Annotated in this window: 232 protein-coding genes, 12 tRNA genes, 3 pseudogenes, 3 riboswitches and 2 other annotated features (1 of these 252 cut by a window edge); of the genes and pseudogenes, 175 read left to right on the forward strand and 72 right to left on the reverse strand. The window is 47.3% G+C overall.

The genetic code is table 11. From position 1 onward, the window contains the following. The 13 genes from ODZ53_RS09915 (at window position 1) to ODZ53_RS09975 (ending at window position 2,709) form a co-directional block, all read left to right on the forward strand. Window positions 1–93, forward strand: a tRNA-Ser gene (locus ODZ53_RS09915). Window positions 94–97: 4 nt separating this feature from the next. Further along, window positions 98–171: transfer RNA gene (locus tag ODZ53_RS09920), tRNA-Glu, on the forward strand. A gap of 34 nt (window positions 172–205) precedes the next feature. Beyond that, window positions 206–281: transfer RNA gene (locus ODZ53_RS09925), tRNA-Val, on the forward strand. A gap of 77 nt (window positions 282–358) precedes the next feature. Further along, window positions 359–435, forward strand: a tRNA-Met gene (locus ODZ53_RS09930). 63 nt (window positions 436–498) lie between these two features. Then, window positions 499–575, forward strand: a tRNA-Asp gene (locus tag ODZ53_RS09935). Between the two features lie 42 nt (window positions 576–617). Then, window positions 618–690, forward strand: a tRNA-Phe gene (locus ODZ53_RS09940). Window positions 691–697: 7 nt separating this feature from the next. Beyond that, a tRNA-Trp gene (locus tag ODZ53_RS09945) sits at window positions 698–771 on the forward strand. 27 nt (window positions 772–798) lie between these two features. Further along, window positions 799–874: transfer RNA gene (locus tag ODZ53_RS09950), tRNA-His, on the forward strand. Window positions 875–900: 26 nt separating this feature from the next. Then, window positions 901–975, forward strand: a tRNA-Gln gene (locus ODZ53_RS09955). A gap of 7 nt (window positions 976–982) precedes the next feature. After that, a tRNA-Gly gene (locus ODZ53_RS09960) sits at window positions 983–1,058 on the forward strand. 28 nt (window positions 1,059–1,086) lie between these two features. Then, a tRNA-Cys gene (locus ODZ53_RS09965) sits at window positions 1,087–1,160 on the forward strand. Window positions 1,161–1,168: 8 nt separating this feature from the next. Next, window positions 1,169–1,250 (forward strand) — tRNA-Leu (locus ODZ53_RS09970). Window positions 1,251–1,377: 127 nt separating this feature from the next. Further along, window positions 1,378–2,709 (forward strand): purine/pyrimidine permease, encoded by a 1,332-nt coding sequence (locus ODZ53_RS09975; RefSeq protein WP_372676824.1) that lies wholly within the window; start codon window positions 1,378–1,380, stop codon window positions 2,707–2,709. A gap of 15 nt (window positions 2,710–2,724) precedes the next feature. On the opposite strand, the gene ODZ53_RS09980 is transcribed toward ODZ53_RS09975, so the two are convergent. Continuing rightward, a complete protein-coding gene (locus ODZ53_RS09980) occupies window positions 2,725–3,396 on the reverse strand; it encodes a B3/B4 domain-containing protein (RefSeq protein WP_087344112.1) in 672 nt (223 codons plus the stop codon). 114 nt (window positions 3,397–3,510) lie between these two features. Between ODZ53_RS09980 and rnhA the strand changes: the two genes are divergently transcribed. From rnhA to ODZ53_RS10000, 4 genes are all read left to right on the forward strand, one after another. Then, window positions 3,511–3,945, forward strand: a complete 435-nt coding sequence (rnhA, locus tag ODZ53_RS09985; protein WP_026134128.1) for a ribonuclease HI — start codon at window positions 3,511–3,513, stop codon at window positions 3,943–3,945. After that, a complete protein-coding gene (queG, locus tag ODZ53_RS09990) occupies window positions 3,942–5,093 on the forward strand; it encodes a tRNA epoxyqueuosine(34) reductase QueG (RefSeq protein WP_372676825.1) in 1,152 nt (383 codons plus the stop codon). The genes rnhA and queG overlap by 4 nt, the downstream gene beginning before the upstream one ends. 26 nt (window positions 5,094–5,119) lie before the next feature. Then, the gene (locus ODZ53_RS09995; protein ID WP_372676826.1) at window positions 5,120–5,653 is read left to right on the forward strand and encodes a methylated-DNA--[protein]-cysteine S-methyltransferase; all 534 of its coding nucleotides are present in this window, start codon (window positions 5,120–5,122) and stop codon (window positions 5,651–5,653) included. 127 nt (window positions 5,654–5,780) lie between these two features. After that, window positions 5,781–6,752, forward strand: a complete 972-nt coding sequence (locus ODZ53_RS10000) for an amidase domain-containing protein (RefSeq protein ID WP_199928535.1) — start codon at window positions 5,781–5,783, stop codon at window positions 6,750–6,752. On the opposite strand, the gene ODZ53_RS10005 is transcribed toward ODZ53_RS10000, so the two are convergent. Further along, window positions 6,753–7,460 (reverse strand): ferric reductase-like transmembrane domain-containing protein, encoded by a 708-nt coding sequence (locus tag ODZ53_RS10005; RefSeq protein ID WP_372676827.1) that lies wholly within the window; start codon window positions 7,458–7,460, stop codon window positions 6,753–6,755. 139 nt (window positions 7,461–7,599) lie between these two features. Here ODZ53_RS10005 and trmL point away from each other — a divergent pair, with 139 nt between their 5' ends. The 3 genes from trmL (at window position 7,600) to ODZ53_RS10020 (ending at window position 9,529) form a co-directional block, all read left to right on the forward strand. Further along, on the forward strand, window positions 7,600–8,070 hold the full coding sequence (gene trmL, locus ODZ53_RS10010) for a tRNA (uridine(34)/cytosine(34)/5-carboxymethylaminomethyluridine(34)-2'-O)-methyltransferase TrmL (protein WP_173606470.1): 471 nt from the start codon (window positions 7,600–7,602) through the stop codon (window positions 8,068–8,070). Between the two features lie 25 nt (window positions 8,071–8,095). After that, window positions 8,096–8,821: an HAD family hydrolase gene (locus tag ODZ53_RS10015; protein WP_372676828.1), complete on the forward strand. Its 726-nt coding sequence runs from the start codon at window positions 8,096–8,098 to the stop codon at window positions 8,819–8,821. Between the two features lie 147 nt (window positions 8,822–8,968). Beyond that, window positions 8,969–9,529 carry a hypothetical protein gene (locus ODZ53_RS10020; protein ID WP_372676829.1) on the forward strand — a complete coding sequence of 187 codons (561 nt, stop codon included), beginning with the start codon at window positions 8,969–8,971 and terminating at the stop codon, window positions 9,527–9,529. A gap of 238 nt (window positions 9,530–9,767) precedes the next feature. On the opposite strand, the gene ODZ53_RS10025 is transcribed toward ODZ53_RS10020, so the two are convergent. Further along, window positions 9,768–9,968, reverse strand: coding sequence for a hypothetical protein (locus ODZ53_RS10025; protein ID WP_012684810.1), 201 nt, complete (start codon window positions 9,966–9,968; stop codon window positions 9,768–9,770). 357 nt (window positions 9,969–10,325) lie between these two features. Between ODZ53_RS10025 and ODZ53_RS10030 the strand changes: the two genes are divergently transcribed. From ODZ53_RS10030 to ODZ53_RS10040, 3 genes are all read left to right on the forward strand, one after another. Next, complete coding sequence (locus tag ODZ53_RS10030) at window positions 10,326–12,224, forward strand: PrkA family serine protein kinase (RefSeq protein ID WP_142495164.1); 1,899 nt, start codon at window positions 10,326–10,328, stop codon at window positions 12,222–12,224. A gap of 76 nt (window positions 12,225–12,300) precedes the next feature. After that, the gene (yhbH, locus tag ODZ53_RS10035; RefSeq protein ID WP_012684812.1) at window positions 12,301–13,458 is read left to right on the forward strand and encodes a sporulation protein YhbH; all 1,158 of its coding nucleotides are present in this window, start codon (window positions 12,301–12,303) and stop codon (window positions 13,456–13,458) included. 87 nt (window positions 13,459–13,545) lie between these two features. Further along, window positions 13,546–13,833: a YiaA/YiaB family inner membrane protein gene (locus ODZ53_RS10040; RefSeq protein WP_012684813.1), complete on the forward strand. Its 288-nt coding sequence runs from the start codon at window positions 13,546–13,548 to the stop codon at window positions 13,831–13,833. 78 nt (window positions 13,834–13,911) lie between these two features. On the opposite strand, the gene ODZ53_RS10045 is transcribed toward ODZ53_RS10040, so the two are convergent. From ODZ53_RS10045 to ODZ53_RS10070, 6 genes are all read right to left on the reverse strand, one after another. Beyond that, the gene (locus tag ODZ53_RS10045; RefSeq protein WP_372676830.1) at window positions 13,912–14,961 is read right to left on the reverse strand and encodes an alpha/beta fold hydrolase; all 1,050 of its coding nucleotides are present in this window, start codon (window positions 14,959–14,961) and stop codon (window positions 13,912–13,914) included. A gap of 114 nt (window positions 14,962–15,075) precedes the next feature. Beyond that, window positions 15,076–16,566 (reverse strand): methyl-accepting chemotaxis protein, encoded by a 1,491-nt coding sequence (locus tag ODZ53_RS10050; RefSeq protein WP_372676831.1) that lies wholly within the window; start codon window positions 16,564–16,566, stop codon window positions 15,076–15,078. Continuing rightward, window positions 16,559–17,113, reverse strand: a complete 555-nt coding sequence (locus ODZ53_RS10055; protein ID WP_372676832.1) for a GNAT family N-acetyltransferase — start codon at window positions 17,111–17,113, stop codon at window positions 16,559–16,561. Before ODZ53_RS10055 ends, ODZ53_RS10050 begins: the two co-directional genes overlap by 8 nt. A gap of 191 nt (window positions 17,114–17,304) precedes the next feature. Further along, a riboswitch (cyclic di-GMP riboswitch) is annotated at window positions 17,305–17,388 on the reverse strand. 171 nt (window positions 17,389–17,559) lie between these two features. Then, window positions 17,560–18,222: a peroxiredoxin-like family protein gene (locus ODZ53_RS10060; protein WP_064201657.1), complete on the reverse strand. Its 663-nt coding sequence runs from the start codon at window positions 18,220–18,222 to the stop codon at window positions 17,560–17,562. 83 nt (window positions 18,223–18,305) lie between these two features. Further along, the gene (locus ODZ53_RS10065) at window positions 18,306–18,980 is read right to left on the reverse strand and encodes a Crp/Fnr family transcriptional regulator (RefSeq protein ID WP_372677403.1); all 675 of its coding nucleotides are present in this window, start codon (window positions 18,978–18,980) and stop codon (window positions 18,306–18,308) included. After that, the gene (locus tag ODZ53_RS10070; RefSeq protein WP_372676833.1) at window positions 18,980–19,819 is read right to left on the reverse strand and encodes a DNA alkylation repair protein; all 840 of its coding nucleotides are present in this window, start codon (window positions 19,817–19,819) and stop codon (window positions 18,980–18,982) included. Before ODZ53_RS10070 ends, ODZ53_RS10065 begins: the two co-directional genes overlap by 1 nt. A gap of 135 nt (window positions 19,820–19,954) precedes the next feature. Here ODZ53_RS10070 and ODZ53_RS10075 point away from each other — a divergent pair, with 135 nt between their 5' ends. From ODZ53_RS10075 to ODZ53_RS10090, 4 genes are all read left to right on the forward strand, one after another. Beyond that, on the forward strand, window positions 19,955–20,140 hold the full coding sequence (locus ODZ53_RS10075) for a hypothetical protein (protein ID WP_012684817.1): 186 nt from the start codon (window positions 19,955–19,957) through the stop codon (window positions 20,138–20,140). Window positions 20,141–20,378: 238 nt separating this feature from the next. Further along, the gene (locus ODZ53_RS10080; RefSeq protein ID WP_372676834.1) at window positions 20,379–21,155 is read left to right on the forward strand and encodes an amino acid ABC transporter substrate-binding protein; all 777 of its coding nucleotides are present in this window, start codon (window positions 20,379–20,381) and stop codon (window positions 21,153–21,155) included. Between the two features lie 73 nt (window positions 21,156–21,228). After that, on the forward strand, window positions 21,229–21,888 hold the full coding sequence (locus ODZ53_RS10085; RefSeq protein ID WP_064201660.1) for an amino acid ABC transporter permease: 660 nt from the start codon (window positions 21,229–21,231) through the stop codon (window positions 21,886–21,888). Window positions 21,889–21,902: 14 nt separating this feature from the next. Further along, window positions 21,903–22,649 carry an amino acid ABC transporter ATP-binding protein gene (locus tag ODZ53_RS10090; RefSeq protein ID WP_087344143.1) on the forward strand — a complete coding sequence of 249 codons (747 nt, stop codon included), beginning with the start codon at window positions 21,903–21,905 and terminating at the stop codon, window positions 22,647–22,649. A 65-nt stretch (window positions 22,650–22,714) separates the two neighbouring features. Here ODZ53_RS10090 and ODZ53_RS10095 read toward each other — a convergent pair whose 3' ends face one another. After that, the gene (locus ODZ53_RS10095) at window positions 22,715–22,978 is read right to left on the reverse strand and encodes a KTSC domain-containing protein (protein ID WP_012684821.1); all 264 of its coding nucleotides are present in this window, start codon (window positions 22,976–22,978) and stop codon (window positions 22,715–22,717) included. Between the two features lie 465 nt (window positions 22,979–23,443). On the opposite strand from ODZ53_RS10095, the gene ODZ53_RS10100 reads away from it, so the two are divergent. The 3 genes from ODZ53_RS10100 (at window position 23,444) to ODZ53_RS10110 (ending at window position 26,965) form a co-directional block, all read left to right on the forward strand. Next, window positions 23,444–23,770 carry a PadR family transcriptional regulator gene (locus tag ODZ53_RS10100; RefSeq protein ID WP_012684822.1) on the forward strand — a complete coding sequence of 109 codons (327 nt, stop codon included), beginning with the start codon at window positions 23,444–23,446 and terminating at the stop codon, window positions 23,768–23,770. A 4-nt stretch (window positions 23,771–23,774) separates the two neighbouring features. Next, on the forward strand, window positions 23,775–24,530 hold the full coding sequence (locus ODZ53_RS10105) for a VanZ family protein (RefSeq protein WP_372676835.1): 756 nt from the start codon (window positions 23,775–23,777) through the stop codon (window positions 24,528–24,530). A gap of 140 nt (window positions 24,531–24,670) precedes the next feature. Beyond that, a complete protein-coding gene (locus ODZ53_RS10110) occupies window positions 24,671–26,965 on the forward strand; it encodes a glycoside hydrolase (RefSeq protein ID WP_372676836.1) in 2,295 nt (764 codons plus the stop codon). A gap of 52 nt (window positions 26,966–27,017) precedes the next feature. Here the strand turns inward: ODZ53_RS10110 and ODZ53_RS10115 are convergent, their stop codons facing one another. Next, a complete protein-coding gene (locus ODZ53_RS10115; RefSeq protein ID WP_372676837.1) occupies window positions 27,018–27,944 on the reverse strand; it encodes a LysR family transcriptional regulator in 927 nt (308 codons plus the stop codon). A gap of 136 nt (window positions 27,945–28,080) precedes the next feature. On the opposite strand from ODZ53_RS10115, the gene ODZ53_RS10120 reads away from it, so the two are divergent. From ODZ53_RS10120 to ODZ53_RS10140, 5 genes are all read left to right on the forward strand, one after another. Continuing rightward, the gene (locus ODZ53_RS10120) at window positions 28,081–28,827 is read left to right on the forward strand and encodes an SDR family NAD(P)-dependent oxidoreductase (RefSeq protein ID WP_372676838.1); all 747 of its coding nucleotides are present in this window, start codon (window positions 28,081–28,083) and stop codon (window positions 28,825–28,827) included. A 155-nt stretch (window positions 28,828–28,982) separates the two neighbouring features. Further along, window positions 28,983–29,243, forward strand: coding sequence for a spore germination protein (locus tag ODZ53_RS10125; protein ID WP_064201667.1), 261 nt, complete (start codon window positions 28,983–28,985; stop codon window positions 29,241–29,243). 123 nt (window positions 29,244–29,366) lie between these two features. Further along, entirely contained in the window at window positions 29,367–30,512 is a 1,146-nt protein-coding gene (locus ODZ53_RS10130; protein WP_199927697.1) for an alpha-hydroxy-acid oxidizing protein, read from the forward strand. A 213-nt stretch (window positions 30,513–30,725) separates the two neighbouring features. Further along, complete coding sequence (locus ODZ53_RS10135) at window positions 30,726–32,852, forward strand: bifunctional diguanylate cyclase/phosphodiesterase (protein ID WP_372676839.1); 2,127 nt, start codon at window positions 30,726–30,728, stop codon at window positions 32,850–32,852. A 112-nt stretch (window positions 32,853–32,964) separates the two neighbouring features. Beyond that, window positions 32,965–33,870, forward strand: a complete 906-nt coding sequence (locus ODZ53_RS10140) for a DMT family transporter (protein WP_172142123.1) — start codon at window positions 32,965–32,967, stop codon at window positions 33,868–33,870. Window positions 33,871–33,929: 59 nt separating this feature from the next. On the opposite strand, the gene nadD is transcribed toward ODZ53_RS10140, so the two are convergent. The 4 genes from nadD to ODZ53_RS10160 all read right to left on the reverse strand — a co-directional run bounded on the left by nadD (window position 33,930) and on the right by ODZ53_RS10160 (window position 36,800). After that, window positions 33,930–34,568, reverse strand: coding sequence for a nicotinate-nucleotide adenylyltransferase (nadD, locus tag ODZ53_RS10145; RefSeq protein WP_012684831.1), 639 nt, complete (start codon window positions 34,566–34,568; stop codon window positions 33,930–33,932). A gap of 29 nt (window positions 34,569–34,597) precedes the next feature. After that, window positions 34,598–35,143 (reverse strand): cysteine hydrolase family protein, encoded by a 546-nt coding sequence (locus tag ODZ53_RS10150; protein ID WP_289676469.1) that lies wholly within the window; start codon window positions 35,141–35,143, stop codon window positions 34,598–34,600. Between the two features lie 28 nt (window positions 35,144–35,171). Continuing rightward, entirely contained in the window at window positions 35,172–35,960 is a 789-nt protein-coding gene (locus tag ODZ53_RS10155; RefSeq protein ID WP_372676840.1) for an NUDIX hydrolase, read from the reverse strand. A gap of 153 nt (window positions 35,961–36,113) precedes the next feature. Then, a complete protein-coding gene (locus tag ODZ53_RS10160) occupies window positions 36,114–36,800 on the reverse strand; it encodes a YceI family protein (protein WP_372676841.1) in 687 nt (228 codons plus the stop codon). A 278-nt stretch (window positions 36,801–37,078) separates the two neighbouring features. Between ODZ53_RS10160 and ODZ53_RS10165 the strand changes: the two genes are divergently transcribed. The 5 genes from ODZ53_RS10165 (at window position 37,079) to ODZ53_RS10185 (ending at window position 42,630) form a co-directional block, all read left to right on the forward strand. Further along, window positions 37,079–37,762: a response regulator transcription factor gene (locus tag ODZ53_RS10165; protein ID WP_199927701.1), complete on the forward strand. Its 684-nt coding sequence runs from the start codon at window positions 37,079–37,081 to the stop codon at window positions 37,760–37,762. Further along, entirely contained in the window at window positions 37,759–39,222 is a 1,464-nt protein-coding gene (locus ODZ53_RS10170; protein WP_372676842.1) for a sensor histidine kinase, read from the forward strand. Before ODZ53_RS10165 ends, ODZ53_RS10170 begins: the two co-directional genes overlap by 4 nt. A gap of 81 nt (window positions 39,223–39,303) precedes the next feature. Beyond that, window positions 39,304–39,545, forward strand: a binding site (T-box leader). A 124-nt stretch (window positions 39,546–39,669) separates the two neighbouring features. After that, window positions 39,670–40,170: an Lrp/AsnC family transcriptional regulator gene (locus ODZ53_RS10175; protein ID WP_007722565.1), complete on the forward strand. Its 501-nt coding sequence runs from the start codon at window positions 39,670–39,672 to the stop codon at window positions 40,168–40,170. Further along, window positions 40,167–41,345 carry an aminotransferase gene (locus tag ODZ53_RS10180; protein WP_012684839.1) on the forward strand — a complete coding sequence of 393 codons (1,179 nt, stop codon included), beginning with the start codon at window positions 40,167–40,169 and terminating at the stop codon, window positions 41,343–41,345. Before ODZ53_RS10175 ends, ODZ53_RS10180 begins: the two co-directional genes overlap by 4 nt. A gap of 373 nt (window positions 41,346–41,718) precedes the next feature. After that, window positions 41,719–42,630, forward strand: a complete 912-nt coding sequence (locus tag ODZ53_RS10185; protein ID WP_372676843.1) for an aminoglycoside phosphotransferase family protein — start codon at window positions 41,719–41,721, stop codon at window positions 42,628–42,630. A gap of 71 nt (window positions 42,631–42,701) precedes the next feature. Here ODZ53_RS10185 and ODZ53_RS10190 read toward each other — a convergent pair whose 3' ends face one another. From ODZ53_RS10190 to ODZ53_RS10215, 6 genes are all read right to left on the reverse strand, one after another. Further along, window positions 42,702–43,757, reverse strand: coding sequence for a TolC family protein (locus ODZ53_RS10190; RefSeq protein ID WP_372676844.1), 1,056 nt, complete (start codon window positions 43,755–43,757; stop codon window positions 42,702–42,704). A gap of 217 nt (window positions 43,758–43,974) precedes the next feature. Next, entirely contained in the window at window positions 43,975–44,121 is a 147-nt protein-coding gene (locus ODZ53_RS10195) for a hypothetical protein (RefSeq protein WP_012684844.1), read from the reverse strand. Then, a complete protein-coding gene (locus ODZ53_RS10200; protein ID WP_372676845.1) occupies window positions 44,114–44,305 on the reverse strand; it encodes a hypothetical protein in 192 nt (63 codons plus the stop codon). Before ODZ53_RS10200 ends, ODZ53_RS10195 begins: the two co-directional genes overlap by 8 nt. Before the next feature lie 149 nt (window positions 44,306–44,454). After that, on the reverse strand, window positions 44,455–45,318 hold the full coding sequence (locus ODZ53_RS10205) for a hypothetical protein (protein ID WP_372676846.1): 864 nt from the start codon (window positions 45,316–45,318) through the stop codon (window positions 44,455–44,457). Between the two features lie 218 nt (window positions 45,319–45,536). Then, window positions 45,537–46,985, reverse strand: a complete 1,449-nt coding sequence (locus ODZ53_RS10210; protein WP_372676847.1) for an amino acid permease — start codon at window positions 46,983–46,985, stop codon at window positions 45,537–45,539. 112 nt (window positions 46,986–47,097) lie between these two features. Then, window positions 47,098–47,283, reverse strand: a riboswitch (Lysine riboswitch). An 84-nt stretch (window positions 47,284–47,367) separates the two neighbouring features. Next, window positions 47,368–47,862, reverse strand: coding sequence for a DinB family protein (locus tag ODZ53_RS10215; protein ID WP_372676848.1), 495 nt, complete (start codon window positions 47,860–47,862; stop codon window positions 47,368–47,370). Between the two features lie 169 nt (window positions 47,863–48,031). On the opposite strand from ODZ53_RS10215, the gene ODZ53_RS10220 reads away from it, so the two are divergent. After that, complete coding sequence (locus ODZ53_RS10220; protein WP_173606444.1) at window positions 48,032–48,589, forward strand: CGNR zinc finger domain-containing protein; 558 nt, start codon at window positions 48,032–48,034, stop codon at window positions 48,587–48,589. A gap of 32 nt (window positions 48,590–48,621) precedes the next feature. Here the strand turns inward: ODZ53_RS10220 and ODZ53_RS10225 are convergent, their stop codons facing one another. After that, window positions 48,622–49,422: an inositol monophosphatase family protein gene (locus ODZ53_RS10225; RefSeq protein WP_372676849.1), complete on the reverse strand. Its 801-nt coding sequence runs from the start codon at window positions 49,420–49,422 to the stop codon at window positions 48,622–48,624. 178 nt (window positions 49,423–49,600) lie between these two features. Between ODZ53_RS10225 and ODZ53_RS10230 the strand changes: the two genes are divergently transcribed. Next, complete coding sequence (locus ODZ53_RS10230) at window positions 49,601–50,353, forward strand: alpha/beta fold hydrolase (RefSeq protein ID WP_012684851.1); 753 nt, start codon at window positions 49,601–49,603, stop codon at window positions 50,351–50,353. Here the strand turns inward: ODZ53_RS10230 and ODZ53_RS10235 are convergent. From ODZ53_RS10235 to ODZ53_RS10245, 3 genes are all read right to left on the reverse strand, one after another. Beyond that, the gene (locus ODZ53_RS10235; RefSeq protein WP_372676850.1) at window positions 50,331–50,729 is read right to left on the reverse strand and encodes a hypothetical protein; all 399 of its coding nucleotides are present in this window, start codon (window positions 50,727–50,729) and stop codon (window positions 50,331–50,333) included. The genes ODZ53_RS10230 and ODZ53_RS10235 overlap by 23 nt on opposite strands. 33 nt (window positions 50,730–50,762) lie before the next feature. Further along, window positions 50,763–51,287 (reverse strand): ImmA/IrrE family metallo-endopeptidase, encoded by a 525-nt coding sequence (locus tag ODZ53_RS10240; RefSeq protein WP_372676851.1) that lies wholly within the window; start codon window positions 51,285–51,287, stop codon window positions 50,763–50,765. A gap of 72 nt (window positions 51,288–51,359) precedes the next feature. Then, the gene (locus ODZ53_RS10245; protein ID WP_041749275.1) at window positions 51,360–51,806 is read right to left on the reverse strand and encodes a helix-turn-helix domain-containing protein; all 447 of its coding nucleotides are present in this window, start codon (window positions 51,804–51,806) and stop codon (window positions 51,360–51,362) included. 180 nt (window positions 51,807–51,986) lie between these two features. On the opposite strand from ODZ53_RS10245, the gene ODZ53_RS10250 reads away from it, so the two are divergent. The 5 genes from ODZ53_RS10250 (at window position 51,987) to ODZ53_RS10270 (ending at window position 56,473) form a co-directional block, all read left to right on the forward strand. Next, complete coding sequence (locus tag ODZ53_RS10250) at window positions 51,987–52,181, forward strand: BhlA/UviB family holin-like peptide (RefSeq protein ID WP_012684855.1); 195 nt, start codon at window positions 51,987–51,989, stop codon at window positions 52,179–52,181. 225 nt (window positions 52,182–52,406) lie between these two features. Continuing rightward, on the forward strand, window positions 52,407–53,390 hold the full coding sequence (locus tag ODZ53_RS10255) for a homoserine kinase (RefSeq protein ID WP_372676852.1): 984 nt from the start codon (window positions 52,407–52,409) through the stop codon (window positions 53,388–53,390). Between the two features lie 177 nt (window positions 53,391–53,567). Continuing rightward, window positions 53,568–54,500, forward strand: a complete 933-nt coding sequence (locus tag ODZ53_RS10260) for a hypothetical protein (RefSeq protein WP_372676853.1) — start codon at window positions 53,568–53,570, stop codon at window positions 54,498–54,500. 191 nt (window positions 54,501–54,691) lie between these two features. Continuing rightward, window positions 54,692–55,858, forward strand: coding sequence for a dicarboxylate/amino acid:cation symporter (locus ODZ53_RS10265; protein WP_372676854.1), 1,167 nt, complete (start codon window positions 54,692–54,694; stop codon window positions 55,856–55,858). Window positions 55,859–56,011: 153 nt separating this feature from the next. Then, on the forward strand, window positions 56,012–56,473 hold the full coding sequence (locus ODZ53_RS10270) for a hypothetical protein (protein WP_372676855.1): 462 nt from the start codon (window positions 56,012–56,014) through the stop codon (window positions 56,471–56,473). 101 nt (window positions 56,474–56,574) lie between these two features. On the opposite strand, the gene ODZ53_RS10275 is transcribed toward ODZ53_RS10270, so the two are convergent. After that, entirely contained in the window at window positions 56,575–57,012 is a 438-nt protein-coding gene (locus tag ODZ53_RS10275) for a Dps family protein (protein ID WP_372676856.1), read from the reverse strand. 87 nt (window positions 57,013–57,099) lie between these two features. On the opposite strand from ODZ53_RS10275, the gene mobA reads away from it, so the two are divergent. Continuing rightward, window positions 57,100–57,732, forward strand: a complete 633-nt coding sequence (gene mobA / locus ODZ53_RS10280) for a molybdenum cofactor guanylyltransferase (protein ID WP_372676857.1) — start codon at window positions 57,100–57,102, stop codon at window positions 57,730–57,732. Window positions 57,733–57,782: 50 nt separating this feature from the next. Here the strand turns inward: mobA and ODZ53_RS10285 are convergent, their stop codons facing one another. Both ODZ53_RS10285 and fdhD read right to left on the reverse strand, forming a co-directional pair. Then, the gene (locus ODZ53_RS10285) at window positions 57,783–58,331 is read right to left on the reverse strand and encodes a hypothetical protein (RefSeq protein ID WP_372676858.1); all 549 of its coding nucleotides are present in this window, start codon (window positions 58,329–58,331) and stop codon (window positions 57,783–57,785) included. A 108-nt stretch (window positions 58,332–58,439) separates the two neighbouring features. Continuing rightward, window positions 58,440–59,237, reverse strand: a complete 798-nt coding sequence (gene fdhD, locus ODZ53_RS10290; protein ID WP_372676859.1) for a formate dehydrogenase accessory sulfurtransferase FdhD — start codon at window positions 59,235–59,237, stop codon at window positions 58,440–58,442. Between the two features lie 402 nt (window positions 59,238–59,639). On the opposite strand from fdhD, the gene ODZ53_RS10295 reads away from it, so the two are divergent. From ODZ53_RS10295 to mobB, 5 genes are all read left to right on the forward strand, one after another. After that, window positions 59,640–60,914: an L-lactate MFS transporter gene (locus ODZ53_RS10295; protein WP_306299212.1), complete on the forward strand. Its 1,275-nt coding sequence runs from the start codon at window positions 59,640–59,642 to the stop codon at window positions 60,912–60,914. 53 nt (window positions 60,915–60,967) lie between these two features. Next, a complete protein-coding gene (locus tag ODZ53_RS10300) occupies window positions 60,968–61,333 on the forward strand; it encodes a Na-translocating system protein MpsC family protein (protein ID WP_012684864.1) in 366 nt (121 codons plus the stop codon). 194 nt (window positions 61,334–61,527) lie between these two features. Beyond that, the gene (locus ODZ53_RS10305; RefSeq protein WP_012684865.1) at window positions 61,528–63,876 is read left to right on the forward strand and encodes an FdhF/YdeP family oxidoreductase; all 2,349 of its coding nucleotides are present in this window, start codon (window positions 61,528–61,530) and stop codon (window positions 63,874–63,876) included. A gap of 42 nt (window positions 63,877–63,918) precedes the next feature. Beyond that, a complete protein-coding gene (locus tag ODZ53_RS10310) occupies window positions 63,919–65,178 on the forward strand; it encodes a molybdopterin molybdotransferase MoeA (RefSeq protein ID WP_372676860.1) in 1,260 nt (419 codons plus the stop codon). Between the two features lie 3 nt (window positions 65,179–65,181). After that, complete coding sequence (mobB, locus tag ODZ53_RS10315) at window positions 65,182–65,697, forward strand: molybdopterin-guanine dinucleotide biosynthesis protein B (protein WP_372676861.1); 516 nt, start codon at window positions 65,182–65,184, stop codon at window positions 65,695–65,697. A gap of 411 nt (window positions 65,698–66,108) precedes the next feature. On the opposite strand, the gene ODZ53_RS10320 is transcribed toward mobB, so the two are convergent. Next, window positions 66,109–66,570 (reverse strand): hypothetical protein, encoded by a 462-nt coding sequence (locus ODZ53_RS10320; RefSeq protein WP_106778502.1) that lies wholly within the window; start codon window positions 66,568–66,570, stop codon window positions 66,109–66,111. 303 nt (window positions 66,571–66,873) lie between these two features. Between ODZ53_RS10320 and ODZ53_RS10325 the strand changes: the two genes are divergently transcribed. Further along, a complete protein-coding gene (locus tag ODZ53_RS10325) occupies window positions 66,874–67,362 on the forward strand; it encodes a DUF2199 domain-containing protein (RefSeq protein ID WP_372676862.1) in 489 nt (162 codons plus the stop codon). A 162-nt stretch (window positions 67,363–67,524) separates the two neighbouring features. Continuing rightward, window positions 67,525–68,061, forward strand: coding sequence for a pyridoxamine 5'-phosphate oxidase family protein (locus ODZ53_RS10330; protein WP_372676863.1), 537 nt, complete (start codon window positions 67,525–67,527; stop codon window positions 68,059–68,061). Here ODZ53_RS10330 and pdxR read toward each other — a convergent pair. Then, on the reverse strand, window positions 68,039–69,481 hold the full coding sequence (gene pdxR, locus ODZ53_RS10335; RefSeq protein WP_372676864.1) for a MocR-like pyridoxine biosynthesis transcription factor PdxR: 1,443 nt from the start codon (window positions 69,479–69,481) through the stop codon (window positions 68,039–68,041). The genes ODZ53_RS10330 and pdxR overlap by 23 nt on opposite strands. A gap of 232 nt (window positions 69,482–69,713) precedes the next feature. Between pdxR and hmpA the strand changes: the two genes are divergently transcribed. Next, complete coding sequence (hmpA, locus tag ODZ53_RS10340; protein WP_372676865.1) at window positions 69,714–70,931, forward strand: NO-inducible flavohemoprotein; 1,218 nt, start codon at window positions 69,714–69,716, stop codon at window positions 70,929–70,931. A 25-nt stretch (window positions 70,932–70,956) separates the two neighbouring features. Here the strand turns inward: hmpA and ODZ53_RS10345 are convergent, their stop codons facing one another. Next, window positions 70,957–71,466, reverse strand: coding sequence for a Crp/Fnr family transcriptional regulator (locus tag ODZ53_RS10345; protein ID WP_007722490.1), 510 nt, complete (start codon window positions 71,464–71,466; stop codon window positions 70,957–70,959). A gap of 164 nt (window positions 71,467–71,630) precedes the next feature. Between ODZ53_RS10345 and ODZ53_RS10350 the strand changes: the two genes are divergently transcribed. The 7 genes from ODZ53_RS10350 (at window position 71,631) to ODZ53_RS10380 (ending at window position 80,227) form a co-directional block, all read left to right on the forward strand. Continuing rightward, entirely contained in the window at window positions 71,631–72,572 is a 942-nt protein-coding gene (locus ODZ53_RS10350; RefSeq protein WP_372676866.1) for an MBL fold metallo-hydrolase, read from the forward strand. Between the two features lie 124 nt (window positions 72,573–72,696). After that, complete coding sequence (locus ODZ53_RS10355; protein ID WP_372676867.1) at window positions 72,697–74,487, forward strand: M3 family oligoendopeptidase; 1,791 nt, start codon at window positions 72,697–72,699, stop codon at window positions 74,485–74,487. A 181-nt stretch (window positions 74,488–74,668) separates the two neighbouring features. Next, window positions 74,669–75,631 carry a metal-dependent hydrolase gene (locus ODZ53_RS10360; protein ID WP_372676868.1) on the forward strand — a complete coding sequence of 321 codons (963 nt, stop codon included), beginning with the start codon at window positions 74,669–74,671 and terminating at the stop codon, window positions 75,629–75,631. Between the two features lie 449 nt (window positions 75,632–76,080). Beyond that, the gene (locus ODZ53_RS10365) at window positions 76,081–77,001 is read left to right on the forward strand and encodes an ArsR/SmtB family transcription factor (protein WP_372676869.1); all 921 of its coding nucleotides are present in this window, start codon (window positions 76,081–76,083) and stop codon (window positions 76,999–77,001) included. 51 nt (window positions 77,002–77,052) lie between these two features. Next, entirely contained in the window at window positions 77,053–78,291 is a 1,239-nt protein-coding gene (locus tag ODZ53_RS10370; RefSeq protein WP_372676870.1) for an MDR family MFS transporter, read from the forward strand. 371 nt (window positions 78,292–78,662) lie between these two features. Then, window positions 78,663–79,835: a bis-aminopropyl spermidine synthase family protein gene (locus ODZ53_RS10375; RefSeq protein ID WP_372676871.1), complete on the forward strand. Its 1,173-nt coding sequence runs from the start codon at window positions 78,663–78,665 to the stop codon at window positions 79,833–79,835. Between the two features lie 53 nt (window positions 79,836–79,888). Next, window positions 79,889–80,227 carry a DoxX family protein gene (locus tag ODZ53_RS10380; protein WP_087344269.1) on the forward strand — a complete coding sequence of 113 codons (339 nt, stop codon included), beginning with the start codon at window positions 79,889–79,891 and terminating at the stop codon, window positions 80,225–80,227. A gap of 47 nt (window positions 80,228–80,274) precedes the next feature. On the opposite strand, the gene helD is transcribed toward ODZ53_RS10380, so the two are convergent. From helD to ODZ53_RS10395, 3 genes are all read right to left on the reverse strand, one after another. Beyond that, window positions 80,275–82,635: an RNA polymerase recycling motor HelD gene (helD, locus tag ODZ53_RS10385; protein ID WP_372676872.1), complete on the reverse strand. Its 2,361-nt coding sequence runs from the start codon at window positions 82,633–82,635 to the stop codon at window positions 80,275–80,277. Window positions 82,636–82,888: 253 nt separating this feature from the next. Beyond that, on the reverse strand, window positions 82,889–83,512 hold the full coding sequence (locus ODZ53_RS10390; protein ID WP_372676873.1) for a DUF6143 family protein: 624 nt from the start codon (window positions 83,510–83,512) through the stop codon (window positions 82,889–82,891). Window positions 83,513–83,677: 165 nt separating this feature from the next. Continuing rightward, complete coding sequence (locus ODZ53_RS10395; protein WP_012684886.1) at window positions 83,678–84,052, reverse strand: DUF423 domain-containing protein; 375 nt, start codon at window positions 84,050–84,052, stop codon at window positions 83,678–83,680. A 195-nt stretch (window positions 84,053–84,247) separates the two neighbouring features. Between ODZ53_RS10395 and ODZ53_RS10400 the strand changes: the two genes are divergently transcribed. Continuing rightward, the gene (locus ODZ53_RS10400; RefSeq protein WP_372676874.1) at window positions 84,248–84,430 is read left to right on the forward strand and encodes a hypothetical protein; all 183 of its coding nucleotides are present in this window, start codon (window positions 84,248–84,250) and stop codon (window positions 84,428–84,430) included. A gap of 203 nt (window positions 84,431–84,633) precedes the next feature. Here ODZ53_RS10400 and ODZ53_RS10405 read toward each other — a convergent pair whose 3' ends face one another. From ODZ53_RS10405 to ODZ53_RS10425, 5 genes are all read right to left on the reverse strand, one after another. Continuing rightward, complete coding sequence (locus tag ODZ53_RS10405; RefSeq protein ID WP_372676875.1) at window positions 84,634–84,945, reverse strand: DUF7674 family protein; 312 nt, start codon at window positions 84,943–84,945, stop codon at window positions 84,634–84,636. 105 nt (window positions 84,946–85,050) lie between these two features. Then, a complete protein-coding gene (locus ODZ53_RS10410; protein WP_372676876.1) occupies window positions 85,051–85,536 on the reverse strand; it encodes an HIT family protein in 486 nt (161 codons plus the stop codon). 58 nt (window positions 85,537–85,594) lie between these two features. Next, on the reverse strand, window positions 85,595–85,975 hold the full coding sequence (locus ODZ53_RS10415; RefSeq protein WP_372676877.1) for a DUF3888 domain-containing protein: 381 nt from the start codon (window positions 85,973–85,975) through the stop codon (window positions 85,595–85,597). 146 nt (window positions 85,976–86,121) lie between these two features. After that, on the reverse strand, window positions 86,122–86,427 hold the full coding sequence (locus ODZ53_RS10420) for an NIPSNAP family protein (RefSeq protein ID WP_012684890.1): 306 nt from the start codon (window positions 86,425–86,427) through the stop codon (window positions 86,122–86,124). Window positions 86,428–86,529: 102 nt separating this feature from the next. Continuing rightward, window positions 86,530–86,766: a hypothetical protein gene (locus ODZ53_RS10425; RefSeq protein WP_372676878.1), complete on the reverse strand. Its 237-nt coding sequence runs from the start codon at window positions 86,764–86,766 to the stop codon at window positions 86,530–86,532. A gap of 1,735 nt (window positions 86,767–88,501) precedes the next feature. Between ODZ53_RS10425 and ODZ53_RS10430 the strand changes: the two genes are divergently transcribed. The 3 genes and pseudogenes from ODZ53_RS10430 (at window position 88,502) to ODZ53_RS10440 (ending at window position 90,993) form a co-directional block, all read left to right on the forward strand. Continuing rightward, the gene (locus tag ODZ53_RS10430; RefSeq protein ID WP_372676879.1) at window positions 88,502–89,029 is read left to right on the forward strand and encodes a ParB N-terminal domain-containing protein; all 528 of its coding nucleotides are present in this window, start codon (window positions 88,502–88,504) and stop codon (window positions 89,027–89,029) included. Then, window positions 88,939–89,472, forward strand: a pseudogene (locus ODZ53_RS10435) (DNA cytosine methyltransferase); the annotation flags it as partial. The gene ODZ53_RS10430 and the pseudogene ODZ53_RS10435, both read left to right, overlap by 91 nt. Window positions 89,473–89,571: 99 nt before the next feature. After that, entirely contained in the window at window positions 89,572–90,993 is a 1,422-nt protein-coding gene (locus ODZ53_RS10440) for a SpoVR family protein (protein ID WP_372676880.1), read from the forward strand. A gap of 194 nt (window positions 90,994–91,187) precedes the next feature. Here the strand turns inward: ODZ53_RS10440 and ODZ53_RS10445 are convergent, their stop codons facing one another. From ODZ53_RS10445 to ODZ53_RS10455, 3 genes are all read right to left on the reverse strand, one after another. After that, complete coding sequence (locus ODZ53_RS10445; protein ID WP_372676881.1) at window positions 91,188–91,652, reverse strand: hypothetical protein; 465 nt, start codon at window positions 91,650–91,652, stop codon at window positions 91,188–91,190. A 478-nt stretch (window positions 91,653–92,130) separates the two neighbouring features. After that, window positions 92,131–92,898 carry an SDR family NAD(P)-dependent oxidoreductase gene (locus tag ODZ53_RS10450; RefSeq protein ID WP_372676882.1) on the reverse strand — a complete coding sequence of 256 codons (768 nt, stop codon included), beginning with the start codon at window positions 92,896–92,898 and terminating at the stop codon, window positions 92,131–92,133. A gap of 28 nt (window positions 92,899–92,926) precedes the next feature. Beyond that, window positions 92,927–93,628, reverse strand: a complete 702-nt coding sequence (locus ODZ53_RS10455) for an SDR family oxidoreductase (protein ID WP_372676883.1) — start codon at window positions 93,626–93,628, stop codon at window positions 92,927–92,929. 200 nt (window positions 93,629–93,828) lie between these two features. On the opposite strand from ODZ53_RS10455, the gene ODZ53_RS10460 reads away from it, so the two are divergent. The 3 genes from ODZ53_RS10460 to ODZ53_RS10470 all read left to right on the forward strand — a co-directional run bounded on the left by ODZ53_RS10460 (window position 93,829) and on the right by ODZ53_RS10470 (window position 97,497). Continuing rightward, window positions 93,829–94,761, forward strand: coding sequence for a 3-hydroxyacyl-CoA dehydrogenase family protein (locus ODZ53_RS10460; RefSeq protein WP_372676884.1), 933 nt, complete (start codon window positions 93,829–93,831; stop codon window positions 94,759–94,761). Between the two features lie 258 nt (window positions 94,762–95,019). Next, window positions 95,020–96,999, forward strand: coding sequence for a methyl-accepting chemotaxis protein (locus ODZ53_RS10465; protein ID WP_372676885.1), 1,980 nt, complete (start codon window positions 95,020–95,022; stop codon window positions 96,997–96,999). 156 nt (window positions 97,000–97,155) lie between these two features. Then, the gene (locus ODZ53_RS10470) at window positions 97,156–97,497 is read left to right on the forward strand and encodes a GRAM domain-containing protein (RefSeq protein ID WP_173625628.1); all 342 of its coding nucleotides are present in this window, start codon (window positions 97,156–97,158) and stop codon (window positions 97,495–97,497) included. Between the two features lie 61 nt (window positions 97,498–97,558). Here ODZ53_RS10470 and ODZ53_RS10475 read toward each other — a convergent pair whose 3' ends face one another. Continuing rightward, window positions 97,559–97,828 (reverse strand): hypothetical protein, encoded by a 270-nt coding sequence (locus ODZ53_RS10475; RefSeq protein ID WP_064201727.1) that lies wholly within the window; start codon window positions 97,826–97,828, stop codon window positions 97,559–97,561. Between the two features lie 158 nt (window positions 97,829–97,986). Here ODZ53_RS10475 and ODZ53_RS10480 point away from each other — a divergent pair, with 158 nt between their 5' ends. From ODZ53_RS10480 to ODZ53_RS10530, 11 genes are all read left to right on the forward strand, one after another. Continuing rightward, a complete protein-coding gene (locus ODZ53_RS10480) occupies window positions 97,987–98,208 on the forward strand; it encodes a hypothetical protein (protein ID WP_199930139.1) in 222 nt (73 codons plus the stop codon). A 37-nt stretch (window positions 98,209–98,245) separates the two neighbouring features. Continuing rightward, window positions 98,246–98,542 (forward strand): hypothetical protein, encoded by a 297-nt coding sequence (locus ODZ53_RS10485; protein ID WP_007722285.1) that lies wholly within the window; start codon window positions 98,246–98,248, stop codon window positions 98,540–98,542. Between the two features lie 123 nt (window positions 98,543–98,665). Then, on the forward strand, window positions 98,666–99,367 hold the full coding sequence (locus ODZ53_RS10490; protein ID WP_188067313.1) for a TerC family protein: 702 nt from the start codon (window positions 98,666–98,668) through the stop codon (window positions 99,365–99,367). Window positions 99,368–99,369: 2 nt separating this feature from the next. After that, on the forward strand, window positions 99,370–100,242 hold the full coding sequence (locus ODZ53_RS10495) for a LysR family transcriptional regulator (protein ID WP_199930140.1): 873 nt from the start codon (window positions 99,370–99,372) through the stop codon (window positions 100,240–100,242). A 182-nt stretch (window positions 100,243–100,424) separates the two neighbouring features. Then, window positions 100,425–101,492 (forward strand): AbrB family transcriptional regulator, encoded by a 1,068-nt coding sequence (locus ODZ53_RS10500; RefSeq protein WP_372676886.1) that lies wholly within the window; start codon window positions 100,425–100,427, stop codon window positions 101,490–101,492. A gap of 201 nt (window positions 101,493–101,693) precedes the next feature. Continuing rightward, window positions 101,694–102,728: a Bug family tripartite tricarboxylate transporter substrate binding protein gene (locus ODZ53_RS10505; RefSeq protein ID WP_142495243.1), complete on the forward strand. Its 1,035-nt coding sequence runs from the start codon at window positions 101,694–101,696 to the stop codon at window positions 102,726–102,728. Between the two features lie 81 nt (window positions 102,729–102,809). Next, window positions 102,810–103,271 (forward strand): tripartite tricarboxylate transporter TctB family protein, encoded by a 462-nt coding sequence (locus ODZ53_RS10510; protein WP_064201734.1) that lies wholly within the window; start codon window positions 102,810–102,812, stop codon window positions 103,269–103,271. Window positions 103,272–103,283: 12 nt separating this feature from the next. Continuing rightward, window positions 103,284–104,807, forward strand: coding sequence for a tripartite tricarboxylate transporter permease (locus tag ODZ53_RS10515; RefSeq protein ID WP_372676887.1), 1,524 nt, complete (start codon window positions 103,284–103,286; stop codon window positions 104,805–104,807). 13 nt (window positions 104,808–104,820) lie between these two features. After that, window positions 104,821–105,603 (forward strand): class I SAM-dependent methyltransferase, encoded by a 783-nt coding sequence (locus ODZ53_RS10520; RefSeq protein ID WP_372676888.1) that lies wholly within the window; start codon window positions 104,821–104,823, stop codon window positions 105,601–105,603. Window positions 105,604–105,838: 235 nt separating this feature from the next. Beyond that, the gene (locus ODZ53_RS10525; RefSeq protein ID WP_372676889.1) at window positions 105,839–106,291 is read left to right on the forward strand and encodes an Lrp/AsnC family transcriptional regulator; all 453 of its coding nucleotides are present in this window, start codon (window positions 105,839–105,841) and stop codon (window positions 106,289–106,291) included. A gap of 19 nt (window positions 106,292–106,310) precedes the next feature. Next, a complete protein-coding gene (locus ODZ53_RS10530; protein WP_372676890.1) occupies window positions 106,311–107,279 on the forward strand; it encodes an EamA family transporter in 969 nt (322 codons plus the stop codon). A gap of 29 nt (window positions 107,280–107,308) precedes the next feature. On the opposite strand, the gene ODZ53_RS10535 is transcribed toward ODZ53_RS10530, so the two are convergent. Both ODZ53_RS10535 and ODZ53_RS10540 read right to left on the reverse strand, forming a co-directional pair. After that, a complete protein-coding gene (locus ODZ53_RS10535) occupies window positions 107,309–108,028 on the reverse strand; it encodes a response regulator (protein WP_372676891.1) in 720 nt (239 codons plus the stop codon). Beyond that, window positions 108,021–109,649: an ATP-binding protein gene (locus tag ODZ53_RS10540; RefSeq protein ID WP_372676892.1), complete on the reverse strand. Its 1,629-nt coding sequence runs from the start codon at window positions 109,647–109,649 to the stop codon at window positions 108,021–108,023. Before ODZ53_RS10540 ends, ODZ53_RS10535 begins: the two co-directional genes overlap by 8 nt. Window positions 109,650–109,915: 266 nt before the next feature. Between ODZ53_RS10540 and ODZ53_RS10545 the strand changes: the two genes are divergently transcribed. From ODZ53_RS10545 to ODZ53_RS10570, 6 genes are all read left to right on the forward strand, one after another. After that, the gene (locus ODZ53_RS10545) at window positions 109,916–110,128 is read left to right on the forward strand and encodes a hypothetical protein (protein WP_041749283.1); all 213 of its coding nucleotides are present in this window, start codon (window positions 109,916–109,918) and stop codon (window positions 110,126–110,128) included. Between the two features lie 508 nt (window positions 110,129–110,636). Continuing rightward, window positions 110,637–111,632 (forward strand): cytochrome aa3 quinol oxidase subunit II, encoded by a 996-nt coding sequence (gene qoxA / locus ODZ53_RS10550; RefSeq protein WP_012684920.1) that lies wholly within the window; start codon window positions 110,637–110,639, stop codon window positions 111,630–111,632. A gap of 23 nt (window positions 111,633–111,655) precedes the next feature. After that, window positions 111,656–113,626: a cbb3-type cytochrome c oxidase subunit I gene (locus ODZ53_RS10555; protein WP_012684921.1), complete on the forward strand. Its 1,971-nt coding sequence runs from the start codon at window positions 111,656–111,658 to the stop codon at window positions 113,624–113,626. Window positions 113,627–113,628: 2 nt separating this feature from the next. After that, window positions 113,629–114,237 carry a cytochrome o ubiquinol oxidase subunit III gene (cyoC, locus tag ODZ53_RS10560; protein WP_372676893.1) on the forward strand — a complete coding sequence of 203 codons (609 nt, stop codon included), beginning with the start codon at window positions 113,629–113,631 and terminating at the stop codon, window positions 114,235–114,237. Between the two features lies 1 nt (window position 114,238). After that, window positions 114,239–114,556 (forward strand): cytochrome o ubiquinol oxidase subunit IV, encoded by a 318-nt coding sequence (gene cyoD, locus ODZ53_RS10565; RefSeq protein ID WP_372676894.1) that lies wholly within the window; start codon window positions 114,239–114,241, stop codon window positions 114,554–114,556. A 394-nt stretch (window positions 114,557–114,950) separates the two neighbouring features. Continuing rightward, a complete protein-coding gene (locus ODZ53_RS10570) occupies window positions 114,951–115,481 on the forward strand; it encodes a GNAT family N-acetyltransferase (protein ID WP_372676895.1) in 531 nt (176 codons plus the stop codon). Between the two features lie 57 nt (window positions 115,482–115,538). Here the strand turns inward: ODZ53_RS10570 and ODZ53_RS10575 are convergent, their stop codons facing one another. Beyond that, window positions 115,539–116,075 carry a hypothetical protein gene (locus tag ODZ53_RS10575; protein WP_372676896.1) on the reverse strand — a complete coding sequence of 179 codons (537 nt, stop codon included), beginning with the start codon at window positions 116,073–116,075 and terminating at the stop codon, window positions 115,539–115,541. 160 nt (window positions 116,076–116,235) lie between these two features. On the opposite strand from ODZ53_RS10575, the gene ODZ53_RS10580 reads away from it, so the two are divergent. The 11 genes from ODZ53_RS10580 (at window position 116,236) to ODZ53_RS10630 (ending at window position 125,740) form a co-directional block, all read left to right on the forward strand. Next, complete coding sequence (locus ODZ53_RS10580; protein WP_372676897.1) at window positions 116,236–116,805, forward strand: FAD-dependent oxidoreductase; 570 nt, start codon at window positions 116,236–116,238, stop codon at window positions 116,803–116,805. Between the two features lie 225 nt (window positions 116,806–117,030). Beyond that, window positions 117,031–118,800, forward strand: coding sequence for a BlaR1 family beta-lactam sensor/signal transducer (locus tag ODZ53_RS10585; RefSeq protein WP_372676898.1), 1,770 nt, complete (start codon window positions 117,031–117,033; stop codon window positions 118,798–118,800). Between the two features lie 44 nt (window positions 118,801–118,844). Beyond that, complete coding sequence (gene blaI / locus ODZ53_RS10590) at window positions 118,845–119,243, forward strand: penicillinase repressor BlaI (protein ID WP_372676899.1); 399 nt, start codon at window positions 118,845–118,847, stop codon at window positions 119,241–119,243. 216 nt (window positions 119,244–119,459) lie between these two features. Continuing rightward, on the forward strand, window positions 119,460–120,374 hold the full coding sequence (blaBBI, locus tag ODZ53_RS10595) for a BBI family class A beta-lactamase (protein ID WP_372676900.1): 915 nt from the start codon (window positions 119,460–119,462) through the stop codon (window positions 120,372–120,374). A gap of 27 nt (window positions 120,375–120,401) precedes the next feature. Continuing rightward, the gene (locus ODZ53_RS10600; protein ID WP_372676901.1) at window positions 120,402–121,085 is read left to right on the forward strand and encodes an FHA domain-containing protein; all 684 of its coding nucleotides are present in this window, start codon (window positions 120,402–120,404) and stop codon (window positions 121,083–121,085) included. Between the two features lie 183 nt (window positions 121,086–121,268). Beyond that, complete coding sequence (locus ODZ53_RS10605; RefSeq protein WP_372676902.1) at window positions 121,269–121,925, forward strand: hypothetical protein; 657 nt, start codon at window positions 121,269–121,271, stop codon at window positions 121,923–121,925. A 111-nt stretch (window positions 121,926–122,036) separates the two neighbouring features. Then, complete coding sequence (locus ODZ53_RS10610; RefSeq protein ID WP_372676903.1) at window positions 122,037–123,554, forward strand: MDR family MFS transporter; 1,518 nt, start codon at window positions 122,037–122,039, stop codon at window positions 123,552–123,554. 12 nt (window positions 123,555–123,566) lie between these two features. After that, complete coding sequence (locus ODZ53_RS10615; protein WP_142495256.1) at window positions 123,567–124,094, forward strand: PadR family transcriptional regulator; 528 nt, start codon at window positions 123,567–123,569, stop codon at window positions 124,092–124,094. A 96-nt stretch (window positions 124,095–124,190) separates the two neighbouring features. Next, entirely contained in the window at window positions 124,191–124,481 is a 291-nt protein-coding gene (locus ODZ53_RS10620; RefSeq protein ID WP_064201748.1) for a DUF3817 domain-containing protein, read from the forward strand. Window positions 124,482–124,577: 96 nt separating this feature from the next. Next, a complete protein-coding gene (locus ODZ53_RS10625; protein ID WP_286176788.1) occupies window positions 124,578–124,775 on the forward strand; it encodes a hypothetical protein in 198 nt (65 codons plus the stop codon). Between the two features lie 38 nt (window positions 124,776–124,813). Then, on the forward strand, window positions 124,814–125,740 hold the full coding sequence (locus ODZ53_RS10630; protein WP_372676904.1) for an ADP-ribosylglycohydrolase family protein: 927 nt from the start codon (window positions 124,814–124,816) through the stop codon (window positions 125,738–125,740). 73 nt (window positions 125,741–125,813) lie between these two features. Here the strand turns inward: ODZ53_RS10630 and ODZ53_RS10635 are convergent, their stop codons facing one another. From ODZ53_RS10635 to ODZ53_RS10650, 4 genes are all read right to left on the reverse strand, one after another. Then, entirely contained in the window at window positions 125,814–126,332 is a 519-nt protein-coding gene (locus tag ODZ53_RS10635; protein WP_372676905.1) for a DUF3231 family protein, read from the reverse strand. A gap of 123 nt (window positions 126,333–126,455) precedes the next feature. After that, on the reverse strand, window positions 126,456–126,812 hold the full coding sequence (locus ODZ53_RS10640) for a DUF2512 family protein (RefSeq protein ID WP_372676906.1): 357 nt from the start codon (window positions 126,810–126,812) through the stop codon (window positions 126,456–126,458). Between the two features lie 249 nt (window positions 126,813–127,061). Further along, the gene (locus ODZ53_RS10645) at window positions 127,062–128,048 is read right to left on the reverse strand and encodes a hypothetical protein (protein ID WP_372676907.1); all 987 of its coding nucleotides are present in this window, start codon (window positions 128,046–128,048) and stop codon (window positions 127,062–127,064) included. Beyond that, on the reverse strand, window positions 128,038–128,616 hold the full coding sequence (locus ODZ53_RS10650) for a sigma-70 family RNA polymerase sigma factor (protein ID WP_087344389.1): 579 nt from the start codon (window positions 128,614–128,616) through the stop codon (window positions 128,038–128,040). Before ODZ53_RS10650 ends, ODZ53_RS10645 begins: the two co-directional genes overlap by 11 nt. Before the next feature lie 187 nt (window positions 128,617–128,803). Between ODZ53_RS10650 and ODZ53_RS10655 the strand changes: the two genes are divergently transcribed. The 6 genes from ODZ53_RS10655 to ODZ53_RS10680 all read left to right on the forward strand — a co-directional run bounded on the left by ODZ53_RS10655 (window position 128,804) and on the right by ODZ53_RS10680 (window position 134,099). Further along, window positions 128,804–129,532, forward strand: coding sequence for an amino acid ABC transporter ATP-binding protein (locus ODZ53_RS10655; protein ID WP_012684944.1), 729 nt, complete (start codon window positions 128,804–128,806; stop codon window positions 129,530–129,532). 33 nt (window positions 129,533–129,565) lie between these two features. Next, complete coding sequence (locus ODZ53_RS10660) at window positions 129,566–130,417, forward strand: transporter substrate-binding domain-containing protein (protein ID WP_012684945.1); 852 nt, start codon at window positions 129,566–129,568, stop codon at window positions 130,415–130,417. Window positions 130,418–130,513: 96 nt separating this feature from the next. Then, window positions 130,514–131,167 carry an amino acid ABC transporter permease gene (locus tag ODZ53_RS10665; RefSeq protein ID WP_012684946.1) on the forward strand — a complete coding sequence of 218 codons (654 nt, stop codon included), beginning with the start codon at window positions 130,514–130,516 and terminating at the stop codon, window positions 131,165–131,167. Between the two features lie 15 nt (window positions 131,168–131,182). Continuing rightward, window positions 131,183–131,833 (forward strand): amino acid ABC transporter permease, encoded by a 651-nt coding sequence (locus ODZ53_RS10670; RefSeq protein WP_372676908.1) that lies wholly within the window; start codon window positions 131,183–131,185, stop codon window positions 131,831–131,833. A 76-nt stretch (window positions 131,834–131,909) separates the two neighbouring features. Further along, on the forward strand, window positions 131,910–133,178 hold the full coding sequence (locus ODZ53_RS10675; RefSeq protein WP_199930315.1) for a sensor histidine kinase: 1,269 nt from the start codon (window positions 131,910–131,912) through the stop codon (window positions 133,176–133,178). A 3-nt stretch (window positions 133,179–133,181) separates the two neighbouring features. Continuing rightward, window positions 133,182–134,099, forward strand: a complete 918-nt coding sequence (locus ODZ53_RS10680) for a response regulator (RefSeq protein ID WP_173606136.1) — start codon at window positions 133,182–133,184, stop codon at window positions 134,097–134,099. Between the two features lie 54 nt (window positions 134,100–134,153). Here the strand turns inward: ODZ53_RS10680 and ODZ53_RS10685 are convergent, their stop codons facing one another. From ODZ53_RS10685 to ODZ53_RS10700, 4 genes are read right to left on the reverse strand one after another with little or no spacing between them, the layout of a single operon-like run. After that, window positions 134,154–134,879: an ABC transporter ATP-binding protein gene (locus ODZ53_RS10685; RefSeq protein ID WP_199930162.1), complete on the reverse strand. Its 726-nt coding sequence runs from the start codon at window positions 134,877–134,879 to the stop codon at window positions 134,154–134,156. 4 nt (window positions 134,880–134,883) lie between these two features. Next, on the reverse strand, window positions 134,884–135,690 hold the full coding sequence (locus tag ODZ53_RS10690; protein WP_064201759.1) for an ABC transporter permease: 807 nt from the start codon (window positions 135,688–135,690) through the stop codon (window positions 134,884–134,886). A 17-nt stretch (window positions 135,691–135,707) separates the two neighbouring features. After that, window positions 135,708–136,289, reverse strand: coding sequence for a nitrous oxide reductase accessory protein NosL (locus ODZ53_RS10695; RefSeq protein ID WP_372676909.1), 582 nt, complete (start codon window positions 136,287–136,289; stop codon window positions 135,708–135,710). Next, on the reverse strand, window positions 136,286–137,578 hold the full coding sequence (locus tag ODZ53_RS10700; RefSeq protein WP_372676910.1) for a right-handed parallel beta-helix repeat-containing protein: 1,293 nt from the start codon (window positions 137,576–137,578) through the stop codon (window positions 136,286–136,288). Before ODZ53_RS10700 ends, ODZ53_RS10695 begins: the two co-directional genes overlap by 4 nt. 369 nt (window positions 137,579–137,947) lie before the next feature. Between ODZ53_RS10700 and ODZ53_RS10705 the strand changes: the two genes are divergently transcribed. Together ODZ53_RS10705 and ODZ53_RS10710 are read left to right on the forward strand one after the other, a co-directional pair. Beyond that, window positions 137,948–138,259, forward strand: coding sequence for a hypothetical protein (locus ODZ53_RS10705; protein WP_199930164.1), 312 nt, complete (start codon window positions 137,948–137,950; stop codon window positions 138,257–138,259). A gap of 73 nt (window positions 138,260–138,332) precedes the next feature. Next, window positions 138,333–139,904 carry an FMN-binding glutamate synthase family protein gene (locus tag ODZ53_RS10710; protein ID WP_372676911.1) on the forward strand — a complete coding sequence of 524 codons (1,572 nt, stop codon included), beginning with the start codon at window positions 138,333–138,335 and terminating at the stop codon, window positions 139,902–139,904. A 174-nt stretch (window positions 139,905–140,078) separates the two neighbouring features. On the opposite strand, the gene ODZ53_RS10715 is transcribed toward ODZ53_RS10710, so the two are convergent. Then, window positions 140,079–140,609 carry a peroxiredoxin gene (locus ODZ53_RS10715; RefSeq protein ID WP_012684957.1) on the reverse strand — a complete coding sequence of 177 codons (531 nt, stop codon included), beginning with the start codon at window positions 140,607–140,609 and terminating at the stop codon, window positions 140,079–140,081. Between the two features lie 76 nt (window positions 140,610–140,685). Beyond that, window positions 140,686–141,567 (reverse strand): hypothetical protein, encoded by an 882-nt coding sequence (locus tag ODZ53_RS10720; protein ID WP_372676912.1) that lies wholly within the window; start codon window positions 141,565–141,567, stop codon window positions 140,686–140,688. 256 nt (window positions 141,568–141,823) lie between these two features. On the opposite strand from ODZ53_RS10720, the gene ODZ53_RS10725 reads away from it, so the two are divergent. Further along, complete coding sequence (locus ODZ53_RS10725; protein ID WP_372676913.1) at window positions 141,824–143,911, forward strand: TerD family protein; 2,088 nt, start codon at window positions 141,824–141,826, stop codon at window positions 143,909–143,911. A 71-nt stretch (window positions 143,912–143,982) separates the two neighbouring features. Here the strand turns inward: ODZ53_RS10725 and ODZ53_RS10730 are convergent, their stop codons facing one another. After that, entirely contained in the window at window positions 143,983–144,675 is a 693-nt protein-coding gene (locus ODZ53_RS10730; RefSeq protein ID WP_372676914.1) for a M15 family metallopeptidase, read from the reverse strand. Between the two features lie 183 nt (window positions 144,676–144,858). Beyond that, window positions 144,859–145,074: riboswitch (cobalamin riboswitch) on the forward strand. On the opposite strand from ODZ53_RS10730, the gene ODZ53_RS10735 reads away from it, so the two are divergent. The 21 genes from ODZ53_RS10735 (at window position 145,064) to ODZ53_RS10835 (ending at window position 164,353) form a co-directional block, all read left to right on the forward strand. Then, window positions 145,064–145,285 carry a hypothetical protein gene (locus ODZ53_RS10735; protein ID WP_372676915.1) on the forward strand — a complete coding sequence of 74 codons (222 nt, stop codon included), beginning with the start codon at window positions 145,064–145,066 and terminating at the stop codon, window positions 145,283–145,285. It overlaps the preceding riboswitch by 11 nt. A gap of 27 nt (window positions 145,286–145,312) precedes the next feature. Next, a complete protein-coding gene (gene cobO, locus ODZ53_RS10740; RefSeq protein ID WP_372676916.1) occupies window positions 145,313–145,861 on the forward strand; it encodes a cob(I)yrinic acid a,c-diamide adenosyltransferase in 549 nt (182 codons plus the stop codon). Further along, window positions 145,858–146,973 carry a threonine-phosphate decarboxylase CobD gene (gene cobD / locus ODZ53_RS10745; RefSeq protein ID WP_372676917.1) on the forward strand — a complete coding sequence of 372 codons (1,116 nt, stop codon included), beginning with the start codon at window positions 145,858–145,860 and terminating at the stop codon, window positions 146,971–146,973. Before cobO ends, cobD begins: the two co-directional genes overlap by 4 nt. Further along, on the forward strand, window positions 146,970–147,509 hold the full coding sequence (gene cobU / locus ODZ53_RS10750) for a bifunctional adenosylcobinamide kinase/adenosylcobinamide-phosphate guanylyltransferase (RefSeq protein WP_372676918.1): 540 nt from the start codon (window positions 146,970–146,972) through the stop codon (window positions 147,507–147,509). Before cobD ends, cobU begins: the two co-directional genes overlap by 4 nt. Then, window positions 147,506–148,246 (forward strand): adenosylcobinamide-GDP ribazoletransferase, encoded by a 741-nt coding sequence (cobS, locus tag ODZ53_RS10755; RefSeq protein WP_372676919.1) that lies wholly within the window; start codon window positions 147,506–147,508, stop codon window positions 148,244–148,246. Before cobU ends, cobS begins: the two co-directional genes overlap by 4 nt. After that, window positions 148,243–148,875, forward strand: coding sequence for a histidine phosphatase family protein (locus tag ODZ53_RS10760; RefSeq protein ID WP_372676920.1), 633 nt, complete (start codon window positions 148,243–148,245; stop codon window positions 148,873–148,875). The genes cobS and ODZ53_RS10760 overlap by 4 nt, the downstream gene beginning before the upstream one ends. Beyond that, entirely contained in the window at window positions 148,872–149,822 is a 951-nt protein-coding gene (cbiB, locus tag ODZ53_RS10765) for an adenosylcobinamide-phosphate synthase CbiB (protein WP_372676921.1), read from the forward strand. The genes ODZ53_RS10760 and cbiB overlap by 4 nt, the downstream gene beginning before the upstream one ends. 27 nt (window positions 149,823–149,849) lie before the next feature. Further along, on the forward strand, window positions 149,850–151,607 hold the full coding sequence (cobJ, locus tag ODZ53_RS10770) for a precorrin-3B C(17)-methyltransferase (protein ID WP_372676922.1): 1,758 nt from the start codon (window positions 149,850–149,852) through the stop codon (window positions 151,605–151,607). Between the two features lie 35 nt (window positions 151,608–151,642). Then, window positions 151,643–152,587, forward strand: coding sequence for a sirohydrochlorin chelatase (locus ODZ53_RS10775; RefSeq protein ID WP_372676923.1), 945 nt, complete (start codon window positions 151,643–151,645; stop codon window positions 152,585–152,587). A gap of 12 nt (window positions 152,588–152,599) precedes the next feature. Beyond that, entirely contained in the window at window positions 152,600–153,373 is a 774-nt protein-coding gene (gene cobK, locus ODZ53_RS10780; protein WP_012684975.1) for a precorrin-6A reductase, read from the forward strand. A 2-nt stretch (window positions 153,374–153,375) separates the two neighbouring features. Then, entirely contained in the window at window positions 153,376–154,026 is a 651-nt protein-coding gene (locus ODZ53_RS10785; protein ID WP_012684976.1) for a precorrin-8X methylmutase, read from the forward strand. A gap of 4 nt (window positions 154,027–154,030) precedes the next feature. Further along, window positions 154,031–155,167: a cobalt-precorrin-5B (C(1))-methyltransferase gene (locus ODZ53_RS10790; protein ID WP_372677405.1), complete on the forward strand. Its 1,137-nt coding sequence runs from the start codon at window positions 154,031–154,033 to the stop codon at window positions 155,165–155,167. After that, window positions 155,130–156,359, forward strand: a complete 1,230-nt coding sequence (gene cbiE / locus ODZ53_RS10795) for a precorrin-6y C5,15-methyltransferase (decarboxylating) subunit CbiE (RefSeq protein WP_372676924.1) — start codon at window positions 155,130–155,132, stop codon at window positions 156,357–156,359. The genes ODZ53_RS10790 and cbiE overlap by 38 nt, the downstream gene beginning before the upstream one ends. Further along, entirely contained in the window at window positions 156,356–157,066 is a 711-nt protein-coding gene (gene cobI / locus ODZ53_RS10800; protein WP_016741771.1) for a precorrin-2 C(20)-methyltransferase, read from the forward strand. The genes cbiE and cobI overlap by 4 nt, the downstream gene beginning before the upstream one ends. Continuing rightward, window positions 157,066–157,845 (forward strand): precorrin-4 C(11)-methyltransferase, encoded by a 780-nt coding sequence (cobM, locus tag ODZ53_RS10805; RefSeq protein ID WP_087344448.1) that lies wholly within the window; start codon window positions 157,066–157,068, stop codon window positions 157,843–157,845. The genes cobI and cobM overlap by 1 nt, the downstream gene beginning before the upstream one ends. After that, the gene (locus ODZ53_RS10810) at window positions 157,845–158,990 is read left to right on the forward strand and encodes a cobalt-precorrin 5A hydrolase (RefSeq protein WP_372676925.1); all 1,146 of its coding nucleotides are present in this window, start codon (window positions 157,845–157,847) and stop codon (window positions 158,988–158,990) included. Before cobM ends, ODZ53_RS10810 begins: the two co-directional genes overlap by 1 nt. Then, entirely contained in the window at window positions 158,987–160,363 is a 1,377-nt protein-coding gene (locus ODZ53_RS10815; RefSeq protein WP_372676926.1) for a cobyrinic acid a,c-diamide synthase CobB, read from the forward strand. Before ODZ53_RS10810 ends, ODZ53_RS10815 begins: the two co-directional genes overlap by 4 nt. Then, on the forward strand, window positions 160,356–161,897 hold the full coding sequence (locus ODZ53_RS10820) for a cobyric acid synthase (RefSeq protein WP_372676927.1): 1,542 nt from the start codon (window positions 160,356–160,358) through the stop codon (window positions 161,895–161,897). Before ODZ53_RS10815 ends, ODZ53_RS10820 begins: the two co-directional genes overlap by 8 nt. Further along, the gene (gene cobT, locus ODZ53_RS10825) at window positions 161,872–162,912 is read left to right on the forward strand and encodes a nicotinate-nucleotide--dimethylbenzimidazole phosphoribosyltransferase (protein ID WP_372676928.1); all 1,041 of its coding nucleotides are present in this window, start codon (window positions 161,872–161,874) and stop codon (window positions 162,910–162,912) included. The genes ODZ53_RS10820 and cobT overlap by 26 nt, the downstream gene beginning before the upstream one ends. Next, window positions 162,909–163,694, forward strand: a complete 786-nt coding sequence (gene cobA, locus ODZ53_RS10830; protein WP_372676929.1) for a uroporphyrinogen-III C-methyltransferase — start codon at window positions 162,909–162,911, stop codon at window positions 163,692–163,694. Before cobT ends, cobA begins: the two co-directional genes overlap by 4 nt. A 23-nt stretch (window positions 163,695–163,717) precedes the next feature. Continuing rightward, window positions 163,718–164,353: a precorrin-2 dehydrogenase/sirohydrochlorin ferrochelatase family protein gene (locus ODZ53_RS10835; RefSeq protein WP_372676930.1), complete on the forward strand. Its 636-nt coding sequence runs from the start codon at window positions 163,718–163,720 to the stop codon at window positions 164,351–164,353. 54 nt (window positions 164,354–164,407) lie between these two features. Here ODZ53_RS10835 and ODZ53_RS10840 read toward each other — a convergent pair whose 3' ends face one another. Next, the gene (locus tag ODZ53_RS10840) at window positions 164,408–165,187 is read right to left on the reverse strand and encodes a GNAT family N-acetyltransferase (protein WP_372676931.1); all 780 of its coding nucleotides are present in this window, start codon (window positions 165,185–165,187) and stop codon (window positions 164,408–164,410) included. 90 nt (window positions 165,188–165,277) lie between these two features. Here ODZ53_RS10840 and ODZ53_RS10845 point away from each other — a divergent pair, with 90 nt between their 5' ends. Continuing rightward, a complete protein-coding gene (locus ODZ53_RS10845) occupies window positions 165,278–165,973 on the forward strand; it encodes a hypothetical protein (protein ID WP_372676932.1) in 696 nt (231 codons plus the stop codon). Then, window positions 165,957–166,517: a peroxiredoxin family protein gene (locus tag ODZ53_RS10850; RefSeq protein ID WP_372676933.1), complete on the forward strand. Its 561-nt coding sequence runs from the start codon at window positions 165,957–165,959 to the stop codon at window positions 166,515–166,517. Before ODZ53_RS10845 ends, ODZ53_RS10850 begins: the two co-directional genes overlap by 17 nt. 48 nt (window positions 166,518–166,565) lie before the next feature. On the opposite strand, the gene ODZ53_RS10855 is transcribed toward ODZ53_RS10850, so the two are convergent. After that, window positions 166,566–167,798 (reverse strand): cation:proton antiporter, encoded by a 1,233-nt coding sequence (locus ODZ53_RS10855; protein WP_372676934.1) that lies wholly within the window; start codon window positions 167,796–167,798, stop codon window positions 166,566–166,568. Window positions 167,799–167,800: 2 nt separating this feature from the next. Then, on the reverse strand, window positions 167,801–168,298 hold the full coding sequence (locus ODZ53_RS10860; RefSeq protein WP_372676935.1) for a cation:proton antiporter regulatory subunit: 498 nt from the start codon (window positions 168,296–168,298) through the stop codon (window positions 167,801–167,803). 326 nt (window positions 168,299–168,624) lie between these two features. Here ODZ53_RS10860 and ODZ53_RS10865 point away from each other — a divergent pair, with 326 nt between their 5' ends. Continuing rightward, a complete protein-coding gene (locus ODZ53_RS10865; protein WP_012684992.1) occupies window positions 168,625–168,879 on the forward strand; it encodes a hypothetical protein in 255 nt (84 codons plus the stop codon). A 48-nt stretch (window positions 168,880–168,927) separates the two neighbouring features. Here the strand turns inward: ODZ53_RS10865 and ODZ53_RS10870 are convergent, their stop codons facing one another. Continuing rightward, complete coding sequence (locus ODZ53_RS10870) at window positions 168,928–170,220, reverse strand: dicarboxylate/amino acid:cation symporter (protein WP_372676936.1); 1,293 nt, start codon at window positions 170,218–170,220, stop codon at window positions 168,928–168,930. A 249-nt stretch (window positions 170,221–170,469) separates the two neighbouring features. Between ODZ53_RS10870 and ODZ53_RS10875 the strand changes: the two genes are divergently transcribed. The 3 genes from ODZ53_RS10875 to ODZ53_RS10885 all read left to right on the forward strand — a co-directional run bounded on the left by ODZ53_RS10875 (window position 170,470) and on the right by ODZ53_RS10885 (window position 173,538). After that, window positions 170,470–171,216: a stalk domain-containing protein gene (locus ODZ53_RS10875; RefSeq protein WP_173606167.1), complete on the forward strand. Its 747-nt coding sequence runs from the start codon at window positions 170,470–170,472 to the stop codon at window positions 171,214–171,216. Between the two features lie 212 nt (window positions 171,217–171,428). Then, window positions 171,429–172,118: a response regulator transcription factor gene (locus ODZ53_RS10880; protein ID WP_087344489.1), complete on the forward strand. Its 690-nt coding sequence runs from the start codon at window positions 171,429–171,431 to the stop codon at window positions 172,116–172,118. Then, complete coding sequence (locus ODZ53_RS10885) at window positions 172,099–173,538, forward strand: HAMP domain-containing sensor histidine kinase (RefSeq protein ID WP_372676938.1); 1,440 nt, start codon at window positions 172,099–172,101, stop codon at window positions 173,536–173,538. The genes ODZ53_RS10880 and ODZ53_RS10885 overlap by 20 nt, the downstream gene beginning before the upstream one ends. A 5-nt stretch (window positions 173,539–173,543) precedes the next feature. Here the strand turns inward: ODZ53_RS10885 and ODZ53_RS10890 are convergent, their stop codons facing one another. Further along, window positions 173,544–174,593, reverse strand: a complete 1,050-nt coding sequence (locus ODZ53_RS10890; RefSeq protein ID WP_372676940.1) for a DctP family TRAP transporter solute-binding subunit — start codon at window positions 174,591–174,593, stop codon at window positions 173,544–173,546. Between the two features lie 102 nt (window positions 174,594–174,695). Between ODZ53_RS10890 and ODZ53_RS10895 the strand changes: the two genes are divergently transcribed. The 13 genes from ODZ53_RS10895 (at window position 174,696) to ODZ53_RS10955 (ending at window position 188,493) form a co-directional block, all read left to right on the forward strand. After that, on the forward strand, window positions 174,696–176,267 hold the full coding sequence (locus ODZ53_RS10895) for an ATP-binding protein (RefSeq protein WP_372677407.1): 1,572 nt from the start codon (window positions 174,696–174,698) through the stop codon (window positions 176,265–176,267). Next, window positions 176,254–177,015 (forward strand): response regulator, encoded by a 762-nt coding sequence (locus tag ODZ53_RS10900; RefSeq protein ID WP_372676942.1) that lies wholly within the window; start codon window positions 176,254–176,256, stop codon window positions 177,013–177,015. Before ODZ53_RS10895 ends, ODZ53_RS10900 begins: the two co-directional genes overlap by 14 nt. Next, window positions 177,002–178,369: a sigma-54 interaction domain-containing protein gene (locus ODZ53_RS10905; RefSeq protein ID WP_372676943.1), complete on the forward strand. Its 1,368-nt coding sequence runs from the start codon at window positions 177,002–177,004 to the stop codon at window positions 178,367–178,369. Before ODZ53_RS10900 ends, ODZ53_RS10905 begins: the two co-directional genes overlap by 14 nt. 49 nt (window positions 178,370–178,418) lie before the next feature. Then, window positions 178,419–179,348, forward strand: a complete 930-nt coding sequence (locus ODZ53_RS10910; protein ID WP_372676945.1) for a S66 peptidase family protein — start codon at window positions 178,419–178,421, stop codon at window positions 179,346–179,348. Between the two features lie 208 nt (window positions 179,349–179,556). Then, on the forward strand, window positions 179,557–179,931 hold the full coding sequence (locus tag ODZ53_RS10915; protein ID WP_173606173.1) for a DUF4280 domain-containing protein: 375 nt from the start codon (window positions 179,557–179,559) through the stop codon (window positions 179,929–179,931). A gap of 37 nt (window positions 179,932–179,968) precedes the next feature. Next, window positions 179,969–182,989 (forward strand): late control protein, encoded by a 3,021-nt coding sequence (locus tag ODZ53_RS10920; protein WP_372676947.1) that lies wholly within the window; start codon window positions 179,969–179,971, stop codon window positions 182,987–182,989. 22 nt (window positions 182,990–183,011) lie between these two features. Next, window positions 183,012–183,635 (forward strand): pentapeptide repeat-containing protein, encoded by a 624-nt coding sequence (locus ODZ53_RS10925; protein WP_372676949.1) that lies wholly within the window; start codon window positions 183,012–183,014, stop codon window positions 183,633–183,635. Window positions 183,636–183,826: 191 nt separating this feature from the next. Beyond that, entirely contained in the window at window positions 183,827–184,426 is a 600-nt protein-coding gene (locus ODZ53_RS10930; protein ID WP_372676951.1) for a hypothetical protein, read from the forward strand. A gap of 23 nt (window positions 184,427–184,449) precedes the next feature. After that, window positions 184,450–184,770 carry a deaminase domain-containing protein gene (locus ODZ53_RS10935; protein ID WP_372676953.1) on the forward strand — a complete coding sequence of 107 codons (321 nt, stop codon included), beginning with the start codon at window positions 184,450–184,452 and terminating at the stop codon, window positions 184,768–184,770. Beyond that, a complete protein-coding gene (locus tag ODZ53_RS10940) occupies window positions 184,771–185,139 on the forward strand; it encodes a hypothetical protein (RefSeq protein WP_372676955.1) in 369 nt (122 codons plus the stop codon). Window positions 185,140–185,385: 246 nt separating this feature from the next. Then, window positions 185,386–186,738 (forward strand): deaminase domain-containing protein, encoded by a 1,353-nt coding sequence (locus tag ODZ53_RS10945; RefSeq protein WP_372676957.1) that lies wholly within the window; start codon window positions 185,386–185,388, stop codon window positions 186,736–186,738. A gap of 13 nt (window positions 186,739–186,751) precedes the next feature. Beyond that, window positions 186,752–187,156 (forward strand): hypothetical protein, encoded by a 405-nt coding sequence (locus tag ODZ53_RS10950; RefSeq protein WP_372676959.1) that lies wholly within the window; start codon window positions 186,752–186,754, stop codon window positions 187,154–187,156. 275 nt (window positions 187,157–187,431) lie between these two features. Continuing rightward, window positions 187,432–188,493 (forward strand): hypothetical protein, encoded by a 1,062-nt coding sequence (locus tag ODZ53_RS10955; RefSeq protein WP_372676961.1) that lies wholly within the window; start codon window positions 187,432–187,434, stop codon window positions 188,491–188,493. 567 nt (window positions 188,494–189,060) lie between these two features. Here ODZ53_RS10955 and ODZ53_RS10960 read toward each other — a convergent pair. From ODZ53_RS10960 to ODZ53_RS10970, 3 genes are all read right to left on the reverse strand, one after another. Further along, a complete protein-coding gene (locus ODZ53_RS10960) occupies window positions 189,061–191,067 on the reverse strand; it encodes a serine hydrolase domain-containing protein (RefSeq protein WP_372676963.1) in 2,007 nt (668 codons plus the stop codon). A gap of 210 nt (window positions 191,068–191,277) precedes the next feature. Continuing rightward, window positions 191,278–191,430 carry a hypothetical protein gene (locus ODZ53_RS10965; RefSeq protein WP_172141946.1) on the reverse strand — a complete coding sequence of 51 codons (153 nt, stop codon included), beginning with the start codon at window positions 191,428–191,430 and terminating at the stop codon, window positions 191,278–191,280. Between the two features lie 74 nt (window positions 191,431–191,504). Next, window positions 191,505–193,493, reverse strand: coding sequence for a serine hydrolase domain-containing protein (locus ODZ53_RS10970; RefSeq protein WP_372676965.1), 1,989 nt, complete (start codon window positions 193,491–193,493; stop codon window positions 191,505–191,507). Window positions 193,494–193,768: 275 nt separating this feature from the next. Here ODZ53_RS10970 and ODZ53_RS10975 point away from each other — a divergent pair, with 275 nt between their 5' ends. From ODZ53_RS10975 to ODZ53_RS11000, 6 genes are all read left to right on the forward strand, one after another. Further along, window positions 193,769–194,356, forward strand: coding sequence for a sensor domain-containing protein (locus tag ODZ53_RS10975; protein WP_372676967.1), 588 nt, complete (start codon window positions 193,769–193,771; stop codon window positions 194,354–194,356). Window positions 194,357–194,360: 4 nt separating this feature from the next. Then, on the forward strand, window positions 194,361–196,172 hold the full coding sequence (locus tag ODZ53_RS10980; RefSeq protein WP_372676969.1) for a response regulator: 1,812 nt from the start codon (window positions 194,361–194,363) through the stop codon (window positions 196,170–196,172). Between the two features lie 146 nt (window positions 196,173–196,318). Then, window positions 196,319–196,942, forward strand: coding sequence for a hypothetical protein (locus ODZ53_RS10985; protein ID WP_064202523.1), 624 nt, complete (start codon window positions 196,319–196,321; stop codon window positions 196,940–196,942). A 434-nt stretch (window positions 196,943–197,376) separates the two neighbouring features. Continuing rightward, window positions 197,377–197,961: a hypothetical protein gene (locus tag ODZ53_RS10990; protein ID WP_372676971.1), complete on the forward strand. Its 585-nt coding sequence runs from the start codon at window positions 197,377–197,379 to the stop codon at window positions 197,959–197,961. Between the two features lie 20 nt (window positions 197,962–197,981). Then, the gene (locus tag ODZ53_RS10995) at window positions 197,982–198,872 is read left to right on the forward strand and encodes a nucleotidyl transferase AbiEii/AbiGii toxin family protein (RefSeq protein WP_372676973.1); all 891 of its coding nucleotides are present in this window, start codon (window positions 197,982–197,984) and stop codon (window positions 198,870–198,872) included. Window positions 198,873–199,054: 182 nt separating this feature from the next. Further along, the gene (locus ODZ53_RS11000; protein WP_372676975.1) at window positions 199,055–200,671 is read left to right on the forward strand and encodes a GMC family oxidoreductase; all 1,617 of its coding nucleotides are present in this window, start codon (window positions 199,055–199,057) and stop codon (window positions 200,669–200,671) included. A gap of 179 nt (window positions 200,672–200,850) precedes the next feature. On the opposite strand, the gene ODZ53_RS11005 is transcribed toward ODZ53_RS11000, so the two are convergent. Beyond that, complete coding sequence (locus tag ODZ53_RS11005) at window positions 200,851–201,270, reverse strand: DUF1259 domain-containing protein (RefSeq protein ID WP_372676977.1); 420 nt, start codon at window positions 201,268–201,270, stop codon at window positions 200,851–200,853. A gap of 51 nt (window positions 201,271–201,321) precedes the next feature. Continuing rightward, complete coding sequence (locus ODZ53_RS11010; protein WP_372676979.1) at window positions 201,322–201,747, reverse strand: DUF1259 domain-containing protein; 426 nt, start codon at window positions 201,745–201,747, stop codon at window positions 201,322–201,324. Window positions 201,748–202,079: 332 nt separating this feature from the next. Between ODZ53_RS11010 and imm47 (ODZ53_RS11015) the strand changes: the two genes are divergently transcribed. The 7 genes and pseudogenes from imm47 (ODZ53_RS11015) (at window position 202,080) to ODZ53_RS11045 (ending at window position 205,284) form a co-directional block, all read left to right on the forward strand. After that, entirely contained in the window at window positions 202,080–202,187 is a 108-nt protein-coding gene (gene imm47, locus ODZ53_RS11015; protein WP_372676981.1) for an Imm47 family immunity protein, read from the forward strand. Beyond that, window positions 202,147–202,428: pseudogene (gene imm47 / locus ODZ53_RS11020) on the forward strand (Imm47 family immunity protein). Before imm47 (ODZ53_RS11015) ends, imm47 (ODZ53_RS11020) begins: the two are co-directional and overlap by 41 nt. Further along, a pseudogene (imm47, locus tag ODZ53_RS11025) lies at window positions 202,413–202,562 on the forward strand (Imm47 family immunity protein); the annotation flags it as partial. The pseudogenes imm47 (ODZ53_RS11020) and imm47 (ODZ53_RS11025), both read left to right, overlap by 16 nt. Window positions 202,563–202,676: 114 nt before the next feature. Further along, window positions 202,677–203,105, forward strand: coding sequence for a hypothetical protein (locus tag ODZ53_RS11030; RefSeq protein WP_372676983.1), 429 nt, complete (start codon window positions 202,677–202,679; stop codon window positions 203,103–203,105). A 116-nt stretch (window positions 203,106–203,221) separates the two neighbouring features. After that, window positions 203,222–203,674, forward strand: a complete 453-nt coding sequence (locus ODZ53_RS11035; protein WP_081437224.1) for a Dps family protein — start codon at window positions 203,222–203,224, stop codon at window positions 203,672–203,674. A 192-nt stretch (window positions 203,675–203,866) separates the two neighbouring features. Continuing rightward, the gene (gene coaA, locus ODZ53_RS11040) at window positions 203,867–204,805 is read left to right on the forward strand and encodes a type I pantothenate kinase (RefSeq protein WP_231850569.1); all 939 of its coding nucleotides are present in this window, start codon (window positions 203,867–203,869) and stop codon (window positions 204,803–204,805) included. A 26-nt stretch (window positions 204,806–204,831) separates the two neighbouring features. Beyond that, window positions 204,832–205,284, forward strand: coding sequence for a 2-thiouracil desulfurase family protein (locus tag ODZ53_RS11045; RefSeq protein WP_372676985.1), 453 nt, complete (start codon window positions 204,832–204,834; stop codon window positions 205,282–205,284). Between the two features lie 33 nt (window positions 205,285–205,317). Here the strand turns inward: ODZ53_RS11045 and ODZ53_RS11050 are convergent, their stop codons facing one another. After that, a complete protein-coding gene (locus ODZ53_RS11050) occupies window positions 205,318–206,841 on the reverse strand; it encodes a glycine betaine uptake BCCT transporter (protein WP_372676987.1) in 1,524 nt (507 codons plus the stop codon). 92 nt (window positions 206,842–206,933) lie between these two features. Further along, on the reverse strand, window positions 206,934–207,806 hold the full coding sequence (locus ODZ53_RS11055) for a LysR family transcriptional regulator (protein WP_372676989.1): 873 nt from the start codon (window positions 207,804–207,806) through the stop codon (window positions 206,934–206,936). Window positions 207,807–207,962: 156 nt separating this feature from the next. Here ODZ53_RS11055 and ODZ53_RS11060 point away from each other — a divergent pair, with 156 nt between their 5' ends. After that, window positions 207,963–209,255, forward strand: a complete 1,293-nt coding sequence (locus tag ODZ53_RS11060) for an NCS2 family permease (RefSeq protein ID WP_372676991.1) — start codon at window positions 207,963–207,965, stop codon at window positions 209,253–209,255. Window positions 209,256–209,367: 112 nt separating this feature from the next. Further along, window positions 209,368–209,757, forward strand: coding sequence for a VOC family protein (locus tag ODZ53_RS11065; protein ID WP_234127042.1), 390 nt, complete (start codon window positions 209,368–209,370; stop codon window positions 209,755–209,757). Between the two features lie 89 nt (window positions 209,758–209,846). Here ODZ53_RS11065 and ODZ53_RS11070 read toward each other — a convergent pair whose 3' ends face one another. Both ODZ53_RS11070 and ODZ53_RS11075 read right to left on the reverse strand, forming a co-directional pair. Beyond that, complete coding sequence (locus tag ODZ53_RS11070) at window positions 209,847–210,917, reverse strand: hypothetical protein (protein WP_372676993.1); 1,071 nt, start codon at window positions 210,915–210,917, stop codon at window positions 209,847–209,849. A gap of 151 nt (window positions 210,918–211,068) precedes the next feature. Beyond that, window positions 211,069–212,025, reverse strand: a complete 957-nt coding sequence (locus ODZ53_RS11075; protein ID WP_372676995.1) for a GntR family transcriptional regulator — start codon at window positions 212,023–212,025, stop codon at window positions 211,069–211,071. A gap of 138 nt (window positions 212,026–212,163) precedes the next feature. Between ODZ53_RS11075 and ODZ53_RS11080 the strand changes: the two genes are divergently transcribed. The 4 genes from ODZ53_RS11080 to ODZ53_RS11095 all read left to right on the forward strand — a co-directional run bounded on the left by ODZ53_RS11080 (window position 212,164) and on the right by ODZ53_RS11095 (window position 219,852). Then, a complete protein-coding gene (locus tag ODZ53_RS11080) occupies window positions 212,164–212,691 on the forward strand; it encodes an HPP family protein (protein ID WP_087344586.1) in 528 nt (175 codons plus the stop codon). 141 nt (window positions 212,692–212,832) lie between these two features. Continuing rightward, a complete protein-coding gene (locus ODZ53_RS11085) occupies window positions 212,833–213,441 on the forward strand; it encodes a Crp/Fnr family transcriptional regulator (protein ID WP_372676997.1) in 609 nt (202 codons plus the stop codon). 69 nt (window positions 213,442–213,510) lie between these two features. After that, the gene (locus tag ODZ53_RS11090) at window positions 213,511–214,191 is read left to right on the forward strand and encodes a queuosine precursor transporter (RefSeq protein ID WP_012685047.1); all 681 of its coding nucleotides are present in this window, start codon (window positions 213,511–213,513) and stop codon (window positions 214,189–214,191) included. A gap of 171 nt (window positions 214,192–214,362) precedes the next feature. After that, window positions 214,363–219,852, forward strand: coding sequence for a chitobiase/beta-hexosaminidase C-terminal domain-containing protein (locus ODZ53_RS11095; protein WP_372676999.1), 5,490 nt, complete (start codon window positions 214,363–214,365; stop codon window positions 219,850–219,852). 59 nt (window positions 219,853–219,911) lie between these two features. Here ODZ53_RS11095 and trpS read toward each other — a convergent pair whose 3' ends face one another. Continuing rightward, complete coding sequence (gene trpS, locus ODZ53_RS11100; protein WP_064202508.1) at window positions 219,912–220,898, reverse strand: tryptophan--tRNA ligase; 987 nt, start codon at window positions 220,896–220,898, stop codon at window positions 219,912–219,914. A gap of 77 nt (window positions 220,899–220,975) precedes the next feature. Beyond that, window positions 220,976–221,252, reverse strand: a binding site (T-box leader). Window positions 221,253–221,383: 131 nt separating this feature from the next. On the opposite strand from trpS, the gene ODZ53_RS11105 reads away from it, so the two are divergent. The 9 genes from ODZ53_RS11105 to ODZ53_RS11145 all read left to right on the forward strand — a co-directional run. Next, on the forward strand, window positions 221,384–221,974 hold the full coding sequence (locus ODZ53_RS11105) for a TetR/AcrR family transcriptional regulator (RefSeq protein ID WP_199930215.1): 591 nt from the start codon (window positions 221,384–221,386) through the stop codon (window positions 221,972–221,974). Between the two features lie 15 nt (window positions 221,975–221,989). After that, entirely contained in the window at window positions 221,990–222,526 is a 537-nt protein-coding gene (locus ODZ53_RS11110) for an HXXEE domain-containing protein (protein ID WP_372677002.1), read from the forward strand. A gap of 41 nt (window positions 222,527–222,567) precedes the next feature. Then, window positions 222,568–223,890: a helix-turn-helix domain-containing protein gene (locus ODZ53_RS11115; protein ID WP_372677004.1), complete on the forward strand. Its 1,323-nt coding sequence runs from the start codon at window positions 222,568–222,570 to the stop codon at window positions 223,888–223,890. A gap of 157 nt (window positions 223,891–224,047) precedes the next feature. Further along, window positions 224,048–225,634 carry a M4 family metallopeptidase gene (locus ODZ53_RS11120; RefSeq protein WP_372677006.1) on the forward strand — a complete coding sequence of 529 codons (1,587 nt, stop codon included), beginning with the start codon at window positions 224,048–224,050 and terminating at the stop codon, window positions 225,632–225,634. A 135-nt stretch (window positions 225,635–225,769) separates the two neighbouring features. After that, window positions 225,770–226,717, forward strand: a complete 948-nt coding sequence (locus ODZ53_RS11125; protein ID WP_372677008.1) for an aminoglycoside phosphotransferase family protein — start codon at window positions 225,770–225,772, stop codon at window positions 226,715–226,717. 1 nt (window position 226,718) lies between these two features. Next, a complete protein-coding gene (locus ODZ53_RS11130; protein WP_372677010.1) occupies window positions 226,719–227,141 on the forward strand; it encodes a hypothetical protein in 423 nt (140 codons plus the stop codon). 134 nt (window positions 227,142–227,275) lie between these two features. Then, complete coding sequence (locus ODZ53_RS11135) at window positions 227,276–228,499, forward strand: Zn-dependent hydrolase (RefSeq protein ID WP_372677012.1); 1,224 nt, start codon at window positions 227,276–227,278, stop codon at window positions 228,497–228,499. 50 nt (window positions 228,500–228,549) lie between these two features. After that, entirely contained in the window at window positions 228,550–229,737 is a 1,188-nt protein-coding gene (locus ODZ53_RS11140; protein ID WP_012685059.1) for a M20 family metallopeptidase, read from the forward strand. A 354-nt stretch (window positions 229,738–230,091) separates the two neighbouring features. After that, on the forward strand, window positions 230,092–230,686 hold the beginning of the coding sequence (locus ODZ53_RS11145; RefSeq protein WP_372677014.1) for an alkaline phosphatase family protein. The gene runs 1,472 nt beyond the window's last position; the window shows 595 of its 2,067 coding nt (coding positions 1–595); the start codon lies at window positions 230,092–230,094; the stop codon falls past the right edge of the window.

Here is a 230,686-nt window from a genome sequence, read left to right on the forward strand (position 1 = left end):
GGATGGATGTCCGAGCGGCCGAAGGAGCACGATTGGAAATCGTGTAGGCGGTGTCGAACCGTCTCGTGGGTTCAAATCCCACTCCATCCGCCATCTTGGCCCGTTGGTGAAGCGGTTTAACACAGCAGCCTTTCACGCTGTCATACAGGGGTTCGAATCCCCTACGGGTCACCTAGAAAAATCCCTACATATTTGTAGGTGATTTGGAGGCTTAGCTCAGCTGGGAGAGCATCTGCCTTACAAGCAGAGGGTCGGCGGTTCGATCCCGTCAGCCTCCACCACTTATATCAAGGGCAAGGAAGGTCAGCTAAAAGCGCCACGTTCTGTGGCAACACTGACACTCAGTCGTCCTGACTATCGCGGGATGGAGCAGCTCGGTAGCTCGTCGGGCTCATAACCCGAAGGTCGCAGGTTCAAATCCTGCTCCCGCAACCAAATTTTCTACTGGCTCTACTTAATCAAGTAGGATCGGAGCACCTAGTGGGTGCAAACAAATATGGAGCTGTGGTGAAGTTGGAGTTCACGCCGGTCTGTCACACCGGAGGTCGCGGGTTCGAGTCCCGTCAGCTCCGCCATTTCTAAACAATTGAAATTGGCGCGTAAAGCATGGATTATAAGGCTCGGTAGCTCAGTCGGTAGAGCAGAGGACTGAAAATCCTCGTGTCGGCGGTTCGATTCCGTCCCGAGCCACCTTTATAGGGGCATAGTTTAACGGTAGAACGAAGGTCTCCAAAACCTTTGGTGTGGGTTCGATTCCTACTGCCCCTGCCATTTTTCAAAACAATAGTAGTAATCATGGCGGTCGTGGCGAAGGGGTTAACGCACCGGATTGTGGCTCCGGCACTCGTGGGTTCAAGTCCCATCGATCGCCCCATAAATTTATAGTTGGGGATTACTTATTGGGGTATAGCCAAGCGGTAAGGCAACGGACTTTGACTCCGTCATTCCTAGGTTCAAATCCTAGTACCCCAGCCATTAAAATGCGGACGTAGCTCAATTGGTAGAGCGTCGCCTTGCCAAGGCGAAGGTCGAGGGTTCGAGACCCTTCGTCCGCTCCATTTCTCAAATTGTTTTACCTTATATCATGGAGGCATAGCCAAGTGGTAAGGCACGGGTCTGCAAAACCCTCACCCCCGGTTCAAATCCGGGTGCCTCCTCCAAAATATTTGCCGGTGTGGCGGAATGGCAGACGCGCGCGACTCAAAATCGTGAGGGAAACCGTGGGGGTTCAAGTCCCTTCACCGGCACCATACTTTTACAGGCTAACCCTGAATGTCAAGATATCTTGATGATTGGGGTTTTTTTCTGCTTTAATATGCACATAGTGTAGACAGGGAAATAGACAACTTGTGTACGCAAAAAGACGAGGTGGTTGATGTGTTTTACAAACTGCAAGACAAGCCGCCAATGGGGATTACAACGCTGTCTGTATTACAATGGATGATCGTAACTGTTTCCAGCAGTGTGGCGGTACCACTAATGATTGGAGATATGTACGGCTTGCAGGCTGATGAAATTGGAAAGCTGATGCAGCAGACCATGTTTTACATTGGACTCGCGTCACTACTGCAAGTTTGGATTGGACACCGTTATCCGATGATAGAAGGTCCGGCTGGATTATGGTGGGGGATCTTTATCATTTTGGCTCAACTCGGAACGAGCATGGGTCTCCATCCACAAGAAATTGGTCAATCCTTTCAAGTGGGTATGATATTAGCAGGTCTACTCTTTTTCATTTTTGGCCTATTAGGCTGGATTGGGAAATTACAGAAGTGGTTTACGCCTTTGGTTTCAGGTACGTATATGATTTTACTTGCTGTTTCTTTGTGTAGTAACATTCTCACGGGCATGCTCGGCATTGGTTTTCAGCATTCTAGAGAGGTACAACCGGGTGTAGCACTTGTGTCCATAGGGATCGTAGCCCTTGTTGTGTTCATTATGCGGACGAAGAGATTCTCCAGTTTTGCCGTTTTGTTTGGCATGGTTGGGGGCTGGATCGTGTACGCGCTTCTTGGATGGACAGAACCTGTCCGACCTACTGAGCAATTATTTTCCTGGCCTTCTATTTTCTTTTGGGGACCCCCACGCTGGGATTGGGGCGTTGTATTAACAAGTATGCTGACAGGATTCGTACTGTTGACAAACCTCATGACGAGTTTGTCGGTTATGGGAAAAGCGACAGATACGGTGCCTACTGAAAAGCAGTACAATCGCGGTGGTATTTTTACTGGGGTATCCCATTTCCTGTCAGGCTTGAGCGGTGTGGTAGGTATGATTCCACTTTCCTTGGCAGCAGCTGTTATTCAAACGACGAAAATGGCTTCGCGCCTGCCTTTTGTGATTGCAATGCTGGGGATGATGCTGATTGGGCTGATTCCCACTGTTGCTCACTTTTTGGCAGCTTTGCCTACTCCAGTGGCATATGCAGCCATGTTCATTTCCTATACGCAACTACTGGGCTTCGGGTTGAAGGATTACGTAAATGTGAAGATGGACGAACGTACGATAATTGTTGGGGGTAGCTCGCTTTTGGTCGGGATCGGAGTCATGTTCGTACCTGCTGTAGCTTGGCAGAAACTCCCTGCATTAGCTAGCTTCTTGTTCGGAAATGGCTTATTGCTCGGCGTTATTGTGTGCCTGGTCCTGGAACATATCGTTTTTAGAAAAAAGGAAGAAGATAGCGTAAAGAAAGACGGCCAGGCTGCATGACAGGCCGTCTTTTTCTTAGGCAGTAACGATAGAGGAGTGAGTCAGCTCGCCACCGTTGATTTCCGTAAACATGCGACCAACTGAACCTACGATTTCTTCTTTTTTAGATGGTTCCATTTTTTCATGGAAGAAGATGACCTGAAGGAGAGCGCGGCTTTGTTCCGTTACGCATGAACGTTTGGAATCGACAATGGGACTCCCAAATGCGCCGTTACCATCGGCGAGCAGTAGTTTTCCTTCCATGTTGACTTCGCGTCCATTTAATCCTTCATAAACATCTTCGGTGTGGCCGAGTCGACAAGTGATATCACCCGCTAAGTGATTGACGTCATAAATCCCGAACGGAAGCGCGTGCAAAACCGAGAAAAAATTATTCACATCAACGGCGCTGTTGATCCAGAAAAAAGGATTTCCCTGCAACAGCCGGCGAAGCAATGCCTCGGAGGAGGGGCGGTATCTGGACGGATCGATACCAACTTGCTTAAAGCAGGCTCTCCACTCGCGGATGCCTTCTATTTCTGTCAGGTTTGCGGTGTCGTGATCCAGCCGCAAGCTCTCCACATAATAATTGATACGTCCCTGTAGCATTTTGGGGGAGTCACTGACGGAAGCATTGCTGTATTGTAAAATGCCGAGAGAAAATTGCGGCAGACGCTCGGACACGGAAGGATCTAGCTGAACCTTCATCGATAGACACTCCTTACTGAACCTATTTTTGGTAGTATAACAAAAAATTTTTGTGGAAGCGACTAAGCTTCGATACAATAGAAGAGAACAGAGGAGGGAATCCTGACGATGACGATGCGTGAGGTTGAGATTTATACAGATGGAGCTTGTTCCGGCAATCCAGGACCGGGTGGTTGGGGAGCTGTACTGATGTACGGCCAACACATCAAGGAAATGTCCGGTGCCGAACCACATACAACGAATAACAGAATGGAGCTGATGGCGGCCATCAAGGCGCTCTCTACACTGAAGGAGCCTTGTAAGGTGACGCTGTCCAGTGATAGTGCATACTTGGTCAACTGTTTCAAGCAAGGCTGGTATAAAGGCTGGCTGAAAAACGGCTGGAAAAATAGTAAAGGCCAGCAGGTGGAAAATCAGGACTTATGGAAAGAACTGCTGCAATTGATGGACACCCACAAGGTAGAGTACGTGAAAGTCAAAGGACACGCCGACAACAAATGGAATAACCGCTGCGACGAATTGGCGACAGGAGCGATTAAACAACTGTGAACGACTTGCTGTACTGGGAGCAGACAAAGCAGTCCATCATTGATTATGCAAAGGAAATCGGAATCGATAAGATCGGGTTTGCCAGTGCCGATCCATTCACGACCTTAAAAGAACGGCTTCTTGTACATCGGGAAAAGGGTTATGAATCTGGATTTGAAGAGCCTGATTTAGAAAAGAGGACGAACCCGGAACTGTTGTTGGACGGGGCACGTTCGCTGATTTCAATAGCACTGGCCTATCCTTCCAAGCTCAAAAATTCACCAAAGTCAGAGCCTGGTGCGTATCGGGGAATCTTGTGCCGTGCAGCATGGGGAACCGATTACCATCACGTTCTGCGCGACAAGCTGGACAAGCTGACGCGATTCATTATGGAGCTGGAGCCAGGGGCTCGGATCGAATCCATGGTAGATACGGGAGCACTGTCTGATCGTGCGGTAGCCGAGCGAGCTGGGATTGGGTTTGTAGGAAAAAACTGCGCCATCATAACGCCGGAGTTCGGATCATGGGTGTACTTGGGGGAGCTTGTAACGAATCTTCCGTTGCCAAGCGATCACCCAATCGAAGAAGGCTGTGGCGACTGTAATATATGTGTAGACGCTTGTCCGACCGGAGCCTTGATTCAGGGCGGGCAGCTTGATGCACAGCGATGTGTAGCTTATTTGACACAGGTGAAAGACTTTATTCCAGATGAATTCCGTGGGAAAATCGGGAATCGGCTGTATGGTTGCGACACTTGTCAGACGGTATGTCCGAAGAATCGTCGCATCGACAACGACCATCATGCTGAATTTCAGCCTGATCCGGAGATTGCGAAGCCTTTATTGATTCCGCTGCTTCAGATGAGCAATAAAGAGTTCAAGGAAAAGTTCGGACAATCCTCGTCATCTTGGCGGGGCAAAAAGCCCATTCAGCGCAATGCCATACTAGCACTTGCCCATTTCAAGGATCGGACGGCTGTTCCTCATTTGGAGCGTCTTTTGTTTGAAGACCCTCGTCCAGTCATCCGGGGAACTGCTGCATGGGCGCTCGGAAAAATCGGGGGAGAGCAGGCACAAGACGCGCTCATTACCGCAAAAGCAAAAGAGGCGTCACCCGAAGTGGTGGAAGAGATAGAAAAAGGCATGAGCATGATTCGTGAACAGGCTTAGTTTGAAGAAGAGAGGGAGGACGTTAAATGGCAAAGGAATTAGGCTATACCATGATGGATTCACCGATTGGACCATTGCTCTTGGCTTCTACAGAAGAAGGGCTATGCTACATTCAGTTTGCCAATGAACAAGACGGATTGGCGCCGCTTGTGCGCTGGTGCAAAAAAACGTTCGTAGGGATTACCCCTACGCGTAACGATGCCATTAATGAGCCTGCAAAAATTCAGCTAGAAGAGTATTTTGCAGGCAAACGCAAGACGTTTGATGTTCCAACCGTATTATACGGAACTCCCTTTCAAAAGTCTGTTTGGAATGAGCTATCGAACATTCCCTTTGGAGAAACTCGTTCTTACAAAGATATTGCCTTGGCAATTGGAGCGGCGAAAGCTGTTCGGGCTATTGGCGGTGCGAACAATCGTAATCCGATTCCTGTCATTATACCGTGCCATCGTGTCATTGGCTCGAATGGTGCCTTGGTCGGGTACGGCGGTGGCTTATCCATTAAAGAATATTTACTTTCCCTAGAAGAAGGTCCACTTTTTGCTCACGCTTCTTCCTAAAAAGCTGTCTGCTTGCTCGGACAGCTTTTCTTTTTCTTCTGAATGCTCCACGAGCGACATATTCTTCATTGAGATGAACAGTTCATGGGCTTTGTCGCAGTATGGAGGCGGAAAGGAGGAGGGGAAAGTGGAGTGGCGTGAATTTATTCAGCAATACTTTCAAGCAGTTCACCAGTCATCTATGGATGGAAAGTATGAGCGGCTGCTACCCTTTTATTGCACAGAAGAGTCTGGCGTACAGGACGAATGGAATCGACTGAACCGTGAGAAGCGGAGAGCTGAAGAACGGGGAGCCAAATTATTGGCTGTCCAGGGACAAGTAACGCCCATGTGCTGGGTAGATACTGATGCCACCATGGAAATAACGGTTCAATGGCAAGAAAATAAAACGCTGGGGATCAAGCAAACCAAGTATAAAGAGGCAAACAAACGATTGTTCCAGCTCCAGTTGCTCAAAACGAACGAAAAGTGGTCGATTATCGGGGCAAGGGAGTCGAATGGTGATCAAAAATTGGTGGTCGAGGAAGAGGAGGAGGAGCCTATCATCGTTGTGTCAGGCGTCGAGGATGCCATCGACCAACCGATGCTGATCGTGCATGGAGCGGGAGGGTATAACGCTGCAAATGCAGTCGCGTACGCGGAACGCTACTGGAATACGACCAATCCTGTGTATCCTCGTTTTACGGATGACTGCACGAACTTTATTTCGCAATGTTTACACGCAGGCGGAATCCCTATGCTGATGTCTAAAGAGATGGGCAAGGGCTGGTGGATTCGCACGGGAAAAGGCGCCTCTTGGAGTTATAGCTGGACGGTAGCACATAGCTTGTATTTGCTTTTGAAGTCGGGTGGAGCACCTATGCGGGCAGTTACGAAAAGCTCTGCGGCCGAATTGGTCCCAGGTGATATCATTTGTTATGATTTTAACGGAGATGGGCGTTTTCAGCACAATACGATCGTGGTCGCAAAAGACGCGAATCAGATGCCGTTAGTGAATGCCCATACGACAGATAGCAGCATGCGCTACTGGGCATATGAGGATTCCACAGCCTATACGCCCAACATGCGCTATGCCTTCTTTCATATAAGAGGGGTGTAATTACCTCTTGCGATAAAAAGCTCTTCGTATAAAAGCGATGCTGCGAACCAGCCAAATCATTGCTGCGAAAACGAGCATGTCTGAAAAGGTATGCGGTTCTCCTTTGATGGATTGGATGTAAATCAAGCCATGGAACAAGACGATGACAAAAAGCCAAGGATTGGCGAGATGAAGCCTTTTCCAACTGGAGCCACCTAGCCATTTTTTTGCAAGTTCAGAAGATGTCAGCCACAGGGCTAGTAGAATGAAAAAGGCAAACAGCCCAAGGTAGTTCGCAACGCCTGTAAGGGTCCAGTTGGGAGATGGCCACATGGTCGGATCAGAGGAAGCGACAAAGAACAGACCCAGCCATCCATCAGCCTTTTCTGAACGGTTTTCATGTATGATCATCAGGCGAGGCTCATTTTCAAAAAGGACGAGCACAAGAATGACGTGCAGCAGTCCAGTTAGCCCAGCCCATATGCCGATATCTCGGCGGATGGACAAGCTGATAGTTATCCAGCCAGCAGGGAGCCAGGACTGAAGTGGACCAATCAATAGGGTGCAGCCAATCAAAATAAATGAGAGATAGCCGAGAAGCATGCTCCATGTTTCCAGTGCAGGGAACGAAGAAAAATCAACCCACATCCAACCGGCGATTAACAGGATCAAACTCAGGATGCTCACATGTGCGACAAGGCGTCGCCGAAATGAAACGGGTGTCCCCATCTAATCAGCACTCCTTTCGATAGCCAACGTTTACTGATTAGATGCAGCAGGCACTCCATTTGTTACAGAAGCTGGGCACGGTGGTATAATAGGACATGTACTGGTAACAAGTTCGCAATTTACAAGGAGATTTTCAGATATGCCGTTACATATTGTTTTGCATGAGCCGCTCATCCCTGCCAATACGGGAAATATCGCCCGTTCATGTGCAGCGACAGGAGCGCATCTGCATTTGATTCATCCTTTAGGATTTTCAACAGACGATCGTTACCTAAAGCGAGCTGGTCTCGATTATTGGCATGCGGTTAACGTTCACCATCATGAGAGCTTCGAGCACTTTGTTGAGGCACAAGGAGAAGGTGCGGGCACTTTTTACTTTGTGGAGACCTGGGGGGAAAAGTTGTACACGGACGTTTCTTTCCAGGATGGCGACTACATTATCTTGGGCAAGGAGACGACGGGCTTGCCGGAAGAGCTGACAGAAAAATATCGGGAGCAGACTATTCGTATCCCGATGAGCGGTGCGACCCGTTCTGTGAACCTGTCCAATTGTGCAGCAATTGTCTTGTTTGAGGGACTTCGCCAGTTAGGTTTTCCATCGTTATCGTAAGGCATTTGGGAGGGAGAGATCCATTATGACTGTGAACACCATCCTGTTTGATTTGGACGGTACGCTATTAGAGATGCAGACAGAACCCTTTGTCAAAAGTTACTTGGTTGAAGTAGGACGTCATGTCGGAGATAAGTACGATACCGAAAAGCTGTTGGCGTTGGTTTGGGATGCGACCAAAGCAATGATCATGAACCAAGAGCCTGACAAGACGAACGAGCAAGTTTTTATCGAACATTTTACGGAACACAGTGAATGGGATCGGGAGGAAATATGGACTCTGTTCGATTCATTTTATCGCGATGTGTTTCCGACACTGTCTCACCTGACGTATCCTTCGCCATGGGCAAAGCAGATTATTGCTGCCGCCAAAGAGCAAGGATTTCGGGTTGCAGTAGCGACGAATCCTGTTTTCCCACGGGATGCGATTCACCATCGCCTCGCTTGGATCGGGATGTCCCCGGATGATTTCGAGTTGGTCACTGTCTACGAGGAATCGCATTTCACGAAGCCGAATCCTGGTTATTATAATGAGATTTGCCAAAAGCTTGGGGTCGAGCCGACAGACTGTGTCATGGTCGGCAATCACATGCAGGAGGACATGGTCGCATCCAAGCTGGGAATGAAAACGTTTCTGGTAACCAATTGGATGGAAGACCGTGGTGAGCCTCAGTATCAGGTCGATCAGCGGGGATCATTAGAAGAGCTGTTTACGGCGATTTCTGAAAAAAGCGGTGTCTTTGCAGGGTAAGGAATAATTATGAAAGTATAACCGAGAAGCAGGCTGTCCATTTGAAAAAATGGCCAAGCCTGCTTTTTCACATACTTTTCCCAAAATCATCAGGTAGGCTAGAGGGTGTACAACCACGTTTTACATAATAAAAGGAGGAAATCTTGCATGAAAAAACTTGTTTCGTCTCTGGTTATGGCTACCTTGCTGTTTAGTGGTATCTCTGTTGTGGCTGCGGCGGATACAGCAGCGGATACTACAGCTACGCACTCGAAAGCGGAGAAAAAGGAAGAAAACAGAGTAAAACTGAACGAGAAGGCTGCCAAGTGGGGCGTCGAAACCACGGATAAAACAAATAAGGAAATAAAAGCAGCCATTCAAGAAGCAAAAGCAGCAAAGAAAGCAGAAAACGCTGAGAAAAAAGCAGCAAAAGAAGCGAAGAAACAAGAACAGCTCGCGAAGCTAAACGATAAGGCTGTAAAGCTGGGCGTTAATACGGCAGGTAAAACAGCGAAGGAAGTAAAAGCGGCTATTCAAGAAGCAAAAGTAGCAAAAAAAGCAGCAAACGCTGAGAAAAAGGTAGCAAAAGAAGCGAAGAAACAAGAACAGCTCACGAACCTGAAAGAAAAGGCTGATAAGTGGGGCGTTGAAACAGCAGGCAAGAGCGCGAAAGAAATCAAGGCAGAAATCGTAGCGAAAAAAGCAGAAAAGAAAGAGAATAAGAAATAACAAGAAAACAAAAAAAGCAGGTTGCCACAGTAGGCAGCCTGCTTTTTTCCCTGGATGATTCTTACATGTTCCAGGTTTTGTCCTCGTTGTAGCCAGCTGTCAGCATGAAAAACAGAAAAGCTCCGAAGACCAATGCTACGATAAATGTACCCACATTTGACAGCCCCTTTCGTAAACAAACTACTCCCATTATAGCGTAGCCTGCCCACTTTGCAAACGCCTTAAAACTGTTGCTCCCTTACGTAAGTGACAATTTTCGATGGTCATTCACGAGTTTCAAGAAGGCACAAAGCGAAATGGGCACACTCAGTATTTCTCCTGTATCGAGTTCCATTCCTGTCACTGCTTGGTAAATAAATACCGAGAGAATCACCAAGGTTGCGATGCCGGTTAAATAAAGTCCTTTTTTCACTTGAATGCGTTCTGTTTGGATGTCCATGTTCGTTCCTCCGTTATTTTACGCCAATCCATATTGGCTTTCCGTGTATGTTGCTTATGATTGTATTTTACAGGGGGAGAGGGATTACAAACTATCGAATCAACTTACAGCTACGCTCGTTAAACCTTACAATTCCGTAATCTTCCAAGCCGCCAAAAAGCAATGTGCCGTATTTTTATGGGAAGATTGCTGAAACTTGTGCTGATGTCGCGCATACACATATGTAAAGGCTGTAAGAGCCTGTTGGCAACCGGAGAAAACGGCTTGCACGTGAATGCGTGACCGCAGGCGGACATATACATGAGAGTACATTGTCGTTGGGAAGAGAGAGGGGCTTAAGAGGGAGGAGTGTCGAACATGGACATTTTAAAACGGATCGCTGAGCACCGGGCCCGCGAAGAAAACCTGATGTGGAGAGGAACATTCGCCGAATATTTGCAACTAGTACGTAAAAATCCGCAAATTGCCCAGACGGCGCACTCACGCGTCTACAACATGATTAAAAGCGCGGGGGTTGAAGAGAACGAGGACGGCTCACGTTCGTATCAATTTTTTAGTCGAGAAATCTTCGGATTGGATCGTTCTGTTGAGCGCCTAGTGGAGGAATATTTCCACTCGGCTGCACGTCGTCTGGATGTCCGCAAACGCATCTTGCTCTTAATGGGACCTGTCAGTGGCGGTAAGTCTACGCTCGTGACGATGCTCAAGCGGGGACTGGAGGAGTATTCCAGAACGGAAGACGGAGCGATCTTTGCACTTGATGGTTGCCCGATGCACGAAGAGCCTCTTCATCTAATCCCGCACGATCTACGTCCAGAGGTAGAAGAAGAGCTAGGCATCAAGATTGAAGGAGAATTGACGCCCTATAACCGGATGAGGTTGGAGACCGAATACGGAGGGTGCATCGAGGATTTTCCTGTTCGCCGGATTTTGTTTTCCGAAGCCAATCGTGTCGGGATCGGTACATTTAGCCCTTCCGATCCGAAGTCACAGGATATTGCCGATTTGACGGGGAGCATCGACTTTTCGACGATTACGAAGTACGGCTCTGAGTCCGACCCTCGTGCGTATCGTTTTGATGGGGAGCTGAACAAAGCCAATCGCGGATTGATGGAATTCCAGGAAATGCTGAAATGCGACGAGAAATTTTTGTGGCATCTCCTTTCGTTGACACAGGAAGGAAACTTCAAGGCAGGTCGTTTTGCCCTCATTTCTGCAGATGAGCTGATTGTTGCGCACACGAACGAATCGGAGTACAAGGCTTTTATTGGGAATAAGAAAAATGAGGCACTGCAATCTCGGATTATCGTCATGCCGATGCCATATAATCTGCGTGTCAGTGACGAAGAAAAAATATATGCGAAATTAATTAAGCAATCCGACTTGGGGCATGTGCATATTGCACCGCATGCGCTCCGGTCAGCAGCAGTCTTTTCCATTATGACCCGCTTGAAAGAATCGAAAAAACAAGGGGCCGATCTGCTGAAAAAGATGCGGCTGTATGACGGTGAATCGGTGGAAGGCTTCAAGGGAGCCGATCTGGAAGAGCTGCGTAACGAGCATGCCGATGAAGGAATGTCCGGTATTGATCCGCGTTATGTTATCAACCGTATCTCTAGTGCACTGATCCGTCGCGATACGGAGTGCATTAATGCGCTTGATATTCTTCGGGCGCTAAAAGAAGGCTTTGACCAGCATCCGTCCATCACCAAGGAGCAGCGGGAGAGGTATATGAACTTCATCTCGATCGCGCGCAAGGAATACGACGAGCTGGCGAAAAAGGAAGTGCAGAAGGCGTTTGTCTACAGCTATGAAGAGTCGGCAAAAACGCTTATGGATAACTATTTGGACAATGTGGAAGCTTATTGCAACATGAACAAAATCCGTGACCCCGTTACAGGTGAGGAGATGGATCCAGATGAGCGCCTGATGCGTTCCATCGAGGAGCAAATCGGCATCTCGGAAAATGCCAAGCGGGCCTTCCGTGAAGAAATTCTCATCCGTATCTCGGCCTACGCGCGTAAAGGGAAGCGTTTTGACTACAGCACGCATGATCGTCTACGGGAAGCTATCGAGAAGAAGCTGTTTGCCGATCTGAAGGATGTCGTCAAGATTACGACCTCGAACAAAACGCCGGATGAGCATCAGCTCAAGAAAATTAATGAGGTCACCAAGCGTCTTATCGAAGAGCATCAATATTGCCCCGTTTGCGCAAATGAGTTGCTGCGCTACGTGGGAAGCCTGTTGAACAGATGACAGAACGTTGGCGACATGAGGGGCACGTCGTAATCATATTCGGCGCAGATTGCGCCAGTTGCTAGGAGGAGACGGCATGAAAGATGAATCATCGTTCATTGTCTCCCGGGAAGACTGGTCGCTGCACCGCAAAGGGTACCAGGACCAAAATCGACACCAGGAAAAAGTGAAAGAAGCGATCAAAAAAAATCTGCCCGATCTCGTCAGCGAAGAAAACATCATCATGTCGAATGGTCGGGAAGTCATTAAGATCCCTATTCGCTCCCTGGATGAATACCGATTGCGTTTTAACTTCCAAAAGGGAAAACATGGCGGTCAAGGTAAAGGAAACAGTAAAGTAGGCGATGTCGTAGCCCGTGACGGCGATCCGGCGCAAGGGCCAGGAAAGGGTCAGGGAGCGGGCGATCAGCCAGGTGTAGACTACTATGAGGCTGAAATCAGCGTAGAAGAATTGCAGGAGATGCTTTTCGCCGAGCTGGAGCTGCCGAACCTTCAACAAAAAGACGAGGAACAAATCGTCGTGGAAGAGACTCGGTTCAATGATGTCAGGAAAAAGGGCTTGATGGGTAACATTGATAAAAAACGTACGCTGATTGCGGCCATTCGCCGAAATGCGCTGGCAGGCTACAGTGATATGGAGCTGGGGATCACCGATGATGATCTGCGCTTCAAGACGTGGGAAGAGATCATCAAGCCTCATTCCAATGCTGTCATTATTGCGATGATGGATACGTCGGGTAGTATGGGCGTGTTTGAAAAGTATATCGCCCGCAGCTTTTTCTTCTGGATGGTACGGTTTCTACGCACCAAGTATGAAAAGGTTGAGATCGTCTTCATTGCGCATCATACGGATGCCAAGGAAGTGACAGAGGACACCTTTTTCTCGAAAGGGGAGAGCGGGGGGACGATCTGCTCCTCTGCTTACAAAAAAGCGTTGGAGATCATCGATAGCCGCTACCCGACATCGCAATACAACATTTATCCGTTCCATTTTTCCGATGGCGACAACCTCACATCAGACAATGAGCGCTGCGTAAAGCTGGTAAAAGAGCTCATAGAGAGATGCAACATGTTCGGCTATGGCGAAGTGAATCAGTATAATAGGCACAGCACCCTCATGTCAGCGTATCGCCACATCAAGGAGCCGAAATTCATGCATTGTGTCATTCGGGAAAAGGGCGAGGTATACAAGGCATTGCGTACTTTCTTTGGCAAGAAAGAAGCTGTGAGGTAGTCCATAGAAGCAACCGGGCGAGAAATCGTCCGGTTGACTTGTATTTGTTTGCATGAGTCGGATGAACAAAATGTGAGGGGTGTTACTATGTATCCACAAAAGCATCGGATGCGCAACACAGGAGCCTTCACTTTCTTGGCATACTTTACATTGGGTGCAGGTGTACTGCTATTTTCCATCGGTTTATACAATGCGACGGGTCTTCAGCTGCACGAAAAGGGGTATTATATCGCATGCATGCTTCTGGTGGCAGTTGGATCGATTTTGACGCAAAAAGTAGTAAGAGATAATGCAGAGGATCGAGCGATTATTGAGGAGCAGGAAAGAGAATTTAACTTGAAGGTATCGAAAGTGGAGAAAGAAACGCCGAAATAGCCCTTATCACGATAATCCTATAGAATAATCAGTAGCGTGGAGAGCTAATGAGATAATCGCAAAATAAAACCGTCAGAGTCATGCCCTGACGGTTTTTCGAATGAGCTCGATAAACTCCTCTGCTTTCTCGATATGTGGAGCGTGCCCCACATTTTCCATAACAATCTCCTGATAGGAACCACCAGCGCGCTGATATTGTTCAAGCACGTTACGAATTTGGGAGACCATCGGTTGAGGGGGATATTCGTCTTCCCCCGGCCAGCCGGGGACATAGCCAAGTTTGCCCAGCGTACCGAAATCAGCAAGCGACTGATCCGAGACAATGGCATCATCCACACCTCGAATCCATAAAATCGGACACTTCGGCTCGATCTGGACAATACCGGACAAATTTACGTATTTGGGAGAAATCGCATTCGTAATCCCTGTCGTTCCAGGAGCAACGCCGGGCCAATCGTTCACGTATTCAAAGGTACCGGGGTAAAAGTCCTCTCCTATTCTCGTAGAGAGTATGGCGCGCACATAACGGTCTTCCTGCTCTGGGCCAACTTGGAATGGGGGCTTGAAATAAAGCTGATTCATGACATTGCGAGGACTGGAGGGAGATTCATTGCCCATATCCTTGGCTGCAATCCTTTTGACCAGCTCGGAGTTGACGGCTCCCCCACCTGAGCCCGAGAAGCTGCTGTAGCACGGGTTGCCAGCTATATCCTTGGTTCCACCAAAGCCGTAAGGGGACATAGGGGCGATGAGAATCAGAGAGCGGACTTCCTGCGGGTGATCGATGGCAAACTGCATCGCGATCCCGCCACCCAACGACCAGCCGGCAAGATGGACAGGTGTTGGCAAGTCCAATGCCCGAATAAACGAATGAAGGTCATCTGACCAGTCTCGCAAACCGCGTGTCGCATCAATGGGTAATGCTTCACTTGCTCCATAGCCTCGCATATCAGGTGCATATACACGGTACTGGTCACATAGAACCGCAATGGTATCATCCCAGAACAAGTTGGCTGACGCATTGCCGTGAATGAGGAGAAGCGGATCTCCTTCCGGTACGCCTGCTGTCAGGTAGGAAACGAGCAATCGATCGGTCTGAATCGTTTTGGTTTCGATTCGTGCATCCATCAATGATGTGCCTCCTTTCAAGTGAATGATATCAGAATATTCTTATTATATGCTCATTCAGTTACAAAATGAAAATAGAAAACAACCGCCATTGAAAAGGCGGTTGCAGGAAGGCTACATATGGAGACCACGCATTTGCTGTTCGATTTTCTCAAAGCCGCCAGAAACCTTAACGACTTCGTCTTTTTGCTCAGAAACGAGAACAAGCACTTCTTCCAGGCTCTCTTTGTTCTTGTCGGTAATGTCGGCGTTGACTTCTACTTTTGCGCCGACTTCCTGAATCATGCTGTGAACATGGACGATGAACTCTTGCAGGTTCTTCGTTTTATCTGCGAAGTTTTGCATGTAGTTGTCTACATTGGTGAACATTTCTTGTACTTCGAGGATGCCCTCGCTATTTTTCTCAAAAGACGTCTGTGACTCGGAAATCATATCCGATACGAGCTTCATTTTTTCACGAATGGTCATGAGCAAGCTCGAGATCGACTCGGAGGATAGCTTGGAGGATTCAGCGAGCTTGCGTACTTCATCTGCTACGACAGCAAATCCTCGGCCGTGTTCACCTGCCCGAGACGCTTCAATCGTGGCATTGAGTGCCAACAGGTTGGTTTGTGCAGAAATATCGGAAATGGTTTGAATGATTTTCCCAATCGATTCGGTTTCTTTATTGAGCTCTTGAATCAGCTGGTTCGTGCCTTGGATGTCCGTGATGAATCGTTCAAAGTCATTGCCGATGTTGCCAATGCGTTTTCCACTCTCGCTAGTGGCTTCTTTGGTCGATTCTACGTACTCATGCATTTCTGTAACAGAGCGGGTCATGTCCTCAACTTGCAGATTCGTCGAGCTCATTTCCCGACGCAGCTCGTCTGTATTGCTGGTCTGGACCGTAAAGGACTCCATAATGTCTTGCAGGGAAGCGACGGTTTCGACAGCGCGAACATTTACACCATCTGTTACCTTGTTCAAATTCTCTTGATAGTCTTGCATAGAGGTGAGAGATTCATTGATCTGATCGAGAACACGTTGCAACGATTCCTTCGAGGCAATCGCTTCTTGCTTTTGTTGCTCACTTTCCTCTTGCAGCTTGTTATTGAATACAGCATGCATCATGCTCGTGATAGAGACGAAGCAGAAGGTGAGCAGGAAGTACATCAGGTCAAGATTGCTTGTGGAATGGAAAATCAATTCTCTCTGTGTCAGGAAGTAGTAAGAGACAATGCCTAATGTCGATGCAATGGTCAAAATATTGATGAGTCGGTCTTGATAAATCCCCATGACTGCTACAAAGAACATAATGGTCATGATATTGATCATATGCGGATCCAGTCCAACAATGATGAACATGAAGATTCCGATTACAGCGAAGTTGAAAAACTTCATGAAAGGAGCTGCTTTTTCACGGAAGCGCGGGCGATTGGATATGTAAGTAAAAGGTGCCAGCACGCCATACAAAATACCCAGTATTGTGAAAACGAATGTGTACGAAACGCCTAGAAAGAGGTTTAAGACCTGAACAACCGTAATAATACTTGCGAATACGATTACGACCCAATTGTTTCTTCTTCTCAATAAATCAACGTTATCAATGTTATCCATGTTACCCACCTACCTCGACTTTTACTTGGTTGGATGACGACGAATTGTACCAGGAATATTTCGGATCGTGCTTATTGTCATAGACATCTTTTAGATGAAAGAGGGTCGGAATGGCATTGGCCCCTTTGTAAAAGACAATATCTTTGGTCTGAGTCGCCTTTACTTGATACTTCGTGTTAATAAATTTAAAAAAAGTTGGATCTGCTACCCCGATTGCGTGGGTATAGCCATGCTTTTCAGCGTAATCTATCATCAAGCAAATTCCTTTTTGCCCTAGTTGTCCACGGTATTTTGGCAAAACAGCGAGACTGTCTACCTCCATTACTTTCATATCTTCTGTAACAACATCCTGAAATAGTGATTTCATATAAGCACTTGATTTGGAAAAGGGCGTCATTTCAAATGTTCCACCTGCTTCACCATCATCGGCAAGTAGGAGGAATTGTGCGGAGCCTTCTTTCGCGTACTCCATCTCGAAGCCCATGCTTGTCCATACTGTTTCTTTGATTTCATGAAATTTAGCTAACTCTTGTACGGTTTCTACTTGTTTGTACATAACTTCTCCACTCCATCGTTTTCTGATTACCGTGTTGTGTATGTTTGACGTCCCAAAAGTTATGTTTTTCCATTCTGTTGCAAAAATGAAAGTGCTTTCATCCCCCTTTCAAAAAACGAAACACAAAAAAAGGCCGTTCCATCGAAATGGAACAACCGAAGCTACCAACATCAAAAAAATTGTTCCAAGATGATGGCAACCCGGCTATCATGGTCAAAGACTGTAGACCCGTGGTTTTGCGTCGCCACCTTTCGATGACTTTGCCTTTTGCATTTATTAGCATAATTTGTAAAACTGTGTCGAATTTTGCTAGACATAATCATGCAAAATATAAGCCAAAAGATATACTTTGTCAAGTTTTGGTAGGGTAAAGAAACTAATTGTTCATAAATCATAGACGAACAAAAAACCAGTTGTGATATCAACTGGTCCTTCATTCATAGGCGTTAGGTTAGGGTACGCAGAATGTCTAAAACTTGGGTAGGCTCCGTTCGCGCTTTGTAATCTGGATCTAAGCATGCTAATCGGATTACGCCCTGGTTGTCGAGGATATAAGTAGCAGGAATGGGGAGCGTCCAAGAATCGTCACGATTAAAATGCTTGAGATCAATATCCAATGATCGATAGGTATCCTGTAAATAATCGGGCAGTCTGAAACTGAGTTTATATTTTTCTGCTACCAGATTATTGGTATCGCATAACACGGGAAAGCTCAATCCGTTTTTCTCTTGCATAGTCAGAGAGTGTGCAGGAGATTGTGGACTAATGGCAAACAATTGGGCACCCAGAGAGGTAATCGTATCGATCTGTTTTTGGTATGCTTGCAGCTCCAAATTGCAGTAGGGGCACCAGGATCCACGGAAAAATGTGAGGACGATGGGACCTTTTACGATTTCTTCCGACAAGGTAATGGTCTTGCCAGTGTGGTCGTTCAACATGAAATCAGGCGCAATCGAACCAATCGGCAAGCCCTTTGCGTGTCCAGAGGTCCGCAGCTCCTCGATTGATCTTGTAAATGCATCTGTTACTTCACGAGTGAGGAAGCCAGCTATTTGAATGGTTGTAAAATCTAGCTCTTCGCGCAGGCTCTGAAAATGTGGTTTATCCATATGTCGTCTCCTCTTTTTCGAAAGAATAGTAGAAGTCATAGCTTCACGATATCTTTCTTTTGGAGGGAAAGATGTAAACTGGATTACATCTTCTTTAAAATGTTATCCCGATGAATGGAAATGGTTTTAAAACCTGTTTGAATCAGTTCTTCTCTTGCTAAAGCACGTAATGCTACCGTCACAGCTTCCCGGGATGCCCCGACATGGGCGAGCTCTTGATGGGAAAGAGGTAAGTCAATTTTTTGAAATGCAGAACTGCAAGGAGTACCAAATTGGTCGGCAAGCCTTACTAACGTGGAAATAATGCGATCTTGTAAAGGGAGAAGGGCAAGATTTTCGGCTGCTTGGCTGATCGAAACCATTCTATCGCTAATGATCTTCATGATCTTCATCATTAGTTGTGGATGTTCAATTATGTAGCTCTCAAATTTTGCTTTGCTCATTTTACAAATGAGGCAGGCTTCGATGGTTTCTATATACATCTCCCGTGTACCTAATGACAGGAGATCCAGTTCTCCAAACACATTGCCATCTCCGAGGATATCGAATGTGAACTGCCGACCATCCCGGTTTACTTTGTATAAACGTACTTTCCCCTGTTTGATGAAGTAGAAGCCCTCTGAAAAAGTTTCTGGTGTTTGAATACACGTATTTTGGGGGAAAGAGGTTAAGGAGGTTAATTGATCGATTAAGCGCAAACTTTCCTCGGATAATGAATTCAACAAATAAAATTGGGATAAATATGTGATTCGGTTCATCATTTCTGTTCGGTTTGGGTCTTCATGATTGTTCTTTTCGCTTTGGTAACAATTCTTTTCGTTTCTTTTGTATCCGAGATTCTTAGCCACTCGTCACAAAGCTGCGTCACCCAGTCTGGTTGTGATTTACTGGCATCGTTCAACCAATTCCCTACAGAATCTTGAACATATTTAGTGGCATCTGACTTCACTGGCGTGAGTAAAGGCAGGCAGCGAGCAGGCTCATTTCTCAATGCGTCTATATGCTTACACCAGACCCCTCGTGGGCGTGTGGCTTCTACCGCAAATCGCCGAATATTTTCATCGGTATCAAGTACCCATTCGCTCAGGAGTTGAATGGAATGGTCCAGATCATGCACGAGAGAATCTCGAATCGCCATCCATGCGAGCTCTCTCACTCCAAAATGTTGATCAGCCGCGAATTTTCTTATTTGCCTTAGTTTTTCTTCGAGAGATAAGCTGTTATCCAGGCCGATGATATAGGTACTCCAGCAACGGACACTGTCTGACTTGTGGTTGGCTAACGATAGGAAAACGGGAGACATAGCTGTGGGTTCACCCGATTTGTGTAAGATCGCAAGTAGTTCTTGTCCAATCAGACGGATCGCTTTCATTCCGCTTCGAGATCCCGTTTCTTCTAATTGATCAACAAGTGGGGAGACATGCGCACCCAGTTGAACATGAGGCAGAACGCTTTGTAACAGATGAATATGATCAACAGCCTGCCATTCAGTCAAATTGACGCTTTCTAATTCTCCAGCATGAAGGAGTGCTAATACATTTTCAGGGATGAGCGAGGTTCTACTTGCTCCTTTTCTCGTGTGTACCGAATCCGGCATTTTCAACAAACCCCTTTTCACAGAGATGGTAGACATTCAAAACGGAAATAGGCTGCAACAAAAGTATACATAAAAATCACCCGTAACAAAAATTTTCCAACCATCCGATAACTAGAAGGAATAGGAGGGGATATTATGAAGGAAGCAAAAGTGATTCAATTCTACTTTTCCGGAGGCGGTGAAACGATTAGCATCGAATCCACGGAACCGGAAGAGATCATTCAAATGGTCGCTAATCAAAACGACGGATGGCTCCAGTATGATGATGTTGTCATCAACGTGAGAAATGTTTCATATATCAAAGTGTGCAATCAGGCGTAAGGATAGGGAGCGGATTATATAGCTCCAACACGAAAAAGCTCTCCATTGAATGCGGAGGGCTTTTTCGTGTTGGAGGTAGCCGGGCATTTCCCCAATTATTTGGCGTATATTTCTAAGGTGCTTTTGTTTACTAAAGTATCGACTATTCCTTGCTAATGTGCTATCATGATACCTTGTTAACGTATTACCACTTTATCAGAGTAAAATATAGAGTAGGGAAACGAGGGGGATCATCACCATGAAGAAAATAGCATGGATGTCATTGTTGTTGGGTGCGGTGGTTTCGTTGGTAGTGGGCTGTTCCAGCGCAAAAACTGGCGCTGACGCGAATAAGCTGATTATCGGAATTGATGATAAGTTTGCACCAATGGGTTTCCGGGATGAGAAAAATGAGCTAGTCGGTTTTGATATTGATTATGCACGTGCAGCTGGCGAAAAAATGGGAAAACAAGTTGAGTTTCAAACAATCGACTGGAGTGCAAAAGAGTCTGAACTAAACAGTGGTCGTATTGACTTGATCTGGAATGGATATACGATTACAGATGAGAGAAAAGGGAAGGTTCTCTTTACCAAGCCTTATCTGAAAAACGCACAAGTAGTGGTCACGAAGGCAAATAGCAACTTGACCAAGCTGTCAGACTTGGCCGGTAAAGCAATTGGTTTACAAAAGCTGTCTTCCGCAGCTGACGCGATTAATGCGAGTGAGATCAAAAATCAGGTCCAATCGATTACCGAGTTCCCTGATAACGTACTGGCACTGAGTGATTTGAAGATCGGTCGCGTAGAAGCAGTCATCATCGACCAGATTGTGGCCGATTACTATATGGCAAAAGAGCCGGGAGCATTTAAGCAGTTAGAAGAATCGCTGTCGCCTGAGGAATATGGAATTGGCGTCAAAAAAGGCAACGAGGCATTGCAAAATGAGCTGCAAAAAGCACTGGATGCAATGAATCAGGATGGTACAGCTGCAAAAATATCGGAAAAATGGTTCGGCGAAAATCGTGTATTGAAATAAGCAGAACAGCGATGGCTTCGCCGCATGATTGGCGAAGCCACGCTTTTATTTTCAGGATTAGGAGCATACCCAGATGAGCGTAGACTACATTCTCTCCATTACGAAGCCCATGCTAGAAGGAGCGCAGATGACGGTGCTGTTGTTTCTCATCGCCATTCTGCTTTCCATTCCATTAGGTTTTCTGATCACCTTACTGGCAAAGAGCAGTAATAAGGCGCTGGCCTGGCTCGCGCATACGTATGTGTATGTGATGCGTGGGACGCCTCTCTTATTGCAGCTGTTGTTTATTTGCTTCGGGCTGCCTCTCTTGCCCGTAGTGGGAGATTATTTGGTGATGGATCGGTTCGTCGCTGCATGTGTCGGTTTCGTGCTGAATTACGCAGCATATTTCGCGGAGATTTTCCGTGGAGGACTGCTGTCGATCGACAAAGGACAGTACGAAGCGGCGCAGGTACTCGGCTTTAGCAAATGGCAGACAACCAACAAGATTATTTTGCCGCAAATGTTTCGCGTGGCTTTACCTGCCGTCGCAAATGAATCAATTACCCTTGTAAAAGACACAGCGTTGCTCTATGCAGTTGCCGTCCCAGAATTGCTTCACTTTGCACAAACGGCTGTGAATCGTGACTTTACCATCGTTCCGTTTTTTATTGCCGGAATCATTTATTTGTTAATGACGCTATTGTTAACGTTGTTCTTTAAGTGGCTGGAAAAAAGGTTCAAATTCGAATAAAGGGCTGGCGCAATATGGATATCATTCAAGTATCGAATCTAAAGAAATCGTTTGGCAATCAGGAAGTTTTGCGAGATGTCTCGTTTTCGGTGAAAAAGAACGAAGTCGTGGCAGTAATCGGGCCTTCTGGCTCCGGTAAAAGCACGATGCTGCGCAGCTTGGTCAACCTCGAGCAGGTGAATGGTGGTAGCATTCGTGTGCAGGATGATTATTTGGTGAAGGACGGCGTCTATGCCGGTAACCAGGAAATCAAGCAGATCACGTCGAGAATGGGCATGGTCTTCCAGCATTTTAATTTGTTCCCTCATCTAACGGTGAAGGAAAATCTGGAGATCGCACCACGTGTAGTCAAAGGTGAGGCGTCTTCAGACATCCAGAAAATGAGTGCAGAGCTCTTGGAAAAGGTCGGTCTGTCTGATAAGGCAGACGCGTATCCAGCGAAGCTCTCAGGCGGACAGAAGCAGCGTGTAGCGATCGCCAGAGCACTGATGATGAACCCGCAAATCTTGTTGTTTGACGAGCCTACGTCTGCACTCGATCCCGAACTGACGGGTGAGGTCCTGCAAGTCATCAAGCAGCTTGCCCAGGAGCATATGACGATGATGGTAGTGACGCATGAGATGGGATTCGCACGCGAGGTGGCGAACCAAATCATGTTTATGGACAAAGGGGAATTCGTAGAGTCGGGGACACCGGAGCAATTGTTTACAAACGCTAAATTTGAGCGGACTAAATCTTTTTTGCATCGCGCGTTAAAATAGAGAAGATTAACAACAAATGCCCTCAGTGTCGAGAAGACAGACTGAGGGCATTTTGTATAGACAGGCTACATCACCTGATAGTTCAAGTACCGTTGGCTGATGAACGAATGAAAATGATCGCTGAACGAGTCAGCATTTAAAAACGCATTGTAAGCGTAAGGAGTGACCCGACAGTAAACGAGCTCGCGTCCATCGTGAAAACGGATGTAGAGGTGGCTTGTGGCCAGATCGTAGCGTGCAGCTTTGATCAATTTCGAATCCAGTTCCTTGTAGGTAATTTCTTGAGGTTGATTCTGACGTGGCAGAAATTGGCGGAAAAAAGATCTCAATGTACGTGAAAACTCCTTTATCTAAAAATCGGCTTATCTATTTCTACGAGTCTTCATTTTACGCAAAAATTTGGATTCGGAATACAAAAATAGCACACCGATTGCAAAATAGGCTAAGAGAACCGTATTCAGAACAATCATTGGAAAGTGGGCAAGCATGTAAGTGCCTCCTGTTAGAGAGAATGAAGTCACGAATGAAAAGTAACCTGCTCCAAAAAAGTAAAAATCTTCTTTTTGCTTCGTTCTATGGGCCTATCATCTGGTTGAGTGTAGAAAGGAATGATCATCCGAAAGTATGTAGACTCATGAAAAACGTTGTCGAATATAGTCTATATTACCTATTTTATTATTGTCAATAATTACATAGCACCAAAAGTGTAATTCGAAATTTCCTTGATAAACTACCTTGTATCACGAGGTATAGTGTGATAATCTCTAGGCATATCACGGGGAGGAGATGCTTTTGTGAACAAGGAGTTGTTGAAAGGAAGCATTGATCTATTGCTTCTCTCGCTGATCGCACAGAAAGATCAGTACGGCTATGAGTTGGCCAAGAAGATTCGCGATAAAAGCGATGAGCTGTATGAAATCGGTGAAGGCACATTATATCCTGCTCTAAAGAGACTGGAGACGCAAAAGGCAGTGGAGTCTTACTGGGGGGAAGCCAACGAAGGCGGACGCCGCAAATATTATCGGATTACCAAGACGGGCCAAGGGCTTCTGCAAGACAAGATGAAGGATTGGCAGAGCTTGAGTAGACTCATTTTGCTTTGCAATGAGGGAAGTGAGTAAACGAATGAAGCTCGAACAATATGCAGACCAGGTTGTCAGTCGCTTGCCATGCTCGAAATGGGAAAAGCAGGATGTCAAAGATGAGCTGATGGATCATTTGAACAGCATGAAAAGTGAGCTGGTCGAAGAAGGCTATGAAGAACAGGAAGCCGTTTTACTGACCATTCAACGATTTGGTTCGACGAAAGCAATCAGTCGGCAACTGTCTGAGTCCATGCCGCTCATTGATAAATACATCCGCAAATGGGTCATGACCTTGTTTTTCTTGTATGTAGCTATCTCTAGTTATCTCTTGTTATTGTCACCGGATCGCTTCCGACGCAGAGCTTTTACCGTGGAATGGAAGCAAAGGATGCTGGAATACGGCGTCCCGCAATATACGCATCTGTTCCAAAATACGAAACCATTTCATACCTTGGTGGATTACGTTTTTCATTATGACAATTACAACTTTGGCACTGTCATGTATAACCTGATTGGCAATGTCATGTTGTTTGTTCCGCTCGGGTTGTTGCTGCCGTTGATATTTATGTCCTTTCAAAGCGTGCATCGCGTGTTTTTTCTCACGCTTTCGGCTAGTCTCATCATCGAAACCTTGCAGCTATTGTTTTCGTTAGGCAGCTTTGATGTTGATGATCTGCTGCTAAACGTACTCGGCGGTCTAATTGGCTATGGGATGTTTCGAGTAGGGGAGGCGCTGATCAGCAAGAGACGGAGAAATAACAAATTTGATGACGATCTGTCTGCCTCCTCTTTTTAGCAGGACAAAAGTTGTAAAAGCTTTTTGAGTGACCGGGGTCGCACAATTGTAAGGCGGCCTTGGCAAAGGCTTTAGCTATTTTTTTTGCATGTATACATCGTAATGCGATATACATAGTGAATCGATTTAAGGGGGTTTTTATGAAACGATCACCGATTTTCCTCATAGTATTTGTGTTCCTGCTCCAAGTTGTAGTTGGCTGTGAGAGCAACAAGGCTACCGAACAGGTGCAGTCGAAGCAGCACTCAGATTTTACTTTTGATGTGAATCCGGAGACCTTCGAAGTATTCGTCGAGAGAGGCGGAGTGAAGGAAAGTGCTTCGGAGCCGATGCCTGCGCGCAAGGTAACGAATGTACAAAAAGGTGAACAAGAGATTGCTTGGAGCTACCCAGACGACCAGCTGGATGTCTCGATCAAAAAGAAAGAGGATCATTTGCAATTCACCCTGACTTCCACAGGAGCAGAGAGCTTTTCCTGGCCGACAGTTAAAGGAGCAAGCTACATGGTGCCCTTGGGAGAAGGGAAATGGATTCCTGCGAATGACAACAAGTGGCAGTCCTTTTTAAAAGAAGAGAGTCTTAGCTTTGCTGAGTCTTTTTCCATGCGCTTTTTTGCTGTGAACAAGAGCAAGTATACGCTGATGTACGTCGTGGACAATTTGTTTAACAACACCGTCGATTTTGTCGCTGATCCGACGATTGCGTTTACGTTCTCGCACGAGTTCCCGACAATTAATCCGGACAAGACCTACGGGTTCCGCTTGTATGTCACAGACAACGATCCGGTTAGCGTAGCAGGTGTTTACAAGCAATATGTCAAGGAACAGGGAGAATTGCTGACCCTGGCTGAAAAAGCAAAAGCCAATCCGAATATCGAAAAGCTTTACGGCGCTCCTCATTTTTACTTGTGGAACAAGAGCTTCTTATCGGTCAACGACGTGAAATGGAATGCACTGAAAACGAAACTGAACGCGAGCTTCATCGGGGCACTTGAGGAAATCTTGGCTTCCAATGAAGTGGACGGAAAAGAGAGCATCCAGCAATTCCGCGAGATTCAGAAGCAGGATTACGTCGCGGATTATCAAAAGAAAGCACTCCTTAGCGGGTTGAATTATGCTTTGCGTTCCCGTGAGTTTTACACTCCGCAGCGATTTCCACATGTCGATGAAGAGGTAAAAAGATCGTTTGGAAAAGGGATCGACACGTTGACAGAATCACAGCTGTACGACATGAACAAAAAGGTGCTGAAAAGTGTGCTCCAAGATGTCGTTCCACCTGTGGAACAGTGGGGGAATGCCGACTCCACTGATCTCTTGAAAGAAATGAAAGCGGCGGGGATTGATCGGGCATGGATCGGTTTTCCTGATTGGACAGCAGCCTACATGAAGCCAGCGTTCATTCAAAAGGCGAACGAGACAGGCTATTTGATCGCCAGCTACGATTCCTACCATTCGATTCATCAGGAGGAAAATCCCGATTGGAACACGGCTATTTTCAAGGATAAGAGCTTGTACGAGAACGCAACGATTTCAAAGAAAAATGGAGAGAAGAAAGCTGGTTTTCTCCAACAGGGGAGATTGCTGAATCCGACTCTATCACTGCCGAGTGTCAAACAGCGCATGGATGAAATCATGAGTAACGATGTTGCCTTTAATTCGTGGTTTATTGATGTGGATGCAGCAGGAGATTTCAACGATGATTATTCGCCACAGCACACGACGACTGAGGCCGAGGATATGAAGGCAAAGCTTGCGCGTATGGACTACATTCGCGATGAAAAGAAGTTGGTTATCGGATCTGAAACTGGAAATGATTTTGCCAGTCAGAGTATCGCCTTTGCGCATGGCATTGAGACGCCTGTCATCAAATGGGCCGATCCGGACATGCGAAAAAACAAGCAAAGCCCGTATTATGTAGGAGGCTACTGGTCCCCGGCGGGAGAGGTCCCAGAACGATACGCCAAACAGGTTCCGATCAAGGAAGAGTATCGTCATGTATACATTGATCCTGCCTATTCTTTGCCACTGTACAAGCTCGTGTACAACAATGCAGTGATCACGAGCCACCACTGGGAGTGGGGCAGTCTGAAGATAAAGGATGAAGTCGGCACCCGTATGCTCAAGGAGCTCCTTTACAATGTTCCGCCGCTCTATCATTTAGATAAAAAAATGTGGGATGCAAACCAACCATTAATCACGAACTATTTGAAGGTATGGTCTCCTTTCCATAAAAAAGCGGTGCAGCAAGAAATGACTGATTATCGTGTCTTAACCGAGGACAGGCTCGTGCAGAAGTCGGTTTATGGGGAGGGTCTGCAAGTGATCGCCAACTTCTCTGAGCAAGATTTCACGTACGAGGGGCAAGTCGTGAAGGCTAGATCAGCTCTGATTATGAACGGGAACGATAAACAAAACTTCTTTGCTCCAGCGCAGTAAGAACGATTTGAAAAAGGCTGTCCGCGAAAATGAAGCGGCAGCCTTTTTTATGCTAAGGAGTGGGTGGGTATTTCTTGCTTTTCAAATCGTATTGGAGTCGATTAATGAAGTTCATGGAAATACGAGAATAATGCCGTTCCTCCGAGCGTACCCACCCATAATAGACGGGTTGTTGATAAGGAATATCCAAATCAAGCGTAATTGAATCGGAGTCTTGCAAATGAGGCTCATGAACAAAAGAGTAGTCCAATCCGATCGTTACCGCGAGATTTTGCCGGATTGCATTGCGGAGTGCTTCTGTGTTGTTCGACGTAAACAAAATGTCGACGGGACCGTAAGTCGCGGCAAAATCCTCTACGAACCATTTGACGTAGTCGTCGTTGTATTGGACGAAGGATTGCTTGCGAAGCTCTTCAGGTGTGACGGAATCCTGGTAGGCAAGTGGCGAGTTTTTGCCTACACCAACGACCATTTTTCCCTCTAGCAACTGCTCGAACACCAAGCCGAGGCCTTCGCTCTTTTTGAGCAGGTTCTCATGAATAATGACCAGACCAATGTCCAGCTTGTCCTGGAGAATGTCCTCTAATATTTCCTGTGTGCCTTTTTCGGCAATTTCGGTACGGATGTAAGGATAATCTTTTTTAAAGCTCGCGACGGCATCGACCAGAAGATTCATGGGACCGGGAATGGTCGCCAGTCTCAGCTCTCCACTCAACGTGTTCGTATAGTTATGTGCTTCCTCCCAAATCTCCTGGATCTTTCCCAATGCTTCAAACGCTTTTTTGATGATGATGCGCCCTTCAGAGGTCGGTACAGCTCCGAGACGCGAACGTGAAAAAAGAGTAACGCCCAGCTCTGCTTCCAAACTGGAGAGCGACTGGCTGATGGCGGAGAGGGTGATATGCTTGTTCTGAGCGGCTTTGGTCAAGGAGCCTGCCTTCGCTATTTCTACGATATATTCCAGTTGTTCCAGATGCATTTGATAAGATCACATCCTTTAGTTGTACTTAAGGAAGGGTAAGTATGTTTACATTTTTTTAAATATAAAAGAGTCCTATAATGAAGGCAAGGCAAGAGATCAGTTACAAGAGACATAATAGATGGAGGCGTTTACCATGGCGAGACTCGAAGGGAAAGTAGCGATCGTAACAGGTGGAGCAAGTGGAATCGGTGAAACGACCGTCCGTCTCTTCGCAAAAGAAGGGGCGAAAGTCGTGATTGCTGACTTCTCCCCACGTGGAAATGAATTGGCGGAAGAGCTGAATCAAGCGGGCTTCGATGCGTTGTTCGTGAAAACGGACGTAACGAAAGAAGATGAAGTAAAAAATATGGTGAGCGCCACTGTAGTAAAGTATGGAAAGGTAGACATTTTGTTTGCTAATGCGGGTATCGCGAAAGACGCACCTGGTCATTTGTTGAGCCTGGATGACTGGCAAAGAACGATTGATATCAATCTGACTGGCGTATTCTTGTGCGATAAATATGTCATCGAGCAAATGCTGGCGCAAGGGACTGGCGGCGCGATTGTCAACTGCGGCTCGATCCATAGCCATGCGGGAAAAGCAGATGTGACAGCATACTCTTCCGCCAAAGGTGGCGTGAAGCTCCTGACCCAGACACTGGGACTTACGTATGCCAAGCAAGGGATTCGCGTAAATGCGGTCTGCCCGGGCTACATTGATACACCACTCATTGCTGGGCGCAATGAGGCTTTGAATGAGCACTTGATTGGGTTACATCCGATGGGACGCTTGGGTAAACCGGAAGAAGTCGCTAAGGCCGTTCTGTTCCTTGCCAGCGACGATGCCTCCTTCGTCACAGGGACAAGCTTGCTGGTCGATGGCGGTTATACAGCGCAATAAGATGTTCATTCTCCTCGCGTAGATTTTTGTCTACTCGGGGAGATTTTTTTTGCTAAGACTCCATCGGACAAATGCCCTACACCATCGTCCAAGCGGGCGCAAAACCATTCGAATAGGATGGGAATGAGTGAGTACGCAACGGGGAGGGAGGAGTTTTGCCGACTTTTGTGGGCAAGGTGACCATTACCAATAATGTTGGAAATATCAACTTTGGCGATACGGCAAACAACTCTCCGAAAAGCGTAACCAAATCGTTTTCCGGTTCGGGTGGAAACAATAGCGGCAACGTAGTAAAGGTCATCAATGAAAATAGCCAAACGAATACATGGGTGGGTTCAGGAGCCGCTGGAATGAAGACAGTGAAGGAAAAGAAACGGGTCCGTCGCGCAGCCCGAAAGTGCAAAAAGAAAAAGTAGCCTTGAAAAAGGCGTGTGTGAAAGTGGACAAGCTCGGTAATAGCGTTTAGATTAAGACTATTGCGAATTTATGTGAATTGAGATAAAAAAGATAAAAGACGTCGCAGAAAGGAAGCAAACCAGATGACGAAAACAAATGAGGATTCCCTCTTATTTACCCGTGTGAACAAGGACACGCAGGCATTGCCGATTTCTATTGAGGATTGGGAGAAACAGGCGCGAGAGGTTTTGCCGGATGGGCCATTTGATTATGTTGCCGGGGGATCAGGGGCAGAGGAAACACTGGTAGAAAACCGGACAGCTTTTTCCCGTTGGGCAATCATTCCACGGATGATGCGGGATGTGACGAATCGAACGCTCGGTATTTCGATGTACAATCAAGCGTTGCGCACACCGATCTTTTTGGCACCTGTAGGCATGCAGACGATTTCACATCCCGATGGAGAGCTGGCGTCTGCCAAGGCGGCAGCAGCAGCTGGAGTGCCGTTCGTAGCCAGTACAGTTTCCGCCCACTCACTCGAGCAGATTGCTGAAGTGATGGGCGATGCCTATCGCTGGTTCCAGCTCTATTGGTCGAACGATCGAGAGGTTTCTGCGAGCATGGTCAGACGAGCGGAAAAGTCAGGCTATTCTGCTATTGTCCTCACGGTAGATACCGTCATGCTAGGGTGGAAGCGCAGAGACTTCCGCAACGGGTATTCGCCACTGCGCGAAGGAAGAGGACTGGCGAATTACTTGACAGACCCTGTATTTTGCTCGAGACTTCCTGAGGTAACGCCGGAGAATGCAGTGGAGGAAGTGTTGAAAAACATTTATCATCCAGCGCTGAATTGGAACGATATCGCCTTTTTGCGTGAGCATACCCGTCTGCCGATTTTGGTAAAAGGCATTTTGCATCCGGATGATGCGCGCCTTGCCCTAGAGCATGGTGTAGATGGAATCATCGTCTCCAATCACGGTGGGAGGCAGATGGATGGCGCTATTTCTACGCTGGATGCGTTGCCAGCGATTGCCGAGGTGGTAGCTGGCAAAATACCGGTCTTGCTCGACAGTGGCGTGCGTACAGGAGCAGATGTCGTTAAAGCGATTGCTTTAGGGGCGAATGCCATCCTGATTGGTCGCCCATTCTTGTATGGACTGGCTGTTGCCGGAGAGCAAGGCGTAGCGAGTGTGTTAGATACACTTATCCATGAATTTGACGTTGCGATGGCGTTGTCTGGCAGCAATTCTATCGCAGACCTTAATCGCAGCATTCTTGCACGATTGTAAGGGGAAGCAGCCCGTTCATACCCATTGTTGAAAGAAATGAGCCAGTCTACATGCACTGGTTCTTTTTTTTTATCAAAAAAGTTATTTCTACCACAGTTGTTCTCGTTGAACTTTCGGAAAAACATGGTAAAATGGAGCGATCTTGTATTCAGAACGTTACGATCCTTCTGTAAGGATCATTTTTTTTGACTGTATCCAAAGCAGGTGATGGAAATGAAAAACCAAATGATGTCTTTACTGACACCCCAAGATTGGGTAGGGCTACTACGCGAAAAAGATGGTGAGCTGAACATGGTTGTGAATGAGCTGGCAGATGTCAAATACGCTTTGGACCAATCCACGATCTTGGCAATTACGGACCATAAGGGGATTATTTTGCGGGCAAATGAGCAATTTTGCCGCATATCGAAATACGAACGAAGCGAATTGATTGGAAAAGACCATCGGATTCTTAATTCGGGTTACCATCCGAAGGGCTTTTTTAAAGAAATGTGGTCTTGTATTCGATCTGGTCAGGTCTGGCGGGGTGAAATTCGCAATCGCGCAAAGGATGACAGCTATTATTGGGTCGATACAACCATCGTGCCATTTAAGAACCAAGCGGGCGAAATCTATCAATACCTTTCCATTCGCAGTGATATCACAGATCGCAAGCAGATGGAAGACGAGCTCAAGCGGAGTGAAGAAAAGTATCGCATCATCGCAGAAAACACGTCGGATATCATCAGCATCATCAACCTGGATGGGGAGTTTCTCTATTTGTCTCCGTCTCACAAGCGTGTGTGGGAGCATACCGTTCCTGATGAGGAAATCCATAACCTGTTCGAGTGGATTGTGGAGGAAGACCGAGATATTTTTGCTTATGCGATTCAGCATGCCTTCTCTACGCGTAAGGAGTACATGGTAGAATGCCGAATTAATACCCAAAGAAACGATGTTATCTGGACGGAAAGCAAAATCAATCCGATTATGGATGAAGAAGGAAATGTAACCAAGCTGCTTCTCATTACCCGTGACGTCACAGACCGGAAACAGTCCGAAGAGACGATTCACCACTTGGCTTATCACGATGCGTTGACAGATCTGCCGAATCGACGAATGTATGTCCAACAGCTTAGCAAGGAAATGATGCAGGCCAAGCGTTTCCAATCGAGTCTGGCTGTGCTGTTTTTGGATTTGGATCGCTTCAAGGATGTGAACGATTCATTCGGTCATGATGTAGGGGATATGTTGCTGATCGAAGCATCCAAGCGTCTACAGGCATGTCTCAAGCCAGGAGATGTTGTGGCCAGGTTGGGTGGAGATGAATTTACGATTATGCAGAACCAACTGCTAGATCGCAACGAAGCCACTGCGTTGGCAGAGCAGATCATGTATCAGTTGCAGCGTCCGTTTGAATTGGATGGACATGTATTCAACGTGTCGTGCAGCATCGGCATCGCCTTGTACCCGCAGGATGGGGACAATCCCGAAGATTTGTTGAAAAGAGCCGATACAGCATTGTATACCGTGAAATCGCGCGGGAAGAATGGCTATGACTTTTTCGATCCGACGATGGAGGCGAAGTCGCTGGAGCGTATCCTGATGGAAAATGAAATGCGGAAAGCCATTGAACAAGAGCAGTTCCAAATTTACTACCAGCCCAAAATCGATATCGCGACAAGTGCGATGACAGGCATGGAGGCGCTCGTCAGATGGGTGCATCCAGAGCTGGGCATCATTCCGCCGAATCGCTTTATTCCAATCGCTGAAGAGACGGGGATGATCCTGGCGCTTGGGGAATGGATTTTGAAACAGGCGTGCAAGCAAAATAAAAACTGGCACGATCAAGGATATACGCTAAAGGTCTCTGTGAATTTGTCAGCGAGACAGATCTATCAAAAAGATCTGGTCGAGATGATCAAGGATATTCTTCAGGAAACAAAACTGTCTCCACATTGGCTGGAGCTCGAGATTACGGAGAGCATTTTTGTCAAAATGGAAGAGGCGACGGCAGTTCTGCAACAGATTCGGGACATCGGAATCCAAATTTCGATTGATGACTTTGGGACAGGCTATAGCTCGTTTAGTTATATTAAAAGCTTGCCAGTCGATACGATCAAAATTGACGCCTCGTTTATTCGCGACATTCACCACAACCAAGAGAGTCAGGCGATTGTAAAAGCGATTGTTACCATCGCACAAAGTCTCAATATGAATGTCATCGCTGAGGGAATTGAGCTCCATGATCAAGTAGCGGCTTTGAAGGAAAATGGCTGTGACCACGGTCAAGGCTATTTGTTCAGCAAACCGCTTCCGACAGATGATTTCGATCAGTTATTGCGTCAAGAGCTGCAATAATATGGCAGGAAGTAAAGCCGGGTGAGAACATCCGGCTGTTTCTTTTGTGTGGTACTATAGGAGGCGGACAAAAACATAAGTGCAAGTGTGCAGCTAGAAAGGGAGGCCCCTCGTGGGAAAGTTTTCGGGTAAGACTGTTGTCGCTATTGCAAGTTTGGTGTTGATGTGGGGATTAAGCTGGTCGATCTACAAAATGTCACTCGCCTATACGCCACCGATTTTATTCGCAGGAATGCGTTCACTGATTGGTGGACTTCTGCTTGCTTTATTCATTTTACCGAAATGGAAAAAGATCAACTGGCGTGAAAACTGGTTGCGTTATTGTATATCTGCCTTTCTGAATACATTGTGCTTTTACGGCATTCAGACGGTTGGACTCGTGTATTTGCCAGGTGGATTATTCTCTGTGTTGGTGTACTTCCAGCCAATCTTGATTGGACTCTTTGCCTGGTTGTGGCTGGGTGAAAGCATGACAGTGCTCAAAATCATTGGGCTGATCATGGGATTCCTCGGGATACTTGCGGTTAGTGCAGATGGACTGACTGGACAGGTTTCCATCGTGGGCGTCATTTTAGGCTTGTTGACGGCTCTGACATGGGCGATGGGCGTGATCTATGTGAAAAAAGTCAGTGCCAAGGTAGATTCGCTGTGGATGGTTGCCATGCAATGCATCATCGGTGGCGCGGCCTTAACTCTTTTGGGGACAGGCGTAGAAAGCTGGTCCGACATTGTCTGGAATGCTCCATATCTGATCGGTCTCAGTTATGGCGCTACATTTGGTGTGCCGATTGCTATTGTCATTTACTTTGGGCTTGTGAATGCAGGCGAAGCGAGCAAGGTGGCCGCCTTTACGTTTCTCGTGCCGCTCATCGCAGTCTTCACTGGTACCATTTTCATGGACGAGCCGGTAACGTATTCCCTCATCGCCGGTCTGGTATTGATCGTGTGCAGTATATGCTTAGTGAACTATCAGAAAAAAATGCGACAACCTGCAATTGCCAATCATCTCAATCGTTGATGGAGACGACAAAGAAAACAGCCGACACTTCACAGGTTCGGCTGTTTTTCTTATGGAGATTATACGGAGGGTTCTTTGTAGATTCCATTTTCATAAATGTACTGAAGGCACGCATCGGGCAACAGGAAGCTGGGATCGCCGCCCTTGCGGATTTCGTCCCGGATGTAGGTAGAGCTGATTCCCATGTTGATGCCCTTGCTCATAATGAGGAAATGCTCGTCATGATTGCGCAGCAGCGCGTCATCCGCAATCAGGTCAGCGGTCGGATAGCCTTCGCGCGACATCACGATGAAGTTGAAGCCTGCGACTAGCTTTTCAGCGTTGCCCCAGTTCGATAGTCCCTCTAACAAATCCGATCCCATGATGAAAAAGAGCTCGTCGTTCGGGTACTTCCTTTTCATGTGCATCATCGTATCGTACGTATAGGTTTCACCTGGCAAGGCATCCATTTCGACTGTTGAAATCTCGAAAAGAGGTTCGCCATCTTTGTTTGTTTTGTGTGTACTGCCAGCCAAAGCCAGTTTGAGCATGTGCAAGCGATGGGCGTCCTCTGTCTGCAATTTTTTATCATGACGCTTTGAAGAGCAGGGTACGAAAATGACTTTGTCCAGTCGTCTCCGGTGAGCGACGGTCGCAGCCGTGAACAAATGGCTGTACGTGATGGGGTCAAAGCTGCTGCCATAAATACCGATTCGCATAAAAATTGCCTCCTATCGTCATGAGCCAGTTACTTTTTTCGAACAGTCATGCCAAGCTGGTTTTGAAAATGACCGAGAGCCCATTTGTGACCTTCGGGAAGAAAGCTCGCTACTGCATCCTCGTGGATGACGACAGAAAAGCCGTTATAGAAGCCTTCAATCGCTGTATGCAGCACGCAAATGTCTGTGCAGACACCTACTAGATGAATCTCAGTGATACCTCTTGTGCGCAACAATAGCGCAAGGTCGGTGCCTTGAAAAGCACTGTAGCGCGTCTTATCCATCCAGTGAATCGTTTCTTCGAATTCCTCGTAAATCTCCTGAATGCTGCCATACAAATTCCGGCCAGCCGTACCGATAATATTGTGCGGAGGGTAGAGTCCAGTCTCAGGGTGGTACGGGTCCTGCTCGCGATGAGCGTCGACTGCCATGACGACAAAGTCGCCTTCTGCGAGGAAGTCGCGGATCAGCTCTCCAATGCGTCCTTCAATAGCCTGACCAGGTTCTCCACAAGTTAATGCACCATCTGTCGCAACAAAATCATTCGTATAGTCGATCACAATCAAAGCTTTCATAGAAAAAACCTCCTGAATGTGGACTTTTTCAGTAAATCATGGCAGTTGGCGTAAAGCCAGTAAAGCGATAGAGCTTGGCTGGCGAATTCGAAAACTCGGTCGAGTAGACGGGCTGTCCGTCAGCCGAGAAAACTGGCTCGAGAAGTCCTTGCCGTCTGGTTGTCGCAAGCAAGCGCCGCTCAAAATTGCCGCGATCTTTTGCCGAAAAGGATGGAACGACGGTCTCGATCACTTGCAGTAATTCACTCAAGGTAAACTCATCTGGCAAAAATGCTTTGGCGATAGTCGTTTGCAGCATCTGCTCACGAACGCGCTGTAAGGCGTCAGTCAAAATTTCACGATGATCAAAAGCGAGGTTGAGGGCAAAGGCTTCCTCAATGGGAAACAGCTGCGCGTCTGATGCATCGTCGTTTGCCTGTGCGTGCTTCAATAAGTCTTCATGAACGAGGGAGACATAGGCAACGCTTGGGATCCAACCACGAGGGTCTCTTCCCGGCTTGTAGTATGTCTTCAGCTGTTCGATGTGCACATCGCGGTCAATGTTCGTCTCTTCTTTTAACTCACGATAGGCGCATTCGTCCAGTGTCTCCGATTCATGGGAAAAACCGCCAGGCAAAGCCCATTGCTCTCCAAATGTATTGCTTTTTCGCTTGATCAAAAGAACGGCCAATTGCTTGAGTGGCAATGATTTGGTTTTCGTTTGGCGCGGGATGGAAAGGAGCGTAAAGAGGCAAATATCTGTAGGAAGTCCATCCGGCGAGCGGTACTTTTTGGTCCGAAAGTGGATGCGTTTGGCTCGAAGGGAAGACGTATTCACAAGATCATCCTTTCCGTTTGCTCGAATCTGTTCTTATACTTTCATGTTATGATATCGTTTTAACAATGTCAATATTACAATGTAAAATTCTGTGAAAAAAGACGTCTGTGAAGGTCAGACGTCTCCCAAAGCAGTACGCGCGAAAAGGACTGATTAAACAGCATCCAACGCGAGTCGCAGTGTAATCGTAATGTTTTCCTCTGTTTTGGCCACGATCGTATGAGGGCTAGTCAATCCGAAGTCACCAAACGTTACGACGGAAGTTCCCTCCAATTGCAGCTTGCCTTGGGAATAAATCGCGTCAGCATCAATTTTTACGTCTTTGGCAATTCCTCTTACGGTCAGGACGCCATTGATGGTGAACGAAGCCTTTTGTCCTTCTGTCCATGTGGATGGCCAGTTCTCAAAAGATTTCGCTTCAAAAGTAGCAGCTGGATGGATGGCTGTATCAAAGTAATCAGGAGATTTGATATGGGTGTCGCGTTTTTCATTACCGGAGTTTAGCTTATTCAAGTCAGCGGAAGCTGTTGCTTTCATTTGGTCGGGTGCAGAGAGGTTCACATCCCAACTGCCAGTAATGCCGTCCATTTCAAAGTTTACCGTTTCTTTCGACGTTGTTACGGAGAAATAGACTTTGGACTGGTCATTGATCGTCCATTTTTTATTCAGTTGATCTGCTGTCAAAGGCGTAGAGGAAGTGGTAGATGAGGCTACGGCTACCGCAGCTGCAGGCCGGATCTCCACATGGTTTCCCGCAAAATAGTCATAGAGCATGTAACCCCCGATACCAACCACGAGTGTGGCAACTGAGGCAGTCAGGATAACCGAATTCTTTTTCATTATTGAATAACCTCCATGTTTTTGAAGTGTTCAGACTTGAGTCGTATGTATTTGGCTTCGCAGGGATCATTATGATAGAGGAAGCTGAGTGGGTCTTGAAAGCTGGCTGAAAGTTTGTTGAACGTGCAAGGGTAAGAGAATGATCAACGTTTTCCATTGAATTTACATTTTTTGGTTCATTATTTTACAAAAAGCTTTCAGCTCGTACTCAGGGGATATTCAGCAAACATTCAGCTACGCCTATCCTGTTCAGGTAAAATAGAGGTGAGGTGAAAGAAATGAGCCTAAACAAAGGCATTAAAATATTGCTTGTCGATGATGAGCCGACCATCCTGCAATTTTTGGAGATGGGTCTTGAGAATGAAGGCTTCCAAGTATTGACGGCACAAGATGGGATGACTGCTGTGACCAAGGTGAAGGAGCATCAGCCGCATGTCGTTATTCTTGATGTGATGATGCCTGGCATGGATGGCTTCGAGGTATGCCGGATGCTGAAAAAGATACAGAATGTAGCGACGATTATGCTGACAGCCAGAGAAGACGTGGAGGATCGGGTAAAAGGGCTGACGCTCGGTGCCGATGATTATATGATCAAGCCGTTTAGCTTTGAAGAGTTGCTTGCCCGTATCCATGCGCGCATTCGTAATCATTACCCACACCTGCTCTCTAAGGTACACCTCGGCCCATTTCAAATCGATGACAGGCGAAAAGAAATTACCTACGAGGACACGCTACTGGAGCTATCGCCAACGGAATACTCTTTGCTGAAGTATTTGGTGACAAATCACGGCTTGGTGCTGAGTAAGCCAATGATTCTGGATAACGTGTGGGGCTATGATTTCGGTGGGGAGGAGAATATTGTCGAGGTGTACATTCGTTCCCTGCGTGATAAATTGAACGATCGTCAGCATCGGATTATTCGCACATTGCGCGGTGCGGGATATCGGGTTGATTTTGTATGAAGAAGAATCGAAACAATCAATGGGCCCCTTTTCTAGAACCGAACTCTTTGCGTTATCAACTGCTGTCTCGTTCGTTATTTATCTTATCCGGGTTGCTGCTTCTAATCGGCATGATTCAATACTTATTGATGGAGCAATTCTTGTATCGCAGCAAAGCGGAAAGCTTGTTAAATCTGGCAGTCACTCTTCCGTATCAGGTCTTGGAGGACACGGAAACGCTCCCAAAGAACGATCAGTATGTTAGTGCGTTGCTTTCCTTGCATACACCCGATATCAAGTATGCCTTTATTGACAACGACGCTAACGTGACGGAGCTGTTTGCGAATCCGAGCGAAGGGTATTCCCCGCGCTTTCCGGAGAGTCTATACCGCGAGATCTTGGCTAGTGGCGTATGTACTTTCAAATACAAAATTTTGGAGGGTAGTACTGGTACGGATTATTTGGTCGTACTGGCACCCATCCGTTCAACTGATCAGCTGCAAGGAATTGTACAGCTGAGCACCCCTGTCGGCTCGATGCGAGAAGTGCTGTTTCCACAGTTGATCATTTTCTTTTCTGCATCTGCACTCGCCTTGCTTATCGGTTTGTTAACCTATGTGCCTGTTCTCCGCCGTACGCTGAACCCACTTTCGCGTATTGAGGTTACAGTCGAGCGGATTAATGCAGGTAATTTGGATGAGCGACTGCCGATGGATCAAGGCCAAATGGAGATTGATCAATTATCGGCGGTCTTTAACGGAATGCTGGAACGCTTGGAAACCTCCTTTAAAACTGAGCAGGAAGCTGGGGAGCGAATGAGACGTTTTGTAGCGGACGCTTCGCACGAGTTGCGAACACCGCTGACATCCATCCTTGGTTTTTTGGAGGTGCTGTTGCGCGGTGCGGCGGCAAATCCCGAACATTTACAGAAAGCATTGAAAAGCATGCACGGCGAGACAGAGCGGCTAAACAAACTCGTCAACGATTTGCTGTACCTGGCTCGGATGGATCGGGAACCGGCTTTCCTTTTGCAAGAAGGGCAGTTGGACGCAGTCGTGCACAGTATGGAGTCGCAGCTTTTGGTGCTGGCCGGTGACCGAAACGTTCATTTCCGCGTAGAACCGAATGTTACGGTTGCTTTCGAATGCGACGGAATGAAGCAAGTTATTCTCAATCTGTTTCAAAATGCGGTGCAGCATACTGACCCTGTGAACGGTGAGATCGAGCTTACATTGAGCAAGATTGCCAATGGGATTGAACTGACGATCAGAGATAATGGAGCTGGAATCGCACTGGAGCATGTCCCGCATGTATTCGACCGTTTCTACCGGATTGAATCCTCACGGGCACGCAAAAGCGGAGGTGCTGGACTGGGGCTGTCGATCACCCAATCCATCGTAGAAAATCATCGTGGAAAAATTGACGTACAAAGCAGCTTGGGAACAGGGACGGTGTTTCGCGTCTGGTTGCCTAACGTTTGAAAGAGGTTCAGCAGACAGAAGTTGTTGGTTGACAATGAGAGAAACCGTCATTTATAATCTGAGACATTCAATAAAACAACCAACACAGCCGTGAAAAGGAAAGTAAAAAAGGGATTTTGACGTCCAGAGAGTTGCCTGTTAGCTGAGAGGGCAGCCGCGAACTCTTTTTGAAAGCCACCTTGGAGCTCTGCTTTTGAAAATGCCAAGTAGAAAGCAGCGGATGGCCCACGTTATGGGGCGCATGTCTACGTAGACAGCACGAGTTTGCCTTTTGTGAGAGAGGCAAAAAAGCTGAGTGGTACCGCGATACCTTCGCCTCAGCAACCGGATTCATGGAAATCATGAGTCTGGTTGCTGGGGCTTTTTGCTTTGTGACGTCGTTCAAAAAGTCGACTACTTGAACACGTACTTATGGAAAAAATAAAGAGAAAACTGGAGTGGTGGGGCATGGATCGCTTGAAGCAAAGAGAGCTGTTACACCTGTTGGAAGAAGACAGTCGAATGAGCGCTGAGCAAATCGGAAAAATGATCGGAGAGCCAACCGAGGTCGTTGAGCAGACGATTGCAGCATTGGAAGCCGAGAAGGTCATTGTCAAATATCCAGCGCTGGTCAACTGGGAGCGTGTGGACGATCATCCGTACGTGAACGCGATGATTGATGTGAAGGTGACGCCGAAGCGCGATGTCGGGTTTGATGAAGTGGCAGAGCGAATTTGCCGTTTCCCAGAAGTGAAGGCTGTTTACTTGATGTCTGGTGCAAGCTATGACTTGTCGATTATTTTGGAAGGCAAAACGATGAAAGAGGTAGCCACTTTTGTTTCGCAAAAGCTGTCCACTCTCGATTCAGTTGTCTCAACAGCTACACATTTTATTTTGAAACGCTACAAGCACGATGGCATTGAGCTGGAAGATCGTGACGAAGATCACAGAATGGTGGTTACGCCGTGAGTACACAAGTCAAAGTCAAAAACCGTTTATCCAGTACAGTTCAATCGTTGAAGCCATCAGGAATTCGCCGCTTTTTCGATTTGGCAGCATCTATGGAGGGAGTCATTTCCTTAGGTGTAGGGGAGCCTGATTTCGTCACTCCTTGGCGCATGAGAGAAGCTTCGATTTCTTCGCTGGAGCGTGGACATACAGCTTATACATCCAATGCAGGTATGCTACCATTGCGTGTGGAAATTCAGAAATACTTGGAAGAACGTTTTTCGGTCAGCTATCATCCAGAGACAGAAATTCTCGTGACGGTTGGCGCCAGCGAAGCGATTGATATCGCACTGCGTGCCATTCTCGATCCAGGTGATGAAGTATTGGTCGTAGAGCCTTGCTATGTCTCCTATGAACCAGTCATTCGCTTGGCTGGCGGGGTGCCGGTTTTCCTGAAAACAACGATGGAAAACCAATTCAAGCTGACACCTCAAGAGCTGGAGACGCACATCACCGAGCGTACAAAAGCAATCATTTTCTGCTATCCTAACAACCCGACCGGGGGGACGATGACGGCTGAAGAGTGGAAAACACTTTTGCCGATCATTGAAAAGCACGACCTTATGGTGATCTCTGATGAGATTTATGCGGAGCTTACCTACGGTCGCATGCACGATAGTATCGCGGCTCTGCCAGGGATGAAAGATCGGACGATCCTGATCTCCGGTTTTTCCAAAGCATTCGCGATGACCGGCTGGCGTCTGGGATATGTCTGCGCGTCACCGGATTTGCTTGCAGGCATGCTGAAAATCCATCAGTACACCATGCTGTGTGCACCGACAATGGCTCAGATGGCTGCATTGGAAGCACTGCGCCATGGACGTTCGGATATGGAACGAATGATCGAGAGCTACCGTCAGCGCCGCAATTATGTGGTAGATGGATTCCGTCATATCGGATTGACTTGCCATGAGCCGGACGGAGCATTCTACGCATTCCCATCTGTAGCATCTACAGGTCTCAGCTCTGCTGAGTTTGCTGAGAAGCTGCTGATGGAGGAAAAGGTAGCAGTCGTACCTGGAGATGTGTTCGGCGAAAGCGGAAAGGGACATATTCGTTGTTCTTATGCAACATCGATGGAGCAGTTGAAGAAGGCGCTGGAACGTATGGAGCGCTTGATGGGACGACTGTCCTAACATTTTCTGGGAAATAAAGGGGGCGGCTTTCGAAGCTGTCCCCTTTTTGGTGAAGTGGCTGTGGTGGGGAAGAAGCGCATTTCCAGTCTGCGCTTCGGCCTACGCCCCGCAAGGGGGGATTCACTGGCCGCTTCGAAAAAAATGGCGGGAGCGCTTCAAACGTAGAAGTTTCGATGGAGTGTTTCATAGGTGAAGCTGAAATTCCCCGCCATTTTTTCCGAAGCTGAGTTGGGCTACAGAGGCGCTTGACTGGAAATGCGCTTCTTCCTACGCGGCTGTGGGAAGGGAACAGCTTGAAAGCTAATGCGAGAGGATAAGTGAAGGTAGGGCAAGAAGTTTTAATGTCTCAAGCCTTTTTAGGAGGGTTTTCCTAATGATTTCACTGTCAACCCATTTTACCCAAACAGTTGTGGGCGTTCATAAAGAAGCGGGGCGTCTCTGGCTGGATTCCTTTCATGAGTTGATTGCCGAATGCGAAGCACGGTGGTTATTAAAAGTGCTTGAGCCGTTTCCACTCTCCTATAACTTTGTAGCACCAGTTGTGTTGCAGGATGGGAGGAGCGCAGTGCTGAAGCTGGGAGTGCCTGGACTGGATTGGCAGAGAGAGCTGGCAGCGATTCGGGCTTTTGCAGGCAGGGGAATGGTGCAGCTACTCGATGCTGACGAGGAAAAAGGGATCATGCTTTTGGAGCGGATCATGTCAGGAGAGGCACTGGACAAGCTGAGTAGCGAAGATGAGCGAATACAATGCTTGGCGGACGTGATCAAAAGAATGCATACACCCGTTTCGAAAGGTGGCAAGCTTGCTCCTACGTTTCCAACGATAGCAGACTGGGCTATGGGACTGAAAAAGATTCGCCCTCATTTCCAAGGGGGGACAGGACCTATTCCCGAGCAAATGGTGGAGCGGGCTATGCAATGGTACAAAAAGCTTCTTCCCACACAAAAAGAATTGTGTCTGCTGCATGGTGATCTTCATCATGAAAATATTTTGCGCGCAGAAAGAGAGCCGTGGTTGGCAATTGATCCAAAAGGACTGATCGGGGAGACGGAATACGAGGTGATTCCGTTTTTGCTGAACCATTTGCCAGAGGATGGGGTAGAAGAAGTAATGAAGCAGCGGGTCGATGGGCTGACGAAGGCGCTGTCTTTGCAAAAAGAGAGAGTGTTAGCGTGGGCGTATTGTCATAGTGTGCTATCGGCTTGGTGGTTCATAGAGGATTTTGGGGTAGACGGTGGTCGTCTGGTGATGCCGGGAGTTTTTGAGAGACTGTTAAATGAGTAAGGGCTTCACCCTTTGGGATGAAGCCTTCTTTATTTTATATGAATAAATGAGATCCTTCGTAATGCGGAATATTAATAGCCAGTTGACTGGTTCAAGGTGGTAGCAGCGAGATTGTATTGATAAACCGATTCAATTGCTTTTGTTTCAGAGTCAAACAGGCTTGCTTCGTCTTCCATCAGTTCTTTCATCGATGCCTTCCCCAATCTATATTGATCGATTGTTGCCTGATAGCGCTCCAATGCGGTTTCTTTCTTTGTTGTACTTTCTTCTAATGCCTTTTTCGCTGCCAGTACCTTCGTATAGTTGTCACTTACTTCTTGACCGATTTTCTTTTGCGTTTTTTGTTTTTGCAGTTCCGCTTTTTTGTGCTCATTTTTTGCAATTATTCCTTTATGTGTGCTTAGTGCGGAATACTCTGCCGTGTAATCAATTCTTACTTGGGTAAAATCTATTTCTGCTTGCGCTTTGATCATCTCAGGACGCTTTTCAAAAGCTTTTGCTTGCAATTGCTCCAGGGAAAGCAGCTCGTGCTGGGTCAGATCAGTCGCGATCATTCTCCATTGTCTGTCAGCTTTTTCATTCAATAAATCGTTGAGCTTGGCCAATGCTTGCTTGTAGCTGGCTTCAAGGGCAGCAAGATTTTTGTGAGCTTCTGTTTCTTGGGAGTTCAACCAGTACTGTCTTTGCAAGCTCTTCTTTTGCGCTTTGATTTTGGCGTCTAATGATTGGACTTCGAAGAAAGCTTTATGTACTTGCAATTGAACGGTGTTTTTTTGCGTATTCAGGGCGACTTCATCGGCAACCACTTCTTTGATCGCTTTGGCGGCGTCTTCGAATTTCTTTTTTGCATCAGCCAGAGTTATGACGTCAGATTTTTTGATTTCTTCCTTTTCTCTTAGTGTGATGGAGGTTTCGTACTTCGTTATATCTAATTCAATTCGAAGCAGCTCCAGATCAACACTGTTCTTTATTGCCTGTTCGACTGCGAAATTTAGCGACAAAGGGGAAACATCCGTCTGTTCCGCAGTGGCTACGAGTGGAGCAGCCAGAGCAAAATGGGCACCACCTGTAAGGAGAGAAGTGACTAAAGTTGTACTATAAATGTGTTTGAAGAGCCTGGATTTCATGGGGCAACCTCCTGATTATATATAAAAGAATTTGATAACGATTCTCATTATCAAATCCATGAAAAGTATATATTTCCAATACAATTTCGTCAATAAAAAAATGTTTTTCACCACGTTCTTGGCCAGAACCCCAAAAGAAATCCCCTTCGTGAAAAAGGCAAAGTGAACAACTGCCTGTTTCCCCAAAGGGGATTTGTTTTTCATAATGGGAAAAGTACTATTCTTTGTCCCTGTTTTCTTTGTTTTCCGTAGCCGACTTGGCAGTTTGGTTCAATGTCCCTTCCTTTGGCGTAAGGGAGTAACCATGCATATTGCTTCCGTTATAACCCATGTCGGGCTTTTCCTGTGAGGTACGATCAGTCATTTGCTTCCCCCTTATTTTGTCCAGTGGATGTAGAGTCTTGCTGCACATACGGATTGTCGAAGTCATTTGGTTCCTTGTCCAGATTGGTACGGATTGCGAGCATTGGACTCGTGGGAGGTTGAGCGATCAGTCTGTCATCCAGTTGCTTGAAATCAGGCAGGTCGTTTTCGCGATTGTCAACCATGTTCGTCTCCTCCTTTACGAGTTAGTATATCCACCACCTGCCTGTACATTTCCTTAAATGGAAAAGCAACGGGGCCCGGACTACACCAGAAAAAAACAGCCCCAGTCCCAGAAAGTTCGGGAGGGGCTGTGCCAATCATCTTTGTGCAGTTAACTCGTTTTCTTGGCCAGGCTCTTCATAAACGAAGCAAGATTCGTTTGTAGCAATGGTGTGATCGCAGAAAAGGAAGCATTTTCAGTGAGCGTATTCATTTGACGAACAAATTCAGTGGTGTCCTTTGTATTTACATTCTCGAAGCGGTTAGTGATTTTTGTATTTTTTAAATCGGAGAGAAGCGTAGCTTGTTCGTTCCGGTATTGTGTGATCCAGTCTGGACGATGTTGCAGCTTTTTGACGAATTGAATCAGCATGCTTACTTTCTCTGTTTGATTGGTTGTGGCCGCTTGCATTTTTTTGTAGGCTTCCGGGTCATACCGCTCCATCAGCTTGGTTGGATTAACATAGTCGTTCGGCGCCCCTTGTGGCTTTTGCGGAAGCTCTACGTAGCTGACACTGCCAGTTGTAGGGTCAACCTTTCGTGTTTTGGCAACGCCTGCGAGCAGATGGAGGGTATCCAAAAATTCAGCAGCATTTTTCTCATCAGCCATGTATTGGTCTGCCAAATATTTGCCTTGGGTTAAACCGACTTCTACCAAAGCAGCTCTTTCTTCATCGGTGTAGGTGGATTGGGAGTTGAAAAAGTTTCGCTCGAGGATGTGGTCAAAGGCTTTGCGAGCCTCGGGAGGCTTATCTGCGAAAATTTTATCCAAACGCTCATTAATCTCAGTGCTAAAGAAAAATTGGACGCTGTGATGTTCGATGGCATCAGCAGGTAGCTCGCGTGCCTTGTGTGAACGAAGGTCTACCGTATCGGGCTTGGGCAATTCCAGACTAGTTCCTGTCACCATTTTAGGTGCAGTTTGGCTAGTTGGGAGCTGGGGGGGTAGGTAGCGGGAATACGATTGGATTTGCATGTTCTACTCTCCTCACATGGATTCATGTTCAGTCGTGAAGGCAGGAGATCATGTTTACCTTTTATCAGATGACTAGTATGAGTTGTGAGAACGGAAGGAAACGGATCTCAGTTGCTTCTTTTCTATACTATCGGCTATTGTGGGGCGGTTTTTAATAGGTTGGCAAACATGAAAAAGGACTCCCGTTTAGATCACGGGAATCCGAAATTTTTCTTCGATTATTTCGTGTGTTCATCCATGCTGAAGTCAACTTGTTCAAGAGGGACGACCTTGGTCTTCTGGCTGATTTTATAAGCGAGCCAAATGAGTAAGAAGAGTGGCAGGCCAATGTAAGAGACCAGGACGCCATACCAGTCAACCGTTCCCCCGATGAATGCGGAGTAGTTTTGCCCAAAAATAACGATACAGCAAATGATGAAGGCAAAAATCGGTCCAAACGGGAACCACTTTGCCCGATAAGGCAATTCGCTTAAGTCTCGGCCCTGAGCGATAAACGCTTTGCGGAAGCGGTAGTGACTAATGGCAATTCCCAGCCAAGCGATGAAGCCTGACATACCGGACGCATTCAAAAGCCATACGTACACTTCGCCATCCCCAAACAGAGAGGACAGAAAAGCAAGGGCGCCGATGAGCGCAGTCAAGATCAAGGCATTGATTGGTACACCGTTACTTGTTACTTTTGCGAACCATTTTGGTGCTTTTCCTTCCTTCGCCAAGTTCCACAGCATGCGTGTAGAGGCGTACATGCCAGAGTTACCAGCAGACAATACAGACGTGAGAATAACCGCGTTCATGACGGATGCAGCAAAAGCGAATCCGGCATTTTCAAATACAATTGTAAACGGACTGATCGCAATATCCGTAAGGTCGCCACTGATCAGATTTGGATTATCGTATGGAACCAACAACCCGATGATCAAAATAGCGAGGATGTAGAAGAGCAGGATGCGCCAAAAAATTTGACGGATGGCCTTCGGAATATTGCGGGCAGGGTCTTCGCTCTCCCCAGCTGCTACACCAACCAGCTCTGTTCCTTGGAAAGAGAATCCGGCAATCATAAAGACACCGAGCAGGGCCATGAAGCCGCCATTGAATGACGCGTCGCCTTTGGTGAAGTTTTGGAAGCCAACTGCTTGACCACCCATAATGCCAAAAATCATCAACACACCGACAATAATAAAGATGATAACCGTTACTACTTTAATCAAGGCGAACCAATATTCAGATTCTCCATAGGCTTTCACAGACAGGAGATTCAAGGCAAACAGCAATCCGAGGAACAAAGCGCTCCATACTATCGCTGGGGTATCCGGGAACCAATATTTCATAATGAGTGCGGAAGCTGACAGCTCAACGGCAATGGTAATCGCCCAGTTGTACCAGTAGTTCCAACCGAGAGCAAAGCCGAGAGATGGATCGACGAACCGTGTGGCATACGTCGAAAACGAACCGGAAACAGGCATAAAAGCCGCCATTTCCCCCAAGCTGGTCATTAAAAAGTAAACCATGATACTAATAGCGAGATAGGCGACTAAAGCTCCACCTGGTCCGGCGGAATGAATCGAGCCTCCACTCGCGAGAAACAATCCCGTCCCAATCGAGCCGCCGATGGCGATCATCGTCAGGTGTCGGGCTTTCAAACCACGTTGCAATTGATTTTGTGACATAAGCTGCTTGCACGACCTTTCTTGAATTTTGAGAAGGAAGGTCGGAAATTAAAAAACCGCCATAGCCAAAAAATGGCATAGGGCGGTATCATCCAATCCCCACCAAGCCTTCACTGAAGATAGCTCACCACGTTTGCTTGGCATGCAAACGTGACAGTTCTGCCCCTTTCGAGTACAGCCCCAACCCAATCGCACAGAGACGCGATATGAGCTTCGGCGGATTTTCCTTACCTGGAGTCATTGATTTTCTCTGAATCTCGTACAGGATGATATAAAAGCCGCGACCTCTATCCTCACCGTGAAAGATGAGGATAACATGTATGAAATTATGTGATTCATCAAATATAAAGGATTGTTCGGGATTAATCAATGTGAAATTTTGTTATTCGAATGAGCGTCTGGCAGGCCAAGAGCCTTGCAGCTTGCGAACTTGGACGATTTGTCCCGTATGAAACGCATCATGCAAGACAAGACTCATTACGTTTTGGTAAATGGGTGTATAGGTAGCCATCTGGTTTAACTCTTCATCCGTCAGCAAGGAAAGCTGTTCATGAATGTGGCGGTGGACGCTTTCCATTCGCAAGAGGGTAGCTTGCCAAGCGTCTTCGTCAGCGGGACCGCCGGATGGGGTGAAGGTATCATCGTTCGTCTCCGCGGAGCCAGGGAATTCGGTGCCCAAAAGACGATGCAACAGGCGTTCTTTGTAATAAAGAAGGTGGCTGACGTTTTCCCAGATGGTGTTGGCTGCTTCTCCCACAGGGCGCCAGCTAGCCTCCGCTGCTGATATCCCGGAAAGCACTTCTTTTAGGGGTGGATACCAGTCTTCCTTGTCATACGCACATTCCCATCCGTGCAAAAGCAATTCCTTCCGATTCATACGCTTCCTCCTCGTCTGTGAAACAGATTGATGAAACGCTATAATAGCAATAAGAAATGAGGGTGTAACTAGTTAATTGAGTTACGGTAGTTACGAATAAAGATTACCATATCCTGTATGGTCATACAAGAGAGAAAAATGAAGGGTTTCGTCAGGGAGAGTGGATGACATGGACTGGCTTTGTATCGATTTTTTAAATAGTGATTGGCGGGATTGGCGCGGTTCTGGTCGTTGGGAAAATCGCCTAGAGAACCAGGAATGGCTGTCATCCTTTTTGCAAACATACAACCTAACCGCTCCGCTGCCGATGAATGAGGCGTATGCCGCGTCTCTTTTGCAATTGCGGGAGCGTTTGAGACGTATGCTGGAAGCCGTTGTCCGTGGAGACCGATTCCAAGAGGAGGACCTTGCGGAATTGAACAAAGTGTTGGCTCTCGCCCCTTTTCATACACAGGTGTTGTATGTAGATGAGGAGGGCGGCTACAGGCAAAAGCAATCCAGTCAAGCAGAGGGCTGGCCCCTCGTCATGGCACAAATTGCGGCTTCTTTCGCCGAGCTGCTTGCCCCGCAGCATCTGGAGCGAATCAAAATATGTGACAACGAGGATTGCCGCTGGGTGTTTTATGATGAAAGCCGCAACCGGGTGCGCCGCTGGTGCGATGACAAAATGTGCGGAAACCTGATGAAGGTACGCCGTTTTCGTGAGCGGAAAAAGGAGAAAGGGTGATGCCGCATAGGCTCACCCTTTTTATCTGTTCGTTATGAAGCTGGGGTCAATTGGATCAGCTGAGGGTAGATGGTCGAGCCTGCTGCTACGACGCCTGTGCTTTTCCAGCAAAAATCGTTCCCCTGTGTATCCGTAATTTTGCCTCCGGCTTCCTGGACCAAAAGAGCACCAGCCAGCCAATCATACACCCCTTCACCGTATTCCCAGTAACCGTCGAGTCGTCCGCACGCCACATAGGCCAGATGGAGTGATACCGCGCCTTGCATGCGGATGGCAAAAGCTTCTGGCATCACTCGCGTCAAGGAATTTGCTGTATACTTTCCGACCAAGAGGTTCATCGGCTCGGAGGAAGCAAAGAGCGTCCCTAGAATGCACTCACTCAGCAGCGATTTGGATGAGATACTAATTTTTTGTCCGTTTAAAAAAGCTCCACGCCCGTCAATTGCTGTAAACAGTTCATCACGGCATGGATCATAGACAAAAGAAACAACCGTGCGTCCTCCGTCAATCAGGCAGAGGGAAGTAGCCCACATCGGCATTTTTTGTAGAAAGTGAACGGCTCCATCGATTGCATCTATCACCCAATAAGGACTTGTGAATTCAGGCTTTTCCTGTGCACCCAGATCGAATTCGGCGTCAGAGAATTGATAGGTGGGGAACCGCTCGGATAATGAGCGCTTTAATCGAGCTTCAACCACGGGATTCACCTCTTCAAAGCGTTTAGCCATTGCTTCCTTGCTGTGGCAGGGCGCACCTTTTTCAAATTCCACTAGCAGCTCCATTCCAGCACTTCTTACCAGTTCCTCGCAAAATCGCACATCTTGTATATTCATGACATCTTCCATCCCTTCTCTTTCTGGTGAAAATTGAGTAGTGTGCTTGAATACTACTATGTAAAAATCAGTTCGTCAACACCACGAAATGTCGAGATTTACAATTTATGCACATGTGCAGCGTGTTTGAGACATAATAAGTAGCATCATACATAGGGGCGGAAACGAGGTGGGTAGGATGAGTCAAGCGCGTAAAAAATGGTTCCAGGCACTCGTATTGGTGACACTTGCAGCGATTTGTCTGGCTATATGGTATTTGCAGCCATATCAGCCCGATCAGGCAGCACTAACGGCTATGCAAGGCGGTGAAGGGATAACGGTCATGGATACGAATGACTGGATTATCTTCCAAGGTGGGGAGTCACGCGAACCGGGACTCATCTTATATCCGGGAGCACTCGTCAAACCGGAGAGCTATGCACCGATTGCCCGTTCCTTGGCAGGCTCCGGCTACCATGTTTTTCTCGCACGAATGCCGCTGAATTTGGCTGTAAGTGATATGACGAGAGCCACACAAGTATTAAAGGCGTACCCGAATAAAACGTTTGTCATCGGAGGACATTCGCTCGGTGGTACTATGGCAGCTCAATTCGCAGCAAACCACCCGGACCGAATCAACGGCGTGTTTTTACTGGGAGCGTATCCGAACAGTCAGGGGAACCTAAAGAAGGTGAATTTGCCTGTGCTGTCTTTGCTCGGGTCTCGCGACGGTGTGATTAATATGGAAAGGTTTGAGGAGAGCAAGCAATATTTGCCGGAGCGTACGGTGTACATGACGATAGAAGGGGGAAACCACTCCCAGTTCGGAAGCTATGGATCGCAGGAGGGTGACAAGCCCGCTGCCATTACTCCGCAGGAGCAGTGGCAGCAAACGGTGGCAGCAATCAAGGATTGGCTGCTTAATGATGTCACGATGATGAACGTGGAATAATACCGGATACAACACCTGTAATGCGAATATTTTCCGAGGGGAGTAGCATGGGCGTGTCTTGCTCGCGTGTGGTTGTAAACAGACATTCCAATGGATTGACGTCTGCTGCGATGCGCACAAGGAACTGCCCTTCCTGTCGGATCAACACAGGTCTGTCTTTTACAGGCTCCATCGAAAAGTCTGAGATCAAGAGGGCGTCTCCAGGAAAAATACCGAGACCACTAAGGCCGTCATCTTGCATGATGAGAGCAAAGCGGGCCACGTGATAGCTGGCTACCTGCAAAGAGGGTAACAGCGACAGCTCCTCGTCTTGTTCCAAGGCGAGATCAAAAAAATGAGTCGTGTATGCATCACCAGCAATAAAGACTCGTTTCATCAGGTATCGCCTCCATAAAAATAATGTCGTCATTTACCCATAGACAGGAAAACCTTTGGCATACATACGGCTCAGTATGCGCTCAAAACGGGCACGGGCAAGAGGCATCGGCACCTGAAAACGCTGAGCCAACACAGCCGGTGCGTTGTATCGCGAGCAATCGGCCAAAAGGGGGCTCATCATGTAAATGGGAAGCAGCAAATGCTCGGCAAAATGATTTGCCTGCGATTCTTGCCAGTCAATCATCCATTCGCTGCTCTGGGGCTGAATGCCTTCGTGAAGAAGCAAATGTCCGAGTTCATGCGCAATTTTTACCCGCTGGGTTGCCAGATCGAGGCGCTCGTCCACCGCAATGACATAACGTCCCGGCGCAAAGGGGTGCGCGTGTGTACGACTCCTGCCGCAAATGCGATGGATCTCGATACCGTACGTCTCGCACAGCAGATGCAGATCGATTTGTTCGGGCGAATCGATGCCGTGATGTTGAAGCAACAAGTACACGCGACTCTCGAGCCATGTTTGCGGTTCGCAGATTTCTTGCAAAAGGGAGTGAAGCATTAAGGACCTCCTAGATGAATGGTAAAGAACGTACGTTCTGTTTTGGATTGAAAAGAAAACCCCGTACTGGGGTTATTTTTTTTTGATGTCTTCCGTGATGTCAAACAAAGAAGGAGGGCGTTCCTCGCGTACTTTACGGACTTTCCACTGTTTCTTCAAGTCGTACCAGTAGCGGCGAATTTCTTTTTTCTCCTCTTCTGAGGCGTCCAGATACCCGTCTAGGAAATAGTAGTCGTCGGGGTCATCGATCTTTTCCTGCAAGAGCTCGTCCAACGAACGATGATTTGTTTCTCCTGTTGCTGGGAGAATATAAGCCGTGACTTCATCTGTGCGGCCCAACAACCAATCGGTCGTGACGTCCAGCACATCAGCCAATTGCCGCAGCATGTCATTCGGTGGTGTGCTGTGGTTATTCTCGTAGTTACTGATCGTCCCCTTGGTCGTGCAGACATGCTCTGCCAACTCTTCCTGGGTCAGACCTTTTGTCTTACGAGCTGTGCGTAAGCGCTGAGATAGCATGAGCGTGCCAGTCCTTCCTGTGAGGATGTACAAGTCTATTGTACTAAATGAGAAGGAAAAAGAAAAGTATGGATAAAAATTTTGTCTCCAACGAATTATGTACAAGCCCTTTGTACAAAATACAGATAAGAACGATGCGGGGACACTCGTTCTGTACTGTGACAAAAGGGGAGATCAAACATGGAAGATCAAGTAACAACCGTATTACTTCAGCAAGGGCCATTTGCTGCTTTGTTTGTCTGGTTGTTGTTTTATATTATGAAGGCAAATCGCGAGCGCGAGGGGCGACTACAGGATTTGCTGGACAAATACAGCGACAAGTACGATCTGATCCTCGAAGAATTGCGAGAGATCAAGGGAAAAGTGAGGAAATAACTCGTTTTGACATCAAACCTTCTGATGAGCGTGACGAATACAAATCCATTACTTATGTTGCCCGATACCTGGAAGAGCTTATTCAGCAAGGGGGACAAATCGTTGCAGCCTGTACCAGACCTTGATCGGCCATTAGCCCTTCAAGGTCCTTTTTTTGTTGTGTCCTTTTCCCGATTCACACGTCTTCCATAATAACTCACCAATACTTGGCAAAAAAGGAGCAGCATGACTATGCATGTACCCGTCGTCTACTCAACCATCTGTGAAAAAGCATTACAGAAAGTACTTCAGGAAGCATATCCAACCGAACAAATACAATCCGTTCACTACATGCTTCGAGGCATGAACGATACGTATCTCGTGAAGACGATCGATCAAAAACGAATTTTCAGACTGTACCGCAGTGATTGGCGAACAGAGGAAGCAGCAGTTGCGTTCGAGATAGAGCTGTTGCTCCATTTGAATAGACAAGGAGTACCTGTATCTGTGCCAATTGCAGACGGCTCAGGAAAGCATGTCTTGAGACTGCAAGCAGCAGAGGGCAATCGCTTTGGTGCGTTGTTCACTTTTGCTGAGGGCAAGGAGCAAGAAATGGATACCGAGGAACTGAGCGAACGATTCGGCAGAGCCGTTGCGGAGCTGCATGTCAAAGCAGAAGGCTTTTCCACACAGCAAGCTCGCGAGGTGTGGGACGCCAAGACACTGATTCATCGCCCGTTAGCCATCATCGAGCCACGTCTACAGCATCGGAAGGAAGATTTTCAATTTCTCCAAAGACTGGCGATGGAGCTGGAAGCCAAGCTAAACGAGCACATCCGTGCCGGACTCGACTGGGGGATTTGTCACGGAGACCTTCAAGGGAATTTTAATACGAACTTTTGTGAGGACAACACCTATACCCACTTTGATTTCGACCTGTGCGGGTATGGCTGGAGGGCGTATGATCTGGCTGCTTTCAAGCTGAGCCGAATATTGATCGAGGAAGATGAGGAACTGGTGGAATCGCTATGGAATGCTTTTCTAAAAGGATATACCGAGGTTCGTCCCTTATCTGAAAACGATCAGGAAGCGGTGTCGCTCATGACAGGCATTCGCCAATTGTGGCTAATGGGGCTGTGCATGCATGATCCTCATATCATGGGTAGCATCGATTCGGATGATGCTTTCGTGAGTGAGAAGATGGAGTTTTTCAAAAAATATTTCGCGTAAGAGAGAGTTTTTCCAAACATGCGCATCGAACAGCAGGTGGTCCAGTATTGTCGGTCGGCATACGGAGTCGAGAAAATGTCATAACTAGAAGCGTTTTGCAAAGCGTTGTCAGAAAAGCATGCGCCCCGAAGTCAATGATAGGTAAGCCATACATTGACGAGAAAGAGGGAGAAAAGCATGTTACCGTACATCGGAAGTGGCGCGTACTGCTACGCAAATTCTTCAGCTATGCTTTTGGAGACAATTGGGGAGAAGGTATCGCCTTCTGTACTTGAAGTACTCTCTGGCGTAGGTATCGGGGCGATGTGGCATGAGGAGCAGAAAGTCATTTATTTCGGACAAGAGATTCCAGATCGTGGTGTAAGTCATGCGTTGGAGCTACTAGGATTTCGCTGGACGGAAAAGTCAGCGGATGCTGAGGGAGAGCCACCATTGGAAGAATTACGGCGTGACGTGGAACAAGGACCGGTTTTGCTCGGACCACTTGACATGGGCTACTTGACGTATAATCCCAATGCTGCTTATTTGGGAGGAGCTGACCATTTTATTCTCGCGTACAGGATGGATGAGCAAGAAATCTACCTGCATGATCCGGCAGGATTCCCTTTTGTGAGCTTGCCATTGTCCCAGTTTGTCTTGGCATGGAAAGCCGAAAAAATCTTCGATCGCCTCTTTTCTTACCACTACTGGACAGCACCAAAGCGTGTAGGCAGTCCGTCAGAGGAGGAACAAGCTGCGAATGCCCTTCGTTTATTCCAAGGGATTTATCAGGAAAGTGCATCGGCAAAACCAAACGCTTCGGTCTTATACGGAAAGGAAGCGATCTTGCGGGTAGTGAAACGGATCGAAGAGGAGGGCGGGCTCACCCCAGCAGAAACTGGTCATCTCTCCTATTTTGCTTTCCAATTAGGGGCGAGGCGAGCCATGGATTTCGCTGTGTTTTTCTCGAAGCATGCGCCAGAGCTTGCGGCAATTAAAGAGAGGCAGGCGAAGCAATTTGGACGTTGTCACACACTGATCGTGGAAAAGAATGAGCAGGAGCTAGCGAATGCTATGCGCGTATTGGCAGACATCGAAGAGGAATTTCGCCAGGTGCTTTGCGCCAAATAAAATCGTTCCCCCAAGTGAGTAAGCAACGCTCATTGGGGGTTTTTCTTTCATTTGAATATTATTACTTTTTTATGATTCATGACAATCTCATCCCGAATGTGTTACCTTGTTATTCATTAGTCCGTGCAAAAGAGACAGAGTCCATTCCGTGTGGATATATTTTATTAATACTTAACGGAGGTTCAATAATAATGAAAAATCTAGGTTTACTACCCAAAATCCTGGTCGCCATTGTCCTTGGGGTCGGGATTGGCTCTATTTCGCCGATTTGGGTCGTGAAAGGATTGGCTACATTTAGTGGCCTGTTTGGAAATTTCCTCGGATTTGCGATTCCGTTGATTATCATTGGATTTATCGCGCCAGGCATCGGTGAGCTGGGCAAAGGGGCAGGGCGTTTGCTTGGGGTAACCACAGGGGTTGCTTACCTGTCGACGATCCTTGCAGGAACGCTTGCTTATTGGGTCAGTGCGAGTATTTTTCCACACATTCTTGAGGTAGGTGGACTGGTGAATCAGTATGCCAACCCGGAGGAAGCACTGGTGAAGCCATTCTTTACCGTGGACATGCCGCCGATTGTAGGTGTGATGACAGCATTGTTGCTCGCCTTTACCCTTGGTCTTGGAGCGACTGTCATCAAAGGGAATGCCTTGCAAAATGTGATGGTAGACTTGAGAGATATCGTCGAGAAGCTGATCGCTTCCGTCATTATCCCGTTGCTTCCCTTACATATCCTGTCTGTATTTTCCAATCTGACCTATGGTGGACAAGTCACCATGATTTTGTCCGTATTCGTGAAAGTTTTCGTCATGATTATCGTCTTGCATCTATTCTATTTGTTCGTGCAGTACATGATAGCAGGCCAGATGGGACGCAAAAACCCATTCACGCTGATAAAAAATATGCTTCCCGCTTACTTCACAGCGATTGGAACACAATCATCTGCGGCCACCATTCCTGTGACACTCAATCAGACCAAGAAAAACGGTGTGAGCGAAAAAATCGCGGACTTCGTCGTTCCACTCTGTGCAACGATCCATCTTTCCGGAAGCACGATTACGCTTGTCAGCTGTTCCATGGCAGTCATGATGCTACATGACATGACGACATCCTTTAGTGTGATGTTTCCATTCATCTTGATGCTGGGCGTAACAATGATCGCAGCACCAGGTGTGCCGGGCGGGGCTGTGATGGCAGCACTCGGATTGATGGAGACCATGCTTGGATTTACTACCACGTTGACTTCGTTGATGATTGCTCTGTACATCGCGCAGGATAGCTTTGGTACCGCTTGTAACGTAACGGGTGACGGTGCGATTGCAGTGATTACGGATCGATTGAGTGAGGAAAAGGCAGCTTAAAATCGGCTGGAAAGATGAATGGGAAAATAGTCCCGTCTTTACGTTGAGGATTTTGCCACTTAAATTCCCCCGTTTCCAATTAGTGAGAATTATATTATCATTGGATATAATTCCATCATTCTACTTTTTGCGAAAAGGGGAATACATAACGCAATGTTTAACGAACGGAAAGCGTTACAAATGACATTGCAGGCCATGCTAGAACAGCGTATGGCACTGCGTCGACAGTATGTCGATCAGGACAAGCAGTTGGGAGCTGACATCAAGCAGCTTTTGAGCCGCATTCGCGAGCTGGATAACGAAGTCGGGATCGGAGACGAAGAAAACCCAGACGATGTAGCTATATCAACAGAGGAATTTTCAGATGACTTGATGAAGCGAATGAAAGTGAGAAAGGCGCACATTCGTCATGATTATGTGGAAGTTGCGAAGCACATCGAAAACCTGTTACGGGAAGCAATGTCTCCAATGTCATTGGCTGATCTCTGCTCCGTGTTGAAAGAACGGCACCAGGTAGAGTTTGCTAGTCCCTACATTGGTGTACAGAAGTCTTTAAAGTATTTGCCCCAAGTAAAAGTAGAAAAGGACGGGCGGAAACTGATTTTTTCACTCTAGCTCTAGGTAACTAGGGGGCAAAAGGCAGTTTCACGGGAAGACCCAAAAAGAGGCGATGTGCCTATGCACAATCGCCTTTTGGTGTCTATTGATTTACATGCTTATTGTAAGAAGGACTTGAGCATCCAAATGTGTTTTTCAAGGCTGCTGCGGATTCCCAACAGCATATCGGCTGTCCCTTCATCGTCGGCTTGGTCTGCCGTTTCCATAGCTAGCTTCAGTTCGTCTACGAGAATGGAGAAGTCTCTCGCGATCGTTTCTACCATTTGCTCAGCTGTTTCGTTTCCTTCTGCTTCAGTGATGCTTGCTGTGTTCAGACATGCAGCCAAAGTCGCTACAGGCTTTCCACCGATGGAGAGGACTCGTTCAGCGAGGGTATCGAGATTCGCTGCTGCTTCGTTGTACAATTCCTCGAATTTTACGTGGAGTGTAAAGAAGTGCGGTCCTTTTACATTCCAGTGAAAATTGTGTAGTTTCGTATAGAGGACTGTCCAGTTCGCCACTTGTTTATTTAGAACGCTGTAGAGTGTGTTTTCCATCGAGAATCTCTCCTTATTTATAATTATTATTTGTTTAAACTTATTATAAACTAATAAGGATTATTGTCAACACCCGGGAGGAAATTTATGCAGCAGCTGCGTATCGGTGCGGTTATTTTAGCGGGCGGAAAAAGCAGCAGAATGGGCTCGCCAAAGCAAAAATTGCCGTGGAGGGACGGAACCTTTTTAACAGAACTGATAAAGGAAGTACAGGCGGTTGGCTTGTCTTGCTTCATTGTAACGAGCGATTTTTCGGGCACTCAAGTGACACAAAAGGAACAAATTGATGAACAGCCCGTCACAATCACACCTGATCTGGTACCATCCTGCGGTCCTGTAAGTGGGCTGGTTACTGCTTTTCGCGTAAGCTCAGAGGATGCTTTGCTGGTGTTGTCCTGCGACCTGCCTTTTATGGATCGTGTACAAATAGCCAAACTCATTGAATTTGCTAGGGAGAGCAACGATTGGGATGTGATTGTCGCCCAATCAGAGGGACGAATCCATCCATTATGTGCAGTGTACCATCGGAGAACACAGAGTAATTGGGAGCAGGCGCTATTGAATGGACAGCGAAGAGTGATGCGGACTTTAGATGAACTGCGTGTGTTGCCCTTGCCAGATGAATGGTTGGACCCTTGGGCTGTATTTAATGTCAACACACCTGAAGAATACGAACAGGCAAAAAGTGAAGAAAAACGCAGAAAGACAGGACATGCTTGAGACGTGTCCTGTTTTTTGTTTGGAAAAAAGGGGCTTTTCATAGAGGGCTATCATACAAGCGTTTCTCTGGACAAACCGTATGAATAGTAGTGATGGCTGACGAAAGGAGGGAGAGCGCAATGACAAGAAAATGTAAAAAACAAGGTAAACACCACGGTCACCACTGTTATTGCAAAAAACCCGACAAACACGCCCACCACTGTTGCGGCAAAAAACACGACAAGTATGACGGTCGCCACTGCTGTTGCAAAAAAACCGACAACTATTACGCCGACCACTGCTGCTGCAAGAAACACGACGATTACTACGAGCCTCACTGCTGCTGCAAAAAACACAGTCATTACGATGAGCCACATTGCTGCTGCAAAAAGCATGAACATTGCCACGATCACTGCTGTTGCTATAAACGCCATGATTGCAAATGCTTTGAAAAACTTGACCACCACTGTTGTAAGAAGCATGACATAGATGATGATGAAGAAGAGGACGAAGACAAAGACAAAGATGAAGAAGATGACGAGGACGAAGATGATGACGACGACCACTGCAAGCATCACAAAAAGAAACATTGCTGCTGCAAATAAAAATTCTACGTACAAAAAACAAAAGCCCGAGAGGTCAACTCGGGCTTTGGGATTAAACAGATGAGAAAAACATAGGAAAGCGGGAAGGCACTAAGCTTGTCCCGCTTTTGCTTGATTCCTCCTTTAAGGTAGGAGGATTCTCTCTGCTTGTGTATACACGTTCATTTTATCATTGCGGATAAAACCGACTGCGGTGAGCTTCAGCTCATCTGCCAATTGCAGGGCGAGGTCAGTTGGAGCGGACTTGGACAAAATGATGCCAGCACCAATCTTGGCAGCCTTGAGCAGCACCTCAGACGAGATGCGTCCACTAAATACTAGAATTTTGTCCGTGGTGGAAATGTTATCTCGCAAGCATTTCCCATAGATCTTGTCGAGAGCATTGTGACGCCCGATATCGGAGAACTGAAGCAAAACTTCATCTGGTGTACAGAGGGCTGCATTGTGGACGCCACCTGTTTGGCGGTGGATCTCAGACGACGCTTGCAATTCCTTCATCAGGTGCATGCATTGAGCTGGGGTGACAGTTGTTATGCTTTCAACGGGCTTTGCTGTGCGCGCATCGCTAAAAAAGTAAAAGGATTGTCTGCTTTTTCCGCAGCAGGAAGTAATTCTGCGTTTAGAGTAAAAGCTCTGCGACAAAATCGTTTCTTTATGCAAATCAACGTAAGCAAACCCTTGGGCCTCATTAATCGTAAGCTGTTTGATTTCCGAGTAGCCCTTGATGACGCCTTCGGCTGCGAGAAAACCGATGACCATTTCTTCCAGGTCGGCCGGGGTGCATACGATTGTAGCGAATTCTTCATCATTGAGGAAAATCGTGAGGGGGTACTCTGTAACGATTTCGTCGTCTTCCCAGCCATGTTGGTCAGCCGAAATTTTCAACACGGGCAATCGGGTAGTGATGGTTAGCTCAGACATACGGGCCTCCTTTTTGTCGAAATTATGAAGTTTTCATGGCTATTTTGTGAGGAAAATATTGTCGAGTGAACGCTTACATGGTAGTATACTATGTGAGATGAAAAGTGTCATAAAATTTTCGTCTTTCCATGTATTCATAGCGTAAGGACAGATTGACACGGAGCAGCGACCCTGCCACCGATTATTTTGTAGCCTTGCAGCGAATTACATAGTGAACACAATGCTTGTTGATGCTGATGTAGCGTTCCTGCTGATGATTAACTGCTGTGTTTCATCGTAGCCCTTGTTTCCGTTTATAGGAGACTTGGGTGAGTCGGTGAAATCAGCAGTTTTTCTTTTTTTCGAGAAGGCTGCTGATGGATCCACAGTATGCTAAAGACCATTACAAAGGAGATGAATGATTTGGAACAAAAAGTGAAAAACCGCTGGCTCATCGCGTTGGCTGCGGTAGGCATCCACATCTCGATTGGGTCGGTATACGCCTGGAGTGTATTCACCAAGCCAATTACCGAGCAGTTTGGCTGGGACTTGCCAGACGTTCAATTTACGTTCAGCATTGCGATCTTGTTCTTGGGACTGTCTGCTGCCTTCCTCGGTCATTATGTCGAAAAGCACGGCCCGCGTAAAGCTGGTATTCTCGCATCTATCTTTTTCGGAATAGGAACTGTCGGGGCTGGCTTGGCGATTCAATTGAGCAGCTTGCCTCTGCTGTACTTATGTTATGGAGTGCTAGGTGGTATCGGTCTTGGTGTAGGCTATATTACGCCAGTATCGACCTTGGTCAAATGGTTTCCAGATCGCCGTGGTTTAGCGACAGGTCTTGCCATTATGGGCTTCGGCTTTGCTTCCATGATTGCTAGTCCGATTATGAACGCTTTGATTGCCAATGTAGGAATCGCGAACACCTTTTATATTTTGGGCATTATTTATTTTGTTGTGATGTTGGCTTCGGCTCAATATTTAGCTCCACCTCCAAAAGGCTGGGTGCCGGCTGGATTTTCCGCTGAGGGAACAGTTGGCAGCAAGCAAATCAAAAAAGATTTGTGCCAATTAACTGCCAACGAAGCAATCAAGACACGCCGTTTTTACCTGCTATGGCTGATGCTATTTATCAATGTGACATGTGGAATCGCTGTTATTTCGGTAGCATCGCCGATGGCGCAAGAAATGGTGGGGATGTCTGTCGGAACAGCAGCTCTGATGGTAGGGCTAAACGGCTTGTTCAACGGTGGTGGACGAATCGGCTGGGCGTCTCTGTCTGATTTCATTGGACGACCAAATACGTACACAGCTTTCTTTGCTATCCAAATGGTACTGTTCTTCCTGTTGCCGAATATGTCCAATCCAATCCTTTTCATGGTTGCGATGTTCATCATTATGACCTGTTACGGCGGTGGCTTTGCATCCATTCCGGCTTACATCGGTGACTTGTTTGGAACGAAGCAATTGGGCGCGATTCACGGCTATATTCTGACAGCATGGGCTGCTGCTGGCTTAGCAGGACCGATCTTTGCAGCATGGGTTCGCAAGACGACAGAAAGCTATACAGGAACGATGAGTGTTTTCGCAGGAATGTTCGTTGTCGCTCTGGTGATCTCGCTATTAGTCCGTCTGGATATCAAAAAACTGAAGGAAGAAGCCATACAAAGAGAAAAGTCTGTTGAATTGGCTAGTTAATCAATGGTAAAGTTTAAGAAGAGAATGATTTGAAGTAAAGGTGATTTTCCTCGATGAATAAGTTCGAAGCAGAATTCAGTAATTTGGTCAGGGCTTTCCGAAAGCGCCATATGGGAAAGGGACCGAGCAAGATCAGCACCACGTTCTGCAAGAACTGGGCGATCTGCGAGATGGAAGGCAACCTTTCTCCGGTGGAAAAGTTCATCGCCACTTCGGAAGACGGAAAGCAGACATTACGAGCTGCCCGAACCGAAATGGTCAAAGAGATCTATCGGAAACACCAGCCAGTTGACATGGAAGCGTTTCTTGGAGCAAAACTCGTTGATCTATTCGTCGATATTGACATTGAACGGGATTTTGGAATGTCGATCTTTGTTTTTGATCAAGACATCGAAAAGAAGATGAAAAACGAACCGTAAGTCTAAACGAAGCAGCGTTCCTGTTCACCGGCTTAGACGTAACGGAATTCGCGAAAGCAAACACGAAGTTGAGACTAGGTAGCGAACCTGCCGTAGACAACCACCGTGAACACGCTCTTTTCCTATAGGACAAGGGACGGTTTCATGGTGGTTTTTTCGTCTCAATGGAGTTTATTAGAGGGGAGATAAAAGAAATGGGCAAGACCAAGCATGGCGGACCAATTAAGCTGGATACTTCGTGGAAGCCTTCCTTATGGGCTTCACTGATGCCGATGGGACTCGGAAAAATCAAGCCGCATCACATTCGCGATACGATGAAGGTGGCCTATGACAATCGCGATAATTTGGGGTATGCCTATCGCATTTTGACCCAAGGGGTATGTGATGGCTGCGCTCTCGGCGTATCTGGTCTCTACGATCAGACGTTGACTGGTCCGCATTTGTGCACCACGAGACTTAACGTACTGCGTCTCAATACCATGCCTGCCATGGATGCCAAATGGTTTGAAGACGTAAATGCGCTACGTAAGCTGTCCAGCGAAGAACTGCGCAAGCTGGGAAGAATTCCGTATCCGCTTTCAAGAAAGCCTGGCGAAAACAAGTTCACTCGCATTAGTTGGGATGAAGCGTTAAACCGCATCGCGAGAAAAATCAAAAACATCAGTCCGAAACAACTGGCCTTTTTCTTGACCGCTCGTGGGATTACGAATGAGGTATACTACACGGCAGCTAAAATGGCTCGTTTCCTCGGAACCAACAACATCGACAATGCATCACGTATTTGCCACTCGCCGAGTAAGACAGCACTGAAGCGTTCGGTTGGAATTGGTGCGTCGAGCTGTAACTATCAGGATTGGATCGGTACTGATGTGCTCGTATTCTGGGGCTCTGTACCAGGTAACAACCAGCCTGTATCGACGAAGTACATGTATGCTGCGAAAAAAGCAGGAACGAAAATCATCCTGATCAACCCGTACAGAGAGCCAGCGATGGAGAAGTACTGGATTCCATCTGTACCAGATAGTGCTTTGTTCGGAACGAAGATTGCGGACGATTTCTATCAAGTGAATATTGGCGGCGACATCGCATTCATGAACGGCGTGATGAAGATTTGGTTCGAGATGGAGGAAGCCAAACCAGGTTCTGCGATCAATCATGAATTCATCAAGGAGCATGCGAACGGAATTGAGGAGCTGCGCAAGCATGTGATGAATGAATCATGGGACAAGATCGTAGAATCCTCCGGTCTTAGCCGCGAGCGTATCAAGGAATTCGCGGAGTTGCTCGCTAACTCTAAAAATGGTGTATTTGTATGGAGTATGGGTCTGACACAGCACAAATTCGGTACGGACAATATTTCTCAAGTAGCCAATCTGGCCGTCCTTCGTGGATTCTTGGGTCGCAAGCACACTGGTCTCATGCCGATTCGCGGACACTCCGGCGTACAAGGTTCTGGTGAAATGGGTGCCGATCCGTTCAGCCTGCCAGGTGGAGATTTTGAAGAGAAATCATGGAACCGCATTGAAAAGCTCTGGAACTTCCCGATCCCGAAATGGCAAGGAGATATCGTCGGTATTTCTTTGGAAAATGCAGTGTTGCCAGATGGACATGAGCGCAAGACCAGATTGTTCTATACGAGTGGCGGCAACTTCCTGGAGACGATGCCAGATCCGGACTTCATGCAAAAATGCTTGGAGAGTATAGAAGTACGTGTACATCAGGACATCATTTTCAACACATCTACGCTGGTGGATGCGAAGGAAGAAGTCATCGTACTGCCTGCAATGACACGCTACGAGCAGCCAGGTGGCGGTACATCGACAAGTACAGAGCGTATGGTTTACTTCAGTGCCGAAGTGGAAGGGCCACGAATTGAAGAAGCTCGTTCGGAATGGGAAATTTACGTAGATCTGGCGGCACGGGTCAATCCGGAGAAAAAGCATCTGATGCATTTCTCAAGCGCAGCTGATATTCGTGCAGAGATCGCCCTGGCGAATCCGAACTACGATGGTATCCAGCATCTGAAAAACCGCGGAGATGTTTTCCAATGGGGCGGTGCATGGTTGTGTGAAGGCGGCGTATGCCCGACACCGGATGGCCGAGCGAATCTGATTCCGATTGAGATTCCGGATTTGAACAAGCCAGAGGGACACTTCTATGTAACGACTCGTCGCGGTAAGCAGTTCAACTCGATGATTTATAGCAAGAAAGACCCGTTCAACAATGCGGACCGTTATGATATCCTGATCAATGCAGAGGATGCAAAAGAACTGCGCATTGCAGAAGGCGAAAATATCGTCGTTTACAATAAATATGGAACGTTCCAAGGACGTGCCAAATTCGAGGACACCAGACGCGGAAATATTCAAGTACACTGGCCGGAAGGGAACGTACTCATTCCGAAGGGTGTATACGAGACATACGCAGGTATTCCCGAATACAATACAGCCGTGAAGGTTGAAAAAGCGGACACTTTCCACGCCAATAAAGATTTGAAATACGTGGAGAGAGAAGTAGAAGATTTGGAAGTAAACGTCGGCTGACGAGCTGCAGCAATGGGTGGTCAAGATTAGGGGGAACAAGCCATGCGTTTTTCGCGACAAACAATCTCGGTTGAGGAAGCGATGAGCAAGCTTTTGGCAAAATTAGTAACAGGGAGAACGGAACAAGTGCAGATCGGGGAGGCATACGGGCGGATACTGGCCTCTGATCTACGTGCAACTTACGATTTGCCGCACTTTGACCGCTCGCCGCTGGATGGGTTTGCCGTGAGAGCTGCGGATACGGTTGGGGCCTCCGTTGACCACCCGATTACACTAACAGTGCTAGAGACGGTTGCGGCCGGGCAAGTACCTACTAGAGAATTGACAAATGGCTACGCGACGCGGATCATGACAGGTGCGATGATGCCTGCGGGTGCAGATGCGGTCATCATGTTTGAGCAAACGCACAACCCAGCCGAAGAAGCGGATACTGTACGGATCAAGCGAGAGATGAAGCCTGGGGAAAATGTATCGCGTCGAGGTGAAGAGATGGCCAAAGGAACGATCATTGCCAAAACGGGTGAACGGATTAACGCAGGTACTCTCGCCAGCTTGGCAACGTTTGGCTATTCGCAGGTTGAGGTGTTCTGCAAGCCGCGTGTCGGTCTGATTTCGACTGGAAGCGAGCTCTTGGATATTGATCAGCCGCTTGCTCCAGGCAAAATTCGCAACAGTAATACGGTGATGCTAACTGCCTTGATTGCCGAAGCAGGGGGCATCCCTGTTTCGTTTTCGAGATTGCCGGATGATCTGTCGGTGGCGAAGGAGAAAATCAGTGAATGCTTGCGGGGCGTGGATCTGGTTATTTCAAGCGGTGGTGTGTCCGTTGGGGATTTTGATGTGATCGCGGCTTTAGTAGATGAGCCTGAGGCGGAGCTTTTGTTCAACCGGATCGCAATACGTCCGGGAAGTCCGACGACAGCCATGCTCATGGAGGGCAAGCCTTTGATTGCCCTATCAGGGAATCCGGGTGCTTGCTTCCTCGGGTTTGAGTTATTTGCGCGAGCAGCCATTCGTCGCATCTCGGGAGAAACCCATGTCGTGCAACAGGTCATTAAGGCGAGACTCGGCGTCGATTATACGAAGCCTTGCCCATACCCGCGTTACCTGCGAGGGAAGCTGCTCGAAAAAGACGGGGTTTTGCACGCAATCCCCGATTTCAATGAAAAGGCAGGGAATCTGGGGACGTTGAAGGACAGCGAATGCTTTATGATCATACCAGCCGGGGGAAGCGGGAAAAAAGCAGGAGAGCTGGTTGATGTGCTCACGCATGCAACCCCAACCTGGCGAAGAGAGGGATAGCAGATGGTCAAGCCACCTTGTGTTTTGCAGATTGTCGGTTATTCGAACAGTGGCAAGACGACGCTGCTCACCAAGCTCATTCCCATTCTCGAAAAAGCAGGGATAAGAGTTGGGGTCATCAAGCATGATGGCGGACACGATTTTGAGTGGGATCAGCCAGGGAAGGACACTTGGCGTTATCGTGAAGCCGGAGCCTCGCTGGTTGCGATCACATCCAAAACGAAAACGGCCATCGTGGAGCAAAAGCCGCAGGAGCTATCCGTCCTGATCCAGCGCTTGGCAGATGCCGGGGCCCAGCTCGTTTTGGTAGAAGGCTTCAAGCGTGAAGGCTATCCCAAGCTCGCTTTGCTTCGCAGGCCAGAAGATGAGGAGCTTTTCTCGATCGTTACTCATCTGGTAGGGATCGTAGGTTGGACGGACAAGCGTCAGCCGGGGTTACCCTTTTTCGATATTAATGACATAGACAACATAGTCAATTTTGTAAGGGAACGGGTTTCCGTTTGGCATTGTCAAAACTGATTAGAAACATTGAGATCATTCCAGCTTGATTGGGGATGATCTTTTTTTGTAGAATGCAGGGATATCGGGGATATCAATAAGTCAATAACTTTAGATACAAGCACAGAGACTCAACCGAACCCTCTTTGCTGTCACCTGCGTAGATTTCTCGGGTATCTGTTATCCAGTATGTTGAGCTGCGTTTGATCGATACGTTCGCGTTTAGCCAACGACGGATACGCAGACTACAGTAGTACCACATTCGTACAGATCGGTGCGAGGCCAGCGGCAAACGCCTTTGTCACCTTCAGTCATACGCCAGTACCTACGAGCGGTATGTAAAATAGATCGCCTAGATCACTTTATAACTTGATGTATGAGAAAATAAAAAAAGAGGAGTCGAGCGCTATACTCGAACCCTCTCTATCTTCCTTAATTGGAGCTTGCAGAAAGTTTAACTTTTCCCGGGACGCCATTTCTATTGGAAACGTTCAATCTATAATCTCCAAATTCCCAGGGGTCATCTAAATAGAGGGAGTTCTCGACTTTTTCGTTAGGTTTTAAAGTGCCGGAAAACCAAGTCCTACCGGATGGCATGGAAACTTTGTACTTCATATCAATGTCCCCCAAGTTCTGTACGTGTACTCGAAGCTCTTCCTCACCCGGTTCCCACTCGTCGAAATTGAAAGTCCAGCTGTCGCTTCCGTCATACGTAAATGTGTCTCTTATGATTCTACCTAATGGCTGTATCGTACCGCTATTATCAGTAGAAGCCCCATGTCCGTTACTTGGCACAATTTCTAAAGGTCGAACAGATTCCGCAGACACCCCCACTACCGAAAGACTGCTTAAAAGTAGAGCTGTTACAAGAGTTGATTTAATCAGTTTCTTCATAACAGAATCACCTATTCTTTGTATAAATTTGTAAAACTATGTTATATATTACATCTTTTTGTCCTGTTATTTTCATTTTTTACGAAATATTATCTTTTTGAATAATTATTAATTTTTGTATCACATTCTTTTATGTGGGGGTGGAGCAACCGCATTGCCTTGATAATTGAGCACCGTGCAACTATTCGCCGGGAGTACATTAATAGAGACATATTCTATTAAACTTGCTGACAGATTATTCATGTCATGAATATGTGGTAATGTAAATAAAAAATCGGCGAGAAACGATAAGGAGCAAATAACATGAAATGCCCTCACTGTCACAACGAATTAAATGAAATTCCTTTCTGTTACGGAATAGAAGCGCCACATTATTTTTACATGGTACCAGAAGAGAAACGAACAGAATTAATAAAAGACTTTTGTGTAATTGATGAACAGCATTTCTTTATTAGAGGACATATTGAAATACCAATAATAGATAGTACTGAGAAATTTATATGGAGTGTTTGGGTTTCTCTTAGTGAAGAAAACTTTTTGAGATCGAATGAATTGCTACACGTAGAAGGAAGAGAAAATGAAGAACCTTATTTTGGCTGGTTATCGACTGAACTTTCCATCTATCCAGAAACCACCCTATCCTTAAAGACATGGGTACATACACAAAAAGTTGGTGCGGTTCCCTTAATAGAATTAGAACAAACGAATCATCCACTTGCAGTTGAGCAAAGAGAAGGAATTACAATGGAGAGAGTGAAAGAAATTGCCCATTTAATCAATCATACGGTGTAATAAGAAAATGCCTGCTGCCGGGATGTTCCGGCAGCTTTTTCGTTTTCTCATGCTTTAGACGATGGCTTATGGATTGCTTCAATCAGGTGGTTTTGGACGTATATCTTCACTCCAATGGCTGATAAACTTGCAGCATATTTCAAAAAAATAGGAGTGATAACAATGGATGGAGTGCGTTACAAAATGAGAGAAGTATTGGATAAGAGCAAGATTGAGACATTTTTGCAGCAAGCTAGAATCGGACATCTGGGAATGGTCGATGGTCATTTGCCGTATGTTGTTCCGCTCAATTTTGTTTGGACAAATGGGAAGCTTTATTTCCATGGTGCCACCGGCGGGAGAAGAAATCAGGTTGTGGATGCTAATCCAGAGGTCTGTTTTACGGTTTGTGAAGAATATGGAACGATTACTGATCCGGTGCCAGCTAAGACGGACACAGCGTATATGAGTGTAATAATTTTTGGCAAAGCTGAGCCTATCGTTGATCTGGATGAGGCTACACACATGTTACAAGAAATGATGAATAAGTATGTGCCAGGCTACTATAATCGGCCTTTACCCAAGCAGCACGTAGACAAATACCGTTCAGCAGTATTCGGTGGTCCGGTTCAGGTGTACCGAATAGATCCACAGTATATCACTGCGAAAGAAAATCCAATAGAAGAAGAAAAAATGTTCAAACCTGGTAAAACCGTGTAATCTCTGCAAGACGAAAAATGCCTTCTTCAATGGTGGATTCATCTACTTTAGCAAAACCCAGCACCCATCCTTTTCGATCGCTTTCCAAACAATACTTGCTAAGCGGATAAACACGGATTCCATTTTCGAGTGCGAGGATCGTCGCGGCTTCTTCATCAAACGATTGATCAGCTTCAAGAAGGATATGCAATCCCGTTTCTACGCCGCTTAGTGTGAAGTGTTCGCCGAGTCCTGTCGTGATGATGGCCTTCGTCATGGCTTCATGTCTGCGCCGATATACATTTCGAACCCGTCTCATATGGCGCATGAAATGACCATGCTCAATAAAATGAGTAAGCGTTAATTGCTCCATAATCGGAAGATGCCGATAGGTTAATTCATGGACTTGGGCGAGCTGGCGAATAGCCTCCTTAGGACCAACGATTGCTGATATTCGTATACCGGGAGCAATCATTTTGGAAAAACTCATCATATACAATGTGTTCTGAGGTCGCTGACTGAACAAGGTTGGAAGTGGGTCGCCGCGATATCGAAATTCGCTATCGTAATCATCCTCAACAATCCAAAACTGCTGCTCGGTAGCCATGTGTAACAATTGTTGCCTGCGAGGTTCCGACATAATGACTCCAACCGCACACTGGTGCGATGGCGTGACATAGACAAGCTTGGACCCCGGATGAATCTGGTCTACGCATAATCCGTACTCGTTAACTGGAACGGAGACAACTTCCATACGCCGATACTTCATTGCCATCCAGGCGGCAGGGAAGCCAGGATCTTCTACAGAAACGGTATCCCCTTCATGTAAAAGGGCTTGGGCGATCATATCGATGCTATGCTGTGCACCTGAGGTTAACATGATTTGATCGATATTTACATGAACGCCCCGTTCAAGTGACAAATAACGTTGAATTTGTTCTCGTAGCGGTTGGTATCCATAGGCATTGCCATAAGCCCAACTGTCCAGATTCGTTTCTGTGGAAGCCTGTAAAAACGAACGTCTCCAAATCTTTTGAAAATGCTCGTCCAAATATGGCTCATGGGGACTGAAATCGATCTCAACCTTTTGACGATCTTTGTCCCCGAACCAACCGTGCAAATGACCGATTGTAGCGTTTAATAAAGGCAATTCGGGAGGGACAGGTCCTTCGGGCGCAGCATCCTCTGAAGGACGAGTTGCATAAATCCATTCGCTAACTCTCGTTCCACCGCGGCGAGAGGTGACAGTGTAGCCGCGGCTGAATAACTCCTCATAAACAATCTGTATGGTTGAACGGGAAACGCCAATTAAAGAAGCGAGTTCGCGGGAGGGTAGTAGCAATTCACCTGGCTGCCATTTTCCAGAGGTAATATTATGGATTGCTTGGTCCAGCAGTTGCTGCCAGATTGGACGCTTGTCATCTCGGTTTACGGTTAGCATTCATTCACCTTCACTGTTTTTGATGGAATTTAATAACAAACCATTGGTTGCTATGCTATCATGGTCATCATTTTTTTTGCAACAAGACGGTTGGGGGACGACTTTTTCTTATGGTGTTTTGAAATTGTCACAAATCGTTTCGATTTCCTGTGACTAGAATCACATGTGTATCTATGAACCTCCCGTACACTTGAAATATAGAAAGAACGAAGCACTTCAAGGAGGTTCTACGATGTTAAGTCAAAAAACCATTGAAATCATAAAATCAACCGTTCCTGTACTAGAGGTGCACGGAACTGCCATTACAAAACGTTTTTATCAAATGATGTTTGCTAAGCACCCTGAGCTTCTCCATATTTTCAACCACGCCAATCAAAAACAAGGAAGACAGCAAGCAGCCCTAGCAAATGCGGTGTATGCTGCGGCTTTATATATTGATAAGCTGGAAACGATTTTGCCTGTTGTGAAGCAAATTGGACACAAGCACCGCAGTTTGGGAGTGAAGGCCGAACACTACCCGATCGTCGGGGAAAATCTCCTAGCTGCAATCAAAGACGTACTTGGGGATGCGGCTACGGACGAGATTTTACAGGCGTGGGCGGAAGCGTATGGGGTCATTGCGGATGCCTTCATCGGTGTAGAGCACGAAATGTATGAAGAGGCGAGCGGACAGCCTGGAGGATGGGTAGATTTCAGAGAGTTTATCGTCCAACGTAAGGTGAAGGAAAGCGACGTAATCACTTCCTTTTATCTGGTTCCGGCGGATGGTCAACCGATCTCCAGCTATGAGCCAGGACAGTATGTCAGCATCAAGGTAGAATTACCGGGCGAGCAATTTACGCATATTCGCCAGTACAGTCTCTCTGATGCACCTAGGAATGCGTACTACCGCATTTCTGTCAAACGCGAGGACGCGATGCAGGATAAGCCAGCAGGAAAAGTATCCGTTTTTTTGTCAGAGGAAGTGAAGGAAGGAGATAGTCTGCAGTTGTCTGCTCCGGCTGGAGATTTTATCTTGCAGCAAGAGGACAGCCGTCCGGTTGTGCTTCTCAGTGGTGGTGTTGGATTGACCCCAATGATCAGCATGCTGAACACACTGATCAAATCGGGAACAGACCGTCCGATCACCTTCATTCACGCTGCCAAAAACGGAAATGTGCATGCCATGAAGCAAGCAGTAGAGGAGTTGGCCGCAAAACATCCGCAGCTTTCTGTTCACTGGTGCTATACACAGCCGACCGAACAGGATCGATTGAACGGTGCTTTCCAGAAAGAAGGATATATCGACTTGCCGTGGCTGCAAAAGGTCATCGATACAAAAGAGGCGAGCTACTATTTCTGTGGTCCAATTCCATTCATGAAGACGATCAACGGTGCTCTGTTGGAATGGGGAGTGCCAGCAGAAGATATTCATTTTGAGTTTTTTGGTCCGGCAGCGGCCTTGGCATAAAATCAACCACGAAAAAAGCGTATGCTTACTCGCGATTCGCAGCTTGAGCGCGCAGCAGTCGATTTACCGTTTCGCGGCGAAGTCCGATGAGTTGACCGATTTCATCCTGAGTCAGCAACTCCGAAAGCGAGGCGACAGGAATGAATGTCTGAAACCAAAGCTGGAGCTTGCGAAGCTTTTCAGCAGGAGAGACTTCGGTCAATTGGTCGATACGCTGCTGCATCATCCTCAGCTTCCCTTGCAGCTGTAGTGCGATATCACGACACTTTTCAGGATGGTCATCCAGATGGCGATACCAATCCGGGGCAGACAGCACTTCGATCTCACAGGTCACGAGTGCGATTGCTGTCCCGTAATAGGGATTCGGGCTCATCAACGAATGATGCGGAATGATCTCATCTGGCACGATGATGTTGACCAGCGTCAATGCTCCGTCTGCATGTACCCGAACGATTTTTAACAGACCGCTCTTCAGATGGTAGAGCGGTCCTGTTTCTCCTTGTCGGAACAGGACTTCTCCCTTGTGCAGGATCATGGGTTCTCCTCGATTCTCTACGTTTTTCTCTAGCAATTATAGCAAGCCCGGCAGGAGGAAGTAAGCAATCGTAAAAAGCAGTTTGCCGCTTTTTTAGGCTTGCTACAGCAATGATGCCTTTTGCTATAATGGGGAAATCACAGTTGAATAAAGGGAGTTGTCTGATGCTCAACTTTTTTACATGGGTAGGCTCCATAGTGGGGGTTCTCACACTCGGATTGATTGGCTATGTGGTTTACCGCTACTGGTACCATATGGGACAGCTTCCGAAGCCGGAGTTTCGTCATCTGGATACGAAAAAACCAATGCCTGCCGACTGGAGTCACGATGAGGTTACGTTTACATGGATCGGCCACTCGACGATTCTGTTGAATATGTTTGGTACGAAAATACTGACAGATCCGGTTTTGGGCGAGAAGCTGGGGATTAATCTAGCAGGTGTCCATTTTGGTCCCAAGCGCTTTACACCTCCTGCCCTCGACTTTTCTGAACTTGGCGAGGTAGATATCATTTTGCTATCGCATGCCCATTTGGATCATGTCGATCTGCCAACCTTACAGAAAATAGCGAATCGATCCACACATGTCATTACAGCGCACCAGACGAGCAAACTGTTCAAGCATATGCCATTTGGTTCGCATGAGGAAATGCAGCCAGGTGAGGCCGTTACAACCAAAGAAGGACTGACGATTACGGCGATTCCTGTCCGACATTGGGGCAACCGTTTTCCATGGAATCATGAGTATGGCTACAACGGCTATATGATTGAGAAAAATGGTGTGCGCATCCTCTATCCCGGCGATACCGCATATATCTCCATGGAAAATTTGCCGAAGCAATTCGGGCCAATCGATCTGGTATTCATGCCGATTGGCGCCTACAAGCCAGACTCGTATCAGGCAGCGCATTGTACGCCAGAGCAAGCATGGCAAATGTTCAAGGAGACCAAAGCCAAGTGGCTGGTGCCTATTCATTGGAATACGTTTGTGCTATCGCGTGAGCCAGTTGATGAGCCGTTCGAGCGTCTGTTGGTAGCAGCGGGGGACGAGAGGGACAGGATTGTTGTTGAAAAACAAGGGGAGACGTTTTCGATCCCTGTTCAATAGGTGTGAAAAGCTAGCGACTGCTTACATGGCAGTCGCTTTTTTAACGATATGAATAAATGGGGAGGGAATAGCTACCTTATTATAGAAATATTTTTATCGAAGGAGTTTTTGAGGAGGGGTACATATGACAAAAGCATTGCCGCAACGCTGGGATATGGATGTGATTTTTCCTGGTGGCAGTGAATCAGAGGATTTTCGGGCGTTTTTAGTGACAGTGGAAGGGGATATTGCGAACCTGAAAGCGCGTTTCGAGCAATCTGGCGCTGGTTTGCATGAAACAGCCGCTTTCAAGGAAGTTGTTGCTCAAGTTCAAAGCATTGCCGTGCGAGTGAGACAAGCAGGTGCATTCATTTCCTGCCTGACTGCTCAAAATGTAAAGGATGAGCCTGCCAAGCTGATGGGTGGGCGTGTAAAAAGCATCTCGGCTGCATTTGGTGCAGTATTGACGCGATGGGAAGAACAACTGCTGGCTATCGACGAGGCTGCATGGGAGAATTTGTTGGCAGACGAAGAATTGCAATCGCTTGCTTTTGTGCTGAATGAGCGCCGCCGCCGTGCACAGGAAAAGCTGTCGCCTGAACAAGAAGTGCTGGCAAACGATTTAGCTGTTGACGGCTATCATGCTTGGCAAGACTTGTACAATGCGGTCGTGGGACGTATGAGCATTGAGGTTGAGGTCAATGGGGAGACGAAGCAGCTGTCCGTGGGGCAAGCTTCTAACCTGATGAGCAGTCCTGACCGTGCTGTGCGTTCTCATGTTTTTGAAAAGTGGAATGAAGCTTGGGGCAAGGAAACGGAGCTGTGCGCACAAGCGCTGAATCACTTGGGTGGTTTCCGTCTCTCTCTGTACCGTCATCGCGGCTGGGATTCCGTCCTGCGTGAGCCGCTGGATATTGGACGGATGCAGGAAAAAACACTCGACGCGATGTGGCAGGCTATCGACAATCGCAAAGATCGTCTGGTTGCCTACCTGGAGCGCAAGGCAAAGCTGCTCGGTGTAGACAAGCTGAGCTGGTACGATGTAGGTGCTCCGGTCGGTAAGGTACATAAAGAAGTGTCCTACGATGAAGCAGCTGCCCTGATCGTTGAGCAATTCAATCGCTTCAATCCAAGCATGGCTGAGTTTGCCCAAAAGGCATTCGATGAGGGCTGGATCGAGGCAGAGGATCGTTCTGGCAAGCGCCCAGGCGGATTCTGCACGAGCTTCCCAGTCAGTAAACAATCTCGCGTGTTCATGACGTATGCGGGAAGCGCAAGTAATGTATCCACACTGGCACATGAGCTGGGGCATGCGTATCATCAGCAAGTCATGTGGGATTTGCCCGCCCTTAACCAAAACTACGCGATGAACGTAGCGGAAACAGCATCGACCTTCGCAGAGATGATCCTCGCTGACGCTGCTGTGAAAAATGCAGCCAATGACGATGAAAAACTGGTGCTCTTGGAAGATAAGCTGCAATCCATCGTCGCGTTTTTCATGAACATCCACGCTCGCTTTATTTTCGAGAAAAACTTCTATGAGAAGCGCAAAGAAGGTCTCGTTAGTGCGGCTGATCTCGACCGACTCATGGAAGACGCGCAAAAGCAAGCGTACAACGGCGCTTTGGCAGATTACGAGCCGCATTTCTGGGCATCCAAGCTACATTTCTATATCACGTCGTACCCGTTCTACAACTTCCCGTACACATTCGGGTACTTGTTCAGCATGAGTGTCTATGCGCGTGCGCTTGAAGAAGGGGAGAGCTTCGCGCCGAAATACGATGCACTGCTCCAAGATACGGGCCGCCTGATGGTGGAAGACTTGGCGAAGAAGCATCTCGGCGAGGATATGACGACAGTTGAGTTCTGGCAAAAAGCTGTTGACCTGGCTGTGGCAGACATCGACGAATTCCTGCGCCTGACAGAAGAAGCATAAATGTACGAATAAATGAGTTCCAAGCAGTCTGTCACTATTCTGACAGGCTGCTTTTTTCGTTGAGAGATTGTTAACATTGCAGAAGAAATCTTCGGATAACATTTACCTGCGGTTTATAGAATCCTCGCTATTTTTTCGTACAGTAAAAGAGAAGGGAGTACTTGTAAAGGGAGGCATCGTAATGGACACTGGCAGTCATCTTTTGTTGGGTGTCACACTGGCGGGGTTAGCTCATATCACGCCGGCAGTGGCGAATGATCCGGCGCTTGCTCAGGCGCTGATGATCGCAACGGTAGTGGGTTCTCATGCCCCGGATTTCGACACTGTGGCCAGACTTCGCGGTATTTCTTTTTACATTCGCTTTCATCGAGGAATTACGCATTCGATTCCCGCCTTATTTCTGTGGCCCCTCATCATCAGTCTTTCTCTTGCCTGGGGGTTTGGGCTCATGGGGCAGTTCGGCATTTTGTACGGTTGGACGCTGTTAGCTGTTGTGCTGCATGTTTTTCTCGATATGCTAAACGCCTATGGAGTCCAATGTATTCGTCCTATTAGCAAGCGTTGGGTGCATTTGGATGTGCTCGCGATTTTTGAGCCATTGGTGTTCGCGGTTCATCTGACAGCGGCGATCTGGTGGATTGCTTTTAGAGGAGATCCTAGCGTGCTATTTCCGGTTGCATATGCCATAACGCTCGTGTATATTGGCGTGCGGGCTTGGCAGCATCACCGTAACGTCAAACGGGTAATAAGGGCATTGGAAACAAGGGGCATATCCCATGTGTTCCCGAGTATACATCCTTTTCACTGGCGATTCGTCGTTGAGACGGAGGAACTGTTTTACACAGGGAGAATCGAGTATGCACGTGTGATACTGGAGGATGTATATCCGAAGCAACAGCGTGATGCGATCATCCAGGCTACTGTCGGTGTGGATGGCGTTCGTGCTTTTCTCGGATTTGCTCAACGAATCCACGTTACGTGGAAGGAGATTGCCGACGGTTATGAAGTCACGTGGAGTGATGTGCGCTTTTGGTACAACCGCAAGCTGCCATTTGGCGTAGATGTTGTCTTGGATCGTGATTTGAACGTCGTTGATCATCGGTTGGGTTGGCGAAAAAAAGCGTGGGACCCGCCGTTTGTATAAGGGAAGCTAGTATAGGTAAGCCTCGTCAGTTAGTGAAACTGGGGGCTTACTTTTTTTGTGTGACCAAGGCACCTCAGCGTCTGCTTCTTGCATGGTTTCAGTAAAGCTTTTGCCAAAGGTTTAAGTGGTATCGATAAACCAACAAAGCTGGTAAGAAGAAAAAGCACAGGGCTCGTAGACCTTGACAACGCCTCCCCAGTTGGAACTTTCAAAAGGGGACCACGCTTGTCGAACACTTCTTCTTTGAGAAACTTCCGCCCGTAGGGTGGCTTTGGCTCGACGGTCCCCTTTTGGAAGTGGAGACGGACAGTAAATCCCCCTGCAGGCGTGTCAGAGTCGAAGAGCACTGTGCTTTTTCTTCTCCTCCACTATGTTGACCCCAAATGGAACTATGCAAAATCCACCAAGAATGATACACTGAAAAAAACTAAACGTTCGATGGTGATAGAATGGATAACTTATATTCGATAAGGGTAGAATGGTCTCCTGCGTATGAATGTATCATTAGCCTCTATACTTACATTTACGAGAAAGACCGCAAGCATAGTTTGCTTGGTACGGCTTGGTTAGAGGAAACAAAACAAAAGCTCCCGGCGTCTTTTGCAGATGAACTCGCAGATGAACGCTGGGAAGTACTTCACCGCTTGGTGCTGCTAGTAGCGCAATCACCACAGACCAAATCCGTTGAAGAATTTCTTGGGTGGCTGGAAAGCATTCCTCCCGGTGAAATTTATGAGCGCCTCGCGCCGTGGGTGGAGACAATCCCGCTGAACTTGGGAGAAATCCGTGATCGCAGCCTATCGTTGCTTACCCGGTGGAATGAGCATTATTTTTCGAAGATGGACCCACGCATTTTGGAGAGTCTGCAACGGAGCGCCGATGAGCTGACGGCCCGCGCCAAAGAAACGCCTCCAATCGACTTGATCGATCATGTTACAAACGGTATCTGGATTGAGCCGATGGCAGATTTGCGAGAGGTTGTACTGATCCCGCAATATCATTGTGCCCATTCTTCTGTTCTCGACTTTTATCGGGGGCTTGCCACTTGCATGTACCCTGTCAAAGATGCGGCAACGACCAAGCCACAGCCACTCTTGGAGCTGTTGCCTATTACACAGTGTCTGGCGGATGAGAAGCGCCTGCAAATTTTGCGCTGTCTGGCAAAAAAGACGTGCACGCTCGGTGAATTACAGAAGCAAGTATCTTTGGCAAAAAGCACCGTCCATCATCATGTAACGGCGTTGCGCAGAGCGGGGCTGATTCGTGCTCACTACACAGGAAGTACGACGATTTCCTACTACAGTCTGCGAGAAGCCTTTGTCGAGCGTCTCCCGGTCTTGCTTCGTTCCTTCTTCCATGCATCAGAGTGATTTTACTTACGGAAATAGCATGATTTTGTTGAGAGGGTAGGTTGAATCAGTATGAGCAAAATGAGGCAAGTGTGGGAGGCGTATCATCCGATTGTTCATCTGTTGATGGCAGGGACGGTGTTCGTTCAGCTCACCCAATCGATGAGTATCCCTTTTCTGGCTATCTATCTCGGTGAAACGACGAAGCTCTCCCACGCCTATATTGGGCTGATTATCGGGGCAGGTCCTTTGGCTGGAACAGTAGGGGGATTTGTTGGCGGGATTCTCTCAGATTTGTTTGGCAGACAAAAGCTGATGTTTTTTTCCTTGCTTGCTATGGCGTGCTCGATGATCGGCTTCATTACACTAGCACATCCGAGCGGTTTATTGGTAATCAGCATGGTTATGGGATTGGCGGCATCGATTTTTGCGACGGTTTCAAAAGCATTGATGGGCGATTTGACGCCCGAGCATAAACGTTTTCGTGTGTTCTCAAATCGCTATCTTGCGAGCAATCTGGGCTTCGCGATTGGTCCTATGCTCGGTGCTTTTTTTGGGATTTCCGGCAGCAATCTGGCGTTTATTCTGACTGCGGTATCCTTGGTGAGCTTTGCCGTCATTTTAGTAGTGGCATGTCGGAGATGCGGGGTCACCGATCACAGTGGGGAGAACGGAGAGGTGGAGCGAGCCAGTTTGGGTGAGATCTGGCAAGTACTCAGAAGGGATGTCGTCCTTCTTACCTTTGTCACAGGCGGAATCCTGTTAGTGACGGTGTACGGTCAGATGTCTGTTACGCTCTCCCAATACTTGCGGGAAAACTTTTCGGAGGGTGTCGCCTTGTTTGGAACCTTGATGAGCGTCAACGGATTTACCGTCTTGCTTTTGCAAATTCCAGTAACGAGGCTGGTTGAGCGGTATTCCTTGTTTGCGAGGATAGCAGGCGGTGCTGTATTGATGGCCATAGGAGAAGTTGGTTTTGCTTTTTCGTCAAATTGGGCTTGGTTTATGACAGCGATGATCGTTTTTACGCTCGGGGAAATTTTGATCATACCAGCGGAGTATGCGCAAATCGACGAGATCAGTCCCGTGAATATGAGAGGGACTTACTATGGGGCACAAAGCGCAACGATGCTCGGGAGCTTCCTTGGACCATGGGCAGGTGGTATGGTGCTCACCGCATATGGTGGCCCCGTGATGTTTGGGGTCATGGCAGTATTGGCGCTGGTCAGCTTGATCTTTTATTGGCTGGGACGCAGATTGCATGAACAGCGGAAGCAGCCTAGAAATGCGTTTGTAGAGACAGCCATGTAGCTTCTTGCCGATTGATTGATATTGCCGTATAATGGAAAGTATCTTTTTCAAAAGGGGACGTTTTGATGTCGGTGTGTGTTCTTAACTAAGTAACTGGATAGGGTACTCCCATTGTTTTTGGCAAAAACCTCATGTCATGTGAGTTTATTTGCTATGGAAAAAGGGATGCCTTGATTAGTTAAGAACTTACGGTCATCCATCTACCCATTTGCTCGACTACGGGAACCGTGCTCTTACGCACGGTTTTTTTGCGTGACTATCCACGCGCACGTAGCGAACGTATGCCCTCAAGGCGGAGATGAACGAATGTTCATGCTCTGCCTTTTTGCATGCATCGATGGGTCCATCCCTTTTGAAAAGAGGTATTCTACTTGAAAAATTATATCGAAGACACCTATAAACAAGTGCGTTTACAAGAAGGACAACGAGTGATCGAACAGTTTCTGCTTGCATGTTATTTTCATCCGGATTTGCCTACGAAAGAGCTGGCAAGAAAAGTACTCTTGCCTGTACCTGTGGCGACTGCGATTAAAAAAGAGCTGATTAAGGCAGGTGCCATACAGCAGGGGAGCGGGGTGAGATGCACCGCAGAAGGGGAGGCATTCATTGAGCAAAAGCTTGGGTATGGTGGGTTGGATCGAGAGCTGTACGAAAAGCTGATAAGAGACGACGAAGCTTGGAAAACTGAGCTGGCTGACTTGCAAGCCGAGATGGAGATGATTTTTGCTGGGCGTCCGCAAGTCGATGTACAGATCGATCAGTCCAAATGCACAGTCGAGACGAGTCTGCGCAGGGCACTCTTATGCTTGCGGTATCAGAGTTTGGTGGGCAAAAAAATATTATGTGTTGGGGATGATGATTTAGTCAGCATCTCGCTGGGACTTTTGCTCAAGCGCTTGTTTCCAGGGAATCAACAACGTCCAGAGCAAATTGACGTAGTCGATATCGATGAACGTTTTCTTCAGTACATTACGGATGTGTCCAAGCAAAAAGCATTAACCGTTGCCTGCCATCAGGCTGATTTGCGACAGCCTCTGCCGAAGAAGCTACAGGGTGGGTACGATTGCTTTTTTACTGATCCACCTTACACGCTGCAAGGAATGGCGCTGTTTTTATCCCGCGGAATCAGTGGGCTGCAAAAGCAAAAAGGACTGTCCATCTTCCTGTCCTTCGCGCATAAATCACCTGATTTTACGCTGAATATGCAACGGGAGTTCGTGCTGGCAGGCTTGACCGTACGAGAGGTGCTCAGTCATTTCAATGAATACGAAGCGGCGCAAATGATTGGAAACAAGGGACAGATGATCGTGCTTACCACAACAGAGCTGACGACTCCGACGATCAAGCATCCATTTCTGGAGTCGCTGTACACAGGCGAAGAGACTCCTTCCAAGCGTGAGTATCAATGCAAGCGTTGCAAAAGATCGATCCAGGTAGGGGCACAGGCAAAAATAGTGACGATCGAACAATTGAAAAAACGCGGCTGCCCTCGCTGCAAGCACCAAAGCTTTGAGCTGTTGTCCCGCCGAAGAGCACAAGACTGATTGTACACAAGTGGGCATATGGTAGTGGTGGAGGGGAGGGAGAATAAGAGAAGATGGCTTACGAAAAGGCGTTTTCTTTATTACGGATCGCGACGGGAATCTTGTTTTTCATCCATGGCATAGCCAAACTGCAAAAAGGGATGGCTAATGTTGTGACGACGTTTGGTGATCTCGGCTTGCCGGGATGGCTGGCGTATCTGGTGTTGATCGTAGAACTGCTCGGCGGCCTCGCGCTGATCATTGGGGTCGGGGCGAGATATGCCGCATGGGGATTAGCTGCGATCATGGCAGGTGCGATTGTGACAGTGAAATGGGCGAAAGGCTTTGTGGGCGGTTATGAGATGGATTTGATCCTGTTGCTTGTCACAATTTGTGTAGGTCTAAAAAAGTGAAAAAAAGATCCGGCTGAACCAGTAAGCGGTCAGCTGGATCTCTTTTTTTAAACAAACAGCTCGTAATACTCAGGAGAAACGTTATCTATAAATGGACTTTTTTCACCCGAATAGTAAAGGTGCAGCTCATGCATGGCACGTGTACATGCCGTATAAAAAAGCTTGCGTTCACTTTCTTCGCCATAGGATGTAGCGGAAGCATCATAAAGGATGACCGCATCGAACTCGACTCCTTTTGCCAAGTAAGAGGGAATGATCAAGATTCCTTTCTCAAAGGAAAGAGTAGCGGGCTTGATCAAGCGAATCGGCAATCTCTCTTGCAAAGCGTCATGAACGATTTGAGCTTCCTCTAGCGTTTTTGTGATAACAGCGATCGTTTGATGACCACGATCAGTGAGCTCACGTATGCGTGCTTCGATTTGATCGGTATGAGCTTGAGGGGATATCACCTTGGTTAGAGTTGGTAAGCGACCATCGCGCATAAAAGGCTCAATCATCTCCCCATTTCGCAAAAGTTGCCGCGTAAACAAGACGATGGGATAGGTGGAGCGGTAGCTTTTGGTCAGGACGAAGGTCTCCGTCTCTTCAGGCTCAAACAGGGATGTGACAGCATCAAAGCTATTTTGGTGATACGCATGGGCGTAAATCGCCTGATTCCAGTCTCCCAGCACAGTCATTTTGGCACGGGGAAACAAGCTCTTGATGAGAGCGAACTGAAAGGCGGAGTAGTCTTGGGCTTCATCGAGAAAGACATGACGGACGAGGTTGTTTGTCTGCTTGCCCTCCAATCGTTCCTGCAAATACAAATAAGGAGGGATGTCTTCGTATGCCAAATACTGTTGCTCTAAACGCTCTGCTGTTTGTTCGCACACTGCCGGCCACTTGTCTAATACATCGTGTTGGAGAGTACTTGGCGCAAGCGTCCCGAGCAAGTCAGGTGATAAAAAGAGCTGGCGGTAAATAGCGCGAGTATCAATAAATTGAAGCTCCCGGATAAAATCGCGCAGAGGCTGAAACTGTTTTTTGACGATCCAGTTGGCTAAGAGCTCCTGCTCGCGTTCGAAGTCATCGAAGGTATCCTCCCGAAACTGCTTTTTGCGGCGCAGCGATTGATAGGCAGCTACATACGAATCTCGGTCAAGCAGCTCCATTTCATCTTCTACCCATGGCTTTGATCGTTCGCGCTGTTCCATTTTTTTTAGCTCTGTCAGCAGTGATTTTGCAACGAGTACCATCCGATTGGGGATCGGCAGATTCGTATCGAGAGAATAAAACAGCTCATGGATGTGAGCCGCACTGATTAGCGTCTGATCCCTAAATGTAACAGGGAGAAACATGATTCCAGCTTGCTTCAAGCTATTCGCGTATTTATCCATGGCTTGCAAAAACAAGGCGCTTGACTTGAAACGGATCCCTTCCAGCCGCGCATCATATCCAGACTGATCACTTGCTGTCAGTACATACTCCATCTGTTCAAGCGGATTTTCCAGTTGGAAGTCGTCACCGAGCCGATGCTCCGCGTATTCCTGAAAAGTCGTTTGCTGCATATTTTCCTCGCCGAGCTCAGGAAGAACGGTCGAGACGTAGCTGTTAAACAAAGAGTTGGGCGAAAACAAGACGATTTGCTCTGCGGTCAATGTTTTGCGATAACGGTATAACAAATAAGCGATTCGTTGCAGGGCCGCAGACGTTTTCCCGCTACCGGCGGCTCCAGAGACGATGACGAGTCGGCTTCGTTCATTGCGGATGATGCGGTTTTGGTCCCGTTGGATCGTGGCCACGATGCTTTTCATCTGCGAGTCAGCCTGTTTGCCAAGTACCTCCTGAAGCAGTTCGTCGCCAATCGTCACGCCCGTATCGAACAGGTGCAGCAATTTGCCGTCGCGAATGATGTATTGTCTTTTGCACGTAATCTCTCCATTTACGCTACCGCCTGGTGTATTGTACTCGGCTGGCCCCGGCGAGTAGTCATAATACAGACTGGAGATCGGAGCGCGCCAGTCGTAAACGAGAAATTCCTCGTCGTTTTTATCCAGCAAAGAAGCAATGCCAAGGTAGATGGCTTCTGGCTTCGATTCCAGCTCTTCTTGAAAATCAATCCTGCCAAAATAGGGAGAGTGCAACAATCGCTGCAGCGTACGCAACTGATTTTGGGCATGGCGATGGATGCGTTCACGCTCGGACAGGACCTCAGCTTGCTGCTTGATACTGGCGTAAGTCTCGACAGCTTCAATGGCATCCTCGAAGTTGACTGTCACGTCGTCCCAAAAATGCTTGCGAATGCCGATGATATCCTCGCTCACGACATTCACATGCTCTTTCAGGTCATCTATTCGGTTCTTTATCTCTGAGATGACTTGTTCAACACGTTGTTGTTCGTTTTGCCGATCTTGATCAGTCACGCTCATGGTACCGCTCCTTTTTCGTTCCCCATTTTTGGCCTGAAGGTTTGACAATCGAAAGTGAATGTGATACTATTATATTGGAGATAAAATAGTTACATGTTTTCGATTGACCAACAGACCAATTCTCATTTTATCACGTGAAAATTGGCTTTTCAACATGGTATAGGAAAAATACAAAGTGAAATGACAGGGAACTCCTTTGGGGGTTCCCTTTTTTGTTGCGGCTAGACTTGTCCGTCAAGGATTCCGGCGAGAGCTACCCATATACGGGTTGTTCCCACCAGTCTATTGAAAAGGAGAAGGATGTCTTCTCACCTGCGTTTGGAACGCGAACGATGAGTGACATGCCAGGTCCGAGAATCCACTGTCCGCTAGGGGTCGCCTCAACGGTAGAGGATGCCGGAATGATTCGTGTGGCAGGATGAATGTGATCGGAAAAGGTATCTGTCATACCAGTGCCATGCAAAATTTGCCCTTGGGCGGCTGGACAAGCGGGGAGTTGAACATAACCAGAAGTCACTTGACGTGAGAGAGTCGTACCTGTGATTGAGGAGGCTTTGCCAAACAAGAAATGTGCTTCTATCGGGTGCGGGGATGGATTGGTGATCATCCAGTGATGGACAAATAAATGAACACTGGAGCGTAAGGGATTCGACAAGGCAGCAATCCCGATAGCCCCATCGCCCACGATTATTTTTTCCGACTGCCCCATGAAGTATTTGCATTGATCTGCCATCGACATCGCATACGGAATGTGAACACTCCGACTCAGTTGTTCCGTAGCAGAAGGAGTGGGAAACGGATAGTACCCCATCTGCATGTAGACATCTGGTATTCCGCCAAAAAAGTACGAGGGGCGGGTATAGGAGGGCTTTGTCATGATTTCCTCTCCTTGTGAGTGGGGTAATTGCTAACTCTACAGCATATGGCGATCGTCCATGGAGGGTGTCAGGAGTTGGCGTTATTGCCAGGCAGAGTTCCGCTGAAGTCATGGCGGAAAGAAAAAAGGCTGGGAATGAAATCCCAACCTTTTACAACCTTTTATCTACGATACGGTTTTCCATGCATGAATCGCAAGCAGCGCCCAGCCAGCAAGGAACAAAACTCCGCCAATCGGCGTAATCGCACCGAGAACCTTAATGCCGGTCATCGCCAGTGTGTAGAGACTGCCGGAGAAGATCAAAGTTCCGGCTGTAAAGCACCAGCCTGCCCAAACGAGGCCAGAAGAATCCGGGTACCATTTGAGCAACAGAGCAACCAGCACCAGAGCCAATGCATGTGTCGTCTGATAGGTCACGCCCGTATGGAAAATGCCCAGCGAATATTCGTCCAATTTTTCCTTCAGTGCATGTGCCCCGAATGCTCCCAACGCAACTGAAAGAAATCCACTGATACTGCCAAGCATCAAAAACAGCTTCATGAGTGCGTCACTCCTTTTTCGCATATCCTTACATCTGTTCGACCTCTATTTTAGCGTAAAAAGATAGACATTGCCCAATTGTGATTTGGTGAACACGCCTTGGACTACCATACAAGCCGCTTGTCAACCTCCAACATAGAGTAAAGTATCGCAGTGGCAACGCTTACAGGCTGCTGCGACGGGAGGTGACGTAATATGAACAAATGGATTTCCAACGTAGGTGGGCTTCTTGGTGGCTACGCATTGTTGAAAGCACCGTTGGACGGTTCCTTCTTAAGTGGGGTGGACCCGGTGGTGGATGGAGTGGGTCTGATCACTGTGGTCGTATTCGCAGGAGCTCTTATTTATTCTGGTGTACGCGGCTGGTTCAATGGTTAAGTAGCAAGATGAAAAACAAACCAAGGGTGTCTCCAGTTGGGGATGCCTTTTTTCTTCGGAAGGCTGGCGTCTTTAACCAATATCATTATTTGTGCTTTACGTGATTACTCTTTTTATTTGTAATGAAATCCATGATAACGATCAACGATTTTCTCCAGACATGAATTTATTTAATGAGATCCACCATTTTAGGGAAATGGGCATCAGAAAACATTCAATTGAGCTGAAATTTCACAACCTAGCAATGATTCCAGAAACCCAATTGTAGCTAATTCTTTAACATAGTCGTCACCGTTGATATGGAGCATTTCTAAAACCTCAAATATCATTGGGAACTCGGTTAACTTTTGCTGTTGGTAAAGCTCATCTACATGTTGGGCGAAATCTGAGACATCAATATACGGAAGATGCTCTTCGCTATCGTCGTAAGTTTCACTAACCAAATGAAGCCATCTTTCTTTATAGGATGGACAAGCAGATAAGAATAAGTCGATAACCCCATGTTTTTGTATCATTTCAAAGTTCACTCCATAAAAGGTATATCGAAATTTTATCACGTGGAAAAATCGTTATTTAACACTTTAGTTACTGTGTACCTAGATACTCAATGCTCATTATGGTTATTCAAGCAATGCTTCTCGTAGTTTATTAATCGAATTGATTATTTGATTAGTTTCTTCAATGGAATTCATATTCGTACGAGCATGTAATAGGGCGGGGCGCAAAGATTCAACGGATCGCCCGAACTGTGTCATCCATTCGTAACGTGGAACCATCCATATATGAAAATGATGGGTAGTATCCTCGTTGTAAAAATAATAGACATGTTCAATTCCTAATACTTCTCGTTGTGCTTTTCTAATCTTCCGAATTAAGAGTATGTAATCGTGTGCTTCTTCCGCGGTTAGTTCATCAAGACATTTAATGTGGCGTTTAGAGGCAACGATTACCTGCCCAGTGATTGGGTAGGCAACATCCTGATGAGCATGAAAATAGTCGGTCTCAATTAGTACACCTCCTTCTGGTATAACTAATCCGCCGACTATAGCACAACTTAGGCATTCAACATTAATTGTTTGACCATCAGCCAAGGTAATTGTACGCAATAGATTTCATCCTCTCATTAGTGGCTTGTGAAAGTATAGAGTGTCAAAAAGAGAATGATCAAGTATGAAATTTCCAATGGTTAACAAATGGTTTAAGCCACTTGATATTGTAGTTAATTACTTCTCCCTCGGGCAGCTTGAACGTCATCGTTTCAAGTGCATAAGGTGGGTTGTGTGGTCCGGCAAATGTTTGAACTCGGATGGTCACGTTAAAGTGGGTGAGTTTTCTTGGGTCTGGTCTACTTACATCTAGAATTTCTTCCACGCCTCTATACCACAAACGATTCGTACCATTTATACGTACTGCGTTCCCTATCTTATCTAACATTGCTTCTATAAAAGCACGTTTCATTAAATCGCATTCAGTTTTACTTTCAGTAGCATGGACAGGTTGTGAAAAAAGCAGGGTTGTTAGTACGAAGATAATTATTTTTTTCATGAAGAGTCCCACCTCAGTTTTAGGGGATAGGTTCTCCAGTAATACTAACCGTTATTTAACAAAATAGTTACTGTGTACCTAGATACTCAATGCTCATTATATAAAAAAGCCCATCCTATCTAAGGATGGACAAGGTTGAAGGAGAATTATTCAAACACCGGGCGCAAGAAACTTCGCTCGTAACTGATGATGCACTTTGTTTGCTCTGCGAGTGAGAAGGCAAGTTGGCAATCTACATCGACCAGTATTTTCTTTCGATAATCTTCATATTCTGCCAAACTAGGAAAACTAAATAAGGCATAAGCAATATTATTAGCACCTTCATGAGGAAGGAAATAGCCATGATGATGTCCGCCAAACTTGTTGACAAGAGGTATCCACATCTTTGCATATTCTTCAAAAACACTTACCTGATATGGATCAATAACATATTTCAAGTAACAAGTGACCATTTTTCCACTCCCTAAGGGTTTTTCCTAAATCTTACTGTACATCAGCATCAGGAACAAGACGGGATATGGTTCTACACAATGTGTATTAAAAAAAGACTTTTACTAAAAGTCTCGTGGATTCGAATCACATTCTATTTTTAAAGGCTTAAACCAATTTTTCAGGAATGTTCGTGTATCTGAGATTGTTGTAGCAACATCGCCTTTTTGAATATCGATGTATAGGCTAAAGCCTCCATCAGATTTAGACTCAATTGGAATCAAGTCTATGAATTCGTTAAATTCTTTAACTACTTCGGTGACCCTATCCATTTGTGCTTTGGTTACATCGCTTACTATCATCAAAAATTGTCTCTTCAATAATACACCCCATAGTTTTTAGTTGTAATTCATTATAACACACAGGGAGTATCATAAGGAAAAGGCCAGCAGGCAGCTTGTTGACCAGAGTTGAAACGAAAGAGATAGGTGTCGATGGGTTTATCAAAATAGTTATTTAGAGAAACAGAGGGGCATTAGATGAGCGGTAGACACAAATTTGAGTGCGAGGGATTGCCAAGTGGTCGTAATACTGCGAGGAACTACAAAACATGCATCGTTGGTGGTTTTAGAATGCCCTGATTGCGGAGAGGATTTGAGCTGGAAAGGATAGGAGGTGCAGCCAAATGACCGAGTAGCAGATCATTGAAACGCTGTCAACGAAGGTGATGGGGTGGGAAAAGTACGAGGTTGAACTCGACCTTACCGATGGAGGAAAGAAAAAGTTCTTTGACTCTTGGCGGCTTAATGGGAGGGAGGTTGCAACAAACTGGCACCCACTCCAGAACATAGCTGATGCGTGGATGATTGTTGTTAGATTCAAGCATGAGCCAGATGCATACATCAGGATGACATTCGAATCTCATGTACTACCACTCATATGCGCGATTGATCCAGGAGTCATTTGTGAAGCAGCCAAAAGGACGATTGAAGCGATTAAGACGCGGCTTTAACACATCGGTAATTATGTAATACTCCCGCACCTTAATAAAGGGTAGGAGTCGGGTAACATACAACGGCATCGATAAACCTTGGATCAATACCATAAAACATCCAGGACCTGCCGTTCCACCGGTAGCCCGTAACCCCGTTGTACTCAACGGTAGTTGGATAAAACCAAAATTGTTCTCCATTTACGAGCCAAACATAAGTGTTTTCGTACACACAATCGACAAGATAGGTAGATGGTTGCGGAGGGACGTAAGTTGGCCTGGGAGGGATGAAGCTTGGGGGTGGAGATGTTGGAGCCTGAGCAGGATACACCATTCGCTTTCCACTCCTTCCTAATCTAATCAGCATAATATTCCTGGTCATTTCGAGGAGTGCAGAGTGTTTCTAAAAACAATATTCGAATCGCAAATATTGGTAAGTCAATTCTTAATAGGGTGGATACAAGCCACACGATTTGTTAAATGGGAGCGATACCTTTGTGCTACTTGATGTAATGCAACATAGTCATTTGCAAATAAAAAAGAAGTGTCCCAAAGGACACCCTAATTGAACAGCATTATTCATGCTCTTGAAAGTGCATAGATTTCAACCAAAAAGTTTTCTTGTGCACCCTTGGGACTCCCAATGTAAAGAGAGCGAGTAGAAAAATAAGAAACAGGAAATCTCATGCTAAGAGTGCTCATATCGCCTATCAAACAAGTAGTATTCAGAGTTGCGATAGATTCCGGTATCGCATAATCACCCAATGGGAAATCAGCTGAAACGTCCCTGCTCCATCTTGTTCCGGCAGGAGATCACTCAAATCTGGATTAGGGGGTCGCCAGAAGCCAATAGCCAGCCAAGCTTTGAGGCTCTAAGCCTTAACCCCATTTTTTGCGGTGAAACAAAACATATACTTTTCCGGTGGAATCGTAGTCGTTTGATTACACCTACAAAACACGACACCAGCCCAACAGCATCGAGGTATACAGCAATTAAGGGCTGGCAATATTCTTTATTCTTACTTTATCGCCACGAAGGAGCTGAACAGCATGGACATATGGAAAGTATCAGTCTCTAAAATCAATCAGCCCCCTATAATCCCCGCGTGGATTTGCAACCGGGCGACATCGCATACGAGAAGCTGAAACGATCGATTGAGGAATTCGGGTGCGTCGAAACACTCGTTTGGAATGAACGGACGGGTAATTTGGTCGGGGGTCACCAGCGGTTTAAGATTCTAGTAAATGAGTTGGGAGCTAAGGAAGTAACAGTTTCCGTCGTTGATCTGGATGACATCCGAGAGAAGGCGCTCAATATCGCACTAAACAAGATCAGCGGTGCTTGGGATGAGGAGATGCTCGCCCAGGTGTTGGCTGAGCTGCGAGATAGTGAACTGGATCAAGCTCTTACCGGCTTCGATGATAAAGAAGCAGCAGACCTCATTGCACAGTTCACTTTTAAAAGCGATGAAGACGCGGAGTTTACCAACGAGGTACTCGACTTGGATGATTTTGCTGAGAACAAATTCGATTGTCATTGCCCCCGAAGTACCCATTTCAAATGCCCATTCAAGAATTCAAGAATCTCCCGAATTCTCAGCTATCGGCAGAGCTCTTTGATCTGGACATCTTAGATGGTTCCCCTCCATGCAGTGTGTTTTCTACATCTGGAAAGAGCGAGAAGATATGGGGCAAGGAACATCATTTTAGAGAAGGTCAGCCAAAGCAGAAGCTTGATGATCTATTCTTCGATTTCTTGGACGTGGTTGAGAAGTTACGTCCGCGGGTAGTGGTCGCAAAGAACGTTAGGGGAATGATCATTGGATTAGCGAAAGGTTATGTGTCTTTGGTAGCCAAGCGGTTCCGTGAAATGGGATATGAGCCTCAATTATTTCGACTAAATTCAGCAACAATGGGGGTGCCTCAGTAGAGAGAGCGCATCTTTTTTATTGCTCGGAGAAATGACTTGGAGCTTTCTGATCTGGCACTTGAATTCAAAGAACAACCGACTCTCTACAAGGAGATACGATCAGGAAGAGGAAGGCCGCTTGAACCAAATACCAGGACGTCAAAACGTGCCATATGAAGAACGACATCTTTTCTAAAAGGTGGCGTCTTTTGGCTGTTTCCCCATATACATAAAGTAGACCGACGGCAAAAGGGGAGGCGAAACGATTTGACCAACGACGAGCGCAAAGAACTGGAGCGATCCATTGACGAAATTACCGAGATCGCCAAAGGGTTCAATCTCGATTTTTACCCGATGCGATACGAGATATGCCCGTCTGACATCATTTATACATTTGGCGCGTATGGAATGCCCACACGATTTTCGCACTGGAGTTTTGGTAAATCGTTCTACCGGATGAAACTGCAATATGACCTGAATCTGAGCAAAATCTACGAGCTCGTCATCAACTCCAATCCTTGTTACGCGTTTCTTTTGGACGGCAATTCCTTGATCCAAAACAAGCTCATTGTGGCTCACGTCCTTGCTCACTGCGACTTTTTCAAAAACAATATGCGCTTCTCCAACACCAATCGGGATATGGTCGAAAGCATGGCGGCCAGCGGAGAGCGGATTCGCCAGTATGAGATCGAGTATGGCAAGGAAGCTGTGGAAAATTTGCTCGATGCGAGTTTGGCGATTCAGGAGCACATCGATCCGAGCTTGCTTCGTCCGAAGCTGCGCTGGAGACGAGAGCCAGAGGAAGCTAACAAAAAGACGAGGAACGAGCGGCACTCCCCTTATGACGATCTCTGGGGATTAGACCGCAAAGCAAAAGAGGAAGCCGAGCCGGTAAAAGCACCACGCAAATTCCCGCCGGAGCCGGAAAAAGACCTATTGCTGTTCATTATGGAATACAGCAATATCCTAGACGATTGGCAGCGGGATGTGCTGACGATCATCCGGGATGAGATGCTGTATTTCTGGCCGCAGATGGAAACGAAGATCATGAACGAAGGCTGGGCCACCTACTGGCATATGCGCATCCTGCGGGAAATGGAGCTGACAGAATCGGAGACGATCGAATTTGCCAAGCTGCATTCCTCCGTCATTCAGCCTTCGACGACGAGTATCAATCCGTATCATTTGGGTCTGAAAATTTTGGAGGACATTGAAAAGCGCTGGGATAATCCGACGAAGGAGGAACAGGAGCGTTTCGGACGCAAACCAGGAGAGGGACGCGCGAAAATTTTCGAGGTGCGCGAGCTGGAGTCCGACATCAGCTTCATTCGCAACTTCCTGACCAAGGACCTCGTCAGTGATCTGGATTTGTATATGTTCGGCAAGCAGGGCAACGATTGGGTCGTCGCGGAAAAGCAGTGGGAGAAGGTACGCGATGGTCTTGCGGGTACACGCGTTAACGGGGGATTCCCTTATGTACTTGTACACGATGGGGATTACTTACGCTCCGGCGAGATGTACCTGAAGCATCATTTCGAGGGGCTGGAGCTGGATGTCAAATACGTAGAAAAAACATTGCCTTACATCTATGATTTGTGGGGAAAATCCATCCACCTTGAATCGATGGTGGAGGATCGACAAGTGTTGTTTACGTACGATGGCAAGAAGGTACATCGTCGCTTTTTATAGGGGGAAAAGGCCGCGTGCCGGGTGGAAGCTGACCGAGCGTGCGGCCTTTTCTACGTGCCCGAACGAGGACAACTGAACCGTCATTTTCATGTGACTGCTGATCCCGCCGTCCATGGGGATGCTCGTCCCGTTGATGGAAGAGAGCTGGAAAAAAACTCGCAAAGAAGCGAGCGCGTCCGTGTTTTTGAAGAGTTTCAAGGTAAACTGCTAGTTTTTTTCTCAAGCTCCATCGCTTCTTCCAAAAAGGCTTGCCTTGCTTCTTTTACTAGGAAAACAATCAGGATGAAAACAAAGATGTAGGCAAAGTCGAGAAACCAGATAAGCCCCAAGGGATGGGAAATCATGGCCCCTAGCATAGGTGACATCAACCCGCCCATAACTCCAGCCATTACTCCTTCAATAGAAGCGGTAAGAGAGACCAATTTCCCCGAGATAAACCCAACCACCATACCAATTGCGACAGCAATGATCGTCGCAGATTGTAAATCGCTCACCAGATATACTTGAATATTCAACCCCAAGGAGATACTAGACATAGCACCTAACACCATAGCGATGATCATGCCATCCATACAGGCGAGCTCGGACCGATTTTTATAGGTATAAAGGATACAGCTAACCGTTACCAAACTGAGAAAAATCATGTTTAGGAATAGCATATAATCCTCCTTAGCTCGCTGCTATTTTCCTTCTTCGCCTGCATCCACACCTGCAAAAGATATTGCATCTACTACCTCGACAAAGACATCTGTTAGCCACTTTGACCACCTCCTGCAATAACATATGAGGTGGTCAAAGAAAGTTGCTTGACTTTGGATCGGTATTTTCACTAATTATTCGAAAATGGGTTGAATGTTTTTTGTTAAAATTTCAAGAGATTACCATTAATATAAGGAAGAAGACTGATGAATGAGGTGATCCTATCAGAAACATTCTCTTGGTTTTACTTCTTGGGTTGTTAGCATTCAGATTTTTCGATCTAGACGTTAGCATGGGAATCAATAGAAAGGTTTTAGTAGTCATCACAGTTGCGGTGGCTTTTTGGATGATTTATTTGGACTATAAGGGTAGAGGAAAGAAAGGCCGCACGACCGGTGGAAACTGACCGAGCGTGCGGCTTTTTCTGTGTGTAACGAACTAGGACAACTGATCCGTAATTCCGATGTGACTGCTGATCCCGCCGTCCATGGTGATACTCGTCCCGTTGATGTATCCGCTATGCGGTCCAACGAGATGATCAATCATCTGGGCGATTTCCACCGGTTGAGCTACGCGTTTGACCGGGCTTTTGGCGATGACCCGATTCATGTAATCCGAAATATCCTCCGGACGTACGCCCATCGCGGTATCCACATATCCGGGACAGATGGCATTGCAAGTAATCCCGTGCTCACCCCATTCCGCAGCAATTGTTTTCGTATAGCCGATCATGCCGTGCTTGGAAGCAACGTAGGTGGACGAATGTGCTGAGCCGAGCAAGCCCTGAATAGAAGCGATGTTGACGATCCGCCCGTAGTTCCTTTCTTTCATCTTGGGCAACAGGTTCCTGCAAAATAGGAAAACACTCTTCAAGTTGGTATTCATGATCCAATCCCACTCTTCATCGGAGACTTCGTCGACGCGGTGGAATGGACCACCAACTCCGGCGTTGTTGACCAAGATGGTGATATCTCCGAAATGCGATTCTACTAGCTGGATGGCTTCTTCTACTTGCACTCGTTGACCGACATCACAGCGAATGGACAAGGCTTGACCGCCTGTCTGATTGATTTCTTGGGCGACTAACTGAGCCTTTTCTTCATGTACATCAAGAACAGCGACACGTACCCCATGTTGAGCCAAAAGCTTTGCGGCTGCTGCCCCGATTCCATTGCCTGCTCCTGTGATGATTGCTACTTGCTGCATTTGAAAACTCTCCTTATTCATCTGTCATTTAGAGGACGCCTTTAGGCGGAAGGATTTTGACTTCATCGATTCGAACGTGGAGGGGACGGGAAGCGATATCTAACACGGTATTTGCCACATCTTTTGGTACGAGCATCGCACTCGGATCAAAAAAATGTCGGTCCTCCGTCATATTTGTATGAACGGCGCCGGGAAAAATGGTGGAGACTCTTACATTGTCGTCTTTCCATTCTTCATTGCAAATTTGGGAAAAGCCTTGGACGGCAAATTTCGAAGCACCATAAACGCCGTTTTCCGCAATGGGAATATACCCTGAGACACTAGAGATATTGATGATACGGCCTCCGTGAGCTTTCATTACCTTGTATCCTTCACGGCTGCAAAGAAAGAGTCCGGTTACATTGGTGCGAAAAACATTCTCCCATTCATCTAAGCTTGTTTGTTCAACAGGCTTAAACACGCCGACGCCTGCATTGTTCACGAGGACATCTAGACGTCCGTATAACCTTTGTACTTGCGCAAATAAGGCAAGGACACTTTGCTCGTCAGTCACATCTAGCTGTACATTCGTCACACTTCCCGGTTCAGCGTGTGTAATTTCGTTCGGATGAGGCGCGGTTCGAGAGGTTGCCCAAACGATCGCTCCTTCTTTTGCCAGAACCTTTGCCATCTCTAGTCCCAATCCTCGACTGGCTCCTGTGATGACCACGACTTTATTCAGTAGTTTCATGTGTACCTCCGTATATGAAACGTTCATTCCAATAGCTGGTTTTAGGAAACGATTTTTAATGGTACAAAACTTTGACTCTACCAACAAGCGCCATAGGAATGAATTTCGGTAAAAGGAGTAGGAATTTGTGGGCAGGAACTAGGTATTTCATCGTGGAAAGCTTTGCTAGTAAACCGAATTCACCCTAGGAGGCTCTTTCTATGGAAAAGCATGCGGCTGTTATCGGATCAGGTGTTATGGGACATGGAATCGCGCAGTTATTCGCATTGGCTGGATTTCGTGTTTCTCTTTACGACTTGCAGGAAGAATTTTTGCTGAAAGCGAGAGCTAGCATCGAGCACAGCCTTTCTCTTTTGGTTGCAGAGGGAGTGATTGCAGACCAGTCTAGAGTAGCGGCGCTCGAGCATATCGTCCTGACCACGGATTTGCAAGCGGCAGTATCTTCAGCTGAAATCATCACAGAAGCAATCCCAGAAGTCATCGAGCTAAAGTGGGAGCTGTTTGAAAAGCTGGAGCATTACGCGAAGTCAGATGCGATTATTGCTTCCAATACGTCTACGTTTTCGATTGCGCGACTGATTGAAAAAGCTACGACTCCCCAACGCTTTATCATTACCCATTTTTTCAATCCAGCCCAATTGGTTCCGTTGGTCGAAGTAGTCAAGCATGAGAAGACCGCGCTGGAAGTCGTTCAAAAAACCATGCAGCTGATGGAAGATATCGGGAAGTGCCCTGTTCTGTTGAAAAAGGATGTACCGGGCTTTATCGCCAATCGGCTACAAACAGCCTTGATGAGAGAAGCTTTTCATTTGCTTGCAGAAGGTGTTGCAGATGCAGCCCAGATCGATACGGTGATGAAGAACGGAATTGGCTTTCGCTGGGCTTTTGTCGGGCCTATTGAGACGGCGGATTTTGGTGGACTCGATACGTGGAAGCGCGTGATGGATAACCTGGCGCCAGAGCTGAATGGCTCGACAAAAGCACCCGCCATCATGGAGGAACGGGTAGCAGATGGCAATCTCGGCACCAAGACCGGTGCAGGTATTTACTCGTATACGGATACGGCTGTTTCAGAAAAGCTGCGTGTACGTGACGAACAGTTTATCCGCTTGGGGAAAATGAAGCGCGGTTGAAGTGACTTACAGATTCGCTCAACAAATCGTGGCAACTGTTGCAGAGTCAACCTATTCCGACCGTCCTGTCTATCATTCATAGGCAGGGCGGTTTTTCTATGGCCGCGAGGGCGGTATAATCCCCACTTTTTTATACCTATTACAGTTCTATATATTTTTTGCTTAATTAACACTCCTTCGTTACCGATATAAAAAAATTAGGACTTCACCAACAGGAAACGTTTTTCCAAATACAACTTAGAAAGAAGATGAAATGAAGTGAAAGTTAACCTCAGGAATTGGCTTCGAAGCTATCGAACCAAACTCATCATCACATTTCTCTTGATTCTGTTAGTCCCTTCCCTTGTCGTTGGAAGCTTGGCTTACAATCAAGCGAGACAAGAAATTGAAAAACAGATCATGGACAGCGCCGACGAAAACGTCGATTTGGTCAACTCCATCGTCAGCAGTACGTTTGAGGGCAAAAAGAAGGATGCTGACTATTTGGCAAAAGATATCACACCTGGCGTGAAATCAGCTGATGTTCAAGAAGAAATCATGCATCACTTGGATATGTATATGGGTATGCATGCGGATGTGTCCAGTATTAGTTTGGGAACGGCTGACGGCCAGTATTTCCGCGCTCCCAAGCAAGAAGTACAGGCAGGGTTTGATCCGCGGACGAGAGACTGGTACAAGCGAGCGATGGAGAACAAGGGGACGGTCGTCGTTACGGAGCCATATATTTCGGCGGTATCAGGTGAGGTTTTAGTAGCGGTAGCAAGAACGACAGAGGATGGCGCTGGGGTTATTTGCATTACAGTTGGGATTGAACAGATCAAACAACTGGCAAACTCAGTCAGCATCGGTTCGGATGGAGATGTCATCGTAGTGGACAGCAATAAGAAGTATGTCGTCCACCCAGAAAATCAGGCAGGAACAGTGGCACAAGAGAGTTTTTACGACAACTTGTTCCAAGGAGAAACAGGACAATTCAATTACGAGGAGCAAAGCATCCCGAAACAGATTTACTATGTGACGAATCCAGCTACTGGCTGGAAAATTGCCGGTTCGATGTACTTGTCAGAGGTTGAGGATGCTGCTGAGCCGATTTTCGAGCAAACGTTTTGGACGATTGCGATCTGCTTGGTGTTGGGAGGGCTCATTGTAGCAGCTGTTCTGCGTTCCCTTCTCCAGTCCATCCAGGAAGTGAAGGTACATGCCGTTAGAGTGAGCCAAGGGAATTTGACTGACCCGATTCAAGTACGGTCAACCGATGAAATCGGTGAGCTTGGCCATGCGTTTAATACGATGCAGGATAACCTGCGGGCGCTCATTTCAGATGTCGAGACTAGAGCGGAGCAAGTAGCAGCGTCTTCGGAGCAATTGACCGCGAGTGCGCAGCAGACGAGCATTGCAACCGAGCATGTAACGACTGCGGTTCAAGAGGTAGCTGGCAGCGCGGAACAACAAACGAGCGGAATCGACCAAAATGTTCGCTCCTTGCAGGAGATTGCGGAAGGGGTCACACGGATTGTAGAGAGTGTCAATGTGTTGTCGGATACGGCTCAGCAAACGACGGTTCAGGCGGAAGAAGGGGGCAACTTTGTCGCTCAGGTCATGAGTCAAATGAAGTCGATTCATGAATCCGTAGAACAGTCGGATCGCATGACCAAATCGCTCTATGACCGTTCGAAAGAAATCGGCACGATCTCGGATGTCATCAGCGGGATTGCCCAGCAGACGAATTTGTTGGCATTGAATGCAGCGATTGAAGCGGCCCGGGCTGGTGAGCATGGCAAAGGCTTTGCGGTTGTAGCTACAGAGGTGCGACTGTTGGCTGAGCAATCACAATTGTCGGCTAAGCAAATTTCTGAATTGATCACAGAGATTCAACGGGAAACCAAGCAATCCGTCGACAACATGGAAACAGTCAGACTGGATGTTGAAGCAGGCTTGGAAGTTTCCGAGGAGACGATTCACAAGTTTGAAGGCATTATGGAAAGCACCAGACTGACCAATCCACATATCGCTGAGGTTTCCATGATCGCACAGCAAATCTTGGCTGCTGTTCAGGAAGTAACCGCGACAGCCAATGTGCTTGTCACCATCGCGAAAAGCAATGCCGAAACAGCCGAGGAAGTAGCAGCTTCTACGGAGGAGCAACTCGCCTCCATGCAAGAGATCTCATCCTCCGCTCAATCCTTGTCGTCATTAGCGGAAGAGCTGAAAGTAATGCTCAATAAGTTTACCTATTAACCTGTATTCTTAAACAAACGAAGCGTCCTGTCTCCAGGCATACGAGCAGGGCGCTTTGCTATATAGATGTGGTCACGTGTGTTCCTAATTATGGTAATATAATATCTAATCATTTGTGTAAAAACGGAATCGCATGTCGGAGGGGAAAAGGAAGCAATGAAACTCAAGCGAAACGAATCGATCGTGCAAGAGAATATAGCGGCAAACCTATTCAGAGGAAGGGAAGGAGTAGGTGGGAAGTTAACGATTACGAGTGAAAGACTCTATTTTCAACCACACAGTCACAATAATCAAACACAACCTCTCGAATTGCACTTGAATGATATTACGGCTGTTGAAAAGTGGAATACGCTATTCGTGATCCCAAATGGAATGAAAATCAAGATGCATAACGGGCAAGAGCATAAATTTGTTGTATGGAAACGGGCGGAGATCATTGGAATGATTCAAGATACAAAAATGAAGCAAAAAATGACGGTGATTATTAAGACGAGGTAGTGACCCGTTCAATGAAAATCGCCCTGCCACAAGCAATACTGAGCAGGGCGCTTCCCACATTTTACAAATTTCTTGCAATGTGTGGTTTGCTATAATGACTGGTACCCCCACCGCCAACCAAGACTCTTCCACCTTGTCTGAAGATGAGCAATTTCCTAGATCCATCTGAGAGCAGTACAGTGACTTTTGCCCGATTCGCTGTTGCAATATAAATAACGTAACCACTTCTGGAGATTACCGTACGCCAGTTGCGATCGAATTCAGAGCGCAAAACGCGATTGGAATACACTTGGTTTTCCACGCGTCTCGCGGTGATTCTTTTGTTTTTCATCGAGTCTCAACACCTCCTGTCAATCTATCCTATTCATGGGAGAGAAAAAGGAGTGGACAAGAGTTGTAGGCAATTTTACTATTTTCGTTGCAACAACGCAGGAAGCGTTCTATGATAACACCAAGGACGGTATTCAAGTTAAAAAGGAGTGAAAGACAATGGCAAAAAGCGTAGCACGCAAGCAGCGGGAAAAACTGGCTCGTGAAGGCAAAAGAAACCCAGAGCTCAACAGAAGTATCTTTGCATTCGCTGACATGAGACAACGGACGACGAAGACGAGAGCAGAAAAACTGAATCAACAGAAGCACAAAAGGTCGTTATCCTACCAAAGTGATGATGGCCTTTTTTATTTGCGTGCGAAGCTTTCTGCAATCGTTTAACATAAAATCATCCCGTACCAAAGTGAGGCATGACAACATGAATAATACCATTCACCCCGAATGCGCGAGAGCCATTCAGCATCTCCTCCAACTGAAGGACCCAAAACGCGAAGACTTTTTGGCGTTGAAAACGTACGGAAATGATCGCTATTCAGCAATGGGGTGGGAGGAGCTACAGACGTACATCAATGAAAAGACCGTCATCATTGTCGAGCAGTTTGAAAATGAACAAAATATTATGTCCGCCCTGCGTTGGGTAGCGAGAGGATTGCCGGTTTGGCTAGCGATTCGAAAAGTGCGGGCGGATTATTCTGTGTATGGATACAAGAAGTAGCCTGTCTTCGAATGACAGGTTTTTTCTATTCCTAAAAAATATATGCAAATAATAGAAATAATACTGCACGAATGAAAAGATAGGTCTATTATTGTCAGTATCAGAAATTTTGGAGGAGACATCATGACAGAATACTTACTTAGCTTACTTCAAATTATTATGATCAACCTGGTCTTGAGCGGAGACAATGCAGTTGTGATTGCTCTTGCCTGTCGCAACCTGAGTCCAGAGCTGCAGAAGAAAGCTACTTTTTGGGGGAGCTTCGGTGCAATCGGACTTCGGATCATCCTGACCTTCATTGCTATCTGGCTGTTGAAAATTCCGTTTGTCCAAGTCGTCGGAGGGCTTTTGCTCATCTGGATTGCGGTCAAGCTGTTAAAAGGTGAAGATGAGGACAGTCACATAGGTGGGGGAGCGAGTTTTGTTGAGGCACTCAAAACCATTATTTTTGCCGATTTGATTATGAGTCTGGACAATGTCATCGCCGTAGCTGGGGCAGCGAACGGGAATCTGGTTTTGGTTATCATCGGTCTTACCATCAGCATTCCGCTTATCATTTGGGGAAGCCAGTTACTGATGAAGCTGATGAACCGTTTTCCCATCATCGTATTATTGGGGGCGGCTCTGCTCGGATATACAGCAGGAGAAATGATTGTAGGAGACAAAGCAGTTGGCAGCTTCCTGGAGGGGGTAATGCCTTCGCTGCATATGATTTTGCCAGTAGCATTGGCAATTCTGGTTATTGTGATTGGAAACTATTTGAAAAGGAAGGAGAAAAATGTGATAAATAAAGAAGTGACAAATAACCATGCGGAGACACTATAGCTATGGAATATCGCGATTGGTACATTCTCCAAACCTTGTACCAGGAACAAAACATTACAAAGACAGCCGAAAGCTTGTATTTGTCCCAGCCTGCGCTGACGAAAAGACTACGGCAGATTGAAAAAGAATTTGGCGTACAGATCGTGCAACGGGGGAGTAGAGGCGTTCATTTCACTCCTCAAGGCGAGTACTTGGCCAAATGTGCGGATGAAATGCTCCTCAGACTGCGCAATATCAAGGAGCATGTCTTGAACATGGGCGGCGAGGTCAATGGTACGCTCCGGCTCGGGGTTTCCAACTATTTTGCAAGGTACAAGCTCCCGATGATCTTGAAAAAGTTCAAGGAAGCTTATCCAAACGTCGAGTACAAGGTAATGACCGGATGGAGCAAAGACGTCTACAGGTCTGTGTATAATCAGGACGTGCACGTAGGCTTCGTTCGGGGAAGCTACAACTGGTCCGACCAAAAGCACTTATTGTTCGAGGAATCGGTCTATGTCGTTTCCACGGAACCCATTCAGATCGACGACCTGCCCACCCTGCCGCGAATCGACTATGAGACGGATCCCATGCTACTGGCATTAGTGGACAGCTGGTGGACGGAACGATTTTCCCAACCGCCGTTGATCGGCATGGAGGTCGACAAGGCGGATACATGCAGTGAAATGGTAGCAAACGGTTTGGGGTACGCCATCCTTCCACGAGGCGTGCTGAATGGCAAAGACGATTTGCACATGATTGAGCTGACCACAGCTGAGGGAGAGCCGATCAAGCGAAGTACCTGGATGTTTTATCATGCCGACTCGATGGAATTGCAAATGGTCAAGGCATTTGTGCGCTTTATAGAGCAGGGTGAGATTGCATTCATCGATTAAGCAAGGAAAAAGGAACTGCTGGGAATTCCCTGAAGGGGAGCCAGCAGTTTTTTATTATTCACATAAGGAATCGCTAACGATAACCATTTTGTATTTTTTCTGCGAGAACAATTGATTTACACTAGGTGTACCCCCACCCTAGAAGCTTCATACAACGTCGGATAGTAGGAGAGGGAACGCTTATGCTGCTACGCATTCTGTTTACATTGCTGCTCGGATCACTGGGAGGCTGGCTGTTTGCTACCATTCACAGCCCACTTCCTTGGCTACTCGGAGCGCTAGTTACGACAGTTATCTGTAATATGCTTGGGGTCAAAAATCTTTGGATTCCCCGTTGGTTTCGTCAAGCAGGATTGACAGTGATCGGGATTACCCTTGGTCTTCGAATGACATCTGAAATCGTCGATACGATGACGGGGCACGTCGGTTTGATGCTCATCACCACGATTTTGACCATCTTGATCAGTTTGGTGAACGCGTGGATCTTTTATAAGATTTGCAGAGTTGACGGGATAACGGCGATATTCAGCAATATTCCCGGTGGATTATCGGAAATGGTGTCGGTGGGGCAAATGGCGGGGGGAAATCAACAAGTCATTACGATTTTTCATTCGATCCGTGCGATCAGCGTCGTGCTTTGTACCCCTTATCTCGTGGCATTTCTACCTACGCATGCTGCCATACAGACGGCTACGACAGAACACGTGCTGGGGATTGGGCAGACAGTCATGATCCTAGTGGCTGGTCTCATTGGAGCGCTGATTGCGTCACGCTGTTATATACCCGCTCCGTTCTTGCTAGGTGCCTTGCTCGTGACCGCTTTGATTTCGATGAATACATCGCTTGTGGGAGAGAGTCCTGCGTTGCCAAGCATCTTGGTCCAAGGGGCCCAAATATTCATCGGGGTCAGCATCGGTCTTGGCTTCAAACGAGAGGACATCGTGAAAAATCGCCGATTCTTTCTGTTTGGTCTCATGCATTCCTTGTTTTTGTTCGTCATGGTGATTGTGCTTGCCATCGGCATTTCTTACGTCACTGCATCCGATATCGTAACGGCGATTCTGGCTACGGTGCCAGGTGGTCTTGCCGAAATGAGCTTGACTGCCTTGGCGACAGGAGCCGATCCGCTCCTAGTAACGGCGTTTCATCTGTTTCGCTTGGTCCTTGTCCTTACACTGTTTTCCTTCGGCGCACGTGCATGGACCAACTACCACAGCAGGATCAAACAGCCAAAGGAGACCAGCGCTTGACGCAGTTTTACAGTCAAATATATGGCAAGGCCTGCACGTTCCCAGATCGGAACGGCAGGTTTTTTTGACGTAAAAAAAATGAAAATAATCGTAAATATGGTTTTTATCCAAATTATCTGAACAAACTAGGAAGCGTTTTCATCGGATGCTATGATCTCCTTACCTTAATTGAAAACGCTATCAACAGAGGGGGTCATAAAGATGAAAAAATCAAACAAATGGACAAAGTGGAGCGGAGTACTCCTCACTACGGCAATGGCACTTAGCCTCGCAGCCTGTGGAGGCGGCGGTGGGCAGACAGCATCCTCTGGAGGAGCTTCTACCTACCCGGAAAAGCCTATCTCGGTTATCGCACCATCGGGCGCAGGCGGAGGCTTGGATAAAACAGCGCGTTCCCTCGCAAAGGTGATGTCAGCAACGAAGCTAGTAGACAAGACCATTTCGGTCGAAAACAAGCCAGGTGGCGGACAGGCAGTAGGCTTGGCTGATTTCGTAACGCAGGACAAGAAAAACAACTACAAGCTCCTGCTTCCCTCTACCCCAATCGTCATTAACAATGTGAAAAAAGAAGGAAATAGCCCGCATTCCTACAAGGATATGACTCCGTTGGCACAATTGACGAAAGATTACGGCGCGATCGTCGTAGCAGCCGATTCTCCATATAAGGATCTGAAATCGTTACTAGATGCAATCAAAGCTGATCCGACCAAAGTAACGGTTGCAGGCGGCTCTGCTCCTGGCTCGCTTGATCACTTGACCTTCTTGATGCCAGCTGTCAAAGCGGGAATTGATCCGAAATCAGTGAAATACATCTCTTACGATGGTGGCGGGGAAGCGATCGCCTCTCTCTTGGGTGGCAATGCTGACGTACTGGCAACAGATGTATCCGGTTCGGGTGAATACTTGAAATCCGGCAAGGTCAGAATTCTGGGTGTTTCTTCCCCTGAGCGCTTGAAAGGAATGTTCAAGGATATCCCCACGTACAAAGAATCCGGTTATGACACGGAGCTGATCAACTGGCGCGGTGTATTTGGGCCAAAAGATATGACGCCAGATGCTGTTGCTTACTGGGAGCAAAAATTGAAAGCGATGACAGAGACTCCTGAGTGGAAAGCAGAGCTGGAAGCAAACGGCTGGGACGATGGCTACAAAAACGGTGCAGACTTCAAGAGCTACCTGGGTGAGCAAGAAAAAATGTTCAAGGAAATCCTGGGCTTGCTCGGAATGGCGAAATAAAAAGGTTTGCTGGGGGATGGAGAAGGAGCGATTCTTCTCCTCCTTCATTCTGGATTCTGGAACGAACAGGAGGAAACATACGTGAGCAAAACATTTGACCGCTTCGCCAGTCTGATTTTTCTCGTGTTGGGCGTAGCCTTTGTGGTCGGGAGCCAAAACATCTCGGCGAGTGCTTACGGCAGCAATGTAGGGCCAAACATTTTTCCGATGGGACTCGGAAGTCTTCTGATCCTGCTCAGCCTGCGATTATTTTATGAGACATTTACATACAAGCAAGAGGGCAAGAAAGAGAAGGAAAAGCTCGATTACAAACGGTTCCTCATCATTCTGGTCGGGGCATTATTGTACGTATTGCTTTTGGAGGAAATCGGCTACGTGATCAGTACCTTCCTGTTCCTTTTCGTTGGATTCCAGACGATGCAGAAAGGGAAGTGGCTCAACAGCGTAATCATTTCCGGTGCATTTTCGTTCGGTGTCTACTTGTTGTACGTGGAAGTTCTCGATGGCACATTGCCCGGTTTACCAACATGGTTAGGCTTGTAGGAGGTGGATGAAATGAGTGCATTTGATTATTTGCTGAACGGATTTGCCACTGCCCTGCAATGGCAAAATATCATTTTTGCATTTGTGGGTGTCTTGATCGGGACGGTAGTTGGGGTATTGCCAGGGATTGGGCCAATCAGCGGCGTGGCCTTGTTGATTCCGGTGACAGCCTCGTTGACGAGTGGACTGCCACCAGAAGCAGCGGCTACCAGCGCCATTATTTTGTTGGCAGGGGTTTACTACGGGGCGATGTACGGCGGCTCTACCACTTCGATTTTGTTGAATACACCGGGTGAGTCATCTTCTGTCGTTACCGTACTGGACGGATACCCGATGGCGAAGCAGGGAAGAGCCGGAGTTGCTCTCTCCATCGCCGCGATTGGTTCATTTTTTGCAGGACTTGTCTCGCTTATCGGTCTTGTATTTTTGGCAGAGCCACTCTCTGAAGTAGCGCTCAAGCTCAGTCCGGCAGATGAATTTTCGCTGATGATCTTGGGGTTATGTGCACTGAGCGGGCTGGCAGGCAAGTCTGTGACCAAAGCATTGATGATGACGGTTTTTGGCTTATTGATCGCGACGATCGGGCTGGACAATGTATCTGGCGTGGCGCGTTTTACCTTTGATATGCCCGAGCTTTATTCCGGTTTGGAATTTTTGACGATCGCCGTAGGGGTATTTGCGCTTGGAGAAGTGTTCAAGACGATCCTCGAACGCGATGTGAATGAGGGGGAGATCGCCAAAATCTCCCGAATCATACCGACCAAGGAAGACTTGAAGGAAAGTGCTGGACCGATTCTTCGTGGATCACTGGTTGGATTTTTTAAAGGAATTGTTCCTGGTTCTGGTGCAACACTGGCATCCTTCCTCGCTTATTTGCTGGAAAAGAAAATCAGTAAAACGCCTGAAAAATTCGGCAAAGGAGCAATTGCTGGGGTAGCGGCTCCAGAGTCGGCAAACAACGCAGCATCTGGCGGGGCGATGATTCCACTTTTGACCTTGGGAATTCCGGGTACAGGGACGACAGCGGTATTGATGGGCGCTCTGATTATGTACAATGTGCAGCCAGGTCCGCTCTTATTTGAGGATCATCCGACCATTGCTTGGGGCTTGATTGCTAGTATGTTCATCGGAAACGTGATGCTCTTGATCCTCAATATGCCGCTCGTAAAGGTGTTTGCGAAGCTGATTGAGACACCGCCTAAATATTTGATCCCGATGATCGTTGCTATTTCGGTGTTTGGTGTATACGCGGTCCGTGTCTCTGTTTTTGATCTGGTCTTGTTGCTGCTCTGTGGACTCGTGGGTTACTTTTTGGCGAAAAACGATTTTCCAATGGCTCCACTCGTTCTTGGCTTGGTCTTGGGTCCGATGATTGAAAACAATTTACGACGAGCGCTGACGACGTCCAATGGTGATTTTTCTATCTTTTTTGAAAAGCCAGTATCGCTGGTGTTCCTCATCATTGCGGTTCTCTGGATCACCGTTCCCTTGATCATGAAAATGAGAGGGAAGAAAGTAATCGTGAACGAAGAATAGGAGGCGAATTCTCATGCGCGATGACAAAAGGATCAAAGAGGAAGTCAAACAGCAGTTTGGTGCGAATGCTGAAAAGTATGTGAACAGCCAGACACACGCTACGGGAGAGGATCTCGCTCTCCTCACGCCTTGGCTGAATCCATCGCCGGAATGGGTGTTTCTCGATGTGGCAACGGGTGGCGGTCATCTTACCAAGGCAATCGCTCCACATGTCGGTCATGTCTTTGCGACTGATTTGACACTGCCGATGCTTGCAGCGGCGCGAAACCATCTGAAATCTCACACAAGCAATGTCTTTTATGTGGTTGCGGATGCGGAGGCACTTCCGTTTTTGAGTGAATCCTTTGATGCAGTCGGGTGCAGAATCGCTGCTCATCACTTCCCGAACCCGGAGGCGTTTGTAAAAGAAGTGGCGCGTGTTCTGAAGCCGGGTGGAAAATTCATGCTGATCGACAATATCGCAGCAGAGGATGAAAAGCTCGACCGATTTGTGAATACGCTGGAGAAACTTCGGGATCACAGTCATGTACGAAGCTACTCACGCTCCGAATGGGTAACGTGGATTGAGCAAGAGGGGCTGGTGGAGAGTCATTCGCGTATCCGTAAAAAGACGTTCCCGTATGCGACTTGGGTCAGACGTACGACTGAGACTGAGGAGCAGGTTGAGCAAGTAACCGCGCATATCGCAAGTGCTGATGAGGAAATCCAAGCCTACTTCGCGGTTGAAAAAGTTGGAGAGCAAGTCGTTTCCATCCAAGTTGATGAGTGGATGGCATTGTTTGAGAAACCAGAATGATAAGGACGATGCTTCTAAGCTGGTCCCCGCTTACAATTAAGCGGGGGCTTGTTCTTTTTTGTGTGGGTACCTAAGTAACGATTCGTAATGAGTAGGGTGCTTTCACGACGGTTTTTGGCATGATTTTTTTGGGATGTCTTGCTCTGTATTTACTATTCGTTCGAATTCGGACAATATAGAGTACAAATAGTCTATATGAAGGAAAATATGCTACTATAACCACAGGAGGTATGTGATGGATGAGGTTGACCTGAAAATTGTTCAATTGCTCGAGGAAAACGGAAGGATATCTCATGAGGAAATCAGCAAGCTGCTGCACATCTCGCGACCGGCTGTTCACCAACGGGTTGCCAAGCTTGAAAAAAATGGTGTGATCAAGGGATACCGTGGCATCATTGACTGGCGAAAATTAGAGCAAAGGCTGAAGGTATTGATTTTTGTCAAAGCAAGATGTCAGGACTTCAAAGAAATCACAGCAAAGATTATGAGCGTTCAGGTACCGAACGTGACCATCATGGAATGCCAGCGGCTCGCGGGAGAGTGGTGCATGATGCTAAAAGTACGTGCAACGTCACCAGAAGATATCACCAATCTGATCGATGAAATGGTCCAGTATAATGAAATACTGGAAACTTCTACGACTTTCATCTTGTCGACGATCTACGAGGATGGCCGAAAAGAAATTTGACAACCAAGGTGGAAACACAATGACAGGAAAAAAAGATTCGAAATTATTTGGCGTTACGATTGCGTTGCTAGCGGTCTACCTGTTTTGGGGAGGCACTTATCTCGGAATGAAGATCGCGATTGAATCGATGCCACCTTTTATTATGGCGGGGGCGCGATTTTTTCTGGCGGGATCGATCCTGTTTTTGATCGGGCGTTGGAAAGGGGCAGGGCTGCCCAGTGCAGCAGAATGGAGAGGGGCCGGAATTGTTGGGGCGTTGTTGCTTCTCGGAGGTAACGGTGTAGTTGCATGGGCGCAACTCAAGGTACCATCAGCAATCGCGTCCTTGTTGATCGCTACCGTTCCATTATGGATTCTCGTTTTCAACTGGGTTGGTGGCAGCAAGAAGAAGCCAACGGTTGGAGTCATGGGAGGAATCCTGTTTGGCTTGGCGGGGATTGCAGTGCTTGTTGTCCATCCCGAGAGCTCAGGCAATCAAGGGATCGATACCGTCGGAATCTTTGCGCTCCTGTTTGCCTCAATCAGTTGGGCAGTGGGATCGTTGTATTCGCGAAATGCAAAGCTCCCTGCATCACCGGTAATGGCGACAGCCTTGCAAATGATCATCGGAGGGAGTTTGCTGGGGATCACTTCGCTGTTTCTCGACGATTGGACGAAGCTGCACCTATCGGAGATCACTCTGCGTTCCTGGATTGCTTTTGGCTATTTAGTTGGATTTGGTTCCATTGTCGCCTACACAGCATACATTTGGCTTTTAAAAAATGCAGAGCCTTCCTTGGTCGCCACGTACGCCTATGTGAACCCGATTGTCGCAGTATTTCTAGGCTGGCTGATCGCTGATGAACAATTGACAAGCCAAACCTTGATTGCTGCTGTCATGATCATCGCAGCCGTTGCCATCATCACGATGTTTCGGGAAAAGAAGAGTCCAGGTGCGACACAAACGGTAGCAAGAAAAGAAAAAGGGAAGCTTCAGGTTCATAAATGAAGCTTCCCTCTTCTTTTTGCCATTAGGCTTTATTTGGTTGTTTTTTGTGGAACCCAGCGGTATTTTCTTTCCGGACGTCCGACGGTTCCATAGAACGTCTCGACAGTTACTTCATTAATAGAGACGAGAAATTCGAGGTATCTGCGCACGGTTGAATGGCTCATGCCAGCCAGTGCAGCCAGATCATCGGCATTCATGCTTTGGGTGGTCTCCTGCATCTTGTCCCGGATCAGCTTTAATGTCAGCTTGTCGATGCCTTTCGGGAGCGAGGTGATAGTTCCAACGGTTTTGGTAGCAGGAGTGTGTGCGGCTTTCGTGAACAGCTTGTCCACCGCTGTTTGATCAATGGTTGTATGCTGCTGAAGCTGATGTCTCGTATTTGCATATTGCTCCAAGGTAGACATGAATTTATCGATCATGATCGGCTTGATGATGTAGCTGTATGCACCGCCACGTATCGCTTCTCTCACCGTTTCCACATCGTTTGCGGCTGTGATCATAACGACATCGATCCCGCGAAAATGCTTCCGTACTTCACGCAACAAGTCAATCCCGTTCATATCCGGCAAATAAATGTCCAGAAGCAGCACATCTGGCGTAACGACGTGAAGCATCTCCAGTGCCTGTTTTCCTGTCGTGGCCGTGGCAATAATCTGGAATCCTTCCAGTTTACTTGTGAATTGTTCATAGATTCTAGCTGCAATTTCGTCATCTTCCACGATCATGACGGTAATAAGTTTCTCAGACATTGTGGATTGCCTCCTCACTACTTGCTTTGTCCCATTTCTTGGGGACGACAACGGTGAAACGCCCTCCGCCTAGATCACTTTTTCCGAGTGAGATTTGCCCCTCTAATAGCTCGATGGCGTTTTTCACAATAGCCAAACCGAGTCCTCGATTTTCACCTGATTTCGTAGTGACACCGCTTTCAAAGATGCGGGGCTCCAATTCTTTTGATACCCCATGTCCATTGTCTTCGATGTCAAAAATGATATCGCCACCTAAATCAGTGAAGGATACGTGAACCAATGCGTCAGTGCCTTTGTATTCGAGTGCAGCTTCCATCGCGTTGTCGATCAAATTGCCGAGAATAGTGACCAATACCTTTGTATCCAAGCTGTCAGGTACATTTCCCAAATAGCTGTCCGGATCAATTTCGAGTAATACCTTCAGTTCTTTGGAGCGATTGATTTTCCCTAGCAGACAAGCAGCGATGAAGGGCTCTTTGACTGAACTCATAATGAAGGCGAGAATATCCTGCCGTTCCTTTACTTCATCGGTGATGAGTTCGATTGCTTTGTCGTACTCTTTTAGCTTGAGGAGACCGTAAATGGTGTTCAAACGATTTAAATATTCGTGATTTTGTGCACGCATATTGTCCGAAAAAGAACTGATCTTCGTAATTTCTTCAGTGAGTTGCTCGATTTCAGACTCTGGACGAAATGTGAAGACCACGCCTCTGATTTCATTGTTGCTCAAAATAGGAGAGTAGTCGGTTATAAAAATCTCGTGCCCCAGCAAAATTTTGTAGTTCATTTCTTGCGTATTTCGATTGACAGAATGAATGATGTCGCGCAATTGCGGGCTAGCGATCGATTTCCCTACGGCCAAATCCTCTTGGAGAAGGGAACGTGCTCGTTTATTCATCGAGACGACACGTCCTTGCATATCGACTGCTACCGTAGCATCGTGAATTGATTCAAGAATAGCTGCTTTTTCCGTAAACAAAAATGAGATTTCCTCTGGCTCCAGACCAAAGATCAACCGCTTGACTCGTCTGGCAATAATGATCGCACCAATAATTCCGATAACCAGCAGCACTAGAGATAAGGCGACGACCCTTTCCTTGTATTCCGCGACCTTTTTCTCTACATCACTCATGACATAGCCGACAGAGGAGACTCCGATTGTCTCGCCTTTCTTGTTGACGATGGGTGTTTTCGCTTTGATGGCTGGACCAGAAATGCCTGTCCCTCGATAAATGACCGAGCGGTTTTCTAAAAAGACGGGGTCATTGCTTGTTCCCATCGGTAATCCAATCTGTTTTGGGTCGTAGTGGGAGTACCGAATACCGTCCTTGTTTCCAATCACCACATAGCTGGCGCCCGTTTCCTTCCGAATGGTTTCGGCTATCGGTTGAATCACCTTGGAAGGGTGATCGGTCTCAAAGGCTGCGATGATGCGTTCGTTCATGGCAGATAGCTTGGCGACCGTCATGGCTTGCTGCCCAATATAACGATCCAAAATGTCATCTAATATGAAGGAAAATAAGGCAGTTCCTATCCCCATGCTGATCAGGACAACGATGGAAATGAGCAGAACCATTTGGGTCAAGAGGCTGATGCGGGCTTTTTTTGGAGTATGAACCATGGGCAAACCACCTTCGATGACAGATCAAGATGCTATACATGTATGAAAACGTTTACTGTATTCATTATAACAATAACGCTTTCACATTTGTGACACAAAGTAAATTTGTAACAATACGATAGCCAATAGGTTTATGAAAAAAGTTTTGACAAATTTTTTATAAAAAAATGAACAAAATATGAACAACAAGTGAATATTATGTTACAATAGGAGCATAAAACAGAAACGGTCACGCAAAAAATCTATGATGATAGGGGTTTTGTGTTATGAATAACGATCGAAAAGCAGCAGATGTGTTAAGATGGATGGCTTGGACAGTATTATTCGTCGGTGCTGTTATTATGGCTTTCACTGCAAGCGATTTCAGATCGGAGAACTTGCCGTTGATGGTGTCGATCGGATTTTTGATCGCTGGCATGAATATCTTCATTATGAGCACGGTGTTTCGCTTAATGACACTAAAAAGAACTGACGCCTAAGTTAGTTAAAAATAGTCCCATAGTACCTCTCATTTTCTTCATTATGAATGAGAGGTTTTTTATTTATACGGAAAATTGCCGTCAGCGAAATAAGCTGGCGGTTTTTTTTGTTTTTTTATTAAAAGTGAAAAAGAAATCTTGACAATTAGAATTGGATGTAATGACCAAAAATGGGTGGTGGGAATCATTAGAGGGGAATCCTAACAAGAATATGATCAACTCGTGACTGCAATGTGAACACTTTGTAACAGAAAAGCTACGAAATATTGAACGTCGTTAAAAACGAGTACAAAATCTCGTAGACTCTGATAGTATGTATATGCGGCAAATAGTGAAGTTCACTTGTGTTGAAAAATCTATTGTGAGGAACTCTCGATACGTGTGAATGCACGTTGAAGAAAGAAGGTTTTCTAAAACCTCGTTCGAGACCTCTCCATAGAGAGTGACTGCACTATCGACATCCAAAGTATTACATGCTCGTTGTTTGTGACTAGGAGGGATTAGGAGAATGAGCGGAGGAAAAATGCTGAGGCATATCCAGTTTTGGATCTTGGCAGTGTTGGGCACCGTTCTGCTGACAGGCTGTGGTAGCGAATACCTCGTCTTGAATCCAAAAGGACCTGTAGCAGAAACGCAGTACAATCTCATTATTATTTCCACGATATTGGTCGCTGTCATTATCGTTCCGGTTATTGCGCTTACCGCTTTCATTGTATACCGCTATCGGGATACACCGGGCAATAAAGCAAGTTACAAGCCGGAGTGGGCACACAGTACAACCCTAGAGGTAATTTGGTGGATTATTCCTATCGTTATCGTTGCATTGCTGGGTTACTTTACTGTCCGTGATGTTTATGTGTTAAAAGAGAACCCGAATAAAGAAGTTGCCCCTATGACCATTCAGGTTACGGCTTTGGACTGGAAATGGATGTTTACGTATCCAGAACAAAATATCGCAACTGTTAACCATCTGGAGATTCCAGCAGGCGTACCGATTCGCTTCCAGGTATCTGCTGATGCACCGATGAACTCTTTCTGGGTTCCAGAATTGGGTGGACAGATTTATGCGATGGCGGGAATGGCTACCGAACTTTATCTGCAAGCAGATGAACCAGGTACATTCGCTGGATTTAGCTCCAACTTCTCAGGTGAAGGTTTCGCCAAAATGCAGTTCGATGTAGTGGCAAAACCAAAAGATGAGTTCGATAAATGGGTAAAAGAAGTAAAAGGTACGACTCCAGCTATGACGAAGGCAGATTATGAAGAGCTTCGCAAGCCTGGCGTGACAGACAAGTTTACGTACTCTGCATTCCCAGAAGGTATGTTTGAAGAGATCGTTGCGAAATATGGTCATGGTCACGATATGGACTATGTGATGGAGAAAAACCCTGCGCCCGCAGGTGACAAGTCTTCTAGTGAGACTTCGCTAAATATGCAGCATATGCAGCATAAGACTGAATCGCACAACATGCCTGGAATGAATCATTCCAGTATGAACCACTAGGCGAGAGGGAGGAGGAATACCACGTGTGGGAGAACATTAAGGATTTTGCATCCACGTTCTTTGTAACAGGTGACCCACTGATTTACGGTGCGGACGTATCGATTGTACTGACCATGGTTGCGATCGTATTCGTTCTGACTAAGTATAAAAAATGGGGTTGGCTGTGGCGCGAATGGTTGACTACAGTTGACCATAAGCGTATTGGTATTATGTATTTGATCGCATCGCTTCTGATGCTGTTCCGCGGTGGGGTTGACGCCCTGCTGATGCGCGTGCAGCTGGCATTCCCGAACGTAGAATTCCTGCACTCGGATCACTATAATGCCATCTTTACGACTCACGGTACGATCATGATTTTGTTCATGGCGATGCCGATGATGTTTGCCTTGTTTAACATGGTAGTACCGCTTCAACTCGGTGCTCGAGATGTAGCGTATCCGTTCTTGAACGCACTTAGCTTCTGGCTGTTTATGCTCGGTGCGATGCTGTTCAACCTTTCGTTCGTAATCGGGGGCTCCCCAGACGCTGGTTGGTTGTCTTACCCGCCACTGTCACAAAATGATTTCAGCCCTGGACCAGGTCAGAACTTCTATATTTGGGGGATTCAAATCTCCGGTATCGGTAGTTTGGCGACAGGGATTAACTTTATCGTAACGATTCTCAAAATGCGTGCACCTGGCATGAAGCTTTCCAAAATGCCATTGTTTAGCTGGTCCGTATTGTCCAGCTGCATTATGATTATCTTCGCTTTCCCAATTTTGACTGTAACATTGGCTCTGTTGTTCCTGGACCGTTTCGCAGGTGCCCATTTCTTCACAATGGACGGCGGCGGTAATCCGATGATGTACCTCAACCTCATCTGGATGTGGGGTCACCCTGAGGTATATATCGTAGTAGTACCAGCTTTCGGTATTTTCTCTGAAATCGTGGCTACGTTCTCACGTAAAAAGATTTTCGGCTACAAATCAATGGTTTGGGCGATGATGATCATTGCCGTTGTATCGTTCTTTACATGGGCTCACCACTTCTTCACAATGGGTACGAGCGCAAGTGTTATCGCCTTCTTTGCGATATCAACGATGATTGTTGGTATCCCGACCGGGGTTAAGGTCTTTAACTGGCTGTTTACAATGTACCGTGGTCGGATATCCTTTAAACAACCAATGCTGTGGACCATTGCCTTTATCCCTTGCTTCGTAATTGGTGGAGCGACAGGGGTAATGCTGGCAGTAGCTCCGGCAGACTATCAGTATCACAACAGTTACTTCCTGGTTGCCCACTTCCACCAAGTATTGATCGGTGGGGTAGTGTTCGGCTACCTGGCTGGTATTTACTACTGGTGGCCAAAACTGTTCGGTTTCAAGCTCGACGAGAAACTGGGCAAATGGGGCTTCTGGTTCTGGAATATTGGTTTCTACGTGTGCTTTATGCCGCAATACGCGCTCGGTTTCATGGGTATGACTCGCCGTTACTACACGTACGGTTGGGATCGCGGTTGGGCAGACCTGAACCTGGTATCCACTGTTGGGGCATTCATGATGGGTATCGGTTTCATCTTCCAAGTATGGCAAATCGCTTACAGCATCAAGCATGGTGAGCGCGACACGACAGGCGATCCATGGAATGGTCGTACACTGGAGTGGTCGATTCCATCACCTGCACCGTTCTACAACTTTGCTGTTGTTCCACAAGTGAAAGAAATGGATGACTGGTGGGCAACGAAAGAAGCAAAAGCAAATGGCACCTATAAAGAACAACCGGCCAAACTGGAGCCGATTCATATGCCGAAGAACTCTGGAATTCCGTTTATCATGGCGAACTTCTGGTTCCTCGTAGGTTTTGGTTTCACATTTGGATGGGTTTGGATGGCCGTTATTGGATTCATTGGCGTATTCGCATGCATGTGGGCACGCTCCTTCCAATACGACACGGATTATTACGTACCGGTGGAGGAAGTGCGTCGCACTGAGGCTTCACTGGGGAGGGTGGTGTAACGATGGCTACGAATCATGACCATGGTCACGGCCACGACCACGACCATCATGAAGAGCATGAGCAACTAAAGGTTCTCGGTTTTTGGATTTTCGTTGTAACAGACTGCGTGTTGTTCGGTACGTTGTTTGCAACCTATGCGGTAATGATGAATAGTTTTGCTGGTGGACCAACTGGACAAGAATTGTTCCAGCTGCCAGGCGTTATTGCTTCAACCTTTATCTTGTTGACAAGTAGCTTTACCAGTGGTCTTGCTGTTCTGGCAATGAACAAAGGCAATGTCAAACAACTGATTGGTTGGCTGGCTGTAACTGGTCTTTTGGGACTGTCTTTCGTAGTGTTGGAAGTCACTGAGTTTATGCACTTGATGAGCGAAGGCGCAACCATGGCGACTAGCGGCTACTGGTCCGCTTTCTACACACTGGTTGGTACACACGGATTGCACGTAACGCTTGGTCTGTTCTGGATGACTGCGTTGATGATCCAGCTGAAGCGTCGTGGAATCTCTGCGGTTACTCGCCGCAAAATTACCAACTTTAGCTTGTACTGGCACTTCCTTGACGTTGTGTGGATCTTCCTCTTCACAGTCGTTTACTTGATGGGGGTGATGTAAGGTGGCACAACATCAAAACCAAGGCGGACATCATAGTCACGGATCGATGAAAGAGTACGTAATCGGTTTTATCCTGTCGATCGTGCTCACCATTATCCCACTCGTGCTGGTCATGAACTCGATTTTGAGTAAAACGGCGACCATGATTGCGATCTTGATAATGGCGGTCTTGCAGTTCGTAATTCAGTTGGTCTTCTTCATGCACATCCGCGAAGGAGAAAAACCACGCTACAACGTACAGACATTGATTCTTGGACTTGTGATTGTAATTACAATCGTTGCAGGTTCCCTCTGGATCATGTTGTTTAACAAATATTAATCAGTTAAGAGCGTGGCACAGGCGATTCGTTGCTTGTGCCGCGTTTTTTTGTTTTTGAAGTGGCGGTAGTGGAGGGAAGAAGCGCATTTCCAGTCTACGCTTCGGCCTACGCCCCGCAAGAGGGATTGACTGTCCGCTTCGGAAAAAATGGCGGGAGCGCTTCAAACGTTGAAGTTTCGAGGAAGTATTCCATAAGTGAAGCTGAAATTCCCCGCCATTTTTTCCGAAGCTGAGTTGGGCTCCTGAGGCGCTAGGACTGGAAATGCGCTTCTTCCTACGCGACTTTTCGTCAACCAATGGAAGTAATTTAAGAAGGTGAAAACTGGTAACACTCTCATCTTGCAGCTATAATAGAAAGAATTTTACGTCAAAATGTGCAAGGGGAGTGAAGTCGATGGCTGGGCAACTTTATATAACGAAGCCTTGTGCAGAACTTCAAGCAGAGTATATTTCCTTTTACGAAGAGTGGAAAGAAAGTGGAGAGCCTATCGTACCGTGGGTGGTGGATCGGGAGCCTTATGATTTTCCTGCGTATCTGGAATTTCTGGAGGGTGAGAGCAGCGAGGAAAATCTTCCGGATGGCTATGTTCCTCATTCGACGTATTGGCTCATGAATGAAGAGCGACGCATAGTGGGGGCGGTGAATATTCGGCATCGTCTCAACGAGCGTCTACGAAAAAACAGCGGGCACATCGGATATGGAATCCGGCCATCTGAGAGACGCAAAGGATATGCGACGGAAATTTTAGCGCAAGCCCTACCTATTACGAGCGAGTTGGGTATAAACGAAGTATTGGTGATTTGCGACTATGATAATGTTGCTTCGGAGAAAACGATTCGGAAGAACGGGGGCGTTTTTGAGTCAGAATGTGCAGATGACGATGGATTGGTCATTCGTCGCTTCTGGATTACGAGACCTTCGTAAAAGAAGAGGGCTGTCTCATTGTCCGTTTACAAGACGTTTGAGATAGCCCTTTCCTGTTTATTCATCTACCTTGTATGCAATCAATTTGCGAACCCATTGCTCCATCTCGTCAAGAATATAGTCTGGGGGTGGAGTTTTTCCGTCTGTTTTTGGGAGGACGAGCCATTGTAATGGTTTTGGGAGGTGGCAGATTTTCCCAAGAAGTTGTATTCCTGAATCGTCACTTATGATGTCTCGTAAAAAGATGAACATTCTTTTGTCTAACGTATGGATTAGCTTTCCTTCATATTCTGTATCAGAGATAGTGACAGAAGGGTGCCCATGTCTCTCAATACACCCTAATACTTCAACCCATACAAAATCATACAACTGGGAAAGTTCAGCTTTAAGGAGCTCGGGATCTTTAATGAGTACCTCTTCTGTGGAGGAAAAGGGACGACTTAAGAAAATATCTGGGTCCATCTCCATATAGTCTAATACGACCTTACAAGATGCAGCTTGCTTGTTTTCATGGGTGTATAAAATCTCGTCGATTCTTTTCAAATCCAATTTTTGCCCGATCACAAAGCCTATTCGAAGTTCGATAGGATTCACTCCTTAGATCATGTTCTTTATCTGAAACTTCATTCTCTTACCCTAATCATAATAAATATTTTTCTTATAGACAGCATAAACTTATCAAAGATATTGCCACATTTACAATACTTAGTATATAATTATGTTGTGAAAGTTATTTTGGAAGGGAGAGATTTCTTTGTTTGATATCGTAATTATTGGAGCAGGCCCGGCAGGAGGTAGTGCAGCGTTGTTTGCTGCAAAAGCAGGGAAGAAGACGTTGCTGATTGATAATGACAAAAGCATGACCAGGCGCGCGTGGATGGAAAATCACTACGGCATCATGGAAATCTCCGGCCCAGATCTCATTGAGATCGGTAAAAAGCAAGCAGCGAAATTCGGTGCGGAGCTGGTAGCCGATCAAGTTAGCAACATTACCAAAACAGAGCAAGGCTTGCTCGTAGAGACTGCGGAAAAAGGTAGCTTTGAGGCAAAGCATGTGATACTTGCAACTGGAGCGCTCGTGACTTTGGCAGAAGCGATTGGGGTAAAAACCAAAGAAGGCACAGAACCAAGGATCAAAACCGTTGTCGATGTCGATGCACAAGGGAAGACGAACATCGAAGGAATTTGGGCAGCAGGTACGTGCGCGGGAGTAAGCGTACATACGATTATTACATCTGGTGATGGCGCCAAGGTTGCAATCAATGTCATCAGCGAAATGAATGGCGAACGTTACGTCGATCACGATGTTTTGAAAACAAACTAAATCAGGTTAAGAAATACCTTCTTACCTTTGTAAAGAAGGTGTTTTCCTTTTTCTACAATTGACGATAGCTTGTATCGTGATCTCGTTTTTGACATAATGAAGCTAATTGTGCTAATCGACGTGAAGAATCCTGTCAGGTTGCAGAGCGTTCCTGCTGCTCAGAATTGATACGGATTCTATTTTTATCTAGATTATCCTGGATAAGTAAGGAGGGAGACAGGAAGCATGTTTGTCAATCATGTGGTGATAAGCTTGATCGTTTCTTCCTGCACGATCGCGCTAATTTTCTTGATTCGAAAAGTATTTCGCTCCCACTTGTCAGCTAAATGGAAGTACAATTTGTGGTTTCTCTTGTTGGTCTCTTTGACGCCAGTTTTCATCCCGAAATCCTTTTTTGATTTTGGAGATATTTTTGCTTCAGGGATGATTCAGCGTAATGAAGCTGGCAGTTCGACGTTCGCTGCACAAGCTCCTACGTTTGAAAATGCGAATTGGGTACAGGATTTATCGTTGTCGGTAAGTCGCTATACACCAGACTCCCTTTCTACGATTTTCGTCAGCATATGGGTAGTCGGGATGATCGCTTGTGCTTCCTTCACCATATCAGCCTGGTTAAAAATCCAGCAGATCAAGCGGACTGCATCTGTGATCACCAATCAAGAAGTCATCGATCTGTTTGAACAATGCAAGAAGGATGTTAAAATAACGCGGCATATCGTGCTAGCTGAATCCAATCAGGTCAAATCTCCGATGACGTTTGGCGTTTTTAAGACGTATGTTGTCCTTCCCAGTCATTTTGATGAATGGCTGTCGATCAACGAAATGAAGTATATCTTTTTGCATGAACTGATGCACCAAAAAAACCATGATATCTTCATGAACTATGTGACCGTCGTGTATCAGCTTTTGTATTGGTTCCATCCATTGGTTTGGTTGGCTTTTCGGGAAATGAGGGTGGACCGTGAAATTGCTTGTGATGTAGCTGTATTGAACTTTTTAGACAAGCGAAATTACTTGGAATATGGTCATACCATCATTAAGTTTTTGGATCAAGAAAGTGGAGCTGGGAATGTCGTTTTTGCCAATCAGCTAAATGGCTCCAAGAAGGCAGTTAAAAAACGAATTCAGAAAATCGCGTCCCACAAGGCAGAATCAAAGCTGTTGCAGTTGAAAAGTACAGTCATTTTTTCCACGGTGGTCGTATTGGTTGCCAGTCAGGTTTTAGTTGGCTCGGCTTTAGCCGACGATCGCAGCCGCTATCATTTTCAAGATGATCGAACCATTTACGAGGATTTGGACAACTATTTCCGTGGCTTTGAAGGCAGTTTTGTCTTATATGATTTGAAAGCCGACCAGTATCGGATTTATAACGAGGCAGGAAGCACACAACGAGTTTCACCCAACTCCACCTACAAGATTTTTCTCTCCTTGTTTGGTCTGGAGACCGGTGTGATTTCGAGAGAAGATTCCCTGCTAAAATGGGATGGAATCCACTATCCATATGAGCAGTGGAACCGGGATCAAGATCTATTTACAGCGATGAGAAACTCCACGAGCTGGTATTTTAAAGAGATGGATCATAGCATCTCTCCGGATATGATTCAAGCTTTTCTGGAACAATTGAACTACGGGAATTCCAATACATCTGGTGGAATCGGCGAATATTGGATAGAATCTTCCTTGAAGATTTCTCCGGTGGAGCAGGTACAATTATTAAAAGCGTTCTACACAAACCAGCTTGGCTTTCAAGAAAACAATATCCAGACAGTGAAAGACTCCATTCGGTTATCGAAAAAGGCGGGCTCGATTCTTTCCGGGAAAACAGGTACGGGCACCGTCAATCAAAAAGATGTCAACGGTTGGTTTGTCGGGTATGTAGAGAACGAGGAAGGCACCTACTTCTTTGCTACCAATATACAAAACGAAGCTGACGCGAATGGAGCTAAAGCAGCAGAAATAACCATGTCTATTTTGAAAGCGAAAGGTCTCTACTAGCTTTTGCTCTTTACAGTCATTATTTTCGAAAGGAGGAGACTTCAGTGTCTACATCCATGCCAAGTATTTCAGAAGCGGAATGGCGAGTCATGAACGTACTATGGGAAAAATCGCCGCTGACGGCCAACGAAATCATTTCCTCCTTGCAAAGTCAAACAGATTGGAACCCAAAAACAGTACGCACTCTTTTGAATCGTTTGGTTCAAAAAAATGCTGTTGGCGTCAATCAAAACCAAAGAGTCTATACCTTTTATCCGTTGTACTCCCAAAACGAATGCCAGCATGCTGAGGCGCAGTCATTTCTACAGCGGATTTACAGCGGGGCTCTAAAATCAATGCTTGTTCAGTTCATTCAGAAGGAATCTTTATCGGACGAGGAGATTCAGGAGCTGCGTTCCATATTGGATGCGAAACAATCATCGACCGATCCTCACCAAAAATAAAGTGCGCCCTTTCAAGCTGACTTGGAAAAACCAATTCCGGTTATCCAGTTTGCTTGAAAGGGCGTCTTTTTTTTTCAAAAGCTTTGCAAGAAAAAGGAGATTGACACTAGTGGATTACACGTGTAATATTGTTGTGAATTCAATTGATTACAAATGTAGTACGGTATTACATACGTAGTATTTCAACTAATTTTCCAAGAAAGAGGTTTGTCATCCATGAAAGTTTACACATCGAGACTGTTTGGATTCACAGTGAAAACAATATTTCTCACGCTTCTCACGCTTGCTGGTTGCTCTTCTGCTGAAACGCCTGTCGCAAAAACGGAAACGCCCGCATCTGCAATGGATATAAAGTTCGCTGCACTGGAAAAACAGTTTGGTGCGAGGCTCGGCGTATATGCGATCGACACCGAAACAGATTTGGCAGTTGCTTATCGCGAAGATGAACGATTCGCTTTTGCCTCTACGTACAAGGCTTTAGCCGCAGGTGCAGTCTTGCATCAGAAACCATTGGAAGAGCTCGACAAAGTCATCACCTACACCAAGGACGACCTCGTTACTTATTCACCGATCACAGAAAAACACGTAGCGACCGGGATGACTCTTCGCGAGGTTGCAGACGCCGCAGTTCGCTATAGCGACAACACAGCCGGAAATCTGTTGTTCAAAGAATTGGGTGGCCCGAAAGGCTTTGAATCAGCTCTGAGAGAGATTGGTGATGGTGTTACGAAATCCGAGCGCTATGAGACGGAACTGAATGAGGCTAAGCCAGAAGATCTTCGCGATACAAGCACACCGAAAGCACTTGCAACGAGCCTCCGAGCCTATACGGTAGGGAATGCGCTGTCGTCTGACAAGCAGAAGATTCTTATCGAGTGGCTGCAAGGCAACACGACGGGAGCCAAGCTGATTCGAGCGGGCGTTCCTAAAGACTGGATTGTCGGAGATAAGACGGGAGCAGCAAGCTACGGAACGCGAAACGATATAGGTATCATATGGCCACCGAATAAAAAGCCGATTGTCATTGCCGTGCTGTCTAGCAGAGATAAGCAGGACGCTACTTATGATGATGCGCTCATTGCTGAAGCTACCAAGATTGTTGTTGACGCACTGACGGCTGCAAAACCGTAATCGATCAACACGTGAGGTGATCACCAGATGATAGATAATGGTGCATACTTACTTGTAAAAAAAGGGGACCCTAGCCAAGTTGCCACGCGCAAATATCTCACGAAGGATCGCTGTACAATCGGGCGGAGGGGGGCTAGTTTTCAACTGGACATTACCTTTTCCAGTCCGTACATTTCGAGAATGCATGCAGCCTTTCAAAGGATCGGGAACGATTACAAAATTATCGATTTGGAAAGCAAGCATGGCACAGAGGTAAACGGGACCCCGCTTCATTACTCCTCTCACATTCTTTGTCACGGGGATCAAATAAGCTTGTCAAAAGGGGTAGCTGAGCTCGTCTTTTTACGAGATGTCAATAGACTGGACGATACGGTAGAGCTCCCTTTCGCGCAGCCGAAGAATGCGTCGCTTTTGCCAGGTTTGGAAATTCATTTGGAGAGACGAGAAGTTCGTATCGACGGAACAAGACTTCCTTTAACCGGAAAAGACATGGATTTGCTGAAGCTTCTCTACCAAAAGGCGAACAAGGCCGTTAGTTTTGAAGAAATTATGTTGACCGTTTGGCCAGAGCGAATGCTGTATGAGGGTAACGTCCCAGATGTCGGACAGGTGGAAGTCAATGCGCTCGTGTATCGATTAAGGAAAAAGCTTCGGCACTACGGGCAGCAAATCACGACGATTCCGCGATATGGATATCGCTTAGATGTTTGAATAAGGGAAAGTAAAATCCAGGTGGGAGAAACTCCTGCAAAACGAACTCCTTCTCAAAACCAACATGAGAAGGAGTTTGTTTATGTAAGGTGTTTTCTTTTTTCTTCCAATCGACTAAAATTTTGATATAGGCCAGAAGTCATTGCTCTATTTCCTAATCATTCAGTCATAGGAGCCCTTATTATGAAAAAAATTGTAGGTATTGCTTCGATGGTCGCTTTACTAGGCTTCAACGCCTATTTGTGGCCGACATTAATTCACGCGGTAAAAACAGATGGACGAACGGATACAAAAACAGCATCTGTCTCACAAAAAGCAGGTACTGCCAAGCCTGCTATGGATTTGGCTAATCAAGGCCCTCGCGCTGCTAACGTTTCCGCTTATCCGGTTGAAAAGCCTGTAGCTGTATCAGCACCTACCCCAGCGTCGGCGCAAAAACAAAGCGAATTGAAGCCAAAAACAAAAGCGGTAGCAGTTGCTAAAACGAGCACACCGAAGAAGAAGAAAACACAAAAGACGAAAACCTCAACAAAACCAGTCAAGAAACAGACTACGCGCCCTCCGGTAAAAACTGTGCCAACGTATCCGGCTTGGGATGATAACGGCCTCTATGTCGTAGACGATGGAGGACCAGGAAGTAGTTGGGTGGAGCTGTCAGATGGTTCTTTGATGCGTAAGAGCGACGGGACACGGACGTTTAACCTGCCCTATAACAAGAATCCATTCACTGGAGAGATCAAACCGACTGTAGAACCGATGTCGGAAGCGGCGTATAAAATGTGGAAGGGCAATCAAGCCCAGCAGCTATCTCCATTCAGCCCGTCACCGTTCGGGCGATAATAAACCGAAAAAAATGCTCCGAGAAAAAGGAGCATTTCTTTTTGATATGTAGTCAAATTTGAATATAATAACGTATAGTACTTTGATTTAACCACCCAGGAGGGCGAAGCAATGATTGCAAGAGAAAGTAAAGTGAATATGGTGTTAGCGGGGCTACTGCTAGGTCTCCTGATGGCTTCCATGGACAATACCATTGTCGCGACGGCTATGGGTACGATTGTCGGTGAGATGGGCGGCATGGATAAGTTTGTTTGGGTGACATCAGCGTACATGGTCGCTACGATGGCGGGGATGCCGATATTCGGTAAACTCTCCGATATGTATGGGCGAAAACGTTTTTACGTATTTGGTCTCATCGTATTTTTGTTAGGGTCTATTTTATGTGGGACGGCAAACAGCATCGTTGAGTTGAGCATTTATCGGGCGATTCAAGGGATTGGCGGCGGAGCGCTGATGCCGATTGCCTTCACGATTATTTTTGACGTATTCCCTCCGGAGAAGCGTGGTAAGATGACGGGACTTTTCGGAGCTGTATTCGGTACGTCCAGCGTATTGGGACCTTTGCTGGGTGCGTATATTACCGAATATGTCAGCTGGCATTGGATCTTTTACATCAATGTACCGATCGGTGCTGTTTCTCTCTGGTTGATCTCGATGTATTACAAGGAGTCGCTGGAATACCGCAAGCAGAGTATTGACTGGTGGGGAGCGATTACGCTGGTCGGTGCGGTAGTGAGTCTGATGTTTGCACTTGAGCTGGGCGGCAATCAATACGCGTGGGATTCGATGCAGATTATTGGATTGTTCTCTTCCTTTTTCTTGTTGTTTGTGATTTTTCTATTTGTCGAGAAGCGGGCATCTGATCCGATTATTTCGTTCTCCATGTTCAAGAAGCGGTTATTTGCCACGACAAATGCGGTTGCATTGTTGTATGGAGCTGCTTTCATTATCTCTACAGTTTACCTGCCGATTTTTATCCAAGGGGTCTATGGCGGGTCAGCGACGAATGCCGGATTACTGTTGACACCGATGATGCTCGGCTCGGTTGCTGGTAGCCAGCTAGGTGGATTTCTGACGACGAAGACCAGCTTCCGCAATATTATGCTTCTGTCCGCAGTCTTTTTCATCCCAGGTATTTTTCTTTTGAGTACACTGACGCCTGAGATTTCTCGTTCAATCGTTACACTTTATATGGTGATTGCAGGGTTTGGCGTGGGCTTCTCTTTCTCCACCTTGGGAATTTCAGCAATTCATGGCTTTGATATGCGTCAAAGAGGATCGGCCAGCTCGACGAACTCTTTCTCCCGTTCATTGGGGATGACATTGGGGATCACCGTATTTGGGATCTTGCAACGCAACTCGTTTGAAAACGGCTTGTTCTCTGCCTTCGGGGGTCAAGGGATGACGAATGCCATTACAGACCCACGAGCGATTTTGACACCAGAAGCGCGCGAATCCATTCCGGCTCCTATTTTGGATAAAATGATTGATATTCTTGCTTCTTCGATTGCGAATACGTTTATGTGGGCGCTCGTTCCTGCTGTACTTGCTCTCGTATGCATTTTCCTGATGGGAAATGATCGGGCATTGGGGAAATCGCCTACCGCACCGAAACCGGAACGCGGATAGAGGAGAATCGTCATGAGTCTAAAATTGCTTGTTCTGGGATTGCTGATGGAAGGGGAAAAGCATCCCTATGAGGTTCAGCAGCAGGTGAAGGCTAGGGGAATGGATTGTTACATGAAATATGCCAAGGGTTCCCTCTACTATGCCTTCGACCAACTGGAAAAGAGCGGGATGATTGAGGTCAAAGAAGTCATTCGTGAGACTAGCCGCCCAGATAAGAAGATGTATGGGATCACACTAAAAGGCGAAGAGCAATTCCAACAGCTTCTCTTGGAAGAACTGCAAAAACCGATGCAGCTGACCAATCCGATCTACGCGGCTCTGACTTTTGCTTCGTATGGTGATCCACAAAAAATGGATGAGGCCTTGGAAGTTAATATCCAGGAGGTAAGACGGTTAGCTGGATTGTTGGAATCGATCCAGGAGGAAAAAAGAGAGAGGCTTAGCTGGGGAGCACGAGCGATTCTGATCGGTGCCGTTGAGCATTTGCACGCAGAGATGCGCTGGATGGAACGCATCCGAGAAGAAGCGTGGGGCCGTTGATTTTGAATTTATTATGAACATTGGACTATTTTCAACATTATGATAGTTTTTCGTTTATAATAGTGGTAATTTCAATGGCAAGGATGGTACCCGCACATGATGAACTCTGCCCTCGGACGCTTCCGTCTCATCGGCCTGATCGAAGGCGTCTCGTATTTGGTACTTCTCGGGATTGCTATGCCGCTTAAGTATTTTATGGATTACCCGGCTGCAGTTAAAATTGCCGGTTCGCTTCATGGATTGTTTTTTGTCCTGTATATTTTGGCGCTGGCACATGTTACAATAACCAATAAGTGGTCCTTCTTGAAAGTGATTGGGGCTTTTATCGCTTCATTACTGCCATTCGGCAACTTTGTTCTGGATGCACGCCTGAAAAAAGAGCAGTAAGTATACACATTACACATTATGTAAGGCACTAGAAGGCGGGTCATTGTACCCGTCTTTCGTACATATTCAAAAGAGAAAAAAATGGAGGGGATCTGTGTGGAGACCAGAATTTTAGCAGGAATTCTTTTGTGGGACGAAGTGGAACAGTACGTTCTTGAAACCGTGATGGAGGACCGTTACAAGCTGGTTTTGCCGCAGATTATCACGCTTGCGAGCACAGAAGAAAAGGTAGCGACAGATGAATTGAGCGAACAATTTGTCGGTCAAAATGTTATTGCCAGATGCTTTGTTTGATATGAACAGATAATTCTGAAAAAAAGGTGTGGATAGGCGTGGAACTGCGTGACCGCTATGCTGGGAGTTTGCTAGGATTAGCCGTTGGAGATGCACTCGGCACTACTTTAGAATTTCGCAAACCGGATACCTTCCAGCCACTTACAGAAATGGTCGGCGGAGGACCGTTCGATTTAAAGCCGGGAGAATGGACGGATGATACGTCGATGGCGTTGTGCCTGGCTGAGAGCTTGATTACGCAGAACGGCTTCGATCCGGTTGATCAGATGAACCGATATGTAGCCTGGTTTCGAGAGGGTTATATGAGCTGCAAGGATCACTGCTTCGATATCGGGAATATCACCAAAGAAGCGCTGTGGCGTTTTGAGCAGACAAAAAATCCATTCAGCGGATCGGATCATCCGATGTCGGCAGGGAATGGCTCGATTATGAGGCTAGCACCAGTTGCACTCTATTATGCCAAACAACCAGAGCTCGCCATTGATTACTGTGCGCAAAGTTCTCGCACCACACATGCGACGGCAAAGGCAGTAGACGGCTGTCGTTTTTTTGGCGCATTGCTTATGGGGGCTCTACAGGGTATTTCGAAAGAGGAGTTGCTCACTGATTCGTTTTCTCCAGTAGCGGGTCTATGGGAAAAGCAACCGCTGGATCCTGATATCGCCCGAGTCGCGAATGGCTCCTATAAAGGGAAAATGAGAAAAGAGATCAAAGGCTCGGGGTATGTCGTCGATTCGCTTGAAGCGGCGCTTTGGTCATTTTATTCTAGTAGTTCTTTCGAAGAAGGCCTGTTCCTAGCGGTAAATCTCGGGGATGATGCGGATACGACGGGAGCTGTCTACGGTCAATTGGCAGGTGCTTTTTACGGAGTAGAGGGCTTGCCTCAACGAATGGTTAAGCTGTTGGCCAAGCGGGAATTGATGGAGGAGTTCGCGAAGAAATTGTACGAGCACGCTACCCGTTAACGGCTTGATTTCTTTAGCGAAAATAGATTAAAAACGATAAGCACTGCCAATCAGGCAGTGCTTATCGTTCAGTTTAGGCATGGACTAGTTCTGGCGTTTGCATATGAAGAGGCGGCGGAACCAACCAGCCTTTTTCTTTTGAAATGCGGAGCAATCTGAGGCCAAATTGGGCTTTTGCAGCATGGTACTGACCAAAAAGCATTCCGATATCTTCTCGGATGGATTGAGCCATGATTTGACTGCAGGCAACCAATCCCGCTGCAATGTCTCTTGAAACACCGATAGCGATCTCTGGGTCATTCATACGAGCACCAGCCGGAATGCTTTCCAGATTCGCTACAGGGCGATCTGGTGGTGCTGGTGGCAATCCAATCCCATTCACTTTGAGCAATTCATCCAGCTGTTCCACTTCTTGTTTCATGCCTCGCGTAATGTCTTCAAGGAAGCTTTTCAGATCATGATCACCAGTATGGTTGAGCGCTGTTTGATAACTAGCAAGCAAGCCCTTTGTTGTTGAAAGGTACATCCATACTCCAAAAACCTCGCCATAATGCATAGGTTCATTTTGCGGATTGCCTGATAAAATACCCATTAATGTCCTCCCAGTACTCAGTAGAGTTTTGATATCCATTCGGGTTCTCCTAACTTTGTGATGTAACCCAAAGATAAGATTTACATGAGGGACAGGATATATCCCCTCAAAGGAAGAGGAGAATTATTTACCGGGTTCTTTCTGGATACGATTATGATCGTATATACCCAAAAAGCGATGGTACACAAGTTCTGCCACACCTAAAAGGGCTACCGTAATGATTAACTCGCCAAAACTTAATGGCCAATCCAGCCATCTGGCAACTGCCCATAAGTAAATAGCAGCGATCACTGCATCTGCAATCGTGGCCGTAACATTATTGGTTGCACGCAATATCAATTGATCGCCAATCAGATAAGCAATGACGGTCAAGCCGAGTGCTGTTAAAATAGCGGAGGTCCAGGTTGCATTTGTAAACAACCATAAACAGGCGACAACAATAATGCCGTTAACAGCAGTTTTGATTAAAAATCGAGTCATTTTTTACTCTCCTCTACTTCCAGTTTAAAACAAAGAGATTTTCAGCCACTTTCCTATGTGAAATTAAGTGTTCTCGATGCTTACTGTTTTACAAAACAACAAGGTTTATGCGAATGCTGTTTGGCCCCGGTTTGAGTGGGGGTCAGTAGAGGGAAGCTCGCCTGCGGGGATAATCCCTTATGACAAACAAAAAAGTAGCCAGTCCTCTTTTGCAGATACAAAGCAAGAGAGGGCTGGCTTTTCATATTGTTACTGCTGGCTTGCTTTTGCAGCCTGGACAAGCATTTCTTTGGAAACGGTTGGCGAATCGGTAGCTATACGATACATAATCGGTTGCTCTCCATCTTGATCCAACCAAGACAGCTCTTGATACTGACCGGATTCACTAAACAAGAACTGGTCGTTTTTCGTGTAATGCGCTTTTTTTCCGCTGACAGTTACTGCGTCGTATTTCGTTGTTTCTGGTGTGCTCAATTGTACATCTAGCTGTTCTTTCGGGAATTTCTCTACCGTAACAAAGATACGTTCTTTTTGCTCGTTCTCATACAGACTGGTATACGCTTCGATAGGAGAAGTTGCTTGTGGAACGACTTTCCATACGACATTTTTACCTGTTTCCTTGCTTTCTTCTTGAAGCTCATGCAGCCACTGCTGTCCTTCTTGACCCATCATGACACCGTATGGGGTACCCTGTTTGCCTTCAAGGAAGGAAAAGCTGTCAGGAAGCTGGCGTGGCAAGGCATGTGAGAGAGAAGCTTCTTCACTGAGGACGGCAGTCCATGCTTTCCAATCTTTCACCACATCCGGCTTTTCGATGCCGATCATGGGGTTTTGTTGAAAGAGAGGGTGCTTCTCTTTTTCAAGCGCTGCGAAATAGACAAGGGCGGTTTCGCCTGTTGCCAGTTTGTTCTCAACGTTTGCCAATTCCAGACGTATTTCTTTAGGGGTTATTTGTGTCAATGTAAAATCCTTACGTGCTTGAACTTCCATTTGGACAGAGCCTTCATCAATTTTGTACAACAAGCTGTGTGTCGCATAACCAAAACCAGTAGTCAGGGCGAGCGCTGCTGCAACATGTACCAGCTTTGGACGAAAGCGCATTCCTTTGTGCAAACGCCGCTTGCCAGCGAACTCCTTTTTGGCTAATCGTTCGATTTTGCTATCCAATGCAGGATCAATGTGGACCTTCCCTGCTGCCAACTCATACTCATTTCTCAGCTTTTTTTCAATGAACATGAAAAGATGCCTCCTCAGGATTGATTCGATGCTCAAAATGCTCTCTCAACTTTTTCATCGCCAAGTGATGTCTCGATTTCACCGTTCCGAGCGGGATTTGAAGAATCGCAGCAATTTCCTCCAAGGAACAGTTCTGATAGTAACGCAGTACGACGATTTCCTTGAGCTTGAAGGATAATTTCTCTACGGCAGGAATGACTTCCAGCTCATCACTGATCGCCCCCAGCTTATCCTCCATACCTGCAACAGGTGCTTCGTAGCCTTTTTCCTTTACCCGCTCAAGCAGGCGGAATCTTCGCCAAATGCTCCGATTCCAGTTGCGAACCTGCCGCACAATCAAGCCGTTGAACCATGGGATAAAGGGCTGCTCCACATCGTACCTGTCGATGCTTCGAATCAACTCCACGTACACTTCACTCATCATGTCGTCTACATCCTGTTTGTGTGGCGCCAGAAAATAGATCAGATTGTAGGCGTACGTGCGAGTTGCTCGATAGACTTCTTGAAAAGCTTCTTCCTCTCCTTGGCGCATCCGGATGAGCCAAGGCTTTACATTTTCCTCTTTCATAGGCCGGCCTCCATTCAGGTCTTACATAATATATTGGCTCCCATTTGCCTGGGAGGTTCACTTCGTTTTTTTATTGTGTGTTATTAGAAAATTTTAAACAGAAAAACTTTTCTTTGTCTTTTTCAGTAGTTTTGAGTAGTTCGACATTAGTATACAAAATAAGACATAGAGCAAGGGGGATTTAAGGTTGATTAGTTTTCATCAAGTAAATAAACATTACGGAAGCTTTCATGTCCTCAAGAACATCAACCTGCATATCAACCAGGGAGAAGTCGTCGTGGTCATTGGCCCGTCAGGATCGGGTAAAAGCACGATGGTTCGTTGCATCAACAGATTGGAAACGGTTACAGACGGAGAGCTAGTGGTAGACGGGGTGAAAGTGAACGGTAAAAACACCGATATCAACAAGCTGCGTCGGGACATCGGCATGGTGTTCCAGCACTTCAATCTATACCCGCACAAGACCGTACTGCAAAACATTACGCTGGCACCAACCAAGGTACTGGGCGTATCGCAGAAGGAAGCCGAAGAAACGGCTCTCTACTATTTGGAAAAGGTAGGGATTCCGGAAAAGGCGGAAATGTTCCCAACGCAACTATCTGGCGGTCAACAGCAACGCGTAGCAATTGCGCGCGGACTGGCCATGCGACCAAAAATCATGCTGTTTGACGAACCGACCTCTGCACTGGACCCCGAGACAATCGGAGAAGTGCTCGATGTCATGAAGAAGCTGGCGAAGGAAGGCATGACGATGGTGGTCGTGACGCATGAAATGGGCTTCGCCCGCGAAGTCGCAGATCGCATCGTGTTTATGGATCAGGGCACGATTCTCGAAGATTCGACACCAGAGGAGTTTTTCGCAAGTCCGCGTGAAGAACGTGCGCGTTTGTTCTTGAGTCGGATTTTGAATCACTAAAAAAAGAAAACGATAGAGAAAAGGGGTATTCAGATGAAAGCAAACAAGCTGTGGAAAAAGGTAGCAGGTATGGGTCTCGTTCTGATGCTGAGCGCAACTGCGTTGGCAGGCTGTGGTGGGGGTAGTACAACAGAAGGCGGCGCAAAAGGTACACCAGCTGCAGCAGGAACAGGCACATTGGCAAAAATCAAAGAAAGAGACAAATTCGTAGTCGGAGTGAAGTACGACCTGAATTTGTTCGGCTTGAAAGACCCGGCAACCGGAAATGTAGAAGGCTTCGATATCGATATTGCGAAAGCGATCGCAAAGAAAGTACTCGGGGACGAAAACAAAATTGAGCTGAAGGAAGTAACCTCCAAAACGCGTATTCCGATGCTGAAAAACGGAGAAATTGACGCGATCATCGCAACGATGACCATTACAGAAGACCGTAAAAAAGAAGTAGACTTCTCTGACGTGTACTTCCTGGCAGGTCAATCTTTCTTGGTGAAAAAGGACAGCCCAATTAACGGTCTGAAAGACATGCAAAAAGGCATGAAAATCGTGACCGCAAAAGGTTCTACTTCTGCGAAAAACATCAGAGCGAGTGCTCCTGACGTAGAAGTACTGGAATTCGAAAACTACGCGGAAGCCTTCACAGCACTCAAAGCTGGTCAAGGTGACGCGCTGACAACTGATAACGCTCTCCTGTACGGCATGGCGAAGCAAGATCCGAACTACCGTGTAACAGAAGAGACCTTCACGGAAGAGCCATACGGTATTGCAATCAGCAAGGGTGACGCTGAATTCGTGAAAACCGTGAACGATCTGCTGAAAGAAATGAAAGAAAACGGTGAATACGACAAGATTTACGAAAAATGGATCGGAACAAAACCTAAAAAATAATGCGGTTCGACTCCATAAAGAATGAGCGGTTTACTCTGCCGCTCATTCCCTTATATCCCCAACAGAATTTTGCACACAAGGAGGATCGCATAAGAGATGATCGATTTTTCTATCTTGTTTGATCACATGGATATGTATCTCAAAGGCTTTTGGAATACCTTGCAGGCGAGCCTGCTTGCTCTCGTTGGGAGCTTTGTACTAGGGACGCTCTTTGCGATCTTTCGGATTTCTCCGATTCGACCACTCAAGTGGATCGCTACGGCTTACATCGAGTTTGTGCGTAATATCCCGTTGATTCTAGTTGTTTTCCTCTTTTTTGTGGGCTTGCCGGCCATTGGTATCATACTGGAGCCTTTTATTGCAGGTACGCTTGGCTTGACAGTGTATACCGCAGCATTTATCGCAGAGACGATCCGCGCAGGCATTCAGGCGATTCCAAAAGGACAGACAGAAGCCGCTCGTTCCTCGGGATTGACGTACGGACAAACGATGCGCTATATCATTTTGCCGCAAGCGATCAAGGTCGTGATCCCGCCGATGGGCAACCAGTTTATCAATCTCGTAAAAAACTCCTCGGTATTAGGTGTGATTGCAGGTCTTGACCTGATGTACTATGGAGATCTGATTTCCGCTGATACGTTTGTTACCTTTGATGTGTACATCTTTGTAGCTGTTTTCTATCTGATTCTGACCCTTCCGTTGAGCGCGTTCGTCAGTTATTTGGAGCGACGCTTGGCTGGAAGCCGCTAAGGAGGAGGGGACATCATGGACTTTACCGGAGCATATGCGCCCAGTCATTTGACCTTCCTGCTCGAAGGCTTTTTGGTCACTTTGCAGGTCGCTTTCTTGTCAATTGTCTTCAGTTTTACGATTGCGATTATCGTAGGGGTTTTGCGTTACGCAAAAATTCCTGGAGTCTCACAAGTTCTCGGGACAATCGTAGAGCTGATTCGCAATTTGCCGCTCTTGTTGATTATTTTCTTTACGTATTTTGCTCTCCCGGAAGTGGGAATCAAGCTGGACAAGTTTTGGGCCGCTGTTCTGGCGTTGGTTATTTTCGAAGCAGCGATGTTATCGGAAATCGTGCGAAGCGGTTTAAATTCGGTCGAAAAAGGACAGATTGAAGCTGCACGTTCCTCAGGTCTGAATTATGTCCAGACACTGTGGCATGTTGTCCTTCCACAGGCTCTCAGAAGGATGGTTCCGCCGATTGTGAGCCAATTCATTTCGCTCTTGAAGGATACGTCGCTGGCTGTCGTAATCGCTTTGCCAGAGCTGATGAACCATGCGCAAATCATCAACGGACGCAATGTTAACTACGTTATTCCGACCTTCCTGATGGTGGCAGTGATGTACTTTGTCGTCAACTACGCCCTGTCAGTCGTCTCCAAGCGACTGGAAAATAAGCACGCGTAAGCGTTTTATCTTTGCAGATCTCCGATTCTTAGTAAAATAAGAATAGGAGATCTTTTTCCGTGTGAAAGGAGCAGCTATGCGAGAACGCCTTTTGATCCTGTTTATTATCATGCTGGCAACTGCTTTTTTTGGAGAGATGAAGGTAAACCCCGTAGGAGGGTCTTTTCGTTTTTCCTTGGGCATCGCTGCTTTCTTTTTCGGATTGCTGTGGTTTTCGTCCGTACCTGTATTGCTGACGGGTTTTTTTACAGGGACGTTTATCTTCGGATTTCGCGTCGGTATGGATGTCTTTTTTGCGTACCGTCCATACATGGAGAGTGTGGCTGCTCATCTTCCCTCCGCCTTTTACTATTTCAGCTTTACGGTTCTGTTTTATTTGCTCCGTGCGCGAAGGTATCGCGAGTTCCCACTATGGTTAGGGCTGATAGGTGCATCTATTGATTTCATCTCCAATGTGGTAGAGATCCAAGTGCGACAGTATTTCACTGATTTTCCGCCGATCACTTGGCAGAGCTTTTTGATGCTTCTCTTCTTTGGGGTCTTGCGCAGCTTTTTTGCTGTTGGTTTGTACAACAGCTTTTCAATCAGGCAGTTGCGGGCAGTGGGAGAGGTGCGTCAGCAAGAGCTGGAGCGTCTGCGGATGATCAATACGGAGCTGTATGAGGAAGCCTTTTACTTGCGCAAATCAATGACGCATTTGGAGGAAATCACGCGCGAGAGCTACCAGCTCTACAGGCGTCTGCTCACCTCGGAGCATGCGGAATCCCCGACGGCCTTGGCGATTGCCGAGAATGTACATGAAGTAAAAAAAGATTCGCAGCGGATGCTGGCGGGGATTTCCAAGCTAATCAATCAGGAGGGACTAGCACCACAGCTGCCGATCAAAGAGCTGTGTGAGCTGGTTGCTCGGGCGAATCAGAAATACGCCGAGATGTTGGGAAAGGATATTCAAATCGAGTGGAGCTGTAACATCAACCTGTCTACCAGCCAAATCTATGCGCTGCTCTCCGTGCTAAACAACCTGGTAGCCAATGCAGTAGAGGCGATTCCCACGTCGGGACGGATTGAGCTGAATGTGAAGCTGATTCATCGTCATCTGGTGTTCAGTGTACTTGACAGTGGTCCGGGAATCCCGCTGGAAGAGCAGGAATGGGTGTTTCAGCCCGGGTATACGACGAAATACGATGAAAAGGGAAATGCATCTACCGGAATTGGACTGACGCATGCCCGAGGAATTGTCCAAAGCCTACAAGGAAGCCTACGTATTTTACCTGATCAGAAGCAAATGACACACTTAGAAGTGCAAATTCCGACTGACCAATTGCTCGGAAAGGAGGGAGTGTAAGCAATGATACGTTTCTTTTTAATTGAAGATGATGCCGTAGTGCGCCGCATGCTCGAACGGATTATTCAAGACAGCGGGTTGGGTGAAATAGTAGGACAAGCCAGCGACGGCAGTCACGTTTCGATTGATCTACTGTATGGGGTCGATGTCATTTTGATCGACTTGTTGATGCCGGGACTCGATGGCATTCAAACGATCAAAAAGTTGCAGGCAGATGGCTTCGCGGGCCGCTTCATTATGGTGTCACAGGTGGAGAACAAGGAAATGATCGGGGAGGCTTATTTGCAAGGAATTGATACCTTTATTCAAAAGCCGATCAACCGCCTTGAAGTCATGGCTGTGCTAAAGCGGGTATCGGATTACTTGACGCTGGAAGCCTCTCTGCAAACCATCCGCAAATCCTTACAAATCCTGGATGTCAAAGCAAAAGAACCACATACCAGCGGCTTGAAAAGTCAGTCATCCGATCAGGATATTCTGGCACAAAAAGCGAGAAAGCTGCTGTTGCAGCTAGGGATCGCAGGTGAAGCCGGGGCTCCCGATCTGCTATTGATCATGGAATGGCTCGTACAGGATGAGCGGCAGGGAGATAAGCTGCACGAATTGCAGCTCAAGGAGCTGTACACACAAATTCTGCTGAAGGTGCATGCCAGCCTGAATGAGCATGGCATTACCAAAGAGGTGCGTGCCATGGAACAACGGATTCGCCGGATGGTCCTGCAAGCCTTTACGCATCTTTCCTCATTGGGGTTGACCGACTATGCCAACCCGACCTTTGAACACTTTGCACCACGCCTGTTTGACTTTCAAGAAATTCGCCAACGGATGCAAGAGCTGGAGGCGGGCGAAAAAACGACGAAGTGCCGGATTAGTGTGAAAAAGTTTTTATCGGTCTTTTATATGGAAGCGAAGGCGCTATAAATAGCAAAAACGCGGGAGTCGATCTAATCGATCAAATCTCCCGCGTTTTTTTATTCATGCCTTTGCCTGATTCACAAGCTCGGAAAAAGCACCATACAAACCAATTGCCCCATACTGCTGCTGGTACTCCTTTATCGACCCATCACGCACGATTTTCCCATTCATCAAGAAAATGGCCCGATCCGCTACCGCATCTGCCACCTGCAACTGGTGTGTCGTAAAGAGAACGGATTGACCCGCAAGCTTTACTTCCCGCACGAGATCGACAAATGCATCCATCCAATACGGATCGAGTCCGTTGGTCGGTTCATCGAGAACGACGAGTGCAGGCTTTGCCAATATCGCTTGGGCAAACAAGAGACGCTGCTGCATGCCTTTGGAGAACTGAGACACTCGTTTGTTTCTCACTTCATGCAGCCCCACCATTTTCAGCAGCCGATCCGCCTCTTCGGCGGTGCGATTGCGCAGGGAAGCGTAAAACTCGAGCGTTTCTCTCGCGGTAAGTCCGGCAGAAAACGTAAAGTGATCCGGCATATAACCGATTTCTTGAAGATACTCTACGCGATTATCATTCCAGTTTAACCCGTTGAGCTGAATGGTTCCCGAAGAAGGCGGGAGAATACCGACCAGCATCCGCAGAATCGTACTTTTCCCTGCGCCGTTCCCGCCGCATAGGGCGACGACTTGGCCGGGTGGAATGTTCATACTGAATGGGTGGACGATTGTTTTCCCATTGATTTCCTTAGTGACCTGGTCGATGGTAAGTCCTAACGTATTCATTGCATTACCTTCTTTCCCATACCCGGATGGCTATGAACAAGGTCGCACTGATCCAGAGCAGACTGAGTGCGACAAAGATGAGATCACCAAGCGGAGAATCAGCCCAGTACACCCATTTGTAGTATTCAGGTCCAAAGATCGAGCCACCGCCTAATCTGGCAACGGAAAAGATTCGTACAAACTCCGCCGGGTTGAGAAACGTTGCGAGCTGAAGCAGAGGCTTGATCCATGTATAAGGGACGAAGCTGAGCACAGAGATGAGAAGAGTAGGCCATGCCAGAATATAGAAGAACCAGATGCTGACTCCCATCGTCAAAGCCTGCCAACGGTTTTTACTAATGGCGCCAATCAGCATGGCAATTCCCAAAAATAAAAGAATGAGACAGATGGAAAAGGCAAGCAAAAACAAAAGTGTCGAGAATGCAAAGCTTTTTCCTAACAGCATACCAGCTACACCAGACAACCCATACCCGAAGCTGACGATCGCAACCAACACGAGTGCTTGTCCCAAATATTTCCCCACCAAAAACGAAAAGGTCGTCATGGAGTAGGTAGAGAGGAGCTGCCAGCTTCCCTCTTCTTTTTCCGCCGTCAAGGAAAAAGAGGAGAGAAGCATCGTCATCAGTGGCAGCAAATACAAAATCAGATTCAGCATGGTACCTGTCGTATACGTATAACCCTTCATGTAGGACTGCGATTGGATAATCAAGAGCCCCAAACTAAACAGGGAGAACAGAGCCATAAACGAGTAGGACCATGGATTGCGAAAGCCTACCTTCACTTCTCGTTTGGCAATCAGATTGATGTGCAAAGACTCCACTCCCTCTGTTAGTTATGTGTGGTTGGGGTAGTACTATTGCTGCCGTGATCGGCTGGCTTGCTTTCGTGACCGCCATTATGTTGACCTTCGGAAGAATGACCGTCTTTGTTCATGTGTTTGCTCATGCCATTTTCCCAGCTATGATTTTTCAACTCATCCGCACTCATGACAATACCTTTCTTTTGTTCCTGAACGAAGCTGTCTGCAGCGGACTTCTCTTTGAAAGAATAGATGCCGTATGTCATTGGCGTTTTGAAGTCTTTGTCGTAAGCGTAGGTAGCTTTCTCTGCTTTTGTCCATTCTGCTGTGTAATAATCGCGGACAAATTGTACAGCCACGTTATCGGTTCCATTCTCTTTCGTCCAGTTGTTCATGCAGCCGAGATCATCGAACTTCAGTGCTTTTCCATCTTTTAAGACGATTTCAGTAGCATTGTGATCGTTAGGGACATGCATTTTGCAAAGGTCGCATTTGTCTACGCCTTCTGCGATATCCACAGGTTTTGGCTCTTCGCTTCCGCAGCCGACCATAAGCAGGCTAATGCCGAGAATTGCTCCGATTGTTGTACCCCATTTTTTCATTTTGTTCATGATTTTCTCACTCCTATATAAATGATGGAACAGCTTCCTACTAACAAGATAAGTCCAAGAATGCCTGCACCCCAACTGCTCGTTTGCCCGGCTTCAATGAGCACGGTGTCCGAGGGTTGCATTAAAGGAGATGCGTCCTTGATTGCTGAGCCGGCCCCACTTGTAAACAAGCCTTCCAGAAACACAAATCCAGGGGCTTGGAAAAACAACTGATAGGCAGGAACCGCTTCGGTCAAACCTAGGTAAAAAGGATTCATCTCGTACGGCAAATCACTGCGAGAATCCCCGTTCACATCGAGTCCTTGCAGATTGTCCCAGTAGTTTTTGTTTAAGTTGTTGTTCTGACTATCCTGGGCTTGCGCTTGGATGACGTTGGAGACGAATTGATTATCGGTTAATACGTTGTCAGAAGAGGACAAAAACTGCATGCCGATAAAGTTGAGACTGAGTAAATTGTTTTTGACTGTAATACCGGATGATTGCTCTAAATACAGTCCAACGCGGTTCCCCTCAATCGTGTTGTTTGCAATCAGCGTATCCTGTACGGTAATGAGAAGAATTCCTTGCGAACCAGGATTTTTTTGCTGTTTCAAAAATTGATTCCCGGTAACCGTCAATTTGCGCGACTCCATAAGCTGGGAGCCTGTCACATTTTCCATTCCAATGTTGTTGATGACCGTCGTATCAGAGGTGCCCATGAAATGATAGCCGTACCGCGAGCTCGTCACCAGATTTTGTTCCAGATGGTTTCGATCGCTATTTTCGACGTAAAAACCATCTTCGACATTCGTCACCTGATTTTTAATGAAACGGTTATGATCCGATTCACGCACGTCGATTCCGTTTCCTCGTCTGGCTTTTTCCGTTTGCTTTGGCTTTACTTCAGGCTGTGCTCCGTGATTATGTCCAGAACTGGTCGTTGGGCTGCCATCACCTTTGATTTTTCCGATGACTTGAACGTTATGCAGCGTGTTGTAGTCTGCTTGCCGTAATTGAATACCGATCCCTTTCGTTTCAACGATGACATTCTCCAGGAAGTTTTGATCGCCACGGATGACAAGAGCGGCTACGTCACTGTTGATTCGCTTGTCCACGATATGGATTCCTTGCACGCTCACATTGTCGCTTTCAATTGTGAGTGTTGCCTCTTCCTCGGTCGGATTGATGATCTTCACTGGATCATTGGCTACCAATTGAATCGGCTTGGTAATGCGGATCGGACCTTTGTACAAACCATACGGGATGATAACGGTATCGTTGGGGCGTGCTTGATCAATCATCGCCTGCAAGGAGTCAGTATCCGCAGGCGTCGCCTTTGCTGCGATAGGCAGCTGTAGAGCAACGATACAAATGACGGAGACGAAAAGTAGCGGGAGAGATAATTTTCGATTGTTCCATCGTAATGACAGGGTGCATCCTCCCCTATTCCACTAGAGAGCTCTCTTGTTTATTGCCGGATCATCGGCTGCTAGCTACATTTAGGATAACAGCCTCTTATCATTTTCGTATGACTCAACCGGGCTATAAAACGTGTCAAAAAACGCAACGATTATGAAAAAATGGAAGGATCGAGAGGTTTACACCTGAGGTGGCATTGTACAATCGAAGCGGTCATACTAAAGGAGAGAGAAGGAAGAGACGAAAAGGAGAGACGATAAATGGATACAAACATAGAGAAAGCACTGCGCACGACGCTGGAATTTTGGAATCGGATGAAAAAGAGCGACGAGGACGACGCGGAGGACGATGCGAATCAGTTTGAGGCTTCGTTTTACCGCATGATGGATCACATTCGCGAGTGGTACGATCAGTTGGAGACGAAGCCTGATACGGTAGAGGATGCATTGCTTCTTCCGGACATGGCAGAGGTTGCAGAGCAGCTGCCTGTAGAAATCATGCTGAATTTTGAGACGGAGCTGGAATTGATCGTAGATGGACAAATTCGGGAGGATGATGAGAAATACGATTAAAAACAGAGAACTTGTTGCATCCTATCCTTGACATGATTTACTAGAATATTGTGTTTGGGGAGGGTAAGCACAAGTGGTACCTACTCTGTTATGCGTCATTATCATCATCCTTCTTCTACCACCGATTGTATTTTTTGGTTATATGTACGCCCTGTCTAAACAGCCGAAGCACTCCATTATTCGTTCCCATCCTTTTTTGGGCTGGATGCGTTATTTGCTGGAAAAGCTCGGGCCTGAGTTTCGCCAGTATTGGTTTGAATCGGATACAGAAGGGAAGCCGTTCTCCCGTTCTGACTTTGTCGGAATGGTTTATGCGGCCAAGTACAGGACCGACCTGATCTCGTTTGGTGGAAAACGCGATTACGAGGAGCCCGGCTTCTATTTGTCCAATGCGATGTTCCCGAGGCTGACGAGTGAGCTGCGGGTAGATAACGAGAAAGTCGTTCCTGGCAAAAGGTATGAGATTACCCATGAAGGACTGTTTACAAGAAGAGAAAAGTTTATCGAGGAAGAGGTTAAGCCGTGGATGCTGCATGACGAGGATGTCATTGTCGTGGGAGAAAACAGAAGGCAGCCCTGGCGGCTAAAAGGGATGTTCGGTGCCTCAGCTACCTCCTTTGGGGCAGTGGGAGAAAACTATATCATGTCCACTGGGTATGGCGCACGTATGGCAGGGGGCTCTTGGATCAATACAGGAGAGGGTGGCGTTGCAGAAGTTCACCTCTCTACAGGTGTAGATATTATTTCGCAAATCGGGCCTGGGATGTTTGGTTTCCGTGATGACAAGGGCAAGTTTTCAATCGAAGAATTCAAGAAAAAGGCAAGCATCCCGAACATCAAAGCGTTCGAACTGAAATTTCATCAAGGGGCCAAAATACGCGGAGGGCATCTCGAGGGCGCCAAGGTCACGGAAAAAGTCGCAGCAGCAAGGCTGGTACCTGTGGGACAAACAGTCAATTCACCGAACCGCTTCGAGTTCCTCAGCAATCCGGATGAAGCCTTGCGTTTCATCGGTAGTTTGCAGGAGGCAGGAGGCAAGCCGGTGGGGGTGAAAATCGTCGTCGGCGATCCAAAGCGGTTGGAGCATTTTTTTGAGAAAATGCTGGAGCTGTCCATTTACCCGGATTTCATTACGGTTGACGGCTCAGAGGGCGGTTCAGGCGCAATGTTCAAGGCAATGGCAGATGGCATGGGCTTGCCACTGTTCGCCGCGCTCATCATTCTCGATGATACGATGCGGAAATTTGGTGTCCGGGACCGCATCAGGATTTTTGCTTCCGGCAAGCTCGTTACTCCTGACAAAGTAGCGATCGCCATGGCATTGGGGGCGGATTGCGTCAACTCCGCGCGAGGCTTCATGATTGCAACTGGCTGCATCATGGCGATGCAATGCCATACAGGTAAATGTCCGACAGGAGTCACTACGACGGATTCCAAATATCAGGAGGCGCTGGTTCCAGCAGAAAAGCAGTGGCGTGTCATGAACTATATTTTGCAGTTGAGGGAAGGCTTGTTCTCGCTGGCGGCAGCATGTGGTTTGGAGAGTCCGACCGAGCTTCGGAGAGAGCATGTCGTGTTTACCAACGAAAGCGGGGAGACTGTGCGTGTGGTTGACTTGTTTCCGTACCCGGTCGCGTCTGGATAAGTATTTACAAAGAAGATAAATAATGGTATGGTGAAAGAATCAGGCTATAGTACACCTTCCTTCTAACCCAATCCGATATTAGGGGTACTGCTTTCCTGATTTTTTTATGCCAAAAATGAAAAAGGCCGTATGATCCTGTTCAAGTGATCATGCGGCCTTTGTTTATGTCTAGGATTAGGAGATTGTGTTTTGCCCAGGCTTCCAGTCCATTGGGCACAATCCGCCTGATTGCAGAGCTTCGATCACACGGAGCGTCTCGTCTACGCTTCTGCCAACCTTGGAGTTGGAGATGACTGCGTATTGCAGGATGCCTTCTGGATCGATGATGAAGCTGCCGCGCAGCGGAGCTTTGGTTGCTTCGTCCAGCACACCGTATGCCATGGTCGCTTCTTTGCTGTAGTCAGAAGCGAGCGGGAAGGAGAGTGGACCGATGCCTTCACTCGCTCTCATCCATGCTTTGTGTGTATGTATGCTGTCGCCGCTAATGCCAAGCACCTCGACATTTAAATCCGTGAACTCCTTAATCCGGCGATTGAGGCTGAGAATTTCGGTCGGGCATACTTTCGAAAAGTCAAACGGATAAAAGAACAAAAGAAGCCATTTTCCACGATAGTCTACCAAGCTCTTTGGCAGGGGAAATCCGTTGTCAAATGTCACGGTGTCCATCGTAAAATCAGGTGCAGGAAGTCCAATACGTGCTGTCATAGATCCGATCTCCTCGTTTCTGATACCGTATGTCAGGTACTGGTAACAAAGTATCACGAATGATAAGGAGAATCAATTAGTTATGAATATCAGAAGTGTGGAGCTTTTTTGCATCGTTCTTTTGGAGAAGGAAGAAAACGATTGGAATAAAGGAAACCAAGAAACAACAGGCGGCGATAATCGGAAATGCGGACATTTCCAAAACAGCACGACCGAGACAGGTTTGCCAGCCGATTGCAGCTAAACCGAGCAAGTAGGCGATGCCTGTGAGATGGATAAATCCAGTACGAGCAGTGGATACATGCTTTTTACGTTCCGCTAACCAAGCGACTAAAGGTACTGCTTGCAGAGCATGAAAACCAATGCCATGGAGCCAAATGATATTCCCTTCCTCTCCGACCACTCGACCATAGTTGAATGAAATCCAGAGGCCTGCCGCAAACGAGAGCATAATCGCAATCATTGCATAGCGGATGCCAACGGCCAGCTCTGGGTGTAGGGAATAAGCTTTTCTGCGGAAAAACTGAATGGCAATGAAGACATAAAAGAGGACCAGGAGAAGAGCCACAAAAGTAAAAATGGAACCAACTGCGACGTCGAAGGGTGTACCATTTTTGACGAACCTCGGGTCCACACCGCGGAAGTTTTGTACGGTTTCTGCTCCGTAAGAATAGAAAGCAAGCAAGATATAAGACCAGCGAAAGAAAGCTCTACTTCGTGTACCCAAGGCAGATAACGGAATGATTGCGGCTGTCGTCAATAAAAATATTCCGAGTGCGGCATTAAAGGAAAACGCTTTCGAGACATCGCCATTAGGAGCGACGGGTCCTCCGTGAAGCATGACCCAGATTGCGCATATGCCAGCGAGTAAGAAGCCGAGCAAGCCGGTATACACTAACCATTTCTCCCCTTGAAAGAAAGGGGGTGCTGAATGACTTTTCATAACAGATGGCTTCATGAATCGAGTTCTCCCTCCAGTAAAGTTTTGGTACTCTGCTACTCACTTTACAGGGATGAAGAATGCGGAATAACGGGCAGCGGAATGAAATTGAATTAGGACTGGGGACGGATTTATGTCTCGTTCCTGAGGGAGAACTTTACCAGCAGGGAGAATTGAAGTAAGATGGTTAAAAATTACAAAAAGGAATAAAAAATCAGGCTATTGTACACCTTCCTTCTAAGCGAAAGGTTTCCTGATTTTTTTCGTGATGCCAATGAAAAATCAAATCTACCTTCGCCGAAAAAATCAAATCATCGTACATCAGGGGCAGCATGAACTGCCTACCTCTTATTTAGCTGCGGCTTTGCGTAATATAGAGAGCTTGGGCTATACCTTTTCCCTGGAATTGCTAGAAAAAATCCGGACGCTGTCGGAAGGAGAGTTTTTTGCGCTCTATTCGGATGTGGTAGCTGTGCTAAAAGTAAAGATCGGGGCATCCCGCCAGTACAAGCCGATGTATCCGAATTTTCCTAAGCAAGTCATGGAGGCTAGCGAGAGTGAGCTTTTTGTAAATGCGATCATTCATTATTTGACGTTGGACCTTCCTGTGCACGAAGTGAAAAAACGTTTGCCTTTGCTAAGAGAATCTCGCCTGAAGCTGATTCATTTGGGCACAGACGAAGAGCTGCTTCATATAGGAATGAACTTGCTGCGTGCCAATAGCTCGCTGTCCGCTACTGACAAGGAAGACTTGGAGGGCTTGATTCAGGCCTATGAAGGAGTCGCAGAAGCTCTGCCAACAGAGATTCCTCAAAAGGAAAACGTGGCGATCGCTGCTAGCCTGCTGCTCAAATATGACAAGCTTCCTGCTGCTTTTTTTGCTCACTATTACAAGACCGCAACAGATGTATTGCGTCTGGCAGTGGCGCTGTCTGATGGAGATGTGAGCTTGGCAGAGCCTGCAAAATTTCGCAAGTTCAAACGCGGGGAAAGAAGACTGCTCCTTAGCCTGCTGGAAGCCAGCTCGAATATCGTAGAAGACATGAATCGTTACAAAAACAGATGGATTCGTCTTGGGGAAATCTTACATCCGTTTGAATATAAGGATCGCTATCCGAAAGCGGCAGAAGCATTCGATATTTTGCGCAACAATCACAAGATCGAGACGTTCAATAGCCAAGTAGAGCAGGCGCTGGTCCGTGCGGATTTGAATACGGCGATCAAGCTGCTTAAACAACGTCCAGGGGAATTTGCCCGTCGTCTGGATCATTTGTTGCGTTTGACGGAGCAGGGGAGTCCAGTCCTTACTGCCTTCGAGAAAATTGCGGATGGTGTATCAACTCCAGTTCTTTTGCAAGTTATGAATCACTTCGACAAACGGGATAGCTACGGGGAATGGCGTACCTTTTTTCCGAAAGGGCAAGTGGCGAAAGTACAGGCAATCGAAAACCGAGTGCCAGGCTTGCAAGAGGACAGCAGACAAAAGGCAGCGGATATTTGCCGGACAGCGTTGTTAAACCGTTTTGCCCAATTGCCGTCGCTGGGCAACGTCTATATCGATCCGCGGCTACAGGAGCATCTCGTTCCGTTTTCGATGCGATCCGCCAGCAAAGCGTTGCGCACGATTGCACGCGGCTCCCGACTATCGATCCCGGATGGAGGAACGATTCGCTTTTTCCTGTGGTGGAGGGAAGGGATCGTCAACGATGTCCCTACAGGCAGAGTCGATATCGATTTGTCTGCCGTGCTCTATAACGAAGACTGGAAGTACATAGAGCATATTTCTTATACCAACCTGCGTTCCGACAAGTATCAAGCGTACCATAGCGGGGATATTGTGGAGGCTCCCGAAGGCGCGTGCGAGTTCATCGACATCGGAATTGATTCTGTCATCCGCTATGGTGGTCGATACGTCGTAATGAACCTGTATTCGTTTTCGAGTCAGCCTTATTGTGATTTGCCTGAATGCTACGCAGGCTGGATGATTCGGTCGGCGCCACAGACGGGAGAAATTTTCGAGCCGCAGACGGTACAGGACAAGATTGATCTCGCCGCAAACACGCGGATTTGTATCCCGGTCATTCTGGATCTCGTGGAGAGAAAAGTGATTTGGACGGATATCGCCCTGAATTCCGACCCGCGTTTTGCCAACAATGTGGAGTCCAATGCCGGAGGGGTGGAGCTGATGGGAAGAGCGCTCACCTCGTTGGTGAAGCCTACCCTGCATGAGTTGTTTATGCTTCATGCACAGGCGAGAGGGACGCTGATTGATCAAGCAGAAGAGGCAGATACGGTATTTTCCATGGAGGAAGGGATTACGCCGTTTGATACGGAGATCATCATGGCGGATTTTATGCAGTGATGGTTTCATATACGAATAAGCAAGACCGTCAGGCAGTATGAGCTGACGGTCTTTTTCATGGAAGCTATTTCTCACATCGACAAGACTCCGCCATAGATCGGCTCCTGCTGCGTTTTTTGTCCCCACGTGCGCGTACCATACTCAAAATGCCACCACTCCTGCGAATAGTTGACGAATCCGGCAGCAGTCATCAAATGATAGAGCAGTCGGCGATTGTCTCGAATCTCGATGTCTTTTTGGGTAGGCTGTACGAGTTCTTCATAATGGCGAGTCTCAGCCCTTTCACTGAAATCATCGAAGTCTGTCCCCATTTCCAGCCAGCCATCAGGTCCTGCGATAGTCAGATCGACTGCACCACCGGATAGGTGCGGGGACGGTTTGGAGAGGTCTGTTGTTGGATAAGCAACGAATTTACTCAATTCTTCCGTGAGTGCGGGTCCCTCCTGCCAGCCTTGTAAAATCAGAGCTTCACGGAAACGCTCATACAACGATGCCTGTACCTCGAACGAGCGCCAGCCGTCCAGCACGACGAGCTTGTAGCCAACTGGCAGTTGCGCGGCTGCCGTAGCGAGCTTGCGTGCTGCCCCTTCTCGCAAAAAGGCTTCCGGCTTTGTTCCGGCATAGCCCTCGTGGTAGTAGGCTGGATAGATCGTGATTTGTTCCGAAAGGGAAGAGAGGAGGATCATCGGTTCGCTGCATTCCTTGATCGGCAGTGGGCTGGGCAAATCCATGTCTGTTATTTTTGGAATCGGGGGATATAGCATGACTGCACACCACTTTCGATTGTTTTGCCAATAGGGTAACGAAAAACGTCAAGTAAGTAAACGGTCATTATCTTAAATTTTCTGCCAATAGCCACCTGCGAGGAATCGGCAGCTTTTGCTTGAATCCTCGGTAGCTTTTGCTATTATTAAAGCAAGTGCTTGTCAACGAAACGAATGACATTTACATATGGAAGAGAAACAGGTCCTTGTTTTTGCGAAACCGATTCGCAGGAGCAAGGTTAAAAGGGAAGTTTGGTGAAAAGCCAACGCGGTCCCGCCACTGTAAGAGAGTAGCTATTCTTCAAGGCACCATGCCATCCACTGCCCATCCGGGAGCGGGAAGGAGAAGAAGAGCGATGATCCTCAAGCCAGGAGACCTGCCTGTTTTATGTTTACACTGATTTCCTTCGGGTCAAAGGAAGAGGTGAGGATTGTTGCTTTTCAGCTATCCGCGCTTTGTTTTTCCTTACGTACTGGGGGAAACAGAGCGCTTTTTTTTGTGAAAAACGTCTCGACGTTTTTCATAAAGGTGGATGCGACCGCTTGCGGTCAACAAAACGGTCATGACCGTTTTATTGCTTCGGAAAGTATGGATAGAACAGCGGAGTAAAATACGTCACTTTTTGAGGTGGTCACGATGGAGAAAAACGATAAGAAGCGGGGCTTGACCCTCGTTTACACAGGAGACGGCAAAGGAAAAACGACGGCAGCAGTCGGATTGGCTGTGCGGGCGACAGGGCGCGGGAAAAAGGTGCTGATGGTTCAATTCATCAAGTCGCCGGAGCGAACATACGGAGAAAAGATTATTTTTGATAAATTGGGCATTGAAATCGTGCAAAAGGGCGTCGGCTTCACCTGGACAAAGACACCGGAGGAGCATCGTGAGGCATTGAAAGAAGCTTGGGCGTTTGCGAGCGAGAAGCTCTCTTCCGGAGCGTACGATGTTGTCATTCTGGATGAGCTGAATAATGCATTGGCGATTGACCGCTTCCCGATTGACGATGTGTTGCCATTGTCCGCTGTGTTGGAAGCGATTCAAAACAGGCCAAGTCATACCCACCTCGTGATTACGGGACGGGCAGCAAAGCAGGAGATCCTAGACATCGCAGATCTGGTGACAGAGATGAAGCCAATCAAGCATTACTACGATGAAGGGATTCCAGCTGTGCTGGGGGTAGAGTTTTGACAAGCGCAGGTGTAATAGAGACGTACGGTCATGGTGGAGACCTGCTGACCGCAGCGCAGCGCTTTGGTCGAGAGCCCGGGCAGTTTCTGGATTACAGTGCCAATATTAATCCGCTGGGGATGCCAGCAAGCGTCCGTGAGATGCTACTAGCTTCGTTGGCTGCTGTAGGGCATTACCCAGACCCTGGACATCGTGTGTTTCGTCGTGCGCTGGCCAAACGGCTGCAAATGTCGGAGGAATGGCTGCTGCCTGCGAATGGTGCCGCGGAGGCAATGGCACTGGCCATCCTCGGTCTTTCGCCGCAAACAGTTGGTGTGGTGTATCCTTGCTTTTCGGAATACGCGCAACTTTCCGAGCAGTATGGTGCTCGTGTCATTGGCTGCTTCGGGAAGGAAGCGAACGGGTACAAGCCCGATTCTGAAGAGCTGTATACACTTTTTGCGCAGGCGGATCTCGTATTTGTCGGGTCACCTAACAATCCGACCGGAATCCTGTATCAACCGGATGAGCTGCGCCAAATGGCGGAATGGACGCAAGAGACCAATACGTGGCTCATCGTGGACGAGGCTTTTCTCGATTTTGTAGAGGAAGAGCGGCAGTATACATTGGCGACGCAGCTGGAGCACTTTCCTCGTGTGATTTTGATGCGTTCGATGACGAAAATGTACGCGATCCCGGGATTGCGCTTGGGCTATGCGATTGCACATCCGGATGTCATTGCGAAAATGCGCCAAAAGCAAGTGAGCTGGAGCGTAAATGCACTGGCCCTTTTGGCAGGAGAACTGTGCTTGCAGGAGCAGGCATACGAGGAACAGACGCGCAGGCTGATCAAAACAGAACGTGCGTATTTGACTGACTGCATCCGTAGAGAGTTGGGCTGGCGGGTATGGCCGGGGGAGGCAAACTTTTTGCTACTGCGCTCGCCAGAAGGATTGCCAGCCGAGCAACTGCAGGCACGACTCGGCAAAAAAGGCGTTCTAATCCGCAACTGTGCGATGTATCCCGGTTTGACGGCCCATGATGTGAGAGTTGCCGTGCGTGGACGAGAGGAAAATGAACGACTTTTGGCAGCGCTTCGCGAGGTCCATGCGGAAGGAAGGGAACAGCGATGAGCTTGGTGCTGGTAACAGGCGGTGTCCGTTCAGGAAAAAGCCGCTACGCGGAAGAGCTCGCGATGAAGTTGGGCAGTCGAGTCCTGTACGTGGCGACAGGCAAGGCTTGGGATGATGAAATGAAGCAGAGAATCGAGCTGCATCAGGCACGTCGTCCGCTGGAATGGGGCTGTGTGGAGATAGGAGAGCGATTAACGGATTACCACGCATTTCGTGAGCAGTATGATGTGGTGTTGATCGATTGTCTGTCCACTTGGGTGAGTAATCGATTGATGAGCGTGGATGAGTCGGAATGGAGAAGTGCTTCACACACGCAAGCCCTGCTGCACGAGGCAGAGGCGTGGCTGACCCTCGTTCAGAATTCCCCGCAAAAAGTCATTGCTGTCACAAGCGAGGTCGGATTGGGCGGTGTAGCCTTGAGTCGTTTGGGCAGATGGTTCGCGGATGTGCTGGGCGATGTCAATCAGAGAAGTGCGCGACAAGCGGACGCCGTCTACGCGGTTTTGTCGGGGATACCGTGGAGGATCAAAGGATGAATGCATTTTTACACGCGATCTCGTTTTTTACGCGTATTCCGGTCCCGTGGCTTCGTCCTTCTGAGGAGGCGTGGAGAAAAAGCGTCAACTGGTATCCCGCGGTTGGTTTGGTCATCGGTTTATTGCTATGGGGTGTGCATCAGGCAGGACTGGTGTTGTTTAGTCCATGGATCGCCGCCATTTTTACACTGATCGCATGGGTCTACGTAACCGGTGGTCTTCATATGGATGGGTGGATGGACCTCGCGGACGGTCTTGGTAGCAGCAGGCCGCGAGAGCAAATCCTTGCGATTATGAAGGACAGTCGCGTAGGTGCGATGGGCGTACTTGCTGCGATTATGCTGTTGCTGATCAAGGCGGGTGCGGTAGCAGAGCTCGCACATCCGGGATGGGGCAGCTTTTTGATCGTAGCGCCAGTAGCAGCGCGGACACATGTGCTTTTGTCGATCAAGCTCTGGCCGTATCTTTCGGCGGACAAAGGAATCGGAAAAGGCATTAGTTCCGGGCTTTCCGTTTCCTCTATCATCGCGAGCTACATCATCGTGTTTGCCGCAGGATGGTATCTTGGAGGCTTGCAGGTCATCACAGCTATTTTCCTATCGCTGCTGTTTGCTCTATGGTTTTCACGCTCGGTTGCAAAAAAACTAGGCGGTTTAAACGGAGACTGCTACGGGGCTGTTATCGAAAGCAGTGAAGCGGTCGTTCTGCTCGTGCTAGTCGGGAGCTGGTGGTTATGAAGCTGGTTTGGATACGTCACGGGGAGACAGATAGCAATCGTGAGCATCGATATTTGGGGCATAGCGACGTTCCTTTGAATGAGCGCGGGCATCTGCACGCGAGTGATTTAGCCAAGGAATTACCAGTGCTGATCGGGCGACCCGCTGCGATTTACTCGAGTGATCTGCTCAGATGCATGCAGACTGCCGAACCACTTGCAGCTACTTGGGGGCTATCGGTTATTTCGGAGCCAGCTTTGAGAGAGCTGTCTTTTGGCGAGTGGGAGCTGATGACCTACGATGAGCTAATGCAGTCGGACCCTGTGCGGGCCACGAGGTGGTACGACGATCCTTTTCGAAATCGACCTCCACAAGGGGAGAGTCTGGAAGAGCTAGGGATGCGCGTGGATCGTTGGCTACTTTCCTTGTTGGAGGAAGCGGGCAAGGAGGAGGCATCCGATACAATCGTCATCGTCACACATGGCGGCGTGATCCGCTGGTTCCAGGCCGCCTGGCTCGAAAACAATCCTGACCGATATTGGCAGGTCGATGGCATGAAGCATGGAGAGGCGCTGGTAGCGGAATGCTTGGATCCGGAAAAGCAGAGTTGGATGCGACAACCCCTGAAGAATAAGAGAGGGACAACATGACAGAAGTATGGGTATTATGCGCGGCCTACTTGATTGATCGGGTGGTAGGAGACCCCCGGAGCTTGCCGCATCCAGTGATCATCATGGGCTGGTGGATTACACGATTGGAACGGGTCATACGTTCTCTCGTCAAAGAGGAGTCGCATTTGAAGCTGGCAGGAGTCCTGTTTCCGGTCGTGATCGTTGGCGGTAGCTATGCTGTGGTTTGGCTAATTCTGTGGGGAGCGACGTTTATCCATCCGGTGCTTTCCTGGATCTTGGGTGCCTGGTTGATTTCTACGACGATCGCGACAAAAGGCTTGGCCGATGCCGGGATGGAGATTGCCCGTCATCTTGTGGCTGGGGACATGGAAGCGGCGAGACGCTCCTTGTCCATGGTAGTCGGACGTGATACGGAGAGACTAGATGAACCGGAAGTATGTCGGGGAGCGGTAGAAACCGTGGCGGAAAACATCGTCGATGCGATCGTCTCTCCTTTGATTTTCGCAGCGATTGGGGGAGCACCGTTGGCAATGGCGTACCGTGCCGCCAACACCCTCGATTCCATGGTTGGCTATAAAAACGAGAAGTATCTGAATCTCGGCTGGGCGTCTGCCCGCTTTGACGATGTACTGAACTACATACCCGCCCGTTTGACGGCTTTGTTACTCGTCGCCGCAAGCTGGCTGCAGCGATTGGATGGGAAGCAGTGCTGGGCAATGATCAGAAGAGATGCGCACTTGCATCCGAGTCCAAACAGCGGTTTGCCGGAAGCCGGAGTCGCTGGCGCATTAGGCGTGCAGCTCGGGGGATTGAATTATTACCAAGGCGTTGCATCGAACCGGGCAAAAATGGGAGATGCAAAACGACCATTGCAGGCAAGTGATATTGTCGCGACGATTCGTTTGATGTATCTCGTTTCACTCTTATGTCTGCTCGTTAGTGTGATGATATCGATTTTATTATAAACAGGAAGCGAAAAGGGGAGGGGCCTTATGAGCGGCAAGTTGTTTGTGATCGGGTTTGGTCCAGGGAGTTTTGAGCATATCACCAAGCGGGCGCGGGAAGCCCTGCAAGAGTCCGATGTCATTATCGGTTATTCCACCTACGTAGATTTGATCCGTGGACTTTTGACGAATCAGCAAATCGTCAGCACAGGGATGACGGAAGAAGTGGCCCGTGCACGGGAAGCTGTACGTCAGGCGGAAGAGGAAGGCAAAAAGGTAGCGGTCATTTCCAGTGGAGACTCAGGTGTTTACGGGATGGCAGGTCTCGTATACGAGGTGTTGGTGGAAAAAGGCTGGACAGAAGCTACCGGCGTACCCATCGAAATCGTACCGGGCATCTCGGCGATCAATTCCTGTGGGGCGATCCTCGGTGCACCTATCATGCACGACGCATGCACGATCAGTTTGAGTGATCACTTGACGCCGTGGGAACTGATTGCCAAACGGATTGACGCAGCAGGGATGGCTGACTTTGTGATCGCGTTGTACAACCCGCGCAGCGGACGACGCACACGCCAGATTGTCGAAGCACAACGCATTCTTTTGCAGTACCGCTCACCAGATACGCCGGTCGGTATCGTGAAAAGTGCATATCGCGAACGCGAAACGGTTGTCGTGACGACCCTGGCCCAAATGCTGGAGCATGATATCGGCATGTTGACCACTGTGATTATCGGAAATACATCGACGTTTGTATACGACGGCAAAATGATTACGCCGCGCGGTTATCAGCGCAAATACACGCTGTCTGCCGATGAGCAGCCACTGAAGCCACATCAGCGTCTGCGTGTAGAAAATGAGCCTTGGTCGCTCGAGGCCTCCGAGGAGAGCCTCGCGTCAGCTCCGGCAACACCAGCAACACCGAACACAGAAAGACCAGTAGCCATTACCGAGGATAGAGTACCTGCTACAGAACCAGCAAATCGTGTACCAACAAGCACGGCAGTACTGGAAGCACCGCCTGTAACAGAAGAAGCCGCACCAAAAGCTCCTTTCGCATGGGCCATGGAGGCATTGACGGCTATCAATGCGGCGAAAGGCACTGAAACCACGCCAGCTGTAGGTCAAGTCAATCGTCCGGTGTCTACCTTTACGCCAGAGATGATTTTTGAATGCGCGGTAAGTCCGGGTGTTGCCAACAAAAAAATCACGCCGCTGCAAATGATGGCGATTGCCGAGGTGGCAGGAGAAAAAGGCGAGATCGAATACACTCCACACCACCAAATGATTTTGCGCGTGCCCACTGCCAACCCAGAGAGCATCACTAGCCGTTTGCGAGAGCTTGGATTGATTCTCAGCCCGATCGGTGACGTTTTGCAGGTAAAAGCGTGTGATTTCTGCGACGGCGAGAAAAAAGACAGCATCCCTTATGCCGAGGAGCTGCACCAAAAGCTTGGTGGAAAAGAAATGCCGAAAGAACTGAAGATCGGCTTCAACGGCTGCGGGATGGCATGCTATGGCGCGGTTCAAGAGGATATTGGGATCGTATTCCGCAAAGGAAAGTTCGATTTATTCCTGGGAGCCAAAACGGTGGGACGCAATGCACACTCCGGTATTCCGGTAGCAGAAGGTATCGAAAAAGAAGAGATTGTTCCACTCGTGGAGCGAATCGTGAACCGATTCAAAAAAGACGCATTTCCGAACGAGAGGTTCCACAAGTTTTTCCAACGTGTAGGTGAGCTGGAGGGCTTTGCATGGTACGAGCCAGCCAAAGCTGAAATCGAGAATGCTGCATGCGGAGATTAATGCAAGAACACCACTAAAAACGAGGGGGACATAAAATGGACGCAGTATTATTTGTAGGTCATGGAAGCAAAGACCCGGAAGGCAATGAAGAGATTCGCCAGTTTGTGGCTACGCTAACACCGGACTTGGATGTACCGATTATCGAGACGTGCTTTCTGGAGTTTGCCCGTCCTGATATGCTGCAAGGCTTGAATACATGCGTGGCTCGGGGAGCAACCCGCGTGGCGGTGATTCCAATCATCCTGTTCTCTGCCGGACATGCGAAAATTCATATTCCAGCTGCCATCGACGAGGCGAAGGAGCTGCACCCACACGTTCAGTTCATCTACGGACGCCCGATCGGCATTCACGACGAAGTCATCAATATTTTGACCGCTCGCATGGAAGAGGCAGGCTTTGCCTCCGGGGAAGACAACGATGACCTGGCTGTACTTGTAATCGGACGCGGCAGCAGCGATGCAGATGCCAATAGCGATATTTACAAAATGTCCCGACTGTTCTGGGAGCGCTACAAAGCCAAGTGGGTAGAGACCGCCTTCATGGGCGTGACATATCCCTTGTACGACGAGGGCGTTGAGCGTTGCTTGAAGCTGGGTGCGAAGCGCATCGTACTCTTGCCGTACTTCTTGTTCACGGGTGTGTTGATCAAACGGATGAGCGACCAGCTCGAGAAGTTCCGTGAGCAATATCCAGAAGCCGAGTTCGAAATGGCCGAGTATTTTGGCTTCCATCCGTTGTTGAAAGAAGTGCTCAAGGATCGTGTGGTGGAAGCGTTGCATGGTGAAGTGAAGCTGAACTGTGATACCTGTCAGTACAGGCTAGCCGCCATGGAGCACATCGACCATCACCATCACCACCACGATGACGAGCATGGACATCACCACCACCATGGTCACCATCATCATCACGACCATGACCATGACCACGACCACGATCATAACCACAAGCATGATCACAAGCACGACCACGTTACCAAGTAGGAGGAAGACAGCATGATTCTGGTACTGGCTGGAACGAGCGACGCGCGCGAGTTGGCTTTGCAAATCAAGGACAAGGGCTACGATCTGTTAACGACAGTTGTCACCGACAATGCTGCGAAAAGTATGGAGGAAGCGGGTGTGCCCGTTCAGGTCGGACGCCTGACTGCTGACGATATTCAGCAGCTGATCCAAGACAGAGCCGTCCAATGCGTAGTCGACGCGAGTCACCCCTTCGCAGAGGAAGCCTCCAAGAACGCCATGGCAGGTGCGCAAGGAGCGGGAGTCCCCTACATTCGCTACGAGCGGGAAAGCCTCTCCTCACCGGGCAGTGAAAAGCTGATTGTAGTAGAAGACTACGTCCAGGCGGCTGAACTGGCGGCTGAAAAGCGCGGCGTCATCATGCTGACGACGGGCAGCAAGACGCTGAAAACGTTCACGGATCGGCTGTTGGGCCTGCCGGACACGACGCTGGTAGCCCGCATGCTGCCGCGTCTTGACAATATGCAGAAATGCGAAGAGCTCGGTGTCGAGCAAAAAAACATCGTCGCGATGCAAGGTCCTTTTTCCAAGGAGCTGAACAAAGCGCTCTACGAGCATTATGGTGTCACGCTAATGATCACCAAGGAGAGCGGCAAGGTAGGCGCTTTTGATGAAAAGGTGGAAGCGGCACTGGAAATGGGCATCGAAACAATCGTCATCGGTCGTCCAAAGATCGATTATGGAACGAAGTTTTCGGATTTCGAAAGCGTATTGACTCAACTCAAACAAGTGACTGGAGGAAACTAACCATGGATTTCAAAACGGAATTTAAACCGATGACCGTACAACCGCAAGAGATTGAGGACTTGAGCTTTCAAATCATTACAGATGAGCTGGGCGAGCATTCCTTTACAGAAGAACAATATCCAGTAGTACAACGCGTCATCCACGCATCCGCAGACTTCGATCTTGGACGCAGCCTTGTTTTCCACCCGGACGCAGTAAAATCGGGAATCGAAGCGATCCGCAGCGGCAAAATCGTCGTAGCAGATGTACAGATGGTGCAAGTCGGCATCAGCAAAAACCGCATTGAAAAATTCGGCGGAGAAGTAAAGGTGTACATCTCTGACCGCGATGTGATGGAAGAAGCGAAGCGTCTGAATACAACACGTGCGATCATTTCCATGCGCAAAGCGATCAAGGAAGCAGATGGCGGGATCTTTTGCATCGGAAACGCACCTACGGCACTCCTGGAGCTGATCCGCATGGTGAAGGAAGGCGAAGCAAAGCCAGGTTTGGTGATCGGGATGCCAGTTGGTTTCGTATCCGCGGCAGAATCCAAGGAAGAGCTGGCGAAGCTCGATATCCCATTCATCACAAACATGGGACGTAAAGGCGGAAGCCCAGTAACGGTAGCAGCTTTGAATGCCATTTCAATTATGGCGGAACGGTTGGGCTAAGCAGATGGCAGCCAAAGCAGCAACGGACGAGAAAGAGGCAAAACCCCTCCGCCACGGATATACGACTGGATCATGTGCAACGGCGACGACCAAGGCTGCTTTGATCGCGCTGATTACTCAGGAAGAGCAAAGCCAAGCGACGATTCGCCTGCCAATCGGTGAGGACGTCACCTTTCAGATGGAGAGCTGCGAGTTTTCATTGGAGAAGGCGACCGCAAGCACGATCAAGGATGGGGGAGACGACCCAGACGCGACACACGGTGCCCTAATTCTTTCTACGGTGGAATGGTCGGATGAGCCCGGGATTATTTTGGATGGCGGACTCGGTGTGGGACGGGTGACCAAGCCAGGGTTGCCCGTTCCGATTGGCGAGGCAGCGATCAATCCCGTCCCGCGCAAAATGATCAGGGAAACCGCGCAGGCTGTTCTGGATGAGTACGGGACACAGCGCGGGGTCAAAATCGTCATCTCCGTGCCTGCGGGTGAGGAAATCGCCAAAAAAACCTTGAATGGACGACTCGGCATACTCGGCGGCATCTCCATTTTGGGGACGCGTGGAATCGTGGTGCCGTTTTCCACTTCTGCCTACAAGGCAAGCGTGGCACAAGCGGTCAATGTCGCCAAGGAAGCCGGCTGCGATCATATTGTGTTGTCGACGGGCGGTAAGAGTGAATCCTACGGGGTCGCTACTTATCCAGAGCTGTCGGAAGAAGCATTCGTGGAGATGGGCGATTTCGTCGGCTTTTCACTCAAGCAGTGCAAGAACAAAAAGATGCGCAAAGTGACCTTGGTCGGGATGATGGGCAAGTTTTCCAAGGTAGCGCAGGGCGTCATGATGGTTCATTCCAAAAGCGCACCCGTCGATTTCGGCTTCCTCGCTCAAATGGCAGCAGATGCGGGAGCTTCACAGGAGCGTATTGACGAAATTTTGGGAGCCAACACCGCTTCGCAGGTAGGCGATATGATGGTGGACACGCCAGCCTTTTTCGAGATCATGTGCGAAAACTGCTGTCGCGCTGCACTAAAGGAAGTGGGCGGCGGCATCGAGGTCGAAACCATCATCATCACAATGAAAGGGTCCCTGTTGGGAAGGGTGACGATCAATGACACAGGCTATGAAAGTAATTGGAATCGGGGATGATGGACAGCAGAGCCTGCTGCCGTTGTACCGGAATTGGATAGAGGAAAGTGAACTGTTGGTTGGAGGAGAGCGGCACCTCAGCTTTTTCCCGGAGTATACAGGGGAGAAGCGTGTACTAAAGGGCGGACTGACCGCGATGGTAGAAGAGCTACGCACAGAGACACGCAAGACGGTCATTCTGGCGTCAGGCGACCCGCTCTTTTACGGGATAGGTGGCTTACTTTCCAAAAAGCTGAACGTGGAGATTTACCCGCACCTCAGCTCCATCCAGCTCGCTTTTGCCAAAATGGGCGAATCATGGCAGGATGCGACATTGGCAAGTGTGCACGGACGCAGTATCAAAGGTCTGGCGCAACGGATCGACGGGAAGGATAAGGTCGCTCTTTTGACGGATCGGGAAAACTCGCCAGCAGCAATCGCCCGCTATCTCCTTTCGTTCCAAATGAATGAGTACGATGCGTTCGTGGCGGAGAACCTCGGCAGTGCCGAAGAGCGGACAGGCTGGTATTCCCTTGAGGAAATGGCTGATGGTAGCTTCTCTGATCTGAATGTCGTGATTCTGAAAAAACGTCGTCCAAGCCCGGTGTGGCCGTTTGGAATCGCAGACGAGGAGTTTTCCCAGCGCAAGCCGGACAAGGGACTTATCACGAAAAAAGAAGTGCGCATTTTAAGCATTGCGCAGCTGCAATTGCATGCGAAAAGCATCGTCTGGGACATCGGCACCTGCACAGGCTCTGTCGCCATTGAAGCGGCACGAATTGCGCGTGAGGGTGAAGTGTACGGCGTAGAGAAGAACGTGGACGATCTGGAAAACTGCCGCCAGAACATGGCGAAGTTTCGCACGGATTTGACAGTGATTAACGCACGCGCCCCACACGGCTTGGATGAGTTCCCGGACCCGGATGCCGTATTTATTGGCGGCAGTGGTGGAGAATTGCGCGAGCTGTTGAACATCTGCTGCACACGACTGCGCCCGAATGGCCGGATCGTGGTGAATGCAGCGACCATTGAGACATTGTACGAAGCGACACAAGCATTCGCGCAGGAAGGATTCGAGACATCGGTGACACTGGCGCAGTTATCGCGCAGCAAGCCGATTTTGTCCCTGACGCGCTTTGAAGCATTGAATCCGATCTACATCATTACGGCCTGGGCCAAGCAGGCAGAAGAACAAGGAGGAGACAGCAAGTGACTAAGATCGGAACATTGTACGGGCTGGGAGTAGGTCCCGGCGACCCTGAATTGATTACCGTCAAGGCATTTCGTCTATTACAGCAATCACCAGTAGTTGCGTATCCGAAAAAACGGATGGGCAGCAAAAGCTACGCGCATCAAATCGCAGAGCTGTATGTGCAGACCCCAGACAAGGAAATGCTTGGGCTCGTATTCCCGATGACGCGGGACAAAGAAATTTTGGAACGCGAGTGGAACAACACAGTGGAGATCGTTTGGGAGCGTTTGTCGGAAGGCAAGGATGTTGCTTTTGTAACGGAAGGCGATCCGATGTTTTACAGCACGTTCATCCACATGATGCGCGTCATGCATGAGGAGCACCCGGAAGTACCAATCGTGACCGTACCAGGCGTCTCTTCGTTTCTGGGAGCAGCTTCCCGTTTCAATCTGCCGCTGGCGGACGGGGACGAGCAGATCGGCATCATCCCGGCAACAGAAGACAAGGAAGCCATGCGCAAAGCGCTTGAGAACCACGATACCGTCGTGTTCCTGAAGGTAGCAAAGGTACTGCCAATGATCATTGGCTTGCTGAAAGAAATGGGGCTGGCTGAAAAGGCAGCGGTAGCGACCAAGGTCACTTCCTCCGAGGAAATGGTTTGGACCGATATGCGTGAACTGGAGCGGGCAGAGCTTAGCTATCTTACACTGATGGTGGTGAAAAAATAATGAAACTGTACATAGTGGGAGCGGGTCCCGGCGACCCTGATTTGATTACGGTAAAAGGCTTGAAGCTGCTGCAAAAGGCAGACGTCATTATGTATACCGACTCCCTCGTGAACGAGGACTTGGTAGCAATGAGCAATCCCGATGCAGAGGTACTGCAAAGCTCGGGTATGGCATTGGAAGAAATGGTAGAGCTGTTGGTAGACCGTATTCATAGCGGAAAAACAGTCGTACGTCTGCATACAGGTGATCCGTCCATTTATGGCGCGATCATGGAACAGATTGCCCTATTAAAAGAAAAAGGCATCGAGGTAGAAATCGTTCCAGGTGTGAGCTCAGTATTTGCGGCAGCGGCAGCAGTAGGAGCCGAGCTGACGATTCCTGATCTGACACAGACGATCATCCTCACCCGCGCAGAAGGTCGCACACCGGTGCCTGAAAGAGAAAAGCTGCGTGCGCTCGCTGAGCATCATTGTACGTTGGCTCTGTACCTTAGCGCGACTTTGACGAAAAAAGTAGTCCGTGAGCTGGTCGATGCAGGCTGGAGCGAGGATACACCAGTAGCAGTCGTACAACGTGCAAGCTGGCCGGATCAATTGATCGTTCGGACCACGCTGAAAAATTTGGACGAAGACATGGGCAAAAATGGTATTCGCAAACACGCGATGATTTTGGCTGGCTGGGCATTGGACCCGAACATCCACGACAAGAGCGAGCAATACCGCTCCAAGCTGTACGATAAAACCTTTACACACGGGTTCAGAAAAGGTGTGAAGGAATAATGAAGATCATCGAACTGATCGAGGGAGAAATCCCTGTTATCGAGCAGCGCGGAGACTATGCGATCGTCGCGATCACGAAGCACGGAGTAGAGATGGCGCGCGATCTGGCACAGAAATTCCCTGGGACAGACCTGTACTACATGAGCAAGTTCGAGCGCGGAGATGAGGAAGCGCGCGGCATCCAGCTGTTTTCCAACAGTGTCCGGATGCTGTTTCCCGCTCTCTGGCCTGCTTATAAAGGTTTAATCATCATTATTTCACTGGGTGCGGTTATTCGGATGATCGCACCTTTGCTCGAAGACAAAAAGAAAGACCCGGGTGTCGTCGTCGTCGATGACCGTGGGGAGAATGTCATCAGTGTGCTGTCTGGCCATTTGGGCGGTGCCAATGAGCTGGCTCGCGAGGTAGCGGCAGTCATGGGTGCTCGTCCGATTATCACCACAGCATCTGACGTACAAAAAACGATTCCCGTCGATCTATTCGGTAGACGTTTTGGCTGGGAGTGGGATTCCGCTGAAAAGCTGACCCCTGTCAGTGCTTCTGTCGTAAACGAGGAGCGCGTAGCCGTCATCAATGAATCCGGTGAACGCGACTGGTGGATGCATGACACACCGATGCCACCGTCTATCAAGGAATACGCGACAATCGCTGAGGCACAAGCCGATCAGCCGCAAGCTGCTCTCGTCGTCTCTCATCGTTTGCTCACACCGGAGGAACAATCGATTTTGGACAATGGCGTCCTTTATCGTCCGAAGGTAATCGTGCTCGGGATGGGTTGCAACCGGGGAACCTCCGCAGAGGAGATCGAGGCTGTCATCAAGGAAACGCTGGATGAACTGCAATTTTCGATCAAAAGTGTAAAAGCACTGGCGACCATCGAGCTGAAAAAGGATGAAGCGGGTCTCATCGCCGTTTGCGAAAAATACGGCTGGCCGTTCGCCTGGTATTCGCCTGAAGAGTTGAATCAGGTAGAGATCAGCGATCCATCTGATACCGTCTTCAAGTTCACTGGAGCGTACGGAGTGAGTGAGCCTGCCGCAAAGCTGTACGCTGGCGTGGGCGAACTCGTTTTGACCAAGAAGAAGTCGGGCAACACCACCATTTCGGTCGGATTGATGCCCTATCATGAGGAGGAGCGCGCATGACGGACAGCCGCCGTATTGTGATTGCAGGAACGGGCAGCGGAGCGGGTAAGACAACCGTTACTATCGGACTGATGGCTGCTCTGAAAAGAAAAGGGCATACCGTACAGGGCTTCAAGTGCGGGCCTGATTACATCGATCCTACGTATCATACGGCTGTGACCGGCAGAGCCTCGCGTAATCTGGACAGCTTCATGCTGGAGCACGAGATCGTGAAGGAGATTTTTGTCCGCGGCAGCGAGGGTGCTGACATCTCGATTATCGAGGGTGTCATGGGCATGTACGATGGCAAGGAAGCGACCAGCGATAAAGGCAGCACGGCAGAAATCAGCATCCTGACTGGCTCTCCGGTTCTGTTGGTGGTCAATTGCCAGAGCATGGCGCGCAGTGCAGCTGCGATTGTCAAAGGCTTTCAACTGCTCAATCCACAGGCGAGAATCGTAGGTGTCATCGCGAACAAGGTCGGGAGTGAAGGGCATCACAAAATCGTGAAGGCAGCGATCGAGCAGGAATGCGGGATTCCGGTCGTAGGCTATCTAAAACGGGAGAATGAGCTGGAAATACCGGAACGTCATCTCGGGTTGGTGCCATCTGTCGAGCGTGGAGAGTTGACACCGCTGTTTGAAAAGCTGGCTGACTTGATCGCAGAGACAGTCGATTTGGAGCAAATCTGGGAACTGGCAAAGGCTGAGCCGCTGCAAGTAGAACCTACGCTGTTTGCTCCGCGAGAAGCGTCTGCCAATGTCACCATTGCTGTAGCGAAGGACCCTGCTTTTCATTTTTACTATCCGGAAAATTTGGAGCTGCTCGAAGCATATGGCGCGAAGCTCGCGTTCTTTTCCCCACTGGCCGGTGAGGGAGTGCCTGAGGACGCAGATGGCTTGTACATCGGGGGAGGCTTCCCGGAGGAGTTTGCAGCAGAGCTATCGCAAAATGAAGCGGTGAAACAATCGATCCGATCTGCGATTACAAAAGGCTTGCCTACCTTGGCTGAGTGCGGCGGCTACATGTTTTTGACAGAGGCGATCGTCACAACCGATGGCGGCAGCTATCCAATGGTGGGGCTCATCCCTGGCAAGGTGACCATGCAGAAAAAGCTCGCAGCGCTTGGCTATCGGGAAGTGCGTGGCAAGGAAGGCAATTTCTTGATCGGCACCGAGGAACAGGCAAAAGGGCATGAATTCCATTACTCTACGTATGCTTCGGATCAAGAGCTGCCAGCAGCATATGAGACGAAAGGGCTCCGCGGTACGAAACCGGAGGGCTATGTCCAAGAAAATCTGGTCGCAGGCTATACTCACTTGCATTTCGGCTCCAACCCTGAACTGGTCGAACGTTGGCTGAGCCGTTGCGCGGAGGTGGCCGAGCGTGCCTAAAACCCTCCCGTTGATGGTGCAAGGTACCAGCTCGGATGCAGGAAAAAGTGCGATTGCAACAGCGCTGTGCCGGATTTTTGCCCAAGATGGCTACAAGACAGCTCCGTTCAAATCGCAAAATATGGCCCTGAATTCCTACGTGACGCTGGATGGAAAAGAAATCGGCCGGGCACAGGGCGTTCAGGCAGAGGCAGCAGGAGTTCTGGCGACAACTGACATGAACCCCATTTTGATCAAGCCGACACGAGATTCCGAATCGCAAATTGTCGTTAACGGCGAGCCATACGGCAATATGAAGGCTTTTGCCTATCGGACGGAGTTTTATGACAAGGGCTTGCGGATCATTGAGGAAGCGTATCAACGACTCGCCAGCTCCTACGAGCGGATCGTCATTGAAGGGGCTGGCAGTCCGGCAGAGGTCAATCTGAATGACCGTGAGCTCGTCAATATGCGAGTCGCTCGTCTCACGAATGCGCCCGTCATTTTGGTGGCAGATATCGAGCGAGGGGGAGTGTTTGCCAGCTTGGTCGGTACCCTCCAACTGCTCGAGCCTGAAGATCGGGACCGCGTGATCGGCGTCATCATCAATCGTTTTCGAGGTGATTTGATGCTTTTGCAGCCGGGACTCGACTGGTTCGAGGAATATACGGGCAAGCCTGTTCTTGGTGTCGTGCCATTTATTCCAGACTTGTGGATCGATGCGGAGGACTCGTTGATTTTGCACCGTTATCAAGGTCAACGTGAGACACCGCGGGAGATTGACATTGCGGTTTTGCGCTATCCACGAATTTCCAACTTTACAGATGTGGACCCGTTTTTTGTAGAGCCGGATTGCCGGATGCGCTTTGTGACACGTTTGGAAGAGCTGGGTGAACCTGACCTGATTGTCTTGCCGGGCAGCAAGAACACACTCGAGGATTTGCAATTCTTACGAGAGACAGGTCTTGCCGCGGCGGTCAAAGACCTTCATCATAAAGGGAAGACGTATATCGTCGGTTTGTGCGGCGGTTATCAAATGCTGGGAGAAGCCATTCATGATCCGGCTGGGGTCGAGTCTCCATTACAGCAGCTTGATGGGCTGGGTCTTATCCCGATGATTACGACGATGGAACAGAAGAAAACGACTGTTTTGTCCCGTGGAGAAGCAGTATTTGCGAAGGAAAAGCTGACGGTGGAAGGCTACGAGATTCACATGGGGCAATCCGCTTATTCGCGCAACGATTTTCCTTTTATCCAGATGGAGGGGCGTACGGAGGGCTATTGTCAGGAGGAGCGGCAGTTGATCGGCACGTATTTCCATGGCCTGTTCCACAATGACCACTTCCGCACACTGTTGCTGAATGCCATCCGTGAGCAAAAAGGACTCTCACCCATTACGGATCGCCCATCTTTTGTCGCTCTACGAGAGCAGGGGTACGATCTGTTGGCGGATACTGTTCGTCGCCATGTGAAGTTGGATACGATCGAAGAGTACATGAAGGCTTTTCAAGAAAAAGAGGTGCAGTATAATGTCAGTCATTTATCCGGCGATTGAGCCACGAAATCAGGAAGCAAGTGAGCAAACGAGACAGCATGTGGATCAGTTGACCAAACCGCTTGGCAGCCTTGGTCGCCTGGAGCAATTGGCTATTGAGCTGGCTGGGATGACAGGTGAGACAATGCCTGTTGTAACACCGCCGGGCGTGCTTGTTTTTGCGGCCGATCACGGTGTGGCACGGGAAGGTGTCTCTGCCTATCCGCAGGAAGTGACAGCGCAAATGGTGCTGAATATGGTTCATGGTGGAGCTGGAGTCAACGTCTTCGCCAGACAAATCGGAGCCATTCAAAAAATCGTAGATGTCGGTGTAGCGGTCGAGATCGAAGCACCAGGTGTTTATCATAAGAAAATCAGAGCAGGCTCGGGCAATATGCTGAAAGAAGCTGCGATGACGGCAGACGAAGCGCAGCGCTCTATCGCAGTTGGCCTCGAGATGGCAGAAGCGATGATCGGGGAAGGCGCCAAAGTCCTGATCGTCGGTGAAGTGGGTATTGGCAACACGACAGCTAGTAGCGCGATCCTGTCAGCCTTAACCGGAGCTGATCCTGAGCAAATCGTCGGACGTGGAACAGGGCTGGATGACGCAGGCTGGCAGCGTAAAAAGACAGTTGTTCGCGAAGCACTCGCCTTGCATCGCCCGGATGCGACCAATCCGTTGGACGTTTTGGCAAAAGTCGGCGGACTGGAAATCGGAGCAATGGCTGGGGCGATCATGGGAGCTGCCTCTCGACGTGTCCCTGTGCTGCTGGATGGCTTTATCGCTACGGTAGCGGCTTTGCTTGCTGTTCGAATGGAGCCACTCGTTGCTGATTACTTAATCGCGGGTCACCGTTCTGAGGAGCCGGGGCATGATTTTGTCCTGCAAGCATTAGGCAAGGAGCCGCTGCTCAGCCTGAAATTGCGACTGGGCGAAGGAAGCGGAGCAACATTGGCGTTTCCAATCGTGGAAGCAGCGACACGGATGGTTCGTGAGATGGCGACATTTGCATCAGCAGGAGTAAGTGACCGATGAGCGGCACGGGGAAAGTCTATCTCGTAGGAGCTGGCCCTGGCGATCCAAAGCTGATTACTGTAAAAGGAATGGAATGCCTGCAAAAGGCAGATGTGGTTGTGTATGATCGTCTGGCAAACCCAGCCTTGCTGGAGTACGCGCCACAGATGGCAGAACGCATCTACTGCGGCAAGCTGCCGGATCATCATACGATGAGACAGGAATCGATTAACGAGCTGTTAGCGGAAAAAGCGCTGGAAGGAAAAGTCGTCGTACGGCTAAAAGGCGGAGATCCTTGTGTGTTTGGTCGTGCCGGAGAAGAAGCGCAGCTTTTGGCTGAGCGAGGAATTGCCTTTGAAATCGTCCCGGGAGTAACAGCTGGAATTGCAGCCTCGGCGTATGCGGGTATTCCGGTCACACACCGCGATCACGGCTCGTCATTCGCTGTCGTGACGGGACACTTGCGTGAAGACAAGCCGGAGCTGGCGGTAGAAAAATGGAGTGCTCTCGCGAATGGCATCGATACGGTTGCTTTTTACATGGGAGTCGCCAACCTGCCGTTGATCCGCACCCAATTAATCAAGCACGGACGCGATCCACATACGCCAGTAGCCGTCATCTCGTGGGGAACACTCCCTCAGCAAGCGGTAGTAACGGGTACCTTGGCTGATATTGAGGAGCGTTTGGCCCAAAACAGTCACATCACGAATCCAGCTATCATTCTAGTCGGTGAAGTCGTGAAGATGCGTGAGAAAATCAACTGGTTTGAAGCTACGCTTGGAATCGAGCACGTGCAACAATAGGAAACCGAGGGGAGGGAACGCTGGTGACGCATTATGCCATGATGGTCAATCTACAAAACAAGCGTTGCTTGGTGGTCGGTGGCGGGCAAGTAGCCGAGCGGAAAATTGGCAGTCTGCTTGCTGCTGGTGCGGATGTCACCGTTGTGAGTCCCTCCTGTACGGCAACTATTCTTGAATGGGCACACGCCAAGAAACTGACGGTAGCACTGCGCCCCTTTACCCCACAGGACCTTGAAGAGGCAGTGCTCATCATCGCAGCGACGAGTGATCCCGCCGTCAATCTGGCGGTATACGAAGCGTGTCGTCCGCATCATTGGATCAATATTGTTGATCGCCCAGACCTCTGTTCCTTTACTGTTCCATCTGTCGTTGCACGTGGAGACTTGCAGATTGCGATCTCTACGGGTGGAAACAACCCGGGTCTGGCAAAGAAAATGCGCCGCCAGGTCGAAGAGTGGGTAGGACCGGAATACGAGGACTACACGCTTTTTCTCGGCAGCATGAGAAGACAAATACTCTCGCTGTCTGTGAGCGAAGCGGACAAACGAGCAATCTTGGCAGAGCTTTTGGACGACCGCTTTTTACAATGGACCAAAAATGGCGAAACCGACCGAAGAGATCGGGAAGCCGAAGCACTGCTTACCAAGAGACAAGAGTAGATCAACGCAAAAAATTGGATGGCTCCCACTAAGCGACTTGGTGGGAGCTTTTTTCTAGTTTTTTCGCCACATCATTTCCAAATGCCTCCCGACCTCTTGAAAGCCGAGCTTTCTGTACATTTCCTGTGGCGTATCATCTGCATAGGTGGTCAAGTACATATGGGTGGCGCCGAGCTTTTTGGCATCCTGCATCATGACCCGAATGATTTCCGTACCGAGCCCCCTACGCTGCCAGGCATCCAGTATAAAAAATTCCTCCATACGAACGAGCTCCTTGTAAAGATGCCATTCACATGCGCCGACGGGCTCTTGATCTGCAAAGCACACATACGGGATGATCTCACCGGTTTCATAGACCTCTCTTTTCCGGTTCGCTTTACGGACAGCAAAATCAGGATTGATCATAACCGAATCATAAGCAGTAAGGCAGCGAATGCCTGCTTCCATGACGTCAGTTGAATCTCCTCGTAAAACGGAGCATTGTGGATTCGGCGCCAGTTTATCGGCAACCTCCAGCGGAGCGAGCATGTACAGCATCGTATTCACTTCAAACCCAACCTGGTTCGCGAAAGACACGAACTCTTCTGAAAAAGGTAGCGACGGGTGCAATTCCAGCTTCAAGTGGCCGAGCTGTTGCACTTTGGCACGCCGAAGCTCTTGCTCGATGTAAGCTTGTAACCAGTCCTGCGTGGGCATCGACATGACTTCTGTATAATTATGGCTATACATGTCCGGGACCGATTCATCCCGATATACGCGCACTTGAGGATGCTCGGTTCGCGTAGAAAAAGCAAGGGCATAGCGCTCTTGCAAAGTAAAAATATTCGTGAGCATTCCTTTATTCCCCATTTCCTGATATGGTGATAGTTGTTTGAATACTTGTCTTCCCTAGAGTAAGCCATTTTCCTAAAGGAGGGAACGAAAATGTCGGATGCTTTTCAAATAGGCCCCTTATTGTTGAAAATGAGCATGCTGGCGGTCGTTGTTTCGCTTTCACTCGGCTTTGTGGCTATATCCGCTCAGCTTAAAAATAACAGAGAAATGAAATCAGCCGTTATTGAGCTGTTGAGTCATGCACTGGTTCTAGCATTTCTTGTTTGGAAATTCAGCTACCTCTTGTTTGACTTTTCCAAAGCGGTGGAGAATCCCTCATCCATTCTTTATTTTTCTGGGGGAGAAAACGGAGCCATGCTGGCGGTCGTGGCAGTTGTCGTCTATCTCACCAAGACAGTACGAAAAAAAGCGATTCCTGTTTATTTCGTCGCCTTGGCAATGGCGACAGGTTTTCTTGCTGCAACGGGCGTTTACCAGATGCTCACGGTCGTGTTCGAACAGAGCAGCATGTGGTATCACATACAACAGATCGCCATATGCGCCTTCTTTCTTTGGTGGCTGCAACGGGCAAAGGAAGGACTCATTCATCTGGCGGCTTGGCTTGCACCCGTAATGTGGTTTGCCATTAGCCAAGTCTATGTGCACTTTTTTGTTCCGAATCGAGAAGCTGTGTTTGCAGGACTTTCCAGCGATCAGCTCATGTACTATGCATTCGCTCTCTTGCTGCTTTTTTTGTCCAGACGAGTGAAGCCGATAGGGGGAGCGACCGATGAAGAAGCATCATAATGTTTGGGCGATTGTCGTGCTCTTGGGGCTTTTGGGATGGGGCATTTTCGATTCGGAAATCTTGAACAGGCAGGAGCCCAGCGCGTCAACTGGAGAGCAAGGCAACGGGCAGATTGGAATGGAAAAAGGAAATACCGCTCCGGATTTTGAATGGCAGCAAATAGGTAGCGGTACGGTCAAGCTGTCCGATTTTCGCGGAAAAAAAGTCATTCTCAATCTGTGGGCGACGTGGTGTCCTCCTTGCCGCGCAGAAATCCCGGACATGCAGCGTTACTACGAGGAGAACAAGGAAAAAGGTGTAGTTATTCTCGGGGTCAATCTGACCGATACGGAGACGAGCCCGGAAGTAGTGGCGGATTTCGTGAAATTGTACGGTATCAGCTTTCCGATCTTGCTCGATCCTGATAACAAAGTAGCGAATGTGTCCAAAGCCATTTCGATTCCGACCAGCTACTTCATTGATTCGAACGGCGTGGTCCAGAATAAATACATCGGCCCGATGAGTGAAGAAATCATGGAGAACATGCTGTCTGCGATCCAATAGTAAAACCGACAGCAGGCATATTTGCTGTCGGTAGTCATGTCTCTCTGATTATCCAGCGTCTGCTTTGTTTGCTGGTTCTTTGACGGGTGTCTTTCGATCCAGACGAAATACAGCATTGAGCAACTTGTAAATATGCTTGGATTCCTTGGTCAGCAAAGGACCTAAAATGGCGAGTATCAAAACGTAAAGAGCCGCAAATGGTTGCAAAATTTCCATGAGTGCGCCCGCTTTTCCGAGATTAGCCATGATGATGGAGAACTCACCGCGAGATACGATGGTTAGTCCAATATTCGTAGAAGCCTTCGGAGGCAACCCGGCACTTCGCCCAGCCAAAAGTCCGGCGACAACGTTACCGAAAAGGGTAAGGGCAACTGCACCAATGGACAACCATACGGCTCCACCTAATGACAATGGATCAATTGTCAAACCGAAGCTGAAGAAGAACATGGCCCCGAAGAAGTCACGAAACGGCAGGATGAGGTGCTCGATGCGCTTCATGTGCTGTGTTTCTGCCAAGACGAGACCCACGAGTAATGCTCCGATGGCTTCGGCAACATGGATCGTTTCGGAAAAACCCGCAATCAGAAACAAAGCGGCAAACACTGTAATCATAAACACTTCGTTTGATTTAATGTTCAATGCCCGATTCAGGAAAGGAACGAGCTTGCGGCCTACGATAATGAGGAGGAGCATGTAGCCGAGTGCAATCAATGCGGATGAGAGTACGCCAGCAAGAGAAGTTGCACCGCTTAACACCAAGCCGGACACGATCGAGATATAGACGGCCAAGAATATGTCTTCGAACATGATGATCCCCAAGATCATCTCTGTTTCGCGATTTGCTGTACGTTTGAGATCCACCAGTACTTTTGCCACAATGGCACTGGAGGAAATAGTGGTAATACCTGCGATAATCAAGACTTCTTTGAGTGGAAATCCAGCGACCCAACCAAACAAGAGGCCGAGGGTAAAGTTGATGACAATGTAAATGGTACCGCCAACGGCAATAGATCGACCAGCCTTGATCAGGCGGCCTACTGAAAATTCAAGTCCGAGGTAAAACAACAGGAAGAGTACGCCGAGTCTGCCCATAAATTCGATGAGCGGGGCGCTTGAAATAAAGCGGAGATCAAACAAACCGATGTCGGGAGCGTGTGGACCCACGATCATCCCGACAAGAATGTAGAAGGGTACGATGGAGAATTTTAACTTCATGGAGAGGAACCCCGCGATTGCTATGAGTGCGAGGGCAAGACCGACTTCAAAAACGATGTGCTCCAATATCACTCACCTCCGTTGCTGAGAATAGTCTTGAGAGCCTTCACCTGCTTCCGTTCACCTGCAACGACCAAAGTAGATCCTGTACAAAGGACATACTCGGGGCCGGGATTAATCGTTTGATTATGGTCTTTTTCGATAACGGCGATGATCGTAGCGCCTGTTTCTTGACGAATGTTGAGTTCCCCAATCGTCTTGCCAATGGCAGGAGCGCTCGATTCAATCTTGTACCATTCGATCATGAGTTTGTCTAACGCAACCTCGACTGTTTCCAGTGCAGATGGTTTGTACGTCAAGCCGCCTACGATGGCAGCAATTTGTCTCGCCTCATCATCGTCAAGGGTAACCATGGAGAGAGTTTCGTCTATATCATCACGGTCAAAGTGATACATTTCCCGACGGCCGTCATCGTGAATGACGATAACCAGCTTGTCGCCACTTCTGGTCTCGACCTGGTACTTCCTGCCGATTCCCGGCAAATCAGATTCTCTAATAGAGAACATGTAAGATCCTCCTTCACGCAAAACACTGTATTGGCATAGATAGCTGCTCTTTTTCCCAGTGAGCAACAAGTCGTCAATAATTATTTGGAATTATCTCCATCCCGGTGATATTTTAGTAATAATCCCCCCTGTCGTGCGGATTATTGTCGACATTCATACCTACAACAACTATTATACACGAAATGACATCGTTTTTCTTTAAAATGAAACATTTTTATTCAAAAATGACACACTTATAAATGGGTACGAATATTAACTATCCTCTAAAACGCGGTCGCTCCTCTATGAGTGGACTTCGATAGAGGTTATTTTAAGGATGATGAAACATGGCGAACAAACAGTATCGATTAACAGAAGCGGAATGGGTCTTTATTCAAGACATGCGATCCATGGAGATGGATGAGTTATTGGACATCGTGATCGCATTGCGCAATGAGGTAAGGGAGCTGGAGAAAAAGGCGGAGCTGATCAGAGAGCGCGAGAAAGATGGCTGGCAGGAGGAGTATCAGGCAGCTCAGAAGCGAATTAATCACCTGCGCCAATTTGAGGTTGAGCTTCGCAAAACATGGCCGAATGACTAAAGCAAAAAGAGGTTCTCTCTTAATCGGAGAACCTCTTTTTTATAGGGACTAGGCCATGATCGGTTTTGCTTCTGACTCCTTGTCCGACTCGATGGCCGTTTCATCTGTTGGCTGGACGCGTCCCGGATGGAACTCATTTTCATGCTTGGCTATGACAACGGCAGCTACGCCATTTCCGATCAGATTCGTGATGGCACGAGCTTCTGACATGAATCGATCAACGCCGAGCAGAAGGGCAATGCCTTCGACTGGAATGACAGGGAAGGCTGCCAAGGTAGCGGCGAGTGTAATGAAACCAGAACCAGTGACACCGGCAGCCCCTTTTGACGTAATCATCAGGATTCCTAAAAGAGTGATCTGTTCCCAAAAGCTAAGCTCGATGCCATATGCCTGGGCGATAAAAATGGCAGCCATAGATAAATAGATGGAGGTGCCATCCAGATTAAACGAGTAGCCCGTCGGTACGACCAGACCGACAACGGATTTGGAGCAGCCGTACTTCTCCAGCCGGTCCATCATTCTCGGAAGAGCGGATTCTGAGGAGGATGTTCCGAGCACGAGCAGGATTTCCTCCCGAATGTATTTGATAAACGAGAAGATGCTGAATTTGTAGTAGCGCGCGATTCCGCCTAATACGAGAATAATGAACAAAAACATCGTGATATAGACAGCCGTCATCAAAAGGCCCAGTCTGGTCAGCGAGCCGATGCCGAATTTGCCAATCGTATACGCCATCGCTCCAAATGCAGCGATTGGAGAAACCTTCATAATCATGTTGACGACACCAAAAAATCCGTGTGTCAGCTTGTCAAACAGCTTGATGACAGGTTGGGACGCTTGCCCCATGGCAGCGAGTGAGAGACCAAACAGGACAGCGAAGAACAGAATGGGTAACAGCTCGCCTTTTGCCATAGCCCCGACGACGTTTTCTGGGATGATCCCCGTAATAAAATCAATAAAACCGTTGTTACTCTGAGCAGCAGCCTCCGTATACTTGGAGACGTCCCCGCTGGTCAGTCCTGTTTTGTCAAAGCCTGCTCCAGGCTTGATCAAGTTGACAACCAACAGTCCGATCGCCAATGCGATTGTGGTAACGATTTCAAAATAGAGTAGCGCTTTGCCGCCGATCTTTCCGACCTTTTTCATGTCTCCCATACTGGCGATTCCATTCACCACGGTGAAGAAGACAATCGGTGGAATAACCATTTTGATCAGTTTGACAAAAATATCGGCCAACACTTTCAGCTCTGCGCCGAATTTGGGTGCAAAATGACCAACTAAGATACCGAGAATGATGGCAATAACGACCTGTACGGTCAGATTTTTAAAGTTGATCCGCATCGAATTCATTCCTCCTCCAAGAATTGAAAGCGCTTTATTCCCTCTCTTTTGCATTGTATAGATGGTGTGGAAAATTGAAAATGATGCGGTCATATTGGTTGTTTTGGTCATTTTGGTCATAGAAATCCCCTCAAATTGGAAAGGAAAAAATCAATGATTGACATACTCTCGACACGAACGATAGGTAAAGTAAGAGAGGTACATAGTGACACGAAAGAAATAGACAACCGGGAGAATGGAGGATTTTCTATGTTCAAGAAGCAATATCTGGCGATTGCCTCAGCGTTGATTCTGACTACCACACTTATTCCGACGAGCTCTCAAGCGGCGACTGGAACGAAGAATCTGCAAGCTAAGTACAACAACATTAAAGTTATCTATAACGGTGCAGCTGTTCCAACAACAATCGAACCATTCATTGTAAACGGAACCACGTACATTCCACTTCGCATGATGGCTGGCGTATTCAGCAAGGATGTAGCATGGGATGGCGCGAAGTACACCATTACGGTAAAAGACTTGCCTAACTCCCAACACGCAAACGAGTTGGCTGCACGTGATGCTCAAATCAGAAGCCTGCAAAACACCATCGATAGCCTGAACAAAGAGATCTCTGATTTGAAAAACGGCAAGAAAAACAACAGTAACAAAAAAGATGATGATATTCAGGATGCCTTGGATGATTTGGAAGATGATCTGAACTCTGATTACGATGACTACAAAGACCTCAAATGGAGTATCTCCCTGAAGGGTGATGAGGATGATATCGATGTAGAAATCGAGATCAATCTGGATAAATACAAAGATGAATTCGATGATCTGGATGACGATGGCGATGTAGAGGCTCTCGTTGAAGATATTATCAAGGATATCTGGGACGACAAGGATTTCGAAGATGCCGACATTAAAGGTGAAATCATCGACAGCGACTCTGATGATACCATTTATGAGTTCGAAGGCGATGCTAGCGATGAAGACATCAACTTTGACGTGTAAAATTAACGAAAAGTGAGGACGTTCCTCACAAAAAAAGCTTTGCTCCTTTTTACAGGATGCAAGGCTTTTTTCCTATTTTCCAAAAACATCACAGCCAAATTTAAATACAAGGTTGTAAACTGATAGAATAGAAGTACGTAGACGATTAGAGAGACCATGCGAGAATTCTCGAATAGGAATGATCATATGTCTGTAAATCAGGTAGGGAAGATATGAAAAGCATATTATTGGTAGAAGATGAACTGGTGATAGCGCGCGTGATAAAGGCTTACTTGCAAAAGGCAGGGTATGAGGTCTGGCCAGCGAACGACGGACTCGAGGCGATGGAGCTTTTTGACGAAAAAAAGCCGGATCTGGTTCTGTTGGATGTCATGCTTCCTGAACGCAACGGCTGGGAGATTCTCCAGTACATTCGCGAAAAGAGCTCCTGTCCGGTCATTATCATGACGGCGCTCGGTCAAACAGACCAAAAGCTTAAAGGACTGAATCAAGGGGCAGATGACTACATAACGAAGCCGTTTGTCGCGGATGAAGTAGTTGCACGGGTCAATGCGGTGCTGCGCCGCTCTGTTATTTTGGTGAAAGATCAGGAAACCCGACTATTTGGAAGCTTAAAAATAAACTTTCAGTCCCACCACGTGACGCTGCACGGTCTCGAGTTGACTTTTCACCCGCGCGATTTGTCCTTGCTGCTTTTTCTGGCACAAAATCCGAATCAGACCTTTACCCGGGAGCAATTGATCGAACAAGTATGGGGAATGGACTATGGTGGGAGTGACCGTGCTGTAGACCTGGCGATCAAGCGGGTCAGAAAGACGCTGGAGAATTGGCCAGTTCAGGAGGGCGAGATCAAGACGCAAAGAGGGGTAGGGTATCAATTCTGTGTTTATAAAAAACAATGAGCCCGTATCGCTGCTGCGCTATTGGACCACACGCTATCTACTCACCCTCGTGATTGGATTAATCATCATTGGGGCTGTTTCTGCCTATTGGATCAAGTACGCTGCGATTGAAAAGCAGATCGAGGTCACGCGACTGTTTGCGGAGGAAGTAGCTGATCGAGTCGTCGATGATGTTGGAAATATTTTGGTGGGGGAAAAGCTTCATCAGGTATTGGATAATCGGCGCAAGTTTATGGGTGTGGATCGCAACCTGATTTTGTTCATTGAAGATGTAAAAGGAAAGGTCGTATACAGTCGGCCAACCAAGCTTCCGCCTCCTTTGCAGCAGGCAGCACCTGAGTTGTTGAAGCAGGCAGATATGCGGGATAAAGTGAGGCATCCGTCAGGGGAGACCCTATATGTAATCAGGAAAAACTTGGAGTTTAATGACCGAATCATTGGCGAAGTGATCTTGCTTTTTCCAGAAACGGATATCAAGGTAGGGAAAGAGGAAATCCAGTATTTGGTCATCATGCTGGGGAGTTTGGGTGTGCTTGGCTGGGCGGTTATTTATTTTCATGCGCGGAAGCTGTCTGAACCGATTCAAAATGTGGTGATGTCCGCACGACAGATCGTAGAAGGAAACTACGACGTCTTGCTCAATAAAACGATCAAGGAAAAGGAAATTCACGAACTGGTGCATACGTTTGCAGAAATGGCCGACCGTCTTCGGCAGTTGGAAAGCATGCGAACAGAGCTTTTGGCTGGGGTGACACACGAGTTGAAAACCCCCGTTACGTCGATTAGCGGATTGATCCAGGCAATTAACGACGAGGTGGTTTCCGGTGAGGAGCAGAAGGAGTTCTTGGAAATCTGCTTGAAGGAGACCAAGCGTCTGCAAAAAATGGTAGAGGATTTGCTAGACTTCAATTCATTTGCCGTAGGAGCGATCACCGTTTGTCAGGAAGAGCAAAACGTGAACAAGCTGGTCCGCGAGATCGCCTCACAATGGCAGATTGTTAACGACCTCGGTCACGTTACGTTTACTGTTGGGGTTCTGGATAAGCAGACGATGATCTATGTCGATCCGGGGCGTGTCCAGCAAATCCTGATTAACCTTTTGAACAATGCGAAACAGGCTGTTGGTGGGAAGGGAAGCATAGCGCTGACTCTCTACGAAACGGACACCGATTTACGAATCGACGTCAAAGACGATGGACCAGGAATACCGGCAAATGAACAGCCTCTTGTGTTTGAGCGTTTTTTCCGGGGAAGCAATAAAAAAGACAAGGTACGTGGACTCGGTTTGGGGCTGTCCTATTCTCGCATGATGGCGAAGGCGCTTGGTGGAGATCTCCTCCTCGCAAATAGCACGTCAGAGGGATCAGTGTTTACGCTCATTTTGCCCATGCGCAAGGAGCAGAGCGAGGAGATTGCTTGAGAGCTTCACCGGCGTTGGTGGAGCTCTCTGATTTTCTGCATCAAGGGTTCTCCGATACTCGGGGCGAATTGATCGTAGACTGGCTGCAATGCTTCGATCCAGGCCGCACGTTCTTCTGCTGTCTGTACGTGGATGTTCATCCCCCCATTTTCTTGGAGCAAGCGTAGTTGTTTGTCATTCATCGAAACAGCCAACTGATTATTGTAAGCTGTCGCTTCCTGCATCGCTTCTGATATAGCCTGCTGAATATCGGCGGGGAGATTGTTCCAAAACGTTTTATTAATCACGACGGCGTAGCCCAAATAACTGTGATTGCTGATCGTCATGTGCTTTTGAACGTGGTAAAGCCGTTTGGTGTACACATTGGAGATCGTATTTTCTTCGCCGTCTACTTTTCCGGCAGCCAGCATGCTGTATAATTCATTGAAGGAAGAGCCTACAGGGATTGCCTGGAGCGTGCGAAACTGGGATTCGATCACGTTGCCTGGAATGATGCGCAAGCGTTGGCCGAGAAAATCGGAAGGCATAATCAACGGGCGGTTGGCTGTCACTTGCTTAAAGCCGCTTGCCCAAAAGGCCAGCCCTTTCATGTCGGAATCTTCAAGCTTATCGAATAGTATTTGGCCGATTTCCCCATTGAATACAGTTTCGACGTCCTCTTGCGATCGAAACAGATAAGGCAGATCAAGGACAGCCCACTCAGGAATCGTGTTCGACACATAGGAGAATGCAGGGGCGATCATCTGGATTTCGCCGTTTTGCAAAGCAGTCATTTCAGTTTTCTCTGTGTGAAGGATACTGTTGGGAAAGACTTGCACCTCTACACGTCCGTTTGTCTTTTCCTTCACGAGCTGGGAAAAACGTTCGATAGTCAGACCCTTCGGCGTGTTTTCCGCGATCACGTGGCTGAACTTGATGATAATTTGATTGGACAGCCCTACCTGTTCTTCGTCGTATCCTCTGTTGTCCATCAGGAGATCTGGACCGAAGCCGATAATGACAGCGCTCACAAGTCCGAGTATGACTATGAATGTACTGGTTACCAATGATTTCATTATTAAACACCTGCTTATGTTGAATGAATGTAAGTGAGTTGCAAACCCAATGGAAAGGAAAGAACGAACCTGCTCGAACGATTAACAATTAAATGGAAGATTATGCTACTCTCCGTCGGAATCGTTCTTTTTTCCTTGATCATCGGAAACTTGATCATGGCCGGAGGGATTATTCGGATTACGGAAACCCAACTGGGACAACGGCTGATGACCACAGCGCGCACGGTTGCGACGATTCCAAATGTACAAAAAAGCATTCAGGAACCAGACGGGTGGAAGGTGATCCAACCGACAGCCAACAACCTGCGCGTCGTCAATGATGTGACGTATATCGTCGTACTGAATAGGGAGCGTGTTCGTTATTCAGACCCATTAGATGAGCGGATTGGTACGGTGTTTATGGACCCTGCGGTTGATGAGGCCTATGCCGAGCACTCCTATTTTCAAAAAGTCATAGGAGAGATGGGAACGGCTCTGCGGGCCTATGTGCCGATCATGGATGACCAGCATCAGCAGGTGGGTGTTGTCGTGGTAGGACGTGTCATGCCTGATGTCTGGGGGATCTTGTACAGCGAGCGAAACAATATCGCGCTGACCTTTTTCCTCTCCTTATTGTTCGGGGTGTGGGGCTCCTATCAGTTGGCTCGTCACATGAAAAAGCAGATGCTCGACTTGGAGCCGGACGAAATCGCGCGAATTCTGGTAGAGAGAACCGCAACCTTCCATGCCATGCATGAGGGAGTAATCGCTATCGATAATCGGGAGCGAATCACAATCTTTAACGACAGGGCGAAGCAAATTTTTGGCATAGAAGGAGAAGTGCTGGGCAAGCACATACGGTCTGTCCTGCACGACACCAGATTACCAGAAGTGTTGGAGCTTCGCCAGAATTTTACCAACACGGAAATTCACGTCGGCAATACACTGCTCTGGTCCAACCGTTTTCTGATCAAGGTCGAGGAAAAGATCGTCGGCGCCATTGCGATTTTTCAGGACAGAACAGAAGTGGCGAGAATGGCGGAGGAGCTGACGGGTGTAAAAGAATTCGTCGGTGCACTGCGGGTACAAAATCACGAGCACATGAATCATTTGCATACCATCGCAGGCTTGCTTCAGCTCCATCAGCATGAAAAGGCACTCACGTATTTGTTCGAGGTCAACGAGCAGCAGGAGGAGCTCACCTCCTTTTTAACAACAAGGATCATGGATGAGAACTTATCTGGGCTTTTGATCGGCAAAGTAAGTCGCGGAAGAGAGCTGGGCATCCGTGTTGTCATTGATCGCAGGAGTCATCTGGAACGTTTTCCGCCGTACATGGATCATCATAATTTCGTGCTCATATTGGGAAATCTGATCGAGAATGCCTTTGATTCACTGGAGCGAATCGAACGCGACGAGAAGGAGATCATGATCAGTATCGAGCAAGACGATGAGATTTGCTCCATTTTGGTGGAGGACAATGGAATCGGCATGGACGAAGAGACGCGCCGACATATGCTGGAACGGGGATTTTCTACGAAAGAGCGTGCGCACCGTGGACTTGGACTACATTTGGTGCATCAGTTGGTCAATAAAGGGGGAGGCGAGCTGGTTTGCCATTCGGCACGCGGAGAAGGGGCCAGCTTTCTCATAACGTTTCCGATGGGGGAGGTGGACAGTCATGGAGAAGGATAACGATCACATTCGCGTACTGATTATGGAAGACGATCCGATGGTACAGGAAATCAACAAGCAGTTCATTGAGCGAGTCCCGGGCTTTGTCGTGGTCGGAATTGCAGCCAACGGGGCAGATGGACTCAAGCTAGTGAAAGAGCTCACTCCAGACTTGGTGATCATTGATATTTTCATGCCGATCCAGGACGGGGTGAAGGCACTGATGGAGTTGCGCGCCGCCAAACATGCCGTGGACGTCATCGTCGTAACAGCTGCAAAGGACAAAACCACGATCCAGTCCATGCTGCGCAATGGGGCGATGGACTATATAATCAAGCCGTTTCAGTTTGAACGGATCAAGCAGTCGTTGGAAAACTATCGAGAGTTTCGCCGACGGATTGATTGGGAGGGAATCGCATCCCAGGATGAGGTCGACCAGCTGTTATTCCGCAAAAGCCGGGAAAAGGAACAAGCCGATACCACTCCAGCCAGGGTAGTGCTGCCGAAGGGACTGCACGCTGTCACTATGGAGCAGATCATGCGCCAGATCGAGAAAGAGAGTCAGCCTCTCTCGGCAGATGACGTGGCCGAACGCGTTGGGATCGCGAGAGTGACGGCCAGACGCTATTTGGACTATTTGGAGAAGAGCGGGAGTGTCAGAATGGATATCAGCTATGGTGGGGTAGGAAGACCGACGAATCGCTATGTACGTGTCACTCCACAAGATGCGGGGGGCACGGGAGGTAAAGAGCGCCATGGTCGATTATGAATCGTTATTAGGTTCGCTGTTTGATATCGTGCACGTAACAGACGCAGAAGGCAGAACGTTGTATGGCTCAGGACGATATGAGGAATTTTTCGGAATCGATCCCAGGGAGATGATGGGCAAACCGATCGAGGAGTTTTATCACCTCGGCTATTTTGCGCCAACGATCACGATGCGGGTCATTCGCGATAAGAAAAAGGTACACACGATTCAAACTACCCGCAAAAATCGCAAGCTTTTTGTGGAAGGCACACCGATTTGGGATCAGTACGGGAATTTTAGCGGAGTGGTCCATACTTTCATTGATATAACGAGCCAGGAGCAACTGCAGCAGGAATTAAATGAAGTCAAGTATGTCGGGACGGTCTTGCAGAGTGAAATGACCAAGGAGAACAACAGACAAAAAGGAGAGACTAGCTTGATCTACCGCAGCCAGTCCATGGAGCAGGTCGCCATGTTGGCCAAAAAGCTGTCGCAGGTAGAATCATCCATGATCCTGCTAGGAGAATCAGGTGTCGGAAAAGGCGTGCTGGCAAAATACATCCACGAGTGCAGTCCGAGGGTGGACAAGCCATTCGTGCACATCAACTGCGGAGCCATCCCCGAGACATTGCTGGAGTCAGAGCTGTTTGGCTATGAAAAGGGTGCTTTTACAGGAGCGTTCAAGGATGGCAAGGCAGGTTTGATTGAGAAGGCAAACGGAGGCACGCTGTTTTTGGACGAGATCGGGGAGATGTCACTCTCCTTGCAAGTGAAGCTGTTGAATGTGTTGCAAGAAAAAACGATTACGCCTGTAGGCAGCTCTGTCTCGCGAAAAGTCGATGTAAAGCTGATCACGGCTACGAATAAAAACCTTCGGCAAATGGTCAAGGAAGGCAAGTTTCGCGAGGATTTGTACTATCGCATTCACGTCGTCCCATTAGAAATTCCACCGCTGCGCGAACGGCAGGAAGAAATACCTGTGCTCGTTCATTATTTTCTCAATGTCTTTTCGCAAAAGTACTGCTTGGAGAGACAGCTCGCAGACACCTGCTATCGCATCCTTAGCGAATACGATTGGCCTGGCAATGTGCGGGAGTTGGAAAATGTAGTGGAACGGCTCGTTGTCACGTCCCACGATGTCCTCATTACGCCCGTGCAAATTCCGCGTTACATACATAACCAAGAGTACAGGGAGCACAAAGGGATCAAGGTCGATCGTGTGATGGCGATGCAGGAAGCAATGGACGAGGTGGAGCGCCAGCTTGTGCAACGGGCATATGAGCAGCATAAGACGACGACAAAGGTAGCGGAAGCGCTCGGAATCAGCCAGCCGTCTGCCAGTCGCAAGCTGCGAAAATGGTTATGCACCAGTTGACACAGATGTACGATAATGGGGAGAGAACCCGGAGGAGGAGACTGGACAGATGAACAAAGGGAAAGCATTGCGAGCGGGAGATACAATCGGAGTAGTGGCAACCTCTAGCCCTGCCACAGAAGAAGTGCTGAACAAAGCAATGGCAGGACTGCAAGGTCTGGGATACAAGGTGAAAATATCGGATACGTGCCGAGAATCGTACGGTGGGTATTTGGCGGGAACTCCTGAGCAACGGGCGGCTGAGCTGAATGCCATGTTCGTCGACGAGGAAGTGGACGGGATCATGTGCATGCGCGGCGGTTACGGTTCCCCACAAATCCTGCCCTTGCTCGATTATGACCTCATCGCCCAAAACCCGAAGCTGTTTATCGGCTACAGTGACATTACGGCGTTGCATACCGTTTTCGGACAGCGTGCGAATCTGGCTACCCTTCACGGACCAATGGCTACCTCAGACATCGCGCATGGACTGGATGACTGGTCCAAGCAATATGTGCTACGCGCCATGACTCGCCCCGAGCCATTGGGAGCAATCATGAATCCGCCGGGGGAAGAAATCGTCTGTCTCGTCGAAGGTCAGGCAGCTGGACCCGTAGTCGGCGGGAATCTCGCCCTCGTCTCCGCCTTGATGGGCACGCCTTACCAGCTCGATACGAGAGGTAAGCTGTTGTTCCTGGAGGATATCGACGAAGAGCCATACCGGATTGACCGCATGCTGACACAGCTTGCGCAAGGTGGCTTGTTTGATGATTGTGCGGGCGTCGTCATCGGGACATGGACCGATTGTGAGCCGAAAAAGCGCGAAGGCTTCTCTGTCTGGGATGTATTTCAAAATATCGTCGTACCGTACGGAAAGCCAACCATCTGGAACATTCAGATCGGACATGGCGCGTGCAACATCGCTCTCCCTCTGGGCGTAGAGGCCAGTCTCGATGCGACAAACGGTGAACTGGTGCTCGAGGAGAGCGTAACCATATAGTGTGAATATGTTTGAATTCAAGAAGGCTTCCCCCAACTCTTGTAGCGTTGGTGGGAGCCTTTTTGGGTTAGTTAGAAAAATAAGGAAACAGGACGTTTGACCCATAAAATATTTTCCAATATATCCCGATTATTAGATGGAATGTAAAAATAAGACGGAATATGGAAGTTGCTTGCGGAGGATTTTTTTGGAAGGGGAGATAGGTCTAATGATGCTAGCGTTACTTCAAGCACTTACAATGGGGTTGTTCAGCCCCGAGTACTCATATGTCGTGCGGGGAGCGACCCTCAAGTGTAGTCAGGGAACCGACCCCGGCATTTTGAATTTACCTTGGTGCCATGGCGTTTACAGCCTTAACAAGCCTGTCATGAATGTCGCCGATCACGTCCCCGGCGTGAATATCGGATGCTTTGGGTTTTGCAAAGCAGCAGGAGGAGATGTGTGTGTACCACAGACGTTCTCGAAATGGACAGATGGAAAACACGATGTGCTCATCGACAACGAGCATGCCTTGCTGAGCAGGTCACAGCTGGTTTGCAATCGTTCAGGCATCATCACGATTGAAAAAGACGGTCAGGATTGACGCTTATCGCGCTTGCTAGAGAAGGAGGGGAGAGAACATGCAGCGTACAAGTGGCGTCATGACCTATCAGGATATAGAAGTCGTCTGGCCATATGGACCGATCCGGCTAGATCAGTTAGAGTTCGTCCATCAAACAGGCACGCATGCCAAGCTCACGATCACAGGAATTGTCCCGGAAGATAAAGAGGACGAGATCATTAATCGTGCCGGCACCCACGATCCCATCGAGCTGTACAAGGTGGAAGGCGGGGAAAAACAGCCGATTTTCATGGGGCGGCTGGATCATGTGGAGATCAAGGTCGTACGGGACATTCACTACGTCACAATAAAGGGCGTGTCCCATACATATGCGTTGGATCTGAGCGTGAAAACACGTTCGTTTCAACAGGTGAATCGGTTGTACCGGGATGTCGTAGACGAAATCATGTCCGTCTATCACGGTGGAGATGTCATCGATCAAGCCTTCGACGACCGCCAGCAGGGCAAATACATCATGCAGTACGAGGAGACAGACTGGACTTTTTTAAAACGAATCGCGTCCCATGTCGGAGCCGTCCTCGTCCCAGATTTGAGTGCGCATAAGGTACGCTTGTGGATCGGCATGCCCGAGGGACGAAAGCAAATCAAGCTGGAAGAAGAATCGACATACGAGGTCAATCGGGCCATCGCACCGTACATGAAAAAAGCCGCAAACGGCTCCTCGTCCGTCAGCGAGTACCAGTACACGACGTACGCCTTCGATTACGACGATCTGTTGCAAATCGGGGATGAGGTACAGCGGGAAGGGCAAACGTTTGTCATTACAAAAGTGACTGGGAAGCTGGAGCAGGGACTCCTGAGGTGGAGCTACGTATGCGCTGTGCCAGAAGCCGTCAAGCAAACAAAGCTGTACAACAAGGCCATCATCGGTGCGGCGATCGACGGAAAAGTGATTCAAATCGGTCGCAACCAGGTCAAGCTCCACCTGAACATGGACAAAAAGCAAGAGCCAAGCAAGGCCCAGTGGTTCCCGTATGCAGCGGAAGGCAACCAAATTTTGTACCTCATGCCCGAGCTCGGGTCAAAGGTAAAGCTGTACTTCCCAAGCGCCGATGAAGACGACGGCATGGTCATGAACTCCGTGCGTCATGCGCCCAAAGGAGCGGCTGCCGAGAAACAGGAGCGGCAAATGCAGGACCCCGGTGTGAAGACGTTTGGGAATCCGCAGGGGAAAGAGTTTACGCTCGGGGATAAAGAGCTGACGATGACCGCCAAGGAAGGGATGCTTTACATCTCGATGAACAAGGATGTTGGCATCAGTCTGAAAAGTACCTCGAATGTGAATATCAGTGCGAGTGGTGCCCTGACCTTGAAAGGGGCAACCGTGTCTTTGTCCGGGACGAAGAGCTTGAACGTGAAAACGGCGTCGGATACGATAGAATTGTTGGAGGAAAACAAATCCAGCAGTGAGGAGATTAAGCTGGAGGCGTCTAAGCGAACGGAGTATAAGCAGCTATTTAGTGCGTTTGAAAAGGACGTTCAGGAAAACGGTTTGGCTGCCGTAATGGCCCGCAGAGCCTTGAACAACCAATTAGCTGAGGCGAAAGGGAAGTTAGATGCTCTCGGAGATACATTGTTAGGCTTGTGGAATGTGGTAGTAGATGCCGGAGATATTGCGTCGACCGCGTTACCAACATCGTATCTGGTAGACGCCATTTACGAAGGGGTGACTGGGGAAGAGCGACCTTCTCTCCTCGAACGAAATGATCTCGCGAGAGGAGCTGTAGAAACCGCTACGAATGCAGTCAATTACGTGGGAGATACGGTAACGGGCAATAAATCGTGGGAACAAATCAAATCCGATGCAAAGTCGGTTGGACAAGGGTTATACGATGACTATATCGACCCATTCGTGAAAGACGCCCAATACGATCAAGATAACTTGCTTAAAGGCGGTCTGTGGACCAGATCAGAAGAACAAAGCTATGAGAAGGGCCAGAATGAGTTTAAGAAAGACATGGTGGTAGCAGAGGTAGCGGTAAGTGCTCTTAGTGCTGGTACGGGTACAGCCGTTACGCGGACAGTGAAAATGGCCGATAAACTGGATGGGCCGAATGGCAAGAAAAAGTCTGGTGACCATGAGGGAAATGGGAAAGGTGTCCTTTTGCCTAATTCCAGTATCGATGAAGTAATGCACGTCATTCTTAAGGATGGAAAGCTAAAGACGGCGGCTAAGAGTTTTGCAGAGTCGATGATTAAATTAAATGAGATAATTGAAGGATTTCATAAACTGATGAAAGGTGAAATAGAAATACGAGTTAGAGTGATGTGGACTAGTCCAATTGACGGTGGTGGAATTAGTATTCCAGTAGTTTTTATCGAAAAGCGGAACAGTCACGGGAATGGAAATGGAGGCGGCGGTGGAGGAAATCATCGTCGTAGAAAAGAGGAGGAAGAGCCGGAAAGAAAAGAGCGCGAGAGGAAGAAACGTGAAGAAAAAGAAAGAGAAGAAAGAGAGAGAAAAGAAAGAGAAGAAAGAGAAGAAAGAGAAGAAAGAGAGCGAAGGGAACAAGAGCAGAGGGATACTGAGGGGACGCCAAAAGCTGACTTGGACAAAATTAGAGAAACTGCGCCGGATTATTATCAGGATTTAATGGATAAGTATGGTGATAAGGGAACTTATCATGCTAGAACACCAGATGAGTATGAAGATTTGGCAAGAGACCCAGACCATAATTTTAACATTGATGACAAAACTAGAATAGAACGACAGGCTGGGCTTGAATTAGAGGTTAGAGGAGACCTTACGGGGCCAATTGTACGTGATCCAGTTACGGGTCGAGGTGAGTTTATCGATGGAAATGGACAAGTGTGGGATGTAAAGGGATTTAACTCGAATTTCCCTCCAAAGAAAGGTGGATTTAGATTAGATAAGGCAATGGCAGATATTGAAGATGAATTAAGTAAGGGAGAAAATGTTATTCTTGATACCACTAAATTATCCCAAGATCACATTGAGCAATTAAAAAATGCTATAAGTACAATGGAATGGAAGGGAAGAATCCGTTGGTGGCCTTAAATGGAAAGAGGGAGGATAATGGATGTTAACTCAACAAGAACTAAATAAAATGATTGAGGATCACCAATTATGGATCATTGAATCAAAATCTAGAGGCACACAATTGCATTTAGAGGATGCAACTTTAATTGAATTGGATTTAGTTGATAGGAACTTAACAGATGTGGTACTTGTGGGCTCAACATTACAGAAATGTTTATTAACCAATACTGATTTTTATTATTCTAATCTGGCATCAATTAATTTTTTAGAGGTCAGTATGAATGGCGTAATTTTGACAAAGTCAAATTTGGATTACTCAATATTTAAGAAATGTGAAGCCACTAACTCTAAGGTTATAAAAGCTACGTTTTATGAATCTGTAGTAGAGGAAGTAAATTTTTGTAATTCTAGTATGATGAAAGCGAGGTTTATGCATTCTAACCTAAAAGATGTAAAATTTATAAATTGTGATTTATCGAGAGCATCTTTTAGGAATTCCATTCTTCAAGATGTAGACTTTACTGGTGCTGATTTATCTGAAGTAGATTTATCCAATGTAGAGATAAACAATGTTATTTTTAATGGGGCTTTTTACAATCATAAAACTATTTGGTCTGAAAATATTAGTCTAGAAAAAATGGGGGCTATTTTCAAAAAAGATTAGAATTGGGTCCTTGTTAAAAATTTTATGTAAACCCGTTTACAACCCCAACAACAAGGTCGTACAATACAATCAACAAACCAAACACTAAACAATTCAAACACTTGATAAACTTTCAAAGCTCTTTCCCACTTGAACTATGAGTAGGAATGAGCTTTTTTTTGCATGTCCAAAATCAAAGGAGGACGAAACGAATGGCAAAACGTGAACAGGTAGTGGCAGAAGAGTTGAAGAACCAGCAACTAGCACAGGAAGTAGAAAAAGAAGTGAGGTCTATTGCCCAGGCTCGGGCAGCATACGAACAGCTTATGGATGAGATTCGTGGTTATTGTCAGCAAGCAAGAGAATTACGTAAGCAGGCGGCAGAGTTGCAGCAAGCAGGACTTACAGATTTTCAGGTTAGCGAAGAGATTCAGCAGTTGTTGAAACATGCGAAGCATTTGGATGCGGTAGCAGGTCAGAAGGATGGCCTGCCACGCCAGCAAGCACTAGAACTCATAGACAGACTAGAGCAAGAAGCATCAGATTGCAGGAAACTTGTGCAGTATAACGAGACGGTTCAAGCACAGCAGGAACAAGAACTTGAAGATGCAAAGGAAACAGCGGCGAAAATAATTCAGGATGCAGAAAAACATCTGGCACAAATAAGGCAAGTATTGGCTGAAAAAGTGGCTCAGTTAGCAAAACTGGAGGGTCAGGCAAATGAATACCATATACCTCGGAAATACCAAGGTGTAATGCACGATCTGTTGCAACAGCAGAAGGGAACAGAACAGATAAGAGAATTGAACTGATAACAGAAAAAGGAGTCTATAGTATGCAAGCTGGTAAGGATAGCAACAGCTTTGTAATTGAGATTACAGATGATAGCGAAGTCGTAGAAATAACCCAAAAGGTCAACAAACAGAATGTTGTAAATGGTGAAGAGGCTTGGGATAGGGCTACAGATACAGAATTTAAAATACTAAATGAAATCGCGACTAAGTTAGGGGAAAATAAAGAGGCTGTCGGTAAAATTAAAATGTATACTGATTTAGATTGCTGTTCTAGTTGTAGTAATGTTATAGGCCAATTTAAAGAAAAATATCCCAAAATCGAAATAGAAGTGATTTATAAAACTAAGGGGGGCGGAACATAAATGAGTGATGAACTTTTATTTGAAGAAGTTGAGTTTTTTGAACTTCAGTATTTAATAACGGATAGGTTTTACTATGAAGTTTCACTAAATGATCGTACTTATGGACAGGCCGCAGGGATTTGTTATCAATCGTTTTATGAACACATCGTATCAAATAATATTAACACTATTATTACCATCTCTCTAATCATCAGATTAATGATTAGGCATGATGTTGAAATTAGTAAAAGTGATATTGATGATATGAAAAGAGTCATACTTTTGTCACAAGAAATCAATTATGAAGAAGTATTAAATGAAAATCAGATAGAATATCTTGAAGAGTTTATAGGAGAAATAAAAAGAAAATATGAGAAGCTGACTAAATAAAAGCCGATTTAGAGAGCGTCAATAAGGAGTCTGTAAAATAGTTTTGTAAAGTCATTTACAACCCCAACAACTAGATCGTACAATACAACAAACCAAACACTTAAAAACTTGACAAACACGTTTAGAACAACTTTCAAAGGCTTATTCCAACTCAAGTGATGAGGAGGAATAAGCTCTTTTCTGTATGTAGCAGAAGGCAACCAGATTGCTGAGGCGAAAGGGAAATTAGATGCTCTCGGAGATACCTTGTTAGGCTTGTGGAATGTGGTAGTAGATGCCGGAGATATTGCGTCGACCGCGTTACCAACATCGTATCTGGTAGACGCCATTTACGAAGGGGTGACTGGGGAAGAGCGACCTTCTCTCCTCGAACGAAATGATCTCGCGAGAGGAGCTGTAGAAACCGCTACGGATGCAGTCAATTACGTGGGAGATACGGTAACGGGCAATAAATCGTGGGAACAAATCAAATCCGATGCAAAGTCGGTTGGACAAGGGCTATACGATGACTATATCGACCCATTCGTGAAAGACGCCCAATACGATCAGGATAACTTGCTTAAAGGCGGTCTGTGGACCAGATCAGAAGAACAAAGCTATGAGAAGGGCCAGAATGAGTTCAAGAAAGACATGGTGGTTGCAGAGGTAGCGGTAAGTGCTCTTAGTGCTGGTACGGGTACAGCCGTTACACGGACAGTGAAAATGGCCGATAAATTGGATGGGCCGAATGGCAAGAAAAAGTCTGGTGACCATGAGGGAAATGGGAAAGGTGTCCTTTTGCCTAATTCCAGTATCGATGAACTAATGCACGTCATTCTTAAGGATGGAAAGCTAAAGACGGCGGCTAAGAGTTTTGCAGAGTCGATGATTAAATTAGAAGAGATAATTAAAGAATTTCATAAACTGATGAAAGGTGAAATAGAAATACGAGTTGGAGTGATGTGGACTAATCCAATTGACGGTGGTGGAATTAGTTGGCCAGTAGTTTTTATCGAAAAGCGGAACAGTCACGGGAATGGAAATGGAGGCGGTGGTGGAGGGAATCATCGTCGTAGTGATAATGGTAATGAGGGGACAGGTAATGTTAATAAGCCTGAGAGAATAATTGATGATCTTTACAATAGAACTAAAAACATAAGAGATCAAATAAAGCAAAAAGCAGATGAAATAAGAAAATCTGATGCTTTCAAAAATCTTTCAAGTAAACAGAGAAGAATTTTAGAGCAAAAACTGAGAAGATTAGAAACAGGTAATCTAGCCTCCGCTAAAGTTGATATTTCTGGAATCGAGAAAGGCTATATTTCTCATAGTCAAATTAATACATTGGATGATTTATTTGCAGATCTTGATAATTTTACACATCTAAAAAACGATAGAGTATTTGAAACATATGTAGAGGACGGCTTTCCAAGATACCAAGATACTGAAGCCAAAATTTTAGAGGATATTGCTTCAAAAATTAAGGATCCTACTATAAAGGGTGAAATTGATTTTTTTTCACATTTTGACGTGTGCCAAAGTTGTACAAATTTGATATTTGAGTTTAGACGTAAATTCCCTAATATAAAATTAAACGTTTATACTAATAGCATGAGATAAAGGGATGTGTGTTATGAGTACCTACGAAGAAATTAAAGATTCTGTCGAATTTGGATTTGAAGAATACATTGGTAATAACAATTACAATTCTGCCCAGGCTTCTTCAAGAATTCTAGAGGAGGACTGGTGGTTATTAAACGAAGGAAATTTCAGTAAAACGGCATTTTTTGTATGTCTGGCCTTAGAAAGTCTGAAAAAGAATGAAATTGCTGATTTTCTATTACTAAAATTAGATACTTTTTTAAGGAATTTAGAATTTGAGGATTATATTAAAACAGATGATGTGAAGCAACTTTCTCAAGATATCAATTTGTACAAAGAACGTATAGAAAAGGTTGATTATAAAATCATTCAAACAGATGATACATGGAAAGGTAGACTTGAATATATTTTGAGTTTGAAACAAGAAGACTTATAGCCTCACATTTCCCCAATAGCAAGGTCGTAATATACAACCAACAAACCCAACACAAAATAACTTAACGAACACTTGACAACAGATTCGTAAAATTTTTAAAGGCTTATTCCAACTTGAACAATGAGGAGGAATGAGCTTTTTTGTTCGCCCGAATTTAAAAATGTATATTGTAATTGAGGAACAGACGTATGACGTAATTAAGCTCCGAAGCTCGCGAAGTTACAGCACTTCAAATAAAACAGATAGTAAATTCCACGGTGGGAGTATAAAGTAAAATGAAAAATACTAGCTTAATAAGTGCCGCAGAAAGAATTTCATTAATTGATTTTGATAATATTCGTAACCAGGATTACAAATCACATCATTTATTAGTGCAAGAATTCCTTAGAAGGGCTACATGTGTTATTCATGAATATTCAATTACATTAAAGACTTTAAGATATCCGTTTATTTCAGCATATGATGTAATGGATAGAGAGTTAGATATAGATGTCCTTCAATGGTGTCCAAAACTTGAAGAAATTCATAATGGTACTATTAAATATATGTGTCGATACTATCTTGAATGGTCAGCTTTAATAGATAAAGGGATATCAGTTGCATTAGAACATAAGGATTTGTATGAACCGTTGATACAATTACTAGAAAGAGGAGGGAGTTTTAATATTCGTCAAAATTCAATGATTGTTGGTGAGGCTACCTTCCATCTTCCTACTTATCGTGACAAGGTAATTTTGGAACACAGTGATATAAGTGAGCAATATTTAGATCAATTGGATTTAGAACAAGACATGGAGATAAAGTGGGAAAATGAGGACGGACTGATTATTACAAGCTACCTAGAGTATGCTCAAGCTAGAATTACGTCTATCAATTTTATGCTTGAACAACCAGAAAAGAAATCCCATTTGATCTTAATAAATGAATTTTTAAGAAGGGCGGCATATTTTGAACGATTTTTATATTTAAGTATCGATAGTCCGTTTGTTAATGCTGTAGAAACGCTGGGATATTCATATACATTAGAGATAGAAGAAGTATGTCCAGCAATTCAATCAATTGAAAGTGAATTAATCAAGTCAGTTTGTATAAATTATCTAGAACTATCAGCGTTAGTAGATCAGAAAGTACTAAAAGCTCGAAAGTATTATAATCTTTATGAGCCTATGATTAAATTATTTGAAAGGGGTGGGAAAGTCATCCTTATGGATAACAATATTATTACTGGATCAGAGATAATTCCGCTTGCAGATTGGTATGTAGACGCCATAACGAACTCACCGGAAGATATAAGTGATAGAAATTTAAATTTACTTGACTCAACTTTATTGGAGTGAAGTAACTAAATAAATCTTGATATAATTTGAGTAGATTCGGGATTCGCTGAGCAAGTTGATACTGAAGCTCTATAATTTATCATTTTGGGAAAGAGATGGACTGGTAGAGTTACCAAGTGCTGAAAAAACCAATTATTTAACACATATAATCCATACAAATATGTAGACTGGGTTTACATCTTAATAGTGAGGTCGTAGATACACAACCAAACACTAAAAAACTTAACAAACATACTTGATAAACTTTCAAAGGCTTATTCCAACTCGAACGCCGAGGAGGAATGAGCCTTTGAAGCATGCCCAAAATTAATGGAGGAAAGAAAAATGGCATGCAGGTACAGGAAAAGGTGGGATGAATTGCATAGGCACAAACAGAGTGAGAGGCTACTGTCAGAAAGCACGAGAGTTACGCAGAGATGAAGGTTCTGGCCTGAATCCATGTCCGATAACCGGATTTTTTTCTGAAAGAAGAAAGGCTGCCGAGTTACTCGACAGCCGTGGGGGAGAGAAAGATCATCCTCAAGGGAGAAAGGTTCCTACACTATCCCAAAAAGAGGAAACAGCTACTTACCACTTAACCGGCAAAGAATGATAACCAAACGCCAAATCAATCAAGGCACTTGCTTCTTGACGCTTCAACAAATCTTTTGGGCGGAATGTGAAAGAGCCATCTGCGCTTAACTTCGTATCAGGATCGACGATGCTTTGTGAAGCAAGTGTAGTGATCGCATCTTTTGCCCATGCATCGGCTGTGTCTTGTAGCTTCACTTTGCTGGTTGCCGCCGGTTCAAGCTGTTTCAAAGTTTGGATCATAACAACAGCGGCTTGTCTTGAGATAGGTGACAAAAGGTTGAAATCAGGGATGCTTGCGGCCACTTGTTTTCTATCATTTTCTTCAACCCCCGCAAATCCATACAAGCCACGTGCTTTGATCAGAGCGTCAATAAATTCGCCTTGTGTCATGGTCCCTGTAGGATCAAATTTACTTCCTTTTTTTGCTCCTATAATGGAAAGAGCGCTGACATTGCTGATATGGTTCTTATAGCTACTGGTGTCAGAGACGTCTGAATAAGTCTGCTTCCGATCCATTTTTTGTGAATAGGCAACGGAATGTGAGACGTTATTTAGCGTGGAGTAATAGAAGTATTTGATGTTACCGTTCTTCTCTTCCTTGAATGCGATTTTACTGCCTTCCTCATTGACAAACAGCAGAGGGTGAATCATTCGCAGTTTTTGTTTTCTACTTGTTGCATCTTCTACCATGAGTGAGCCGTTCTCGTAGGAAATAGAAGTGCGTAACCAATAGGCACGCGTATTTTCGTACAGCCCGATATATTTTTGCGCATCCTTTTCACTCAAGGGCAAGTAAATAGGATCTGCTTTTTCTTTTTCGGGGAAATAATGATCCATGAACTCTTTGAAAATATCAGACCTCATATCCGAATCATTGTTGTAGGACATATAATAGGCGGTTTTTTGTTCAGGAATCAATACGATTAGGGAACTGTGGCCAGGCATGTTTCCACCCTTGAAAACAACGTGCTGACCATTTGCCAATTCTCTATATAGGTTTTCAAAGCCACCTACTGTTGTGACCGGGATGTCTTTTTCTGCAAAAATCTGGAAGGAATGCATCATTTCCATGCTTTTCTGGCTGACGATTTCCTTGCCGTTAAATTTTCCGTTTTGCATCTGCATGATCAAGTATTTGGCCATGTCTTCTCCCGTTGATACAATGCTTCCGTCAGGAGCAACAGTTGGCATTACTCCTTCTGTCGGCTGTGGTTTGCCAGTAGGACCGTAATGGGCAGCCATTCTCTTCATGAGTTCAGGCTTAAAGAGTACACTACTCGAGGTCATTCCGAGAGGCTTGAACACTTTTTCATCCATATACTGGGCAAAGGGGATTCCACTTGCTTTTTCCACGGCGTAGCCAGCAAGTAAGAATGCAGTATTATCATACGTATAGACCTCGCCAGGTGGTCGTGTGACGGTCGGCAGATTATTCTTTGCAAGGAATTCATCCATCGAGATGTACTGCTCGACGTATTGTGGACCGGTAAAGGTAGTGATGTCAGGCATATCGAAGCCGCTAGTGTAGGTAAGCATGTCGTACAGAGTGAGCGGTTTTCCTGTCTTATTGGGAATCTTTACCCCGCCGAGATATGCCTCTACATTACGATGCAGGTCTATTTTTCCCGCATCGACTTGCTGCATGACGGCCATAGCGGTAAAGGTTTTCGTTACAGAGCCAATTTGGAACACCGTGTCTTTATCAACAGGGATTTTCTTTTCCTTGTCAGCGAAGCCGTATCCTTTGTTCACGAGGACCTTGCCATCACGGATGACAACAAAGTTGGAACCATTCACATTAAATTTTTTCATTTTCTCTGCAAACAGTTGATCGGCAAACGCTTCTACTTCTTTGGCATCCAGCGGTCCTTTTATGTTGTTGGCAGCAATGGAAGCAGTCTGATTGGATTCCATTGCGCTGAGTGGCTGCGTGCATACGGTAATCAAGCTCGTAGAGAGAAGAAAAACTGCGAAGCTCATTTTTTGAAAAGCCTTTTTCATGTGGGATTCTCCTTTGGGTTTTGCTAATACGTTTTGGCGCACCGACTCCGAGAGTGAGCGCTTGAGCACAGTATGGCAAAGCTCGTGTCATACTCGGTAGTAACTTTCTGTCATATGGCATTTTGGCACTGGCTCATACGCAGGTTCTAAGAGCAAATGAAAAAGACTGCCGAGTTTCTCGACAGCCTTAAAGTGGGGAGAGAGTAGTTATTAATCTTTCAGCTCGGTAATCACTTTTGAAGCGCGTTTTTCATCAGGGGTAGGGAACATTTGAAATTGATGCTGAAGCTCGATTTCCTTCTCATTCAAGTCACTTGAAACTTTTTGCTCAGCTTGTCCCCTGTGTTTATCGCTATTTTCCACGACCAGTCACCTCCCTCAAAGGAGTAGGGTATACAACAAGTCCCTACTTTATCCCAATAAGAGGAAAAGGATGCTTATCGTTTAATCGGCAATGAATAGTAACCAAATGCTAAGTCAAGCAAGGCACTGGCTTCTTGACGCTTCAGTAAATCTTTTCCGCGGAATGTGAAAGAGCCATCTGCGTTTACCTTCGTGTCAGGATCGACGATGCCTTGTGAAACGAGAGCAGTGATCGCATCTTTTGCCCAAGCGTCGGCTGTGTCTTGCAGCGTCACTTTGCTGGTTGCCACTTGTTCAAGCTGCTTTAAATTTTGGATCATGGCAGCAGCGACTTGTCTTGTGATTGGTGCCGATGGGTTCAAATTAGGGATGCCCGCGGCCAATTGCTGTCTAAGCCCGTCTTCCATCCCGGCCATTACGTAATGGCCTTCTGCTTTGATCAGGGTGTCAGCAAATTCGCCTTGTGTCATGGTCCCTGTAGGATCAAATTTACTTCCTGATTTCGCTCCCATAATGGAAAGGGCGCTGAGGTTGTTGATATGGGTCTTATAGCTGCTAGTGTTAGGGACGTCTGAGTAGGTCTTTTCCATTTCCATTCTTTGAGATTCGCCAGCAATGTTAACGCCTATTGCTGTTGTATAATAGTAGTAGTTGATGTTACCGTTTTTGTCTTCCTTGAACGCGACTTTTTCGCCTGTCTCATCTTCAAATAGCAATGGTTTAATCATTCGCAGTTTTTGTTTTCCGGTTGCCTCACTCTCAAGCACGAGTGATCCATTCTCATAGGTAATAGAAGTGCGTGTCCAATAGGCACGTGTATTTTGATACAGCCCGAAATATTTTTGCGCATCCGCTTCACTCAAGGTCATGTAAACAGGCTCAGCTTTTTTCTCTGTTTCTGGGAAATAATGATCCATGAATTCTTTGTAAATATCAGCGCTAACCATTGAATCATTGTTGTAGGACATGAAAAAGCCGGTTTTATGTTCCGGGATCAATACCATCAGGGAAGAATGGCCTGGCATGTTTCCGCCCTTCAAAACAACTTTCTGACCATTTGCATACTCTGGAAAATAGTTTTCAAAGCCTAAGGTTGTGATCGGGATGTCACCCTCGGAATACTGGTGCGTATGCATCAATTCCAAGCTTTTCTGGCTGACGATTTCCTTGCCGTCAAATTTTCCGTTTTGCAGGTGCATGATCATGTACTTTGCCATGTCATCTGCTGTTGATATAATGCTTCCCTGCGGACCATCAGTTGGATTGGTTCCTTCTAGCGGACGTTGCTCGCCAGTATTAAAGTAATTGGTAGCCATTCTCTTCATGAGCTCAGGCTTCAAGCGTACACTGGTCGAGGACATTCCGAGAGGTTTGAACACTTTATCATCCATATACTGGTAAAAGGGGATTCCACTTGTTTTTTCCACAGCGTAGCCAGCGAGCAAGAATCCTGTATTATCATACGTATAGACTTCGCCAGGTGGTCGGACGATGACCGGCATGTGCTTTGGAAAGAATTCATCCATCGAGATGTCCTGCCCGATGTATTGTGGACCGGTAAAGGTAGTTTCGTCCGGAAATTCGAAGCCGGGTGTGTAGGCGAGCAAGTCGTACATGGTGACTGGTTTTCCTGTCTTATTCGGAATTTTTAGCCCACCGAGATATTCCTCTATATTGGCATGCAGGTCAATTTTACCCGCATCGACTTGCTGCATGGCAGCCAAGGCGGTAAAGGTTTTCGATACTGAGCCAATTTGGAACACCGTGTCTTTATCAACAGGGATTTTCTTTTCCTTGTCAGCGAAGCCGTAGCCTTTATTCACGATGACTTTGCCATCACGGACGACAACAAAGCTGGAACCAGCCACATTGTATTCTTTCATTTTTTCTGCAAACAGTGGATCGGCAAACGCTTCTATTTCTTTGGCATCCAGCGGTCCTTGGGTAGCAATGGAAGTAGTCTGCGTGGATTCCACAGCACCGAGCGACTGTGTGCATGCGGAAATCAAGGTTGTGGAGAGAAGAAAAACGACGAGACTCATTTTTTGTATTACTTTTTTCATGTGCGATTCTCCTTTTTGTGTTGGCAATACGGTTTGACGCACCGACTCTGAGAGTGAGGGCTTGAACACAGTATGCCGAAGCTCGTGTCATACTCGGTAGTGACTTCCTGTCATCACTTTTCCGACTGACAAAATGATTTTGATGAAATGACATAACTTAGCCTGTCATATGACATTTTGATACTGGTTCATGTGACGTGCAGTGGATTATGGTAATGGCAGACCGTCATAATCGTGTCGGAAAAAAAGATATAGATAGGAGAGAATTTGCTTAAATGAAAAGAGCGATCATACGTAACCTTCAAAATGTTATCTTTTTGCTGTATACATTTGTCTCGGGGGTATTTTATCTGTGTTTTTACATGGTCAGTATCGTGCTTGGCTTGGGCTTGTCATTTACCGTAGTGGGAATTCCGTTGCTGACCAATGTGTTGCGTACAACCCAAAACTTTGTCCAGCATGAACGTATTCAGACGAAGATTTATACTGATATTTCGATAGAACCTTTGGAAACGAGACAAAGAGCAGAGGGAAATCAATGGATGCAGGCAAGGGCGGAATTAATGGATGTGAGAAACTGGGTATCGGTTTATTGGCTGATGCAAAAATTTTTCATAGGCTGTCTCTCTCTGGTGATCGGAGTGCTCATCTACCTTGCACCCATATGTTTTGTGGTCACACCGTTGCTCTATCCTTATTTGGAGTTAACTTTTTTCGGGATCCGGGTGGATTCAGATCTGATGGCATTGCAAATTATGAGTTTAGGATTCATACTCATGATCGGGTGCTCCATGATTGGGAAGGGACTGGTACAATTAATTGGTGGGTATACCCGCTCGATGTTCAAAGCAATTAGGAGATGATGGTTTGTTAGATATCGTAAAACAATGGGCCTGGTATGACTGGGTGATGCTTTTTTTACGTTTGCTTATTTGCTTTTTTCTCACCGTTACGACTGCACAATATGTAGATTCTCTTACTCTACCCTTATGGATTGTTATTTTATGGGAAGTTATGGTTTTTTCCGTCCCGTGGATTTGTTTACTGCTGAACTATCGTTACTACCTGATTGCAGAAATGCTCATGTTTGGCGGATTATCGATTTATCTCACGTCTATGTTTCCGGAGGCGTATCTTACTTTTTTGATGCCAGCTTTTTTGATTGCCGCCAATAGTGCGGAGAAATCGTACCGCTGGTCGGCTCCCATTACGATTGTTTTTATCCCACTGTTGATTATGTTTTTTTCGCGGAAAATTGAATTGCTCCAGATATTCCCGCAAGTAGGACTTGCTTATTTGGTGGGGTTTGCCTTTCATTTGCTTATCGTCAATCATCGGCAAAATGAAATTATTCGCAAGCAAAACAGTGTGCTGGAGCAGTACCTCACCCAAATCGAGAGAGTGACGCTGCTGGAAGAGCGGGACCGACTCTCCAAGGATCTGCATGATACGATGGGGCATTCCTATGTCTCGATCATCATGGGGCTGGAAACCTTGCGTCAGGATGTGGTTACGCAGGAAGGGACGCAAAAGCTCGACTCCCTCTTGCAGCTTGCGCGAAACGGCATGAAGGAAGTGAGAGGGTACTTGCATCAGATGGGGTCACCGCAAGAAACGCTTCCTTTGGTTCAGTCGCTGAGGCAGCTTGCGGAGGAGTTTCAGATACATGCAAAGGTGAATGTGCGGTTTCGTGCGATCGGAGAAGAGTATCCTGTTGGTAAGCAGGTGAAAATGACCTTGTTTCGCTGCTTGCAGGAATCTTTGACGAATGCCGTACGCCACGGGCAGGCTACGGACATCGTCGTTTCCTTGCATTTTGAGCAGCAACAGACGAGGCTGGAGGTACAGGATAACGGTCACGGGGTGGAAAACTGGAAGGATGGCTTCGGGATCACGACAATGAAAGAGAGGGCCGCTCAATTGCAAGGAAGAGTATCCGTATACTCAGAGCGGGGAGAAGGAACGCTCATTACTTGTTTGGTGCCGAGGATGGTCGAGAACGCTGACGAAATCATTCGTTTGTTTATCGTAGATGATCACTCGTTTATTCGGGAAAGCCTGCGCTCCATACTCGAGGGACAGCAGGACTTGCGGGTCGTCGGGTTAGCGGAGGATGGGGCGAAGGCTGTGGAGCTGTGTGAGGAGCTGGAACCAGACCTGGTGCTGATGGACTTGGAGATGCCGAATATGGACGGGATTACTGCGACAAAACGAATCAAGGAAAAATGGCCCGGTATTCGTGTCCTTGTCCTGTCAACGTTTCAGGATACGGAAAAAGCCAAGGAAATCATGCGCAGTGGTGCAGACGGGTATCTCTTGAAATCGATTGAATCGCGCGAGCTTGCGGAAACGATTCGCCTTGTCCATCGCGGCGGTACGATGATTGCACAGGACCTGTTTCATAAAATGCTGGATGCACAGCCAGTAACCGAACCGGAAGATTTGCTCGTTGCACCGAAAATAAGCGAAAAAGCCGACGAGAATGTTTATGGTTTAACGAAGCGGGAGCAGGAGATTTTGCAGATGCTTTCCGAAGGCATGCGCTATAAAACGATCGCTTCCAAGCTGTATCTGTCAGACGGGACCGTGCGTAACTACGCATCGGGTCTGTATGACAAGCTCGGGGTGCGGAATCGGGATGACGCGGTAGAAAAAGGGAAAAAGGAAGGACTTCTGTGATGTAAGATAGCCAGGGAGAGTAGGCCCTGGCTTTTTTGCATGGGTAATTTGACAGCTATTTACATAAAGTTGTATAGTAAACTACCAAATGTACCCCTATACATAAACAACTCTCCTATCCAAACCCCACGAGGAGGAACGACATGATGGAAATGTCTATCACAAGAGGTCTGTCAGAATTAAAATTACTCGATAAAAGAATCCAAAAAGGAATCAATGAAACGACTTTCATATCTTCGGCTATTGGACCGAAGCCCGTATCTGGCTATACTTCAACAGAGCTGTATGTGGAAACAACAGAGCGAAACTACCAATCCACCATTGATCTAATAAAAAGAAGACAAAAAATTAAGTCGCTTATCGTCGAATCCAACGCGAAGACAATGGTAACGATTAGCGGCAAGAAAATGACAGTAGCCGAAGCAATCGAGCGAAAAACCTCCATTCAATATGAGAAATCACTGCTGGAGAAAATGAGAAGAGATTACAACCACGCTGTCACGCAGGTTGAAGAGAAAAATGAAGAAGTACAGCTGCGCTTAGAAAAGCTGCTCGAAGCGAACTTTGGCAAAGACTCCAAGGTGAAGGATACAGAAATGGAGGCGATCTCGAAACCATTTAAAGAGCAGAATGAAGCGAAGCTCGTAGACCCATTGAAATTGAAAGAGAAAATGGATACGCTTAGTAAAGAAATTGACGAGTTTGAGTGTGAAGTCGATTTTATTTTAAGCGAATCCAATACGATTACCAAAATCAATCTTGTGGATTAACAGTGTAATTTGCTAATCATTTGAATAGCGGATAAACGAGAGTCCCTTGCCTAGTGGGTTAACTAGGCCATCCTATAATTATTTGGCGAATTTGAGGATGAAAGCTCAAAGATGAGAGCTCAGCTTTCAAAACTTACGTATCAAAGCTCTTTAGGCTCAAAGCTCAGGACTTACGCTTTAAGACTCGATGAAATCTTGGGGCATTGGTCCATAAAAGTACACTCTCTGGACTTTTCAGCAACCACCAAGCTAAATGGTTAGCAACTAGCACTCATACAAAGTAGAGATATGTTGAGAAATGATTTTCAACGTACCTCTACTTTTTTATTTAAACGAAACGGTGAAGAAATAGAAAAGTTATGTCGATACAAATAGGAAGAAAAGGAAATGAATTGAATTGAATGAGCCATACAAGAAAGTCAGGGAGTGAAGCAATGGAATTTGAGTTTCATGTTACCTTCAACGATCTACAACTTGATGAAAAGGAAGCTTTTATCGATCTTTGCCAATCGCAACAAGTGAAACCGGTCATGATCGTTTTGGATCAGGGAAATTACATCAATCAACCGATGATAACAGGAGTAATCAAGCGAGCAGATTTTCAGGAAGCGAATAAAGCGATGGAAAAGATTGCAGCTATGTTTCAAAACAACGGTTTTACCATCGTCCGAAAAAAAGTAGAGATTTCACCAAAAGAAGAAACCTACTTTTACCAGCCCATCCTAAAAAACTCGAAGCCTTACTTCGAATGGCATGGCAAAGTACAGGTCGATGATGTCGCGGCGTTACGAAATTTATGTGAGGGTCATGGCGGACATATTTCGAGAAACTCTTTGAATGTGAATGGAAAAGTGAGATTTATCACCGTCCGAGAATATGAAAGCCCGAAACAGTTTTATGACCGAGTAGAAAAGATTCATACCATTTTGCAAGCAAATCAGATCGGGCTAATCAAAGAACAATACGAACTATGCATTTATGACAGCCGAGAGGAACTGGACAGCGGCTGGATTTCCTAATGATGAGAGGGAGGATCAGGATGATTACATACGACGATGTAGCAGAGTTAGAATATGAAGCGAGAGAGCTCATTGTTTTGGAAGCACTGTTGAGAAGAATTGCTCTTGTGAATATGCCCTTTGTATTAAAAGGCAGTCTTCTAACCAGACAATATTTGGACAACCGAGAGATTCGGGACGCGGATGATATCGATTTATTGTATGCGGGGAAGATCAGGGACGTTGAACATGCCCATGAGGTATTTACACAATGGATGATCCAAGTAACCGAAATGGATCTGAACGACGGCGTGGTGTTTAGAAGTTTTCGAAAAAATGCATTTTGGAGATATATCGATTACGCAATGGCAGATGATTTTCCGACGATCAATACGGATATTGCCTATTATTTTATAGGTCAAACAAGGGAAGAGAATGACTATAACGAGCTTGATCTGGATATTTCGTTTAACCTGGAAATGGATGCAGAACCGGTTCCGCTACAGTACCAACCTGCCATTGGGGAGAGCTTCTTGGTTCCGTACACTGTGCCCCTGTCTATCCAGGTTGCGTGGAAGCTGCATCAAACGATTGTTAGGCCGAGGTTTAAAGACTTGTACGATTTGAAATTTTTACTCTCGCACCCTTCCTATGACAATGATGCGCTCAAGGAAACATTACAGGCGCTCGTGAACGAATGCAGTATCGATCCAGCTATTAAAAAAGCGGATATGAAAAAGGTGCTGGTCGATGATTTACAACACATATACGATTCATTATCCTACGATTACGACTTGAGAAAATATGCGGGCAGCATGGATCGTGGGCTTTATTTTACGCAGTTTGTTAGTGATTTGCGTAAAAAGATGGATTTTGCCGGGATTAATGGGTATGCGTTTGAAAGTTTGCCAAGTCCAACACCGAAAAAATAGAAACAGCATAGGAAGTGAAGTAGGCTTATTCCGTCTGTCGTGGTAGACGAAATGAGCTTTTTTTAAATCATTCACCATCATCATTCATGAATAATACCCTACATTAACCCAATTTCCTTTCGATCACATGTGTCTTTCGAGTTCATGGGATGATCCAAACTGTACATGTAGGGGAGTAGCGAATGAGCGGAAGCAAACAGAAAGATGGGAAAATCATTTTTGATTACATTGTTGTAGGCACCGGTCCAGCAGGCTCTGTTATTGCAAAGAAACTAACGGACGATAAAAAAACATCCGTTCTCGTATTGGAAGCGGGAGAAAATAATGATAGGGACACGCCAATTAGCAACTCAACGTTTGCTTTAGAGCTGGAGGAGCTGTATCTTCCTCAATATTTTTGGCAAGGAGAAGGAGTACCTCAGGAAAAAGTAAATGAACGAAGTTTCGAATGGACGACGGGTCGATTATTGGGTGGAGGCTCTTCTATTAACACACAGCAGTATGTAAGACCTACGTCAGCCGTTTTTCAGCAATGGGAGAAGCTGCTGGGACCTCTTTGGTCCCCAAAAAATGCAACTCGCACTTTTCGGAAAATGGAAAATTACAATGGAAAGACAAACAATAAAGAGGTCCATGGCTATAAGGGATTGATCGACATTCGGCAAGCACCTGAAAATCCAACACCCATGTCCAAAAAATTAGTGTCAGCCATCGAGAAAGCAACAGGATTTCGAAAAATTCTCGATTACAATGACCCAAAAACTCCCCTTGGCCCCTTTACGCGCTGGCAATTATTTCAGCAACCCAATGGAAGGCGAGAAAGTGCTTCCACCGCTTTTCTATCATCGAATATCATGACTACTGCTGGTCAAGGAGTCAATGGTCGAAAGCTGCAAGTTTTCTTTAAATCAACAGTTCTTCGGGTATTATTTAAGAATAAGCGAGCAATTGGCGTAGAATTTCTCAAAGAGGGTAAGCGCGTGCGAGCCTACTCTCGGAAAAAAGTAATCATCTCAGCAGGCATCCATAGTTCTCAGCTTCTAATGCTTTCTGGAATTGGTCCCGCCAGAATGCTTAAGGACGAAGGAATCCCAGTTGTTTTCGCCAACCCCCATGTAGGCAAAGGCCTTAGAAACCACACGCTCAACTTTGCTGAGTTTAGTGCCAATCCGAAAGATAATCCATTGCCTGAGGATGATCCAAATGCACTTTTTACTGGTGGGGCCTTTTTGCCAGATCCCACTCCAGGCTCAAGCAAAACTCGTCGGGCAGTCCAACTGATTGGAATCGGCTCAAAAGGGAAACTGACGATCGCTATCCTTTTCCTAAAACCAAAAAGCCGTGGTTCCATAAAAATACAAAACAATGATCCGTTGAAAATTGTGTTGGCTGATGAAGGATATCTCCATAATCCCGCAGATCTTGAAGCAGTTAAAAACTGCTATAAGGTATATATCAAGAAGATAGCTGCACAATTAACTGCGATCGATCGATCATACCGGCTTATTTCGCCGACTCTAGACATCATCAATAATAATCGCAAGCTTGAAGAGTTCATCAAAAATAATTTTGACCATAACCACCATGAACAAGGTGCGCTTCGCATGGCACCTCTAAGCAAGGGCGGAGTGGTGGATAGCTATGGTCAGGTCCACGGAGTAAAGGACTTAATTGTTGCTGATGATTCGATTATTCCATTCACGGTGGATGGCAACACGTCTGCACCAGCCTACCTGATTGGAAATACAATTGCACAGCAGCTCGTGAAACAAAACGCGCGAGATAATAAGAAAAGGTGAAAGTAGTAACGAAAATGGCAATATCCCGTGAATCCGCAAATGTACGGAGATTCAGGGGATACTATTCGGGGATTGCCATTGTACGAAATCTCGGGCTTTTGCTTTGAAACGGAGCGGCAGTCTTTGACGATATTACCACGTCATTTGCTGCCGCTGTTTTCTGTTATCAATACCAATGATTAACCCAAAAAAGCAATTGAGCGCTTCACTTTTCTTGCGAATGCAATGGGATTATCAATCGACTCCCAGTGAATATACATAAGACGCGGGTTTTCAAAGAGCCAGTGATTATGAACGGCTGTTACTTTTATGCCGTTTTTGCGAAGGTTTGACAGCAAACGGTTTACTTGATTTTGGAAGAGAGCCGTTTCCCCTAAACATAGTGCACGTCCAGAACTGTTCAAGGATTCAAATGAGAACAATTGATAGCGTACCAATGGGGATGTGGTTTTTCTGCCTAATATGGACGCATTGAATACTCTATTTCTGGAGACGAAACAAACGGGACCTTTTGTAATTTCATGCTCGGTTCCACCTAAAATGGCTGAAAATCGGTTACACAGTCTTCTAAACTGGGGACTTGTCTTTACTTTGCTCATATCCATCTTCCTTTCGATTATGATGAAAATTAAACTTCATGGCTCCACCATTTAACCCAGGAATGCGATGGACTCTTTGGTTTTCCTGGCAAATACGATAGGATTTTCTATGGCTTCCCAATGCATATACATTAAGCGCGGGTTTTCTTTTAGCCAGTGGTTGTGAACTGCCGTCACTTTGATCCCACGTTTGCGGAGATTGGAGATTAAACGGTTCACCTGATTTTGGTGAACGGCCGTCTCGCCCAAACAAAGGGCACGACCCGACTTATCAAGAGATTCAAACGAAAACATTTGAGCTCGAACTAAAGGGGATAGCGTACGTCTTCCCAAGATGGTTTCCCGCAGATTTGTAAGCCGCATGACAAAACAAACCGGCCCACTATCAATTTCCGACTCGCCCCCTAATATTTTTCCAAATCGGGTACAGAGCCTTTTGAATTGTGGGCTAACCTTCGATTTCGCTTTATGCGCCATAGTAATCCTCCTTTTGTCAATCTAGAAATAGATTATGATTGACAATAAAAAGGGAAATGAGTAATTTGTGGTTTTTTTACATGGAAAAGACACAGATTTCTTCTAGGTTTTAGTTGTTTTCCCTAAGCACACTTATGACGATTCACTCGTAGAGGGGTTTATAGGATAAATATCATGATGATGCAGTGAAGAACGAGGAATGGAAAAAGTCTCAGTTATAGATGTACTCGGTGACTTTGTATTGAGAGAACTCGTCCTGGAAATTTAGGTGCAGTCCTAGATGGAGCGCTTCTCTATAAAACACGATTTGCAGATGCAAAAGGGGTTGAGGAGTGGATAGTGCAGAATTTGGGCAACCATCATCCTCCAGCCCATCTACTATAAAAGAAAACCTGTTACGTGCAACCACAGAGCCACGAAGCCTTATTTCATCTGATTGAACTATTCAAATTGGGGGATTTTACGCAAAAATGACTACTTATTCAGCTCATGAATTACACGAATGACGAGGCTCTATTAAACCTGTGTATTAGAGTGTTTTGCTCCATCTCAACACACGCAGACTTGAGAGATTCCACTCATCTTCTTTTTCTTGGAGAAGGAAACAAAGCGGCAGTGGATAACTTTGCGTGTGAGGCTATTACGACACTTTCCCTTCCCTTGAAGTCATTCCATATCTGATGGCCTTGCTGGAAGAGTGGGACTCCATTCGTGACACTTCGGTAATGATCAGAGATTCGATTGACTGCTTTATAAATTTCAAAGAACACCTGGGTGATAATGCGGCAGTTGACACGTACCCGAACAGGATTTAGTGAATGTCGTAAGATGCAGTGATGTAAGAAAAAAAGACCGCACAACAGGAAAGAGCTAGAACTTTATTTGGAAGACATGAGGAAAAATTTGAATATTGAATAGAGGTGACCAGCATGTACAAAGAATTAGATGTTTTCATAACAGGCTGCCAAAATACCGTTGATTATTGGTATGACGTTGGTTGCATAATAGCGTCTGACATGCTAGCGAAGTTTAGCCAAAAGGATTGGGAAGACCTGTCCAGTCAAGTGCTGATGAAACCGTTAGAATGGCAGCGAAAACTCGCGTACTGTATGGACAGTTCTTGTAATGAGCATGAACTGAACATTCTACTATCGTTGCTGGATACGGATGATGAGGAACTTTTCGTGATCTGTGTAGATACATTGAGAAGCTATACGACTCTAGAAGCGAAACAAATGATACGTGACAATCCTGCCATGCTCATTCGCGTAAATGAATTGCTTCCCAAAGCTGGCGTTGCGACTAGGGGAGTATTAGAGGATTTCCTTGTGAAAATTAAAAACGCGGAGCTTATTTGAATAAGTAGTACGTTATCAAAAATTAGATGCGGCTCTGTACATGAAAAGAATAGAACCGTCCAATTCACCACATACTACAAACGCTATATCTATACCATGAGAGGTGGAGCGTCCGGATGAGTATGACAATGAGTCGGCCCGTGACCGACGTACTTAATAAACAGGTGGCCAACTGGTCCGTGCTGTATATGAAGCTGCATCATTATCACTGGTTTGTCAAAGGCCCGAATTTTTTTACTCTGCATGAAAAATTTGAGGAGCTATATAACGAGGCAGCGAAAAATGTAGATGCGCTGGCGGAGCGGCTGTTAACGGTTGGGGGCAAGCCTGTTTCGACGTTGAAGGCCTGTATGGAGCAGGCATCCATTAAGGAAGCGACAGGTGGAGAGTCTGCGGATCAGATGGTAGAGGCAGTCGTAAGCGATTTTACACTGCTGATCAAAGAGCTCAAGGAAGGGATTACAGCCGCGGAAGCAGGGGACGATGAAGCGACTGGCGATATGTTCTTAGGGATCATGGACAGCTTGCAAAAGCATGTGTGGATGCTGCAAGCCCACTTGGGAAAATAACGAGAAACTCTTTTACAAGCAAAGCTGATGCCATGGGGTATCGGCTTTTTTCCTATGTACTCAGGAAGGCAAAGTGCAGAGCTGGTCTGATTTGGGGCAACACCCTTGTTCCCAAGAGAGACATGCTGGTGTAAACTAACTTTGTGTTGATTTAAAGAAAGCACTTTCATGATGGAAAGGATGTTCATTCCCATGGCATCACCCTATGTTACATTTAATCGCGAGCAGTGGAGTGCTCTGCGGGCTTCCACGCCGTTGACCATATCTGATAACGAGCTTTCCCTTTTGCAGGGCTTGAACGAGAAAATGTCCATGACCGAAGTCTCCGACATTTACCTTCCCTTGTCCCGTCTGCTGAATTTGTATGTCGGGGGCACGCAGGAGCTGTACCAGGCGACCCACACTTTTTTAGGGAACCAGGATGGTAAGGTTCCATTCATTATTGGTATCGCAGGCAGTGTGGCTGTGGGGAAAAGTACAACGGCCCGCATTTTGCAGACGCTGTTATCCCGCTGGCCGAATCATCCGAAGGTCGATTTGGTAACGACCGATGGATTCCTGTATCCGAACAAGGTTCTAGAAGACAGAGGAATCATGAAGCGCAAGGGATTCCCGGAGAGTTATGACTTGCGCCGCTTTATCAACTTTTTATCCGATGTAAAATCGGGTTTGCCTGAAGTGAAAGCGCCAGTTTATTCCCACCTTGTATATGACATCGTGCCAGATGAATGGCAGACCGTCAGACAGCCTGACATTTTGATTGTGGAAGGCTTGAATGTGCTGCAACCGCCTAGAGGTGACGAAAACGATGCCCGTATTTCCGAGGTCATTGTTTCCGATTTCTTTGACTTCACGATTTACGTTCATGCGGAAGAGAAACACATCCTGCAATGGTATGTAGAGCGATTCAAGCTACTGCGTCAGACGGCGTTCTCCGATCCATCCTCGTACTTCAAGCGTTACGCGAGTTTGTCTGACGAGGAGGCAACTGAGGTAGCCACCGGTATTTGGACGGAGATCAATGGAGCCAACCTGCGCCAAAACATTTTGCCGACGCGTGTTCGCGCGCAATTGATTTTGGACAAAGGGCAGAATCATATGGTGCAAAGCGTGAAGCTGCGCAAGCTGTAGATAGATAAAAGGGGGAGACGGTTGTCATGAAAGTGATTAGTGCCTGTTTGATCGGCTGTGAATGCCGTTACGATCAGAAGTCATGCTTGGACCAAGAGCTGGAGCAATTGCTTCGGGAAGGAAAGGCGATTCCCGTCTGTCCTGAACAGCTGGGAGGTTTGCCAACACCACGACCGCCAGCAGAAATCAGCGGGGGAACTGGAGAAGATGTTCTAGATGGCAAAGCACGCATCATAGACGACACGGGCCGAGACGTCACCGAGGAATTTTTGATGGGGGCGAACCAAGCGCTGAAGCTGGCGAAAACGGTTGGAGCCACATCCGCCATCTTAAAAGAAAACAGCCCGTCCTGTGGAAGCTCCTACGTTTACGATGGCAGTTTTTCCGGGAAAAAAGTGCCGGGTGTCGGGCTGACGGCAGCGCTTTTTCGCAGAAACGGGATTGAGGTAACATCTGAAGCGAAAGCAACCAATGAATAACAAGGGGGGGACGCGATGGACAGCGTCCCCTTTTTACAACTCCTTCAACAACCTCTCCAGCTTCTTCTGCTGATCCTTCCGTTTCTTTTTCGCAATCCGGTCTTCTTCCTGTAGTGCCTTGACAAGGGAAAAGCACATCAGGACCATGATGACGGTAAAGGGCAGCGCTGCCACAATGGAGGCTGTCTGTAGTCCTTCTAAGCCGCCGCTTAACAATAGAACGATCGCGATTGCGGATTGGAGGACGCCCCAGGTGATTTTTACCCGATTCGAGGGGTCCAGGTTGCCATCCGATGACAGCATGCCGAGCACGAAAATAGCTGAATCCGCTGACGTGATAAAAAACGTGATGATCAACAGAATCGCAACGACAGCGAGAATGTATCCCATAGGCAACTGCTCCAGTGCGAGAAACAAGGCAGTCGAGATGTCGCTTTGTACCGCTGCTCCTATAGGCGCTTGATCAAAAATTTCGAGATGAAGCGCAGTTCCACCAAACACCGAAAACCAAATAAAGCTCAACAAACTCGGAACGAGCATCACGCAAATGACGAATTCCTTGATCGTGCGACCTTTGGAGACGCGTGCGATAAACATGCCGACGAACGGCGCCCAGGCAATCCACCACGACCAGTAAAACAGCGTCCAGTTTGCTACCCATGTCCCTTGGGTAAAAGGGGTCAGCCGCAAGCTCATCGAGATGAGGTTGTTCAAATAACTGCCCAGCGTGCTGGTGAAGGCGTCAAAAATAAACGAGGTTGGTCCCAATACGAGCGTTAGCAGGAGGAGCAACAAGGCGAATACGAGATTCGTATTGCTCAAATACTTGATCCCTCGATCCAGTCCGGTCGTAGCGGAGAGCAGAAATAGCACGGTAATCAAGGAAATAATGACGATTTGCACGGTGGTACTGGACGGCAGTCCAAAGAGGTGAGACAAGCCCCCGTTTATTTGCAGAGTTCCGAGGCCAAGTGAGGTTGCGACACCGAAAGCCGTGGCGATGACAGCCAAAATATCGATCCCTTTTCCGAGCGGTCCGTGGATGCGTTCACCGAGCAACGGGCCAAAGGTGGAGGAAATCAAGCCCTTCGCCCCTTTGCGAAATTGAAAATACGCGAGCGTGAGCGCGATGAGAGCGTAGATCCCCCAAGGATGCAGGCCCCAGTGAAAAAATGCATAGCGCAGAGCAGTTTGTGCGGCTTCGGTCGTTTGTCCAGTCACACCTGCTGGCGGAGCGAAGTAATGAGAGACGGGCTCTGCCACTCCCCAAAAGACAAGACCGATCCCCATTCCAGCAGAAAACAACATAGCAAACCAGGTAGGGAGCGAATATTCCGGCTCGTCATCGTCGCTCCCCAAAGGGATTTGTCCGTATCTGCTAAAGGCAAGAAAGATGCAAAAGATCAGAAACCCGAAAGTCACGATTAAATAAAACCAGCCAAAATTCGTCGTGGTCACTTTCAGGACTTGAGAAGCCGCAGAGGCGAAAAGCTCAGGAGAAATCGCGCCGAACAACACAATAACAAATACAATGACCAAGGATATCAGGAAAGTCATCTTTATCCTCCCGGGAATCTACAAGAAATGGTAATAGTTATCATCCCGCGGGATTTCCAAGATTATTCCGGATGGACCGCCCTTGAATGGAATTACGATGAAAACGTCTCGATAAACCGATTCGCTGCTTTGGACAAATGGCGTCCAGACTGCCAAACGACAGCAGCGGAAGAATAAATGGAAGTTCCGGAGAGTCGAATCCCGCGAATTTGTTCGCTCTGATGCGTTTCCCACGCCGAGATGGGGACGATGGAGGAACCGACCGAGGAGGCGACCATGCTGACGATGAGAGAGATGTCCGGGCACTCGCAGATGACGTGTGGTTCCACGCCTAGACGGGAGAATTCCTTAATAATCAAGTCGTAAATGCCCAATCCTGGCGTGCTCGGCATGATGAGTGGGAGCTTGGCGATTTCGCGCATTTCGATTTCTTTTCGATCGGCATAGGGGGAGGTGGCAGGAACGATGAGCACAAAATCCTCTTCCTCCAACGGAATCATGGTGCAGTTGTTCAACGAGTGGGGAAGGCGTACGATAGCGACTTCTATGGTTCTTCGCTCCAGCCACTGATTGAGAAGCTGCGTATCGCCTTTCCAAATTTTATAGGTGATGAGCGGGTATTTTTGCTGAAATACACTAATTTGTTCTGGCAGGCGATAGGCCGACAGTGCACTGACACCGATGGATAGTGTCCCACGAATACCTTCGCCTGTTTCTTTTACCTCGGAGAGAGCTTCCTCCATTTGATGAACGATATTAAGCGCCTGTTTATAAAGAGTGATGCCTGCTTCTGTCAGGACCATTTGTTTTCCTGAGCGCTCAACAAGCATGGTTCCGAGCTCCTCCTCCATTTGCTTCAGCTGCTGACTCAAAGGCGGCTGGGCCATGTTCAGTCTTTTAGCCGCCCCCGTTATCTGACCCTCTTCTGCTATGGCGATAAAGTAACGCAGTTGCCGAATATCCACACACAAGCCCTTCTTTCCCTACGCGAATGGTTCCATATGAAAACGATATGAAAATTAGATTTTATGGATATTTTTCATATTGATGAAGCTATGATAGCATGTTTCCTGTGAATCTTCACTTCATGGAATAGACATAAAGGAAAGAAGGGAAAATCTGTGCGTACGTGGATGGAAAAGCTATTTCACTTGCGCGCTTACGGCACGACGTTTCAAAGGGAACTCATCGCCGGATTTATTGGCTTTGTCACCATTGTCTACATTGTTGCCGTAAACGCTTCGATTTTAAATGATGCTGGAATACCGATGGAAGCAGGCATTCTGGCGACCGTATTGACGGCATTTATTGGGTCACTTCTCATGGCCTTTTGGGCAAATGCTCCTATTATTCTGGTTCCCGGCATGGGGATCAACGCTCTGTTTACGTTCACATTATGCCAATCCATGGGCCTCACTTGGCAACAAGCGTTGGCTGCTGTTTTTGTTTCGGGTCTGATCTTTACTGTGATTGCCTTTACCAAGGCTGCGACGATATTATCTAATGCGATTCCCGCTTCGCTAAAAGAAGCGATTACCGTAGGGATTGGGTTGTTCTTAACCTTCATCGGTCTGCAAAAAGGCGGGCTGATCGTCACGAATCCGTCTACGTTTGTCGCGCTGGGTGACTTGTCCAGCCCGCATGTGATCGTCACGCTGATTACTTTGATTGTTACGTTGATTTTGTTTGTTCGAAATGTACCGGGCAACTTCCTGATCGGAATTGCGGTTGGTACAGGACTTGGCTTTTTGTTCGGGATTGTCGAGCCAGGAGGGGGAGGAACGTTCTCGTTCGCGGATTACGGAAGCGTATTTGCGGGTCTTTCCTTTTCAGCCATTTGGGCGTTGCCATTTTGGATCGCGACCTTCTCATTGGCGATGGTCATCGTCTTTGAAAATATTGGCTTGATTCATGGGCATACCTCGATGCTTGGACAGCCGCAGAAGTTCAGACGTTCGCTGCAAGCAAATGCGTTGTCGGCTGCTATCTCTGGCATTTTGGGATCCAGCCCGACGGTTTCGACGGTGGAGACCGCGGCAGGAATCGCAGCGGGAGGAAGGACGGGACTGACCGCACTTGTAACAGGTACTTTGTTCCTGCTCTCACTTGGTTTGCTTCCTGTCATCAAAATGATTCCAGATGGAGCGATTGCTCCGGTACTCATCATCATTGGCGCACTAATGCTGCAAAACGTGCAGAATATCAATCTGAAGGACTTCTCGGAAGGCTTCCCTGCTTTTTTGATCATCGCAATTATCCCGTTGTCCTACAGCATTGTAGATGGAATTGCGTTTGGATTCGTAGCGTATCCGCTCATGAAGCTCGCATTGGGCAAACGTCGCGAAGTGCCTGCGCTCATGTACGTCATCGCAGGATTGTTCTTGCTGAATCTCATGCTGCCGATCTTCACATAAAAGAGTAGTTTTCCCTCGACTTGAGTCGGGGGTTTTTTTGTTCTGTTCTCTAGAAAGTGGCGCAAGGGTTGTGAAATAATGGATGGAAAGTTGAAGAATGGGGGATTTCTCCATGATCCATGAGATGACGTTTCAATTGCGTACTTCTGATTTCGCCAAAGGACAAGCCTGGTACCAGAGTTTTTTGCAAAGAGAGCCGGATTTTGTTCCGCATGAAGGATTTGCTGAGTGGGAAGTCTTGCCTGGGTGTTGGCTGCAATTGGCTGAGGGGACGCCAGCGGAGGGTAGCGGTCCCGTGCGCTTTGCCGTTGTCGATATCGAGGCGGAAAAAGAAAGATTGATCAACGAGCTACAAATCGAACCGTTTGAAATTTTTCAACGAGAAGAAGTACCGGTCAAGTGGGGGACGTTCGCCGATCCATGGGGAAATCGTCTTGGGTTGTTTGAGTACCTGGATGCGGCTGAAAAAGAGGAGAAGCAAAAAAGACTTGCGAAGCTGTAAGCGGAAAAACTCCCTAACAACAAAAAAAGTCCCTTTGCCTATGAGAGAGGCAAAGGGATTATTCGTGGAGAGATGCGGATACAGATTGATTAACGTTTTACCAGCGTAAACGCTTGTTTTACTTGGTCCAGAGACATCATCAGAGGGATGAATTTCTTCCCTTCTTTGCTTGCTGGGTCAAATACGGAGTCTTGTGGCAAGCTTACTACATAAACCGTGTTGGTTGCTTGGTTACGTGCAATTTCGACGCCGATTGGCGGCTCGTCCGGGTTGTTCAGTTTCTTCCAGTCATTTTGGTCAAACGCAGTAATAACGACAGCAGGTGCACGATCTTCTGTTTTGTCAGCATTGAAGATGAAGCGGGTTACGCTCTTTGCTTCTGGCAAGTATTCGTCTGCTTGTGGGCCAGTTTTTTCCTCGACAAGGATGTTGCCGTTCCAAGATTTTGGACCTTTAAAAGCAAAGGCAGAGTCTTGGCTTTTGAAAGTATCATGATAGACTTCGAGTGGTGTTGCAGCTGGTTCGAAGTTGGCACTCATCAATTCCCATTTGCTTTGGTTCCACTTCCATTTGGACTTGAGGTAGCCGCGAACATCTGCATTGTAATCACCAGTCAGACGCTCTGTACCTTCCAGTACGTAGAGACCATTTTTGTTTAGATCGATTGGTTTCAGTTCGACGAAGTCCGCTCCGACTACACCTGCTTTGTTTTTATCAAGACCTGGCAGGCTGAGCTCTTTCGCTTTTCCATCCTTAACGGTGTAGATGTGATTGGTTGTGTAGCCGCCGCTTCCGCCGGTGCTTGCAGTAACCATAATCTCGTCTTTTTTATCGTAAGTGAAATCTTGAACGGAGAGCTTCGGCTCGTAGCCGTTGTCCTTCACGTCAATGTTAAAAGATTTCTTCGTTTTGCCATCTGTTACTTTGATAGTAAGATCTTTCACGTATGGGCTGTTTTTCTCTTTTTTTCCATACAGAATGACTGTGTCTACGGTCTGGTCACCCGTTACGTCTGCTGTTTTTTTCGTAATCTCTTGTAAGCCTTTTGGTGTAGCAGTTGTGTTGCTTGCATCTGCTGTAATGGCATACCCACCAGTGAAAAGTGCAGAAGTAAGTACCGTTCCTGTTACGAGTCTGTTCAAGTGTTTCATGTGTTTCATGTGATGAATCTCCTCCCCAGTCTTGCTGACTGATCATGATGAAAAGTGTCGTTTGTGCTTGTCCTTGCTATATGTTCATTATGTACGATAGGGTGGATGCATTGGTTACAGACTATCGACATAAATCCTACAAATCAGTAACAGGTAAAGGTTAAGGTGCTAGGAGGTTGCTTGCTTCTTTTAGAAGTGCCTCGCTGCTTTGCTCCAACAGCATGGGATAGAGACGTGTTTTGTCTGGAGCTAGCGCGAGGAGCTGATCATATACCGCAGCGGAGGCATAGAGCAAATCAGAATCGTGGATAATCTGCTGCAAGGAGCGTTCATCAGCGAATCCTGCGGTCATGTGTTGAATCTGTTCGATACCTGCCTCTTGTACGCGTCCCGCCATCCATTCTCCGCCTTTTTTTCCGAGACAAACAAACCCAACTGCACGGCCTGCCTCCAGGCGAGCGATCTCCAAAAGGGTGCTCGTCTGGGCATTTGCTCCAATGATGAGGACCGATTTATGATATCGAACAGCTAATTCTTTTACTTCCTCTGCATGGTTGACGGTAGTGACAATTTGGTCGGCATCTTGTAAGGCAGAGAGTACATCTGAATGATTTTCAAGATAGGCAACCTGAATGGGGTGACCGATGATCTCTTCTATTTTCTTACGATAAAAAGGATGATCATGCTCGTGACATTCCACCAAGAGCCATCGGGATTCTTTTTTGGATCGGGAAAGAAACAAGTGTCCGTAAGCAATGGAAGCAAGCATCAGCTCATCCAGCGAAAACGGAAGCTGCTGTGCTTCAGTCATGATGGTTTTGGCGTGATCATAAAGCGATTGCTGACGCATGCGAAAAGCAGTAATCGTAGGTTTGTCAGCGATAGAGGTACCGCGACCCTTTTGCATATAGACGAGACCTTCATCCCGTAGCTGTGTGTATACAGCATTGATGGTGTTGCGGTTGACTTGCAGCTGATCAGCTAATTGGGCAGCAGGTGGTAGCATTTCGCCCGGTTGAAGGTGTCCAAGGCCAATGAGAAGCTTCAATTGTTCTTTGATTTGCACATGGATCGGGATTGGAAAGTCCGCATTTAGCCGCACAAGTGATTGAGTCATGGATATTCGCCTCACAGTTTGGTGTTTGTATTTTATTTTACTAAATATCTAGGTAACTAGCTATTATTTGTGCTTTTGTAAGATAGCTTACAGAACAAGGAAGGGTCACTTGCTACGATGTGAGTAGGAGGTGGCTGTGTGAATAGTGGATGGAGCATACAGGGTTTTGTAGCCAAAATGAAGGGGAGAAGCAGAACGCCCTTGAAAATATCTGGCTCAGTTGCTTTGATTGGGGGCCTTGGCGGATTAGTGACGATAGGGGTACTGGGCATGCTGACGGAATTAACTACTGCGGTCTGGTTGATGGCTTCATTTGGAGCAAGCTGTGTCCTTGCTTTTGTGGCCTGGGATTCGCCGTTATCTCAGCCGCGCAATATCATCGGAGGGCATTTTTTCACCAGCTTGGTTGGCGTTCTACTCTATCAAATAGGCGGATCGCAGCTGTGGGTAGTAGCTCTAAGTGTCGGTCTTGCGATTGTCGCCATGCATGTGACGAAAACGACGCATCCTCCTGCGGGTGCCAATCCAATCGTCATTGTCATGGATGGCAAGGGGTGGGAGTTTTTATTGTCTCCGGTACTCATAGGTGCAGTAGTGGTTGTGCTGATTGCTCTGTTCGTTAATAACATGCATAAGAAACGTGCTTATCCTGTGTTTTGGGTATAGCAGTATCAAGGTAAGAGATGGCCGCCTTTTCTTAGGTGGTCATTTTTTCATGGAGGAGGAAGAGGGGGAGGTGATTGACAAAAGGATCTAAATGCATAAAAGTATAGGTAACTAGGTATTAGGAATGGTGAGGGTTGTATCATGAGTGAGCAAATCGTTCTAGCCAAGAAAACGGTGTTTCAGACACCGACCGACACTCAAATGGGCATTTTCTTCATTCAAAAGGGACTCCTGCGTCTTTCTCGGCTGAACGAGGACGGAAAGTCCTTTACCGTGGGATTGTTGGGACCAGGAGCTGTTTTTGGCGAGATTGAGGAAATGGTGTTAGGGTCACGTGCTGTCTACATTGAAGCGATGCAAAAAACGACCCTTACTCATTGGAGTGCGACTCGGATGGAAGAAATGCTGCAAGCATGTCCACCAAGCCTGAAAGAAATGATGTTGCAGTTGTCAAAACGATTGGGGGAACAAGAGGAGAGGATGGAAAAGCTGGCCTTGGAATCGGTTAGGGATCGCGTATTGCATCTGTTGGTTCAATTATGTCAGCGGTTTGGAAAAGCGGAAGAGCCGTTTTGGAAATTGACCGTATCTCTCTCCCATCAGGAGATTGCCAACATGGTGGGGGCGACCAGAGAAACCGTTTCATTAGCATTAGCCGGTTTAGTCGATGAGGGAATAGTGTTGGTGTCCCGCATGTCGATTGCTGTGCATGCCTCGAGAATGGTTGATAAAATAAGCGAATGCAAGTAAAATGATGGAATGCTCAAAACGGGCCGCGGTTCGTAAACTCCCGCGTTATCAAAACTAGGAGGAAATCATATGTTTAATTTTTGGATCGGAGTGATTTTTGCTCTGGTTAACTTCGGGCTGTTCCTGCTCTGCTACCGATTGTTCGGCAGAATGGGACTATACGCGTGGATCGGGATGGCTACCGTGCTGGCCAACATCCAGGTTGTCAAAACAATCGAGATGTTCGGTTTGGTCATGACGCTCGGCAATACGATCTATGCATCTATTTATTTGGTAAGCGATCTATTGAACGAGAAGTATGGAGAAAGAGAAGCGAAAAAAGCCGTGTGGTTCGGCTTCTTTACCTTAATTGCGGCAACGATCATCATGCAGCTTGTGCTGGTGTTTGAACCACAGGAAACAGATATCGCCCAAGGTTCCTTGCAGACGATTTTTGGCTTGATGCCAAGAGTGGCATTGGGTAGCTTGTGTGCGTATTTTGTCAGCCAATTTGTCGACGTGAAAATCTATTCGTGGTTGAAGAAAAAATGTCCAGGTCCAAATCAGCTCTGGATTCGCAATAATGGAAGCACGCTCTTCAGTCAGATGCTTGACTCCGTTACCTTTTGTACGATTGCCTTTTTAGGAGAATTCCCGATGGACGTATGGTGGCAAATCCTATTGACTACCTACCTGATCAAGTTTGTCGTATCGGCAGCTTCGACACCGGTTCTATATATCGCACGCAGTATGAAAGTAGACGAAAGCTAATTGACAAAAACACAGAAAAACCGCCAAGGACGATGGAGCTTGGCGGTTTTTGTTTTTCTATGTTTAGAAGGATTATACAAACTTTACATCAAATTTACATAAGATTCAGGTTATACGTTTACCATCTTATAGTAGCTACTTCGGAATGATGTGAGGAGGAGTGATGCAAGAATGATGAAAAAAAGAGGAAGTGCTTCCCGATGGCCGAAGCTGGCGTTAATAGCCGCAGTCATGATGGGAACGGTTTTACCGACCGGGTGGATGCCGCAGGCAAAAGCTGCGCGGGCTGATCATGTGGTGATCAGTGAGGTGTATGGGGGTGGGGGGAACTCTGGTGCCCTGTACAAGAATGACTTCATTGAACTGTATAACCCGACAGACAAGGCTGTTTCGGTTGGCGGCTGGTCAGTGCAGTATGCTTCTGCTACGGGAACGGCGTGGCAAAAGGCAGGGCTGACTGGAAGCATAGCCCCTTACGGCTTCTATTTGGTTCAGCTAGCAACATCGGGTGCAGTAGGAGGGGAACTGCCAACTCCTGACGATAGCGGGACTCTGAACTTGTCAGGGACGAATGGGAAGGTTGCGCTGGTTAACAATGGCGACCCGTTAACAGGGGCAGATGTCACCTCCCAGGCCAGTGTTGTAGATATGGTCGGCTTTGGTACTGCCAATTCATCTGAGGGCAACTCACCAGCACCAGCTCCCTCGAATACGACCAGCGTCCAACGCATTAGCGACGAGCGCGGCGTTGTGCCGAACGGAGGAAATGGCTGGGATACCAATAACAACGGCAATGATTTTATCACGGGGGCTCCTACCCCAAAAAACACGCAAAGCCCAGTAGAACAGCCGCTACCAACAGACGTGACCGATAAGTTGAATGCTACTGAACTTATTTTTGATCATACTGATCCTATCCAAGCAACAATTCGCGGCTATGTCGGTCAGGGGCGAACTATTAAGGTTTATGCGAGTCAGCCTACAGGAACAGGTAGCGACACTCCTTTGGCCCAGCAAGATTCGGATGCGTCCGGACTGATCGAGCTGACTTTTGCCAATCCCGATCCAAATGGACAGGGAGTCTATCTCACAGCAACGGAAGGGAGTAAGAAGGAAAGCACGAGCATCGAGCTGAGGCCAGCGGTAGCCAGCCCAGCTATGATTCAGGATAAAGTCAGCCTGCAAGCATTGAACGGTGTGGGCGAGCTACGAGGAGTAGCAGGTGCGGCAGCAGGGAATGCGATCCTGCGTGCATACGATCCGCAAAAACAACCGCTAATGCTAAGTAACAAAGAAACAGGAACGGCACAGGCAAACGGGTCATTTTCTTTTACGATTCCAAACATCGATCAGTTGGATCATATTTTCGTAACGCAGCAAACAACTGGGGAATATGGCAAGTCGTTTGAGAGCCAGGAAGTTAGCATTACCAAGTCAGCCGTAGGTTCGACTACGATTGCAGAAGCAAGAAACACCCCGGTAGGCACGAACGTGATTGTCGTCGGAACGGTGACGGCGATGTTTGAAGCGGGCGGCCAAAACAACGTGTATTTCCAAGATGAGACGGCAGGACTCGTACTTCGTGCGCCAGGGCTGACTGGCAAAATTGAGGTGGGAGACAAGATCCGAGCTACCGGAAAAATGAGTGATTATTATGGACTTGCTCAACTCGAAGCGCTCACCGATAACGTGGAAATGGTGCAAAAGCAAGCAGGTGTGCCTAGCCCGCAAGTTGTAACTTCTACTGATTTTGCAGCTGCTACAGGAGAGGCTTTGGAAGGCAAGCTGGTAACTGTAAAGGTGGTTACTGTCAAAACAGCATCAAGTGGCAATTACACGCTAGAGGATCAGCACGGTACGTTTGTGTCTCGACCGGATGCCTCTCTGACACTTCCAGTGAACAAAAGCTATGCAGCTATGACAGGCGTGGTGAACTACGACCGCAATGTTTACAAGCTGGTGCCGCGCACTGTGGCTGATCTCGTCGAGGACGAGAATAAAGTCCCGATGGTCACAGCGAGCCCAGCTGGTCCTATGGTGACAAAAGGAACAAAAGTCACGCTCTCGACGACGATGGCTGACGCTACGATCTTCTATACGGTAGATGGTTCAACGCCGAGCAGAGGAAGCATCAAGTATACGGGACCGATCCAGATTGATGCGGATACGACCCTTTCAGCCATAGCTGTCAAAGATGGTTACACAGATAGCAATCTAACGACCTTCCGCTATGTGATTCAAAAAGATAACATTCGTATTCATGACATTCAAGGAGCCTCGCACCGTTCACCGATGGCGGATGGAACGGTCACCAATGTTCCGGGAATCGTAACGGCTATCGTCGGAAGCGGCAGCAATGTACAAGGCTTTTATATGCAAGATCCGCAACCGGACGCAGACCCATTTACCTCTGAAGGCATTTACGTTTACGAGCCAAAAGCAACGGTCGCCCCTGGTGATGAAGTAACCGTTAGCGGCACCGTCAAGGAATACGTACCATCGAACAGGGCGGGCACAGATCTCACCCAGACCCAAATTGATGCAACCTCGTACGCAGTTGTCAAGCCAGCTCAATCACTCCCAGAACCACTCATCCTGGGCAAAGACAACTACGAATATCCGAAAGGAATTATCGACAACGACAGCCTCGGCAAATTCGATCCAGACCAAGACGGCATCGACTTCTGGGAAAGCCTCGAGGGCATGCTGGTACAAATCGAGAATCCAATCGTGGTTGGCGAAACCAAGACGTTTACCAATCCACGCGCAACGGAATTTGTCGTCATCGATGATCGAGCCCATCCGAGTCAGCCGCGTACGCCAGCTGGCGGAGTGGTGCTGGAGGCCAATGATTTTCACCCTGAGCGCATCACGGTATCGGACAAACTCGAATCGATTACCGGAGAGGTAAAGGTTGGCGACAAATTTGACGGACCGCTGGTAGGCATCATTGACTACAGCTTTGCGAATTACAAGCTGTTCCATACACGGTCATTTACGGTACAGCCAAGCCATTATAAGCCGCCAGTGACAAGTATTTCGCCAAAAGAAGATAAGCTGACCATCGCTTCGTACAACATCGAGAATTTCTCGGCAAAAACCGATTCCGCCAAAATCAACCGCATCGCCGAGACGATCGTGGACAACATGAAGGCGCCGGATATAATCGGTGTGGTGGAAATGCAGGATAATAATGGACCAACGGACAATGGGCAAACAGATGCTACACAGTCTGCGGACGCATTGATCAAAGCAATGGAAAACAAAAATGGCCCGACTTACCGATACATCGATATTGCCCCACAGAACAATCAGGATGGTGGACAGCCAGGAGGAAACATCCGTGTCGGCTTCTTCTACAACCCAGGACGGGTACAGCTGGCAGCAGGAACGCCAGGAGGCGTGACTGATGCGGTGCAAATCGAGACACGAGATGGTGTAGCGCATTTGTCACACAATCCAGGACGGGTAGATCCGACCAACGCGGCGTTTGCTTCGAGCCGTAAGCCACTGGCAACGGAGTTCATTTTCCAAGGCGAGCCAGTCATTGTCATCGCCAACCATTTCAACTCTAAGGGTGGAGATCAAGCGCTGTTTGGAAAAGATCAGCCGCCACAGCTGGTCAGTGAAGTACAACGAATGAAGATTGCCCGTGTATTAAATAACTTTGTAAAAGAAATCCATTCAGCACAAGCAAAAGCAAATGTTGTGGTGCTGGGTGATCTCAATGATTTCCCGTTTTCAAATCCGGTGCAGGAATTGGCAGATGGCGTTTTGACCAATATGGTGGAGAAACTGCCGAAGGGTGAGCAGTATACGTACGTGTACCAAGGGAACTCTCAAGTCTTGGATCAAATTTTGGTCAGCAACCATTTGGAGGATGACACGAAGGTTGACATCGTTCACATCAACGCTGGCTTGACCGAGAACGAGGGGCGTGTGAGTGACCATAATCCTGTCCTTGTTCAGTTGGACTTGAAGGATCGCGGCACGCCGGAAAAAACTGCACAAGAAGTGGCGGAAAGCATCACGCAGCTCACACAGCCAGCAGTAGGTGAGACGCGCTTGAAGCTGCCAGTAGTACCTACAGGCTTTACTATCGCAATCAAGTCTTCTAGTGATCCAGCAGTCATTGCGCTGGACGGCAAAATTACACCGCCATATCGCCAGACGAATGTAGACCTTGTTTTGGAGGTCACACGAGCGTCCGATCAATCGACAGCAGAAACTACAGCATTGACCGTGCAGGTTCCAGCCAAGCCGGATTCTCCACCGCCAGTGACACCGCCGGACAGAACACCGACACCGGACTCGCAGCGAGAGTTGAACAAGCAAGCAGCTCAGGTCATCTCTGCAAGCAGCGAGGAGAAAATCATTTTAGGACAGGTGGATCAAGTACTCAGCCATCTGGAAAAACTTCTGGAGGCCAAGCAATGGACGCCAACTGAGAAATGGGAGACGGTCACGGATACAATCAAGACCGTACTCGAGGCAGTAGCCGAGCAGGCCGAGCGAGGAGCCATCAGTGAAGAGACACTTCAAGATGTGACGAAGAGCTTTTTGAACAAAGCATTTGACCCGCTCACTGAAGATGGCATCGAGGATGAAGAGATTGCCCGCTTGGCACTTGCCTCCTTGACGAGCTTGGCAAAAACAGCACTGGAGCCGCTCGATGAAAAGGATATTTCCAAAGAGGTAGCCAAGCATGTCCGTACACTGGCAGAAGAGCTTTTGAAAAAGCTTGGAACTATCGTTGTAGATGATGGGGATGAGATCAAGGCAGATGACGAACAAGTAGATGAACTTCTGGAGATACTCGGGGAATTCATGAAAGCAGTCGAGTCCGTGAAAGAAAAGATCGGCTTTGCACCTGTGCTGTTCGTTCAGGTGAAAAAAGGCGATGACGATGCGAGCGATACGGGTTCTCGCAAGGGAGAATCTGCTGATCCGACAGTGACTCTGGAACAGAAGCTCGTTGAACAATTAAAGGAAAAAGAGGTAGGTATTCGCGTAACCTTGGAGAGCGAAGCATGGGTAGAGGTGCCAAGCGCATATTTTTCCGCTCAGCGTGCAAGGAAGTTTGCCCTCGCTCTGACAGAAGAAAATGGGAACGGGTGGAAAGGTGTGCCGAACCCTGGCGAAGCGTATCAATTGCAAGTGTGGAGCAACGGCAAAAAGGTGACCAGCTTCGGTAAAACAGTTTTTACACTGGGTCTGCCAGTCGCCGATGACGCAAGCTCCAAGCTCCAAGCTTTCTCATACAGGAGCAATATGTGGAAACCAGCAATTGGACTCAAGGGTAAAACGATTCAGGTGACAAAAGAAGACGATCTAGGGATCTTTTCAGTAACGACCGCGGCCTCTTATGTCGTCGGGGAGAGTGCACTGAAAAGGATCGAGATCGAGCCGAAATCTCTCAAGCTAGCCCAAGGGGAGGAAGCCCAGCTCAAGGTAATGGCGATTCTTGGTAATGATGCGGAAGAAGACGTTACTAAAGCGGAGGGTATCGAGTTTACATCCAGCAAGCCCGAACAGGTAGAGGTTGATGAGTCAGGACGTATTCTTGTCTTGGATGATGCCAAACCAAGGACAAGAGTGACCATCACGATCAGCTACGCTGGCAAAACAGCCAAGGTAACTGTCACGGTTAAGAGCAATTAACGAAAAGAAAACGGGTTGGGAGAAAGCTTCCCAGCCCGTTTTTTTGTTGTGGAAATGGATTAGATACGTGCCATCCCCATCGCTTTTTCAACTTTGTACAACATCTCGTTTGCGACTTTATTCGCTTTTTCTGCCCCGGCAGTCAGGATATCATCCAGCTCAGAGGAGTGGAACAGCTGCTCAAAGCGTTCTTGAATCGGACGGAGCGTTTCTACGACAACTTCAGCCAGCTCGGTTTTGAATGCGCCGTAGCCTTTGCCCTCGTACATCGCTTCAATCTCATCCAGCGTTTTTCCAGAGCAGAGGGAGTAGATGGTCATGAGGTTAGAGACAGCTGGCTTCTCTGCTTTGTCATAACGCACAACGCTGTCAGAATCCGTTTGCGCGCGCTTGATTTTTTTCGTGATGGTGTCTGCATCATCCAGCATGGAGATGAAGGCGCCTTGGTTTGGATCGGATTTGCTCATTTTCTTGGTGCCTTCAGCAAGGGACATGATGCGTGCGCCAGTCTCCGGCAGGCGAACCTCTGGGATGGTGAAAATGTCGCCATAACGGTTGTTAAAACGAGCGGCTAAATCACGAGTCAGCTCCAGATGCTGCTTCTGATCCTCGCCCACAGGGACGAAATCAGTGCTGTACAGCAAAATATCAGCCGCCATCAATGGAGGATAAGCCAGCAGACCGCCTGGAATGGATTCGCCGCGTCCATCGGATTTGTCCTTGAATTGAGTCATGCGCTCCAATTCACCCAAGTAAGAGGTACACAGCATGATCCAGCCGAGCTTGGCATGGGCCGGTACTTCCGATTGGACGAACAGCGTCATTTTGTTCGGATCGAGGCCAACGGACAAATAGAGAGCCGCGAGACGACGGATGTTCTCGCGCAAGACAGCAGGCTCTTGTGGAACGGTGATCGCATGCTGGTCTACGATGCAGTAAAAGCAGTTGAACTGATCTTGAAGCGGAACGAAGTGCTTCATTGCGCCCAAGTAGTTGCCGAGTGTCAAAATACCGCTCGGCTGAATGCCGGAAAAGATGGTTTTCATGGGAAAGTTTCTCCTTTCAATCGTGAAATATGAATTCAAAATGTCCGCTTTAAATACAAAAAGGTCCATCCGCCCTGGACAGGGACGAATGAACCGTGGTGCCACCCTTGTTATTTCACGCATGGAATCTCCATACGCAAAATCTCTTTGACCCGTACCGTTTCTGTGTAAGACAGCTTGATACGGTGTCCATTGTAACGTACGGACGTAACGCCAAAGCCTACTGCCGCCATGAGAGCGGGTTCGGTTTGGAGCTCGGAAGCCCATTCATCATTTCCTTAACACTGATTCGCACCAACCATCAGCTCTCTGAAGTCTCGTAAAATGACTACTCTTCTTCCTCATTGCCATCAAATGATACCCTTTGAGCAAACATTTTACATAGAGTGGAATAAAAAAGCAAGTAGGTCTTGACAGGAAAATCCAGAAGTTGTAAAAATAACTCAAGAGTTACATAACTGACGAGTTACTTTTGGGGTGAGAAAATGACCAATGACAAGCTGTCAAAAGGAGAGTTGAGTCGCAGTCGGTTGCTTGCGGCGGCAGCTTCTGAGTTCGCGGCAAAAGGCTTTCATCGTACACGGGTGAGTGACATCGTGAAAGCAGCAGGTTTGACACAGGCTTCGTTTTACCAGTATTTCGACAGCAAGGAAGGTCTGTTTCAGCAGTTGACGGACACATTCTTAACCAGGCTATGGGAATTGGCGGACGGCGGTCAAAAGGTAACGGCCTTGACGAAGGCAGATGTCTTCCATCAGGTACGGGAAAACTTGCTCGCCTTGTTCCAATTTTTTCAAGAGCAGCCTGACTTGACCCGGATCGTGCTGTATCAGGCAGAAGAGGGCGAAGAGCTGCATCGTAAGCTGGCTTCTATTGTTGCTGTCAACTTGCGACAAAATCAGACTGCAGGGCATGTCCGTGTCGAGTTGTCTGTGGAGGTAGCGGCAGAGGCAATGATCGCAGTCGTAGACCGGATGACGACGCGGTATTTGCTGACGGGCGAGAAAACAGCGGAGCAGCTTGCAGATGACGCGGTATCTTTTTTGGCATATGGAATTTTGCAGACAAACGAATAGGAAGAGGGTGCTTGCATGCTGGAGCTGTCTCATCTGATTTGGCTGTTTTTAGTCGTTTTCATGTTTCATGATTTCGAGGAGATCGTGATGGTAGAGGGGTGGGTGCGAGCCAAGAAAGACATTATTAGACGGACTGTGCCAGAACGGCTGATGAAGATGCTGGAGCCGTCGCTTTCGATGAACACGGCGCAATTTGCGGTCGCAGTCTCTTGTATTTTTGCGGTTTTATCGCTAGCGGTCATCCTGACTGTCACGACACTTTCGTCTGGAACGTACCTTCCATTTTTCCTGGTTTGTCTGCATGTGATGTTTCTCCATGTGTTCATACATGTTGGTCATACCGTTGTCCTTCGCACGTACACACCTGGTGTGGTAACGGCTGTGGTATTCGTTTTGCCGTATAGTTTATATACATATGATCGATTGCTTGAGGCTGGCGTTGTGACGTGGCCGTTGCTATGGAGTACATTGCCTTACAGCTTGTTGATCATACCTGTTTTGTACGTGGCACACCGGATTGGGGAGGCAGCAGGTAAAATGATCCCCCGATGAGAAAAAGAAAGGGAGTATGTTATCCTAGTAGGAAGATTGGTGTGAAAGAGGGAGTTTTGTTGAAGCTGCGACTAGGCGTAATAGGCGCGGATGATTCACTTGCCATCATCGAATCAGTCATGCGAGAGTTTCCTGAAATTGAATACTTGCCGATTGTCTATTGGAAAGAGGAGGAAATCCTCGATCTGATCATGCCACATGAGGATGAGGTGGATATGTGGCTTTTCTCCGGACAGGTCCCTTATGCCATGGTGAGCGAGTCAGGCAAGGTTCAAGTGCCGATGGCGTATGTGCCTCATCTCGGTGCGAGCTTGTACAGAACCTTGCTTCATCTGTCCCATCAATTGGGAGTCCGGGTGGACGAAGTGAGCTTTGATACATTTTCACCAGAAGAACTGGAGCATTTTATGGACGAAGCGGGCATCGCTGGCGGCTACAAGTGGCTCAAGCATTACGAGGGAGCGATTTCAGCCGATGAACTGGCGGATTACCACGAACAGCTCTGGAGAGCAGGCAAGACAAAGGTGGCTGTCACCTGCTTGCGGACAGCAGAGTTAGAGCTGACACGCAGAGGTGTCCCTGTACATCGGGTCGTGCCGACGCGTGCAGGCGTTATTTCGGTCATTCACATGCTCTTGCGAACACACGAAATGCTTCACTTCAAAGATACCCAGATTGCCGTACAGATGATGGAGATCGATCCCTTTCGCGAGCTTGCCGGTGGCAATTTTTCTACAGATGAATGGCAAAATGCCGAGATCAAGACGATGGAAAAGCTGTTGCGTTACGCGAAGCATTTGCAAGGCTCATTGAAGACAGCGGGTCCCGGACGCTACGTTATTTTTACAACGCGGGGGAATTTGCAAGAAGTTACTCGTGATTATTCGACAATTCCCGACTTGGATGAGATGTTCGACATTCGTGCTGATCTGGTAACATGTGGGATCGGGATTGGCAAGACCGCTTATGAAGCGGAAATCCACGGTGGCGCGGCCCTCTTACACGCCAAAGAGCGAGGGAGCGGCAATTGGATGGTCTTTTTCGATGACAAAAGCGTCGTGGGGCCGCTCGGGCGAGACGAACAGCTCACGTATCGGTACGACTCAGAGAAGCTGCAAGCGCTCAGCCAGCTTACCTCACTCAGCGTCATGACACTGGCGAAGCTTGAATCCATCCTGAAAAAGCGCGGGTCTCAGGAGATTCATGCCCACGAATTGGCATCGCATCTACAAATATTGCCACGAAGTGCCAGACGCATACTGATTGAACTGGAGTCAAAGGGCCTTGCGCAGGTCATCCGGGAAGAAAATCCGCACCCGCGGGGCAGACCGCGCAAGGTGTATCGGATCATCTTACAATCGTAATTGTAATAAATTTACCAATTAATCATTTCTTTCAGGAAATGATTTTTTTGTCGTTAAAAAATTGTTCTCAAATTCACATTTATGACAAATAATAAGAGATGTAAACAACTATGAACTTACATAAAAAACAATATTTTCCAAGGAGGAGTTAACGAGTATGAAAAAATCGGTTTTTGCAGTAACACTCAGCTTCGCATTAGGTACCACTACATTCCTTCCGTTGGCAACGCAGGCCGCATCCGAAAGCATCGTGTATAGCGCTGAGTGGGATACCCCCGAATTTATCGGAGAAGAGTTCGAAGCAGAAGAGCTGGACGGCGAAGAAAAAGTTTGGGGATTCCTGGAGCAGTATCAAGACTCCTTCCGTATTGATGGAGATGTGAAAGATCACTTTAAAGTGCTAGATGAAGTGACAGACAAAGAGACAGACATGACTCACTACCGTGTACAAGAAATGTACGAGGGCATCCCGGTCTATGGTTACCAGCAGACGATTCACGTAAACGAGGATGGAAATGTAACGGCATTCCTCGGAAACTACGCGCCTGACCTGTCAAACAATGATACGCTGACGGAAAAACCAAAACTCAAGGCAGATAAAGCGGTCAAAGAGGCCATCAAGGATTTGGAGGATGAGATTAACGAAAAAGTAGAGAAGTTCGAGGTGAAGCCAGAAGGGAACCTCTACATCTACATCCACGAAGATGAGTCGTATTTGGCTTACGAAGTGGAGCTGAATTTCCTCGATCCGCTGCCAGGGCGTTGGAAATATTTCCTCGATGCAAATTCTGGTGAAGTCATTAACAAATACAATATGCTCCATGAGATTACAGGAACGGGTACAGGAGTACTGGGTGACACCAAATCGTTCGAAGTAACGAAAGTAAGCAATAACAACTACACGGCGAAAGACACGACTCGCGGCAAGGGAATTGAGACGTACACTGCACGCAATAGAACCAGCCTGCCAGGTACTCTTGGTTCTGACACGGATAACAATTGGACAGATGGAGCGCTTGTCGACGCACATGCGTATGCACAGAAAACCTACGATTACTACAAAAACGCACATAACCGCAACAGCTTTGACAACAATGGTGCGAAATTGATCTCCACAGTCCACTACAGCAACAGATATAACAACGCATTCTGGAACGGTACGCAAATGGTATACGGGGATGGAGATGGAAGCGTATTCCGCCCATTGTCCGCCGGACTGGATGTCGTTGCTCATGAATTAACTCATGCTGTCACAGAACGAACAGCCAATCTGATCTATCAAAACGAGTCCGGTGCACTGAACGAATCCATTTCTGATATCTTCGGGGCCATGATTGATGACGACGATTGGCTCATGGGTGAAGATGTATACACGCCAGGAACGCCTGGAGATGCACTGCGCTCTCTCGAAGATCCAACCGTTGCTGGTGATCCTGATCACTACAGCGATCGATACACAGGTCCAAATGACAACGGAGGCGTACACACGAACAGCGGTATCAACAACAAAGCAGCATATCTCCTCGCAGAGGGTGGCACACACACCGGTGTAACTGTAACAGGCATTGGTCGCAATGACACAGCAAAAATCTACTACTACGCCCTAACAAACTACCTCAATCCAAACTCTAATTTCTCCGCTATGCGACAAGCAGCCATTCAATCCGCAACAGCTCTTTTCGGTGCTAATTCCCAACAAGTAAAATCAGTAAAAGCCGCGTATGATGCAGTAGGCGTGCAATAATTACTGAGATATTTCGTGACGCGAAACAATTTTCATACTAGTAAAAATTGTCTTGCTCCTTGTGGGGTAAGGCAATTTTTTGTATGTTGGTGGTAATTTACAGCGTGTGAATATGGAGTTAGAAAGGAGTAGCTCATGAATCATTTCAAAACCATATTGCGACACCATTATGATAGAGACGCTGCTGATGTTAGCCCTCAACAAGGAGGATGGTCTGCACTTGCTTATAAAGTCATCAGCGACGAGCATTCCTATTTCTTGAAGGTCTATGAAAAAAGCAGAGCATCAACGCCCAAGTGGACAGCGCTGATCGATAAGTACGTTCCCATTATCCAGTGGCTATCCTGCCAGACCGGACTACAAGGCAAACTTCCAGTGCCGCTGCTGACAAGAAACGCAGCGTATAAACATGAAGACGACATGGGCATCTATCAGCTGTTTGAATATATTGAGGGGAAAACCATTGGGAGCCAAGCATTAAGCACGATGCAAGTCCGCCAGCTAGCAGAAATCATCGCGCAGTTGCATTTGTACGGGGAAGAAATCCCGGTCAGTACGGCTGCGATCAAGGAAGACTTCCGCATCCCATTTGCCGAGCAGTTTAGAAAAATGCTGAACGAAGATATCCATCGTCTGCCTGATGATGTGAGTGAAATCGTCAAACCTTTTGCCAGCATACTGGCTACTCGCATGAATGATTTGGAGATGATTGCCGAGGAATTGCGAGGCAGTGAGGTGAAAATGAAGCTTTGTCATACGGACATTCACAACTGGAATTTGATGCAATCTGGTCAACAGCTCATTCTCATAGACTGGGAGGGATTGAAGCTGGCTCCGGTTGAAGCAGATCTGATGTTTTTGGTAGATCAGCCGTTTTTAGAGGAGTTTATGGCTACCTATCTGAAGACACATACAAATTATGTCGTCAATCGGCAAGCACTGGAATTCTATCAAATCCGGCGTAGGTTGGAAGATATATGTGAACTGTTAGAGCAGCTTTTGTTTGATGAGCAGGAGGAAGGGGATCGAGTAGGGACGATCAGGCATTTGAAAGGGGAATTGAGTAAGGTTGAGGGAGATTAACATGATTGACGTTACTTATTTGAAAAGATTATTCCTAAATAGAAGGGATGATTTACATCTTAGGTTGGGTGATATTGGTGATTTGCTGGAGCATGGAAACCCTAATCGGAAGGACGTTATAGCATTCACACAGTATGGCTTAGAACTTGCGATTGCAGAAGAGGACTTTGAAGTAAAGGAAAGCTTGTTTTATCAACTTATGAATGCGGTAACATTTCAAGGAGTCGCAAGAGATGTAGAATGGGATCCATTAGCGAACGGTCTGCCAACGCTAGACGACGCTATCCTTGATTATGCATTAAGCATTCTTGGTTGTTCAAAAAACCGAAAATTTATAAAAATAATCGAGCCGTACTTACATTCCCCTACTGAAGATATTAGGCAAGCTGCCGCAGAAGCTTTGGAGGAAATCAATTATAACTAAGAAGAATATTGAGATTTGTGGCGCTACTTGACGAGTTATGCCTCCTTTTCAAAATAGACAGACTATTATACAATTAAGGACATAACCGTTAATCAACCGTTATTGGCTCTACATAGAAGGGGGAGTGACGCGTCATGATCAATTCGGATCGATTGTGGGATCGATTGGGACAGCTTGGCAACATTGGGAAGCAAGAGGCGGGCGGCATTACGCGGTTGTCTTTTACGCCTGAGGAACGAGCGGCAAAAGATCTCGTCACAGGCTTTATGAAAGAAGCGGGTCTCACCGTTCGCGAGGATGAGGTAGGGAACTTGATTGGCCGAAAAGAAGGGAAAAATCCAGCCGCTCCTGTCGTTTTGGTTGGCTCGCATATCGACTCCGTACCAAATGGCGGCGATTATGACGGTCCCCTTGGTGTACTGGCTGGGGTAGAAGTTTTACAGACGATGCAGGAACAGGGGATCGAAACAGAGTATCCGATCGAAGTCATCGCGTTCACGGATGAAGAAGGAACGCGTTTTGGTTACGGGATGATCGGCAGTCGTGGTATCGCGGGTCTGATCAAGCGTGACGAGCTGGAACAAGCAGACAAGAATGGGGTCACGATTGCTGAAGCAATGCGGCAATCGGGGCTTGATCCGGACCGCACCAGCCTCGCCGCGAGAACGCCTGGAAGTGTGAAAGCGTATGTGGAGCTACATATCGAGCAAGGCAAAGTACTGGAGAGCCGTGGGCTATCTGTGGGGATCGTGACAGGAGTGGCGGGCCCGCTCTGGTTGAATTTCGTGCTTGAGGGAGAAGCCGGTCATGCAGGGGCAACGCCGATGAATTTGCGCCGTGATCCGATGGCAGCAGCCGCTCAAGTGATGCTTGTCATCGAGGAAGAAGCCGGACGGACAGGAACCAGTGTAGGGACGGTTGGAAGGCTGCAAGCTTTCCCAGGCGGGGTGAATGTCATTCCGGGACGAGTCGAGTTTTCGCTTGATTTGCGCGATGTGGACGAAGCGATCCGCGATGAAGTGGAACAGCGCATTTACGAACGGGCAGAAGCGATCTGTGCAAAGCGCAATGTAACGTTGAAAGTAGAGCTGCTGCAACGCATAGCTCCTGCTGTGTGCTCGGATGATATCCAGCATGCTGTAGCCGAAGCGTGTGAGGCAGAAGGCTTGGAAGCATTTAGACTGCCGAGTGGCGCAGGGCATGATTGCATGCAGCTCGTTGGGCTGTGCCCGGTTGGCATGATTTTCGCCAGGTCCAAGGATGGCATTAGCCACAACCCGGCAGAGTTCACGACAAAAGAGGATTGTGCGAACGGAGCACAAGTACTGTACCGCACCGTTTTATCCTTAGCAAAATAGGCATAAGAGATAGTAAGTGGGGGAGCCACCTAAATCAGGAGGAGAGCGGCATGACAGCAACGGCAGTGGTAACGCTTAATAAGGCGGTCGAAGAAATCAAGGATCAGGTAATCGCATGGAGACGGTATTTGCATGAAAACCCTGAATTATCTTTCCATGAAGAAAAAACAGCACAGTTTGTATACGAGACACTTCTTTCTTTTGGCAATCTGGAAATATCCAGACCAACGAAAAACAGTGTGATGGCCAGATTGATCGGTTCCCAGCCTGGGAAAGTTCTCGCCATGCGCGCTGACATGGACGCATTGCCGATTACGGAAGAGAATACGTTTGAATTCGTATCGAAAAATCCTGGCGTTATGCATGCATGCGGACACGACGGTCACACGTCCATGCTGCTCGGTACGGCAAAGCTACTGTCTGGGATGAAGGATCAGATCAAGGGAGAGGTTCGTTTCTTCTTTCAGCACGCGGAAGAAGTATACCCGGGCGGAGCGGAAGAAATGGTACAGGCAGGCGTCATGGACGGCGTAGACATGGTAATTGGTACGCATCTGTGGTCGACGATGGAGTTTGGGACAGTAGGTATCTGCCCAGGTCCGATGATGGCCGCTCCTGATACGTTCTGGATCACTGTTCTTGGAAAAGGCGGACATGCGGCGCTCCCACATGAAACGATCGACAGCATCGCGATTGCGGCACAAGTGGTGACCAATCTCCAGCACATCGTATCCCGCAATGCCGATCCGCTCGATAATCTGGTTCTCTCTGTCACGCAATTTGTGGGGGGAACGACACATAACGTCATTCCGGGTACGGTAGAGATTTGCGGGACAGTCCGCAGCTTTGACAAAAATCTGCGCGAGTCTGTTCCAGGACTCATGGAACGCGTGATCAAAGGCATCACAGAAGCGCACGGCGCGGAATATAAGTTCAAATACGAATTTGGCTATCGCCCGGTTATCAACGATGCCGAAGTGACGAAATGGATGGAAGAGGTCGTGGAGGAATCACTGGGAGCAGAATGGGTAGAGCATATGCGCCCAACCATGGGTGGCGAGGATTTCTCGGCCTTCCAGCAAAAAGCGCCAGGCTGCTTCTTCTACGTCGCGGCCGGAAACAAAGAAAAAGGCATCACATATCCGCACCATCATCCACGTTTTACAATCGACGAGGATGCGCTCGAAGTCGGCGTCAAAATGTTCGTCAACGCGGCAAGAAAAATCGTGATGGAATAGGCAGAATGAAAAATGGCGTAAACTAATCCAAAAGTAAGGCAGCTTGTCAATGCGGCAAGCTGCTTTTTTACGTTTATCTCTAATCTGGGACTCAGGTTGTGGTACGTAATGTGTATTTAGTTGTGTTTAAGGTTGTGTAGCTGTGTATTTAACTTGGAATTCATTGTTTTTTTCTTTTGATTTTAATAAACCCTCAACAATGCAGCTATAAAATGAATGCAAACAGACCTGGATTCTTTCTCAGTGATAGGAGTCGGGGCAGAATAGGGAGGCTTGATCATTACGTAAACAAGTGATGAAGCAAATCAAGACGATGAAAAGAAAATGAATTGAGATCCGAGGAGGAGAGACACCATGAAAAAAATCCTGAACCCAAAAGGAATTGCTGCGCTTTTAACAGCTACAACTCTCGTTACCGGTGGAGTCATCGTACAAGCTCCCTTTCTGAATTCGTCAGTTTATGCCGCAGCAAAGGAGGCGAAAGAACTCTCATCTGAAAAACAACTCTATCGTTTCCTGTTTGAAAATAGCATAGAGGATAGCTCAGAATCTCACCATCCTGTGCAAGTGTCCGGAACACCAACGTTCGTGGAAGGACGTGCAGGATTGGGGAAATCCATTCATTTCCAGTCGACCTCAAAAGATAATGCAACCTGGATAGATTTAGGTGAAAATGACGAGATGAAGTTTGGGGAAACACAAGATTTCACCATTGCCTTTTGGGTGAAGTCTCCTGGCGTTGATGCTGATCCTGGCATTATCTCCAATAAAAACTGGTCAAGCGGTGGTAACGTGGGGTGGTTCATCGGACTGCAAGGTTCTACGTTAAAGTGGAATTGGCGCACATCCGATAGCTCCCGTCTCGATGCAACGATTCCAAACATTGCGGATCATGCATGGCACTATGTCGTCGTTTCTCATGATCGGGATGAACTGGCAACGATCTACG

Source organism: Brevibacillus sp. BD137, from assembly GCF_041644655.1.
GTDB lineage: Bacteria > Bacillota > Bacilli > Brevibacillales > Brevibacillaceae > Brevibacillus > Brevibacillus brevis_D.

Coding starts and splice junctions, on each gene's coding strand:
- ODZ53_RS09980 (WP_087344112.1), bottom strand. CDS start 3,396: ATGAAGGTTCAGCTAGATCCTTCCGTGTCCGAGCGTCTGCCGCAATTT.
- rnhA (WP_026134128.1), top strand. CDS start 3,511: ATGCGTGAGGTTGAGATTTATACAGATGGAGCTTGTTCCGGCAATCCA.
- ODZ53_RS09995 (WP_372676826.1), top strand. CDS start 5,120: ATGGCAAAGGAATTAGGCTATACCATGATGGATTCACCGATTGGACCA.
- ODZ53_RS10005 (WP_372676827.1), bottom strand. CDS start 7,460: ATGGGGACACCCGTTTCATTTCGGCGACGCCTTGTCGCACATGTGAGC.
- trmL (WP_173606470.1), top strand. CDS start 7,600: ATGCCGTTACATATTGTTTTGCATGAGCCGCTCATCCCTGCCAATACG.
- ODZ53_RS10015 (WP_372676828.1), top strand. CDS start 8,096: ATGACTGTGAACACCATCCTGTTTGATTTGGACGGTACGCTATTAGAG.
- ODZ53_RS10020 (WP_372676829.1), top strand. CDS start 8,969: ATGAAAAAACTTGTTTCGTCTCTGGTTATGGCTACCTTGCTGTTTAGT.
- ODZ53_RS10025 (WP_012684810.1), bottom strand. CDS start 9,968: ATGGACATCCAAACAGAACGCATTCAAGTGAAAAAAGGACTTTATTTA.
- ODZ53_RS10030 (WP_142495164.1), top strand. CDS start 10,326: ATGGACATTTTAAAACGGATCGCTGAGCACCGGGCCCGCGAAGAAAAC.
- yhbH (WP_012684812.1), top strand. CDS start 12,301: ATGAAAGATGAATCATCGTTCATTGTCTCCCGGGAAGACTGGTCGCTG.
- ODZ53_RS10040 (WP_012684813.1), top strand. CDS start 13,546: ATGTATCCACAAAAGCATCGGATGCGCAACACAGGAGCCTTCACTTTC.
- ODZ53_RS10045 (WP_372676830.1), bottom strand. CDS start 14,961: ATGGATGCACGAATCGAAACCAAAACGATTCAGACCGATCGATTGCTC.
- ODZ53_RS10055 (WP_372676832.1), bottom strand. CDS start 17,113: ATGTACAAACAAGTAGAAACCGTACAAGAGTTAGCTAAATTTCATGAA.
- ODZ53_RS10060 (WP_064201657.1), bottom strand. CDS start 18,222: ATGGATAAACCACATTTTCAGAGCCTGCGCGAAGAGCTAGATTTTACA.
- ODZ53_RS10065 (WP_372677403.1), bottom strand. CDS start 18,980: ATGAACCGAATCACATATTTATCCCAATTTTATTTGTTGAATTCATTA.
- ODZ53_RS10070 (WP_372676833.1), bottom strand. CDS start 19,819: ATGCCGGATTCGGTACACACGAGAAAAGGAGCAAGTAGAACCTCGCTC.
- ODZ53_RS10075 (WP_012684817.1), top strand. CDS start 19,955: ATGAAGGAAGCAAAAGTGATTCAATTCTACTTTTCCGGAGGCGGTGAA.
- ODZ53_RS10080 (WP_372676834.1), top strand. CDS start 20,379: ATGAAGAAAATAGCATGGATGTCATTGTTGTTGGGTGCGGTGGTTTCG.
- ODZ53_RS10085 (WP_064201660.1), top strand. CDS start 21,229: ATGAGCGTAGACTACATTCTCTCCATTACGAAGCCCATGCTAGAAGGA.
- ODZ53_RS10090 (WP_087344143.1), top strand. CDS start 21,903: ATGGATATCATTCAAGTATCGAATCTAAAGAAATCGTTTGGCAATCAG.
- ODZ53_RS10105 (WP_372676835.1), top strand. CDS start 23,775: ATGAAGCTCGAACAATATGCAGACCAGGTTGTCAGTCGCTTGCCATGC.
- ODZ53_RS10110 (WP_372676836.1), top strand. CDS start 24,671: ATGAAACGATCACCGATTTTCCTCATAGTATTTGTGTTCCTGCTCCAA.
- ODZ53_RS10115 (WP_372676837.1), bottom strand. CDS start 27,944: ATGCATCTGGAACAACTGGAATATATCGTAGAAATAGCGAAGGCAGGC.
- ODZ53_RS10120 (WP_372676838.1), top strand. CDS start 28,081: ATGGCGAGACTCGAAGGGAAAGTAGCGATCGTAACAGGTGGAGCAAGT.
- ODZ53_RS10130 (WP_199927697.1), top strand. CDS start 29,367: ATGACGAAAACAAATGAGGATTCCCTCTTATTTACCCGTGTGAACAAG.
- ODZ53_RS10135 (WP_372676839.1), top strand. CDS start 30,726: ATGAAAAACCAAATGATGTCTTTACTGACACCCCAAGATTGGGTAGGG.
- nadD (WP_012684831.1), bottom strand. CDS start 34,568: ATGCGAATCGGTATTTATGGCAGCAGCTTTGACCCCATCACGTACAGC.
- ODZ53_RS10150 (WP_289676469.1), bottom strand. CDS start 35,143: ATGAAAGCTTTGATTGTGATCGACTATACGAATGATTTTGTTGCGACA.
- ODZ53_RS10160 (WP_372676841.1), bottom strand. CDS start 36,800: ATGAAAAAGAATTCGGTTATCCTGACTGCCTCAGTTGCCACACTCGTG.
- ODZ53_RS10165 (WP_199927701.1), top strand. CDS start 37,079: ATGAGCCTAAACAAAGGCATTAAAATATTGCTTGTCGATGATGAGCCG.
- ODZ53_RS10170 (WP_372676842.1), top strand. CDS start 37,759: ATGAAGAAGAATCGAAACAATCAATGGGCCCCTTTTCTAGAACCGAAC.
- ODZ53_RS10175 (WP_007722565.1), top strand. CDS start 39,670: ATGGATCGCTTGAAGCAAAGAGAGCTGTTACACCTGTTGGAAGAAGAC.
- ODZ53_RS10185 (WP_372676843.1), top strand. CDS start 41,719: ATGATTTCACTGTCAACCCATTTTACCCAAACAGTTGTGGGCGTTCAT.
- ODZ53_RS10190 (WP_372676844.1), bottom strand. CDS start 43,757: ATGAAATCCAGGCTCTTCAAACACATTTATAGTACAACTTTAGTCACT.
- ODZ53_RS10195 (WP_012684844.1), bottom strand. CDS start 44,121: ATGACTGATCGTACCTCACAGGAAAAGCCCGACATGGGTTATAACGGA.
- ODZ53_RS10200 (WP_372676845.1), bottom strand. CDS start 44,305: ATGGTTGACAATCGCGAAAACGACCTGCCTGATTTCAAGCAACTGGAT.
- ODZ53_RS10205 (WP_372676846.1), bottom strand. CDS start 45,318: ATGCAAATCCAATCGTATTCCCGCTACCTACCCCCCCAGCTCCCAACT.
- ODZ53_RS10210 (WP_372676847.1), bottom strand. CDS start 46,985: ATGTCACAAAATCAATTGCAACGTGGTTTGAAAGCCCGACACCTGACG.
- ODZ53_RS10215 (WP_372676848.1), bottom strand. CDS start 47,862: ATGAATCGGAAGGAATTGCTTTTGCACGGATGGGAATGTGCGTATGAC.
- ODZ53_RS10220 (WP_173606444.1), top strand. CDS start 48,032: ATGGACTGGCTTTGTATCGATTTTTTAAATAGTGATTGGCGGGATTGG.
- ODZ53_RS10225 (WP_372676849.1), bottom strand. CDS start 49,422: ATGAATATACAAGATGTGCGATTTTGCGAGGAACTGGTAAGAAGTGCT.
- ODZ53_RS10230 (WP_012684851.1), top strand. CDS start 49,601: ATGAGTCAAGCGCGTAAAAAATGGTTCCAGGCACTCGTATTGGTGACA.
- ODZ53_RS10235 (WP_372676850.1), bottom strand. CDS start 50,729: ATGAAACGAGTCTTTATTGCTGGTGATGCATACACGACTCATTTTTTT.
- ODZ53_RS10240 (WP_372676851.1), bottom strand. CDS start 51,287: ATGCTTCACTCCCTTTTGCAAGAAATCTGCGAACCGCAAACATGGCTC.
- ODZ53_RS10245 (WP_041749275.1), bottom strand. CDS start 51,806: ATGCTATCTCAGCGCTTACGCACAGCTCGTAAGACAAAAGGTCTGACC.
- ODZ53_RS10250 (WP_012684855.1), top strand. CDS start 51,987: ATGGAAGATCAAGTAACAACCGTATTACTTCAGCAAGGGCCATTTGCT.
- ODZ53_RS10255 (WP_372676852.1), top strand. CDS start 52,407: ATGACTATGCATGTACCCGTCGTCTACTCAACCATCTGTGAAAAAGCA.
- ODZ53_RS10260 (WP_372676853.1), top strand. CDS start 53,568: ATGTTACCGTACATCGGAAGTGGCGCGTACTGCTACGCAAATTCTTCA.
- ODZ53_RS10265 (WP_372676854.1), top strand. CDS start 54,692: ATGAAAAATCTAGGTTTACTACCCAAAATCCTGGTCGCCATTGTCCTT.
- ODZ53_RS10270 (WP_372676855.1), top strand. CDS start 56,012: ATGTTTAACGAACGGAAAGCGTTACAAATGACATTGCAGGCCATGCTA.
- ODZ53_RS10275 (WP_372676856.1), bottom strand. CDS start 57,012: ATGGAAAACACACTCTACAGCGTTCTAAATAAACAAGTGGCGAACTGG.
- mobA (WP_372676857.1), top strand. CDS start 57,100: ATGCAGCAGCTGCGTATCGGTGCGGTTATTTTAGCGGGCGGAAAAAGC.
- fdhD (WP_372676859.1), bottom strand. CDS start 59,237: ATGTCTGAGCTAACCATCACTACCCGATTGCCCGTGTTGAAAATTTCG.
- ODZ53_RS10300 (WP_012684864.1), top strand. CDS start 60,968: ATGAATAAGTTCGAAGCAGAATTCAGTAATTTGGTCAGGGCTTTCCGA.
- ODZ53_RS10305 (WP_012684865.1), top strand. CDS start 61,528: ATGGGCAAGACCAAGCATGGCGGACCAATTAAGCTGGATACTTCGTGG.
- ODZ53_RS10310 (WP_372676860.1), top strand. CDS start 63,919: ATGCGTTTTTCGCGACAAACAATCTCGGTTGAGGAAGCGATGAGCAAG.
- mobB (WP_372676861.1), top strand. CDS start 65,182: ATGGTCAAGCCACCTTGTGTTTTGCAGATTGTCGGTTATTCGAACAGT.
- ODZ53_RS10320 (WP_106778502.1), bottom strand. CDS start 66,570: ATGAAGAAACTGATTAAATCAACTCTTGTAACAGCTCTACTTTTAAGC.
- ODZ53_RS10325 (WP_372676862.1), top strand. CDS start 66,874: ATGAAATGCCCTCACTGTCACAACGAATTAAATGAAATTCCTTTCTGT.
- ODZ53_RS10330 (WP_372676863.1), top strand. CDS start 67,525: ATGGATGGAGTGCGTTACAAAATGAGAGAAGTATTGGATAAGAGCAAG.
- pdxR (WP_372676864.1), bottom strand. CDS start 69,481: ATGCTAACCGTAAACCGAGATGACAAGCGTCCAATCTGGCAGCAACTG.
- hmpA (WP_372676865.1), top strand. CDS start 69,714: ATGTTAAGTCAAAAAACCATTGAAATCATAAAATCAACCGTTCCTGTA.
- ODZ53_RS10345 (WP_007722490.1), bottom strand. CDS start 71,466: ATGATCCTGCACAAGGGAGAAGTCCTGTTCCGACAAGGAGAAACAGGA.
- ODZ53_RS10350 (WP_372676866.1), top strand. CDS start 71,631: ATGCTCAACTTTTTTACATGGGTAGGCTCCATAGTGGGGGTTCTCACA.
- ODZ53_RS10355 (WP_372676867.1), top strand. CDS start 72,697: ATGACAAAAGCATTGCCGCAACGCTGGGATATGGATGTGATTTTTCCT.
- ODZ53_RS10360 (WP_372676868.1), top strand. CDS start 74,669: ATGGACACTGGCAGTCATCTTTTGTTGGGTGTCACACTGGCGGGGTTA.
- ODZ53_RS10365 (WP_372676869.1), top strand. CDS start 76,081: ATGGATAACTTATATTCGATAAGGGTAGAATGGTCTCCTGCGTATGAA.
- ODZ53_RS10370 (WP_372676870.1), top strand. CDS start 77,053: ATGAGCAAAATGAGGCAAGTGTGGGAGGCGTATCATCCGATTGTTCAT.
- ODZ53_RS10380 (WP_087344269.1), top strand. CDS start 79,889: ATGGCTTACGAAAAGGCGTTTTCTTTATTACGGATCGCGACGGGAATC.
- helD (WP_372676872.1), bottom strand. CDS start 82,635: ATGAGCGTGACTGATCAAGATCGGCAAAACGAACAACAACGTGTTGAA.
- ODZ53_RS10390 (WP_372676873.1), bottom strand. CDS start 83,512: ATGACAAAGCCCTCCTATACCCGCCCCTCGTACTTTTTTGGCGGAATA.
- ODZ53_RS10395 (WP_012684886.1), bottom strand. CDS start 84,052: ATGAAGCTGTTTTTGATGCTTGGCAGTATCAGTGGATTTCTTTCAGTT.
- ODZ53_RS10400 (WP_372676874.1), top strand. CDS start 84,248: ATGAACAAATGGATTTCCAACGTAGGTGGGCTTCTTGGTGGCTACGCA.
- ODZ53_RS10405 (WP_372676875.1), bottom strand. CDS start 84,945: ATGATACAAAAACATGGGGTTATCGACTTATTCTTATCTGCTTGTCCA.
- ODZ53_RS10415 (WP_372676877.1), bottom strand. CDS start 85,975: ATGAAAAAAATAATTATCTTCGTACTAACAACCCTGCTTTTTTCACAA.
- ODZ53_RS10420 (WP_012684890.1), bottom strand. CDS start 86,427: ATGGTCACTTGTTACTTGAAATATGTTATTGATCCATATCAGGTAAGT.
- ODZ53_RS10425 (WP_372676878.1), bottom strand. CDS start 86,766: ATGATAGTAAGCGATGTAACCAAAGCACAAATGGATAGGGTCACCGAA.
- ODZ53_RS10445 (WP_372676881.1), bottom strand. CDS start 91,652: ATGCTATTCCTAAACATGATTTTTCTCAGTTTGGTAACGGTTAGCTGT.
- ODZ53_RS10450 (WP_372676882.1), bottom strand. CDS start 92,898: ATGCAGCAAGTAGCAATCATCACAGGAGCAGGCAATGGAATCGGGGCA.
- ODZ53_RS10455 (WP_372676883.1), bottom strand. CDS start 93,628: ATGAAACTACTGAATAAAGTCGTGGTCATCACAGGAGCCAGTCGAGGA.
- ODZ53_RS10460 (WP_372676884.1), top strand. CDS start 93,829: ATGGAAAAGCATGCGGCTGTTATCGGATCAGGTGTTATGGGACATGGA.
- ODZ53_RS10470 (WP_173625628.1), top strand. CDS start 97,156: ATGAAACTCAAGCGAAACGAATCGATCGTGCAAGAGAATATAGCGGCA.
- ODZ53_RS10475 (WP_064201727.1), bottom strand. CDS start 97,828: ATGAAAAACAAAAGAATCACCGCGAGACGCGTGGAAAACCAAGTGTAT.
- ODZ53_RS10480 (WP_199930139.1), top strand. CDS start 97,987: ATGGCAAAAAGCGTAGCACGCAAGCAGCGGGAAAAACTGGCTCGTGAA.
- ODZ53_RS10485 (WP_007722285.1), top strand. CDS start 98,246: ATGAATAATACCATTCACCCCGAATGCGCGAGAGCCATTCAGCATCTC.
- ODZ53_RS10490 (WP_188067313.1), top strand. CDS start 98,666: ATGACAGAATACTTACTTAGCTTACTTCAAATTATTATGATCAACCTG.
- ODZ53_RS10495 (WP_199930140.1), top strand. CDS start 99,370: ATGGAATATCGCGATTGGTACATTCTCCAAACCTTGTACCAGGAACAA.
- ODZ53_RS10500 (WP_372676886.1), top strand. CDS start 100,425: ATGCTGCTACGCATTCTGTTTACATTGCTGCTCGGATCACTGGGAGGC.
- ODZ53_RS10505 (WP_142495243.1), top strand. CDS start 101,694: ATGAAAAAATCAAACAAATGGACAAAGTGGAGCGGAGTACTCCTCACT.
- ODZ53_RS10515 (WP_372676887.1), top strand. CDS start 103,284: ATGAGTGCATTTGATTATTTGCTGAACGGATTTGCCACTGCCCTGCAA.
- ODZ53_RS10520 (WP_372676888.1), top strand. CDS start 104,821: ATGCGCGATGACAAAAGGATCAAAGAGGAAGTCAAACAGCAGTTTGGT.
- ODZ53_RS10525 (WP_372676889.1), top strand. CDS start 105,839: ATGGATGAGGTTGACCTGAAAATTGTTCAATTGCTCGAGGAAAACGGA.
- ODZ53_RS10530 (WP_372676890.1), top strand. CDS start 106,311: ATGACAGGAAAAAAAGATTCGAAATTATTTGGCGTTACGATTGCGTTG.
- ODZ53_RS10535 (WP_372676891.1), bottom strand. CDS start 108,028: ATGTCTGAGAAACTTATTACCGTCATGATCGTGGAAGATGACGAAATT.
- ODZ53_RS10540 (WP_372676892.1), bottom strand. CDS start 109,649: ATGGTTCATACTCCAAAAAAAGCCCGCATCAGCCTCTTGACCCAAATG.
- ODZ53_RS10545 (WP_041749283.1), top strand. CDS start 109,916: ATGAATAACGATCGAAAAGCAGCAGATGTGTTAAGATGGATGGCTTGG.
- qoxA (WP_012684920.1), top strand. CDS start 110,637: ATGAGCGGAGGAAAAATGCTGAGGCATATCCAGTTTTGGATCTTGGCA.
- cyoC (WP_372676893.1), top strand. CDS start 113,629: ATGGCTACGAATCATGACCATGGTCACGGCCACGACCACGACCATCAT.
- ODZ53_RS10570 (WP_372676895.1), top strand. CDS start 114,951: ATGGCTGGGCAACTTTATATAACGAAGCCTTGTGCAGAACTTCAAGCA.
- ODZ53_RS10585 (WP_372676898.1), top strand. CDS start 117,031: ATGTTTGTCAATCATGTGGTGATAAGCTTGATCGTTTCTTCCTGCACG.
- blaBBI (WP_372676900.1), top strand. CDS start 119,460: ATGAAAGTTTACACATCGAGACTGTTTGGATTCACAGTGAAAACAATA.
- ODZ53_RS10600 (WP_372676901.1), top strand. CDS start 120,402: ATGATAGATAATGGTGCATACTTACTTGTAAAAAAAGGGGACCCTAGC.
- ODZ53_RS10605 (WP_372676902.1), top strand. CDS start 121,269: ATGAAAAAAATTGTAGGTATTGCTTCGATGGTCGCTTTACTAGGCTTC.
- ODZ53_RS10610 (WP_372676903.1), top strand. CDS start 122,037: ATGATTGCAAGAGAAAGTAAAGTGAATATGGTGTTAGCGGGGCTACTG.
- ODZ53_RS10615 (WP_142495256.1), top strand. CDS start 123,567: ATGAGTCTAAAATTGCTTGTTCTGGGATTGCTGATGGAAGGGGAAAAG.
- ODZ53_RS10620 (WP_064201748.1), top strand. CDS start 124,191: ATGATGAACTCTGCCCTCGGACGCTTCCGTCTCATCGGCCTGATCGAA.
- ODZ53_RS10635 (WP_372676905.1), bottom strand. CDS start 126,332: ATGGGTATTTTATCAGGCAATCCGCAAAATGAACCTATGCATTATGGC.
- ODZ53_RS10640 (WP_372676906.1), bottom strand. CDS start 126,812: ATGACTCGATTTTTAATCAAAACTGCTGTTAACGGCATTATTGTTGTC.
- ODZ53_RS10645 (WP_372676907.1), bottom strand. CDS start 128,048: ATGTTCATTGAAAAAAAGCTGAGAAATGAGTATGAGTTGGCAGCAGGG.
- ODZ53_RS10650 (WP_087344389.1), bottom strand. CDS start 128,616: ATGAAAGAGGAAAATGTAAAGCCTTGGCTCATCCGGATGCGCCAAGGA.
- ODZ53_RS10660 (WP_012684945.1), top strand. CDS start 129,566: ATGAAAGCAAACAAGCTGTGGAAAAAGGTAGCAGGTATGGGTCTCGTT.
- ODZ53_RS10665 (WP_012684946.1), top strand. CDS start 130,514: ATGATCGATTTTTCTATCTTGTTTGATCACATGGATATGTATCTCAAA.
- ODZ53_RS10670 (WP_372676908.1), top strand. CDS start 131,183: ATGGACTTTACCGGAGCATATGCGCCCAGTCATTTGACCTTCCTGCTC.
- ODZ53_RS10675 (WP_199930315.1), top strand. CDS start 131,910: ATGCGAGAACGCCTTTTGATCCTGTTTATTATCATGCTGGCAACTGCT.
- ODZ53_RS10680 (WP_173606136.1), top strand. CDS start 133,182: ATGATACGTTTCTTTTTAATTGAAGATGATGCCGTAGTGCGCCGCATG.
- ODZ53_RS10685 (WP_199930162.1), bottom strand. CDS start 134,879: ATGAATACGTTAGGACTTACCATCGACCAGGTCACTAAGGAAATCAAT.
- ODZ53_RS10695 (WP_372676909.1), bottom strand. CDS start 136,289: ATGAACAAAATGAAAAAATGGGGTACAACAATCGGAGCAATTCTCGGC.
- ODZ53_RS10705 (WP_199930164.1), top strand. CDS start 137,948: ATGGATACAAACATAGAGAAAGCACTGCGCACGACGCTGGAATTTTGG.
- ODZ53_RS10715 (WP_012684957.1), bottom strand. CDS start 140,609: ATGACAGCACGTATTGGACTTCCTGCACCTGATTTTACGATGGACACC.
- ODZ53_RS10720 (WP_372676912.1), bottom strand. CDS start 141,567: ATGAAGCCATCTGTTATGAAAAGTCATTCAGCACCCCCTTTCTTTCAA.
- ODZ53_RS10725 (WP_372676913.1), top strand. CDS start 141,824: ATGAAAAATCAAATCTACCTTCGCCGAAAAAATCAAATCATCGTACAT.
- ODZ53_RS10730 (WP_372676914.1), bottom strand. CDS start 144,675: ATGCTATATCCCCCGATTCCAAAAATAACAGACATGGATTTGCCCAGC.
- ODZ53_RS10735 (WP_372676915.1), top strand. CDS start 145,064: ATGTTTACACTGATTTCCTTCGGGTCAAAGGAAGAGGTGAGGATTGTT.
- cobO (WP_372676916.1), top strand. CDS start 145,313: ATGGAGAAAAACGATAAGAAGCGGGGCTTGACCCTCGTTTACACAGGA.
- cobU (WP_372676918.1), top strand. CDS start 146,970: ATGAGCTTGGTGCTGGTAACAGGCGGTGTCCGTTCAGGAAAAAGCCGC.
- cobS (WP_372676919.1), top strand. CDS start 147,506: ATGAATGCATTTTTACACGCGATCTCGTTTTTTACGCGTATTCCGGTC.
- ODZ53_RS10760 (WP_372676920.1), top strand. CDS start 148,243: ATGAAGCTGGTTTGGATACGTCACGGGGAGACAGATAGCAATCGTGAG.
- cbiB (WP_372676921.1), top strand. CDS start 148,872: ATGACAGAAGTATGGGTATTATGCGCGGCCTACTTGATTGATCGGGTG.
- cobJ (WP_372676922.1), top strand. CDS start 149,850: ATGAGCGGCAAGTTGTTTGTGATCGGGTTTGGTCCAGGGAGTTTTGAG.
- ODZ53_RS10775 (WP_372676923.1), top strand. CDS start 151,643: ATGGACGCAGTATTATTTGTAGGTCATGGAAGCAAAGACCCGGAAGGC.
- cobK (WP_012684975.1), top strand. CDS start 152,600: ATGATTCTGGTACTGGCTGGAACGAGCGACGCGCGCGAGTTGGCTTTG.
- ODZ53_RS10785 (WP_012684976.1), top strand. CDS start 153,376: ATGGATTTCAAAACGGAATTTAAACCGATGACCGTACAACCGCAAGAG.
- ODZ53_RS10790 (WP_372677405.1), top strand. CDS start 154,031: ATGGCAGCCAAAGCAGCAACGGACGAGAAAGAGGCAAAACCCCTCCGC.
- cbiE (WP_372676924.1), top strand. CDS start 155,130: ATGACACAGGCTATGAAAGTAATTGGAATCGGGGATGATGGACAGCAG.
- cobM (WP_087344448.1), top strand. CDS start 157,066: ATGAAACTGTACATAGTGGGAGCGGGTCCCGGCGACCCTGATTTGATT.
- ODZ53_RS10810 (WP_372676925.1), top strand. CDS start 157,845: ATGAAGATCATCGAACTGATCGAGGGAGAAATCCCTGTTATCGAGCAG.
- ODZ53_RS10815 (WP_372676926.1), top strand. CDS start 158,987: ATGACGGACAGCCGCCGTATTGTGATTGCAGGAACGGGCAGCGGAGCG.
- cobT (WP_372676928.1), top strand. CDS start 161,872: ATGTCAGTCATTTATCCGGCGATTGAGCCACGAAATCAGGAAGCAAGT.
- cobA (WP_372676929.1), top strand. CDS start 162,909: ATGAGCGGCACGGGGAAAGTCTATCTCGTAGGAGCTGGCCCTGGCGAT.
- ODZ53_RS10840 (WP_372676931.1), bottom strand. CDS start 165,187: ATGCTCACGAATATTTTTACTTTGCAAGAGCGCTATGCCCTTGCTTTT.
- ODZ53_RS10845 (WP_372676932.1), top strand. CDS start 165,278: ATGTCGGATGCTTTTCAAATAGGCCCCTTATTGTTGAAAATGAGCATG.
- ODZ53_RS10850 (WP_372676933.1), top strand. CDS start 165,957: ATGAAGAAGCATCATAATGTTTGGGCGATTGTCGTGCTCTTGGGGCTT.
- ODZ53_RS10860 (WP_372676935.1), bottom strand. CDS start 168,298: ATGTTCTCTATTAGAGAATCTGATTTGCCGGGAATCGGCAGGAAGTAC.
- ODZ53_RS10865 (WP_012684992.1), top strand. CDS start 168,625: ATGGCGAACAAACAGTATCGATTAACAGAAGCGGAATGGGTCTTTATT.
- ODZ53_RS10870 (WP_372676936.1), bottom strand. CDS start 170,220: ATGCGGATCAACTTTAAAAATCTGACCGTACAGGTCGTTATTGCCATC.
- ODZ53_RS10875 (WP_173606167.1), top strand. CDS start 170,470: ATGTTCAAGAAGCAATATCTGGCGATTGCCTCAGCGTTGATTCTGACT.
- ODZ53_RS10880 (WP_087344489.1), top strand. CDS start 171,429: ATGAAAAGCATATTATTGGTAGAAGATGAACTGGTGATAGCGCGCGTG.
- ODZ53_RS10890 (WP_372676940.1), bottom strand. CDS start 174,593: ATGAAATCATTGGTAACCAGTACATTCATAGTCATACTCGGACTTGTG.
- ODZ53_RS10895 (WP_372677407.1), top strand. CDS start 174,696: ATGCTACTCTCCGTCGGAATCGTTCTTTTTTCCTTGATCATCGGAAAC.
- ODZ53_RS10900 (WP_372676942.1), top strand. CDS start 176,254: ATGGAGAAGGATAACGATCACATTCGCGTACTGATTATGGAAGACGAT.
- ODZ53_RS10905 (WP_372676943.1), top strand. CDS start 177,002: ATGGTCGATTATGAATCGTTATTAGGTTCGCTGTTTGATATCGTGCAC.
- ODZ53_RS10910 (WP_372676945.1), top strand. CDS start 178,419: ATGAACAAAGGGAAAGCATTGCGAGCGGGAGATACAATCGGAGTAGTG.
- ODZ53_RS10915 (WP_173606173.1), top strand. CDS start 179,557: ATGATGCTAGCGTTACTTCAAGCACTTACAATGGGGTTGTTCAGCCCC.
- ODZ53_RS10920 (WP_372676947.1), top strand. CDS start 179,969: ATGCAGCGTACAAGTGGCGTCATGACCTATCAGGATATAGAAGTCGTC.
- ODZ53_RS10925 (WP_372676949.1), top strand. CDS start 183,012: ATGTTAACTCAACAAGAACTAAATAAAATGATTGAGGATCACCAATTA.
- ODZ53_RS10930 (WP_372676951.1), top strand. CDS start 183,827: ATGGCAAAACGTGAACAGGTAGTGGCAGAAGAGTTGAAGAACCAGCAA.
- ODZ53_RS10935 (WP_372676953.1), top strand. CDS start 184,450: ATGCAAGCTGGTAAGGATAGCAACAGCTTTGTAATTGAGATTACAGAT.
- ODZ53_RS10940 (WP_372676955.1), top strand. CDS start 184,771: ATGAGTGATGAACTTTTATTTGAAGAAGTTGAGTTTTTTGAACTTCAG.
- ODZ53_RS10950 (WP_372676959.1), top strand. CDS start 186,752: ATGAGTACCTACGAAGAAATTAAAGATTCTGTCGAATTTGGATTTGAA.
- ODZ53_RS10955 (WP_372676961.1), top strand. CDS start 187,432: ATGAAAAATACTAGCTTAATAAGTGCCGCAGAAAGAATTTCATTAATT.
- ODZ53_RS10960 (WP_372676963.1), bottom strand. CDS start 191,067: ATGAAAAAGGCTTTTCAAAAAATGAGCTTCGCAGTTTTTCTTCTCTCT.
- ODZ53_RS10970 (WP_372676965.1), bottom strand. CDS start 193,493: ATGAAAAAAGTAATACAAAAAATGAGTCTCGTCGTTTTTCTTCTCTCC.
- ODZ53_RS10975 (WP_372676967.1), top strand. CDS start 193,769: ATGAAAAGAGCGATCATACGTAACCTTCAAAATGTTATCTTTTTGCTG.
- ODZ53_RS10985 (WP_064202523.1), top strand. CDS start 196,319: ATGGAAATGTCTATCACAAGAGGTCTGTCAGAATTAAAATTACTCGAT.
- ODZ53_RS10990 (WP_372676971.1), top strand. CDS start 197,377: ATGGAATTTGAGTTTCATGTTACCTTCAACGATCTACAACTTGATGAA.
- ODZ53_RS10995 (WP_372676973.1), top strand. CDS start 197,982: ATGATTACATACGACGATGTAGCAGAGTTAGAATATGAAGCGAGAGAG.
- ODZ53_RS11000 (WP_372676975.1), top strand. CDS start 199,055: ATGAGCGGAAGCAAACAGAAAGATGGGAAAATCATTTTTGATTACATT.
- ODZ53_RS11005 (WP_372676977.1), bottom strand. CDS start 201,270: ATGAGCAAAGTAAAGACAAGTCCCCAGTTTAGAAGACTGTGTAACCGA.
- ODZ53_RS11010 (WP_372676979.1), bottom strand. CDS start 201,747: ATGGCGCATAAAGCGAAATCGAAGGTTAGCCCACAATTCAAAAGGCTC.
- ODZ53_RS11030 (WP_372676983.1), top strand. CDS start 202,677: ATGTACAAAGAATTAGATGTTTTCATAACAGGCTGCCAAAATACCGTT.
- ODZ53_RS11035 (WP_081437224.1), top strand. CDS start 203,222: ATGAGTATGACAATGAGTCGGCCCGTGACCGACGTACTTAATAAACAG.
- coaA (WP_231850569.1), top strand. CDS start 203,867: ATGGCATCACCCTATGTTACATTTAATCGCGAGCAGTGGAGTGCTCTG.
- ODZ53_RS11045 (WP_372676985.1), top strand. CDS start 204,832: ATGAAAGTGATTAGTGCCTGTTTGATCGGCTGTGAATGCCGTTACGAT.
- ODZ53_RS11050 (WP_372676987.1), bottom strand. CDS start 206,841: ATGACTTTCCTGATATCCTTGGTCATTGTATTTGTTATTGTGTTGTTC.
- ODZ53_RS11065 (WP_234127042.1), top strand. CDS start 209,368: ATGATCCATGAGATGACGTTTCAATTGCGTACTTCTGATTTCGCCAAA.
- ODZ53_RS11070 (WP_372676993.1), bottom strand. CDS start 210,917: ATGAAACACATGAAACACTTGAACAGACTCGTAACAGGAACGGTACTT.
- ODZ53_RS11075 (WP_372676995.1), bottom strand. CDS start 212,025: ATGACTCAATCACTTGTGCGGCTAAATGCGGACTTTCCAATCCCGATC.
- ODZ53_RS11085 (WP_372676997.1), top strand. CDS start 212,833: ATGAGTGAGCAAATCGTTCTAGCCAAGAAAACGGTGTTTCAGACACCG.
- ODZ53_RS11090 (WP_012685047.1), top strand. CDS start 213,511: ATGTTTAATTTTTGGATCGGAGTGATTTTTGCTCTGGTTAACTTCGGG.
- ODZ53_RS11095 (WP_372676999.1), top strand. CDS start 214,363: ATGATGAAAAAAAGAGGAAGTGCTTCCCGATGGCCGAAGCTGGCGTTA.
- trpS (WP_064202508.1), bottom strand. CDS start 220,898: ATGAAAACCATCTTTTCCGGCATTCAGCCGAGCGGTATTTTGACACTC.
- ODZ53_RS11105 (WP_199930215.1), top strand. CDS start 221,384: ATGACCAATGACAAGCTGTCAAAAGGAGAGTTGAGTCGCAGTCGGTTG.
- ODZ53_RS11110 (WP_372677002.1), top strand. CDS start 221,990: ATGCTGGAGCTGTCTCATCTGATTTGGCTGTTTTTAGTCGTTTTCATG.
- ODZ53_RS11120 (WP_372677006.1), top strand. CDS start 224,048: ATGAAAAAATCGGTTTTTGCAGTAACACTCAGCTTCGCATTAGGTACC.
- ODZ53_RS11125 (WP_372677008.1), top strand. CDS start 225,770: ATGAATCATTTCAAAACCATATTGCGACACCATTATGATAGAGACGCT.
- ODZ53_RS11130 (WP_372677010.1), top strand. CDS start 226,719: ATGATTGACGTTACTTATTTGAAAAGATTATTCCTAAATAGAAGGGAT.
- ODZ53_RS11135 (WP_372677012.1), top strand. CDS start 227,276: ATGATCAATTCGGATCGATTGTGGGATCGATTGGGACAGCTTGGCAAC.
- ODZ53_RS11140 (WP_012685059.1), top strand. CDS start 228,550: ATGACAGCAACGGCAGTGGTAACGCTTAATAAGGCGGTCGAAGAAATC.